The 227,639-nt window shown below is 56.0% G+C and carries 210 protein-coding genes, 12 tRNA genes, 9 pseudogenes and 1 riboswitch (2 of these 232 cut by a window edge); of the genes and pseudogenes, 109 read left to right on the forward strand and 122 right to left on the reverse strand.

Annotated elements, in window-relative coordinates; genetic code table 11:
- A protein-coding gene (uspG, locus tag ACMGGU_RS04075; RefSeq protein WP_420300268.1) for a universal stress protein UspG crosses the window boundary here: on the reverse strand, positions 1-180 show its 5' portion. 249 nt of this gene lie to the left of the window's left edge; 180 of the gene's 429 nt are visible here — the first part of the coding sequence; the start codon lies at positions 178-180; its stop codon lies off the left edge, out of view.
- A 180-nt stretch (positions 181-360) separates the two neighbouring features.
- On the opposite strand from uspG, the gene ACMGGU_RS04080 reads away from it, so the two are divergent.
- On the forward strand, positions 361-1,599 hold the full coding sequence (locus tag ACMGGU_RS04080; RefSeq protein WP_420300269.1) for a zinc-dependent alcohol dehydrogenase: 1,239 nt from the start codon (positions 361-363) through the stop codon (positions 1,597-1,599).
- Between the two features lie 10 nt (positions 1,600-1,609).
- Here the strand turns inward: ACMGGU_RS04080 and yldA are convergent, their stop codons facing one another.
- Positions 1,610-1,699 carry a small membrane protein YldA gene (yldA, locus tag ACMGGU_RS04085; protein WP_008501020.1) on the reverse strand — a complete coding sequence of 30 codons (90 nt, stop codon included), beginning with the start codon at positions 1,697-1,699 and terminating at the stop codon, positions 1,610-1,612.
- A gap of 139 nt (positions 1,700-1,838) precedes the next feature.
- Positions 1,839-2,249, reverse strand: coding sequence for a nucleoside diphosphate kinase regulator (gene rnk / locus ACMGGU_RS04090; RefSeq protein WP_045261020.1), 411 nt, complete (start codon positions 2,247-2,249; stop codon positions 1,839-1,841).
- 245 nt (positions 2,250-2,494) lie between these two features.
- On the opposite strand from rnk, the gene ACMGGU_RS04095 reads away from it, so the two are divergent.
- Positions 2,495-3,112 carry a flavin reductase family protein gene (locus ACMGGU_RS04095; RefSeq protein ID WP_048226075.1) on the forward strand — a complete coding sequence of 206 codons (618 nt, stop codon included), beginning with the start codon at positions 2,495-2,497 and terminating at the stop codon, positions 3,110-3,112.
- Here the strand turns inward: ACMGGU_RS04095 and rna are convergent.
- A complete protein-coding gene (gene rna, locus ACMGGU_RS04100) occupies positions 3,106-3,915 on the reverse strand; it encodes a ribonuclease I (protein WP_048226076.1) in 810 nt (269 codons plus the stop codon). The two genes, ACMGGU_RS04095 and rna, sit on opposite strands and share 7 nt — an antisense overlap.
- Before the next feature lie 94 nt (positions 3,916-4,009).
- Positions 4,010-5,377, reverse strand: coding sequence for an anaerobic C4-dicarboxylate transporter DcuC (dcuC, locus tag ACMGGU_RS04105; protein WP_048026951.1), 1,368 nt, complete (start codon positions 5,375-5,377; stop codon positions 4,010-4,012).
- A gap of 395 nt (positions 5,378-5,772) precedes the next feature.
- Between dcuC and pagP the strand changes: the two genes are divergently transcribed.
- Entirely contained in the window at positions 5,773-6,390 is a 618-nt protein-coding gene (gene pagP / locus ACMGGU_RS04110) for a lipid IV(A) palmitoyltransferase PagP (protein ID WP_080474221.1), read from the forward strand.
- A gap of 190 nt (positions 6,391-6,580) precedes the next feature.
- The gene (gene cspE / locus ACMGGU_RS04115; protein WP_002439184.1) at positions 6,581-6,790 is read left to right on the forward strand and encodes a transcription antiterminator/RNA stability regulator CspE; all 210 of its coding nucleotides are present in this window, start codon (positions 6,581-6,583) and stop codon (positions 6,788-6,790) included.
- Positions 6,791-7,009: 219 nt separating this feature from the next.
- On the opposite strand, the gene crcB is transcribed toward cspE, so the two are convergent.
- Positions 7,010-7,393: a fluoride efflux transporter CrcB gene (crcB, locus tag ACMGGU_RS04120; protein ID WP_024907010.1), complete on the reverse strand. Its 384-nt coding sequence runs from the start codon at positions 7,391-7,393 to the stop codon at positions 7,010-7,012.
- A gap of 67 nt (positions 7,394-7,460) precedes the next feature.
- On the opposite strand from crcB, the gene ACMGGU_RS04125 reads away from it, so the two are divergent.
- Both ACMGGU_RS04125 and tatE read left to right on the forward strand, forming a co-directional pair.
- A complete protein-coding gene (locus tag ACMGGU_RS04125) occupies positions 7,461-8,249 on the forward strand; it encodes a deaminated glutathione amidase (protein WP_045909594.1) in 789 nt (262 codons plus the stop codon).
- 125 nt (positions 8,250-8,374) lie between these two features.
- Entirely contained in the window at positions 8,375-8,578 is a 204-nt protein-coding gene (gene tatE, locus ACMGGU_RS04130; RefSeq protein WP_023310742.1) for a twin-arginine translocase subunit TatE, read from the forward strand.
- Between the two features lie 81 nt (positions 8,579-8,659).
- Here tatE and lipA read toward each other — a convergent pair whose 3' ends face one another.
- The 14 genes and pseudogenes from lipA to leuS all read right to left on the reverse strand — a co-directional run bounded on the left by lipA (position 8,660) and on the right by leuS (position 23,621).
- Complete coding sequence (gene lipA / locus ACMGGU_RS04135; RefSeq protein ID WP_013097595.1) at positions 8,660-9,625, reverse strand: lipoyl synthase; 966 nt, start codon at positions 9,623-9,625, stop codon at positions 8,660-8,662.
- A gap of 207 nt (positions 9,626-9,832) precedes the next feature.
- Entirely contained in the window at positions 9,833-10,786 is a 954-nt protein-coding gene (locus ACMGGU_RS04140; protein ID WP_395299880.1) for a YbeF family transcriptional regulator, read from the reverse strand.
- A gap of 291 nt (positions 10,787-11,077) precedes the next feature.
- Positions 11,078-11,719: a lipoyl(octanoyl) transferase LipB gene (gene lipB, locus ACMGGU_RS04145; RefSeq protein ID WP_248220961.1), complete on the reverse strand. Its 642-nt coding sequence runs from the start codon at positions 11,717-11,719 to the stop codon at positions 11,078-11,080.
- Positions 11,720-11,813: 94 nt separating this feature from the next.
- A complete protein-coding gene (ybeD, locus tag ACMGGU_RS04150) occupies positions 11,814-12,077 on the reverse strand; it encodes a DUF493 family protein YbeD (RefSeq protein ID WP_003858718.1) in 264 nt (87 codons plus the stop codon).
- A gap of 106 nt (positions 12,078-12,183) precedes the next feature.
- Entirely contained in the window at positions 12,184-13,395 is a 1,212-nt protein-coding gene (dacA, locus tag ACMGGU_RS04155; RefSeq protein WP_008501035.1) for a D-alanyl-D-alanine carboxypeptidase DacA, read from the reverse strand.
- Between the two features lie 139 nt (positions 13,396-13,534).
- Positions 13,535-14,646 (reverse strand): annotated as a pseudogene (gene rlpA / locus ACMGGU_RS04160) (endolytic peptidoglycan transglycosylase RlpA).
- A gap of 16 nt (positions 14,647-14,662) precedes the next feature.
- The gene (gene mrdB, locus ACMGGU_RS04165) at positions 14,663-15,775 is read right to left on the reverse strand and encodes a peptidoglycan glycosyltransferase MrdB (protein ID WP_008501037.1); all 1,113 of its coding nucleotides are present in this window, start codon (positions 15,773-15,775) and stop codon (positions 14,663-14,665) included.
- 2 nt (positions 15,776-15,777) lie between these two features.
- The gene (mrdA, locus tag ACMGGU_RS04170; RefSeq protein ID WP_008501038.1) at positions 15,778-17,679 is read right to left on the reverse strand and encodes a peptidoglycan DD-transpeptidase MrdA; all 1,902 of its coding nucleotides are present in this window, start codon (positions 17,677-17,679) and stop codon (positions 15,778-15,780) included.
- Between the two features lie 28 nt (positions 17,680-17,707).
- Positions 17,708-18,175, reverse strand: coding sequence for a 23S rRNA (pseudouridine(1915)-N(3))-methyltransferase RlmH (rlmH, locus tag ACMGGU_RS04175; RefSeq protein WP_163330467.1), 468 nt, complete (start codon positions 18,173-18,175; stop codon positions 17,708-17,710).
- Positions 18,176-18,178: 3 nt separating this feature from the next.
- Complete coding sequence (rsfS, locus tag ACMGGU_RS04180; RefSeq protein ID WP_023334893.1) at positions 18,179-18,496, reverse strand: ribosome silencing factor; 318 nt, start codon at positions 18,494-18,496, stop codon at positions 18,179-18,181.
- Positions 18,497-18,765: 269 nt separating this feature from the next.
- Positions 18,766-19,431, reverse strand: a complete 666-nt coding sequence (gene nadD, locus ACMGGU_RS04185; RefSeq protein ID WP_420300270.1) for a nicotinate-nucleotide adenylyltransferase — start codon at positions 19,429-19,431, stop codon at positions 18,766-18,768.
- Positions 19,424-20,455, reverse strand: coding sequence for a DNA polymerase III subunit delta (gene holA / locus ACMGGU_RS04190; RefSeq protein WP_048026955.1), 1,032 nt, complete (start codon positions 20,453-20,455; stop codon positions 19,424-19,426). The genes nadD and holA overlap by 8 nt, the downstream gene beginning before the upstream one ends.
- The gene (gene lptE / locus ACMGGU_RS04195; RefSeq protein WP_008501042.1) at positions 20,455-21,024 is read right to left on the reverse strand and encodes an LPS assembly lipoprotein LptE; all 570 of its coding nucleotides are present in this window, start codon (positions 21,022-21,024) and stop codon (positions 20,455-20,457) included. The genes holA and lptE overlap by 1 nt, the downstream gene beginning before the upstream one ends.
- 14 nt (positions 21,025-21,038) lie before the next feature.
- Entirely contained in the window at positions 21,039-23,621 is a 2,583-nt protein-coding gene (gene leuS / locus ACMGGU_RS04200; protein WP_045909589.1) for a leucine--tRNA ligase, read from the reverse strand.
- A gap of 214 nt (positions 23,622-23,835) precedes the next feature.
- Here leuS and ACMGGU_RS04205 point away from each other — a divergent pair, with 214 nt between their 5' ends.
- A complete protein-coding gene (locus tag ACMGGU_RS04205) occupies positions 23,836-24,318 on the forward strand; it encodes a zinc ribbon-containing protein (RefSeq protein WP_023617134.1) in 483 nt (160 codons plus the stop codon).
- 135 nt (positions 24,319-24,453) lie between these two features.
- Here ACMGGU_RS04205 and rihA read toward each other — a convergent pair whose 3' ends face one another.
- The 10 genes from rihA to miaB form a co-directional block, all read right to left on the reverse strand.
- A complete protein-coding gene (gene rihA, locus ACMGGU_RS04210; protein WP_420300271.1) occupies positions 24,454-25,395 on the reverse strand; it encodes a pyrimidine-specific ribonucleoside hydrolase RihA in 942 nt (313 codons plus the stop codon).
- 120 nt (positions 25,396-25,515) lie between these two features.
- Positions 25,516-26,241, reverse strand: a complete 726-nt coding sequence (locus ACMGGU_RS04215) for an amino acid ABC transporter ATP-binding protein (RefSeq protein WP_014883001.1) — start codon at positions 26,239-26,241, stop codon at positions 25,516-25,518.
- A complete protein-coding gene (gltK, locus tag ACMGGU_RS04220) occupies positions 26,238-26,915 on the reverse strand; it encodes a glutamate/aspartate ABC transporter permease GltK (RefSeq protein ID WP_008501047.1) in 678 nt (225 codons plus the stop codon). Before gltK ends, ACMGGU_RS04215 begins: the two co-directional genes overlap by 4 nt.
- Positions 26,915-27,655 (reverse strand): glutamate/aspartate ABC transporter permease GltJ, encoded by a 741-nt coding sequence (gltJ, locus tag ACMGGU_RS04225; RefSeq protein ID WP_008501048.1) that lies wholly within the window; start codon positions 27,653-27,655, stop codon positions 26,915-26,917. The genes gltK and gltJ overlap by 1 nt, the downstream gene beginning before the upstream one ends.
- A 155-nt stretch (positions 27,656-27,810) precedes the next feature.
- A complete protein-coding gene (locus tag ACMGGU_RS04230; RefSeq protein ID WP_008501049.1) occupies positions 27,811-28,716 on the reverse strand; it encodes an amino acid ABC transporter substrate-binding protein in 906 nt (301 codons plus the stop codon).
- 409 nt (positions 28,717-29,125) lie between these two features.
- On the reverse strand, positions 29,126-30,664 hold the full coding sequence (gene lnt, locus ACMGGU_RS04235; RefSeq protein ID WP_420289637.1) for an apolipoprotein N-acyltransferase: 1,539 nt from the start codon (positions 30,662-30,664) through the stop codon (positions 29,126-29,128).
- 5 nt (positions 30,665-30,669) lie between these two features.
- Positions 30,670-31,548: a CNNM family magnesium/cobalt transport protein CorC gene (corC, locus tag ACMGGU_RS04240; RefSeq protein WP_021242574.1), complete on the reverse strand. Its 879-nt coding sequence runs from the start codon at positions 31,546-31,548 to the stop codon at positions 30,670-30,672.
- Positions 31,549-31,637: 89 nt separating this feature from the next.
- Positions 31,638-32,105, reverse strand: a complete 468-nt coding sequence (gene ybeY / locus ACMGGU_RS04245; RefSeq protein ID WP_008501052.1) for an rRNA maturation RNase YbeY — start codon at positions 32,103-32,105, stop codon at positions 31,638-31,640.
- The gene (locus ACMGGU_RS04250) at positions 32,102-33,148 is read right to left on the reverse strand and encodes a PhoH family protein (protein WP_008501053.1); all 1,047 of its coding nucleotides are present in this window, start codon (positions 33,146-33,148) and stop codon (positions 32,102-32,104) included. Before ACMGGU_RS04250 ends, ybeY begins: the two co-directional genes overlap by 4 nt.
- 163 nt (positions 33,149-33,311) lie before the next feature.
- Positions 33,312-34,736 carry a tRNA (N6-isopentenyl adenosine(37)-C2)-methylthiotransferase MiaB gene (miaB, locus tag ACMGGU_RS04255; protein WP_252077423.1) on the reverse strand — a complete coding sequence of 475 codons (1,425 nt, stop codon included), beginning with the start codon at positions 34,734-34,736 and terminating at the stop codon, positions 33,312-33,314.
- 135 nt (positions 34,737-34,871) lie between these two features.
- Between miaB and ubiF the strand changes: the two genes are divergently transcribed.
- Positions 34,872-36,047 (forward strand): 3-demethoxyubiquinol 3-hydroxylase, encoded by a 1,176-nt coding sequence (ubiF, locus tag ACMGGU_RS04260; RefSeq protein WP_420300272.1) that lies wholly within the window; start codon positions 34,872-34,874, stop codon positions 36,045-36,047.
- A gap of 106 nt (positions 36,048-36,153) precedes the next feature.
- Here ubiF and ACMGGU_RS04265 read toward each other — a convergent pair.
- The 12 genes from ACMGGU_RS04265 to nagB all read right to left on the reverse strand — a co-directional run bounded on the left by ACMGGU_RS04265 (position 36,154) and on the right by nagB (position 43,023).
- Positions 36,154-36,228 (reverse strand) — tRNA-Gln (locus tag ACMGGU_RS04265).
- 37 nt (positions 36,229-36,265) lie between these two features.
- Positions 36,266-36,340: transfer RNA gene (locus tag ACMGGU_RS04270), tRNA-Gln, on the reverse strand.
- A 41-nt stretch (positions 36,341-36,381) separates the two neighbouring features.
- Positions 36,382-36,458: transfer RNA gene (locus tag ACMGGU_RS04275), tRNA-Met, on the reverse strand.
- A gap of 17 nt (positions 36,459-36,475) precedes the next feature.
- Positions 36,476-36,550: transfer RNA gene (locus tag ACMGGU_RS04280), tRNA-Gln, on the reverse strand.
- 32 nt (positions 36,551-36,582) lie between these two features.
- A tRNA-Gln gene (locus tag ACMGGU_RS04285) sits at positions 36,583-36,657 on the reverse strand.
- A gap of 23 nt (positions 36,658-36,680) precedes the next feature.
- Positions 36,681-36,765, reverse strand: a tRNA-Leu gene (locus tag ACMGGU_RS04290).
- 8 nt (positions 36,766-36,773) lie between these two features.
- Positions 36,774-36,850: transfer RNA gene (locus ACMGGU_RS04295), tRNA-Met, on the reverse strand.
- Positions 36,851-37,076: 226 nt separating this feature from the next.
- Entirely contained in the window at positions 37,077-38,741 is a 1,665-nt protein-coding gene (asnB, locus tag ACMGGU_RS04300) for an asparagine synthase B (protein WP_021242994.1), read from the reverse strand.
- Between the two features lie 249 nt (positions 38,742-38,990).
- Entirely contained in the window at positions 38,991-39,743 is a 753-nt protein-coding gene (nagD, locus tag ACMGGU_RS04305; RefSeq protein WP_008501057.1) for a ribonucleotide monophosphatase NagD, read from the reverse strand.
- Between the two features lie 46 nt (positions 39,744-39,789).
- On the reverse strand, positions 39,790-41,010 hold the full coding sequence (nagC, locus tag ACMGGU_RS04310; protein ID WP_021242995.1) for a DNA-binding transcriptional regulator NagC: 1,221 nt from the start codon (positions 41,008-41,010) through the stop codon (positions 39,790-39,792).
- An 8-nt stretch (positions 41,011-41,018) separates the two neighbouring features.
- Positions 41,019-42,167 carry an N-acetylglucosamine-6-phosphate deacetylase gene (nagA, locus tag ACMGGU_RS04315; RefSeq protein ID WP_420300273.1) on the reverse strand — a complete coding sequence of 383 codons (1,149 nt, stop codon included), beginning with the start codon at positions 42,165-42,167 and terminating at the stop codon, positions 41,019-41,021.
- 55 nt (positions 42,168-42,222) lie between these two features.
- A complete protein-coding gene (nagB, locus tag ACMGGU_RS04320) occupies positions 42,223-43,023 on the reverse strand; it encodes a glucosamine-6-phosphate deaminase (protein ID WP_008501061.1) in 801 nt (266 codons plus the stop codon).
- A 327-nt stretch (positions 43,024-43,350) separates the two neighbouring features.
- Between nagB and nagE the strand changes: the two genes are divergently transcribed.
- The 4 genes from nagE (at position 43,351) to chiQ (ending at position 49,359) form a co-directional block, all read left to right on the forward strand.
- Positions 43,351-45,303, forward strand: a complete 1,953-nt coding sequence (gene nagE, locus ACMGGU_RS04325; protein WP_126534599.1) for a PTS N-acetyl glucosamine transporter subunit IIABC — start codon at positions 43,351-43,353, stop codon at positions 45,301-45,303.
- 169 nt (positions 45,304-45,472) lie between these two features.
- Positions 45,473-47,140, forward strand: coding sequence for a glutamine--tRNA ligase (gene glnS, locus ACMGGU_RS04330; RefSeq protein ID WP_045909581.1), 1,668 nt, complete (start codon positions 45,473-45,475; stop codon positions 47,138-47,140).
- A gap of 447 nt (positions 47,141-47,587) precedes the next feature.
- A complete protein-coding gene (gene chiP, locus ACMGGU_RS04335) occupies positions 47,588-48,985 on the forward strand; it encodes a chitoporin ChiP (protein WP_252077421.1) in 1,398 nt (465 codons plus the stop codon).
- Positions 48,986-49,032: 47 nt separating this feature from the next.
- Entirely contained in the window at positions 49,033-49,359 is a 327-nt protein-coding gene (gene chiQ / locus ACMGGU_RS04340) for a ChiQ/YbfN family lipoprotein (protein ID WP_045909866.1), read from the forward strand.
- Positions 49,360-49,451: 92 nt separating this feature from the next.
- Here the strand turns inward: chiQ and fur are convergent, their stop codons facing one another.
- The 4 genes from fur to ybfF form a co-directional block, all read right to left on the reverse strand.
- Positions 49,452-49,898 (reverse strand): ferric iron uptake transcriptional regulator, encoded by a 447-nt coding sequence (gene fur / locus ACMGGU_RS04345; RefSeq protein ID WP_014169146.1) that lies wholly within the window; start codon positions 49,896-49,898, stop codon positions 49,452-49,454.
- Positions 49,899-50,188: 290 nt separating this feature from the next.
- Positions 50,189-50,719, reverse strand: a complete 531-nt coding sequence (gene fldA / locus ACMGGU_RS04350; protein WP_008501067.1) for a flavodoxin FldA — start codon at positions 50,717-50,719, stop codon at positions 50,189-50,191.
- A gap of 155 nt (positions 50,720-50,874) precedes the next feature.
- Positions 50,875-51,162 (reverse strand): LexA regulated protein, encoded by a 288-nt coding sequence (gene ybfE, locus ACMGGU_RS04355; protein ID WP_023310772.1) that lies wholly within the window; start codon positions 51,160-51,162, stop codon positions 50,875-50,877.
- Between the two features lie 128 nt (positions 51,163-51,290).
- Positions 51,291-52,064 (reverse strand): esterase, encoded by a 774-nt coding sequence (ybfF, locus tag ACMGGU_RS04360; RefSeq protein ID WP_252077420.1) that lies wholly within the window; start codon positions 52,062-52,064, stop codon positions 51,291-51,293.
- A gap of 183 nt (positions 52,065-52,247) precedes the next feature.
- Here ybfF and seqA point away from each other — a divergent pair, with 183 nt between their 5' ends.
- Both seqA and pgm read left to right on the forward strand, forming a co-directional pair.
- Positions 52,248-52,796 carry a replication initiation negative regulator SeqA gene (gene seqA / locus ACMGGU_RS04365; protein WP_008501070.1) on the forward strand — a complete coding sequence of 183 codons (549 nt, stop codon included), beginning with the start codon at positions 52,248-52,250 and terminating at the stop codon, positions 52,794-52,796.
- A gap of 24 nt (positions 52,797-52,820) precedes the next feature.
- Positions 52,821-54,461, forward strand: a complete 1,641-nt coding sequence (gene pgm, locus ACMGGU_RS04370) for a phosphoglucomutase (alpha-D-glucose-1,6-bisphosphate-dependent) (RefSeq protein ID WP_048026964.1) — start codon at positions 52,821-52,823, stop codon at positions 54,459-54,461.
- Positions 54,462-54,566: 105 nt separating this feature from the next.
- On the opposite strand, the gene potE is transcribed toward pgm, so the two are convergent.
- The 9 genes and pseudogenes from potE to kdpF all read right to left on the reverse strand — a co-directional run bounded on the left by potE (position 54,567) and on the right by kdpF (position 66,488).
- Positions 54,567-55,880: a putrescine-ornithine antiporter gene (potE, locus tag ACMGGU_RS04375; protein WP_008501072.1), complete on the reverse strand. Its 1,314-nt coding sequence runs from the start codon at positions 55,878-55,880 to the stop codon at positions 54,567-54,569.
- Positions 55,877-58,065 (reverse strand): annotated as a pseudogene (speF, locus tag ACMGGU_RS04380) (ornithine decarboxylase SpeF). The gene potE and the pseudogene speF overlap by 4 nt, the downstream one beginning before the upstream one ends.
- A gap of 254 nt (positions 58,066-58,319) precedes the next feature.
- Positions 58,320-58,424 (reverse strand): leader peptide SpeFL, encoded by a 105-nt coding sequence (speFL, locus tag ACMGGU_RS04385; RefSeq protein WP_003858645.1) that lies wholly within the window; start codon positions 58,422-58,424, stop codon positions 58,320-58,322.
- A gap of 278 nt (positions 58,425-58,702) precedes the next feature.
- The gene (gene kdpE, locus ACMGGU_RS04390; RefSeq protein ID WP_008501074.1) at positions 58,703-59,380 is read right to left on the reverse strand and encodes a two-component system response regulator KdpE; all 678 of its coding nucleotides are present in this window, start codon (positions 59,378-59,380) and stop codon (positions 58,703-58,705) included.
- The gene (gene kdpD, locus ACMGGU_RS04395) at positions 59,377-62,064 is read right to left on the reverse strand and encodes a two-component system sensor histidine kinase KdpD (protein ID WP_196364874.1); all 2,688 of its coding nucleotides are present in this window, start codon (positions 62,062-62,064) and stop codon (positions 59,377-59,379) included. The genes kdpE and kdpD overlap by 4 nt, the downstream gene beginning before the upstream one ends.
- A complete protein-coding gene (gene kdpC / locus ACMGGU_RS04400; RefSeq protein ID WP_420300274.1) occupies positions 62,065-62,640 on the reverse strand; it encodes a potassium-transporting ATPase subunit KdpC in 576 nt (191 codons plus the stop codon). It abuts the gene before it with no gap.
- 12 nt (positions 62,641-62,652) lie between these two features.
- Entirely contained in the window at positions 62,653-64,701 is a 2,049-nt protein-coding gene (gene kdpB, locus ACMGGU_RS04405; RefSeq protein WP_008501077.1) for a potassium-transporting ATPase subunit KdpB, read from the reverse strand.
- Positions 64,702-64,719: 18 nt separating this feature from the next.
- Positions 64,720-66,399 (reverse strand): potassium-transporting ATPase subunit KdpA, encoded by a 1,680-nt coding sequence (kdpA, locus tag ACMGGU_RS04410; RefSeq protein ID WP_045909575.1) that lies wholly within the window; start codon positions 66,397-66,399, stop codon positions 64,720-64,722.
- Positions 66,399-66,488 (reverse strand): K(+)-transporting ATPase subunit F, encoded by a 90-nt coding sequence (kdpF, locus tag ACMGGU_RS04415; protein WP_014069365.1) that lies wholly within the window; start codon positions 66,486-66,488, stop codon positions 66,399-66,401. The genes kdpA and kdpF overlap by 1 nt, the downstream gene beginning before the upstream one ends.
- Before the next feature lie 309 nt (positions 66,489-66,797).
- On the opposite strand from kdpF, the gene ACMGGU_RS04420 reads away from it, so the two are divergent.
- The 7 genes from ACMGGU_RS04420 (at position 66,798) to nei (ending at position 72,897) form a co-directional block, all read left to right on the forward strand.
- On the forward strand, positions 66,798-67,004 hold the full coding sequence (locus ACMGGU_RS04420) for a YbfA family protein (RefSeq protein WP_045630853.1): 207 nt from the start codon (positions 66,798-66,800) through the stop codon (positions 67,002-67,004).
- Positions 67,005-67,596: 592 nt separating this feature from the next.
- Complete coding sequence (gene phrB / locus ACMGGU_RS04425; protein WP_248220977.1) at positions 67,597-69,009, forward strand: deoxyribodipyrimidine photo-lyase; 1,413 nt, start codon at positions 67,597-67,599, stop codon at positions 69,007-69,009.
- A 10-nt stretch (positions 69,010-69,019) separates the two neighbouring features.
- Positions 69,020-69,763: a type 2 GTP cyclohydrolase I gene (locus tag ACMGGU_RS04430; RefSeq protein WP_045909572.1), complete on the forward strand. Its 744-nt coding sequence runs from the start codon at positions 69,020-69,022 to the stop codon at positions 69,761-69,763.
- Positions 69,764-69,777: 14 nt separating this feature from the next.
- Positions 69,778-70,434, forward strand: coding sequence for a 5-oxoprolinase subunit PxpB (pxpB, locus tag ACMGGU_RS04435; RefSeq protein WP_048226116.1), 657 nt, complete (start codon positions 69,778-69,780; stop codon positions 70,432-70,434).
- Positions 70,428-71,360 carry a 5-oxoprolinase subunit PxpC gene (pxpC, locus tag ACMGGU_RS04440; RefSeq protein WP_048026969.1) on the forward strand — a complete coding sequence of 311 codons (933 nt, stop codon included), beginning with the start codon at positions 70,428-70,430 and terminating at the stop codon, positions 71,358-71,360. The genes pxpB and pxpC overlap by 7 nt, the downstream gene beginning before the upstream one ends.
- On the forward strand, positions 71,347-72,087 hold the full coding sequence (pxpA, locus tag ACMGGU_RS04445) for a 5-oxoprolinase subunit PxpA (protein ID WP_048226139.1): 741 nt from the start codon (positions 71,347-71,349) through the stop codon (positions 72,085-72,087). Before pxpC ends, pxpA begins: the two co-directional genes overlap by 14 nt.
- Before the next feature lie 18 nt (positions 72,088-72,105).
- Positions 72,106-72,897 (forward strand): endonuclease VIII, encoded by a 792-nt coding sequence (gene nei / locus ACMGGU_RS04450; RefSeq protein ID WP_045909568.1) that lies wholly within the window; start codon positions 72,106-72,108, stop codon positions 72,895-72,897.
- A gap of 89 nt (positions 72,898-72,986) precedes the next feature.
- Here the strand turns inward: nei and ACMGGU_RS04455 are convergent, their stop codons facing one another.
- A complete protein-coding gene (locus ACMGGU_RS04455; protein WP_045909567.1) occupies positions 72,987-74,270 on the reverse strand; it encodes a citrate synthase in 1,284 nt (427 codons plus the stop codon).
- A 639-nt stretch (positions 74,271-74,909) separates the two neighbouring features.
- Here ACMGGU_RS04455 and sdhC point away from each other — a divergent pair.
- The 26 genes from sdhC to pnuC all read left to right on the forward strand — a co-directional run bounded on the left by sdhC (position 74,910) and on the right by pnuC (position 96,913).
- Positions 74,910-75,314, forward strand: a complete 405-nt coding sequence (gene sdhC / locus ACMGGU_RS04460; RefSeq protein ID WP_020684965.1) for a succinate dehydrogenase cytochrome b556 subunit — start codon at positions 74,910-74,912, stop codon at positions 75,312-75,314.
- Positions 75,308-75,655 (forward strand): succinate dehydrogenase membrane anchor subunit, encoded by a 348-nt coding sequence (gene sdhD, locus ACMGGU_RS04465; RefSeq protein WP_008501088.1) that lies wholly within the window; start codon positions 75,308-75,310, stop codon positions 75,653-75,655. Before sdhC ends, sdhD begins: the two co-directional genes overlap by 7 nt.
- The gene (gene sdhA / locus ACMGGU_RS04470) at positions 75,655-77,421 is read left to right on the forward strand and encodes a succinate dehydrogenase flavoprotein subunit (protein ID WP_420300275.1); all 1,767 of its coding nucleotides are present in this window, start codon (positions 75,655-75,657) and stop codon (positions 77,419-77,421) included. The genes sdhD and sdhA overlap by 1 nt, the downstream gene beginning before the upstream one ends.
- Before the next feature lie 15 nt (positions 77,422-77,436).
- Positions 77,437-78,153, forward strand: a complete 717-nt coding sequence (gene sdhB / locus ACMGGU_RS04475; RefSeq protein WP_008501090.1) for a succinate dehydrogenase iron-sulfur subunit SdhB — start codon at positions 77,437-77,439, stop codon at positions 78,151-78,153.
- 234 nt (positions 78,154-78,387) lie between these two features.
- Entirely contained in the window at positions 78,388-81,195 is a 2,808-nt protein-coding gene (gene sucA, locus ACMGGU_RS04480) for a 2-oxoglutarate dehydrogenase E1 component (RefSeq protein ID WP_008501092.1), read from the forward strand.
- Between the two features lie 14 nt (positions 81,196-81,209).
- Positions 81,210-82,430, forward strand: coding sequence for a 2-oxoglutarate dehydrogenase complex dihydrolipoyllysine-residue succinyltransferase (odhB, locus tag ACMGGU_RS04485; RefSeq protein ID WP_008501093.1), 1,221 nt, complete (start codon positions 81,210-81,212; stop codon positions 82,428-82,430).
- A gap of 95 nt (positions 82,431-82,525) precedes the next feature.
- Positions 82,526-83,692, forward strand: coding sequence for an ADP-forming succinate--CoA ligase subunit beta (gene sucC, locus ACMGGU_RS04490; protein WP_420300276.1), 1,167 nt, complete (start codon positions 82,526-82,528; stop codon positions 83,690-83,692).
- A complete protein-coding gene (gene sucD, locus ACMGGU_RS04495) occupies positions 83,692-84,561 on the forward strand; it encodes a succinate--CoA ligase subunit alpha (protein WP_008501094.1) in 870 nt (289 codons plus the stop codon). The genes sucC and sucD overlap by 1 nt, the downstream gene beginning before the upstream one ends.
- A 730-nt stretch (positions 84,562-85,291) precedes the next feature.
- On the forward strand, positions 85,292-86,860 hold the full coding sequence (cydA, locus tag ACMGGU_RS04500) for a cytochrome ubiquinol oxidase subunit I (protein WP_008501098.1): 1,569 nt from the start codon (positions 85,292-85,294) through the stop codon (positions 86,858-86,860).
- A gap of 15 nt (positions 86,861-86,875) precedes the next feature.
- A complete protein-coding gene (gene cydB, locus ACMGGU_RS04505; protein ID WP_048226125.1) occupies positions 86,876-88,015 on the forward strand; it encodes a cytochrome d ubiquinol oxidase subunit II in 1,140 nt (379 codons plus the stop codon).
- Between the two features lie 14 nt (positions 88,016-88,029).
- Positions 88,030-88,143, forward strand: a complete 114-nt coding sequence (gene cydX / locus ACMGGU_RS04510; protein ID WP_003858598.1) for a cytochrome bd-I oxidase subunit CydX — start codon at positions 88,030-88,032, stop codon at positions 88,141-88,143.
- Positions 88,143-88,433: a cyd operon protein YbgE gene (gene ybgE / locus ACMGGU_RS04515; RefSeq protein WP_008501100.1), complete on the forward strand. Its 291-nt coding sequence runs from the start codon at positions 88,143-88,145 to the stop codon at positions 88,431-88,433. The genes cydX and ybgE overlap by 1 nt, the downstream gene beginning before the upstream one ends.
- A 148-nt stretch (positions 88,434-88,581) precedes the next feature.
- Entirely contained in the window at positions 88,582-88,986 is a 405-nt protein-coding gene (gene ybgC / locus ACMGGU_RS04520) for a tol-pal system-associated acyl-CoA thioesterase (RefSeq protein WP_003858593.1), read from the forward strand.
- Complete coding sequence (gene tolQ / locus ACMGGU_RS04525) at positions 88,983-89,675, forward strand: Tol-Pal system protein TolQ (RefSeq protein ID WP_008501101.1); 693 nt, start codon at positions 88,983-88,985, stop codon at positions 89,673-89,675. The genes ybgC and tolQ overlap by 4 nt, the downstream gene beginning before the upstream one ends.
- Before the next feature lie 3 nt (positions 89,676-89,678).
- A complete protein-coding gene (gene tolR, locus ACMGGU_RS04530; RefSeq protein WP_003858589.1) occupies positions 89,679-90,107 on the forward strand; it encodes a colicin uptake protein TolR in 429 nt (142 codons plus the stop codon).
- A 28-nt stretch (positions 90,108-90,135) separates the two neighbouring features.
- Entirely contained in the window at positions 90,136-91,404 is a 1,269-nt protein-coding gene (tolA, locus tag ACMGGU_RS04535) for a cell envelope integrity protein TolA (protein ID WP_008501102.1), read from the forward strand.
- Between the two features lie 134 nt (positions 91,405-91,538).
- On the forward strand, positions 91,539-92,831 hold the full coding sequence (gene tolB / locus ACMGGU_RS04540; RefSeq protein ID WP_008501103.1) for a Tol-Pal system beta propeller repeat protein TolB: 1,293 nt from the start codon (positions 91,539-91,541) through the stop codon (positions 92,829-92,831).
- A 35-nt stretch (positions 92,832-92,866) separates the two neighbouring features.
- Entirely contained in the window at positions 92,867-93,388 is a 522-nt protein-coding gene (pal, locus tag ACMGGU_RS04545) for a peptidoglycan-associated lipoprotein Pal (protein ID WP_003858578.1), read from the forward strand.
- Positions 93,389-93,397: 9 nt separating this feature from the next.
- Positions 93,398-94,195, forward strand: a complete 798-nt coding sequence (gene cpoB / locus ACMGGU_RS04550) for a cell division protein CpoB (protein ID WP_126534613.1) — start codon at positions 93,398-93,400, stop codon at positions 94,193-94,195.
- A gap of 161 nt (positions 94,196-94,356) precedes the next feature.
- Positions 94,357-94,432, forward strand: a tRNA-Lys gene (locus tag ACMGGU_RS04555).
- Positions 94,433-94,559: 127 nt separating this feature from the next.
- A tRNA-Val gene (locus tag ACMGGU_RS04560) sits at positions 94,560-94,635 on the forward strand.
- Positions 94,636-94,638: 3 nt separating this feature from the next.
- Positions 94,639-94,714: transfer RNA gene (locus ACMGGU_RS04565), tRNA-Lys, on the forward strand.
- A gap of 46 nt (positions 94,715-94,760) precedes the next feature.
- Positions 94,761-94,836, forward strand: a tRNA-Lys gene (locus ACMGGU_RS04570).
- 24 nt (positions 94,837-94,860) lie between these two features.
- Positions 94,861-94,936 (forward strand) — tRNA-Lys (locus ACMGGU_RS04575).
- A 191-nt stretch (positions 94,937-95,127) separates the two neighbouring features.
- Positions 95,128-96,171, forward strand: coding sequence for a quinolinate synthase NadA (nadA, locus tag ACMGGU_RS04580; RefSeq protein WP_008501105.1), 1,044 nt, complete (start codon positions 95,128-95,130; stop codon positions 96,169-96,171).
- 22 nt (positions 96,172-96,193) lie between these two features.
- Positions 96,194-96,913, forward strand: a complete 720-nt coding sequence (gene pnuC / locus ACMGGU_RS04585; protein WP_420300277.1) for a nicotinamide riboside transporter PnuC — start codon at positions 96,194-96,196, stop codon at positions 96,911-96,913.
- Here the strand turns inward: pnuC and zitB are convergent.
- Entirely contained in the window at positions 96,910-97,848 is a 939-nt protein-coding gene (gene zitB / locus ACMGGU_RS04590; RefSeq protein WP_420300278.1) for a CDF family zinc transporter ZitB, read from the reverse strand. The two genes, pnuC and zitB, sit on opposite strands and share 4 nt — an antisense overlap.
- Before the next feature lie 105 nt (positions 97,849-97,953).
- Entirely contained in the window at positions 97,954-98,334 is a 381-nt protein-coding gene (locus ACMGGU_RS04595) for a protein YbgS (protein WP_045909461.1), read from the reverse strand.
- A gap of 303 nt (positions 98,335-98,637) precedes the next feature.
- Here ACMGGU_RS04595 and aroG point away from each other — a divergent pair, with 303 nt between their 5' ends.
- Positions 98,638-99,690 carry a 3-deoxy-7-phosphoheptulonate synthase AroG gene (gene aroG / locus ACMGGU_RS04600; protein WP_008501110.1) on the forward strand — a complete coding sequence of 351 codons (1,053 nt, stop codon included), beginning with the start codon at positions 98,638-98,640 and terminating at the stop codon, positions 99,688-99,690.
- Positions 99,691-99,750: 60 nt separating this feature from the next.
- On the opposite strand, the gene gpmA is transcribed toward aroG, so the two are convergent.
- From gpmA to modE, 7 genes are all read right to left on the reverse strand, one after another.
- Positions 99,751-100,503, reverse strand: a complete 753-nt coding sequence (gene gpmA / locus ACMGGU_RS04605; RefSeq protein ID WP_008501111.1) for a 2,3-diphosphoglycerate-dependent phosphoglycerate mutase — start codon at positions 100,501-100,503, stop codon at positions 99,751-99,753.
- A gap of 206 nt (positions 100,504-100,709) precedes the next feature.
- On the reverse strand, positions 100,710-101,750 hold the full coding sequence (gene galM / locus ACMGGU_RS04610) for a galactose-1-epimerase (protein WP_048026977.1): 1,041 nt from the start codon (positions 101,748-101,750) through the stop codon (positions 100,710-100,712).
- Complete coding sequence (galK, locus tag ACMGGU_RS04615) at positions 101,744-102,892, reverse strand: galactokinase (protein WP_063417487.1); 1,149 nt, start codon at positions 102,890-102,892, stop codon at positions 101,744-101,746. Before galK ends, galM begins: the two co-directional genes overlap by 7 nt.
- A gap of 3 nt (positions 102,893-102,895) precedes the next feature.
- On the reverse strand, positions 102,896-103,942 hold the full coding sequence (gene galT / locus ACMGGU_RS04620; RefSeq protein WP_223540159.1) for a galactose-1-phosphate uridylyltransferase: 1,047 nt from the start codon (positions 103,940-103,942) through the stop codon (positions 102,896-102,898).
- Between the two features lie 9 nt (positions 103,943-103,951).
- Positions 103,952-104,968 carry a UDP-glucose 4-epimerase GalE gene (gene galE, locus ACMGGU_RS04625; protein WP_048026980.1) on the reverse strand — a complete coding sequence of 339 codons (1,017 nt, stop codon included), beginning with the start codon at positions 104,966-104,968 and terminating at the stop codon, positions 103,952-103,954.
- 201 nt (positions 104,969-105,169) lie between these two features.
- Complete coding sequence (gene modF, locus ACMGGU_RS04630) at positions 105,170-106,642, reverse strand: molybdate ABC transporter ATP-binding protein ModF (RefSeq protein ID WP_420300279.1); 1,473 nt, start codon at positions 106,640-106,642, stop codon at positions 105,170-105,172.
- Positions 106,643-106,709: 67 nt separating this feature from the next.
- The gene (modE, locus tag ACMGGU_RS04635) at positions 106,710-107,498 is read right to left on the reverse strand and encodes a molybdenum-dependent transcriptional regulator (RefSeq protein WP_420300280.1); all 789 of its coding nucleotides are present in this window, start codon (positions 107,496-107,498) and stop codon (positions 106,710-106,712) included.
- 127 nt (positions 107,499-107,625) lie between these two features.
- On the opposite strand from modE, the gene ACMGGU_RS04640 reads away from it, so the two are divergent.
- From ACMGGU_RS04640 to modC, 4 genes are all read left to right on the forward strand, one after another.
- Entirely contained in the window at positions 107,626-107,775 is a 150-nt protein-coding gene (locus ACMGGU_RS04640) for an AcrZ family multidrug efflux pump-associated protein (RefSeq protein WP_008501118.1), read from the forward strand.
- Between the two features lie 178 nt (positions 107,776-107,953).
- Positions 107,954-108,727 (forward strand): molybdate ABC transporter substrate-binding protein, encoded by a 774-nt coding sequence (gene modA / locus ACMGGU_RS04645; RefSeq protein WP_196364858.1) that lies wholly within the window; start codon positions 107,954-107,956, stop codon positions 108,725-108,727.
- Positions 108,727-109,416, forward strand: coding sequence for a molybdate ABC transporter permease subunit (gene modB, locus ACMGGU_RS04650; protein WP_045909470.1), 690 nt, complete (start codon positions 108,727-108,729; stop codon positions 109,414-109,416). Before modA ends, modB begins: the two co-directional genes overlap by 1 nt.
- A 2-nt stretch (positions 109,417-109,418) precedes the next feature.
- Positions 109,419-110,477 carry a molybdenum ABC transporter ATP-binding protein ModC gene (gene modC / locus ACMGGU_RS04655; RefSeq protein WP_048222105.1) on the forward strand — a complete coding sequence of 353 codons (1,059 nt, stop codon included), beginning with the start codon at positions 109,419-109,421 and terminating at the stop codon, positions 110,475-110,477.
- On the opposite strand, the gene ACMGGU_RS04660 is transcribed toward modC, so the two are convergent.
- Entirely contained in the window at positions 110,478-111,296 is an 819-nt protein-coding gene (locus tag ACMGGU_RS04660; protein ID WP_047073877.1) for a pyridoxal phosphatase, read from the reverse strand.
- A 140-nt stretch (positions 111,297-111,436) separates the two neighbouring features.
- On the opposite strand from ACMGGU_RS04660, the gene pgl reads away from it, so the two are divergent.
- Positions 111,437-112,432, forward strand: a complete 996-nt coding sequence (gene pgl / locus ACMGGU_RS04665) for a 6-phosphogluconolactonase (RefSeq protein WP_045909472.1) — start codon at positions 111,437-111,439, stop codon at positions 112,430-112,432.
- 123 nt (positions 112,433-112,555) lie between these two features.
- On the opposite strand, the gene ACMGGU_RS04670 is transcribed toward pgl, so the two are convergent.
- Positions 112,556-113,839, reverse strand: a complete 1,284-nt coding sequence (locus tag ACMGGU_RS04670; protein WP_353145052.1) for a putative acyl-CoA thioester hydrolase — start codon at positions 113,837-113,839, stop codon at positions 112,556-112,558.
- A 224-nt stretch (positions 113,840-114,063) separates the two neighbouring features.
- Here ACMGGU_RS04670 and hutI point away from each other — a divergent pair, with 224 nt between their 5' ends.
- The 5 genes from hutI to hutH all read left to right on the forward strand — a co-directional run bounded on the left by hutI (position 114,064) and on the right by hutH (position 120,308).
- Complete coding sequence (gene hutI, locus ACMGGU_RS04675) at positions 114,064-115,287, forward strand: imidazolonepropionase (RefSeq protein WP_420300281.1); 1,224 nt, start codon at positions 114,064-114,066, stop codon at positions 115,285-115,287.
- Entirely contained in the window at positions 115,284-116,222 is a 939-nt protein-coding gene (hutG, locus tag ACMGGU_RS04680; protein ID WP_420300282.1) for a formimidoylglutamase, read from the forward strand. The genes hutI and hutG overlap by 4 nt, the downstream gene beginning before the upstream one ends.
- A gap of 19 nt (positions 116,223-116,241) precedes the next feature.
- Positions 116,242-116,976 carry a histidine utilization repressor gene (locus ACMGGU_RS04685; RefSeq protein ID WP_196364852.1) on the forward strand — a complete coding sequence of 245 codons (735 nt, stop codon included), beginning with the start codon at positions 116,242-116,244 and terminating at the stop codon, positions 116,974-116,976.
- A 126-nt stretch (positions 116,977-117,102) separates the two neighbouring features.
- Entirely contained in the window at positions 117,103-118,791 is a 1,689-nt protein-coding gene (gene hutU, locus ACMGGU_RS04690) for a urocanate hydratase (protein ID WP_223540163.1), read from the forward strand.
- Positions 118,788-120,308 (forward strand): histidine ammonia-lyase, encoded by a 1,521-nt coding sequence (gene hutH / locus ACMGGU_RS04695; protein WP_420300283.1) that lies wholly within the window; start codon positions 118,788-118,790, stop codon positions 120,306-120,308. Before hutU ends, hutH begins: the two co-directional genes overlap by 4 nt.
- 86 nt (positions 120,309-120,394) lie before the next feature.
- On the opposite strand, the gene ACMGGU_RS04700 is transcribed toward hutH, so the two are convergent.
- Together ACMGGU_RS04700 and bioA are read right to left on the reverse strand one after the other, a co-directional pair.
- A complete protein-coding gene (locus ACMGGU_RS04700; protein ID WP_008501131.1) occupies positions 120,395-120,871 on the reverse strand; it encodes a kinase inhibitor in 477 nt (158 codons plus the stop codon).
- A 48-nt stretch (positions 120,872-120,919) separates the two neighbouring features.
- Positions 120,920-122,221 (reverse strand): adenosylmethionine--8-amino-7-oxononanoate transaminase, encoded by a 1,302-nt coding sequence (gene bioA / locus ACMGGU_RS04705; protein WP_395299892.1) that lies wholly within the window; start codon positions 122,219-122,221, stop codon positions 120,920-120,922.
- An 86-nt stretch (positions 122,222-122,307) separates the two neighbouring features.
- Here bioA and bioB point away from each other — a divergent pair, with 86 nt between their 5' ends.
- The 4 genes from bioB to bioD are packed head-to-tail and all read left to right on the forward strand — an operon-like array spanning position 122,308 to position 125,935.
- Positions 122,308-123,348, forward strand: a complete 1,041-nt coding sequence (bioB, locus tag ACMGGU_RS04710) for a biotin synthase BioB (RefSeq protein WP_008501133.1) — start codon at positions 122,308-122,310, stop codon at positions 123,346-123,348.
- Positions 123,345-124,502 (forward strand): 8-amino-7-oxononanoate synthase, encoded by a 1,158-nt coding sequence (gene bioF, locus ACMGGU_RS04715; protein WP_395299893.1) that lies wholly within the window; start codon positions 123,345-123,347, stop codon positions 124,500-124,502. The genes bioB and bioF overlap by 4 nt, the downstream gene beginning before the upstream one ends.
- Entirely contained in the window at positions 124,486-125,241 is a 756-nt protein-coding gene (gene bioC, locus ACMGGU_RS04720; protein WP_252077400.1) for a malonyl-ACP O-methyltransferase BioC, read from the forward strand. Before bioF ends, bioC begins: the two co-directional genes overlap by 17 nt.
- On the forward strand, positions 125,234-125,935 hold the full coding sequence (gene bioD, locus ACMGGU_RS04725) for a dethiobiotin synthase (protein WP_074180315.1): 702 nt from the start codon (positions 125,234-125,236) through the stop codon (positions 125,933-125,935). Before bioC ends, bioD begins: the two co-directional genes overlap by 8 nt.
- Here bioD and ACMGGU_RS04730 read toward each other — a convergent pair.
- Positions 125,898-126,620 (reverse strand): ABC transporter ATP-binding protein, encoded by a 723-nt coding sequence (locus ACMGGU_RS04730; RefSeq protein ID WP_252077399.1) that lies wholly within the window; start codon positions 126,618-126,620, stop codon positions 125,898-125,900. The two genes, bioD and ACMGGU_RS04730, sit on opposite strands and share 38 nt — an antisense overlap.
- A 752-nt stretch (positions 126,621-127,372) precedes the next feature.
- On the opposite strand from ACMGGU_RS04730, the gene uvrB reads away from it, so the two are divergent.
- Positions 127,373-129,388 carry an excinuclease ABC subunit UvrB gene (uvrB, locus tag ACMGGU_RS04735; protein WP_045909484.1) on the forward strand — a complete coding sequence of 672 codons (2,016 nt, stop codon included), beginning with the start codon at positions 127,373-127,375 and terminating at the stop codon, positions 129,386-129,388.
- Positions 129,389-129,460: 72 nt separating this feature from the next.
- Here uvrB and yvcK read toward each other — a convergent pair whose 3' ends face one another.
- A complete protein-coding gene (gene yvcK, locus ACMGGU_RS04740) occupies positions 129,461-130,369 on the reverse strand; it encodes a uridine diphosphate-N-acetylglucosamine-binding protein YvcK (RefSeq protein WP_048026997.1) in 909 nt (302 codons plus the stop codon).
- A 225-nt stretch (positions 130,370-130,594) separates the two neighbouring features.
- Positions 130,595-130,729, forward strand: a riboswitch (molybdenum cofactor riboswitch).
- Here yvcK and moaA point away from each other — a divergent pair.
- From moaA to ACMGGU_RS04770, 6 genes are all read left to right on the forward strand, one after another.
- Positions 130,717-131,706, forward strand: coding sequence for a GTP 3',8-cyclase MoaA (gene moaA, locus ACMGGU_RS04745; protein ID WP_053076358.1), 990 nt, complete (start codon positions 130,717-130,719; stop codon positions 131,704-131,706). (Overlaps the previous riboswitch by 13 nt.)
- Positions 131,707-131,730: 24 nt before the next feature.
- Positions 131,731-132,243 (forward strand): molybdenum cofactor biosynthesis protein B, encoded by a 513-nt coding sequence (moaB, locus tag ACMGGU_RS04750; RefSeq protein ID WP_045403780.1) that lies wholly within the window; start codon positions 131,731-131,733, stop codon positions 132,241-132,243.
- A gap of 3 nt (positions 132,244-132,246) precedes the next feature.
- Positions 132,247-132,732 carry a cyclic pyranopterin monophosphate synthase MoaC gene (gene moaC, locus ACMGGU_RS04755; RefSeq protein ID WP_008501142.1) on the forward strand — a complete coding sequence of 162 codons (486 nt, stop codon included), beginning with the start codon at positions 132,247-132,249 and terminating at the stop codon, positions 132,730-132,732.
- A complete protein-coding gene (gene moaD, locus ACMGGU_RS04760) occupies positions 132,725-132,970 on the forward strand; it encodes a molybdopterin synthase sulfur carrier subunit (protein WP_008501143.1) in 246 nt (81 codons plus the stop codon). The genes moaC and moaD overlap by 8 nt, the downstream gene beginning before the upstream one ends.
- Before the next feature lies 1 nt (position 132,971).
- Positions 132,972-133,424 (forward strand): molybdopterin synthase catalytic subunit MoaE, encoded by a 453-nt coding sequence (moaE, locus tag ACMGGU_RS04765; protein WP_167212274.1) that lies wholly within the window; start codon positions 132,972-132,974, stop codon positions 133,422-133,424.
- Positions 133,425-133,488: 64 nt separating this feature from the next.
- Positions 133,489-134,196 (forward strand): Bax inhibitor-1 family protein, encoded by a 708-nt coding sequence (locus ACMGGU_RS04770; RefSeq protein ID WP_069719576.1) that lies wholly within the window; start codon positions 133,489-133,491, stop codon positions 134,194-134,196.
- Between the two features lie 89 nt (positions 134,197-134,285).
- Here the strand turns inward: ACMGGU_RS04770 and ACMGGU_RS04775 are convergent, their stop codons facing one another.
- Genes ACMGGU_RS04775 through ACMGGU_RS04785 form a run of 3 tightly spaced genes read right to left on the reverse strand, consistent with a single transcriptional unit; the run spans position 134,286 to position 137,244 of the window.
- Positions 134,286-135,248 (reverse strand): lysylphosphatidylglycerol synthase domain-containing protein, encoded by a 963-nt coding sequence (locus ACMGGU_RS04775; protein WP_063621219.1) that lies wholly within the window; start codon positions 135,246-135,248, stop codon positions 134,286-134,288.
- Entirely contained in the window at positions 135,248-136,486 is a 1,239-nt protein-coding gene (clsB, locus tag ACMGGU_RS04780; RefSeq protein ID WP_045909491.1) for a cardiolipin synthase ClsB, read from the reverse strand. The genes ACMGGU_RS04775 and clsB overlap by 1 nt, the downstream gene beginning before the upstream one ends.
- Complete coding sequence (locus tag ACMGGU_RS04785) at positions 136,483-137,244, reverse strand: endonuclease/exonuclease/phosphatase family protein (protein WP_045909492.1); 762 nt, start codon at positions 137,242-137,244, stop codon at positions 136,483-136,485. Before ACMGGU_RS04785 ends, clsB begins: the two co-directional genes overlap by 4 nt.
- 133 nt (positions 137,245-137,377) lie before the next feature.
- On the opposite strand from ACMGGU_RS04785, the gene ACMGGU_RS04790 reads away from it, so the two are divergent.
- Positions 137,378-137,788 (forward strand): YbhQ family protein, encoded by a 411-nt coding sequence (locus ACMGGU_RS04790; RefSeq protein ID WP_325841637.1) that lies wholly within the window; start codon positions 137,378-137,380, stop codon positions 137,786-137,788.
- On the opposite strand, the gene ACMGGU_RS04795 is transcribed toward ACMGGU_RS04790, so the two are convergent.
- From ACMGGU_RS04795 to cecR, 5 genes are read right to left on the reverse strand one after another with little or no spacing between them, the layout of a single operon-like run.
- Positions 137,750-138,856, reverse strand: a complete 1,107-nt coding sequence (locus tag ACMGGU_RS04795) for an ABC transporter permease (RefSeq protein ID WP_045909494.1) — start codon at positions 138,854-138,856, stop codon at positions 137,750-137,752. The genes ACMGGU_RS04790 and ACMGGU_RS04795 overlap by 39 nt on opposite strands.
- Before the next feature lie 9 nt (positions 138,857-138,865).
- Positions 138,866-139,999 carry an ABC transporter permease gene (locus ACMGGU_RS04800; protein WP_420300284.1) on the reverse strand — a complete coding sequence of 378 codons (1,134 nt, stop codon included), beginning with the start codon at positions 139,997-139,999 and terminating at the stop codon, positions 138,866-138,868.
- A complete protein-coding gene (locus ACMGGU_RS04805; protein WP_196352142.1) occupies positions 139,989-141,728 on the reverse strand; it encodes an ATP-binding cassette domain-containing protein in 1,740 nt (579 codons plus the stop codon). The genes ACMGGU_RS04800 and ACMGGU_RS04805 overlap by 11 nt, the downstream gene beginning before the upstream one ends.
- Positions 141,721-142,716 (reverse strand): secretion protein HlyD, encoded by a 996-nt coding sequence (gene hlyD / locus ACMGGU_RS04810; RefSeq protein WP_024908726.1) that lies wholly within the window; start codon positions 142,714-142,716, stop codon positions 141,721-141,723. The genes ACMGGU_RS04805 and hlyD overlap by 8 nt, the downstream gene beginning before the upstream one ends.
- Entirely contained in the window at positions 142,713-143,390 is a 678-nt protein-coding gene (gene cecR / locus ACMGGU_RS04815) for a transcriptional regulator CecR (RefSeq protein WP_045909498.1), read from the reverse strand. The genes hlyD and cecR overlap by 4 nt, the downstream gene beginning before the upstream one ends.
- 205 nt (positions 143,391-143,595) lie before the next feature.
- On the opposite strand from cecR, the gene rhlE reads away from it, so the two are divergent.
- A complete protein-coding gene (rhlE, locus tag ACMGGU_RS04820) occupies positions 143,596-144,975 on the forward strand; it encodes an ATP-dependent RNA helicase RhlE (protein WP_045909499.1) in 1,380 nt (459 codons plus the stop codon).
- Between the two features lie 97 nt (positions 144,976-145,072).
- Positions 145,073-147,250: an ATP-dependent DNA helicase DinG gene (gene dinG, locus ACMGGU_RS04825; RefSeq protein WP_420300285.1), complete on the forward strand. Its 2,178-nt coding sequence runs from the start codon at positions 145,073-145,075 to the stop codon at positions 147,248-147,250.
- Here the strand turns inward: dinG and ACMGGU_RS04830 are convergent.
- The 5 genes from ACMGGU_RS04830 to ACMGGU_RS04850 all read right to left on the reverse strand — a co-directional run bounded on the left by ACMGGU_RS04830 (position 147,237) and on the right by ACMGGU_RS04850 (position 152,610).
- Positions 147,237-147,740 (reverse strand): fimbrial protein, encoded by a 504-nt coding sequence (locus ACMGGU_RS04830; protein WP_223540541.1) that lies wholly within the window; start codon positions 147,738-147,740, stop codon positions 147,237-147,239. The two genes, dinG and ACMGGU_RS04830, sit on opposite strands and share 14 nt — an antisense overlap.
- Positions 147,741-147,745: 5 nt before the next feature.
- Complete coding sequence (locus ACMGGU_RS04835; RefSeq protein ID WP_045909501.1) at positions 147,746-148,735, reverse strand: fimbrial protein; 990 nt, start codon at positions 148,733-148,735, stop codon at positions 147,746-147,748.
- Positions 148,736-148,756: 21 nt separating this feature from the next.
- A complete protein-coding gene (locus ACMGGU_RS04840) occupies positions 148,757-151,300 on the reverse strand; it encodes a fimbria/pilus outer membrane usher protein (protein ID WP_420300286.1) in 2,544 nt (847 codons plus the stop codon).
- Between the two features lie 30 nt (positions 151,301-151,330).
- Positions 151,331-152,005 carry a molecular chaperone gene (locus tag ACMGGU_RS04845; protein WP_069719569.1) on the reverse strand — a complete coding sequence of 225 codons (675 nt, stop codon included), beginning with the start codon at positions 152,003-152,005 and terminating at the stop codon, positions 151,331-151,333.
- Positions 152,006-152,073: 68 nt separating this feature from the next.
- Positions 152,074-152,610 carry a fimbrial protein gene (locus ACMGGU_RS04850; protein WP_045909503.1) on the reverse strand — a complete coding sequence of 179 codons (537 nt, stop codon included), beginning with the start codon at positions 152,608-152,610 and terminating at the stop codon, positions 152,074-152,076.
- Positions 152,611-152,865: 255 nt separating this feature from the next.
- Here ACMGGU_RS04850 and ybiB point away from each other — a divergent pair, with 255 nt between their 5' ends.
- Positions 152,866-153,828, forward strand: a complete 963-nt coding sequence (gene ybiB, locus ACMGGU_RS04855) for a DNA-binding protein YbiB (protein WP_420300287.1) — start codon at positions 152,866-152,868, stop codon at positions 153,826-153,828.
- A 118-nt stretch (positions 153,829-153,946) separates the two neighbouring features.
- Here ybiB and ybiJ read toward each other — a convergent pair whose 3' ends face one another.
- From ybiJ to mcbA, 3 genes are all read right to left on the reverse strand, one after another.
- Positions 153,947-154,207: a DUF1471 family protein YbiJ gene (gene ybiJ, locus ACMGGU_RS04860; protein WP_023310874.1), complete on the reverse strand. Its 261-nt coding sequence runs from the start codon at positions 154,205-154,207 to the stop codon at positions 153,947-153,949.
- A gap of 285 nt (positions 154,208-154,492) precedes the next feature.
- Positions 154,493-154,759: a DksA/TraR family C4-type zinc finger protein gene (locus ACMGGU_RS04865; RefSeq protein WP_420300288.1), complete on the reverse strand. Its 267-nt coding sequence runs from the start codon at positions 154,757-154,759 to the stop codon at positions 154,493-154,495.
- Positions 154,760-154,879: 120 nt separating this feature from the next.
- Positions 154,880-155,146, reverse strand: coding sequence for a DUF1471 family periplasmic protein McbA (mcbA, locus tag ACMGGU_RS04870; protein ID WP_045909506.1), 267 nt, complete (start codon positions 155,144-155,146; stop codon positions 154,880-154,882).
- 243 nt (positions 155,147-155,389) lie between these two features.
- On the opposite strand from mcbA, the gene rlmF reads away from it, so the two are divergent.
- Positions 155,390-156,301, forward strand: a complete 912-nt coding sequence (rlmF, locus tag ACMGGU_RS04875) for a 23S rRNA (adenine(1618)-N(6))-methyltransferase RlmF (protein WP_420300289.1) — start codon at positions 155,390-155,392, stop codon at positions 156,299-156,301.
- Between the two features lie 48 nt (positions 156,302-156,349).
- Here rlmF and ybiO read toward each other — a convergent pair whose 3' ends face one another.
- The 6 genes from ybiO to rhtA form a co-directional block, all read right to left on the reverse strand.
- Entirely contained in the window at positions 156,350-158,563 is a 2,214-nt protein-coding gene (gene ybiO, locus ACMGGU_RS04880; protein ID WP_395299897.1) for a mechanosensitive channel protein, read from the reverse strand.
- 125 nt (positions 158,564-158,688) lie between these two features.
- Complete coding sequence (gene glnQ / locus ACMGGU_RS04885) at positions 158,689-159,411, reverse strand: glutamine ABC transporter ATP-binding protein GlnQ (RefSeq protein ID WP_023292945.1); 723 nt, start codon at positions 159,409-159,411, stop codon at positions 158,689-158,691.
- Positions 159,408-160,067 carry a glutamine ABC transporter permease GlnP gene (gene glnP / locus ACMGGU_RS04890; protein WP_003858462.1) on the reverse strand — a complete coding sequence of 220 codons (660 nt, stop codon included), beginning with the start codon at positions 160,065-160,067 and terminating at the stop codon, positions 159,408-159,410. Before glnP ends, glnQ begins: the two co-directional genes overlap by 4 nt.
- Before the next feature lie 93 nt (positions 160,068-160,160).
- Entirely contained in the window at positions 160,161-160,904 is a 744-nt protein-coding gene (gene glnH / locus ACMGGU_RS04895) for a glutamine ABC transporter substrate-binding protein GlnH (RefSeq protein ID WP_420300290.1), read from the reverse strand.
- Positions 160,905-161,266: 362 nt separating this feature from the next.
- Positions 161,267-161,770: a DNA starvation/stationary phase protection protein Dps gene (gene dps / locus ACMGGU_RS04900; RefSeq protein ID WP_008501171.1), complete on the reverse strand. Its 504-nt coding sequence runs from the start codon at positions 161,768-161,770 to the stop codon at positions 161,267-161,269.
- A gap of 299 nt (positions 161,771-162,069) precedes the next feature.
- A complete protein-coding gene (gene rhtA / locus ACMGGU_RS04905) occupies positions 162,070-162,957 on the reverse strand; it encodes a threonine/homoserine exporter RhtA (RefSeq protein ID WP_008501172.1) in 888 nt (295 codons plus the stop codon).
- Between the two features lie 354 nt (positions 162,958-163,311).
- On the opposite strand from rhtA, the gene ompX reads away from it, so the two are divergent.
- Positions 163,312-163,830 (forward strand): outer membrane protein OmpX, encoded by a 519-nt coding sequence (gene ompX, locus ACMGGU_RS04910; RefSeq protein WP_008501173.1) that lies wholly within the window; start codon positions 163,312-163,314, stop codon positions 163,828-163,830.
- 514 nt (positions 163,831-164,344) lie between these two features.
- Here ompX and ACMGGU_RS04915 read toward each other — a convergent pair.
- Together ACMGGU_RS04915 and mntS are read right to left on the reverse strand one after the other, a co-directional pair.
- The gene (locus ACMGGU_RS04915; protein ID WP_063621229.1) at positions 164,345-165,928 is read right to left on the reverse strand and encodes a phosphoethanolamine transferase; all 1,584 of its coding nucleotides are present in this window, start codon (positions 165,926-165,928) and stop codon (positions 164,345-164,347) included.
- 283 nt (positions 165,929-166,211) lie between these two features.
- Positions 166,212-166,340, reverse strand: coding sequence for a manganase accumulation protein MntS (gene mntS / locus ACMGGU_RS04920; protein WP_008501175.1), 129 nt, complete (start codon positions 166,338-166,340; stop codon positions 166,212-166,214).
- A gap of 183 nt (positions 166,341-166,523) precedes the next feature.
- Between mntS and mntR the strand changes: the two genes are divergently transcribed.
- The 6 genes from mntR (at position 166,524) to ACMGGU_RS04950 (ending at position 173,538) form a co-directional block, all read left to right on the forward strand.
- Entirely contained in the window at positions 166,524-166,997 is a 474-nt protein-coding gene (gene mntR, locus ACMGGU_RS04925) for a manganese-binding transcriptional regulator MntR (protein WP_008501176.1), read from the forward strand.
- Positions 166,994-168,103, forward strand: a complete 1,110-nt coding sequence (locus ACMGGU_RS04930) for an anion transporter (RefSeq protein WP_048222158.1) — start codon at positions 166,994-166,996, stop codon at positions 168,101-168,103. The genes mntR and ACMGGU_RS04930 overlap by 4 nt, the downstream gene beginning before the upstream one ends.
- A 101-nt stretch (positions 168,104-168,204) precedes the next feature.
- Positions 168,205-169,299, forward strand: coding sequence for an HlyD family secretion protein (locus ACMGGU_RS04935; RefSeq protein ID WP_048222160.1), 1,095 nt, complete (start codon positions 168,205-168,207; stop codon positions 169,297-169,299).
- Positions 169,296-170,867, forward strand: a complete 1,572-nt coding sequence (locus ACMGGU_RS04940) for a DHA2 family efflux MFS transporter permease subunit (protein ID WP_048027030.1) — start codon at positions 169,296-169,298, stop codon at positions 170,865-170,867. Before ACMGGU_RS04935 ends, ACMGGU_RS04940 begins: the two co-directional genes overlap by 4 nt.
- Positions 170,867-172,390 (forward strand): efflux transporter outer membrane subunit, encoded by a 1,524-nt coding sequence (locus ACMGGU_RS04945; RefSeq protein WP_167212304.1) that lies wholly within the window; start codon positions 170,867-170,869, stop codon positions 172,388-172,390. Before ACMGGU_RS04940 ends, ACMGGU_RS04945 begins: the two co-directional genes overlap by 1 nt.
- A 107-nt stretch (positions 172,391-172,497) precedes the next feature.
- Positions 172,498-173,538 (forward strand): aldo/keto reductase, encoded by a 1,041-nt coding sequence (locus tag ACMGGU_RS04950; protein ID WP_262796009.1) that lies wholly within the window; start codon positions 172,498-172,500, stop codon positions 173,536-173,538.
- Positions 173,539-173,652: 114 nt separating this feature from the next.
- Here ACMGGU_RS04950 and ACMGGU_RS04955 read toward each other — a convergent pair whose 3' ends face one another.
- The gene (locus ACMGGU_RS04955) at positions 173,653-174,756 is read right to left on the reverse strand and encodes a succinylglutamate desuccinylase/aspartoacylase family protein (RefSeq protein WP_420300291.1); all 1,104 of its coding nucleotides are present in this window, start codon (positions 174,754-174,756) and stop codon (positions 173,653-173,655) included.
- Positions 174,757-175,055: 299 nt separating this feature from the next.
- Between ACMGGU_RS04955 and ACMGGU_RS04960 the strand changes: the two genes are divergently transcribed.
- From ACMGGU_RS04960 to ACMGGU_RS04970, 3 genes are read left to right on the forward strand one after another with little or no spacing between them, the layout of a single operon-like run.
- A complete protein-coding gene (locus ACMGGU_RS04960) occupies positions 175,056-176,432 on the forward strand; it encodes a glycoside hydrolase family 1 protein (protein ID WP_420300292.1) in 1,377 nt (458 codons plus the stop codon).
- A gap of 51 nt (positions 176,433-176,483) precedes the next feature.
- Positions 176,484-177,806, forward strand: coding sequence for a PTS sugar transporter subunit IIC (locus ACMGGU_RS04965; protein ID WP_196346025.1), 1,323 nt, complete (start codon positions 176,484-176,486; stop codon positions 177,804-177,806).
- Positions 177,807-177,821: 15 nt separating this feature from the next.
- Positions 177,822-178,538 (forward strand): GntR family transcriptional regulator, encoded by a 717-nt coding sequence (locus ACMGGU_RS04970; RefSeq protein ID WP_262752365.1) that lies wholly within the window; start codon positions 177,822-177,824, stop codon positions 178,536-178,538.
- A 46-nt stretch (positions 178,539-178,584) separates the two neighbouring features.
- Here the strand turns inward: ACMGGU_RS04970 and ldtB are convergent, their stop codons facing one another.
- A complete protein-coding gene (gene ldtB, locus ACMGGU_RS04975; RefSeq protein ID WP_032649383.1) occupies positions 178,585-179,505 on the reverse strand; it encodes a L,D-transpeptidase in 921 nt (306 codons plus the stop codon).
- 222 nt (positions 179,506-179,727) lie between these two features.
- Here ldtB and ACMGGU_RS04980 point away from each other — a divergent pair, with 222 nt between their 5' ends.
- Entirely contained in the window at positions 179,728-181,323 is a 1,596-nt protein-coding gene (locus ACMGGU_RS04980) for an ABC-F family ATPase (protein ID WP_032656351.1), read from the forward strand.
- 83 nt (positions 181,324-181,406) lie between these two features.
- Here the strand turns inward: ACMGGU_RS04980 and ACMGGU_RS04985 are convergent, their stop codons facing one another.
- Positions 181,407-183,770, reverse strand: coding sequence for a TIM-barrel domain-containing protein (locus ACMGGU_RS04985; RefSeq protein ID WP_420300293.1), 2,364 nt, complete (start codon positions 183,768-183,770; stop codon positions 181,407-181,409).
- A gap of 17 nt (positions 183,771-183,787) precedes the next feature.
- Entirely contained in the window at positions 183,788-185,089 is a 1,302-nt protein-coding gene (locus tag ACMGGU_RS04990; RefSeq protein WP_045909413.1) for an MFS transporter, read from the reverse strand.
- A gap of 288 nt (positions 185,090-185,377) precedes the next feature.
- Between ACMGGU_RS04990 and ACMGGU_RS04995 the strand changes: the two genes are divergently transcribed.
- The gene (locus tag ACMGGU_RS04995; protein ID WP_045909412.1) at positions 185,378-186,451 is read left to right on the forward strand and encodes a LacI family DNA-binding transcriptional regulator; all 1,074 of its coding nucleotides are present in this window, start codon (positions 185,378-185,380) and stop codon (positions 186,449-186,451) included.
- Here the strand turns inward: ACMGGU_RS04995 and ACMGGU_RS05000 are convergent.
- The 4 genes and pseudogenes from ACMGGU_RS05000 to ACMGGU_RS05015 form a co-directional block, all read right to left on the reverse strand.
- Complete coding sequence (locus tag ACMGGU_RS05000) at positions 186,448-187,704, reverse strand: DUF1479 domain-containing protein (RefSeq protein WP_420300294.1); 1,257 nt, start codon at positions 187,702-187,704, stop codon at positions 186,448-186,450. The genes ACMGGU_RS04995 and ACMGGU_RS05000 overlap by 4 nt on opposite strands.
- A 149-nt stretch (positions 187,705-187,853) precedes the next feature.
- Positions 187,854-188,669 (reverse strand): Cof-type HAD-IIB family hydrolase, encoded by an 816-nt coding sequence (locus tag ACMGGU_RS05005; RefSeq protein WP_420300295.1) that lies wholly within the window; start codon positions 188,667-188,669, stop codon positions 187,854-187,856.
- A gap of 167 nt (positions 188,670-188,836) precedes the next feature.
- Positions 188,837-191,269, reverse strand: a complete 2,433-nt coding sequence (locus ACMGGU_RS05010; RefSeq protein WP_420300296.1) for a formate C-acetyltransferase/glycerol dehydratase family glycyl radical enzyme — start codon at positions 191,267-191,269, stop codon at positions 188,837-188,839.
- A 4-nt stretch (positions 191,270-191,273) separates the two neighbouring features.
- A pseudogene (locus ACMGGU_RS05015) lies at positions 191,274-192,173 on the reverse strand (glycyl-radical enzyme activating protein).
- A 128-nt stretch (positions 192,174-192,301) separates the two neighbouring features.
- Between ACMGGU_RS05015 and fsa the strand changes: the two are divergent.
- On the forward strand, positions 192,302-192,964 hold the full coding sequence (gene fsa / locus ACMGGU_RS05020; RefSeq protein WP_023326972.1) for a fructose-6-phosphate aldolase: 663 nt from the start codon (positions 192,302-192,304) through the stop codon (positions 192,962-192,964).
- Between the two features lie 98 nt (positions 192,965-193,062).
- On the opposite strand, the gene moeB is transcribed toward fsa, so the two are convergent.
- Entirely contained in the window at positions 193,063-193,815 is a 753-nt protein-coding gene (gene moeB / locus ACMGGU_RS05025) for a molybdopterin-synthase adenylyltransferase MoeB (RefSeq protein WP_420300297.1), read from the reverse strand.
- A gap of 1 nt (position 193,816) precedes the next feature.
- Positions 193,817-195,049: a molybdopterin molybdotransferase MoeA gene (gene moeA / locus ACMGGU_RS05030; protein WP_111967020.1), complete on the reverse strand. Its 1,233-nt coding sequence runs from the start codon at positions 195,047-195,049 to the stop codon at positions 193,817-193,819.
- Positions 195,050-195,236: 187 nt separating this feature from the next.
- Here moeA and iaaA point away from each other — a divergent pair, with 187 nt between their 5' ends.
- The 5 genes from iaaA to gsiD are packed head-to-tail and all read left to right on the forward strand — an operon-like array spanning position 195,237 to position 201,459.
- On the forward strand, positions 195,237-196,175 hold the full coding sequence (gene iaaA / locus ACMGGU_RS05035; RefSeq protein WP_420300298.1) for a beta-aspartyl-peptidase: 939 nt from the start codon (positions 195,237-195,239) through the stop codon (positions 196,173-196,175).
- 11 nt (positions 196,176-196,186) lie between these two features.
- Entirely contained in the window at positions 196,187-198,058 is a 1,872-nt protein-coding gene (gsiA, locus tag ACMGGU_RS05040; RefSeq protein ID WP_420300299.1) for a glutathione ABC transporter ATP-binding protein GsiA, read from the forward strand.
- A 23-nt stretch (positions 198,059-198,081) separates the two neighbouring features.
- Positions 198,082-199,620, forward strand: coding sequence for a glutathione ABC transporter substrate-binding protein GsiB (gene gsiB, locus ACMGGU_RS05045; protein ID WP_023292928.1), 1,539 nt, complete (start codon positions 198,082-198,084; stop codon positions 199,618-199,620).
- 5 nt (positions 199,621-199,625) lie between these two features.
- The gene (gsiC, locus tag ACMGGU_RS05050; protein WP_104949039.1) at positions 199,626-200,546 is read left to right on the forward strand and encodes a glutathione ABC transporter permease GsiC; all 921 of its coding nucleotides are present in this window, start codon (positions 199,626-199,628) and stop codon (positions 200,544-200,546) included.
- Between the two features lies 1 nt (position 200,547).
- Positions 200,548-201,459 (forward strand): glutathione ABC transporter permease GsiD, encoded by a 912-nt coding sequence (gene gsiD, locus ACMGGU_RS05055; protein WP_021240948.1) that lies wholly within the window; start codon positions 200,548-200,550, stop codon positions 201,457-201,459.
- Positions 201,460-201,522: 63 nt separating this feature from the next.
- Here gsiD and rimO read toward each other — a convergent pair whose 3' ends face one another.
- On the reverse strand, positions 201,523-202,848 hold the full coding sequence (rimO, locus tag ACMGGU_RS05060) for a 30S ribosomal protein S12 methylthiotransferase RimO (RefSeq protein ID WP_008501203.1): 1,326 nt from the start codon (positions 202,846-202,848) through the stop codon (positions 201,523-201,525).
- Between the two features lie 216 nt (positions 202,849-203,064).
- On the opposite strand from rimO, the gene bssR reads away from it, so the two are divergent.
- Positions 203,065-203,448: a biofilm formation regulator BssR gene (gene bssR, locus ACMGGU_RS05065; protein ID WP_024908680.1), complete on the forward strand. Its 384-nt coding sequence runs from the start codon at positions 203,065-203,067 to the stop codon at positions 203,446-203,448.
- 106 nt (positions 203,449-203,554) lie between these two features.
- A complete protein-coding gene (locus ACMGGU_RS05070; protein ID WP_420300300.1) occupies positions 203,555-204,673 on the forward strand; it encodes a PQQ-dependent sugar dehydrogenase in 1,119 nt (372 codons plus the stop codon).
- Here ACMGGU_RS05070 and ACMGGU_RS05075 read toward each other — a convergent pair whose 3' ends face one another.
- On the reverse strand, positions 204,674-205,300 hold the full coding sequence (locus ACMGGU_RS05075) for a glutathione S-transferase family protein (protein WP_023326978.1): 627 nt from the start codon (positions 205,298-205,300) through the stop codon (positions 204,674-204,676). It lies immediately after the preceding gene.
- A 241-nt stretch (positions 205,301-205,541) separates the two neighbouring features.
- Between ACMGGU_RS05075 and dacC the strand changes: the two genes are divergently transcribed.
- The gene (gene dacC / locus ACMGGU_RS05080; protein ID WP_008501207.1) at positions 205,542-206,747 is read left to right on the forward strand and encodes a serine-type D-Ala-D-Ala carboxypeptidase; all 1,206 of its coding nucleotides are present in this window, start codon (positions 205,542-205,544) and stop codon (positions 206,745-206,747) included.
- Between the two features lie 87 nt (positions 206,748-206,834).
- Here the strand turns inward: dacC and deoR are convergent, their stop codons facing one another.
- The 3 genes from deoR to ACMGGU_RS05095 all read right to left on the reverse strand — a co-directional run bounded on the left by deoR (position 206,835) and on the right by ACMGGU_RS05095 (position 209,005).
- The gene (deoR, locus tag ACMGGU_RS05085) at positions 206,835-207,593 is read right to left on the reverse strand and encodes a DNA-binding transcriptional repressor DeoR (protein ID WP_008503427.1); all 759 of its coding nucleotides are present in this window, start codon (positions 207,591-207,593) and stop codon (positions 206,835-206,837) included.
- Between the two features lie 67 nt (positions 207,594-207,660).
- A complete protein-coding gene (ybjG, locus tag ACMGGU_RS05090) occupies positions 207,661-208,269 on the reverse strand; it encodes an undecaprenyl-diphosphate phosphatase (RefSeq protein ID WP_420300301.1) in 609 nt (202 codons plus the stop codon).
- 7 nt (positions 208,270-208,276) lie between these two features.
- Positions 208,277-209,005 (reverse strand): phosphatase PAP2 family protein, encoded by a 729-nt coding sequence (locus tag ACMGGU_RS05095; RefSeq protein ID WP_045908450.1) that lies wholly within the window; start codon positions 209,003-209,005, stop codon positions 208,277-208,279.
- Between the two features lie 168 nt (positions 209,006-209,173).
- On the opposite strand from ACMGGU_RS05095, the gene ACMGGU_RS05100 reads away from it, so the two are divergent.
- Complete coding sequence (locus tag ACMGGU_RS05100) at positions 209,174-210,406, forward strand: MFS transporter (RefSeq protein ID WP_021240942.1); 1,233 nt, start codon at positions 209,174-209,176, stop codon at positions 210,404-210,406.
- 58 nt (positions 210,407-210,464) lie between these two features.
- On the opposite strand, the gene ACMGGU_RS05105 is transcribed toward ACMGGU_RS05100, so the two are convergent.
- Entirely contained in the window at positions 210,465-211,277 is an 813-nt protein-coding gene (locus ACMGGU_RS05105; protein WP_420300302.1) for a Cof-type HAD-IIB family hydrolase, read from the reverse strand.
- The gene (locus tag ACMGGU_RS05110) at positions 211,267-212,481 is read right to left on the reverse strand and encodes an MFS transporter (protein ID WP_420300303.1); all 1,215 of its coding nucleotides are present in this window, start codon (positions 212,479-212,481) and stop codon (positions 211,267-211,269) included. Before ACMGGU_RS05110 ends, ACMGGU_RS05105 begins: the two co-directional genes overlap by 11 nt.
- Positions 212,482-212,562: 81 nt before the next feature.
- On the opposite strand from ACMGGU_RS05110, the gene ACMGGU_RS05115 reads away from it, so the two are divergent.
- Complete coding sequence (locus tag ACMGGU_RS05115; RefSeq protein ID WP_229225587.1) at positions 212,563-213,108, forward strand: TetR/AcrR family transcriptional regulator; 546 nt, start codon at positions 212,563-212,565, stop codon at positions 213,106-213,108.
- On the opposite strand, the gene ACMGGU_RS05120 is transcribed toward ACMGGU_RS05115, so the two are convergent.
- The 4 genes from ACMGGU_RS05120 to ACMGGU_RS05135 all read right to left on the reverse strand — a co-directional run bounded on the left by ACMGGU_RS05120 (position 213,105) and on the right by ACMGGU_RS05135 (position 216,087).
- Entirely contained in the window at positions 213,105-213,875 is a 771-nt protein-coding gene (locus ACMGGU_RS05120) for an SDR family NAD(P)-dependent oxidoreductase (RefSeq protein WP_420300304.1), read from the reverse strand. The genes ACMGGU_RS05115 and ACMGGU_RS05120 overlap by 4 nt on opposite strands.
- Before the next feature lie 118 nt (positions 213,876-213,993).
- Positions 213,994-214,425, reverse strand: coding sequence for a glutaredoxin-dependent arsenate reductase (arsC, locus tag ACMGGU_RS05125; protein WP_420300305.1), 432 nt, complete (start codon positions 214,423-214,425; stop codon positions 213,994-213,996).
- A gap of 12 nt (positions 214,426-214,437) precedes the next feature.
- A complete protein-coding gene (locus ACMGGU_RS05130; protein ID WP_420300306.1) occupies positions 214,438-215,727 on the reverse strand; it encodes an arsenic transporter in 1,290 nt (429 codons plus the stop codon).
- 39 nt (positions 215,728-215,766) lie between these two features.
- Complete coding sequence (locus tag ACMGGU_RS05135) at positions 215,767-216,087, reverse strand: metalloregulator ArsR/SmtB family transcription factor (protein WP_111967013.1); 321 nt, start codon at positions 216,085-216,087, stop codon at positions 215,767-215,769.
- A 338-nt stretch (positions 216,088-216,425) separates the two neighbouring features.
- Here ACMGGU_RS05135 and ACMGGU_RS05140 point away from each other — a divergent pair, with 338 nt between their 5' ends.
- Positions 216,426-216,557: a hypothetical protein gene (locus ACMGGU_RS05140; RefSeq protein WP_420300307.1), complete on the forward strand. Its 132-nt coding sequence runs from the start codon at positions 216,426-216,428 to the stop codon at positions 216,555-216,557.
- A gap of 87 nt (positions 216,558-216,644) precedes the next feature.
- The gene (locus ACMGGU_RS05145) at positions 216,645-217,499 is read left to right on the forward strand and encodes an HNH endonuclease (RefSeq protein WP_420300308.1); all 855 of its coding nucleotides are present in this window, start codon (positions 216,645-216,647) and stop codon (positions 217,497-217,499) included.
- A 21-nt stretch (positions 217,500-217,520) separates the two neighbouring features.
- On the opposite strand, the pseudogene ACMGGU_RS05150 reads toward ACMGGU_RS05145, so the two are convergent.
- From ACMGGU_RS05150 to ACMGGU_RS05160, 3 genes and pseudogenes are all read right to left on the reverse strand, one after another.
- Positions 217,521-218,545 (reverse strand): annotated as a pseudogene (locus tag ACMGGU_RS05150) (phage integrase).
- A gap of 79 nt (positions 218,546-218,624) precedes the next feature.
- Entirely contained in the window at positions 218,625-220,076 is a 1,452-nt protein-coding gene (locus tag ACMGGU_RS05155) for a KAP family P-loop NTPase fold protein (protein ID WP_420300309.1), read from the reverse strand.
- The gene (locus ACMGGU_RS05160; RefSeq protein WP_420300310.1) at positions 220,077-220,640 is read right to left on the reverse strand and encodes a phage repressor protein CI; all 564 of its coding nucleotides are present in this window, start codon (positions 220,638-220,640) and stop codon (positions 220,077-220,079) included.
- Between the two features lie 145 nt (positions 220,641-220,785).
- On the opposite strand from ACMGGU_RS05160, the gene ACMGGU_RS05165 reads away from it, so the two are divergent.
- The 8 genes and pseudogenes from ACMGGU_RS05165 (at position 220,786) to ACMGGU_RS05200 (ending at position 224,850) form a co-directional block, all read left to right on the forward strand.
- Positions 220,786-221,037, forward strand: coding sequence for a regulator (locus ACMGGU_RS05165; protein WP_420300957.1), 252 nt, complete (start codon positions 220,786-220,788; stop codon positions 221,035-221,037).
- A gap of 17 nt (positions 221,038-221,054) precedes the next feature.
- Positions 221,055-221,563, forward strand: a pseudogene (locus tag ACMGGU_RS05170) (phage regulatory CII family protein).
- A 7-nt stretch (positions 221,564-221,570) separates the two neighbouring features.
- Positions 221,571-221,771 carry a phage filamentation protein Fil family protein gene (locus ACMGGU_RS05175; protein ID WP_420300958.1) on the forward strand — a complete coding sequence of 67 codons (201 nt, stop codon included), beginning with the start codon at positions 221,571-221,573 and terminating at the stop codon, positions 221,769-221,771.
- Positions 221,735-222,075, forward strand: a pseudogene (locus tag ACMGGU_RS05180) (DUF5347 family protein). Before ACMGGU_RS05175 ends, ACMGGU_RS05180 begins: the two are co-directional and overlap by 37 nt.
- 260 nt (positions 222,076-222,335) lie before the next feature.
- Positions 222,336-223,146: pseudogene (locus ACMGGU_RS05185) on the forward strand (replication endonuclease); the annotation flags it as partial.
- 384 nt (positions 223,147-223,530) lie between these two features.
- Positions 223,531-223,662 (forward strand): hypothetical protein, encoded by a 132-nt coding sequence (locus ACMGGU_RS05190; protein WP_420300311.1) that lies wholly within the window; start codon positions 223,531-223,533, stop codon positions 223,660-223,662.
- Between the two features lie 168 nt (positions 223,663-223,830).
- The gene (locus ACMGGU_RS05195) at positions 223,831-224,247 is read left to right on the forward strand and encodes a hypothetical protein (RefSeq protein WP_420300312.1); all 417 of its coding nucleotides are present in this window, start codon (positions 223,831-223,833) and stop codon (positions 224,245-224,247) included.
- Complete coding sequence (locus ACMGGU_RS05200; RefSeq protein ID WP_420300313.1) at positions 224,248-224,850, forward strand: toll/interleukin-1 receptor domain-containing protein; 603 nt, start codon at positions 224,248-224,250, stop codon at positions 224,848-224,850.
- A 77-nt stretch (positions 224,851-224,927) separates the two neighbouring features.
- On the opposite strand, the pseudogene ACMGGU_RS05205 reads toward ACMGGU_RS05200, so the two are convergent.
- Positions 224,928-225,263 (reverse strand): annotated as a pseudogene (locus tag ACMGGU_RS05205) (capsid portal protein); the annotation flags it as partial.
- On the opposite strand from ACMGGU_RS05205, the pseudogene ACMGGU_RS05210 reads away from it, so the two are divergent.
- Together ACMGGU_RS05210 and ACMGGU_RS05215 are read left to right on the forward strand one after the other, a co-directional pair.
- Positions 225,258-225,809 (forward strand): annotated as a pseudogene (locus tag ACMGGU_RS05210) (phage late control D family protein); the annotation flags it as partial. The pseudogenes ACMGGU_RS05205 and ACMGGU_RS05210 sit on opposite strands and share 6 nt — an antisense overlap.
- A gap of 44 nt (positions 225,810-225,853) precedes the next feature.
- Entirely contained in the window at positions 225,854-226,069 is a 216-nt protein-coding gene (locus tag ACMGGU_RS05215; RefSeq protein ID WP_420300314.1) for an ogr/Delta-like zinc finger family protein, read from the forward strand.
- Positions 226,070-226,090: 21 nt separating this feature from the next.
- On the opposite strand, the gene ACMGGU_RS05220 is transcribed toward ACMGGU_RS05215, so the two are convergent.
- A complete protein-coding gene (locus ACMGGU_RS05220; RefSeq protein WP_420300315.1) occupies positions 226,091-226,573 on the reverse strand; it encodes a GIY-YIG nuclease family protein in 483 nt (160 codons plus the stop codon).
- A 472-nt stretch (positions 226,574-227,045) separates the two neighbouring features.
- A protein-coding gene (locus ACMGGU_RS05225) for an aspartate:alanine antiporter (RefSeq protein WP_014169303.1) crosses the window boundary here: on the reverse strand, positions 227,046-227,639 show its 3' end. Its footprint extends 1,092 nt past the window's final position; only the last 594 of its 1,686 coding nucleotides appear in the window; its start codon lies beyond the right edge, outside the window — the gene reads right to left on this strand; it ends in the stop codon at positions 227,046-227,048.

The raw sequence follows: 227,639 nt of genomic DNA on the forward strand, positions 1-227,639 counted from the left end.
CTCTTCGAAGCGGCGCACATCGGCAGCAAAGCGGTGCAGGCTCAGGCTGGCGGAGCCCGGGAGCACGTGCAACAGATGAATGACCCCGTCGTGCTGCGCCAGGAACTCCGCGTGGCGTACGGCCTTGTCGCTCAACTCCATCTCAAAAACATCAACCGGCATAATGATTCTCTGATACATACCCGTTTCTCCTTGTTTATAAACGCTGTACTCATTCAACCACAAAATAGTCATGGTTTCTGTAAGCGCCCCGTCAGTTTTCTTATCTTGCCAGGATAAATCTCAAAAGAACCGTATTCACGGGCAGACCTTCAGGGGTAGCTACCCTTATACACTTACCTGGAACCTTTCGGAGGTCGCATGAAAGCACTTACGTATCACGGTCCACACCATGTTCGCGTCGAGAATGTCCCCGACCCCATCATCGAACAGCCCGACGATATCATTCTGCGTGTCACGGCCACGGCTATCTGCGGCTCCGATTTGCATCTCTACCGCGGAAAGATCCCGAAGGTGCAGCACGGCGATATTTTTGGCCATGAGTTTATGGGGGAAATCGTCGAGTGCGGTGCAGAGGTCAAGAATTTGCAAAAAGGCGATCGCGTGGTGATCCCTTTTGTCATCGCCTGCGGAGACTGTTTCTTCTGTCGTCTGCAGCAATACGCGGCCTGTGAGAATACCAACGCCGGGCAGGGTGCTGCACTGAATAAAAAGCAAATCCCCGCGCCGGCCGCGCTGTTTGGCTATAGCCACCTCTACGGCGGTGTGCCGGGGGGACAGGCGGAATACGTTCGCGTGCCAAAGGGGAACATCGGGCCGTTTAAAGTCCCGCAGCTTCTTTCTGATGATAAAGCACTGTTCCTGTCCGACATTTTACCCACGGCCTGGCAGGCGGCAAAAAATGCACAGATTGAAAAAGGCTCAAGCGTAGCCGTTTTCGGTGCCGGGCCGGTGGGGCTACTGACCATTGCCTGCGCGCGACTGCTGGGGGCTGAGCAGATCTTTGTCATCGATCACCATCCGTACCGGTTGCGATTTGCCGAGGCACGATACGGTGCAATTCCCATCAACTTTGATGATGATAACGACGCCGCGGAAAAAATCATCGAGCAGACCGCGGGCCAGCGCGGCGTTGACGCTGTGATTGATGCGGTCGGGTTTGAAGCGAAAGGCAGCACCACGGAAACGATCCTCAGCAATCTTAAAATTGAAGGCAGCAGCGGCAAAGCGTTGCGTCAGTGCATGGCTGCCGTGCGGCGCGGCGGGGTGGTCAGCGTACCCGGCGTATACGCAGGGTTTATCCATGGCTTCCTGTTTGGCGATGCCTTTGATAAGGGGCTGACGTTTAAGATGGGCCAGACGCACGTCCATGCCTGGCTGGGGGAACTGCTACCGCTGATCGAAAAAGGGCTGCTTACGCCGGAAGAGATCGTGACCCATTATCTCCCCCTTGCCGATGCGGAGCGTGCCTATAAGATTTTCGAAAAACGGGAGGAGGAGTGCCGGAAGGTGATTCTGGTCCCGGGGGCAGACACGCCCGAAGCCGCAGAGCAGACCGTTAAGGGACTGGTGAATGCCTTCCCGGGTGGGGGGGCCTGAGAATGTTCGCTTACCAGTGACGTTCAAGATAGAGCACAGCCGTGACGATAATCGCCACAAAAATCAGAAAGATAAGTGTGATAACGCCTATCTCACTCATGACCGTCCCCGCGGCACCAAAACAGATTAAGCGTGGATTAAGGCCATTTTGCGCGGTATAGGAAAATCGGGTGAATTTGCGGAAAGAGGATGCGGCTGCATCCTCTGTGCAAAGCGGGTAGGCGCTTATTCAGAAGAGATTAACGCAGGTAATCGCCCGCGGCTTCTGGCTGGTAGAGCAGCTCCAGCACTTCCAGATGGGTCGAGGCACCGCCCGGCAATTCCCAGTGGATCGTATCCCCCGTACGCAGCCCCAGCAGTGCGGCACCCACAGGGGCCAGAACAGAAAGCTGTGCGCTGCTGTCGGTCATCTGAGCGGGGTAAACCAGCGTACGGGTCAACTCTTCACCGGTGGTCAGGTTGCGGAATTTCACCTGGCTGTTCATGGTGACCACGTTATGCGGCATCGTCTCAGGCGTGCACATCTGTGCCCGGTCGAGCTCCTCATTCAGGGCGTCGGCCACGGGGAGCGAGGCGAACTCCGCTTTTTCCAGCAGCCTGTCGATACGTTCTGCGTCGAGCTCATTGATGATAATGGTAGGTCTGGACATTTTTTACTCCATGTCGTTAATGCTGCGTCTTACGCAGAAACTGATCCAAAAGAAAACCCTCGCCGTCTGGCAGCGAGGGTTTAACTCTCCCGATGATACTGGCTGAGCGCGCAAGTTTGAAGTGATGAAAGTCACATTCATGGGCCATATGAATTTTGCTGAAATTTATTCAGTCTTCATTCCTGGCGGAATACGTTACGCTGAGTGTCCTGAATCCGGGCGTTGCCCGCCAACGAGAGAGAATTATGTACTTCTATCAACCGTCTCAGGGACACGGCCTCCCGCATGACCCGCTGAACGCCATTATTGGTCCGCGTCCGATAGGCTGGATCTCCTCATGCGATAAGGCCGGTCAGCTGAATCTCGCACCGTACAGCTTCTTTAACTGCTTTAACTATCGCCCACCGATCATCGGCTTTTCCAGCAACGGCTGGAAGGACAGCGTGCGTAATATTACTGAGACAAAAGAGTTTGTCTGGAATCTGGCAACGCGCGATCTTGCCCAGGCGATGAATCAAACCTCCGCGATGCTTCCCCACGATCGGGATGAATTTAGCTTTGCCGGGCTCACGCCAGCGGCCAGCCAGCTGGTGAACGCCCCTCGCGTTGCAGAAAGCCCGGTGAATTTTGAGTGTCGCCTGTCGCAGTGCATTCAGCTGACGGGGGCTGACGGTACGCCGGTGGACACGTGGCTGGTGCTGGGGGAAGTGGTCGGTATCCATATTGCCGAAACGCTGCTGGAAGAGGGGATATACCAGACGGCGAAAGCGCAGCCCATCCTGCGTGCGGGTGGGCCGACGGCGTACTATGGCATCAGCGATGAAAACCGGTTTGATATGGTGCGCCCAACGGTGGATCAGTAGCCGGCTTTATCAATCACAAATTGTTTACCGCAGTTACCCGGATGTGGCTGCGGGGCAAATGAGGTCGCAGAAAGCGGGTTGTTAATGGTGTCTGCCTTCAGCGAAATCTGCATCTCGGTCAGATAAGCCGGGTTGCCGCTGCAGGTCAGCTTGAACGCTTTGACGTTCTCGTTGCCCCAGCTCCTGGCCACGGCACTGTCAAAATCGCTGCGAGTGACGGTTTTCCCGTAGTGACCGGCAAGGAATTTACCGACCGCACTGTTTTTAATTTCCTGATTCATCCGCACCATCGTGCCGAAATAGGCATCGGGATCGAAACCAAAGCAGACGCCATGTTTAGCGTATTCGTAACGCTCCAGGCAGGAGTTACCGCCCGCGCCCGGCATCACGTCGTTGAGCTTTGCGGCAGCGGAAAGCGACAGCCCGGTTTCGGCAGCTTCGCATTTGCGGCTGGCCTTCACTTCCGGCATGTTCGGAATGGGGCGCGTGGCGCAACCAAAACGCATCCAGCGACGCTCATCTACCCCGCGTGCGGCAATGGATTTCGGCAGGCCGGGCCATAACCCGTGAACGGTCAGAAAATCGGCTTTATTTTCGCGCTCTTTTTGCAGGCGACATTCGTCAGGTTCATTGCGGTTGCGCTCGACCATGCTCTGGCAAAACCCGGTTTGCCAGGACAGAGCCAGCACATAGCGATCGAAATCGCCATACTGGGTTGCCTTGAGCGGTTCTGCCTGTGTGGAGAAGACACAGAGTGCAAGCGCGATTGCGCCGGACGGGATAACAATATCCTTCCTGAACATATGATTTCCTGATCGAATGAGCGTGATTAATTTCTGGGGGTTATTAAAGCACAAAAAGCGCCCGCAGGCGCTTTCTGGATATCCCTAATTTAGGTTAGGCTGCGCCGGGAACCAGCACCTCCGTGGCGATAATTACGATAATTAGCCCAACCAGAACGGGTACGGAGGTGCGTTTTACCACTTCGAATGGGGAGATTTTTGCCATCCCGGCAACGGCAACCACCACGCCTGATACCGGGGAGATGGTACGGCCCAGGTTTGACGCCTGCAGCATGGGAATGGAGAGATAGGCAGGGTTAATACCGGAGGAGTGAGCCAGTTTCGGGATCATCTCAACGAAAGCGTAGAAAGGCGCATTACCGGAACCGGTGGTCATCGCCGCCAGCATGGTGAGTACCACCAGGACCAGCATCAGGATAATACTGGCCGATCCGAACGAGGTGGCGATAGAGATCAGGCTCTGGATAAAGCCGATGGTGCTCAGACCCTGAGCAAAAACGCCCGCTGCCACCAGCAGCATCACCACGCCAGCGAAGGCATCCGCCATGCCGCGATAGGCCACTTCCAGACCCGAGAACACCTTTTGCGTGTTAAAACCACGCACAAATTCCAGCACGGCAGCCAGCAGCATGCAGATCACCAGAATGGTGATAATGTGCAGCTGCGGGCCCCATTTGCCGTCAAAAATCAGCACCCCAATAATCGGCGTGAAGGGCAGAATGGCATAAAACGCGGGAGCGGTGGTGGTGATTTCACTCACGTCCATCATTTCATGGCTGATGTTTTCTTTCTTATCGAGATAGCGCTGCCAGAAGAAATGCGCGATACCCATGCCGACAATGGCAACAATGGAGATCGGCAGCGTGGTTTTAAAGGCGAAGTCGATGAGCGACATCTCCGCAGCCTTTGCCGCCAGCACGACGTCGCCGGAGGTCGGAGAGAGAATAATCGCAGCCGGAGACGCGCAAATGGCTGCTGCCGCGCCGCGGCTGATACCGACGTTCACCATGACCGGGAACAGCGTGGCCATCAGCAGTACGCCAAGTCCGGTAGCCGACGAAACGGCCAGTGACATCAGGCAGGCGAGGAAATAGGCGGCGACCATCAGCAGATACGGCGAGTTGATGTATTGCAGGGGTTTGGAGGCAAGCTTAACGACCATGTCGTTGGCGCCGATATGAGTCATGTAGGCCGCAAAACCGCACAGCATCATGATCATCATGCCCAGGTCACCGCCGCGGCTCATGAGCAATATTTTAATATATTCCACAATATCGGTGGCGGTGTAACCGGTGCTGGTTGCGCTGGCAGGCAACACCTGATGCCCCATCAGTGCGCTGATAATCAGCAGCGTTAAACCGCCAACAAATAATACGCCCGTGGCCGAGTAGCCTTTAATGATGTAGCGTGCGACACCGACAATGACGACGACTCCAATAAGGAGCTCGAATAACGTAAGCATGATTTCCCCTGTATCTCTGCTGCTATGGAGCACAAAAAATCAATAAAAAAAAGAAGGATGAAAATGTGCCGAATAAATGGCCTGTTCTTGCTGATTAAAATCAATAAACAGACGACTAGAGAGCAGAACAACCGTGTTTTTGCCATGGCTCATACATTTATGCCATGCGGGTCTTGACCGTCAGAAATAGCGCAATATGTCCTTACAATGATAACAGATTGTTAATATTTTGTATAATGCGGCATGCTACTGATAAAGAAGGTGAAACAGGCTAAAGGCCCACCCTGTATGTGCTTATTCGACCTTACTGTCCGGTTTTATTAAGAATATTCCCGGAAAAAGGCCGAATAATTAGGAATAACGCTGATGCCGTTAAGCTTTGATTCAACTATTTTATGGTAAACTTTGCCTCGAATACTAAGAATGGTAATTGCATTGTGATCGTACGTAATACATTTTTCTCAATTTTATTGTTTATTTTTGGGCAGTTAACGTTTTCTTCTGTTGCACAGGCAGAGGACAACGCGACGGATAAAGGATGGTTCTCAACCTTTACGGATAATGTCTCCCAGACCTGGACGTCGCCGGAACATTATGATCTCTATGTTCCGGCAATAACGTGGCATGCGCGTTTTGCATATGACAAAGAGAAGACCGATAAATACAACGAGCGTCCGTGGGGCGCGGGTTTTGGTCAGTCGCGCTGGGATGAAAAGGGAAACTGGCATGGCATCTATCTGATGGCCTTTAAAGACTCCTTTAATAAATGGGAGCCGATCGGAGGCTACGGCTGGGAGAAAACCTGGCGCCCGCTAGCCGACGAGAACTTTCATGTTGGGTTAGGCTACACCGCGGGGGTCACCGCGCGTGACAACTGGAATTACATTCCGATCCCGGTGCTGCTGCCTTTGGCTTCTATCGGCTACGGTCCCGCAACGTTCCAGATGACCTACATTCCGGGCACGTATAACAACGGTAACGTTTACTTCGCCTGGATGCGTTTTCAGTTTTAACTGAAAAAACGTCATAGTCTGGTGAAAAAACGTGCAGGCGTTGATTCATAAACGATAAAAATCGGCCAGTGAAAATTAACGCGACTTTAGTCACTTTTTATCAAAGATCCGCTGGACAAAAGGTCTCACAATTGATGTACTGGTAACCGACACAGCATTTGTGTCGTTTTTTAATGTAAAGGTAATTTTGATGTCTAAGATTAAAGGTAACGTTAAGTGGTTTAATGAGTCCAAAGGATTCGGTTTCATTACTCCTGAAGATGGCAGCAAAGACGTGTTCGTACACTTCTCTGCAATCCAGTCTAATGGTTTCAAAACTCTGGCTGAAGGTCAGCGTGTAGAGTTCGAAATCACTAACGGTGCCAAAGGCCCTTCTGCTGCTAACGTAATCGCTCTGTAATTCAGACGCGTCAGCAAGAATTTCAAAACCCGCTCATTGAGCGGGTTTTTTTCGTTTTGAATCAGCCAAGCAGATACATTTTCAGGAAGCTTGCAACGATCAGCATGCTCAACAACACCATGCCTGCGCTCATCAGACTCTGTTTCATTCTGTCACCCTCGTTCAGTACTGCACTCAGAGTGACAGAGAAAAATTAAGCCAACATTAACGGTCCGTCTGTTAATGCGTGCTTGCGGAGGAAAAGAGCCAAAATGCGATCCCCGTCATCGCAAACGAGCCGAGCATGTTAATTGCGATATTTGCCAGCGCCCAGCCGATACGGCCTTCCTGAAAGAGAAACACCACTTCCGCAGAGAACGTCGAAAAGGTGGTTAATCCGCCGCAGAATCCGGTGGTAATCAGGACTTTCCACATTGGGTCAATGTGCGTCATTCGGTTAAACCAGGCCAGCCCCATGCCAATGATAAAGGCACCAATCAGGTTTGCAGCCAGTGTCCCCATGGGAATCGCCTGATGCAGCGGGTTAAACCGCATACTCAGAAACCATCGCGCAACGCTACCCGTTCCCCCACCAATAAAAACGGCTAAAAGTAGTTGTAACACGCTAAATACCTGCTATTTGATGTGTAAGAGAAGCGAGTTTAACGCCGTTTATGATGAGGGGACAAATATGTATGTTGCGGTAGGGCAATTTGCGGTCACGCCAGACTGGCAGGCGAACGCGATAACATGCGTCAACCTGATGATGCAGGCCCGGCAGAAAGGCGCATCGCTGCTGGTGCTCCCCGAGGCGCTGCTGGCCAGGGATGATAATGATCCGGATTTATCGGTGAAGTCCGCGCAACCGCTGGACGGTGAATTTTTACAGCAACTGCTTGCCCAGAGCATGGGCAATACGATGACGACGATCTTAACGATCCATGTTCCCTCCACGCCGGGCCGTGCAGTGAATACGCTGGTGGCGATTCGCGGCGGAGCCATTGTCGCACGTTACGCCAAGCTCCATCTCTATGATGCGTTCAGCATTCAGGAGTCGCGGCGCGTTGACCCCGGAGACAGTATCCCACCGCTTCTGGAGATTGACGGATTCAAGATCGGGCTGATGACGTGCTATGACCTGCGTTTTCCGGAGCTGGCGCTCCATCTGGCGCTGCAAGGGGCGGACGTACTGGTACTCCCTGCCGCGTGGGTCAAAGGACCGTTAAAAGAGCACCACTGGGCAACGCTGCTGGCGGCACGCGCGCTGGATACCACCTGCTATGTTGTTGCTGCAGGAGAGTGCGGCACGAAAAACATCGGGCAAAGCAGGGTGGTCGATCCGCTGGGTGTGACGATTGCCGCCGCTGCGGAAGCGCCGGATTTGCTGGTGGCGGAGATAAACATAGACAGAATTGCGCTTGCACGTCAGCAATTACCTGTTCTTCGCAATCGTCGGTTTGCGCCACCGCAATTATTGTGATGTTTTTTTCAACAATGCTTGATTCACCTTGTTACAGATTGCTATTGTGTGCACGCGCTAAATGACCGTTAATACAATCAGGTTTTGGCGCTGAATGCAGCCTGTTTTAAGTAAAGAAGGTATCTATGGGTGAGATTAGTATTACCAAACTGCTGGTGGTTGCCGCACTGGTCGTCCTGCTGTTTGGTACCAAGAAGTTACGCACGCTGGGTGGTGACCTGGGGGCTGCCATCAAAGGCTTTAAGAAAGCGATGAACGACGATGATGCAGCCGCGAAGAAAAGCGCTGAGGATGACGTCCCGGCAGATAAGCTTTCTCACAAAGAGTGACAGCAACGCCTGAGGGCATGCGAAAAAAAACCGGCTCATGAGGCCGGTTTTTTTGTATTACTGTAAATGAATATTACAGCTTTATTTAACTTCTTCGCCTTTAGCCTGCATATCGGCATGGTATGAGGAGCGAACGAATGGGCCGCAGGCTGCGTGGGTGAAGCCCATCGCCATCGCTTCGGCTTTCATTTCATCAAACTCGTCCGGGCTCACGTAGCGCTGTACAGGCAGGTGGTGACGGCTTGGCTGCAGATACTGGCCCAGGGTCAGCATGGTCACACCGTGGCGGCGAAGATCGCGCATCACCTCGATGATTTCATCGTTAGTTTCACCCAGACCCACCATCAGGCCTGACTTGGTCGGAATATGCGGATGCGCTTCTTTGAAACGCTCCAGCAGTTTCAGAGACCAGTTATAGTCAGCGCCCGGGCGCACCTGACGATAGAGACGCGGCACGTTCTCCAGGTTGTGGTTAAACACATCCGGTGGCGTCGCGGTCAGGATATCCAGCGCACGGTCCATACGGCCGCGGAAGTCAGGCACCAGCGTCTCGATTTTGATGTTTGGGCTTTTCTCGCGAATGGCCGTAATACAGTCAGCGAAGTGCTGCGCTCCGCCGTCGCGCAGATCGTCACGGTCAACGGACGTGATAACCACATAGCGCAGCGCCATGTCGGCGATAGTCTGCGCCAGCTTCTGAGGTTCGTTAGCATCAGGTGCGACCGGACGGCCATGAGCAACATCGCAGAACGGGCAGCGGCGGGTACAGATAGCACCCAGAATCATAAACGTCGCGGTACCGTGATTGAAACATTCAGCAAGGTTCGGACAAGAGGCTTCTTCACAAACGGAGTGAAGGCCATTCTTGCGCATCGCCGCTTTGATCCCCTGGATACGCGAAGAGTCGGCCGGAAGTTTGATTTTCATCCATTCCGGTTTTCTTAACAGCGCCTCGCGCTCTGTAGCCACGTTTTTAACCGGGATAAGGGCCATTTTATCGGCATCGCGGTATTTAACACCGCGTTCCATCACAATGGGTTTACTCATAGCGTGCGTGTTCCAGTTGCGAATATCGAAGGAAAGCGTTTCAATTCAAGGGAATGTTGTATTTATCAACTATTTTTGAACGAACGACAGGCAGTATATCATTGAAACGGTCGTTAAAGCAGCCTGCCAGATCGCCAATTTGTAAAATAGTTGTTGTTTTGTGCCTTTTGCCCTGCCTGTCACAGGGGCTTATGCTGGCTCAACCTGTCAGAAGGCCTGACGGATAATGCGGATGACGTTTTCCAGGACCGGATCGCGCAAACTCAGCTTGTTGTAATGCAGTGAAATCTCAACTGATTCCGCATTAAGCTGACTGAGGGGAATGCTGTCCAGCGGCCAGCACTTCTGGAGCAGGTTATACAGGCGTGATGGCATCACGCACAGCATATCGCTGCTGCCGATCAGAGAGGCGGTGGTGAACATATTGTAACTGCTGAAGCTGATCTGACGTTCCGGGAAAATTTCATCAATACGCTGACGAAGGGCATGGTTAGATTGCCCTTCGGTCATAAAAGACGAGTGGTCGTAGTTGCGCAGGTTTTCGAGGGTCAGCGGTTCGCTGAGAACCGGATGCTGCTGCCGGCAAACCAGTACCAGGTTGTCCGTATAAAGCACATTTTGCCCCAGCGCTCTGGCGCTGAAGCTGCCGCTTTCAATAATCAGGTCCGTCTGGAACTGGGCAAGCTGAACGTCAGGTTCATGGAGAGGCACATTGCGAAGCAGGAGCTGCGGAGCATGCTCTTTCACGGCCTGGAAGATCGCAGGCATGACCAGCACACCCACCGAAGGGGAACAGCCGATGGTGATGGTTCTCTGCTTATCGTAGCTCCCGGTTAAATCCAGTGCGCCCAGAATCGACTCCAACCCCTGGCTGATGTACTCATGGAGATGCGTGGCGTAGGCCGTCGGCGTTACCCCCTGACCCTTACGGATAAATAACGGGTCAGGAAATATAGCGCGTAGCTTTTGGATGGACTGGCTAATTGCTGATGGCGTGAGATTAAGAATTTTCGCAGCGTTAACGATACCCTTATGGACATATACTGCCTCAAAAATAGTCAGTAAATTGAGATCAATATTACGTAAAGTCCGAAAAATTTGCGGCTTGTCTTCGCCACCAGGTTCATTCAGTCGTTTGGCTGGTAAATTATTATACTCCACGCTTTCACTCCGTATACATTCACAATATGAATGATAGTTGAATTTATTTATTATGCTTGTAGAGATTCGTAAAGTGTTGGTTTTGTTTCACTTGTTTATCAAAAGCAAACACTTGTGTGATAATTGCTCACGTTACTTATGCCGTGTTTGCCGTGCTTGCTGGAGGCTAAATAATATGTAGCGGTAATATTCGGGCGCTTCGAAAATATAGAATCTGTGGATTATTGTAAAGTGCAAAAACGGTAAATAAACGGTGGCCCGCCAAATTAGCGAGCCCTGTTGTAGGATATATTAAGCAGGGATATATTCGTGCGGGGGATTGTTAAGTAGTGCTAACACGTTCTTCAAAAGCACGGGACGAATAGTGTCTGGCGTAGCGGTTTCAACCCACTGGCGCACTTGCGTCATTTCCATACCGGCGTAGCCGCAGGGGTTTATGCGCTGGAAAGGGGCAAGATCCATATTAATATTCAATGCCAGGCCGTGGAATGAGCAGCCTTTACGAATACGCAGCCCCAGAGAGCAGATCTTCATTTCCCCAACGTAAACCCCAGGCGCATCGGCACGCGGATGCGCATCAATACCATATTCCGCCAGCGTGTTGACGACGGTTTGTTCCAGTAGGGTAACCAGGTCACGGACGCCCAGCTTTCTGCGCTTCAGATTGAGCAGGACGTACATCACCTGCTGCCCGGGCCCATGGTACGTGACCTGGCCGCCGCGATCGCTCTGGATAACCGGGATATCGCCCGTCATTAATAAATGTTCTGCTTTACCCGCCTGACCCTGCGTAAAGACCGGCAGGTGTTCGACCAGCCAGATCTCATCGGGGGTTGTATCATCGCGTGAATCGGTGAAGTCATGCATAGCCTGGGAGACAGGCTCGTAAGGTTGCAGCCCGAGGTGACGGACCAGAATTTTATCCTGATACAAAACTGCGTCTCCGAAGACGAGGGACAAAAGGTATGCGGGAGTATATCACAGCGGGGAGAGGGGTTACCCGACAAACCGGGTAACCGCAAAGGGACTACAGCACCATACGAACGATTTCGATATTGCCGAGCTCTTCGTACAGCGTCTCAACCTGCTCAATGTGTGTCGCAGTGATGGTAATAGAAACCGAGTGGTAGTTGCCCTTGCTGCTTGGTTTTACTGACGGAGAGTAGTCACCCGGCGCATGGCGCTGTACCACTTCAACCACCTGATCAACCAGCTCAGGTTTCGCCAGACCCATTACTTTGTAGGTAAATGGGGTAGGGAATTCAAGCAGTTCGTTAAGTTTGGTTTTCATGTCAGCTCCGGCGTAACGTCAAAAAATAATAACTCCCACGTCAGGTGGGAGTTATCAGGATACTTAGTATATGGGGATCAAAATCACACTTTCAAGTGTTCGATTTTTAACCAAACCAGTGGTGGAACATCAATTTAATGTAATCAATGATTTTGCCGAAGAAATTGCCTTCAGGAATTTCTTGCAGGACCACCAGCGGACGCTGATCGATCGTTTTACCATCCAGCTGGAAGTTGATGGTACCCACAACCTGGTTTTTCTGCAGCGGGGCGTGCAGCTCGGTACTGTTCAGTACGTAGCTGGCTTTCAGATCCTTCATACGACCGCGCGGAATGGTCAGGTACAGGTCTTTATCAACGCCGAGAGAAGCACGGTCGTTGTCACCGAACCAGACGGGTTCAGACGCAAACTCTTTGCCTGCTTTCAGTGGATTCACGGTTTCGAAGAAACGGAAGCCCCAGGTCAGCAGCTTCTTGCTTTCTGTTTCACGGCCTTTAAAGGTGCGACCCCCCATCACGGCAGAGATCAGACGCATCTGGCCTTCAGTGGCGGAGGCGACCAGGTTGTAGCCCGCTTTGTCGGTGTGACCGGTTTTGATGCCGTCAACGTTCAGGCTGTTATCCCACAGCAGGCCGTTACGGTTGGTCTGACGGATACCGTTGAAGGTGAACTCTTTCTCTTTATAGATAGAGTACTCATTAGGGACATCGCGGATCAGCGCCTGACCAATCAGCGCCATATCACGTGCGGAGCTGTACTGACCGTCTGCGTCCAGGCCGTGTACGGTCTGGAAATGGCTGTTTTTCAGACCCAGTGCGTTCACGTAGCTGTTCATCAGGCCCACGAAAGCATCCTGGCTACCGGCGGCGAAATCGGCCATCGCCACGCAGGCATCGTTACCCGACTGCAGGTTGATACCGCGAATCAGCTGGGAAACAGGAACCTGCATACCCGGTTTCAGGAACATCAGAGAGGAACCTTTAAAGACCGGGTTCCCGGTCGCCCACGCATCGTTACCGATGGTGACCAGATCCGTTTCTTTGAATTTACCTGCCTTCATCGCCTGGCCGATAACGTAGCTGGTCATCATTTTGGTCAGGCTGGCCGGGTCACGGCGGGCATCGGCATTCTGTTCTGCCAGCACTTTGCCAGAGTTGTAATCGATCAGGATGTAGGATTCCGCGTCGATTTGCGGAACGCCAGGGATCATGGTCTTGATATTCAGGTCATCGGCGTGAGCTGCAGAGAGCGCAGCCGCGCAAAGGGCCGTGGTCAGCGCCATGCGCTGCACAAAACGAGCAGAAAAAGTGGTCTTCATGGTCAGAACTACGACATCCGTGATGGAATTAAAAAAAGTGCCTTACTATAGCAAATGCTATTCAGGCAGGCATCCGACTTTAAGCATGAGTTTGTGAATGTGTTTTACACAAACTGACAATTCGGATACCGCCGGTTAATTATTTCGCAACAGCGATAAATGACTGAAGCTGAGCTTCATTCTGCAGACGCTGCTGCAGGGAGGCTGCCTGCGATTTGCTGGCAAACGGCCCCATCTGAATGCGCCAGACCGCACCGTTCTGCTCAACGCGTCCTGGTACGCCAAACTGCTGGCTCAGACGCTGTTGATACTGTTTGGCCCGGGCCTGATCGCTCACTGCGCCGACCTGAACCACATAGCTGCCGCTGGCCGCTGTTGGAGCCGTCACCGCTGCACTTTGCGTGGCCGCGGGCGCCGTTACGGGAGCCGACTGGGTCGCTGGCGTAGCAACGGGAGCGGGGGCTGGGGTAGGCTCACTGCCTTCCAGCACGCCCGAGGCTAAGGTCGTCGGTGCGCCAAGAAAGCCGCTACTCTTTACCGGTGCGCCCGTTGAATCGTCGCTTTGCAGCGTGTCATTGCTGATTGGGCGTATTTCTCCCCCGGCTGAGCAGGCTCGGCCGGAGAAGAGACGCTGCCCATTCCGCCGTCAAGATTTGGGCGGTCGGGCAGGGCATAGGTCTGTTTCGCCACCGTCGTACACGCGGTACCTGGCCCGGACAGCGAACCATCCTGTGCCACGATAATCGGGTCAATACGGACTTTGGTGTTGTTTGAGGTATTCAGACGATCGGCTGACGCGCGAGACAGGGAGATCACCCGGTCATTTCCGTACGGGCCGCGGTCGTTGATACGCACGACAATCATACGGCCGTTTGCCAGGTTGGTGATGCGGGCGTAGCTCGGGATCGGCAGCGTTGGGTGTGCCGCCGTCAGCTGCATCGGGTCGAACGTCTCCCCGGAGGCCGTCAGGTTACTGCCTGGCTCGGCATCGTAAATGGCGGCAAAGCCCGCCTGACTGAAACGGGAAGGATCCTGAACAATTTTATAGCTTTTGCCGTCGCGCTCGTAATCCTGATTGGCACTGGCATTCAGCGGTTCATAAACGGGATCGGCACCGCTGATTTCAACGATTGGGCCATTACACACCGCAGGCTGCGGCGGCGCGACGGTTGCCTGTTGCTGACCATCATCACTTGTGCAGGCCGCAAGTAAACTTGCCGCAATGCAGATCCCCAGCCACTGCTTACGCATTCCGATCCCCTTATTTTTATACGCTTTTTGACAACATTTTTCTGTGGGTATGGATCGACATCACGATACCAAACCCGGCCATCAACACGATCAGTGCCGAGCCCCCGTAACTCACCAGCGGCAGCGGTACGCCTACCACCGGCAGAATACCACTCACCATACCAATATTTACGAAGACATAAACGAATAAAATCAGCATCAACCCGCCAGCCATGACGCGACCAAAGGTCGTTTGCGCGCGTGCTGCAATCCACAATCCCCGCATGATCAGCAGAACGTATAGCGCCAGGAGTATTAAGATACCCACCAGCCCCAGCTCTTCCGCCAGTACGGCAAAGATAAAGTCGGTGTGGCGTTCCGGTAAAAATTCCAGCTGCGACTGCGTACCGTGCAGCCAGCCTTTCCCGCGCAGGCCGCCGGAGCCAATCGCAATCTTGGACTGAATAATATGATAGCCCGCGCCCAGCGGATCGGTTTCCGGATCGAGCAGCATCATGACGCGCTGGCGCTGGTAATCGTGCATCAGGAAGAACCAGAGAATAGGGATGAACGCCGCTATCAGCACCACCGCGATACCAATCAGGCGCCAGCTCAGGCCCGACAGGAAGAGGACAAACAGACCGGAGAGCGCGATAAGGATTGAGGTGCCAAGGTCAGGCTGTGCCGCAACCAGCAGCGTTGGCAGGAAAATCAGCACCAGCGCGATGGCGGTATTCTTCAGAGACGGCGGACAGACGTCGCGGTTGATAAAGCGTGCCACCATCAGTGGCACGGCGATTTTGGCAATCTCCGAGGGCTGGAAGCGGACAATACCCAAATCCAGCCAGCGCTGCGCCCCTTTTGAAATGGCACCAAACGCATCGACCGCAACCAGCAAAATAATACAGAAGATGTAGAGATAGGGCGCCCAGCCTTCGTAAACGCGCGGCGGGATCTGCGCCATCACCACCATAATGATCAGGCCCATGGCGATCTGGCCGATTTTGCGCTCCATCATCCCGATGTCCTGGCCGCTGGCGCTCCAGATAACCAGCGCACTGTAAACCAGCAGAGCCAGCAGGATCAGCAGCATGGCTGGGTCGATGTGGATTTTGTCCCACAGCGATTTTTTATTTGGATTATCCGTCATGATTATTGGTCCTCCGCCGCAGCGGCGGCCGGGTTTTCAGCCGGCAGTTCGGTGTTGTTATCACCCAGCATGATGTGGTCAAGGATCTGGCGCATGATGGTCCCTACTGCAGGCCCGGCACCGCCGTTCTCCAGAATCATTGCCACCGCGACCTGCGGGTTGTCATAAGGGGCAAACGCCGTCATCAGCTTATGGTCACGCAGACGTTCGGCAATGCGGTGCGCGTTATAGGTTTCGTTGGCTTTCAGGCCAAATACCTGCGCAGTACCGGACTTCGCCGCCACTTTGTACGGCGTCCCGGCGAAATACTTGTGTGCGGTACCGTTCGGGCGGTTTGCCACGCCGTACATACCGTCTTTCGCGATTTCCCAGAAGCCGGAATGAATGTCACCCACTGGGGCTTCGTGCGGCTGGTTCCACGGCACTTTTTTGCCGTCTTCAACCGTACTCTGCAGCAGATGCGGCACTTTCACCACGCCGTCATTGATGAGGATCATCATGGCTTTGTTCATCTGAAGCGGCGTTGCCGTCCAGTAGCCCTGACCGATACCCACCGGAATGGTATCGCCCTGATACCACGGCTTTTTAAAGCGCTTCAGCTTCCATTCGCGCGTCGGCATGTTGCCGGAGCGTTCTTCCGCAAGGTCAACGCCGGTGTAGTGTCCGTAGCCGAATTTGCTCATCCACTCTGACAGGCGGTCGATCCCCATGTCATAGGCCACCTGATAGAAGAAGGTATCCGCAGACTCCTCCAGCGATTTGGTGACGTTCAGATGACCGTGGCCCCATTTTTTCCAGTCGCGATAGCGCTTATCCGAACCCGGCAGCTGCCACCAGCCCGGGTCAAACAGGCTGGTATTGCGGTTGATGACGCCAGCACTCAGTGCAGAGACCGCCACGTACGGTTTAACCGTTGATGCCGGTGGGTAAACCCCTTGCGTCGCGCGGTTCACCAGCGGCGTGTTGGGGTCATTCAGCAGACCGGAGTAGTCTTTACTGGAAATGCCGTCAACAAACAGGTTCGGGTCATAGCTTGGCATTGACACCATCGCCAGGATGCCGCCGGTTCGAGGATCTGTGACCACAACGGCTGCACGACTGCCCGCTAGCAGGGTTTCAATATACTGCTGCAGCTTAAGGTCGAGAGTCAGATAGACGTCATGCCCCGCCTGCGGCGGTACCTCTTTAAGCTGGCGAATCACGCGGCCACGGTTATTAACCTCAACCTCTTCATAGCCGGTTTGCCCGTGCAGGACATCTTCGTAGTAGCGTTCAATGCCCAGCTTACCGATATCATGCGTTGCGGCGTAGTTCGCCAGCTTGCCGTCTTTATCGAGGCGGTCGACGTCTTTGTCGTTAATCTTGGAGACGTAGCCAATCACATGCGTCAGCGCGGAGCCGTAGGGGTAGTAGCGACGCTTGTAACCTTTTACTTCCACGCCAGGGAAACGGTACTGGTTCACCGCAAAGCGGGCCACCTGGACTTCCGTCAGGTTGGTTTTAACCGGAATGGAGGTGAATCGGTGTGAGCGGGCGCGTTCTTTTTTAAAGGCGGCGATATCGTCGTCGTTAAGGTCAACAACGCTTTTCAGCGCTTCCAGTGTATCCTGAACATTATCGACTTTTTCCGGCATCATCTCGATTTGATAGATGGTGCGGTTTAACGCCAGCGGGGTGCCGTTACGATCGTAAATAATGCCGCGGCTGGGTGCGATAGGTACCAGCTTGATACGGTTTTCGTTGGAACGCGTCTGGTAATCGGTAAAGCGGACAATTTGCAGATTATAAAGGTTGGCGATCAGCACGCCGGTAAGCAGCAAAATCCCGGTGAAGGCGACCAGCGCCCGGCGCACAAACAGCGCGGACTCAGCCGTATAGTCGCGAAAAGAATTCTGTAGTTTCATCCGCTGCTTAATCTACCCTGGTCAGTCATTACTCGCGGTGATAGGGGTGGTTGGTAGTAATGCTCCACGCGCGATACAGGCTTTCTGCCACCAGTACCCGAACGAGCGGGTGGGGAAGCGTCAGCGCGGAGAGGGACCAACTTTGTTCTGCTGCCGCTTTGCAGGCAGGGGATAACCCTTCAGGCCCGCCAATCAACAGACTGACGTCACGACCATCCTGCTTCCAGCGCTCCAGTTCGTGCGCCAGCTGCGGCGTATCCCAGGGTTTTCCTGGAATATCGAGGGTGACGATGCGGTTCTTGCCTGCGGCAGCCAGCATCAGTTCGCCCTCTTTATCGAGAATACGTTTGATATCGGCGTTCTTGCCGCGCTTACCGGCGGGAATTTCCACCAGTTCGAACGACATGTCTTTTGGAAAACGGCGCAGATATTCAGTAAAACCGGTTTGTACCCAGTCCGGCATTTTGGTGCCGACGGCGACCAGCTGCAACTTCACGCATTAACCCCAGAGTTTTTCCAGTTCATACAGGCGACGGCTCTCGTCCTGCATGACGTGGACAATCACATCGCCGAGATCGACAACCACCCAGTCAGCCGTCGCTTCGCCTTCAACACCCAGCGGTAACAGCCCTGCTGCACGCGATTCCTGAACCACGTGATCGGCAATCGAAACAACATGACGCGTGGACGTACCGGTGCAGATAATCATGCAGTCGGTAATACTGGATTTACCCTTCACGTCAATCGCGATGATGTCCTGACCTTTCAGGTCATCAATTTTGTCAATAACAAAATCCTGGAGTGCTTTACCCTGCAAGTTTTCCCCCTGGGGTGAATGAGATTGTAAAACTTTGAATTCGTAGCCAGGCAGTATACCTGAACTCATGCCTGTGTCGGGACAAATGTCTCCGGCCGGGCTTTTGAAGGCGGGTATCATCCCACCCTCCGCCTGAGATTGCATCGCCATTTTTGTAAAACAATTTCTGTAAAGCAATGACTGGCGGGAAAGTCTGGCAGCGGAGAATAACAGTATGGCTTACCCTGTCAAGGCAGGATAAACAATAAGCCGCTTTTTATGCCTTCCCGCTATTCATCTGCGCTTTTCTGATACAAACCGTGCGTATGGATATAGGCCAGCACCGGTGCGGGGAGCAGATCGTCACATGCTAAACCCTGCTGTAAACGCTCGCGAATGAGGGTCGCAGAGATATCGAACCACGGCGTTTCCGCCAGATAAATCTTCCCGGCAGGCTGATTGTGGAGATCTTCAACATTGGCGGTGAGATGATCTTCCAGCCACTGCTGGTACTGCGCTTCGCGCATGGTCAGCGGATAGCCAGGACGGCGGCAGACGAGCAGATGGCTGTTCTCCAGAATGGTTTCATATTTATGCCATGTGGGGAAGTTCAGCAGGGAATCCTGACCGATGATAAAAGCCAGCGGCTGGTCTGGCCCCTGTTCTGCGCGCCACTCCTGAAGCGTCTGCGAGGTCCAGGAGGGGGTTTCGCGACGCAGCTCACGCTCGTCAAGCCGGAAGAGTGGCTTATCTGCGATGGCCAGGGCAAGCATCTCTTTTCGCTGCTCGCTGGTCGCCTCGGGCTGCGGACGGTGGGGCGGGACATTATTGGGCATGATGGTAACGCGCTGAAGGCCGATCAGATTCGCCAGAATTTCAACCGGCTTCAGATGCCCGTAGTGTACCGGGTCGAAGGTGCCGCCATACAGGGCCTGTAAAGAATGCATACTATCCATCAATAAAAACGTCTGCCAGCGCCTTGTGGCAGAGCAGCAGAGAAAGGCTTTCCAGCTCCGCCCAGACCGACTGGCCGTAATCTTGCTTTAGCGTAAGCTCGGCGCGCATCAGAAGCTGTACCGCCTGGCGAAGCTGTTCATGACTCAGGCGGTTGATGGCCTCGGTGGTCAAAGCCCGGCGATTTTGCCACACCCGGTGTTTATCAAACAGCGAACGCAAAGGCGTATGGGCAGACTGACGCTTGAGCGTAATCAGCAGCAGTAATTCGCGCTGCAGGGTTCGCAGCAGAATAACCGGTTCGCTGCCTTCGAGGCGCAGCTGCTGCAGAATATGCAGGGCGCGTTTACTTTTTGCCGACAGCAGCGCGTCCACCCAGTGGAACGGCGTGAAGTGCGCCGCGTCGTTAACGGCCTGCTCGACGCGCGGCAAGGTCAGCTTGCCGTCCGGCCAGAGCAGGGAGAGTCTGTCAAGCGCCTGCGCCAGGGCCAGCAGGTTACCTTCATAGCAGTAGCAAAGCAGCTGATTTGCCGCGTCATCCAGCTGAAGGTTGTGCTGTTTCGCTCTCGCGGCGACCCATTTAGGCAGATGTGCCTGCTCAGGCGTCTGACAGGTGACCAGCACCGCATGGGTCGCGAGTTGGGTAAACCAGGCCGCGTTTTCCTGCGCTTTGGTCAGCTTGTTGCCACGCACAATAAGGAGCAGATCGCTGTGTAAGAGGCTGACCAGCGTAGCGAGCTGCTCGTTTATCGCCGCGTTAGGGCCGTTCTCCGGCAGCAGGATCTGAATTGTCTGGCGCGATGCGAACAGGCTCATCGCCTGACAGAGCGAGAAGAGGGCGTTCCAGTCGGTGTTGTTATCCAGCTGGACGGTGTGATGTTCATCAAAACCCTGCGCGGCGGCGGCATGCCGCACGGCATCCAGGCTTTCCTGAAGCAATAACGGATCGTTTCCAAGAAGCAGATACGCCGCGCGCAGCCCTTCATTGAGCTGCGCGCGGAGTTGTTCAGGATACAGCCTGATCATCATTTACCCAGAGAGTTAGCAGCAGGAAGCGTGCCATCAACCGGTTTATCAACAATGTCAGATCCTTGTTTGGTTGACGCTGCAATACTAGGCAGTTTACGGATCAGCTGTTCCGCCGCCTTGTCGTACATTTCGTTGATGATAATCTGCTGTTCGGCATCTTTTGCCAGCGCCGTCTGCGGGTTATCGAAGAACGAACGGTACACTTTCGTGCTGATCGGATAGATGTCTTTACCCGGGATCAGAACTGCCGCGTTGACCGTCAACACCATTTGATACTCTGCGGTACGGCCATCCTGGAAGATAGACGCGGTATCTCTCGACAGACCACTTCCTGTCACACGCAGAGACGGTACATCCTGACGCAGCGTCTGTTTCTCAACAAGCTCAACGCCGTTCAGACGCAGCTGATTGCGAATTGCCCGGCTGAGTGGGCCATTCGGATCCCCGGAATCAAAGATCATGGTTTTCATCTGAGCAGGCACCGCCGTGGTATTGCGCAGGTGCCAGCCACAGCCAGCGGTGACAAGCACCGCCAGAGATAAGAGTATTGTTGCCAGTTGTCGCACGTTTCCTCCCGCGCTTAGCCAACGACCAGATTCAGCAGTTTACCCGGTACGTAGATCACTTTACGTACGGTAACGCCCTCAAGATATTTAGCGACCAGTGGTTCCTGGCCCGCGCGTTCGCGAACCTGTTCTTCGGTTGCATCGACCGCCACGGTAATTTTACCGCGGACTTTGCCGTTCACCTGGACTACGACCAGCGTGGTGTTTTCCACCATCGCGGCTTCGTCAGCCTGCGGCCACGGCGCGTTGTCGATATCGCCTTCGCCTTTCAGCTCCTGCCACAGGGTAAAGCTAACGTGCGGCGTGAACGGGTTCAGCATGCGAACGACGGCCAGCAGTGCTTCACGCATTAAGGCACGATCCTGCTCGCCGTCCTGCGGCGCTTTCGCCAGCTTGTTCATCAGTTCCATAATAGCCGCAATTGCGGTATTGAAGGTCTGACGACGACCAATATCATCGGTCACTTTCGCAATCGTTTTATGAACATCACGACGCAGCGCCTGCTGATCTTCAGTCAGTGCGGCGGCGTTCAGCGCCGGGGCATCGCCCAGTGAGGTGTGCTCGTAAACCAGTTTCCAGACGCGTTTCAGGAAGCGGTTTGCGCCTTCTACGCCAGACTCCTGCCACTCCAGCGTCATGTCCGCCGGAGAAGCAAACATCATGAACAGACGCACGGTATCTGCACCGTAACGCTCAACCATCACCTGCGGGTCGATACCGTTGTTTTTCGACTTAGACATCTTGCTCATGCCGGTGTAGACCAGCTCATGACCTTCGGCGTCTTTGGCCTTCACGATACGGCCCTTCTCGTCGCGTTCAACGATCGCGTCAACCGGAGAAACCCAGTTACGCTCGCCGTTTGCACCGACGTAATAGAAGGCATCCGCCAGCACCATGCCCTGGCACAGCAGCTGTTTTGCAGGTTCGTCAGAGTTCACCATGCCCGCATCGCGCATCAGCTTGTGGAAGAAGCGGAAGTAGAGCAGGTGCATGATGGCGTGTTCGATACCACCGATGTAGATATCTACCGGCAGCCAGTAGTTCGCCGCGTTGGAATCCAGCATGCCATCCTGATACTGCGGGCAGGTGTAGCGTGCATAGTACCAGGATGACTCCATAAAGGTGTCAAAGGTGTCGGTTTCGCGCAGCGCAGGCTGGCCGTTGACGGTGGTTTTAGCCCACTCAGGATCGGCTTTGATCGGGCTGGTGATGCCGTCCATGACGACGTCTTCCGGCAGGATCACCGGCAACTGATCTTCTGGCGTTGGCATCACGGTGCCATCTTCCAGCGTCACCATTGGAATTGGCGCACCCCAGTAACGCTGACGGGAAACACCCCAGTCGCGCAGACGGAAGTTAACTTTACGCTCGCCCACGCCAAGGGAGGCCAGCTTGTCGGCGATGGCGTTGAAGCCCTCTTCGAAGCTCAGACCGCTGAACTCGCCGGAGTTGAACAAGGTCCCTTTTTCGGTCAGCGCGTGTTCGGACAGGTCTGGTTCAGAACCGTCAGCCGCCAGGATAACTGGCTTGATGGTCAGGCCATATTTGGTGGCAAATTCGTAGTCGCGCTGGTCGTGACCCGGAACGGCCATCACGGCGCCCGTGCCGTATTCCATCAGTACGAAGTTGGCGGCCCAGACAGGGATCGCTTCGCCCGTCAGCGGGTGAATGGCTTTAAAGCCGGTATCAACGCCTTTTTTCTCCATCGTTGCCATATCGGCTTCGGCCACTTTGGTGTTGCGGCATTCGTCGATGAAGGTAGCCAGTTCCGGATTGTTTTCTGCCGCTTTCTGCGCCAGCGGGTGACCTGCGGCCACGGCCAGGTAGGTCGCGCCCATGAAGGTGTCCGGACGGGTGGTGTAGACGGTCAGGGTCTGGTCGTAGTTCTCAACGTTGAAGGTAATTTCCACGCCTTCGGAACGGCCGATCCAGTTGCGCTGCATGGTCTTAACGGTATCTGGCCAGTGGTCCAGATTATCCAGATCGTTCAGCAGCTCATCAGCATAAGCGGTGATTTTGATAAACCACTGCGGGATCTCTTTACGCTCTACTTTGGTGTCACAGCGCCAGCAGCAGCCATCGATAACCTGTTCGTTCGCGAGAACGGTCTGGTCATTCGGGCACCAGTTAACGGCAGAGGTCTTCTTGTACACCAGGCCTTTTTTGTACAGCTCGGTGAAGAACTTCTGTTCCCAGCGGTAGTATTCCGGGGTACAGGTTGCCAGCTCGCGGCTCCAGTCATAGCCGAAGCCCAGCATTTTGAGCTGGTTTTTCATGTACGCGATGTTGTCATACGTCCACGGTGCCGGCGCCGTATTATTTTTTACCGCCGCGCCTTCCGCAGGCAGACCGAACGCATCCCAACCGATGGGTTGCAGAACGTTTTTACCCAGCATGCGCTGGTAACGCGCAATCACATCACCGATGGTGTAGTTACGCACGTGGCCCATGTGTAGTCGACCAGAAGGATAGGGAAGCATCGACAGGCAGTAATACTTCTCTTTGCTCTCGTCTTCGGTTACTTCAAAGGTGCGCTTCTCGTCCCAGTGTTGCTGGACTTTTGATTCTATCTCTTCCGGGCGGTATTGCTCTTGCATGGCAGCCAGTGGTCCTGTTTTCAATACAGCTACAAATGTAGCCAATGGATGTGGTAATTCAGATCCGCATAGCATAGCCCAAACGCCCGCGTCAAAACAGCCTTTCGCGCAAATGCGCTTTGCAGGAATTTACCGGGTCTGTGCTTCACCTGACAAAGCGGCGATGAAATAAGGTCTATTATTAGAAATAGTTACTTACCCGGGAGGCAAAATGATGAACAAGGTTGCTCAATTTTACCGCGAACTGGTGGCGACACTGACGGAACGGCTGCGTAACGGCGAGCGCGATATCGATGCGCTGGTAGAGCAGGCGCGTGCCCGCGTGTCGCAAACGGGTGAGTTAACGCGAACCGAAGTGGAAGAGGTGACGCGTGCCGTGCGTCGCGATCTGGAAGAGTTCGCGCGCAGCTACCAGGAGAGCCAGGAGGAGGTCACGGACAGCGTTTTCATGCGGGTGATCAAAGAGAGCCTGTGGCAGGAGCTGGCCGATATCACGGATAAAACGCAGCTGGAGTGGCGTGAAGTCTTTCAGGATTTGAACCACCACGGTGTTTACCACAGCGGTGAAGTGGTCGGGCTGGGAAATCTGGTGTGCGAGAATTGCCACCACCATATTGCGGTGTATACGCCGGAGGTTCTGTCGCTGTGTCCGAAATGCGGCCACGATCAGTTCCAGCGTCGTCCGTTTGAGCCCTAGGTAAAAGCGCAGGTTTGCGCCCTCTCCCCGTGGGAGAGGGCATCAGGCCGCACAAGGTAAAAGCAAAACGGCAACCATGTTGCCGTTTTTAGTGTGTGCTCCCTCTCCCCGTGGGAGAGGGCCGGGGTGAGGGCATCAGGCCGCACTATAGTAAGCCAGCCTCTCCGCCAGCAAATCCACAAACGCCTCACGGTCAATATCCACCATCACCGTTGTATTCGGCTTATTTCCCGTCAGCGAGTAGTAGTCCACCACCGTCATCCCCTGGGTGTATTTCCCCTGAGTTTCAACGCCAACCCACCTGTGGACGGTGGTAAACATCTCCGGTTTTAATAGCCAGGCAATGGTGCACGGATCGTGCAGCGGCGCGCCGTGGAATCCCCATTTCTCGGCTTTGTGATACTCCATAAAGAAGTCGAGCAGCTCAGCCACGGTTGTCGCGACCGGATTACCCACGGCACGAAAGCGTTCAATGTCGTCAGCCATAATCTGCGCGCGATGGGTCACGTCCAGCCCCGCCATCACGACGGGCAAACCGGACTGGAAGACGATCTCCGCCGCTTCCGGGTCGACAAAAATGTTGAATTCTGCGGACGGCGTCCAGTTTCCCAGACCCATGGCCCCGCCCATGATGACGATACGGGCGATTTTGCTGTGCAGTTCAGGGTGGCTGTTCAGCAGCAGCGCGACGTTGGTTTGCGGCCCGGTAGCCACCAGCGTCACGGGCTCCGCGCTCTCGCGCAGCACCTTCGCCATCAGCTCCACGGCGGTGCAGTTTTGCGGCGTGAAGCCCGGTTCAGGCAGCGCCGGACCGTCCAGACCGCTTTCACCATGCACGTTATCCGCGATAATTAATCCACGCATCAGGGGCTTGAGGGCGCCACCGGCGACGGGAATATCGGTGCGCCCGAGCAGCGTCAGCATGCGCAAAACGTTACGCAGGGTTTTATCCGGCGTCTGGTTTCCGGCGGAAGAGGTGACGGCTTTGACGTCGAGTTCAGGGGAGGCAAGTGCAAGAACGAGCGCGATCGCGTCATCATGACCCGGATCGCAATCGAAAATGATGGGTTGTGCCATAGCGTTCTCCATTCATAGCGTTATTTTGTGACAAGGTTAACGCTGCAATGTGACGCCGAATAGATAAAGAGAGCTAAAGCGTGAAGCAGTGCGCAATCCGCAGATTGCGCACCGTGAAGATCAGTGCAGGATTTTGGCGAGGAAATCTTTCGCACGTTCGGATTTCGGGTTGGCGAAGAACTCCTCTTTCGGGGAATCTTCGACAATTTTCCCTTCGTCCATAAAGATCACGCGGTTGGCCACCTTACGGGCGAAGCCCATTTCGTGGGTCACCACCATCATGGTCATCCCTTCGTGCGCCAGTTCGACCATCACGTCCAGCACTTCGTTGATCATCTCCGGATCGAGCGCCGACGTTGGCTCATCAAACAGCATGGCAACCGGATCCATGCACAGCGCGCGGGCGATCGCCACACGCTGCTGTTGGCCGCCGGAAAGCTGCGCCGGGAACTTATCGGCATGCGCAGAGAGGCCAACGCGTTCCAGGAGCTTCAGGCCTTTCTCGCGCGACGCTTTTTTATCACGCTTGAGCACTTTCACCTGGGCCAGGGTCAGGTTCTCAATAATGGAGAGGTGAGGGAACAGCTCAAAATGCTGGAACACCATGCCAACGTGAGAGCGAAGCTGGGCAAGATTGGTTTTCTTGTCGTTGACTTTGGTACCGTTGACGACGATCTCGCCCTGCTGGACCGGCTCCAGACCATTGACGGTTTTGATCAGCGTCGATTTACCGGAACCGGACGGTCCGCACACCACTACCACGTCGCCTTTTTTCACTTCGGTGGAGCAGTCGGTCAGCACCTGAAAGTGCCCATACCATTTAGAAACATTTTTCAGGGAAATCATTGTACCGTCCTTTTTTTCAGCCAGCTGACCAACAGCGACGCGCTTAAACTAATCACAAAATAGACCGCACCCGCAAAGAGCACCATCTCAACCTGCGTACCATCACGCTCACCGATGGTTGACGCGGTACGGAAGAAGTCTGCCAGGCTTAGCACGTAGACCAGAGAGGTATCCTGGAACAGCACGATACCCTGGGTCAGCAGGAGCGGAACCATGGCGCGAAACGCCTGCGGCAGAATAATGAGCTGCATGGACTGCCAGTGTGTCATCCCCAGCGCCAGCGCGGCGCTGGATTGCCCGCGGGAGATACTCTGAATGCCCGCACGGATAATCTCCGAGTAGTAAGCGGCCTCAAACATCGAGAACGCCACCATCGCCGAGATCAGACGGATATCGGTTTTCGGCGACAGCCCCAGTACGTTTTGCAGGAAGCCGGGCACGATCAGGTAAAACCACAGCAGCACCATTACCAGCGGGATGGAGCGGAACACATTAACGTAGGCGGTCGCGAACCAGGCGAGCGGCTTAAAGCTCGACAGGCGCATGACGGCCAGCAGGGTGCCCCAGACGATACCGACAATAATGGCAATGACGGTGATTTTTAAGGTAATCATCAGTCCATCAAGCAGATAAGGCATGGATGGAACGATAGAACTCCAGTCAAATTCGTACATTATTTGCCCCCCATGTTGCCCGGCAGGCGAATTTTGCGTTCAACCAGGTTCATCACCAGCATGATGAAAGCGTTAATCAGAACATAGGCGAGCGTGATCGCGGTAAAGGATTCCCACGCGTGAGCGGAGTAATCCAGCAGCTTGCCCGCCTGTGCAGCCATATCGACCAGGCCGATGGTTGAGGCGATGGCCGAGTTTTTCACCAGGTTCATCATCTCGGAGGTCATCGGCGGAACGATGACGCGGTAGGCGTTAGGCAGCAGCACGTAGCGGTAGGTTTGTGGCAGGGTTAATCCCATCGCCAGACCCGCATTTTTTTGTCCACGGGGTAATGACTGAATGGCGGCACGCACCTGCTCGCAAACGCGCGCAGCGGTAAACAGCCCCAGACACATCATGGAGGAGACAAAGAACTGCACATTCGGATCCAGTTCCGACTTGAACCACATGCCAATATTTTCCGGCAGCAGTTCCGGGATAACCAGATACCAGGTAAAGAATTGCACGATCAGCGGAACGTTACGGAACAGTTCCACATAGAGGGTGCCAAGCGTTGAAAGAAAACGGTTAGGGACGGTGCGCAGAATACCGAACAGAGAACCGACAAGAAACGCGATGATCCACGCCGTTATCGATAATGCCACGGTGACCTGAAAGCCGCTCCACAGCCAGCCAAGATAGGTGGTGTTGCCGAACGGGGCTTGTTGCAGAAATATGCCCCAGTTCCAGTCGATTGACATAATAAACTCCAGAAAAAAAAGGGTAGCAGCGCTACCCTCGAAGATTGGTGAGAAGCTCATTTTTCGCGCTGAGTGGGGAACGACCACTCAACGTATAGTCTGTCCATGCTTCCCGACAATCGAGAGGGCAGGAGATCCCGCCCCTGTTGTTCTAATTAGTTAAGAGCCTTGTCATTTGGAGATTTGAACAGCGCTTTCATGTCGTCAGACAGTTCAAAATTCATGTTCAGGTTTTTAGGTGGAATTGGGTTCTTGAACCATTTGTCGAACCATTTTTCCGCTTCGCCGGAGGTCTGCACCTGAGCGATGGTGTCATCGATCAGCTTTTTGAACTGCGGATCGTCTTTACGCAGCATACAGCCGTAGGCTTCTTTCGACTGCGCGGTGCCGACGATATCCCAGTTGTCTGGTTTCTTCGCTTTCGCACGCTCGCCCGCCAGCAGGGCATCATCCATCATAAACGCGACGGCACGACCGCTTTCCAGGGTACGGAAGGAGTCGCCATGGTCTTTCGCGCTGATGATGCGCATATCCATTTTCTTCTCGTCGTTCAGCTTGTGCAGCAGCACTTCAGACGTGGTACCGGAGGTGACAACGACTGCTTTGCCTTTCAGGTCAGCGAAGTCTTTAATCTCACCGCCTTTCTTCGTCAGCAGGCGGGTGCCTACAACAAAGATGGTGTCAGAGAAGGCAGCCTGCTTCTGACGCTCGAGGTTGTTGGTGGTGGAGCCACACTCGAAATCAAAGGTGCCGTTTTGCAGGAGTGGAATACGGTTCTGTGAAGTGATTGGGATCAGCTTCACTTGCAGGTCAGGTTTGTTCAGCTTTTTCTTCACGGCTTCAACGATAGCGTTGGAGTAATCCTGTGAATAGCCCACGACTTTTTGCGTGTTGTCGTAGTAAGAGAACGGGACAGAAGATTCACGGTGGCCGACCACGATGACGCCGTTTTTGGCAATCTTGTCGAGAGTGCTGCCTGCTGCTGGCGCATCTTCAGCGTGAACCACGCCTGCAGACATTCCCATAACCAGCATTGCTGTGGCCAGTTTACGTAATTGCATACCCAACTCCTTTCTTATCAGCGCCAGAGACGCATTGATACCCATTGTGATGTTGTTATATCTCGCGCAATGCGAGTGCAGTGTTATGCAAACTTGTTAACATTTAGTCTGGCTTAATGTAAAGATTTTGCTGCGTTATTGTTTATTTTTGCGAAGCGCGCCGCACCATTCAGAGGCAAATATCTCCCGTTGCACCGTTTCGGTGCTACCGATGATCTACGCTGGTGCGACAAAGTTGCACGTTAAGCCAAACTGCGTTTACCTGAATAAACAAAGCAATAGGCGTGCCAGAATTGGAGTCTGGAAGGAATTGTCAGGTGGCGGCTGCGCCTTACCCGACCTACGGGAACGGAAATGTTGAAGGTAGGCCGGGTAAGGCGTAGCAGCCACCCGGCAACAGAAGGGAAGGTTATTTACGACGCTGGCGCAGGCTCATCAGCACCGCGCCAAAGCCGAACAGCGCGGTCAGGATCCACAGCGGCCAGTTGCCGGTACGGGCGTATGGCGTCAGCCCCGTGGTCGGGGTGACGTGAGTGGTCAGTACCTCACGGGTGAACTGTGGGATCATGGCCTGGATTTCACCCTGCGGACCAATCACGGCGGTGATACCGTTGTTGGTGCTGCGCAATAACGGACGCGCCAGCTCCAGGGAGCGCATGCGTGCCATCTGGAAGTGCTGCCACGGGCCGATTGACTTACCAAACCAGGCATCGTTAGAGATGGTCAGCAGATAGTCCGTATCCGGGCGGAAATTATCGCGCACCTGCTCGCCGAGGATGATTTCGTAGCAGATGGCCGCCGTCAGGGCAACGCCGTGCGCGTGCAGCTGAGGCTGAACGTACGGGCCGCGGCTGAAGGAGGACATCGGCAGATCGAAGAAGGGAGCCAGCGGGCGCAGAATCGACTCCAGCGGCACAAATTCACCAAACGGCACCAGGTGGTTCTTGTTGTACCGGTCAGTGGAGTGGTAGCTGTATTCGCTGTCTTTGCCGAGCGTAATGATGGTGTTGTAAGTGTCGTAGCGGTTCTGCTGATTCAGACGCGCATCGACAATCCCGGTGATCAGCGTGCTGCCACGCGAGAGCAGCAGGTCGTTCATCATGTTGAGGAACGGCTGCTGGTTGATCTCCAGATCGGGAATAGCAGACTCCGGCCAGATAATCAGCTGCGATTTACCCATCACCTCTTCGGTGGCGTTAGCGTAGATCTTCAGCGTATTCAGCAGCTCTTTCTCGTCCCACTTCATGGACTGCGGGATGTTCCCCTGAACCATAGAAACCTGCATAGCGCGCGCGGGCTCAGGCGTGAACCACTGGATATAGCGCAGCGGGAAGGGAAGAGCGAACAGCACCAGCGCCACAACCAGCGGCTTCCAGCCGCGCGTGACCAGCGCCAGGACCAACAGGCCGCTGACCACCATGAGCAGGAAGTTAATGGCCTCAACGCCCATGACCGGCGCCAGGCCTTTGAGCGGGCCGTCAATCTGGCTGTAGCCGAACTGCAGCCACGGGAAGCCGGTCAGCACCCAGCCGCGCAGGAATTCCGTGATTTGCCAGACCACCGGTGCGGCAATCGCGACGCGCAGCCAGCTGGTTTTGGGCCACAGGCGAGAAAGGATGCCGGCGAACAGGCCAGTATAGAGCGAGAGATAGGCGGCGAGCAGTACCACCAGGAAGACGTTTACCGGGCCCGGCATACCGCCAAACTGGGCGATGCTGACGTAGACCCAGTTAATACCTGAGCCAAACAGCCCCAGTCCCCAGAAGTAGCCGATAGCAGCAGCCTGTACCGGACGACGATTCAGGGTCAGACCCTGAAGCCCCATCAGGGAGAGAATGGCCGCAGGCCAGATGTCGTAAGGAGAAAAAGCCAGCGTACCGCTGGCTCCGAGTAACAGCGCCAGCAGCAAACGGACGCGCTGGCGTTCAAGCAATGGGGCAAATGCCATTTACATTAATCTTCCAGTTTTGGCACCGGTGAGTCGTCCGGCGTTCTGACATGAACCTGTATAATACGTCGGCTGTCGGCCATGGCTACTTTGAACTGGTAACCGTCGATGTCAACGGTCTCACCGCGCGCCGGGAGATGGCCAAAGGCCTGCATCACCAGCCCGCCAATGGTATCGACCTCTTCGTCGCTGAAGTGGGTCCCGAAGGCGTCGTTGAAGTCCTCAATGGAGGCCAGCGCGCGCACGGTCCAGGTGTGGCGGCTGAGCTGACGGAAGTCGATATCCTCTTCTTCGTCGTACTCATCTTCGATTTCGCCCACGATCAGCTCAAGGATATCCTCGATCGTGACCAGACCGGAGACGCCACCAAATTCATCAATAACAATCGCCATGTGGTAACGCTGAGAGCGAAACTCTTTCAGCATCCGATCCACACGTTTACTTTCCGGCACAACCACGGCCTGGCGTAACACTTTTTCCATGCTGAAGGCTTCGGCATCGCTGCGCATAAACGGCAGCAGATCTTTCGCCATCAAAATCCCTTCGATGTGATCTTTGTCTTCGCTGATAACCGGGAAACGTGAGTGAGCGGATTCGATGATCACATCGAGGCACTCGTCCAGGGTCTGGTTACGTTTCAGGGTGATCATCTGCGAGCGGGGGATCATGATATCGCGAACGCGCTGGTCGGCGATGTCCATAACCCCTTCGAGCATTTCGCGCGTATCTTCGTCGATAAGGTCGTTCTGCCCGGAATCACGAATCAGCTCCAGCAGTTCATCACGGTTTTTGGGTTCGCCGTGGAAAAGCTGGTTCAGAATGAGGGAGAAGAATCCCTTTTTACTGGTTGTCGTGTCGCTACTGTGTGAATTGTCGTCGCTCATGGCGTTTGTTAAGGGTTCTCTTGTTAGTTCAACGTTTACCGCCACGCGATGTCCTTTCGTGGCGGCAGGTGAGTCAGTCAGGTGACGGACTATTCTTTCTCGGCAATGTACGGATCCTCATAGCCCAGAGCAAGCATTATCTCTGTCTCGAGGGACTCCATCTCTTCCGCTTCGTCGTCTTCGATATGATCGTAGCCGAGCAGATGCAGGCTGCCGTGTACCACCATGTGCGCCCAGTGGGCTTCAAGGGGTTTCTGCTGCTCTTTGGCTTCCTGTTCAACCACCTGACGGCAGATGATCAGATCGCCCAACAGCGGCATCTCGATGCCCGGTGGGGCTTCGAACGGGAAAGAGAGCACGTTGGTCGGCTTATCTTTCCCGCGATAGGTCAGGTTAAGCTCATGGCTTTCTGCTTCATCCACCAGGCGAATCGTGACTTCTGATTCTTCCTGAAACTGCGGGATAACGGCATCCAGCCATTTCTGAAACTGTGCCTCATCTGGCATGCCGGAATTGTCTTCACAGGCCAGCTGTAAATCGAGGATCACCTGACTCATTTCTGTTCTTGCTCCTGCGCTTCGCGCTTACGTTCTGCGGCCAGTTCGGCCTTACGCTTCTGATCCGCCTCTTCCCAGGCTTCATAGGCGTTAACGATACGCGCGACCACCGGGTGGCGTACCACGTCTTCACTGTGGAAGAAGTTAAAGCTGATTTCATCGACCTCGGCCAGCACCTCGATGGCGTGGCGCAGGCCCGATTTGGTGCTGCGCGGCAGGTCAATCTGGGTGACGTCGCCGGTAATCACCGCTTTCGAGTTAAAGCCAATACGCGTCAGGAACATTTTCATCTGTTCGATGGTGGTGTTCTGGCTCTCATCGAGAATGATGAACGCATCGTTCAGCGTGCGGCCGCGCATGTAGGCGAGCGGGGCCACTTCGATCACGTTACGCTCAATGAGCTTCTCGACCTTCTCAAAGCCCAGCATTTCGAACAGCGCATCGTATAAAGGACGCAGATACGGATCGACCTTCTGGCTCAGATCGCCTGGCAGGAAGCCCAGTTTTTCACCGGCCTCAACGGCAGGGCGGGTCAGCAGGATACGTCGGATCTCCTGACGCTCCAGCGCATCGACCGCTGCGGCAACGGCAAGATAGGTTTTACCCGTACCCGCCGGCCCCACGCCGAAGGTGATGTCGTGGTCGAGAATATTGGCGATGTACTGCGCCTGGTTTGGCGTACGCGGCTTGATGACGCCACGCTTGGTCTTAATGTTGATCGCCTTGCCATAGTCCGGCACGCTCTCCGCGCTCTGCTCAAGCACGCGCGCCTCTTTAATGGCGAGGTGAATCTGCTCCGGTTCGATATCCTGAATTTCGCCGCGCATGGGGGAGGTGTCGACATACAGGCTACGCAGAATGTCCGCAGCGGCGTTGACGCAGATAGGGCGTCCGGTGAGTTTGAAATGATTATCGCGACGATTGATTTCGATACCCAGACGTCGCTCCAGTTGTTTGATGTTGTCATCAAACGGCCCGCACAGGCTCAGCAGGCGAGCGTTGTCTGCTGGCTCAAGGCTAATTTCACGCGTATCTATGTTCAAACTGTTCCTCTTTGATTGGTTAACTGATCCGTTGCGACAGGCGTAATAAAACGGTCATTACCGAAATTATTCACGCCACAGAATAAAGGCGCAAGCGTTGCGGAAGATATTGGGGGCGATGAGAGGAAATACAAGGCCTGCCAAAAGAGGCAGGCCTGAAGGATTAGGGCTGGTAAATCCCAACGCCAGAATCGTTTTCTTTGCGGGTACGCGAGATCACGGATTGCGGTGACTCTGCGATACGCAGGCCCATTTCGTCTTCGGTGCGGACGACCTTCGCGCGCAGCGAGTTGGTCAGCACTTCGATAATTTCGACGTCCACAAACTTACCGATCATATCCGGAGTGCCTTCAAAGTTCACCACGCGGTTATTTTCCGTACGACCAGAGAGTTCCATAATGCTCTTGCGGGAAGTGCCTTCCACCAGAATGCGCTGAACGGTGCCGAGCATGCGGCGGCTCCAGGCGTTGGCCTGCTGGTTGATACGCTCCTGCAGAATATACAGACGCTGCTTTTTCTCTTCTTCCGGCACATCGTCAACCATATCGGCCGCCGGTGTTCCAGGACGCGCGGAGAAGATGAAGCTGTAGCTGACGTCAAAGTTCACTTCGCCGATGAGCTTCATGGTGCGCTCGAAGTCATCAGCGGTTTCGCCAGGGAAGCCGACGATAAAGTCAGAGCTAATCTGGATATCCGGACGCGCTTCACGCAGCTTGCGGATGGTGGATTTATACTCCAGCACCGTATGCGGGCGGCCCATCAGGTTCAGCACGCGGTCCGAGCCGCACTGGATCGGCAGGTGCAGGAAGCTCACCAGCTCTGGCGTATCGCGATAGACGTCAATAATGTCGTCGGTAAATTCCATCGGATGGCTGGTGGTAAAGCGAATGCGGTCGATGCCGTCAATCGCGGCCACCAGACGCAGCAGCTCGGCAAAGCTGCCGGTCGTGCCGTCGTAGTTCTCACCGCGCCAGGCGTTAACGTTCTGGCCCAGCAGGTTCACTTCGCGCACACCCTGCGCTGCAAGCTGCGCGATTTCAAACAGAATGTCATCTGCCGGGCGGCTGACCTCTTCACCACGGGTGTACGGCACCACGCAGTACGTGCAGTATTTGTTGCAGCCTTCCATGATGGAGACGAAGGCGGTCGGGCCATCGGCACGTGGCTCAGGCAGACGGTCAAATTTTTCGATTTCCGGGAAGCTGACGTCAACGACCGGGCTACGGTTACCGCGAACCTGATTGATCATCTCAGGCAGACGGTGCAGGGTCTGAGGGCCAAAGACGATGTCCACATACGGGGCTCTCTGGCGGATCAGCTTGCCTTCCTGCGACGCGACGCAGCCGCCCACGCCGATGATCAGGTCCGGATTTTTTCGTTTAAGAAGTTTCCAGCGGCCTAACACGTGAAAGACTTTTTCCTGCGCTTTTTCACGAATTGAACAGGTGTTCAGCAGCAGCACATCGGCTTCTTTCGCATTTTCAGTCAGCTGGTATCCGTGGGTGGTATCCAGCAGATCGGCCATCTTGGATGAATCGTATTCGTTCATCTGACAGCCCCAGGTTTTTATATGGAGTTTTTTAGTCATCGACTTGCTCAGCTCAGGATTGCAAGCCGCGTATTGTAATGCTTTGGTGGGGTTGTGACCAGTATGAAGGTTGTGTGTCTCAGGACCGCAAAAATCCGGTAAACTTAAGGGATTCTCCAATAAGGAAAATTGACCATGACACTCCAACACACCGAAGTTGCCGTTGTCGGCGGCGGTATGGTCGGCGGCGCGCTGGCGCTGGGGCTGGCGCAGCAGGGATTTGAGGTAACGGTAATCGAACAGGCGGCTCCGCCAGCCTACGATCCCGCCAGTAAACCGGATGTGCGCATTTCCGCTATCAGCGCGTCGTCCGTCGATCTGCTGCGCGGGCTGGGCGTCTGGGAGACGGTGCTGGCGATGCGCGCCCATCCTTACAGCCGTCTTGAAACCTGGGAATGGGAAAATGCCCACGTCTCGTTTGATGCCGCGGAGCTGAAGCTGCCGCGCCTGGGCTATATGGTGGAAAACAACGTGCTCCAGCTGGCGCTCTGGCAGGCGCTGGAGGCGCACCCGAAGGTGACGCTGCGCGTTCCTGCGTCGCTTAAGGCGCTGTATCCTCACGAGAGCGGCTATCTACTGACGCTCGACAGCGGCGATGAGCTGTCCGTGAAGCTGGTCATCGGGGCGGATGGCGCTAACTCGCAGGTCAGACAGATGGCGGGGATCGGGGTTCATGCCTGGCAGTATGAACAGTCCTGTATGCTGATTACCGCCAGGTGCGAGAATGCGCCGGGTGAAAGCACCTGGCAGCACTTTACGCCGAACGGCCCGCACGCCTTTTTACCGCTCTTCGATAACTGGGCGTCGCTGGTGTGGTACGACAAACCGGCGCGCATTCGCCAGCTGCAGGGAATGAACATGGAACAGCTGCAGCGCGAAATTCTGCTGCACTTCCCGAGCCGTCTGGGACACGTCACGCCGGTCGCCGCCGGGGCGTTCCCGCTCACGCGCCGTCATGCGTTGCAGTATGCCCGCGAAGGCTTAGCGCTGGTGGGGGATGCGGCACACACCATTCATCCGCTGGCCGGGCAGGGTGTGAACCTGGGGTATCGTGACGTCGATGCCTTACTGGATGTGCTGGGCAGCGCCCGCGGACACGCGGAAAACTGGGCCAGCCATCAGGTGCTGAAGCGTTATCAGACGCGGCGTATGGCGGATAACTTCCTCATGCAGTCGGGAATGGATCTGTTCTATGCCGGGTTTAGCAATGACGTAGCCCCGGTGCGTATTCTGCGTAACATAGGTCTGATGGCAGCGGAACGCGCCGGTGGCCTGAAGCGTCAGGCCCTGAAGTACGCCCTCGGACTCTAAACTTTTTTCCCTCTCCCCGCGGGAGAGGGCCAGAGTGAGGGAATCAGGCCGCACAATTTTGTACAAAAACAAAAAAGCCCGCAGAGCGGGCTTTTTTGTTACTAAGTGGCTGGGGTGCAGGGATTCGAACCCCGGAATGCTGGTATCAGAAACCAGAGCCTTACCGCTTGGCGACACCCCAATTGCGTTAAACAAGCTGCTTAACGACTTTTTTAAATTGGCTGGGGTACGAGGATTCGAACCTCGGAATGCCGGAATCAGAATCCGGTGCCTTACCGCTTGGCGATACCCCAACAATTTTTTTTATTACCGAACAACATCGATAATCTAAATTTGGTGGCTACGACGGGATTCGAACCTGTGACCCCATCATTATGAGTGATGTGCTCTAACCAACTGAGCTACGTAGCCAGTACTGCAATCTTCGATGGCTGGGGTACCTGGATTCGAACCAGGGAATGCCGGTATCAAAAACCGGTGCCTTACCGCTTGGCGATACCCCAATACCGCGGAGAACCGCAAAATCGAAGAAATATGGCTGGGGTACCTGGATTCGAACCAGGGAATGCCGGTATCAAAAACCGGTGCCTTACCGCTTGGCGATACCCCATCCGTGCAACGCTTACCCGGGAATGGTGCGGGAGGCGAGACTTGAACTCGCACACCTTGCGGCGCCAGAACCTAAATCTGGTGCGTCTACCAATTTCGCCACTCCCGCAAAAAAGATGGTGGCTACGACGGGATTCGAACCTGTGACCCCATCATTATGAGTGATGTGCTCTAACCAACTGAGCTACGTAGCCATCTTTTTTCGCGTTACCTTATCGGCGTTGCGGGGCGCATTATGCGTATAGACCCTTGCAGCGTCAACACCTTTTTCAACGAAAATAGCCGGAATGTGACTGTTTGGTTAGGTTGCGAACAGCGTGACCGAATATTCGGCAATTATTGGTTATTAATCGGTTTTAGCTGTGCAAAAGCGGGGCAAAAAAAATCAGGCCCCGCAGGGCCTGATGATGAAATGCACGATTATTTGTAGGCTGACTGGTGAACGCCTACCGCACGTCCTGACGGATCGTTCATGGATTTGAACGATTCATCCCATTCAATCGCTTTGGCAGACGAGCAGGCGACGGACGGGCCACCCGGCACACACTCCGCAGCGCTCGGTACCGGGAACAATTCTTCAAAAATTTCACGGTAGAGATACGCTTCTTTCGAACCCGGCGTGTTGTACGGGAAGCGGAAGCTTGCGGTTTCCAGCTGTTGGTCAGAAACCTGTTTCGCCGCGACCTCTTTCAGGGTGTCGATCCAGCTGTAGCCTACGCCATCGGAGAACTGCTCTTTCTGACGCCATGCCACGCTCGCTGGCAGGTAGGATTCAAAACATTCACGCAGGATATGTTTTTCCATTTTTCCGTTGCCGCACATCTTGTCCTGCGGGTTGATGCGCATCGCCACGTCGAGGAATTTCTTATCCAGGAACGGCACGCGCGCTTCCACGCCCCAGGCGGACATCGCTTTGTTGGCACGCGCGCAGTCGAACATGTGCAGCGCCTGGAGTTTACGCACGGTCTCTTCGTGCAGCTCTTTGGCGTTTGGCGCTTTATGGAAGTACAGGTAGCCACCAAACACTTCGTCAGAACCTTCACCGGAGAGCACCATCTTGATGCCCATCGCCTTGATCTTGCGCGACATCAGGTACATCGGCGTTGAAGCGCGGATGGTCGTTACGTCATAGGTTTCGATGTGATAGATCACATCGCGGATCGCATCCAGTCCTTCCTGCACGGTGAAGTGAATTTCATGGTGCACGGTGCCGAGGTGGTTTGCGACTTCCTGCGCGGCTTTCAGATCCGGCGCGCCTTCCAGGCCCACGGCAAAGGAGTGCAGCTGTGGCCACCAGGCTTCTGAGCGCTCCTGATCTTCCACGCGACGGGCCGCGAATTTCTTGGTGATCGCGGAGATCACGGAGGAGTCCAGACCGCCAGAAAGCAGCACGCCGTAAGGTACGTCTGACATCAGATGGCTTTTCACGGAATCTTCCAGCGCCTGACGCAGCTCGGCTTTGTCCGTGACGTTGTCTTTTACCGCGTCGTAATCGAACCAGTCACGCTGGTAGTATGGACGGATCTCGCCGTCTTTACTCCACAGGTAGCTACCCGCCGGGAACTCTTTGATGGTGCGGCAGACCGGCACCAGGGCTTTCATTTCAGAGGCAACGTAGAAGTTGCCATGTTCATCGTGGCCCATGTACAGCGGGATAATACCGATGTGGTCGCGGCCAATCAGATAGGCGTCTTTTTCGCTGTCGTACAGGGCAAAGGCAAACATACCCTGCAAGTCGTCCAGGAATTCGGGACCTTTCTCCTGATACAGCGCCAGGATCACTTCACAGTCGGACCCGGTCTGGAACGCGTAGCGGTCGCCGTACTCGGCGCGCAGCGCCTGATGGTTGTAGATCTCACCGTTGACAGCCAGCGCGTGCGTTTTTTTCTCGTTATACAGCGGCTGTGCACCGGCGTTGACGTCAACAATAGACAGACGTTCGTGAGCCAGAATCGCTTTGTCACTGGCGTAAACGCCTGACCAGTCCGGTCCGCGATGGCGCATCAGGCGGGACAGTTCGAGTGCCTTTTTACGCAGTTCGCCTGCGTCAGTTTTAATATCCAGTACGCCAAAAATTGAACACATAACCTTCTCCGTTAACCCTGTTGCTTTGTAATGTTGCTTGCTTATGAAAATGCCGCAAAGGGGCAGGGCGCGCAAGCGTTTTACGGGTGAAAACGTAAATAGTGCAATGGTGGTTGCGGATCGGTGAAAAATGCGTATGTCGTGAGCGCTTTTATTGATGATTATGCAATGAAAGTGCTTTTCCGTTAGATGCAGTTGTGTTTTACAGGCGAGAAAATAAAAAACCACGCCCTGAGGCGTGGTTCGGAATCAGATAATGTCGATTTCGTCGACGGAGGGGTAAATCCAGCTTGGCCGGAACGGCATCGAATCAATGTCATCAAGCTGAGAGACGCCTGACAGGACCAGAATCGTCTCCAGGCCTGCCTGGAAACCGGCAAGAATATCGGTGCGCAGGTTGTCGCCGACAATCACGGTCTCTTCTGAGTGGGCCTGCATCTTGTTGAGTGCGGCACGGATGATCCACGGGCTGGGCTTGCCGACGTAGAACGGCTTGCGCCCGGAGATCTTCTCGATACCGGCACACAGCGCACCGCAGGCCGGATAAAAACCACGACCGTGGGTATCCGGGTTGGTCGCAATAAAGCGCGCGCCGTTAGCCACAAAGAAGGATGCCTTATGCATCATCTCCCAGTTGTAGGAGCGCGTTTCACCCACAATCACAAAGTCCGGGTTGACGTCGGTGATGGTAAAGCCCGCTTTGTATAGTTCATGGATCAGCGCACCTTCACCCACCACGTAGGCTTTTTTCCCTTCCTGACGCTTCAGAAAATCCGCCGTGGCCATCGCCGAGGTATAAAACACGCTGTCCGGGACGTCGACCCCTGCCGTGGCAAAGCGGTTTGCCAGATCCTGACCGGTCTGAGAAGGGTAGTTCGTGAGAAGAACCAGAGGCATTCCTTTGTCGATGATGCGGTGAAGAAACTCCGCAGCACCCGGCACGGCAACGTTGTCGTGCATCAGCACGCCGTCGATATCACAAATTACATTCTTAATGGTCATGGACAGTCCGACATTAAAAAAAAGAAGGCGTTACTATAAGGTCCGATCAACTTTCCAGCAAATGCTGGAGCAGAATTCCGTTGAGCATGGCGCGTTTGACCAGCGCGAACGCGCCAATCGCCGAACGATGGTCAAGCTTTGAACGAACCACCGGAAGATTCTGGCGGAATGCTTTCAGCGCCTGGGTGTTAATACAGCCTTCAATCGCGGGGAGCAGCACCTTTTCCGCTTCCACAATTTCACCGGCGATCACCACTTTTTGTGGGTTAAACAGGTTAATGGCGATGGCGATGGTTTTCCCCAGATGGCGCCCCACCTGCTCGATCACTTCACAGGCCAGCGCGTCGCCTTTATTAGCGGCTTTGCAGATGGTGCCTATCTTGCAGTCGTCCAGCGTGACGCGGCTTTGATAACCCTGTTCAAGCAGATGGCGAACGCGCTGCTCGATGGCCGTGTTGGCGGCGATGGTTTCAAGGCAGCCAAAGTTGCCGCAGTGGCAGCGCTCCCCGAGGGGCTCAACCTGAATGTGGCCGATCTCACCGACGTTACCGTTGCGGCCAATAAAGATTCGGCCGTTAGAGATAATGCCTGCGCCCGTTCCGCGGTGGACGCGCACCAGAATAGAGTCTTCACAGTCCTGGCTCGCACCAAAGTAGTGCTCTGCCAGCGCCAGAGAGCGGATGTCATGGCCCACAAAGCAGGTCACCTTGAAGCGCTTTTCCAGCGCGTCGACCAGCCCCCAGTTTTCAACCTGAATGTGCGGCATATAGCGGATCACGCCGCTTTCCGGGTCGACCAGACCGGGCAGTATTACCGAGATGGCGATGAGTTCGCGGATCTTACGCTGACAGCTTTCAATAAACTGCGCAATAGTATTCAGCAGCGCATGCTCCAGCGTCTCCTGGGTGCGCTCCGGAAGGGGATAATGCTCTTCCGCAATGGCTTTGCTGCTCAGATCGTACAGCGTGAGCGTGGTGTCATGACGGCCGAGCCGGACGCCAATCGCCTGGAAATTGCGGGTTTCGGTAATAATGGAGATGGCGCGGCGGCCCCCGGTGGAGGCCTGCTGATCGACTTCTTTGATCAGACCTCGCTCAATGAGCTGGCGGGTAATTTTTGTCACGCTGGCGGGAGCAAGCTGGCTTTGTTCGGCTATCTGAATCCGCGAGATGGGTCCGTGTTGGTCAATCAGGCGATACACCGCCGCACTGTTAAGTTGTTTAACGAGATCGACATTACCGATTTGAGCTTGTCCGCCAGGTGTCATACTTTTACTTACTCAGTGACGACCTCGTTACCATTAACGATGGTCTTAATAATTTTATAATCGTGTGTGAATGCCGTCAGGTTTGCAACCATACCTGGTGCAATTCCGCCGAGCTGTTTATCCACGCCGATTGCGCGGGCCGGATAAAGGGTTGCCATGCGCAGGACTTCCTCAAGCGCAATCCCGCAGTGCTCAACCAGGTTACGTACCCCTTCAATCATGGTCAAAGAGGAACCGCTCAGCGTACCGTTTTCATCCACACACAGTCCATTGCGGTAGTATATTGTTTTACCGGCAAAAATGAACTGCTCAATATTTGCACCTGCCGGCGCGGTAGCGTCCGTCACCAGGCAAAGCTTGTCACCTTTCAGCCGCTTGGCATTGCGAATGTTGGTGTAATCGACGTGTAAGCCGTCAGCAATAATGCCGCAGTAGACGTCTGGCTCATCCAGAATCGCCCCGACCAGACCCGGTTCACGCCCCGTGATATACGGCATCGCGTTATACAGGTGCGTCGCAAAGGTAATACCCGCGCGGAAACCGGCTTTCGCTTCTTTCAGCGTGGCGTTTGAGTGGCCTGCTGAAACCACAATTCCGGCGGCGGACAGCTTGCTGATGACGTCCGTGCCGGTCATTTCCGGTGCCAGCGTCACTTTGGTGATCACATCGGCGTTGGCACACATGTAGTCAACCAGCTCTGCATCGGGCTTACGCACGTAATCCGGGTTATGCGTTCCTTTCTTAACCATGTTCAGCCATGGTCCTTCAAGGTGCAGACCGAGCGCCTGATTTGGGTGTTTGGCCAGATATTCGCGCATCACGCGGATACCCTGCTTCATCAGGTCATCACTGCTGGTGATGAGCGTTGGTAGATAGCTGGTGCAGCCCGATTTCTCGTTGGCTTTCTGCATGATCTCCAGCGTTTCTACCGTTACCGCATCGGCGGTATCATTGAATTGCACACCGCCGCAGCCGTTGAGCTGTACGTCGATGAAACCGGGGGAGATTACTGCTCCATTGAGTGAGCGCTGTTCAATCTCCGGCGGTAGTTCTGCCAGCGGGCAAACACGTTCAATCAGGCCATTCGCGATAACAATCGCGTGGTCATCCAGAATTTCATGGCCGGTATAAATCCGACCGTGGGTTAAAGTGTACATAACGACCCCCGGTTAAAAAAAGCGGCCGCCTCTTGAGAAAGAGGCGGTTATTCAATTACAGACCTTTGATGTTCTCGGCTTCTAACTCGTTGAAGTATTTCAGCGTTTTAACCTTCAGCTCCATCGTGGACGGCTCGTCGCAGACGATGACTGATTTAGGATGCAGCTGCAGACAGCTGATGGTCCACATATGGTTAACGTTGCCTTCAACAGCAGCCTGGAGCGCCTGCGCTTTCACGCCGCCCAGCACCAGAATCATCACTTCTTCGGCATCCAGCAGGGTGCCTACGCCTACGGTCAGGGCGTATTTTGGAACCTGGTTAACGTCACCGTCAAAGAAGCGGGAGTTTGCCACGCGCGTGTCATGGGTCAGCGTTTTAATACGGGTACGAGAAGCCAGAGAGGACGCCGGTTCGTTAAACGCGATATGACCATCATTACCTACGCCACCCATGAACAGGTGGATTTTACCGTAGGAACGGATTTTTTCTTCATACTGACGGCATTCTGCGTCAATATCCGGCGCGTTTCCATTCAGCAGGTTAATATTTTCAGCAGGGATATCAACGTGATCAAAGAAATTGCGGTGCATAAAGCTATGGTAGCTTTCCGGGTGGTCTTTCGGTAAGCCAACGTATTCATCCATATTGAAGGTCACAACATGTTTGAAGCTAACCTGGCCTGCTTTATGCATCTCAACCAGCGCCTTGTAGGCGGTCAGCGGCGTGCCGCCGGTCGGAAGGCCAAGAACGAAAGGACGATCGGCGGTCGGCTTGAACGCGTTAATGCGGTTTACGATATGGCGAGCGGCCCATTTACCGACTTGTTCAGCAGTTGCCAGGGGAATCAGTCTCATTGTTCACCTCAAAGTTTAAGTAGAAGAGTGGGCGGATGGCTTCGGAACCTGATACTAAAGCGTAACCTGGAAACTTTCAGGCCGGATCAATCCGTCTTGATTTTTTGAATGATAAAATAAGTTTTCGCTGTTAGCCAGTGTAAGGGAGGTCTGAATACGATATTTGGTGACAAAAATCACAAAAAATAGGTGTTTAATTTGCGATACGAATTAATTTTTCACACACTCAGACTGCCAGTGAATTATCAACGGTATCTATCGTTCGTGACACAATAAAAACATAGTTTATGCGCGAGCCTGAAAAACGGGTCTCGTAGGGGGAATAGGATGAATATTTTAGGTTTTTTCCAGCGCCTCGGTAGGGCTTTGCAGCTCCCTATCGCCGTGCTACCGGTTGCAGCATTGCTGCTGCGATTCGGGCAACCCGATCTTCTCAACGTACCGTTTATTGCTCAGGCTGGCGGTGCTATTTTTGACAACCTGGCGCTGATTTTCGCCATCGGTGTTGCCTCAAGCTGGTCAAAAGACAGCGCGGGTGCTGCAGCGCTGGCAGGGGCAGTCGGTTATTTCATCCTGACGAAAGCGATGGTAACGATTAACCCGGAAATCAACATGGGCGTGCTGGCAGGTATCATTACCGGTCTGGTCGGTGGTGCTGTGTACAACCGCTGGGCAAACATTAAGCTGCCAGACTTCCTGAGCTTCTTTGGCGGCAAACGTTTCGTGCCGATCGCGACGGGCTTCTTCTGTCTGGTTCTGGCCGCTATCTTTGGCTACGTCTGGCCACCGGTACAGCATGCGATCCATGCGGGCGGTGAGTGGATTGTTTCAGCGGGTGCAGTGGGCTCAGGTATCTTTGGTTTTATCAACCGTCTGCTGATCCCAACCGGTCTGCATCAGGTGCTGAACACTATCGCATGGTTCCAGATTGGTGAGTTCACCAATGCTGCGGGCACCGTATTCCACGGCGACATCAACCGCTTCTACGCGGGTGACGGCACCGCAGGCATGTTCATGTCTGGCTTCTTCCCAATCATGATGTTTGGTCTGCCGGGCGCTGCGCTGGCAATGTACCTGGCTGCGCCAAAAGCGCGTCGCCCAATGGTTGGCGGCATGCTGCTGTCCGTTGCGATTACCGCGTTCCTGACCGGCGTAACCGAGCCGCTGGAATTCCTGTTCATGTTCCTGGCGCCGGTGCTGTACCTCATGCATGCGGTGCTTACCGGTATCAGCCTGTTTGTGGCGACCCTGCTGGGTATCCATGCTGGCTTCTCCTTCTCTGCAGGCGCGATCGACTACGTGTTGATGTACAACCTGCCGGCGGCAAGCAAGAACGTCTGGATGCTGGTGGTAATGGGTCTGGTCTTCTTCGTCATCTACTTCGTGCTGTTCACTGCGGTTATTCGTATGTTTAACCTCAAAACGCCGGGCCGCGAGGACACCAAAGACGAAGTAGTCACCAACGAAGCCAACAGCAATACCGAAGAGGGTCTGACTCAGCTGGCGACCAGCTATATTGCTGCCGTCGGGGGGACTGACAACCTGAAAGCCATTGACGCCTGCATCACCCGTCTGCGTCTGACGGTGGGTGACTCTGCGCGCGTCAGCGACGCAATGTGTAAACGCCTTGGTGCATCGGGCGTGGTTAAACTGAACAAACAAACTATCCAGGTTATCGTGGGCGCCAAAGCGGAATCCATCGGTGACGAAATGAAGAAAGTGGTTGCCCGTGGACCGGTCGCGGCGGCATCAACCGACAGCGCACCTGCGTCGACGGCTGCCCCGGTAGCGAAGCCGCAGGCCGTGCCTAACGCCGTGACGGTGGCCGCGCTGGTCTCTCCGGTAACGGGTGAGGTGGTTGACCTTGAGCAGGTACCTGACGAAGCGTTCGCCAGCAAAGCGGTTGGTGACGGTGTGGCGGTGAAACCAACGGATAAAACCGTGGTGTCTCCTGCTGCCGGTACTATCGTGAAAATCTTCAACACCAACCACGCGTTCTGCCTCGAAACCGACAAGGGCGCGGAGATCGTTGTCCATATGGGTATCGATACTGTTGCGCTGAATGGTCAGGGCTTTACTCGCCTGGTGGAAGAGGGCGCTGAAGTGGTGGCCGGGCAGCCGATTCTGGAAATGGATCTGGACTTCCTGAATGCCAACGCGCGTTCCATGATTAGCCCGGTGGTTTGCAGCAACATCGACGACTTCAGCGGTCTGGTCATCCAGGCGAAAGGTCAGGTTGTTGCGGGTCAAACCCCGCTGTACGAGATTAAAGGCAAGTAATCGCTCCTGAGTAGAGTCATGCCTTAAGCGGCGGGGGATATCCTCCGCCGCTTTTTTTTGCAGCAAATGCCCCCATTATTTTCTTCAGAGACGTTTTAAGGGTTGTCACTACGTCCGGCTTATAAGATCATATGCCGTTATACGTTGTTTACGCTTTGAGGAATCCACGATGAGTGAGGCTGAAGCCCGCCCGAGTAACTTTATTCGTCAGATCATCGATGAAGATCTGGCCAGTGGTAAGCACACCACAATTCATACCCGTTTTCCGCCGGAGCCGAATGGCTACCTGCATATCGGGCATGCGAAGTCCATCTGCCTGAACTTTGGCATTGCGCAAGACTACCAGGGACAGTGCAACCTGCGTTTCGATGACACAAACCCAGTAAAAGAAGACATCGAATACGTTGAGTCCATCAAAAATGACGTGCAATGGCTGGGCTTCAACTGGTCTGGCGATATCTGCTACTCCTCTGACTACTTTGATCAGCTGTATGCCTACGCGGTAGAGCTTATCAACAAAGGTCTGGCGTATGTTGACGAACTGTCTGCAGATGAGATCCGTGAGTACCGCGGTACGCTGACCGCGCCGGGCAAAAACAGCCCGTTCCGCGATCGCAGCGTGGAAGAGAACCTGGCGCTGTTTGAAAAAATGCGCGCCGGTGGTTTCGAAGAAGGCAAAGCCTGCCTGCGTGCCAAAATTGACATGGCATCGCCGTTCATCGTAATGCGCGATCCGGTGCTGTATCGTATTAAGTTCGCTGAACACCACCAGACTGGCAACAAGTGGTGCATCTACCCGATGTACGACTTCACCCACTGCATCAGCGATGCGCTGGAAGGCATCACCCACTCGCTGTGTACGCTGGAGTTCCAGGACAACCGTCGTCTGTACGACTGGGTGCTGGATAACATCACCATTCCGGTGCATCCGCGCCAGTACGAGTTCTCTCGTCTGAATCTGGAATACACCGTGATGTCCAAGCGTAAGCTGAACCTGCTGGTGACCGACAAGCACGTTGAAGGCTGGGATGACCCGCGTATGCCGACCATCTCCGGTCTTCGCCGTCGTGGCTACACCGCGGCGTCAATCCGTGAATTCTGCAAGCGTATCGGCGTGACCAAGCAGGACAACACCATTGAGATGGCCTCTCTGGAATCCTGCATTCGCGAAGATCTCAACGAAAACGCCCCGCGCGCGATGGCCGTTATCGATCCGGTGAAACTGGTCATCGAGAACTATCCGCAGGGCGAGAGCGAGCTGGTCTCCATGCCTAACCATCCGAACAAACCGGAAATGGGAAGCCGTGACGTGCCGTTCAGCGGCGAGATCTGGATTGACCGCGCTGACTTCCGTGAAGAAGCCAACAAGCAGTACAAGCGTCTGGTGCTGGGTAAAGAAGTGCGTCTGCGTAATGCTTACGTCATCAAAGCCGAGCGCGTTGAAAAAGATGCGGAAGGGAATATCACCACCATCTTCTGTTCTTATGACGCTGAAACGCTGAGTAAAGATCCGGCGGATGGCCGCAAGGTGAAAGGCGTTATCCACTGGGTGAGCGCAACCCACGCGCTGCCGGTCGAGATCCGTCTTTACGATCGCCTGTTCAGCGTGCCTAACCCAGGTGCGGCGGAAGACTTCCTGGCGACCATCAACCCGGAATCGCTGGTGATTAAGCAGGGTTATGCGGAGCCGTCCCTGAAAGCGGCTGAAGCGGGCAAAGCGTTCCAGTTCGAACGTGAAGGTTACTTCTGCCTGGACAGCCGTTACAGCACGGCGGAAAAACCGGTATTTAACCGTACCGTAGGCCTGCGTGATACCTGGACGAAGATCGGCGAATAATATTCCTGTTCTGGTCAATGAGAGACAAACGCTGCATTATGCGGCGTTTTTTTTATTTAACGATCAGAGTATTAAGCCAGGGACTAAAGAGGCGTTCTGAAAATAACAGGTCAATGAGGTGCTACTTATTTTTTAAAAAAAAGTTTGTGTCATTGCCAAAATTAAAAAGGTGATAAAAAAGGAACGCAATCTCACGCCTGGCCACTGAAAAACCTGATAATTACCCGTCATTCCTCGCCTTCCTGTAAATGTTACAAAGCACTACCAATTATGTGCACTTCGTCATAATCCTGACTTTTGCCCGCTGAAAAGCATTGATAATTCGCGTCGCGAAAAATAACCTAAAGACGGTAGTTAATTCGAGGGTATTTAAAACTACCCCTGACCATTTGGTCTTTTTTATTTACGCCGTTTCAGGCGTTTTAATTCGTCAAAGAGGAATAATCTATGCGTACGTTCAGTGGCAAACGTAGTGCGCTGGCGCTGGCTATTGCCGGTGTGACAGCAATGTCGGGCCTGGTGATTGCGCCAGAGGCAAAAGCAGCGGGTTTCATCGAAGATTCTACCCTCACGGGCGGTATTTATTACTGGCAGCGTGAGCGTGACCGTAAAGACGTCACTGAAGATAAATACAAAACCAACCTCTCGCACTCCACCTGGAACGCCAATCTGGACTTCCAGTCAGGCTACGCCGCGGATATGTTCGGTCTGGATATTGCCGCGTTCACCGCGATCGAAATGGCGGAAAACGGCGACAGCGGCCACCCGAACGAAATCGCCTTCTCCTCCAGCAACAAAGCCTATGATGAAGACTGGTCCGGGGATAAGAGCGGTATCAGCCTTTACAAAGCCGCAGCGAAATTCAAATACGGCCCGGTCTGGGCGCGTGGGGGGTATATTCAGCCAACTGGCCAGACGCTGTTAGCCCCACACTGGAGCTTTATGCCGGGTACCTATCAGGGGGCGGAAGCAGGGGCTAACTTTGACTACGGCGATACGGGTGCGCTGAGCTTCTCCTATATGTGGACCAACGAGTACAAAGCACCGTGGCACATTGAGATGGACAAGTTCTACCAGAACGATAAGAAAACCAAGGTCGATTACCTCCACTCGCTGGGTGCGAAATACGACTTCAAAAACGATCTGGTTCTCGAAGCGGCATTTGGCCAGGCGCAAGGGTATATCGATCAATACTTTGCCAAGGCCAGCTATAAGTTCGATATCGCGGGTAGCCCATTGAGTACCAGCTACCAGTTCTACGGTACGCGCGACAAAGTCAGTAACGGTGGTGTCAACGACATCTACGACGGCACCGCGTGGCTGCAGGCGCTCACCTTTGGCTACAAGGTCGGTCAGGTTGATTTGCGTCTTGAAGGCACATGGGTGAAAGCAGAAGGGCAGCAGGGCTACTTCCTGCAGCGTATGACCCCGACCTACGCCTCCTCCAACGGTCGTCTTGATATCTGGTGGGATAACCGCTCCGACTTCAACGCCGACGGTGAGAAAGCGGTCTTCTTCGGCGCAATGTACGATCTGAAAAACTGGAACCTGCCTGGCTGGGCGGTGGGCGCGTCTTACGCTTACGCCTGGGATGCAAAACCTGCCGACATGGCAACACCGGATGCTTACTACGATCCAAACTATCGCCTGAAAGAGTCTTCCTACAGCCTGGATGCAATCTATACCCTGCAGGATGGCCGCGCGAAAGGCACGATGTTCAAACTGCACTTCACCCAGTACGACAACCACTCCGATATCCCGAGCTACGCGGGCGGTTACGGCAACATCTTCCAGGATGAACGTGACGTGAAATTCATGGTTATCGCACCGTTCACCATCTTCTGATGAATCGTCCGGCGGGTCAGCTCCCGCCGGACCGGAGACTGCATATGATGAAAAAAATCGTAATCGTCGCGCTGTTGGCATCGGGGCTGGTGGCGTGCGCCCAGACTCAGGCACCGAAAGAGGATTCCCGTCTCAGGGAGGCCTACAGCGCCTGTATTAATACTGCGGAAGGCTCGCCGGAGAAAATTGAAGCCTGCCAGAGCGTGCTGAATGTGCTGAAGAAAGAAAAAGCGCACGAGCAGTTTGCGACGCAGGAAAATGTCCGGGTGATGGATTACCAGGCCTGTATCCAGGCGCGTAAAACCGGTAACGATCAGGAAGTGGCGAAGCGTTGCGATAAGATCTGGAACGAGATACGCAATAACAATAAATAAGTTGCTTTACGCCCGGTAGCGCAGCGCCACCGGGCTTTTTTTCAGGCAAAAAAAAGCCAACCTTGCGGCTGGCTCAGAGTATGAATACTCGCTTATTTTGCGTCGTGCGCGTGGTCATCTTCACGGCAGTCGCCTTCAGCGCAGTGACCGTAAAGGTACAGGCTGTGGTTGGTGAGGCGGATACCGTGACGCGCGGCGATTTCACGCTGACGCGCTTCGATGGAATCATCGCTAAATTCAATGACCTTGCCACAGTCGAGGCAGATCAGGTGATCGTGGTGCTGCTGCTGGGTCAGTTCGAATACAGATTTACCGCCTTCGAAATTATGACGGGTGACAATGCCCGCGTCATCAAACTGGTTCAGCACGCGATAGACGGTAGCCAGCCCAATCTCTTCACCCATGTCGATAAGACGTTTATAAAGGTCTTCCGCACTGACATGGTGATTGTCTGGACCCTGAAGCACTTCGAGGATTTTTAACCGAGGAAGCGTAACTTTCAGGCCAGCCTTCTTTAATGCGGTATTGTTGTCAGTCATGCGGAATCTGTCCTGTTGCTAAACGATTCACTTCTGTAGGAAGTGACAGAAAATGCACCTGGGATAATGCGTCTCATTATAGAACTGCCATGGCTAAATGAAAACTGCAAGTCTCAGGCAAAATATGCTTATAAAAATGGGGTATCACCAACAAACTTGCTCGATGGAAAACCACATTTATCAGGGAGACATTGTACAGGTCTGGGCGAAAAAGTTAAAAGATTGTAGCAATTAATTTAATCGGTTTGACCTGGTGCACGGGCGCAACCGCCGTTGCGCCGCGAGAAAAATCAGGCGTTAAGAATATCGTCCAGGTGCAGTTCTTCACGGATCTGCTTAACCCATTTCTCAACGCGCTCTGCGGTCAGTTCTGGCTGACGGTCTTCGTCGATGGCCAGACCCACGAAGTGATCGTCATCGGCCAGGCCTTTAGATGCTTCGAAGTGATAACCGGCGGTCGGCCAGTGGCCGACGATCACTGCGCCATTCGGCTCAATGATGTCGCGGATGGTACCCAGCGCGTCACAGAAGTACTCGGCGTAGTCTTCCTGATCGCCGCAGCCAAACAGGGCGACCAGCTTACCGTTGAAGTCCACTTCTTCCAGCGTCGGGAAGAAATCATCCCAGTCACACTGGGCTTCACCGTAGTACCAGGTCGGAATACCCAGCAGCAGAATGTCATAGCCTTCGAGATCTTCTTTGCTGCTCTTGGCGATGTCATGCACATCAGCAACGTCTTTACCGAGCTGTTTTTGAATGTTTTTCGCGATATTTTCGGTATTGCCGGTATCACTGCCAAAGAAAATGCCGATGATTGCCATGAGTAAAATAACCTCTTGAAACTTAATAGTATGGTGGCGCAATTCGGCCACGGATAAGGGCAATAATAGCAGAACTGGCAACCCTGCGGAAACAGCTATCGCGCAGGACTGCACTCTGTGCTACATGAAAAGGGTAATTAAGGGAATTTTCAGACTTATGCCTGGCCGCGCAATGTCTCAAGCTGGGCGATCAGCATCTCTTCAATGAGCTCGCTGCGGCTGATATTTCGCGCCTCGGCCAGCTCGTTAAGTGCATCGACCGCGTCAGCGTTGAGCTTCAGTTCGACACGCTTAAGCCCACGATTTTTATCGCGTTTAAGCTGATTGCGTTTATTGATACGCAGCTGTTCATCGCGCGAAAGCGGATTCGTCTTCGGTCGTCCCGGGCGACGCTCATTCGCGAACAGATCTAGTGTCGTACGGTCCGTTTGTTCTTTGGCCATGATTCTGAGACTTCGGGGGAAACACGCCGCCCTGCTAATGCCCGGGCGATAAGCGCGCCATCATACATCACCAAAAACGGCGCGCCAACGACTGGAAGCCCGCAGCCATCCAGTCGCTCTCTTTTTAATCAATTTGCAGTATCAGTAAGATAGCGGCGAATGGCGCGCAGTACGGCGTCAGGTTTTTCCGCATGCACCCAGTGCCCGGCTCCGGCAATGACGTGGGCGCGAGCCTGCGGGAATTGCGCCAGTATGGCGTCGCGGTACGCGTCGGTAACGTAAGGGGAGTTACCGCCGCGAATAAAGAGGGTAGGGTGCGGCCAGGCGGGTACGGTTTGCCAGCCCACAATATTGTTGTACTGGTTCCAGAGCACCGGCACGTTAAAACGCCACTGGCCGTCAACAAACGACTTCAGCAGGAACTGCACGACGCCTTCTTCATCAAGATGCTCACGCATGATGGTAGCTGCCTGCTGGCGAGTCGCGACACCCGCTTCGGTGACCGCATTGATGGCGGCAAAAATCTCGTCGTGACGGCGCACGTCGTAATCCACGGGCGCAACATCAATCACCACCAGGCCGTTAATACGCTCCGGGGCCAGCGCCGTCAGGGCCATCACCGCTTTGCCGCCCATTGAATGCCCGATGAGGGTGACCTTTTGCAGATCGTTGGCATCCAGCGTATCCAGCAGATCCTGCGCCATCGCGGCGTAGGTCATCTCGTCGGAACGGCCGGAAAGACCGTGATTGCGCATATCAACCTGTAAGATATCGTGATCGGTAACCAGATCGCGCGCCAGCACGCCCAGGTTATCCAGGCTGCCAAAAAGCCCGTGAACCAGTACGATGGGAGAATTATTGTTCGGCGATTGTGCAGTTTGCGCTCGGGTATTCAATTTCATGGCAAAGTTCTTTTTTTACGTATGTCAGGTTAGGGTATCATGTTGACCATTCTGCCGCCCGGCTGCAAGGTTCCAGTTTAATCTGACTTTTGCCGCCAACCTGGTTTGACGCTATCCGCTGTTGGGATTTGACCTTATAATCCCAATGACTTGTATTCAGATAAGATATCGCACTGGATTAAGATGAAAACAATCGAAGTTGATGACGAACTCTATCAGTATATTGCCAGCCAGACGCGGCATATCGGGGAGAGCGCGTCCGACATTTTACGGCGCATGCTTAAAATTTCCGCCGCTTCACAGCCTGCTACCCCAGTCACCAAAGATGTCGTGTCTCAGCCAAGCGTTGTTGCACAAGCAAAACCTGCCGTGACGCCGGCAAAAGATAAAGTGCGCGCGATGCGCGAGCTGCTGCTCTCCGATGAATACGCGGAGCAGAAAAAGGCGGTCAACCGCTTTATGCTGGTGCTGTCTACACTTTATTCACTGGATAACAAAGCGTTTGCTGAAGCGACCGAGTCACTGCATGGTCGTACTCGCGTCTACTTCGCGGGCGACGAGCAGACGCTGCTGCAAAATGGCAATCAAACCAAACCCAAACATGTTCCTGGCACCCCGTACTGGGTGATCACCAATACCAACACGGGCCGCAAGTGCAGCATGATTGAACACATCATGCAGTCCATGCAGTTCCCGGCGGAATTGATTGAAAAGGTTTGCGGTACAATTTAACCCTTGCATCAGAAGGACCCGGTAATGGCAAATCACAGCCGTGCAGGCCAACCTGCACAACAAAGCGATTTGATTAACGTCGCTCAGCTGACCGCGCAGTATTACGTGCTGAAGCCGGTCGTGGGCAACGCAGAACACGCAGTGAAGTTTGGTACATCTGGTCACCGCGGCAGCGCGGCGCGCCACAGCTTTAACGAACCGCACATTCTGGCCATTGCTCAGGCCATTGCGGAAGAGCGCGCTAAAAACGGCGTTACCGGTCCGTGCTACGTGGGGAAAGATACCCATGCCCTGTCTGAACCGGCCTTTATTTCCGTGCTGGAAGTTCTGACAGCGAACGGCGTTGATGTGATTGTTCAGGAGAACAACGGCTTCACCCCAACGCCTGCGGTGTCTAACGCCATCCTGGTACACAACAAAAAAGGTGGCGCGCTGGCTGACGGTATCGTTATCACGCCATCCCACAACCCACCGGAAGATGGCGGCATCAAATACAACCCGCCTAACGGTGGCCCGGCAGACACCAACGTCACCAAAGTGGTTGAAGATCGTGCGAACGCCTTGCTGGCCGACGGTCTGAAAGGCGTGAAGCGCATCTCTCTGGATGCGGCCATGGCGTCCGGCCACGTAAAAGAGCAGGATCTGGTTCAGCCGTTCGTGGAAGGTCTGGCGGATATCGTCGATATGGCGGCCATCCAGAAAGCCGGCCTGAAGCTGGGTGTGGATCCGCTGGGCGGCTCCGGTATTGAATACTGGAAACGTATTGCCGAGCACTACAAGCTGGATCTGACCATCGTGAACGATCACGTCGATCAGACCTTCCGTTTTATGCACCTGGACAAAGACGGCGCGATCCGCATGGACTGCTCCTCCGAGTGCGCAATGGCGGGCCTGCTGGCGCTGCGTGATAAATTTGATCTGGCGTTTGCTAACGACCCGGATTACGACCGCCACGGTATCGTCACCCCTGCCGGGCTGATGAACCCGAACCACTATCTGGCAGTCGCGATTAACTACCTGTTCCAGCACCGTCCGCAGTGGGGCAAAGAGGTGGCTGTCGGTAAAACGCTGGTTTCCTCCGCGATGATCGACCGCGTGGTGGACGCGCTGGGCCGCAAGCTGGTGGAAGTGCCGGTGGGCTTCAAATGGTTTGTTGACGGTCTGCACGACGGCAGCTTTGGCTTCGGTGGTGAAGAGAGCGCGGGGGCCTCTTTCCTGCGCTTCGACGGCACGCCATGGTCAACCGATAAAGACGGCATCATCATGTGCCTGCTGGCGGCGGAGATCACCGCGGTCACCGGTAAAAACCCGCAGGAACATTACAACGACCTGGCGGCACGCTTTGGTGCGCCAAGCTATAACCGTATTCAGGCCAGCGCAACGTCAGCCCAGAAAGCAGCCCTGTCCAAACTCTCTCCTGAGATGGTCAGCGCAAGCACCCTGGCCGGCGACCCGATTACTGCGCGTCTGACGGCGGCACCGGGTAACGGCGCCTCCATTGGTGGGCTGAAAGTGATGACCGAAAACGGCTGGTTCGCTGCGCGTCCATCCGGCACGGAAGATGCGTATAAAATCTATTGCGAAAGCTTCCTCGGCGCTGAGCATCGTCAGCAGATTGAGAAAGAAGCGGTAGAGATTGTCAGCGAAGTGCTGAAAAACGCGTAAGTGGTGTTCGGGTGCGGGCTGATGCCCTCACCCCCGGCCCTCTCCCACAGGGAGAGGGAGAAAACACTAAAAACGGCAACCCATGGGTTGCCGTTTTGCTTTTACCTAACTGTGCTTATTCTTCAATTCAAACCGCGGTGACACCAGACCGTACAGCGTCCAGCCCATAAAGGTCACCATCGCGCCATACAGCATCGCTTCCTGGCCGGAGGAATAGAGTGCATAGAAGCTGTAGATTGCCCCAATCAGCGCCACGATATTTGCCGCACGCGCCTTGCGTGGATCAACCTTCGCGACTTTCTGAATAATCACCAGCGCCGCCATCGACAGGATATACGGAATGATATTCGTCACGACCGCCAGGTTGACCAGCACGTTGAACTGGCTGTTCAGCGACGGGCTAATGGTCATCAGCGACAATCCACTCTGGAAGATGACAATCGCCAGCATGCCCTGCACCGGCGCATCGGCTTTGGTGACGCGGGAGAAGATTTTTGGGAAATAACCTTCATCAGCCGAGGATTTAAACACCTGCGCGATGGTGAACTGCCAGCCAAGGAGTGAACCGCAGCACGACATGACCATCAGACCCATAATCACTTTCCCGACTTCCGGCGTGAACATCTGCGCGAAGGCCAGCCCGAACGGCGCCGTGGAGTTGGCCAGATCCATGTTCGGAACGATGCCCGCAATGACGTTCGTCGAGACGATATAGATCACCGCCGCGCCCAGCGTACCGCCGAGGACCGCAATCGGGACGTTCTTTTCGGGATTATCAACGACTTCTGCGTTCGCGCAGGCGGATTCCAGACCGAGGAAGGCCCAGAGCGTCATGGCGATAGAAGAGCCGACTGCGCTGAAGAACGGCACATGGTGCGGGTTCCAGGAGTTGGCGTACAGGGTCGGGCTGAACCAGAACCAGCCGATGATGCACAGGCCGACAACCGGAATAATCACGCCCCAGACGGTGATGCTGCTGAGCTGTCCGGTGATACGCGCGCCGCCAAAGTTAGCCACGGTGCAGATCCACAGCACGCCGATGGTGGCTAAACCAATCTGTACCGGGCTGAGCGTCGCGCCAAACAGCTCCGTACCGTAGCCCACGGCGGAGATGGCAATCGCCACGTTGGCGATCAGCAATGATACCCCGTAGGTATAGTTGGCCATAAAGTTGCCCGACTTGCCAAAGGCATACTCGGCGTAGCCTCCCATGCCGCCTGACTTGCGGCTGAACATCCCGCACTTGGCAAATGCCCACGCCAGCGCCATCGAGCCGACGGCGGTCACCAGCCAGGAGATGATTGAAATGGTTCCTACTTCGGCGAGCTTGGTGGGCAGCATGATGATGCCGGAGCCCATCATGTTCACCATGGTGAGGATGGTCAGCTGCACCACGCCCATCTTATTGGACTTACTCATAATTTCTCTCCTTTCAGCAGCGCGGGCTGAGCGGCGGGTTGTTTGATGACGTTACAGCGAACCTGTTTACGGCCCTCACACTCCTCGACGTACACACCCTGCAGCTCCGGTGCAAAGCCCGGCAGCAGGTTGATGCCTTCTTCCAGCGCGGTGAAGTAGCGCAGCACGGAGCCGCCCCAGACCTCCCCAGGGACAACGCACAGCACCCCCGGCGGATAAGGCAGGGCGCCTTCCGGCCTTCCGCGTCGCGCAGGGAGACCAGTTCCACTTCTCCGCGCAGATAGGCATAGTTCGCGTCCTGCGGATTCATCATCACGCGTGGGAAATGGGACTTGCGGAACATCTCTTTCTGCAGCTGTTTTACGTTGTGACGGGCGTACAGGTCATGCATCTCCTGGCAGATCTGGCGCAGGGTGTAATCCGCGTAACGTTCCGGATGTTGTTTGTAGAGAGAAGGCAGGACGTCTTTCAGCGGAGCATCGCTCTCGAGCAGTTTTTCGAAACGCACCAGCTGCGCCACCAACTGCTGCAGTTTGCCCATATCTTCCGCAGGCGTGAGCAGGAACAGGATCGAGTTGAGATCGCATTTCTCCGGCACGATGCCATTTTCACGCAGGAAGTTGGCGAGGATGGTGGCGGGCACGCCGAAATCGTCATACTCGCCGGTGCGGGCGTTAATGCCCGGCGTGGTTAGCAGCAGCTTGCACGGGTCGATAAAATACTGATGCTCGGCGTAGCCTTCAAAAGCGTGCCAGTTTTCACCCGGCACGAAGTGGAAGAAGCGCAGATCGGTCGCAATCTCCGCCGTGTCCCAGCTTTCCCACGGACGACCCTCCACCGTCTCCGGCACGAAGGGGCGCAGATACCGGCAGTTCTCCAGGATTAGCTTACGCGCTTCAATACCGTTCACCACGCAGTCCATCCACATGTTGCGGCCGCTCTGGCCTTCATGCATACGGGCGTTGATGTCCAGCGCGGCAAACAGCGGATAGAACGGGCTGGTGGAGGCGTGCATCATAAAGGCATTATTCAGCCGCTTATGCGGGACATAGCGCTGCTGGCCTTTGATGTGGCTGTCTTTCTTGTGAATTTGCGAGGTCTGCGAGAAGCCAGCCTGCTGTTTATGCACGGACTGGGTAACCAAAATCCCCGGATCGTTTTCGTTCAGCTCCAGCAGCAGCGGAGAGCAGTCGGCCATCATCGGGATAAACTGCTCGTAACCCACCCAGGCGGAGTCAAACAGGATGTAATCACACAGATGCCCAATCTTATCCACCACCTGACGGGCGTTGTAGATGGTGCCATCGTAGGTGCCCAGTTGGATCACCGCCAGACGGAACGGACGCGCATCGCGCGCACGGCCCGGTGCAACTTCGGCCACCAGCTCGCGCAGGTAATGTTCTTCAAAACAGTGGGCGTCAATGCCGCCGATAAAGCCGTACGGGTTGCGCGCCGTTTCCAGATAGATCGGCGTTGCGCCTGCCTGGAGGAGGGCACCGTGATGGTTGGATTTGTGGTTATTACGGTCGAACAGTACCAGGTCGCCCGGGGTGAGCAGGGCGTTAAGCACCACTTTGTTAGATGACGAGGTGCCGTTCAGCACGAAGTAGGTCTTATCGGCATTAAAGACCTTCGCTGCATGTTGCTGCGCAATGCACGGCGCGCCCTCGTGAATCAGCAGATCGCCCATTGCGACGTCGGCGTTACACAGATCGGCGCGGAAAAGCCTCTCGCCAAAGAAATCAACGAACTGATTACCGGCAGGATGGCGGCGGAAGAACTGGCCGCCCTGATGACCCGGGCAGTCAAACGCGCTGTTGCCCTGCTTCACATAGTCGACCAGGGCGCGGAAAAACGGCGGGCGCAGCTGGGTTTCATACCGCAGGGCAGCCGCTTCCAGTTGGCGTCCATAAAAGTCGTTGCTGGTGTCTGAATACTCAAATACGCCATGAATGCGCGATAAATAGTCTGCCGGAATGATCTCTTCTTTATGCGTCGCAACAAAAACAGGAATGCCAAATCCGGTGGCTTCTATTTCCTCCAGTATGCCGTCGGTAATATCACTGACCGCCAGCACAATAGCGGCAACGTCGATATAATCAGAGGTTCTGACATCCACCAGTTCACGCTGGGTGGTAAAGCAATCCGGGCATGCACGGCTGGCTGCGATTTTTAAACTTTTCATCTTTCTCTCTTTATTTTAGGTAATAAGCGTCCCTCGATTTCTTGCAAGAAAGAAATCGATAATTTTCCGGAAAAAAAGCAAAGGGTGGCCGCTGATTAAAATCAGTACATTGCTTTTTTGATGATTGAAATTCAGTCCGCCCGGTGCGGATGAGTCTGAATCAAAATGAATGAGCGCACGAGTTCACAGGCAAAAGCCTGTAAAATAAGATGTTTCAGGATAACCTGTAAGCGAGTGCGCCAGAAGTCGAAGGACTACCGGGCATTAAAGAGATGAAAGTCAAAGCAGTTTCGGTGGGCAAACATCATGATATGTGTTGTCCGCCTTATATGGGGCATTAAACGATTGTTGTTTTCCATGATTCATTTTCCTTTCAGTAATTGAAAGCACGGTCATTTTATCCAGGAAAAGGCGATTAACTGTGAAGAAGATCACCGTTAACCGATCATTTCAGAAATAAATAGTCGTTTTTGATGAATATCGCAGATCAAAACTCTGATTTGTTACCGATGAGTTAACAGGACGTTTTATCAATGTTTTAAATGGACATAAATAATCCAAAAAACACTGACTGGATTATTTTTGATATATTTTCTGAGAGGTTTTTATTTTAATTAAAAATAAAATGAATAGTTATTCAGAGCATAAACCGATAACCGATACCGGTTTCAGTTAATAAATGGCGAGGGCGAGCGGGGTCGACTTCGAGTTTCTGACGAAGGTGTCCCATATATATGCGTAAATAGTGACTATGTTCCACGGCGTTGGGTCCCCACACCTGACTTAACAGCTGGCGCTGGGTGAGAACCTTACCGTGATTGTTAAGCAGCACGGCGAGCAGGCGAAATTCAATGGGCGTGAGGTGAATTTCCTCTTCGCCGCGCACAATGCGCCGCGCGGCCAGGTCAACCCGGATATCCCCAAACGTGTAGGTTGGATCGGCAGGCGTGGTGGCGCTGTGGCGACGCAGCGCCACGCGAAGGCGAGCCTGTAGCTCGCCGATACCAAATGGTTTAATCAGATAGTCATCCGCCCCGGCATCCAGCGCGGCGATTTTATCCGTCTCTTCCGTACGGGCGGAGAGCACGAGGATCGGCATCTGGCTCCACTGCCGGACTTCACGAATAAAATCGATGCCGTCGCCGTCCGGGAGTCCAAGATCGAGGATCACCAGGTCCGGCTTGCGGGTGGCGGCTTCAATTAAACCCCGCTGAAGCGTACCCGCATCATGGACGCGCAGACCGTCTCCTTCCAGCGCAGCGCGCAGAAAACGGCTAATGGCGATCTCATCTTCAACAATCAGAACGTTGATCACAAATCCTCTGGTAATTCATTAAGTTCTGGCGGGGTTTCCAGAGGAAGTGTAACACAAAAACGTGCGCCGCCTTCGGGACGATTCTCTGCGGAAATGGACCCGCCGTGGACGTCAATGATCGCCTGACATATTGCCAGCCCCAGCCCCACGCCCGGAATGGCCGACTCCTTATTGCCGCGTGCAAATTTCTCGAAAATAGCCAACTCCTGCCCGGCTGGAATGCCGGGGCCGGTATCCCAGACGTTAAGGCGAAGCGTGCCATCTTCCACTGTCGCATCCACCCCAATCTGAGCACTGGCACCCGCATATTTGGCGGCATTTTCCAGCAGGTTGATCAGCACCCGCTCGAATAAGGGCCCATCAACGTGAATTAAGGTCAGGGGCTCGGGCATGTTCAGCGCAATATGTCGCCCGCCCAGGCCCGGCTCGAGCATTTTCAGCGCGCTGCCCACCACCTCTTCCAGCGTTAGCCACTCTTTTTTGAGGTTAAATCCGCCTGACTGGATACGCGCCATGTCGAGCAGGTTATTCACCAGGCGCGTGGTATTCAGCACGTGCTGGCGGATCTCGCTGGCCTGAAGGGCATGTTTAGAGCCTTCCGCCGCCAGGTCCAGCGTCAGAATTTCTGACTGACCAAACAGGACGGTGAGCGGGGTACGCAGATCGTGAGACAGCGCCGCCAGCAGCGAGTTACGAATGCTTTCACGCTCGCTCGCCAGCCGGGCCTGTTCCTCGCTGGCGGTGAGGGCCAGTCGTTCCAGCGCGCTGGCAACCAGCAGCGTAAACGTCTCCAGTAAACGCTGCTGTTCGGGGATCATCAGCTGGCGCAGGTTGGAAGGCTCCACGATGACCAGCCCCTGATTTTTATCGGCACTGCGCAGCGGCAGAATTTGATAGGGCACGCCGGGGAGGGTGTCCGTCCCCGCGCCCGCCGGTAAGCCTTTGTCAAAGCTCCAGCGTGCGATGGCCTCGTCCCAGGGCGTCATGCCGGTGGCCGAGGTCAGCGGGCGCAGCTTACCGTGTTCGTCCGGGAGTAAAATCAGGTTGCTGGCATGAAACGTCGAGCGAATAAACTGCTCGCTGGTCTGCACGATATCCAGCGGCGTACGGCCCACCGCCAGCGATTTCGACATCTCGTAGAGATGACGCGTACGCTGTTCGCGATAGCGGGCGATACGCGCCTGATAGCGCACGCCCGCCGTCAGATTCCCGATCACCAGCCCGACGGTGAGCATCACCGCGAAGGTGAGGATGTACTGTACGTCCGAGACGGCCAGCGTCCCGCGGGGGGCAATAAAGAACAGATCGAAGCTGATGACGTTAACAACCGTCGCCAGGACCGACGGCCAGCGGCCGTAAAAGAGCGCCACCACCACCACGCCCAGAAGGTAGATCATCACCAGGTTAGCGGCATCAAACGCAATCAGCCACTGGCTGGCAATCACGGTAATCAGGGTGCAGAGCACGACGGCGACAAGACAGCCGCGAAGCTGAATGCGCCATTTATCGCTGAAGGTGCGGCTGTCCGGCGCACGATTGGGTAAGGGGGTAGGTTTGTCGTCCAGCGCCACGATCACCAGATCCAGATCCGGCGCACGACGGGCCAGCTTGTCGGCAAAGGATTCGCGGCTAAACCAGCGGCGATGCTGGCGACGGCCGATGACAATTTTCCCCAGGTTATGCTCGCGCGCGTAGCGCAGAATGGCTTTATCTTCCTGCGGATCGGAAAGGGTGGCGGTTTCCGCGCCGAGCTCCTGCGCCAGGCGCAGCGAACTCAGGATCGCGCGACGCTGGTTTTCGGGCAGCGCGTGCAACTGCGGCGTTTCGACATACACCGCATGCCAGACGCTGCCAAATTTGGCCGCCAGGCGCGCGGCGGTGCGGACAAGTTTTTCGTTGCCGCTGCCGTGGCCCACGCACAGCAGGATAGCATCTCGCGTGTGCCAGACGCGTTCCTGGCCCTGCAGGTCCCGCCAGGCGCGCATCTGATCGTCCACCCGGTCGGCGGTTCGGCGCAGGGCCAGCTCGCGCAGGGCAATCAGGTTGCCTTTGCGGAAGAAATGTTCGATGGCGCGCTCGGCCTGGCCGGCGATATACACTTTGCCTTCGTGCAGGCGCTGGCGCAAATCATCGGGCGGCAGGTCAACCAGCACCACCTCGTCCGCGGAATCAAAGAAGGGGTCGGGCACCGTCTCGCGCACCTGAATGCCGGTCACGCCACTGACCACGTCGTTCAGGCTTTCGAGATGCTGAACGTTAACCGTGGTGAACACATCGATACCGGCTTCAAGTAATTCTTCAACATCCTGCCAGCGTTTTGGATGGCGTGAGCCAGGCGCATTGCTGTGCGCCAGCTCGTCCATCAGGATAAGCGCGGGACGGCGGGCGAGGGCGGCATCGAGATCGAATTCAGTGACTAACCGACCGCGATGGCTGATGCGGCGGGGCGGCTGGGTAGCCAGCCCCTTCAGCAGTGATGCTGTCTCTTTACGTCCGTGGGTTTCAACCACGCCGATCAGAATATCGAGCCCCTGCGCCCGAAGCCGCTGGGCTTCCGTCAACATGGCGAAGGTTTTCCCGACGCCCGCGCAGGCGCCGAAGAAAATTTTCAGTTTGCCGCGATGGGCTTCAGCTGTTTGTTCGAGCAGCCTGTCCGGATCCGGGCGCATGGGCTCGTCGGTCATTTAGTTTTTCCTTAGCGCGTCCAGCGCCAGATTCAGCTCAACAATATTTACCACAGGCATGCCGATGAAGCTGACCAGCGGCTTTTGCGTGTGCTCTGCCACAAGCCTGCTCACCTGTTCGACGGTCAGCTGACGGGCAGCGGCAACGCGCGGGATCTGCCATGCCACCGCTGCCGGCGTCAGGCTGTAGTCCAGCCCGCTGGCCGAGGCGGTCACCAGCTCCACGGGGACGTCACGGCTGGCCTGCGGATTCGCGGCGCGCAGGGCTGCTACGCGCTCAGCGACGGCTTTGTCCAGTTCAGGGTTGCTGCCCGCCAGGTTGCTGCCGCCGGATGCCATCGGATTATACGGGCTTTCGGCAGTGGCGGAAGGGCGTCCCTGGAAGTAGCGGGCATCCGTAAAGTTCTGACCAATCAGGCGAGAACCGCGGTTTTCACCGTTTTGCTGTATCTGCGAGCCGTTAGCCTGATCCTTAAACCACCACTGGCCCAGCGCGGTGGTCACCAGCGGGTACAACCCGCCGGTAATGAGAGACAGCAGAATAAACAGAAGTATAGCGGGGCGTAACATGGTCATTTGATTCACCTTTTAAACCAGGCCGAACAGCGTCAACAGCAGGTCGATAACCTTGATACCGACGAAGGGCACCACCAGCCCGCCCAGGCCATAAATCCACAGGTTACGGCGCAGCATGGCGGCCGCCGTGAGCGGCTTGTAGCTCACGCCCTTCAGCGCCAGCGGGATCAGGAAGACAATAATCAGGGCGTTAAAGATGACTGCGCTCAGAATCGCCGAGGCTGGAGAGTGCAGGTGCATCACGTTCAACGCGTTTAATTGCGGATAGGTCGCGGCAAACGCGGCCGGAATGATGGCGAAATACTTCGCCACGTCGTTGGCGATGCTGAACGTGGTCAGCGACCCGCGCGTCATCAGCATCTGCTTGCCGATGTGCACCACCTCAATCAGCTTGGTCGGGTTAGAGTCGAGGTCGACCATGTTGCCCGCCTCTTTTGCTGCCTGGGTTCCGGAGTTCATCGCCACCGCCACGTCGGCTTGTGCGAGGGCAGGGGCATCGTTGGTCCCGTCGCCGGTCATCGCCACCAGACGGCCTTCCGCCTGATACTGACGAATCAGTGCCAGCTTGGCTTCCGGGGTGGCTTCAGAAAGGAAATCATCCACGCCCGCTTCGGCGGCAATCGCCGCGGCGGTAAGACGGTTATCCCCGGTGATCATTACCGTTTTGATCCCCATCTTACGCAACTGGGCAAAGCGCTCCTTGATGCCGCCTTTGACGATATCCTTCAGCGCAATCACCCCGAGCACGCGAGCGCCTTCGGCCACCACCAGCGGCGTCGCCCCCTGACGGGCCACGCTTTCGACCAGACTGTCCACTTCCGGCGGGAAGTGACCATTGTTGGCCTCAATGTGGCGGCGAATCGCGTCAACCGAGCCTTTACGGATCATGCGATCCTGGATGTTGATGCCGCTCATGCGGGTTTGCGCCGTGAAGGGCACGAAGGTGGCGTGCAGGCTCTGAACGTCGCGCTGGCGCAGGTTAAAGCGCTGCTTGGCGAGGATCACAATACTGCGGCCTTCCGGGGTTTCATCGGCAAGAGATGAGAGCTGGGCGGCATCCGCCAGCGTTTTTTCATCCACGCCCGGGGCGGGTAAGAAATCAGACGCCTGGCGGTTACCGAGGGTAATGGTGCCGGTTTTATCCAGCAGCAAGACATCCACGTCACCGGCGGCTTCTACGGCACGCCCGCTGGTGGCGATGACGTTGGCACCGAGCATACGGCTCATGCCAGCCACGCCGATGGCCGACAGCAGGCCGCCGATGGTGGTAGGGATCAGACAAACCAGCAGCGCCACCAGCACCGTGACGGTGACCGCGGTACCACCATAGGCGGAGAACGGCCACAGCGTGGCGGTTGCCAGCAGGAAGACGATGGTCAGGGCCACCAGCAGGATGGTCAGGGCAATCTCGTTTGGCGTTTTCCGGCGCTGTGCGCCTTCCACCATGGCGATCATCCGGTCGAGGAAGGTTTCACCCGGGTTAACGCTGCACTGGATCACCAGCCAGTCGGAGAGAATGCGCGTCCCGCCCGTCACGGAGGCGAAATCGCCGCCGGACTCACGGATCACCGGCGCGGATTCACCGGTGATGGCGCTTTCATCCACCGATGCGCCCCCTTCAATGACTTCGCCGTCGCAAGGGATGATGTCACCGGCTTCCACCAGCACCACATCGCCTTTACGCAGTTCATCCGCCGGAACGTGGTCCATCTGGGCACCGTATTTCGGCTCACGTAACTTGCGCGCGAAGGCGGTTTTTTTCACCCCTTTCAGGCTGTTGGCCTGGGCTTTGCTCCGGCCTTCCGCCAGCGCTTCCGCAAAGTTGGCGAACAGCACGGTAAACCACAGCCACAGGCTGATGGCGCCGGTAAACATCGCATTTCCCGGCATATGGCCCGTTCCCATGGCAATCGCCAGGGCGGTGGTCAGGACGCTTCCCGCCCAGACGATAAACATCACCGGGTTGTGCCACTGCACGCGCGGGCTCAGCTTTTTCACCGCATCCATGAGCGCCTGGCGAACTAATGACGGTTCGAACAGGGCCAGTTGTTTACGACTCATGACAATTTCTCCGCAAAATCAGCGTAAAGAGAGGTATTCCGCGACCGGGCCTAACGCGAGGGCGGGGATAAAGGTCAGGGCGCCGACCAGCAACACGGTGCCCGTTAGCAGGCCGATAAACAGCGCGCCGTGGGTCGGTAATGTCCCGGTGGTGGTCGGTTGGATTTTTTTGTTCACCAGCGATCCGGCTATCGCCATAACCGGCACAATGATCCCGAAGCGGCCCACGAACATGCAGAACGCCAGCAGACAGTTCCAGAACGGAGAGTTGGCGCTTAAGCCTGCAAAGGCGCTGCCGTTGTTGTTGGCGGCAGAGGAGACGGCATACAGCACTTCACTAAAACCGTGAATGCCGGGGTTAAAGATGCCGCTGCGTCCGGCCTCGGTCATCAGCGCCAGCGCGGTGCCGAGCAGCACGAGAGCCGGGGTGACCAGGATTGCCAGCGCGGTTAATTTCATCTCGCGGACGTCGATTTTTTTACCCAGATATTCCGGGGTGCGGCCAATCATCAGACCGGCAATAAACACCGCCAGCAGCACGAACAGCAGCATGCCGTAAAGACCGGAGCCCACGCCGCCAAACACCACCTCGCCAATCTGCATCAGCCACATCGGGATCATGCCACCCAGCGCCGTAAAGGAATCATGCATGGCATTGACGGCCCCGCAGGACGCTGCCGTGGTGACCACCGCATACAGGCTGCTGGCGAGAATGCCAAAGCGGCTCTCTTTACCTTCCATATTGATTGCACTATCGGCCCCGAGTGAGAGGAAGTGCGGATTACCCTGCCATTCGGCCCACATCACCAGCGCAACACAGACCACGAAGATAAGCGACATGGTCCAGAGCAGGGTACGCCCCTGACGGCGATCGTTAACCACGTCGCCAAAGGCAAAGCAGAGCGCGGCGGGGATCAGGAAAATCGCCAGCATCTGCACAAAATTGGTCAGGGCGGTAGGGTTTTCAAACGGGTGCGAGGAGTTGGCGTTGAAGAAGCCGCCACCGTTCGTCCCGAGCATTTTGATGGCTTCCTGCGACGCCACTGGCCCCATAGGCAGGAGCTGTTTTGCGCCTTCCAGCGAGGTATAAGGTGCGTAAGGCAGCAGGTTTTGCAGGCTGCCCTGCTGAATGAAGAACAGCGCGATCAGCAGCGCAATCGGCAGCAGGATCCACAGCGTAATGCGCGTCAGGTCTACCCATGCGTTACCTAACGTACTCACTTTCTGACGTGCAAACGCACGCGTCAGCGCGAAGATCACCGCAATACCGCTGGCGGCAGAGAGGAAGTTCTGCACGGTTAATCCGACCATCTGGCTGAAGTAGCTGAGCGTGGTTTCACCGGAATAGGACTGCCAGTTGGTGTTGGTGACAAAACTGACTGCCGTGTTCAGTGCAAGATGCCAGGACAGGCCCGGTAATTGTTGCGGATTCAGCGGCAGGATGCCTTGCAACATCAGCATGGCAAAAAGCGCAATGAGTCCGACAATGTTCAGCAGCAGAATGGCGATCAGATAGTCACGCCAGTTCATCTCCCGATCGTCTACACCCAGTACGCGCCAGATCCCTTTTTCAACGCTTCCCGTGCCGGGCAGGGGAACGTTATTGATCAGCCGTGCCAGCCCCGAGCCCAGTGGCCTTGCCAGGACGAACAACACCACTAAGAAACTGGCAATAAGCAAAAACGCCTGAGCAGCCATCAGAATGCCTCCGCATTAATCAGGGCATAAACCAGATAACCCAATAACAGGAACACCAGCACGATGCCGGCAATAAGACCTGCACTCACAATCCACCTCCGGGTGACTTTTGTTGTTGTGCTAACGGTAGGATTTATGGCGCAAAGATTTCGCAAAAATGAGAAGGGTGGGTGTAAAAAAAGTATAAAAATGGCAAAGCCCACAATTTAACTATTGATAAGTAAATTGTTAACTTTTTTGTAACTTAATTACGGCGTGAATGTAAATTTTGGCTAAACGGACGAAAATAAGTGGTCGGATGAGTAGTAAAATTACAAACAAAGCGATATTATTTTAGCCAGGTCACAGATTTTGAATTTTCCGGATGACGTTTCCGGCCAACTATAGGGGAGAAAAATATGGATCTTTATAAAGAGTTTCCGGCTCATATCGTGTTCATACGCCGCGCTTTCGCCGTAGTGGCTGGCGTGCTGGCTCTGCCGGTGATGCTGTTCTGGAAAGATCGTGCACGTTTTTATAGCTATCTGCACCGCGTCTGGGCGAAAACCAGCGAGAAGCCGGTATGGATGGATCAGGCCGAGAAAGCGACCTGCGACTTCTACTAAGACGACACACAGCAATAAAAAAACCGCCAACAGCAATGTGGCGGTTTTTTTGTCCCTCGGGATTCGCGGTCCGTTGGGTGGTCTTGCAGCCCCTACCCGGGATTTTTATCATACCCTCCTGTAAGCAGATGGCAATCCCTCCAGGCCTTTATAAAGTCCTAATTTTCTTCGAGTATCTTACCTTTGCAGCGGATGTTCATTATGATGCGGCGTCCCTTTCCGCCATCTCGCAAATGGGCATCGGTCCTGGGAAAGGTATTTTTACAGCCGTAAAGCAGCCCGCCTACCCGGGCTTGTGTCCACCGACTTATCACCGGTGGTGAACGGTGGAGCGGTTAGCAGCAGGGACCGCATAATGAAACGCTATTTTTGCATCGCGTTCATTGTCGCCAGCGTACTCGTTGTCAAAAGTGATGAACCGATCGGGTTTGTTGCATTTACCACGATAGCGCAGGACAAGTAGCGTTAAGGCCGCCTTGGGCGGCCTTTTTTATTTCATCCCGTCTACACTTCATGGCAAAGTAGTTCAATGCATGCTTTTTCCTTTTACGGCATGCCCTTACGGACATAATGGATATTTGCCTGGAGTTTTATGCCCACCCATCTGGTTTGGTTTCGCGCGGACCTGCGCGTACATGACAACATCGCCCTGGCGGCGGCCTGCCGCGCCAAAGACGCTAACGTACTGGCTCTGTTTGTGGCTACGCCCGAGCAGTGGCGGCAGCATGATATGGCGCCACGCCAGGCGGCCTTGCTGCGTGCGTATCTGACCGATCTGCAGCATTCGCTTGCCGGAAAAGGCATACCGCTGATTTATAAAGAGGTAAGTGATTTTGCCGCACAGCTGCAGACGGTGCAGGAGACCTGTAAGCAGCACAACGTCACGCATCTTTTTTACAACTATCAGTACGAATTCAACGAGCAGCAGCGCGACCGTCAGCTGGAGAAGATGCTGGAGGATGTGGTCTGTGAAGGATTTGATGACAGCGTGATGCTGGCGCCGGGCAGCGTGATGACCGGCAACCGTGAGATGTATAAAGTTTTCACTCCGTTTAAAAATGCCTTTATCAAGCGTCTGAAAGAGTCGCTGCCGGAGTGCGTTGCCGCGCCTGCCGCGAGGGGCGAACCCCTGAAGGACCTGTCTGAACTGACGTTTGACTACCCACAGGAGCCGTTTGATAAAACGCTGTTCCCCGCCGATGAAAAAGCGGCTATCGCTCAACTCCGCCAGTTCTGCAAACAGGACGCGGCCAACTACGACGTGCGGCGGGATTTTCCGGCCATCGAGGGCACCAGCCGCCTGTCGGCCTGTCTGGCGCTGGGCGCGATCTCTCCTCGCCAGTGTTTACACCGTCTTCTGGCCGAGCAGCCGCAGGCGCTGGATGGAGGCACCGGTTCTGTCTGGCTGAACGAGCTTATCTGGCGTGAGTTCTACCGCCATCTGATGACGTATCATCCCGATCTCTGTAAGCATCGTCCGTTCATTCCCTGGACCGACAACGTAAAATGGCAGCATGATGAGGCACTTTTACAGGCCTGGAAAAAAGGGGAGACGGGCTATCCGATTGTTGATGCCGCGATGCGTCAGCTCAATGAGACGGGGTGGATGCACAACCGCCTGCGAATGATTACCGCGAGTTTTCTGGTAAAGGATCTGCTTATCGACTGGCGTATCGGAGAGCGCTATTTTATTTCTCAACTGATCGACGGCGATCTCGCCGCGAATAACGGCGGCTGGCAGTGGGCGGCCTCTACGGGCACCGATGCGGCTCCCTATTTCCGGATTTTTAATCCAACCACTCAGGGACAAAAATTTGATGAGAACGGCGAGTTTATCCGCCGCTGGCTCCCTGAACTAAAAGAGATACCGGCTAAAGCGATCCACGAACCGTGGGCATGGGCGGATAAACAGCGTGTAAAACTGAATTATCCCCGTCCGATCGTCGACCATAAACAGGCGCGTGTCGCCACGCTGGCTGCGTACGAAGCGGCCCGCAAAGCATAAGAGAGTGATGATGAAAAACAGCGAACTGGAACGCCTGATTAACGAAAAACTCAATACCGCCTCCTTCAGCGACTACGGTCCAAATGGCCTGCAGGTAGAAGGGCGCGAAACGGTGCAGAAAATTATCACCGGCGTCACGGCAAGCCAGGCACTGCTGGACGAGGCTGTCCGTCAGGAAGCCGATGCGGTGATTGTCCATCACGGTTACTTCTGGAAAAACGAATCACCGATTATTCGCGGCATGAAGCGCAACCGCCTGAAAACGTTGCTGGCAAATGACATCAACCTGTACGGTTACCACCTGCCGCTGGACGCGCACCCGGAGCTTGGCAACAACGTTCAGCTTGCCCGACTGTTGGGGATCACCGTAATGGGCGAAATCGAGCCACTGGTGCCGTGGGGCGAGCTGGCGATGCCGGTTCCCGGACTGGAGCTGGCCTCGTGGATTGAAGCGCGCCTGGGGCGTCGTCCGCTGTGGAGCGGCGATACCGGTCCGGATACGGTGAAGCGTGTTGCCTGGTGCACCGGGGGCGGGCAGGGCTTTATCGACAGCGCCGCGCGCTTCGGTGTCGATGCCTTTATCACCGGCGAGGTTTCCGAGCAGACCATTCATTCGGCACGTGAACAGGGGCTGCATTTCTACGCGGCCGGGCATCATGCCACCGAGCGCGGCGGTATTCGTGCCCTCAGCGAGTGGCTGACGGAAAATACCGATCTGGATGTAACCTTTATTGATATCCCTAATCCGGCCTGATGAGAGGTGCCTGAGTGCAGCGAGCGCGTTGTTATCTTCTGGGAGAAACGGCAGTGGTTCTGGAGCTCGAGCCGCCGGTGACCCTTGCCACGCAAAAGCGTATCTGGCGGCTAACCCAGCGTCTGGTCGATCTGCCGGACGTGGTTGAAGCCATTCCGGGGATGAATAACATCACGGTGGTGCTGCGTAGTCCGCATACGCTGGCGCTGGATGCCATTGAACGTTTACAGCGCTGGTGGGAAGAGAGCGAGGCGCTGGAGCCGGAATCGCGTGCCATTGAGATCCCGGTCGTTTATGGCGGTACGGGGGGACCGGATCTTGGTGTGGTCGCAGACCATTGCGGACTCACCGAAAAGCAGGTTGTTGAGCTGCACAGTTCGGTGGATTACGTCGTCTGGTTCCTGGGGTTCCAGCCCGGATTCCCGTATCTGGGGGGATTATCTCCCCGGCTGCATACGCCGCGCCGCGCTGAACCGCGCCTGAGCGTACCGGCGGGGACGGTCGCGATTGGTGGCGAGCAGACCGGCGTATATCCGCTGACTTCGCCCGGTGGTTGGCAGCTTATTGGGCATACCGCCACCCCGTTATTTGACCCTGGGCTGGCGTCGCCAATACTCCTGCGCCCGGGCGATACCCTTCGCTTTATCCCGCAGAAGGAGGGGGTATGTTAACGCTTATTCGCGCCGGGCTTTATACCTCCGTACAGGATGCCGGCCGCTTTGGCATGCGCCAGTCGGGCGTGAGCTATTGTGGCGCGCTGGACCGTCCTGCGCTGGAAATCGCTAACGTGCTGGTGGGCAACCCCGGCAGCACGGCGGCGCTCGAAATTACGCTCGGCCAGTGTGTGATTGAGTTTGGTCAGGAGACGTGGTTCGCGCTCACCGGCGCAGGCTGTGATGCCACGCTGGACGGCAAAGCGGTGTGGACCGGCTGGCGTCTGCGGGCGAAAGCCGGACAGCGTCTGACCTTAAAGCGTCCTTTGCACGGCGTGCGTAGCTATCTCGCGGTGGCTGGCGGCATTGATGTGCCTGAGGTGCTGGGCTCATCCAGTACCGATCAGAAAGCAGGAATTGGCGGTCACGAAGGACGTTTGTTGCGCGATGGCGATCGCCTGGCGATTAAGCCCTCCTCGCGTCACTTCTCGACGGCGCAGGGGGTGAAACAACTTCTCTGGGGAAACCAGATCCGCGCCTTACCGGGGCCGGAATATCATGAGTTCGACGAGGCATCCAAAGAGTCCTTCTGGCGCTCGCCGTGGAAGCTCAGTCCGCAGAGTAACCGTATGGGCTACCGCCTGCAGGGACAGCCGCTGATCCGGACGACCGACAGGGAACTGCTTTCCCACGGTTTACTGCCTGGGGTTATTCAGGTGCCGGGCAACGGGCAACCGATCGTGTTAATGAACGACGCGCAGACGACGGGCGGTTATCCGCGAATTGCCTGCATCATTGAAGCCGATCGCTACCATCTGGCGCAAATTCCCCTCGGACAGCCGATTCACTTTGTGCAGTGTTCGCTGGAGGAGGCGCTAAAGGCGCGGCAGGATCAGCAGCGCTATCTCGAACAGCTGGCGTGGAGGCTCGATGGTAAAGATTGATTTGAATGCCGATCTGGGCGAGGGCGGCAGCGCCGATGCGGCGCTGATGACGCTGGTCTCCTCGGTCAATATCGCCTGCGGCTTTCACGCGGGCGATGCGCAAACCATGCTAGAGAGCGTGCGTCATGCCATCAAAAATGGCGTGGCGATTGGCGCTCACCCGAGCTTCCCTGACCGGGAAAACTTTGGCCGCACCGCGATGGACCTGCCGCCTGAGACGGTCTACGCTCAGGTGCTCTACCAGATTGGTGCGCTGGAGGCGATGGTTCGCGCCGGGAAGGGCGTGCTGCGCCACGTGAAGCCGCACGGCATGCTCTATAACCAGGCGGCAAAAGATCCGGCGCTGGCGGAGGCGATTGCCCGCGCGGTACGCGATTGCAACCCGCAGCTGATCCTTGTGGGGCTGGCAGGCAGCGAGCTTATTCGCGCCGGCCAGCGTCTGGGGTTAACCACGCGGCAGGAGGTGTTTGCCGACCGGGGTTATCAACCCGATGGCAGTCTTGTACCGCGTACGCAAGCTGGTGCGTTGATAACGGACGAAGGTCAAGCGCTGGCGCAGACGCTGGAGATGGTGCGCGCCGGGCGAGTGACCGCCGTGGATGGCACATCGGCGCACGTTCAGGCTGATACGGTATGTTTACATGGTGATGGCGAGCATGCGCTCCAGTTCGCGCGCCGCTTGCGGGCAGCGTTCTCTGAAGAGGGCATTCTTGTCAGCGCAGACTAATTATGAAAGGACAGAAAAATGCCAGAAGGCCCGGAGATCCGCCGCGCGGCGGATAGCCTCGAGGCGGCGATAAAGGGCAAACCCCTGACGGAGGTCTGGTTTGCTTTTCCTCAACTGAAACCGTTTGAATCACAGCTGGTGGGGCAGTCGGTAACGCATATTGAAACGCGTGGCAAAGCGCTGCTGACGCATTTTTCCCATAACCTGACGTTATATAGCCATAACCAGCTTTACGGCGTCTGGCGAGTGGTGGAGGCGGGTGAACAGCCGCAGACTACCCGCGTGCTGCGCGTCAGGCTGCAAACGGCCGATAAGGCGATCCTGCTCTATAGCGCCTCTGATATTGAAATGTTAACGCCGGAGCAACTCCTCACACACCCGTTCCTGCAGCGAGTGGGGCCGGACGTGCTGGATATGCGTCTGACGGCGAGCGATGTTAAGGCCCGACTGCTATCGCCCACATTCCGCAACCGGCAGTTTTCCGGCCTGTTTCTTGACCAGGCGTTTCTGGCCGGGCTTGGCAACTACCTGCGGGTGGAAATCCTCTGGGAAGTCGGGCTGGCGCCGCAGCATAAAGCCTCTCAGCTGAGCGATGAACAGCTGGAGGCGCTTTCCCACGCGCTGCTGGACATCCCGCGGCTATCGTACAACACGCGCGGCATCGTAGATGAAAACAAGCACCACGGGGCGCTGTTCCGGTTCAAGGTGTTTCATCGGGCGGGGAAAAAGTGCGAGCGGTGCGGCGGCGTGATTGAGAAGGCTACGATCTCTTCCAGACCGTTTTACTGGTGTCCAGGGTGCCAGATGTAAAAAAGCCGGGTGGCGGCTACGCCTTACCCGGCCTACGTTTCGCATTTATTTGTAGGCCCGGTAAGCGGTAGCGCCACCGGGCTTAACTTTTAGCGCTTCAGGTCAGACTTAAAATCACGCTGCTCGTAGCCGGTATACAGCTGACGAGGACGGGCGATCTTCATGCCTTCGCTGTGCATTTCGTTCCAGTGCGCAATCCAGCCTACGGTACGGGCCATCGCGAAGATGACGGTGAACATGGAAGACGGAATGCCCATCGCTTTCAGAATAATGCCAGAGTAGAAATCGACGTTCGGGTAGAGTTTCTTCTCGATGAAGTACGGATCGTTCAGCGCGATGTGTTCCAGCTCCATCGCTACTTCCAGCAGGTCATCTTTGGTACCCAGCTCTTTCAGCACTTCGTGGCAGGTCTCACGCATCACGGTGGCGCGTGGGTCGTAGTTTTTGTAAACACGGTGACCGAAGCCCATCAGGCGGAAGGAGTCATTCTTGTCTTTCGCGCGACGCACGAACTCAGGAATATGCTCAACGGTGCTGATCTCTTCCAGCATCTTCAGTGCCGCTTCGTTCGCGCCGCCGTGCGCCGGTCCCCACAGGGAGGCGATGCCCGCAGCGATACAGGCGAACGGGTTCGCGCCTGAAGAGCCCGCGGTACGGACAGTGGAGGTCGAGGCGTTCTGTTCGTGGTCAGCATGCAGGATCAGAATACGGTCCATCGCGCGTTCCAGAACCGGGTTCACTTCATACTCTTCGCACGGCGTGGAGAACATCATGCGCAGGAAGTTGCCCGCGTAGGAGAGGTCGTTGCGCGGATACACAAACGGCTGACCGATGGAGTATTTGTAACACATCGCCGCCATGGTCGGCATTTTGGACAGCAGACGGTAAGCGGCGATTTCACGGTGACGCGGATTATTTACGTCAAGGGAATCGTGGTAGAACGCTGCCAGCGCACCGGTAATTCCGCACATCACAGCCATTGGGTGAGAGTCACGACGGAACGCATGGAACAGACGGGTAATCTGCTCATGGATCATGGTGTGACGGGTCACGGTGGTTTTAAATTCATCGAACTGGGCCTGCGTCGGTTTTTCGCCGTTCAGCAGGATGTAGCACACTTCCAGGTAGTTGGATTCGGTGGCTAACTGATCGATAGGGAAGCCGCGATGGAGCAGGATACCTTCGTCACCGTCGATAAAGGTGATTTTGGATTCGCAAGATGCGGTAGAGGTAAATCCAGGGTCAAAGGTAAACATCCCTTTGGAACCCAGCGTACGGATATCAATAACATCCTGACCGAGCGTGCCTTTTAGCACATCCAGTTCAATAGCAGTGTCACCATTTAGGGTGAGCGTTGCCTTTGTATCAGCCATTTACGGTCTCCTTAGCGCCTTATGCTTAAGACTGCGCTTTACCGGATTTGCTTTCAGCTGTTAATCACCGTTACCAGATTGTTATTTGGCTTACCGCTCAGCTCACGAGGACAAACCAGGGTACAGAGCTATGGCGCCTTGCAGGTAAACGAATGAAATATCAGTGAAACAACAGCAAATCAGCGTTTTTGCAGTCCGAATTATTCAAACCTGTATATCACTAATAACTGTCCTGATAACTTCGGTCAATACCATCACACTGTTACATAACTATTTGTCAGGTGAAAGAGAGACCTCATAACTTTTGCGCATTATATGCCTTTTCTGATGACGTTTGTAACAATATTGTTTAACATTTGTCAAATCAGATGATTAAAAATTAAAAAGATGTTGTTATCGTGACCCTGATCACTGTTCCAGAGAAAACCCGACAAACTGTATGTAGGTTAATTGTAATGATTTTGTGAACGGCCTATACTGCCGCCAGGTCTCCGGAACACCCTGCAATCCCGAGCCACCCAGCGTTGTAATGTGTCGTTTAAGCATCTGGAAGCACTGTTTTGCATGACGCGCAGTTATAGAAAAGGAACGCTGTCTGACCCGCATCGCAGTCCGGAGGAAGGAAACAATAAGAACAGCATGTGGGCGTTATTCATGATAAGAAATGTGAAAAAACAAAGACCTGTCAATCTGGATCTCAAAACGATCCGGTTCCCCGTAACAGCAATAGCGTCCATTCTGCACCGTGTTTCTGGTGTGATTACGTTTGTGGCGGTCGGTATTCTGCTGTGGTTACTGGGCACCAGCCTCTCTTCCCCTGAAGGATTCCTCCAGGCCTCAGCCATCATGAACAGCTTCTTCGTGAAATTCATCATGTGGGGCATTCTGACCGCACTGGCGTACCACGTTGTGGTGGGTGTTCGCCATATGCTGATGGACTTTGGCTACCTGGAAGAGACCTTCGAAGCCGGGAAACGCTCCGCTAACATTTCATTTGTGATTACAGTCGTGCTTTCACTTCTCGCAGGAGTTCTCGTATGGTAAGCAACGCCTCCGCATTAGGACGCAACGGCGTACATGACTTCATTCTGGTCCGTGCTACCGCCATCGTTCTCACCCTCTACATCATCTATATGATCGGTTTCTTCGCGACCAGCGGCACGCTGACGTGGGAAATCTGGAGTGGGTTCTTCGGATCCGCCTTCACCAAAGTGTTCACCCTGCTGGCCCTGTTCTCCATCCTTATTCATGCCTGGATTGGCATGTGGCAGGTGTTGACCGATTACGTTAAACCGCTGGCGATTCGCCTCCCACTGCAGCTGGCCATTGTCGTTGCACTGGTGGTTTACGTTATTTATGGATTTGTTGTGGTGTGGGGTGTGTAATGAAACTGCCAGTCAGAGAATTTGATGCTGTTGTGATTGGTGCTGGTGGCGCAGGTATGCGTGCCGCACTGCAAATTTCCCAGAGCGGCCAGAGCTGTGCGCTGCTCTCTAAAGTTTTCCCGACCCGTTCCCACACTGTGTCCGCGCAGGGCGGTATCACCGTTGCGCTGGGTAACTCCCATGAAGATAACTGGGAATGGCACATGTATGACACGGTAAAAGGTTCCGATTACATCGGCGACCAGGATGCCATCGAATATATGTGTAAAACCGGCCCGGAAGCGATTCTGGAGCTGGACCATATGGGTCTGCCGTTCTCCCGTCTGGAAAATGGCACCATCTATCAGCGTCCGTTTGGCGGCCAGTCGAAAAACTTCGGCGGCGAGCAGGCGGCACGCACCGCGGCGGCGGCTGACCGTACCGGTCACGCGCTGCTGCACACCCTGTATCAGCAGAACCTGAAAAACCACACCACCATCTTCTCCGAGTGGTATGCGCTGGATCTGGTGAAAAACGCCGATGGCGCCATTGTTGGTTGTACCGCGCTGTGTATCGAATCCGGTGAAGTGGTTTACTTCAAAGCCCGTGCTACCGTGCTGGCGACCGGCGGTGCAGGCCGTATTTACCAGTCCACCACCAACGCCCACATCAACACCGGTGACGGTGTCGGTATGGCTATCCGCGCGGGCGTGCCGGTGCAGGATATGGAGATGTGGCAATTCCACCCAACCGGTATCGCCGGTGCGGGCGTTCTGGTGACGGAAGGCTGCCGTGGTGAAGGTGGCTACCTGCTGAACAAACACGGCGAGCGCTTCATGGAGCGTTATGCTCCGAATGCGAAAGATCTAGCGGGTCGTGACGTGGTGGCGCGTTCCATCATGATCGAAATCCGTGAAGGCCGCGGCTGCGACGGCCCATGGGGGCCACACGCGAAGTTGAAACTCGACCATCTGGGTAAAGAAGTGCTGGAATCCCGTCTGCCGGGCATCCTGGAACTGTCCCGCACCTTCGCGCACGTCGATCCGGTGAAAGAGCCGATTCCGGTTATCCCAACCTGCCACTACATGATGGGCGGTATTCCGACCAAAGTGACCGGTCAGGCGCTGACCGTGAACGAGCAGGGCGAAGACGTGGTCATTCCTGGCCTGTTCGCGGTGGGCGAAATTGCCTGCGTATCCGTACACGGGGCAAACCGTCTGGGCGGCAACTCGCTGCTGGACCTGGTGGTGTTTGGTCGTGCGGTGGGTCTGCATCTGCAGGAATCCATTGCCGAGCAGGGCGCACTGCGTGACGCAACCGACGACGAAATTGATGCCTCTCTTGAGCGCCTCAACCGCTGGAACGGCAACCGTAACGGCGAAGATCCGGTGGAAATCCGCAAAGCGCTGCAGGAATGCATGCAGCACAACTTCTCGGTATTCCGTGAAGGCGACGCGATGGCCAAAGGTCTTGAGCAGCTGAAAGCGATCCGCGAGCGTCTGAAAAATGCCCGTCTGGACGATACCTCCAGCGAGTTCAACACCCAGCGCGTTGAGTGCCTGGAGCTGGATAACCTGATGGAAACCGCGTTCGCGACCGCGATGTCGGCAAACTTCCGTACCGAAAGCCGTGGCGCGCATAGCCGCTTCGACTTCCCGGAGCGTGATGACGAAAACTGGCTGTGCCATTCCCTGTATCTGCCAGAGTCGGAAACCATGACGCGTCGTAGCGTCAACATGGAACCGAAACTGCGTCCGGCGTTCCCGCCGAAGATTCGTACTTACTAATGCGGAGACAGGATAATGAAACTCGAATTCTCAGTTTATCGTTATAACCCGGATGTAGACGACGCTCCGCGCATGCAGGATTACACGCTGGAAGCGGAAGAAGGTCGTGACATGATGCTGCTGGATGCCTTAATCCAGCTGAAAGAAAAAGATCCAACCCTGTCGTTTCGCCGCTCCTGCCGTGAAGGGGTGTGTGGCTCTGACGGTGTGAATATGAACGGCAAAAATGGCCTGGCCTGCATCACGCCAATTTCAGCGTTGCAGCGTCCTGGTCAGAAAATTGTTATCCGTCCTCTGCCAGGCCTGCCGGTCGTGCGTGATTTGGTGGTAGACATGGGGCAATTCTATGCACAATATGAGAAGATTAAGCCTTACTTATTGAATAATGGGCAAAATCCACCTGCTCGTGAGCACTTACAGTCTCCTGAGCAGCGTGAAAAACTCGATGGTCTGTACGAGTGTATTCTCTGCGCATGCTGTTCTACGTCCTGCCCGTCGTTCTGGTGGAACCCGGACAAGTTTATCGGCCCGGCCGGTCTGCTGGCTGCCTATCGCTTCCTGATCGATAGCCGCGACACCGAAACCGACAGCCGTCTGGAAGGACTGAGTGACGCTTTCAGCGTATTCCGCTGCCATAGCATCATGAACTGCGTCAGTGTGTGTCCGAAGGGGCTGAACCCGACGCGCGCCATCGGCCATATTAAGTCGATGCTGCTGCAGCGCAGTGCGTAAGTAAATTTGCCGGATGGCGCTGCGCTTATCCGGCCTACGAAACTGTAGGCCCGGTAAGCGTAGCGCCACCGGGCAAAATGCAGAAACCTTTAAAAACTGCCCTGAAGTCTAGACAGTTTCTAAAGGTTCCTTCGCGGGCCACAAAGAGCTCGCAGGTGAACCCCGGCACGTACACGTGGTGTGCGTGGTAGTTTCTACGGCGAAAGTAAGCATAAAAATGCTTAAGGGATCACGATGCAGAACGGCGCAATGAAAGCCTGGCTGGACTCTTCTTACCTCTCTGGTGCCAACCAGAGCTGGATAGAACAGCTCTATGAAGACTTCTTAACCGATCCTGACTCAGTGGACGCAAACTGGCGTTCCATGTTCCAGCAGTTGCCTGGTACAGGGGTCAAACCGGATCAATTCCATTCCAAAACACGTGATTATTTCCGTCGTCTGGCGAAGGATGCCTCACGTTACTCTTCTGCGATTTCCGACCCTGACACCAATGCGAAGCAGGTTAAAGTCCTGCAGCTTATCAACGCTTATCGCTTCCGTGGTCACCAGCATGCGAATCTCGATCCGCTGGGACTGTGGAAACAAGACCGTGTGGCCGATCTCGATCCGGCGTATCACGATCTGACCGAGGCCGATTTCCAGGAAAGCTTTAACGTAGGTTCCTTTGCCATCGGCAAAGACACGATGAAGCTGGGCGATCTGATTGACGCGCTCAAGCAAACCTACTGCGGCTCCATCGGCGCGGAATACATGCACATTACCTCTACCGAAGAGAAGCGCTGGATCCAGCAGCGCATCGAATCCGTAGCGGGCCACGCGACCTTCTCGGCTGACGAGAAAAAACGCTTCCTCAGCGAACTGACCGCAGCGGAAGGCCTTGAGCGCTATCTGGGCGCGAAGTTCCCGGGCGCAAAACGCTTCTCGCTGGAAGGTGGTGACGCCCTGGTGCCGATGCTGAAAGAGCTGATTCGTCACGCAGGCAAGAGCGGCACCCGTGAAGTGGTGCTGGGCATGGCACACCGTGGTCGTCTGAACGTACTGGTCAACGTGCTGGGTAAAAAACCGCAGGACCTGTTCGACGAATTCGCGGGCAAACATAAAGAACACCTCGGCACCGGCGACGTGAAGTACCACATGGGCTTCTCGTCTGATATCGAAACCGAAGGCGGTCTGGTTCACCTGGCGCTGGCGTTTAACCCGTCACACCTGGAAATCGTCAGCCCGGTGGTTATCGGTTCCGTGCGCGCGCGTCTGGATCGTCTGGACGAGCCGAGCAGTAACAAAGTTCTGCCAATCACCATCCACGGTGATGCGGCGGTGACAGGGCAGGGCGTGGTGCAGGAAACCCTGAACATGTCGAAAGCGCGTGGTTATGAAGTGGGCGGTACCGTTCGCATCGTAATCAACAACCAGGTGGGCTTCACCACCTCTAACCCGCTGGACGCGCGTTCTACCCCGTACTGCACCGACATCGGTAAGATGGTGCAGGCGCCGATCTTCCACGTTAACGCGGATGACCCGGAAGCCGTGGCTTTCGTTACCCGTCTGGCGCTGGACTTCCGTAACACCTTCAAACGCGATGTGTTCATTGACCTCTTCTGCTACCGCCGTCACGGCCACAACGAAGCGGATGAGCCAAGTGCAACCCAGCCGTTGATGTACCAGAAAATCAAAAAACACCCGACCCCGCGCAAAATCTATGCTGACAAGCTGGAGAGCGACAAAGTGGCGACGCTGGAAGATGCGACCGAAATGGTCAACCTCTACCGCGACGCGCTGGATGCGGGTGAGTGCGTAGTGAAAGAGCTGCGCCCGATGAACATGCACTCCTTTACCTGGTCGCCGTACCTCAACCACGAGTGGGATGAGAGCTACCCGAACAAGGTGGAGATGAAGCGCCTGCAGGAGCTGGCTAAACGCATCAGCACCGTGCCGGACGCTATCGAAATGCAATCTCGCGTAGCGAAAATTTATGCTGACCGTCAGGCCATGGCGGCAGGCGAGAAGCTGTTCGACTGGGGCGGCGCGGAAACGCTGGCTTACGCGACGCTGGTTGACGAAGGTATTCCTGTTCGTCTGTCCGGTGAAGATGCGGGCCGTGGCACCTTCTTCCACCGTCACGCGGTCGTTCACAACCAGTCTAACGGTTCAACCTACACCCCGCTGCAGCACGTGCACAACGGTCAGGGCCAGTTCAAGGTCTGGGACTCCGTGCTGTCTGAAGAAGCGGTACTGGCTTTCGAATACGGTTACGCCACGGCAGAACCGCGCACCCTGACCATCTGGGAAGCACAGTTCGGCGACTTCGCCAACGGTGCGCAGGTGGTTATCGACCAGTTCATCTCCTCCGGCGAGCAGAAATGGGGCCGTATGTGTGGTCTGGTGATGCTGCTGCCACACGGCTATGAAGGCCAGGGTCCGGAGCACTCCTCCGCGCGTCTGGAACGTTATCTGCAGCTCTGCGCTGAGCAGAACATGCAGGTTTGCGTGCCGTCCACCCCGGCGCAGGTTTACCACATGCTGCGTCGTCAGGCGCTGCGCGGTATGCGTCGTCCGCTGGTGGTCATGTCACCGAAATCCCTGCTGCGTCACCCGCTGGCGGTGTCCAGCCTGGAAGAGCTGGCTAACGGTACCTTCCTGCCAGCCATCGGTGAAATTGACGAGCTGGATCCACAGGCCGTGAAGCGTGTGGTGATGTGTTCTGGTAAGGTTTATTACGACCTGCTGGAACAGCGCCGTAAGAACGATCAGAAAGATGTCGCCATCGTGCGTATCGAACAGCTTTATCCGTTCCCGCACCAGGCGGTGCAGGAAGCGCTGAAACCGTACGCTCACGTTCATGATTTTGTCTGGTGCCAGGAAGAGCCGCTCAACCAGGGCGCATGGTACTGCAGCCAGCATCATTTCCGTGAAGTGATTCCATTTGGGTCAGCCCTGCGCTATGCAGGTCGCCCGGCCTCCGCCTCTCCGGCGGTAGGGTATATGTCCGTTCACCAGAAGCAGCAACAAGATCTGGTCAATGACGCGCTGAACGTCGATTAATTAAAGGATACATAATGAGTAGCGTAGATATTCTTGTTCCCGACCTGCCTGAATCTGTAGCAGATGCGACCGTCGCTACCTGGCACAAAAAACCAGGCGATGCCGTTAAGCGCGATGAAGTGCTGGTAGAAATCGAAACTGACAAAGTGGTACTGGAAGTACCGGCTTCGGCGGATGGCGTTCTGGACGCGGTGCTGGAAGATGAAGGTACCACCGTCACCTCTCGTCAGATCCTGGGTCGCCTGCGTGAAGGCAACAGCGCGGGCAAAGAGTCCAGCGCGAAGTCTGAAGAGAAAGCCTCTACGCCGGCTCAGCGCCAGCAGGCGTCTCTGGAAGAGCAGTCTAACGACGCCCTCAGCCCGGCGATCCGTCGCCTGCTGGCGGAACACAGCCTTGACCCGGCAGCCATTAAAGGCACCGGTGTGGGCGGTCGTCTGACCCGCGAAGACATCGATAAGCATCTGGCGAAAGCGCCAGCTCAGGCAGAAGCGAAAGCCCCTGCGGCAGCACCGGCTGCACAGCCTGCGCTGGGCGCACGCAGCGAAAAACGCGTGCCAATGACCCGCCTGCGTAAGCGCGTGGCCGAGCGTCTGCTGGAAGCGAAAAACTCTACCGCGATGCTGACCACCTTCAACGAAGTAAACATGAAGCCAATCATGGACCTGCGTAAGCAGTACGGTGATGCGTTTGAAAAACGTCACGGTATCCGTCTGGGCTTTATGTCCTTCTACGTGAAGGCGGTGGTTGAAGCGCTGAAACGCTACCCGGAAGTGAACGCGTCCATCGATGGCGATGACGTGGTTTACCACAACTACTTCGACGTCAGCATGGCGGTTTCGACCCCACGTGGCCTGGTAACGCCGGTTCTGCGTGATGTGGATACCCTGGGTATGGCTGACATTGAGAAAAACATTAAAGAGCTGGCTGTGAAAGGCCGCGACGGCAAGCTGACCGTAGACGATCTGACCGGCGGTAACTTCACCATTACCAACGGCGGCGTATTCGGCTCGCTGATGTCTACCCCGATCATTAACCCGCCGCAGAGCGCGATCCTGGGTATGCATGCCATTAAAGATCGCCCGATGGCGGTAGACGGTAAAGTTGAGATCCTGCCGATGATGTACCTGGCGCTCTCTTACGACCACCGCCTGATCGACGGCCGCGAGTCCGTGGGCTTCCTGGTTGCCATTAAAGAGCTGCTGGAAGATCCAACGCGTCTGCTGCTGGACGTCTAGTCACGATTTAGCATCACCTGCCCCGTGGACCGGCACACGCTGCGCCGGTCTACAGGTTTGAAGATAACGATTACCCTGAAGGATGGATAGAACACATGAACTTACATGAATATCAGGCCAAACAGCTGTTTGCCCGGTATGGCTTACCGGCTCCGGTGGGTTATGCCTGTACTACCCCGCGTGAAGCAGAAGAAGCCGCATCTAAAATCGGTTCCGGCCCGTGGGTAGTTAAGTGTCAGGTTCACGCTGGTGGCCGTGGTAAAGCGGGCGGTGTGAAGGTTGTTAAGAGCAAAGAAGAGATTCGTGCGTTTGCTGAACATTGGCTCGGCAAGCGTCTGGTAACGTACCAGACAGATGCGAACGGCCAGCCGGTTAACCAGATCCTGGTTGAAGCGGCGACCGATATCGCGAAAGAACTTTATCTGGGCGCGGTGGTTGACCGTAGCTCCCGTCGCGTGGTGTTCATGGCGTCTACCGAAGGCGGCGTGGAAATCGAAAAAGTGGCGGAAGAAACCCCACACCTGATCCACAAAGTGGCTATCGATCCGCTGGCAGGCCCAATGCCTTACCAGGGTCGCGAGCTGGCGTTCAAGCTGGGTCTGGAAGGTAAACTGGTTCAGCAGTTCACCAAGATCTTCATGGGTCTGGCGACCATCTTCCTGGAGCGCGATCTGGCGCTGATCGAGATCAACCCGCTGGTGATCACGGCCCAGGGCGATCTGATCTGCCTCGACGGCAAGCTGGGCGCTGACGGCAACGCGCTGTTCCGCCAGCCGGATCTGCGCGAAATGCGCGACCAGTCTCAGGAAGACCCGCGTGAAGCGCAGGCGGCACAGTGGGAACTGAACTATGTGGCGCTGGACGGTAACATCGGTTGCATGGTTAACGGTGCGGGCCTGGCAATGGGCACCATGGACATCGTTAAGCTGCACGGCGGTGAGCCAGCAAACTTCCTCGACGTGGGCGGTGGCGCTACCAAAGAGCGCGTAACCGAAGCGTTCAAAATCATTCTCTCCGACGACAACGTGAAGGCCGTTCTGGTTAACATCTTCGGCGGTATTGTCCGTTGCGACCTGATCGCCGACGGTATCATCGGCGCGGTAGAAGAAGTAGGTGTTAACGTTCCGGTGGTTGTGCGTCTGGAAGGTAACAACGCTGAACTCGGCGCGAAAAAACTGGCTGACAGCGGCCTGAATATTATTGCAGCGAAAAGTCTGACGGATGCAGCTCAGCAGGTTGTTGCCGCAGTGGAGGGGAAATAATGTCAGTTTTAATTAATAAAGATACCAAGGTTATCTGCCAGGGCTTCACCGGTAGCCAGGGGACTTTCCACTCCGAACAGGCGATTGCCTACGGCACGCAGATGGTTGGCGGCGTAACGCCAGGTAAAGGTGGCACTACCCACCTGGGCCTGCCGGTGTTCAACACCGTGCGTGAAGCCGTAGAAGCGACGGGCGCAACCGCGACCGTGATCTACGTTCCGGCGCCGTTCTGCAAAGATTCTATTCTGGAAGCGATCGACGCAGGCATCAAACTCATCATCACCATCACTGAAGGCATCCCGACGCTGGATATGCTGACCGTGAAGGTGAAGCTGGATGAAGCTGGCGTGCGTATGATCGGCCCGAACTGCCCAGGCGTTATCACCCCGGGCGAATGCAAAATCGGCATCATGCCGGGCCACATTCACAAGCCGGGTAAAGTGGGCATCGTGTCCCGTTCCGGTACCCTGACCTATGAAGCGGTTAAGCAGACCACCGACTACGGCTTCGGCCAGTCCACCTGCGTGGGCATCGGCGGTGACCCAATCCCGGGTTCTAACTTCATCGACATCCTGAAGCTGTTCCAGGAAGATCCACAGACCGAAGCGATCGTGATGATCGGTGAGATCGGTGGTAGCGCGGAAGAAGAAGCGGCTGCTTACATCAAAGAACACGTGACCAAGCCAGTAGTGGGTTACATCGCGGGTGTGACTGCGCCGAAAGGCAAGCGTATGGGTCACGCAGGCGCGATCATCGCCGGTGGTAAAGGTACGGCTGATGAGAAATTCGCAGCGCTGGAAGCCGCAGGCGTGAAAACCGTTCGCAGCCTGGCGGATATCGGCGAAGCACTGAAATCCATCATTAAGTAAGTCCTCTCTGCTCCCCGGAAGGGGGGCGTTGCAGTATAAAAATGTCCGTTTCGACATGGTTGGCCGCTTTAAAGCGGCCTTTTTTATTGCCTGCCGGGTGTCATGCAATAGTCACAAAGTGGTGTTAATTACAGAGGATGCAAAAGTAAAATAATTGTTATTTATTTGCCTTTAAGAGGGCAGATGGAAAAAAATGAAAAACGCACTAAAATTTATGTCCTGAATAAATCAGTCATTAAGCGCTACTGAGTTAATAAAAATCACTTCTGTTTATATTCATCATTCGATTCGATAACCTTAATTGTATTTCATATACATATCTTTAACATGGTTTTTACCATGTTCACCACATCAAAACACAATTAACATAACGGATTGTTTTTGATTTAAATCAATGTTTAATCCTTGGAAAAAGGTGCTGAAAAGCGCTAAATTGTCCCCGATCAAAATAGCCGAGAAGTGGTAATTTTGCTATAAATTGATCACCGTCGAAAAACGTAAATGTGACTCTATAAAAACCTGTTTATTGTAAGGGTTTTGCAGCGTATTATATTTGCGGGATCAATTTGAGTTTTTTATTAACGTATTTGTAACCTCACGTCATCGTTTTTATCCTCCTTCAGGGTAATAACGACGACAAGGATGCGAATAATTTGTATTGGGGCATGCGTGTGGATCGCTTTGACGGGGTTCACTCTCGGAGTCTTCATGCGATGAGCAAGGAGTCATAATGTTAGATATAGTCGAACTGTCGCGCTTACAGTTTGCCTTGACCGCGATGTACCACTTCCTGTTTGTGCCACTGACGCTCGGTATGGCGTTCCTGCTGGCCATCATGGAAACGGTATACGTTCTCTCCGGCAAACAGATTTATAAAGATATGACCAAGTTCTGGGGCAAGTTGTTTGGTATCAACTTCGCACTGGGCGTGGCAACCGGTCTGACCATGGAGTTCCAGTTCGGGACTAACTGGTCTTACTATTCCCACTATGTCGGGGATATCTTCGGTGCGCCGCTGGCCATTGAAGGTCTGATGGCATTCTTCCTCGAATCCACCTTTGTAGGTCTGTTCTTCTTCGGTTGGGACCGTCTGGGTAAAGTCCAGCATATGGCGGTGACCTGGCTGGTGGCATTAGGTTCGAACCTGTCCGCGCTGTGGATCCTGGTCGCGAACGGTTGGATGCAGAACCCTATCGCGTCTGATTTCAACTTCGAAACCATGCGTATGGAGATGGTCAGCTTTGCCGAGCTGGTCCTGAACCCGGTTGCTCAGGTTAAATTCGTTCACACCGTCGCTTCTGGCTATGTGTGCGGCGCGATGTTTGTACTGGGCATCAGTTCTTACTATATGCTGCGCGGTCGTGACTTCGCGTTTGCTAAGCGCTCCTTTGCTATCGCTGCAAGCTTCGGTATGGCTGCTATCCTCTCCGTTATCGTTCTGGGTGATGAATCCGGTTACGAAATGGGTGACGTGCAGAAAACCAAACTGGCCGCCATCGAAGCCGAATGGGAAACCCAGCCGGCGCCTGCTGCCTTTACGCTGTTCGGTATTCCGGATCAGGACGCGCAGGAAAACCGCTTCGCCATTCAAATCCCTTACGCGCTGGGTATCATCGCCACCCGTTCTGTTGATAAGCAGGTGACAGGTCTGAAAGAGCTGATGGTGCAGCACGAAGAGCGTATCCGTAACGGTATGAAAGCCTACTCGCTGCTGGAACAGCTGCGTGCCGGTTCTACCGACCAGGCCGTTCGCGACCAGTTTAACGACGTGAAGAAAGATCTGGGTTACGGTCTGCTGCTGAAGCGTTATACCCCGAACGTGTCTGATGCGACGGAAGCGCAGATCCAGATGGCAACCAAAGACTCGATTCCACGCGTTGCGCCACTGTACTTCGCATTCCGTATCATGGTGGGCTGCGGCATCATCATGCTGCTGATCATTGCGGCGTCCTTCTGGTCCGTGATTCGCAACCGTATCGGCGAGAAAAAATGGCTGCTGCGCACTGCGCTGTACGGTATTCCACTGCCGTGGATCGCAATTGAATCCGGCTGGTTTGTGGCGGAGTATGGCCGTCAGCCATGGGCGATCGGTGAGGTGCTGCCAACGGCGGTAGCGAACTCGTCCCTGACCGCAGGCGACCTGATCTTCTCCATGCTGCTGATTTGTGGTCTGTACACCCTGTTCCTGGTGGCTGAACTGTTCCTGATGTTCAAGTTCGCGCGCCTTGGCCCAAGCAGCCTGAAAACCGGTCGCTATCACTACGAGCAGTCCACTGCGACTACTCAGCCGGCACGCTAAGACAGGAGTCATCAAATGATCGATTATGAAGTATTGCGTTTTATCTGGTGGCTGCTGGTTGGCGTTCTGCTGATCGGTTTCGCCGTCACGGATGGTTTCGACATGGGGGTGGGGATGCTCACCCGTTTCCTCGGTCGTAATGACACCGAGCGTCGAATCATGATCAACTCCATCGCCCCGCACTGGGACGGTAACCAGGTGTGGCTGATCACCGCAGGCGGCGCGCTGTTCGCTGCCTGGCCGATGGTCTACGCGGCTGCGTTCTCCGGTTTCTATGTGGCGATGATTCTGGTGCTGGCCTCTTTATTCTTCCGTCCGGTCGGTTTCGACTACCGTTCCAAGATTGAAGATACCCGCTGGCGCAATATGTGGGACTGGGGCATCTTCATCGGTAGCTTCGTTCCACCGCTGGTGATCGGCGTGGCGTTCGGTAACCTGCTGCAGGGCGTGCCGTTCCACCTGGACGAATACATGCGTCTTTATTACACCGGAAACTTCTTCCAGCTGCTGAATCCGTTTGGTCTGCTGGCCGGTGTCGTGAGCGTGGCGATGATCATCACTCAGGGTGCAACCTATCTGCAGATGCGTACCGTGGGTGAGCTGCATCTGCGTTCCCGCGCGACGGCTCAGGTTGCTGCGCTGGTTACGCTGGTCTGCTTCGCGCTGGCCGGTGTGTGGGTGGTGTACGGCATTGATGGTTACGTGGTGACGTCTGCGATCAACCACACCGCACCGTCTAACCCGCTGACCAAAGAAGTGGCGCGTCAGGCGGGGGCATGGCTGGTGAACTTCAACAATACCCCTGTGCTGTGGGCGATCCCGGCGCTGGGCGTGCTGCTGCCGCTGCTGACCGTGCTGACGTCTCGTCTGGAAAAAGGCGCGCTGGCGTTCGTGTTCTCTTCACTGACCCTGGCATGCATTATCCTGACGGCGGGTATTGCGATGTTCCCATTCGTCATGCCATCCAGCACCATGCTGAATGCTAGCCTGACCATGTGGGATGCAACGTCCAGCCATATGACGCTGAACCTGATGACGTATGTTGCATGCGTGTTCGTTCCGATCGTTCTGGCCTACACCATCTGGTGTTACTGGAAAATGTTCGGTCGTATCACGAAAGAACATATTGAAAGCAATACCCACTCTATGTACTAAGTAAGGAGCTGAATATGTGGTATTTCGCATGGATTTTAGGGACGCTTCTTGCCTGTGCATTTGGTGTCATCACTGCCCTGGCGCTTGAGCATGTAGAAGCGACCAAAGCGGGTGAAGAAAAACACTGATGAATATTATCGCGAAACTTTACGCGGTAATGGACAAGCGCCCGTTACGGGCGCTTTCTTTAGTGATGGCATTACTGCTGGCAGGTTGTATCTTCTGGGACCCTTCGCGCTTTGCAGCGAAAACCAGCGAGCTTGAAATCTGGCACGGCTTCCTCATTATGTGGGCGGTGTGCGCAGGTGTGATCCACGGCGTGGGCTTTCGTCCGAAAGCCGTTCACTGGCAGGGAATTTTCTGCCCGCTGATTGCCGATCTGGTGCTACTCGCCGGTTTGATTTTCTTCTTCTTCTGAATAAGAAATGTCCGTTAACGTTATGGGCTTACCCGAGCCCATAAAAATTTACTCTCCGTTTACTTTCCCCCATTCCAAAGCATCTTTCCCGCGCGTATAGTAGCGAAGTTTAAAAGCTCTAACTTTTGTTGCATTACTGGGATGTAAAGTGAATACAACGCTGTTTCGATGGCCGGTTCGTGTCTATTACGAAGATACCGATGCCGGTGGTGTGGTTTACCACGCCAGCTACGTTGCTTTTTATGAACGGGCACGCACAGAGATGCTGCGCCATCATCACTTTAGTCAACAGGTGCTGTTGGCTGAGCGAGTTGCCTTCGTGGTACGCAAGATGACGCTTGAGTATTTTGCGCCTGCCAGACTCGACGATATGCTCGAAGTCCAAACTGAAATTACATCAATGCGCGGGACCTCACTGGTTTTCACGCAGCGGATAGTCAACGCAGAGAACACCGTACTGAACTCAGCTGAAGTACTGATTGTTTGTGTTGATCCAACCATAATGAAGCCTCGTGCGCTTCCTAAGTCTATTGTCGCGGAGTTTAAGCAGTGACTGACATGAATATCCTTGATTTGTTCCTGAAGGCAAGCCTTCTGGTTAAACTTATCATGTTGATTTTGATTGGTTTTTCAATCGCATCCTGGGCCATCATCATCCAGAGAACGCGTATCCTCAATGCCGCCGGCCGTGAAGCTGAAGCGTTTGAAGATAAGTTCTGGTCGGGCATTGAGCTTTCTCGTCTGTACCAGGAGAGCCAGGGACGCCGTGAAAACCTGACCGGCTCCGAGCAAATTTTCTATAGCGGTTTCAAAGAGTTCGCCCGTCTGCATCGTGCAAACAATCATGCGCCGGAAGCGGTGGTGGAAGGTGCCTCGCGCGCGATGCGCATTTCCATGAACCGTGAGCTGGAAAACCTTGAAACGCATATTCCTTTCCTCGGTACTGTCGGTTCCATCAGCCCGTATATTGGTCTGTTTGGTACCGTGTGGGGGATCATGCACGCCTTTATCGCGCTGGGCGCGGTGAAGCAGGCGACGTTGCAGATGGTTGCACCGGGTATCGCTGAAGCACTGATTGCGACCGCTATCGGTCTGTTTGCGGCAATTCCGGCAGTTATGGCCTATAACCGTCTGAACCAGCGCGTGAACAAACTGGAACTGAACTACGACAACTTTATGGAAGAGTTCACTGCGATTCTGCACCGTCAGGCGTTTACCAGCACCGAGAGCAACAAGGGGTAAACCATGGCCAGATCGCGTGGACGAGGTCGTCGCGAGCTCAAGTCCGAAATCAATATCGTTCCACTGCTGGACGTCCTGCTGGTACTGCTGCTGATCTTCATGGCAACAGCGCCAATCATTACCCAGAGCGTGGAAGTGGATCTGCCGGATGCGACAGAATCACAGGCGGTGAGCACCAATGACGATCCTCCGGTTATCATTGAAGTTTCCGGCGTAGGGCAATACAGCGTCGTGGTAGAGAAGGATCGTATGGATCAGCTGCCACCTGAGCAGGTTATTGCCGAAGCGCAGCGTCGCCTGGAGTCAAATCCGAAAACGGTCTTCTTAATCGGTGGCGCGAAAGACGTACCCTACGATGAAATTATTAAAGCGCTGAACTTGCTACATAGTGCGGGTGTTAAGTCAGTTGGCTTAATGACCCAACCTATTTGATCATCCGCGTAGTTTTTGGGAACCGATAGTGTCAAAGGCAACCGAACAGAACGACAAGCTTAAGCGAGCGATAATCGTCTCCGCAGTGCTGCACGTGATTCTTTTTGCAGCGCTGATCTGGAGTTCGTTCGACGAGCATATTGATGCATCAGCCGGCGGCGGTGGAGGGTCTTCCATTGACGCCGTGATGGTGGATCCCGGTGCGGTAGTACAGAACTATAATCGCCAACAACAGCAGAAGGCGAGTGCAAAACGGGCTGAAGAGCAGCGTGAAAAACAGGCGCAACAGCAAGCGGAAGAACTGCGTGAAAAGCAGGCCGCAGAGCAGGAGCGTCTGAAGCAGCTTGAGAAAGAACGTTTGCAGGCGCAGGAAGCCGCGAAAGCGCAGGCAGAACAGCAGAAACAAGCCGAAGAGGCCGCGAAAAAAGCACAGGAACAGCAAAAGCAGGCGGAAGAGGCGGCAGCAAAAGCCGCAGCGGACGCGAAAGCACAGGCTGATGCCCAGGCGAAATTAGCGGCAGAAGCGGCGAAGAAAGCGGCTGCTGATGCCCAGAAGAAAGCGGAAGCCGAAGCCGCGAAGAAAGCCGCCGCTGATGCTCAGAAGAAAGCGGAAGCCGAAGCCGCGAAGAAAGCCGCAGCTGATGCTCAGAAGAAAGCAGAAGCGGAAGCCGCGAAGAAGGCCGCTCAGGAAGCAGAGAAGAAAGCTGCTGCCGAGGCCGCGAAGAAAGCGGCTGCTGCCGAGAAAGCCGCAGCAGAAAAAGCCGCGGCAGAAAAAGCGGCAGCCGCCGAAAAAGCCGCTGCTGACAAAAAAGCTGCAGCTGAGAAGGCCGCTGCCGATAAGAAAGCAGCTGCTGAAAAAGCGGCTGCTAAAAAGGCTGCCGCCGCTGAAAAAGCCGCTGCTGCCGCAGGGGTTGACGATCTGCTGGGCGATTTAAGCTCCGGTAAGAATGCGCCGAAAACGGGCGGTGGGGCGAAAGGAAACAACGCAGCGCCGACCGGAAGTGGTAACACTAAGAGTAACGGTGCGACAGGGGCTGAAATCAACGGTTATGCCGCGCAGATTAAATCCGCTATTGAAAGCCGATTCTATGATGCGTCTTCCTATACCGGTAAAACGTGTACGTTACGTATAAAACTGGCTCCGGATGGCATGCTGCTGGATATTAAGTCTGAAGGTGGCGACCCGGCTTTATGTACTGCGGCCCTGGCTGCAGCGCGTCAGGCGAAGATGCCTAAACCGCCTTCGCAGGCAGTCTACGAAGTCTTCAAAAATGCGCCGCTGGACTTCAAACCTTAAGTTACATTTTCCCCGTGCAAACGGGGAAAAATAGACCAGGTTTAGTCACAGGGTTCGGGTAGTTTTGTCTATTTGAGTTTGTTAACATTCTGCTAAATTATCGTGGGTAAGGTTACCCGGATAAGGGAGATATGATGAAGCAGGCATTACGTGTAGCATTTAGTTTTTTAATGCTGTGGGCAGCAGTACTGCACGCAGAAGTACGTATCGAGATCACCCAGGGGGTGGACTCGGCACGCCCAATCGGTGTTGTTCCGTTCCAGTGGGCCGGTCCTGGCGCTGCACCTGAAGATGCTGGTGGCATCGTGGCGGCTGACCTGCGTAACAGCGGTAAATTCAACCCGTTAGATCGTTCTCGTCTGCCTCAGCAGCCGGGTAGCGCGCAGGAAGTACAGCCTGCAGCATGGTCTGCACTGGGTATTGATGCCGTGGTTGTGGGTCAGGTTACCCCTAATCCAGACGGTTCATACAACGTGGCCTGGCAGCTGGTGGATACCGGTGGTGCACCAGGTACCGTTCTGGCCCAGAACTCTTACAAGGTCACCAAGCAGTACCTGCGCTACGCGGCACACGCTGCCAGCGATGCGGTATTTGAAAAACTGACCGGCATTAAAGGTGCGTTCCGTACCCGTATCGCGTACGTGGTGCAGACCAACGGTGGTCAATTCCCGTATGAGCTGCGCGTATCTGATTACGATGGCTACAACCAGTTCCTGGTGAAACGCTCTTCGCAGCCACTGATGTCTCCAGCCTGGTCTCCGGACGGTTCTAAGCTGGCGTATGTCACCTTCGAAAGCGGCCGTTCTGCGCTGGTTATCCAGACGCTGGCAAACGGTGCGGTTCGTCAGGTGGCGTCTTTCCCACGTCACAACGGTGCGCCTTCGTTCTCTCCAGATGGCTCTAAACTGGCGTTTGCGTTGTCTAAAACCGGTAGCCTGAACCTGTACGTGATGGACATTGGCTCTGGCCAGATCCGTCAGGTGACCGACGGTCGCAGCAACAACACCGAACCTTCATGGTTCCCGGACAGTCAAAACCTGGCGTTTACCTCTGACCAGGCCGGCCGTCCACAAATCTATAAAGTCAACATCAACGGCGGTGCTCCGCAGCGTATTACCTGGGAAGGTTCACAGAACCAGAACTCAGACGTGAGCAGCGACGGTAAATTTATGGTAATGGTCAGCTCTAACGGTGGGCAGCAGCACATTGCCAAACAAGATCTGGTAGCGGGTGGCGTTCAAGTTCTGTCGTCAACGTTCCTGGATGAAACGCCAAGTCTGGCACCTAACGGCACGATGGTAATCTACAGCTCTTCTCAGGGGATGGGATCTGTGCTGAATCTGGTTTCTACAGATGGGCGTTTCAAAGCGCGTATTCCGGCTACTGATGGACAGGTAAAATCACCTGCCTGGTCGCCGTATCTGTAAATAATAATTAATTGATTACTAAAGGAATCATAGAAATGCAACTGAACAAAGTGCTGAAGGGGCTGATGATCGCTCTGCCTGTAATGGCAATCGCAGCGTGTTCTTCTAACAAGAACGCCAGCAATGACCAGAGCGGCGAAGGCATGATGGGTGCCGGCACCGGTATGGACGCGAACGGCAATGGCAACATGTCTTCTGAAGAGCAGGCGCGTCTTCAGATGCAGCAGCTGCAGCAGAACAACATCGTTTACTTCGATCTGGATAAATACGACATCCGTTCTGACTTCGCTGCGATGCTGGATGCGCACGCTAACTTCCTGCGTAGCAACCCATCTTACAAAGTCACCGTAGAAGGTCACGCGGACGAACGTGGTACTCCAGAGTACAACATCTCCCTGGGTGAACGTCGTGCTAACGCTGTTAAAATGTACCTGCAGGGTAAAGGCGTTTCTGCTGACCAGATCTCCATCGTTTCTTACGGTAAAGAAAAACCTGCAGTACTGGGTCACGACGAAGCGGCTTACTCCAAAAACCGTCGTGCCGTACTGGTTTACTAAGAGAATTGCATGAGCAGTAACTTCAGACATCATCTGTTGAGTCTGTCGTTACTGGTTGGAATAGCGGCCCCCTGGGCCGCTTTTGCTCAGGCACCAATCAGTAGTGTCGGCTCAGGCTCGGTAGAAGACCGGGTCACTCAACTCGAGCGTATTTCTAACGCTCACAGCCAGCTTTTAACCCAACTCCAGCAACAACTTTCCGATAACCAGAATGATATTGACTCTCTCCGCGGTCAGATTCAGGAAAGCCAGTATCAGCTTAACCAGGTTGTGGAACGTCAGAAGCAAATCTTGTTGCAGATCGATAGCCTGAGCAGTGGTGGTAGTGCAGCAGCACAGCCAGCCGCAGGCGATCAGAGTGGTGCGGCGACGTCTACGCCAGCGCCATCTGCTGATACGTCAGCCTCAACAGGCGCGCCTGTACAGAGCGGTGACGCGAATACGGACTACAATGCGGCCATTGCCCTGGTACAGGATCAATCTCGTCAGGATGACGCGATTGCTGCGTTTCAGAGCTTTGTTAAGAAATACCCTGATTCCACTTATCAGCCAAATGCCAATTACTGGCTCGGTCAGTTGAATTACAACAAGGGTAAAAAGGACGATGCGGCGTTTTATTTTGCCTCAGTGGTGAAAAATTACCCAAAATCGCCGAAGGCGCCCGATGCGATGTATAAGGTTGGCGTGATCATGCAGGACAAAGGCGACACCGCGAAAGCCAAAGCGGTTTATCAGCAGGTGGTCGCAAAATTCCCGGGTACCGAAGGTGCTAAGCAGGCGCAAAAACGTCTGAATTCGATGGGATGATTATCGCATGACCAGAAATCGCGTTATTTCTGGTCGTGCAGCATGATTACTAAGCAGTTAAGTGATCTTCATCGAAATTTTTGTTGCGCAGAATTCTTAAATCAGTAATATATGCCGCCGTTGCCACGGGATATCAAACAACGTGAAAGCAGCATAAAAGTGGGTCGTTAGCTCAGTTGGTAGAGCAGTTGACTTTTAATCAATTGGTCGCAGGTTCGAATCCTGCACGACCCACCACTAAGTCAGGTGGAAGTAGTAGTAAAACGTGAAGGATAACGTTGCGTCAGCAACGGCCCGTAGGGCGAGGCGAAGCCGAGTCATCCTGCACGACCCACCACTTAACGCAGTTCCGGCAGTACAGAGTGGGTGATTAGCTCAGTTGGTAGAGCATCTCCTTTACACGGAGGGGGTCGGCGGTTCGAGCCCGTCATCACCCACCACTCGGGTCGTTAGCTCAGTTGGTAGAGCAGTTGACTTTTAATCAATTGGTCGCAGGTTCGAATCCTGCACGACCCACCACTTTAAAGTGGTACCGAGTAAAAATCTTCGAAGTCAGCACCCGAATGGGTCGTTAGCTCAGTTGGTAGAGCAGTTGACTTTTAATCAATTGGTCGCAGGTTCGAATCCTGCACGACCCACCACTTCGAAGAAAAAAATCCCGCAAGGGGTCGTTAGCTCAGTTGGTAGAGCAGTTGACTTTTAATCAATTGGTCGCAGGTTCGAATCCTGCACGACCCACCAGTGTAGAAAGGCGCCCTAAAGGCGCCTTTTTGCTATCTGCGGTACAACAAATGCTCCGCCCATCTATTCCCGGTGACTTTTCACGCCAGATTCGCTATCTTGTTTAGTATACAAAACACAATTGCCACGCGTTTTGCTATGTCAGGCAAATGAACGGCAATATTGTTAAGCCCGTAAAACGAGAAGCCATAATGAGTGTGATGTTTGATCCTGAAGCCGCAATCTATCCGTTTCCGCCAAAGCCTGTCCCGCTGAGCCAGGACGAAAAGCAATTCTACCGCGAGAAGATCAAACGTCTTCTTAAAGAGCGCGATGCGGTAATGGTGGCCCATTACTACACCGACCCGGAAATTCAGCAGCTGGCGGAAGAGACCGGCGGCTGCATTTCTGACTCACTGGAGATGGCGCGCTTCGGTGCACGACATCCCGCTTCCACGCTGCTGGTTGCCGGCGTGCGTTTTATGGGCGAGACGGCAAAGATTCTGAGCCCGGAAAAAACCATTCTGATGCCCACGCTTAACGCGGAGTGTTCCCTGGATCTCGGCTGTCCGATTGACGAATTCACGGCCTTCTGTGACGCTCACCCTGACCGGACCGTGGTGGTCTACGCTAACACCTCAGCGGCGGTAAAAGCGCGGGCTGACTGGGTGGTCACGTCGAGCATCGCCGTCGAGCTGATTGAACATCTGGACAGCCTGGGGGAAAAAATTATCTGGGCGCCTGACCGTCATCTCGGCAATTATGTTCAGAAGCAGACGGGGGCTGACGTTCTTTGCTGGCAGGGTGCCTGCATTGTGCATGATGAATTTAAAACTCAGGCGCTGGCGCGCATGAAGGCGCTTTATCCTGACGCCGCCATTCTTGTTCACCCCGAGTCACCGCAGTCAATTGTCGACATGGCGGATGCCGTAGGCTCAACCAGCCAGCTTATTAACGCGGCCAGAACGTTGCCTCACAAGCAGCTTATCGTGGCGACCGATCGCGGTATCTTCTATAAGATGCAGCAGGCCGTGCCGGAGAAAGAGCTTCTTGAAGCGCCAACGGCGGGCGAGGGCGCAACGTGCCGCAGCTGCGCGCATTGTCCCTGGATGGCGATGAACGGCTTGAAAGCAATTGCCGAAGGGTTAGAAACCGGTGGTGCGGCGCATGAAATCCATGTGGATGCCGCCCTGCGTGAAGGCGCGTTAATTCCGCTTAACCGCATGCTGGATTTTGCGGCTACACTACGTACTTAATTCAACTCGCCCCGGGGAAAAGATGGATTTTTTTAGCACACATAACATTCTGGTTCATATACCGATTGGTGCAGGTGGCTATGACCTGTCATGGATTGAGGCCGTAGGTACGCTGGCGGGCTTATTGTGTATCTGGCTGGCAAGCCTGGAGAAGATCAGCAACTACGCGTTCGGGCTGATTAACGTCACGCTGTTTGCGATTATCTTCTTCCAGATCCAGCTGTACGCCAGCCTGCTTTTGCAGCTGTTCTTCTTTGCCGCCAATATTTACGGCTGGTATGCCTGGTCGCGTCAGAACAGCCAGCAGGAGGCCGAGTTGCAGATCCGCTGGCTGCCCCTGCCGAAAGCCATCGCCTGGTTCGTCGTCTGCGTGGTGGCCATTGGCTTAATGACCGTTTACATCAACCCGGTGTTTGCCTTCCTGACCCGCGTTGCCGTTTCAGTCATGTCCGGCATCGGCCTGAACGTGACGATGCCAGAACTCCAGCCGGATGCTTTCCCGTTCTGGGATTCCTGCATGATGGTGCTGTCGATTGCGGCAATGATTCTGATGACCCGTAAATACGTTGAGAACTGGCTGCTGTGGGTCATCATCAACGTGATCAGCGTGGCGATCTTCGCCCTGCAGGGCGTCTATGCCATGTCGCTGGAATATCTGCTGCTGACCTTCATCGCACTGAACGGCAGCCGAATGTGGATTAACAGCGCGCGTGAGCGAGGCTCTCGCGCGCTTTCCAGCTAGTGGTCATGATGATGTGAATGACCGGACTGCGCCTCGTTAAGATGGCAGTCCGGTCCGCTACAGGGCTGATACTCCATCTGAACGGTAGCGTGGCTAATGTCGTAGTGGTGCTCCAGGAAGTGCTGAATGCGATCGAGCAGCGCATCGTGGTCGTGAGGTGGGATCACCTGGACGTGCAGCGTCATGACCGGTTTCTCTCCCACCAGCCAGACGTGCACGTGATGGACATTACGGACTTCCGGGACAGTACGGCGCAGGTTACGCTTCAGCTCGTCGATGTCCATGGATGCTGGCGCCCCTTCAAGCAGTTCGTTCACGCTCTCCTTCAGCAGCCGCCAGGCGCTGCGCAAGACCAGACACGACACCAGCACGGACAGAATCGGATCGACAGGCGTCCAGCCGGTATAGAGGATCACCAGCGCGGCGACAATCGCCCCGACTGAACCGAGCAAATCCCCCAGCACATGCAGTGCCGCCGCGCGCACGTTGAGGTTCTTTTCCCCGCTCCCGCGGTGCAGGATCCAGAAGGCCAGAATATTCGCCAGCAACCCTGCCACGGCAATGACCATCATTGTCGCCCCGGCGATCGGCTGTGGATGCCGAAAGCGCTGTATGGCTTCCCAGACGATAAGCACAGTAATGACCACCAGCGCAATGGCGTTAACAAACGCGGCCAGGGTGGTCAGCCTCAGCCAGCCGAAGGTGTGGCGCGCATTCGGTGGGCGGCGCGCAAACTGCACGGCCAGCAGGGCGAAGAGCAGGGCGGCGGCATCGGTCAGCATATGTCCGGCATCGGCCAAAAGCGCCAGAGAGCCGGAAACCAGGCCGCCAATGACCTCGATAATCATAAACGTTGCCGTGACGCCAAAGGCCAGCATCAGTCGTTTAGCGTTGTCGTTGCCGGAGGCATGCGAGTGGGAATGGGAGTGCGCCATGTCTGCTTTCCTGAAGTGTTATTGTTTTTAGTGTAGCGTTTTTAATAGGTTACTCCAAAAAGAAAGGAGAGCCTGGGCTCTCCTTTTTCTGACGGTGCATACAAATTACTGGGTGGTACCATCCGTTTTGGTATTGGCGTCGTCACCCACTTTGTCGTTAGGGTCCGGGCATTTTCCGTCCTTACACATGGAGTTCTTGTGGACCTCGTCTGAACTCATATTGTCATGGTTCATGGTGCCGGAACCGCTACCGTCTGGATGCAGCATGGTGCCGCCCGTGTTGGTATTGCCGGTATTGATCTGGCCGTTGTCGACGTTATTCGGGGCAATATTCTGTTTTGCATCAGGCGCAGGCTGACCTGCTGCCGCAGCCGCATTCGCGTCACCGTTGCTCTCTGAGGTGCCCGTTTCGGCGGCCAGGACGCTGCCGCTGGCAAGGGTAAGGGTGGCGGTCAGGAAGAGGGTTGCCAGTTTTGTCATTTTCATCATGGTGCTCCTGTTCTTGTCGTTACGCTGGATAACATTCTCCAACAGTGCATCTTTTTTGAGGCGAAAGATTCCGCCTTACGGACTTACGTCAGTAGGGAATCGCGTTTAAGCGTTTAAAATTGGTTGTTACAGTTAAAAAGCTTAGGTTAGATCTCATTTTTCGCTATTTTGTGGCGATTTTTAGGCGAATTCCAGGAATTATCTGCGTGAAGTGTAAAACCGTGTTTACACTTCCTAGTCGACAAGATAGATTGAAAGGATTGCTTTCATTACTAAAGATATGGCAGAGCTGGAACGAAAATGAATTATCAGAACGACGATTTACGCATTAAAGAGATCAATGAGTTATTACCTCCTGTAGCACTCCTTGAGAAATTCCCCGCCACTGAAAATGCCGCAAACACGGTTTCTCATGCTCGTAAAGCGATCCATAAGATCCTGAAAGGTAATGACGATCGTCTTCTGGTGGTGATTGGCCCGTGCTCGATTCACGATCCTGCTGCCGCGAAAGAATACGCAGCCCGTCTGCTCACCCTGCGTGAAGAGCTGAAGGACGAGCTGGAAATCGTCATGCGTGTCTACTTTGAAAAACCGCGCACCACCGTGGGCTGGAAAGGACTGATTAACGATCCGCACATGGATAACAGCTTCCAGATCAACGACGGTCTGCGCATTGCGCGCAAGCTGCTGCTGGAGATTAACGACAGCGGGCTGCCTGCGGCCGGTGAATTCCTGGACATGATTACGCCCCAGTATCTGGCAGACCTGATGAGCTGGGGGGCAATTGGTGCCCGCACTACTGAATCTCAGGTTCACCGCGAGCTGGCGTCCGGTCTCTCTTGTCCGGTGGGCTTCAAAAACGGCACTGACGGCACCATTAAGGTGGCTATCGACGCCATCAACGCAGCGGGCGCACCGCACTGCTTCCTGTCCGTGACCAAGTGGGGTCACTCTGCCATCGTTAACACCAGCGGTAACGGTGACTGCCATATCATTCTGCGCGGCGGCAAAGAGCCGAACTACAGCGCAAAACATGTGGCCGAAGTCAAAGTCGGGCTGGAAAAAGCCGGGCTGCCACCGCAGGTGATGATCGATTTCAGCCACGCCAACTCCAGCAAGCAGTTTAAAAAGCAGATGGAAGTGGGCGCAGACGTCTGTCAGCAGATTGCCGGCGGTGAGAAGGCGGTAATTGGGGTGATGATCGAAAGTCATCTGGTTGAAGGTAACCAGAACCTGGAAGGCAGCGAGCCGCTGGTATATGGCAAGAGCGTGACCGATGCCTGCATCGGCTGGGACGATACCGACGCCATCCTGCGCCAGCTGGCTAACGCAGTGAAAGCGCGTCGCGGTTAATTCTGACGGCTCAAATAAAAAAGCGCGGACGGTTCCGCGCTTTTTTTATGGTCAACGAAATTACTTCGCTTTACCCTGGTTCGCAACGGCCGCCGCTTTCGCTGCGATTTCGTCCGCGTTACCCAGGTAGTAGTGTTTGATTGGCTTGAAGTTTTCGTCGAACTCATACACCAGCGGTACGCCAGTTGGGATGTTCAGTTCGAGAATTTCGTCTTCACCCATGTTGTCCAGGTATTTCACCAGCGCACGCAGGGAGTTACCGTGAGCCGCGATAATCACGCGCTCGCCGCTTTTCAGACGTGGCAGAATGGTTTCGTTCCAGTAAGGCACAACGCGGTCGATGGTCAGCGCCAGGCTCTCGGTGGTTGGCAGCTCAGCGTCGGTCAGTTTCGCGTAACGCGGGTCGTGGCCCGGGTAGCGCTCGTCATCTTTGGTCAGCTCTGGTGGGGTGACCGCGAAGCCGCGACGCCACTGTTTAACCTGCTCGTCACCGTATTTCTCAGCGGTTTCCGCTTTGTTCAGGCCCTGCAGTGCACCGTAGTGACGCTCGTTCAGTTTCCAGGATTTCTCAACCGGCAGCCAGGCCTGGTCCAGTTCGTCCAGCACGTTCCACAGGGTGTGGATGGCACGTTTCAGCACAGAGGTGTAAGCAAAATCAAAGCTGAAGCCTTCTTCCTTCAGCAGTTTACCTGCTGCTTTTGCTTCGCTTACGCCTTTCTCGGACAGATCAACGTCGTACCAACCGGTAAAGCGGTTTTCGTTGTTCCACTGGCTTTCGCCGTGACGCACCAGAACCAGCTTAGTAATAGCCATCTCTTACTCCTCAAGCATTTTTAGAATGATAACAATTCTCATTATATTGCCGTGGCCGTGCCAGCAGCAACGCTTAACCCTAACCATAGCGAAAATAGTCTCTGAGTGTAAGATGCTTGTGAATCCAGGGTTATGATTTTGTCTGCGATCGGCGCTATTTTCAGCAAGGCGCACAGAAAAAAGCCCTCCAGAGGGAGGGCTGAAGATTAATGTGGAATAAAATGATATTCCGTCACGCTAACGTACTCTTCACCCGGGCGCAGCACGCAGTCTGGCTGCGGCCATTCCGGATGATTCGGGCTGTCCGGCAGGAACTCGCTCTCCAGCGCCAGGCCTTGCCAGTCGCTGTACTCTTCGTGTTCGCGCGCCGTTGTGCCGCCGAGATAGTTACCTGAGTAAAACTGCAGGGCAGGGGCGGTGGTATAAACCGTCATCTGCAGCTTCTCATCCGCAGACCAGACCTGTGCGGCAGGTTGTTTCACATCACCTTTGGCCTGCAGCAGGAACGCGTGGTCGTAGCCTTTCACCTTGCGCTGATCGTCATCGCTCAGGAAATCCTGGGCGATCGTTTTCGCGCGGCGGAAATCAAAGCTGGTCCCGCTCACGTCCTTGAGCCCCTGATACGGAATGCCCATTTCGTCAACCGGCAGATACGCATCCGCCAGGATCTGCAGCTTGTGCTCACGCACGTCGCACTGGTTGCCGTCCAGATTAAAGTACGCGTGATTGGTCAGGTTGACCGGACACGGCTTGTCGACCGTCGCACGGTATTCGATGGCGATACGGTTGTCGTCGGTCAGCGTAAAGCGCGCGGAGGCAATAAGGTTACCCGGGAAGCCCTGATCGCCATCCTGCGAATCCAGCGAGAACAGCACTTCGCCGTCGTTTTGCCGAACAATTTTCCAGCGGCGTTTATCAAAGCCTTCCGGGCCGCCGTGCAGCTGGTTTTCACCCTGGCTTGGAAGCAGGGTGTACTGTACGCCGTCGAGCTCAAAGCGGCTCTTCGCGATGCGGTTAGCATAGCGTCCTACGGATGCGCCCAGATAGGCGGACTGATTAACATACTGCTCGGGCGATGCGCAGCCGAGCAGGGTTTCGCGCACGCTGCCGTCCGGCATCGGTACGCGGGCTGAAAGCAGGGTTGCACCCCAGTCCATAAGCGTAACCACCATCCCCGCGCGGTTGCGCAGGGTTAACAGGCGATACGGCAGACCATCCGGTGCGAGGGTAGGTGTTTCGTTTAGCACTGTCCGGCTCCTTGTGATGCTTTGCAAACATAGAAGGTTTCTTTGATACCTGTTTTCGCTTCGTACTGCTTCGCCACGGCGTCCTGTACGGCAGGGACCAGCTCTTCCGGGACCAGCGCAACGATGCAGCCGCCAAAACCGCCGCCCGTCATGCGTACGCCGCCTTTGTCGCCAATGACCGCTTTGACGATCTCCACCAGGGTGTCGATTTGCGGAACGGTAATCTCGAAATCATCGCGCATGGAGGCGTGAGATTCTGCCATCAGCTCACCCATGCGTTTCAGGTCACCTTTCGCCAGCGCGGAGGCGGCTTCAACGGTACGGGCATTTTCCGTCAGCACGTGACGAACGCGTTTGGCGACAATCGGATCCAGCTCGTGCGCCACTTTGTTAAATTCATTGAGCGTCACGTCGCGCAGGGCGGGCTGCTGGAAGAAGCGGGCGCCGGTTTCGCACTGCTCGCGGCGGGTGTTGTACTCGCTGCCCACCAGCGTGCGCTTAAAGTTGCTGTTGATGATCACGACAGCCGCGCCTTTTGGCAGGGGAACGGCTTTGGTGCCAAGCGAGCGGCAGTCGATCAGCAGCGCGTGTTCTTTTTTGCCCAGCGCGGAGATTAGCTGGTCCATGATGCCGCAGTTGCAACCCACGAACTGGTTTTCCGCTTCCTGACCGTTCAGGGCGATTTGTGCGCCATCCAGCGGTAAATGATAGAGCTGCTGGAACACGGTGCCGACGGCGACCTCCAGAGACGCAGAGGAGCTTAAGCCCGCCCCCTGCGGCACGTTGCCGCTGATGACCAAATCGGCGCCGCCGAAGTTTTTATTACGCTTCTGCAGATGCTTCACCACGCCGCGCACGTAGTTAGACCACTGCTGGCTGTCGTGCGTCACAATCGGGGCATCGAGGGAAAACGCGTCCGTCTCATTCCCGTAATCCGCCGCAATCACGCGAACCTGGCGGTCGTCGCGCTTCGCGCAGCTGATGACCGTCTGGTAATCGATGGCACACGGCAGCACAAAACCGTCGTTATAGTCAGTGTGTTCACCGATCAGGTTAACGCGACCAGGCGCCTGAATTACGTGGGTGGCAGGGTAGCCAAATTTCTCAGCAAACAGGGATTGTGTTTTATCTTTCAGACTCATTTTTTAAACTCCTGATTCGCGATAGTGGACGTCGCTAACGGCACGCAGACGTTCTGCCGCCTGTTCCGCCGTCAGATCACGCTGGGTTTCCGCCAGCATTTCGTAGCCCACCATAAATTTACGTACCGTCGCAGAGCGCAGCAGCGGCGGATAGAAATGGGCATGCAGCTGCCAGTGCGGATTCTCTTCCCCGTTAAACGGTGCGCCGTGCCAGCCCATGGAGTATGGGAAGGAGCACTGGAACAGGTTGTCATAACGGCTGGTCAGTTTTTTCAGCGCCAGGGCAAGGTCGTCGCGCTGCGCGTCGCTGAGTTCGGTGATGCGCTGCACGTGTGCTTTCGGCAGCAGCAGCGTCTCAAACGGCCAGGCGGCCCAGTAAGGGACGACGGCCAGCCAGTGTTCGGTTTCCACCACGGTACGGCTGCCGTCTGCCTGCTCACGCTGCGCGTAATCCACCAGCATCGGCGAGCCGTTTTCCGCGTAATACGCTTTTTGCAGACGGTCTTCACGCTCGGCTTCGTTAGGCAGGAAGCTGTTCGCCCAGACCTGGCCATGCGGATGCGGGTTGGAGCAGCCCATTGCCGCACCTTTATTTTCAAACACCTGCACCCATGGGTAAGTTTGACCCAGCTCGGCAGTTTGCGCCTGCCAGGTGCTGACCACCTCTTTCAGTGCCTCAACGCTCAGCTCCGGCAGCGTTTTGCTGTGATCGGGAGAGAAGCAGATCACGCGGCTGGTACCGCGCGCGCTTTCACAGCGCATCAGCGGATCGTGGCTTTCCGGCGCGTCCGGCGTGTCGGTCATCAGGGCGGCAAAATCGTTGGTAAACACGAAGGTGCCTTTGTAGTCCGGGTTTTTATCCCCGGTCACGCGCGTGTTGCCCGGACAGAGGAAGCAGTCCGGGTCGTGCTGCGGCAAGGTCAGTTTTGCAGGCGTCTCCTGCGCCCCCTGCCAGGGGCGCTTGGCGCGATGCGGAGAAACTAAAATCCATTGCCCGCTTAACGGGTTAAAGCGACGATGCGGATGATCGACGGGATTAAATTGCGTCATGACGGATCCTTAGTCCGGATAGCCTTGCGGGTGGCGTGACTGCCAGTGCCAGGTATCCTGTGCCATTTCATCAAGCGTGCGCGTAACACGCCAGTTAAGCTCTTTGTCGGCTTTGGTGGCGTCGGCCCAGTAAGCAGGCAGATCGCCCTCACGACGCGGTGCGAAGTGGTAGTTCACCGGCTTGCCGCAGGCTTTGCTGAAGGCATTGACCACGTCCAACACGCTGCTGCCGACCCCGGCGCCGAGGTTGTAAATATGCACGCCAGGTTTATCCGCCAGCTGCTGCATGGCGGCAACGTGGCCATCTGCCAGATCCATCACGTGGATATAGTCGCGCACGCCAGTGCCATCTTCGGTGGGGTAGTCATTGCCAAAAATCGCCAGCGAATCGCGACGACCGACGGCAACCTGCGCGATATACGGCATCAGGTTGTTCGGAATGCCCTGCGGATCTTCACCCATATCGCCAGACGGATGGGCACCGACCGGATTGAAGTAGCGCAGCAGCGCGATGCTCCATTCCGGCTGGGCTTTTTGCAGGTCGGTCAGGATCTGCTCCACCATCAGCTTGCTTTTGCCGTACGGGCTCTGCGGCGTCCCGGTCGGGAAGCTTTCAACGTAAGGAATTTTGGGCTGATCGCCATAGACGGTGGCGGAAGAGCTAAAGATGAAGTTTTTGACGTTAGCCGCACGCATGGCGGAGATGAGACGCAGGGTACCGTTGACGTTGTTGTCGTAATACTCGAGCGGTTTTGCAACGGACTCCCCGACGGCTTTCAGACCCGCGAAGTGGATCACCGCTTCAATGGCGTGGTCGTGAAGGATCTCGGTCATCAACGCTTCGTTGCGGATGTCGCCTTCCACGAAAGTCGGTTGTTTACCGCCAAGACGTTCAATCACAGGCAGCACGCTGCGCTTACTGTTGCACAGGTTGTCGAGAATGATGACGTCATGGCCGTTTTGCAGCAGCTGCACGCAGGTATGACTACCGATGTAACCGCTACCACCTGTTACCAGAACTCGCATATTTCGCTCCATTGGGCTTATGGTATGTAATAACCATAGCATAACAGAGACGCAAAAAGTGTGACATGGGATAAAATAGTGGAATCGTTTACACTGTTTTTAAAATCCGATTTTCAGCTGCCATGAGGCATTGTAGATCAACGGGATAGCAATGTATTAGTGCAGGTTATCTGAAAAACGGAGGGCGGTGCCCTCCGGGGGTCAATCGATTTTGCTTTGCAGATAACGATAGTGCTCGCCATCCGGAACAAACTCCAGGCGATGCGTGATGCAGGAGGGGGCATCTTCGGCATGATGTGAAACAAACAGCAGCTGCGTTTCACCTTCGCTAATCAGCACGTCCACAAAGCGGCGGATAAGCTGCCGGTTCAACGGGTCGAGTCCCTGCAGCGGTTCGTCGAGGATCAGCAGCGTAGGGTGTTTCACCAGCGCGCGAACGATCAGTGCCAGACGCTGTTGCCCCCACGACAGGCTATGAAACGGCGCGTCAGCGACCCGGTTGTCCATGCCCAGGATATCCAGCCACTGCTGGGCCAGCTTGTGCTGTTTGTCCGACACCGCCTGATAAATGCCGATCGAGTCAAAATACCCGGAGAGGATCACGTTGCGTACCGTGGTACTGACCCGATAATCCAGATGCAGGCTGCTGCTGACATAGCCGATATGTTTTTTAATATCCCAGATGGTTTCGCCGCTGCCGCGACGCCGACCGAACAGCGTCAGATCGTTGCTATAGCCCTGCGGGTGATCGCCGGTGATCAGGCTCAGCAGCGTGGATTTCCCCGCGCCGTTGGGGCCGACAATCTGCCAGTGCTCGCCCGGATTGACCGTCCAGCTGAGGCGGTTAAGAATCGGGCGATCGTCATAAGCAACCATCCCGTCACGCAGCACGATGCGCGGCTGGTGGGGATCAAGCGCGTGGCGCGCCGACGGGGCGTCAGGTTCCGGAAGGGTAATACCGTCGAGCTGTTCGCTGTGGGCGAGCTGGGCAATCAGCGCCTGCTTAAGCAGCGCGGTTTTTTCGCCGGTCTCGGTCAGGTTACAGTCGGCCAGGACGCCCGCGTGCTGGATAAAGTCCGGAATTTCATCGAAGCGGTTAAGCACCAGCACGAGGGTATATCCCTGCTGATTAAGCGATGCCAGCAGGGACGCCAGCTGCGCCCGGGACTGCACGTCAAGACCGTCGAACGGTTCGTCCAGAATAAGCAGTTCAGGTTCGCTCATCAGCGCCTGACAAAGCAGCGTTTTTCGCGTCTCGCCGGTAGAAAGGTATTTAAAGCGCCGGTCCAGCAGAGGGGTGATACCGAACTGTTCTGCCAGGTGCTCACAGCGGGCGGGGTCTTTCACCTCATCCTGTATAATTTCTGCGGTCGTACGGCCAGTATCGTCTTCGCCAGGGCTGAGCAAATCGGTGTTGTTGCGCTGCCACTCGTCGCTGACCAGCTTTTGCAGTTGTTCAAACGACAGGCGCGTCAGGCGCGTAAAGTCGCTCTGGTATTCGCCCTTGAGGAGGTTGAGCTCTCCCGCCAGCGCACGGGCCAGCGCAGATTTACCGCTGCCGTTGGTGCCGACAAACGCCCAGCTTTCACCCGCGCGTAGTGTCAAATCAGCAATCGTCAGCGTTCGGGTATCGCTAAGACGAAACGTGCCTTGCGAAATATGCAATGATGACATGATTTATCCCTGTTTTTGCAGCAATAGATATCAGGGATACGCACTGTCGGTACGATTGTCAATGCGCTCAGCACAAAGTGGCGATAATCACCCGGTCCGCGTTGAAATACGCGGTGACGACAGCACCTTCTTCTAAGTCGACCGACTCGCTGAGCGGTATGGTCGCGCAAAGCGGCTGCCCATCTGCCAGGGTCATGAGCACTTCGCACTGCGCCTGGCCGCGTTCGATGTGGCTGATTGTGCCCTGCAGCTGGTTATCTGCTGCCTTTGCCGCATCGGGATCGCGCGTGATAGTGACCCACGGCGCTTTCAGGAGCACCAGCACCTCTTTACCTTCATCCAGTTCAAGACGTTCCGCGCTTTGCGCCGTTATGGCGGCTTTCAGGCGGGTGGTGCCATCGGCAAGCAGGATCTCAATATGCTGCTGTATCTGCAGATTATCGCGCGCCGTCACCGTTCCAAACCACTGGTTGCGGGCGCTGGTTTGTAGCGAGAAGCGGGAAATGGCGGCCAGCAGAATGTCCAGTGGCACGTTATCGTCATCGCTTAACACATCGAACGCTTTTTGCTGAATCTGGGCCAGCAGATCGTAAAGCTGAATAAGGCGCTGTCCATAACGCGTCACGATCGCACCGCCGCCACCTTTGCCGCCCGTGGCTCTGTCCACCAGCGGCTGTTCGCTCAGGGTGTTCATTTCGTTGATGGCGTCCCAGGCGCTTTTATAGCTGATGCCCGCGTTTTTCGCCCCCTGGCTAATCGAGCCCGTTTGTTCTATTTGTTTAAGCAGGGCGATACGTCGCGGATCGGCGAAAAGCTTTTGCTGAAGTCGGAGTGTAAGGAGAATTTCGGCCTGCATAACAGTGTCCTGGCAAAAAGGGTATTGTGACCCAAATGGTGCAGGGCGCAAAGGGTACCGCACAAAAGGGGATGTTTTTCTCAGTTGAAAGGGTAGAATACGCTATTCACAATATCTGGAGAAAACCATGTTAGAGTTGTTGAAAAGTCTGGTATTCGCCGTGATCATGGTACCAGTAGTGATGGCCATCATCCTCGGTGCCATCTACGGCCTGGGTGAAGTGTTCAACGTCTTTTCGAACATTGGTCACAGAGACCAGGCTAAAAAGCAGCATTGATTCCCCCCAAAACGCCCGGCTTGCCCGGGCGTTTTGCTCTCAAGATTTTCCCGTTTTCGCCGATAATATTTAACGTATCACGCCGGTTTACCTCTTCAGCGGTACGATTTAACGCTGGGATCTCCCTGACGTTACCGTTATATTGATGTGTATATAACGCTACTCACAGGAGTTAAAAATGGCACGTACCTGGGTACGCCTTTTCGCAGGGGCAACGCTGACGCTTTCACTTACCGGCCACGCGCTGGCGGACGAGGGTAAAATCACGGTCTTTGCGGCGGCGTCGCTGACCAACGCGCTGCAGGATATCGCGGCGGCGTATAAAAAAGAGAAAAACGTCGAGGTTGTCTCCTCGTTTGCCTCTTCCTCGACGCTGGCGCGCCAGATAGAAGCGGGCGCACCGGCGGATCTGTTCATCTCGGCTGACCAGAAGTGGATGGATTACGCGGTGGAGAAGAAAGCGATTGATGCGGCAACCCGCGAAACGCTGCTGGGGAATAGCCTGGTTGTCGTGGCACCAAAAGCCAGCGCTCAGGCTGACTTCACTATCAACAAAGAGACCAACTGGATAAGTCTGCTGAACGGCGGGCGTCTGGCGGTGGGCGATCCGGAGCACGTTCCGGCCGGGATCTACGCCAAAGAAGCGCTGCAAAAGCTGGGCGCGTGGGAAACATTGTCACCGAAGCTGGCTCCGGCGGAAGATGTCCGCGGCGCGCTGGCGCTGGTGGAACGCAACGAAGCCCCGCTGGGCATTGTGTATGGCTCTGATGCCGTCGCCAGTAAGGGTGTGAAAGTGGTGGCAACGTTCCCGGAAGACTCCCACAAGAAAGTGGAATATCCTGTTGCGATTGTTGATGGACATAAAAATGCGACCGTGACGGCTTTCCGCGATTATCTGAAGGGGCCTGAAGCGTCCGCAATCTTTAAACGTTACGGATTTACGACTCACTGATGATATTGACCGATCCTGAATGGCAGGCTGTTCTGCTGAGCCTTAAAGTCTCTTCCCTGGCGGTTGCGCTGAGTTTGCCCTTTGGGATCTTCTTTGCCTGGTTACTGGTTCGCTGTCAGTTTCCCGGCAAAGCGCTGCTCGACAGCGTGCTTCATCTTCCGCTCGTGTTGCCGCCCGTGGTGGTCGGTTATCTGCTGCTGGTTTCGATGGGGCGGCGCGGTTTTATCGGCGAGAAGCTCTACGACTGGTTTGGGCTGACGTTCGCTTTTAGCTGGCGCGGTGCGGTACTGGCGGCAGCGGTAATGTCATTCCCGCTGATGGTGAGGGCGATCCGCCTCGCGCTGGAAGGCGTGGACATGAAGCTCGAACAGGCGGCGCGTACGCTGGGTGCCGGGCGCTGGCGCGTCTTTTTCACCATCACGCTTCCCCTGACGTTACCCGGCATTATTGTCGGGACGGTACTGGCCTTCGCCCGCTCGCTGGGCGAGTTTGGCGCGACAATCACCTTTGTCTCGAACATTCCCGGCGAGACGCGAACCATTCCATCGGCCATGTATACCCTGATTCAAACGCCGGGCGGAGAGGGCGCGGCGGCGCGGCTGTGTATCATCTCAATCGTATTAGCCCTGGTATCGCTGCTGGTGTCGGAATGGCTGGCGCGGCTCAGCCGTGAGCGGATGGGGAAATAAGCATGCTGGAACTAAATTTCTCCCAGACGCTGGGAAACCATACCCTGACGCTTAACGAGACGCTGCCTGCAAGCGGTATCACCGCCATCTTCGGCGTGTCGGGGGCGGGAAAAACGTCGCTGATAAATGCCATCAGCGGCCTGACGCGCCCGCAGTCAGGACGGATTGTATTGAATAACCGCGTTCTGAATGACGTGGAAAACAAGGTGTATCTGTCGCCGGATAAACGCCGCATTGGCTATGTTTTCCAGGACGCGCGCTTATTCCCGCATTACAGCGTGCGCGGCAACCTGCGTTACGGCATGGCGAAAAGCATGACCGGACAGTTTGATAAACTGGTGACGCTTTTAGGCATTGAGCCACTGCTCGACAGGCTGCCATCCTCGCTTTCCGGCGGAGAAAAACAGCGCGTGGCCATTGGCCGCGCGTTGCTGACCGCGCCCGAACTGCTGCTGCTCGACGAACCGCTGGCCTCGCTGGATATTCCGCGCAAACGTGAGCTCCTGCCCTACCTGCAGCGCCTGACGCGGGAAATTAATATTCCAATGCTCTACGTCAGCCATTCGCTGGATGAGATCCTGCATCTGGCCGACAAAGTGCTGGTGCTGGAAGAGGGCAGCGTCAAGGCCTTCGGCAACCTGGAAGAGGTGTGGGGCAGCAGCGTAATGCACCCGTGGTTACCCCGGGAACAGCAGAGCAGCATCCTGAAAGTGAGCGTGCTGGAACACCACCCGCACTACGCGATGACGGCGCTGGCGCTGGGCGATCAGCACCTGTGGGTCAATAAGATCGACAAGCCATTACAGTCCGCGCTGCGTATTCGTATTCAGGCATCTGACGTTTCGCTGGTGCTGCAGCCGCCGCTGCAAACCAGTATTCGAAATATCCTGCGCGCCAAAGTGGCGGAGTGTTTTGATGATAACGGCCAGGTGGAAGTGAAGCTCGAGGTGGGAAGCAGAACGCTCTGGGCGCGCATCAGCCCGTGGGCCAGGGATGAGTTAGGGATCAAACCTGGCCTGTGGCTCTACGCGCAAATCAAGAGCGTCTCGATCACCGCCTGATTACAGCAGGTGGGTATAAATGTACTGCGCGATGCTGTCGGTGGTGTTGTCGCCAATCACCACGTTAGCGCGCGCTTTTACCGCGTCATCGGCATTGCCCATCGCCACGCCCGTACCGACGGCTTCCAGCATGCTGATGTCGTTGTAGTTGTCGCCGAAGGCGATCGCGTCCTGCATTGACCAGCCCTGCGATTCCACATACTGCGTCAGACGCTTGCCTTTGCTGTTGCCTTTGCGGGCAATATCCACCTGATCGTGCCAGGACCATTCGCACTCCAGACCCAGCGTCTGTTCCACGTGTTTCGCGAAGGCATTCAGTTTGGTGGTGTCTTCATCCGTCAGGGCGAATTTCCAGATAGCCTCAACGTCCTGGGCTGCCTGACGCAGCGAGGATACCTGGGTAAAGACCGGACGCTGCGCTTCAGGCAGGGACAACGCCCAGTTGCTGGTGCGCACCACGTGGCCGGTTGGGCGCTCGTACACCATCGCGTTATCCACGTACATCAGGCCGTGAATGGCATGCTCATCCAGCAGATCAATCAGTTGCAGCGCCTGGGGAACCGGCAGCGGGTCGGAGGCTAAAACCTTTTTTGCCTGATAATCATACAAATAAGTGCCATTACAACAAATTGCAGGTGTATCTAACGCCAGTGCCTGATAAAAAGGGTGAATGGCAACGTGATGTCGACCCGTTACGATAAGGAGTTGATATCCCGCTTCCTGTGCGCGTTTAAGCGCTTCCAGAGAAGAGGGGAGAAGGGTTTTTTGCGGCGTCAGTAAGGTACCGTCTAAATCCAGAGCAATCACACGCGAGGTCATTTGTTTTTCCGGGTTAATATTGAATTTACGTTTTGATGGGATGGTACACCGAGAGGCGAACGCTTCAAAACTCCTGTCGACAATTCAGCATTCACCGTCAAAAGTTAACTACTTTCATGCGCAGTGAGGAGTGAATATTCATGAAACAAACCGTTTATACCGCCAGTCCTGAAAGCCAGCAGATCCACGTCTGGCGTTTAAATACCGAGGGGACACTCACGCTGGTTCAGGTTGTTGATGTACCAGGTCAGGTGCAACCGATGGTTATCAGCCCGGATAAACGTTTCTTGTACGTGGGTGTGCGCCCGGAGTTTCGCGTGCTGGCCTATCGCATCTCTCCGGACGACGGCGCGCTGACTTACACTGCCGAAGCCCCGTTGCCGGGCAGCCCAACCCATATCTCAACCGATCGTAAAGGCAACTTTGTCTTCAGCGGCTCTTATAACGCGGGTTGCGTCAGCGTAACCCGTCTTGAAGATGGCATTCCGGTCGAAACCGTGGATGTGGTGGAAGGGCTTGAAGGCTGCCACTCGGCGAATATCTCTCCGGATAACCGCACGCTGTGGGTGCCTGCGCTGAAGCAGGATCGTATCTGCCTGTTCACCCTGAGCGACGATGGTCACCTGGTGGCGCAGAATCCAGCTGAAGTCACGACGGTAGAAGGCGCAGGTCCGCGTCATATGGTCTTCCATCCGAACCAGCAGTACGCCTACGTGGTCAACGAACTGAACAGTTCTGTGGACGTATGGGAACTGAAAGATCCAAACGGTCAGATTGAGTGCGTGCAGACGCTGGACATGATGCCGTCTGATTTCTCCGACACCCGCTGGGCGGCAGATATCCACATTACGCCAGATGGCCGTCATCTGTACGCCTGTGACCGTACCTCCAGCCTGATTACCGTGTTTAGCGTTTCCGAAGACGGCAGCGTGCTGGCGGTTGAAGGCTTCCAGCCGACGGAAACTCAGCCGCGCGGCTTTAATATCGATCACAGCGGCAAATACCTGATTGCAGCGGGGCAGAAATCCCACCATATCGCGCTGTATGAAATTAAAGGCGAGCAGGGTCTGCTGGAAGAGAAAGGGCGCTACGCCGTAGGCCAGGGGCCGATGTGGGTGGTGGTTAACGCTCACTAAGCGGCTTAAAACAAAAAACCTCGCGAATGCGAGGTTTTTTTATGCCCGGTGGCACCGCGTTTACCGGGCCTACATAACCTGTAGGCCGGGTAAGGCGAAGCCGCCACCCGGCAAAAGGACTGCTTACTGCTTCGGCTCAGCAACCACTTTGCTACCCAGACCGCGGTTGTTGTACTCCCACATGCGGTTGAAGTTAGCGTCGTTAAGGTTACGCTGCACGTTCCCTTTATCGTCCACCGCACCGGTATTGCCGGAGAACGGACGTTTGGAGATCGCCGCATCCGCCCACGGCTTCGCCATGTTGAAGCCTTCGTTGATCACGCTGTCGCGGATTACAACCTGACCGTTGGTCGCAGCGTCCACGTCCAGGGAGCGTCCCAGCTGCGCCACGCCGTCACCGGCAGCGTTAAAGCGGCTGTTCACGGCCAGGAAGCCGAAGAAGAGGTTCGACGGGGTTGCCGGAGCAAACACGTAACCTTCCTGCTGAGTGCGTGAGTTCACCACGCGGAAATCGGTGTTATCAAATACCACCGCTCCGCGGCCGGACACCAGATCCACATCACCTTCAACGTAGCTGTTGGTTACCAGCGTACGGGTCAGACGATTATTCTGCAGCGTGTTCTGTACACCGCTGTTGGTCACGAAGAAGGTGTTCTGACGACCCAGGATGTTGACGTTGTTAATCTGCACTTTATCGCCATCGCTGCGCAGCGCGACGGCCTGGTGGTTACCGGCGTCAACGCTGTCACCCAGGGTATTCTGGATGGTCAGGTTCTGCAGCTGCAGACCGTTATTCTGGGACCAGAACACCGCAGAGCACATCACGCCAATGGTGGCGGCACGCTTGCTCTGGCAGTTATCAAACATGTACCACGCCGGTTTACCCGGCATATATTTACCGGCCGGGTTCACCAGGTGACGCCAGGTGTTGCTGTCGATTTCGGAATCAATCGCCAGGCCAATTTTTACGTCGATCGCTTTTTCGCCCAGACCGTAAAGCGTAATGCTGCCCGGTGCCGCCGGAACATACACGGTGCCTTCATATTCACCTGGCAGGATCGCGATGTACTGGCGAGACGCGCTGTGTTTCGTGATGGCAGCATCTACCGCAGCCTGAATCGAGGTATGCGTTACGCCCTGCGCTCCCGCCGGGCCAACCACGAAGTCAGGCTGTTTCGGCAGGTTAATCGAGGACGGGGTCCACGGCGCAGCGTTAGGATCCATCGACGAGAAGTAGTGCGCACGGTCGAAGTTCTTCGCTTCATCAGCAGACAAAATCGGGCGGGAGGCCGTACCGGGCGCGACCTGCTCAGAAGGCCGCTGATCCGGTGGGGTTGAACTGCATGCGGATAATGTCACGCCAAAGGCGAGTGCTAACGCCAGACGGGAAATCCTGGAAATGTTCAAGGTGAAGCTCCTGGGTATGCAAGTCTTTACGGGATAGACGAAATAGCCTGCTTTTTTATACTAAGTTGAGCGAAACGGGAAGATAAAAAGGGTAAAAGTTGCATTTTTAGCCCAGGGGCGGCGGGTAAGTGATCACAAATAAATAACATTTTCCGCAAAGTCGGTTGACAGCAGACAACAGATGAAAATAAATGTCTATACAACCTATGACAAGTGGAATGCCCATGCAGCAGATTCATCCCGACGATGTGATATGGCGAAATGCGCGACTGGCTACGATGGCGCCGGACGTCTGTGCGCCCTATGGACTGAAAGAGCAACACGCCCTGGTCGTACGCGGCCACACCCTTCTGGCCGTGATCCCTGAATCTGACATTCCGGCCGGACACCGTCACTGTGTCGATCTTCAGGGACGTCTGGTCACGCCGGGCCTGATTGACTGCCATACCCACCTGGTGTTTGGCGGCGATCGCGCGGCGGAGTGGGAGCAGCGTCTTAACGGTGTCTCTTATCAAACCATCAGCGCCCAGGGGGGCGGGATTAACGCTACCGTGACGGCGACGCGCAGCAGCTCGCCCGAAACCCTGCTTAAGCTGGCGCAGCAGCGGCTTCAGCGTCTGATGAATGAAGGTGTCACCACGGTTGAAATCAAATCCGGATACGGTCTCAACGCCGAGGCCGAAGAGAAGATGCTGCAGGTCACACGCCAGCTGAGCCTCAATAATCCGGTTGATATCAGCCCAACGCTGCTGGCGGCTCATGCGGTTCCGCCGGAATACCGACAGGATCCGGATGCGTACCTCACGCTGGTCTGTGATCAGATATTGCCCACGCTGTGGCAAAAAGAGTTATACGAATCAGTAGACGTGTTCTGCGAAAACGTCGGCTTTACGCCGTCGCAAACCGAGCGCCTCTTTAAGGCGGCGACCGCGCTCGGTATTCCGGTGAAAGGGCACGTCGAGCAGCTGTCGAATCAGGGCGGTGCGGCGCTGGTCAGCCGGTATAAAGGACTCTCCGCCGATCATATCGAATATCTTGACGACGCAGGCGTTCAGGCGATGGCGCAAAGCGGCACGGTTGCGGTCCTGTTGCCGGGCGCGTTCTATTTTCTGCAGGAGCGCCAGCGTCCGCCGGTGGAACAGCTCAGAAAACAGGGCGTGCCGATGGCGGTCGCGACCGACTATAACCCCGGTACCAGCCCGTTTGCCAGCCTGCATCTGGCGATGAACATGGCCTGCGTCCAGTTTGGCCTGACGCCTGAAGAGGCCTGGGCTGGCGTCACGCGGCATGCCGCGCAGGCGCTGGGCCGCGGGGAAACCCACGGACAGCTGCGGGCCGGGTTTGTCGCTGATTTCATCGTCTGGGATGCACACCATCCGGTAGAGATGGTCTACGAGCCGGGACGCAATCCGCTGTATCAACGTATTTTCCGTGGGGAGGCAGTATGAGGTTATGGCGGCCCGTAGCCGAAACGGTCTGGCAGGGGCGCGACGACAGCGCCGAGGCCAGCAACGCAACGCGCATTTTCCAGACGATACGGCAGCAGGGAGCGTTCACGCCGCTATCATCCGGCATTGCGCTGATAGGCTTTGAATGTGATGCAGGGGTAAAACGCAATCAGGGCAGACCCGGTGCTGTGCAGGCGCCTGATATGCTGCGAAAGGCGCTGGCGAATATGGCAAGCCATCAGGGACACGATCGGCTGGCGGATATGGGATCGGTCTACGTTGAAGGTGACGAGCTTGAGGCGGCACAGCAGACGTTAAGCGATGCCGTGACAGCCTGCCAGCGCTCCGGGATGCGCACGCTGGTCTTTGGCGGCGGACACGAAACCGCGTGGGCGCACGGTCGCGGCGTGCTGGACGCCTTCCCGAACGAGCGGGTTGTCATCATCAACCTTGATGCCCATCTCGATCTGCGCAAGGCCGACCGGGCGACGTCCGGCACGCCGTTTCGCCAGCTGGCGCACTACTGCGATGAGCGCGGGCGGGCATTTCAGTACGCCTGCTTTGGCGTGAGCCGGGCGGCAAACACGCAGGCGCTGTGGGATGAGGCCGAACGCCTGAACGTCACGCTGGTGGAGGATCTCCATTTCAGGCGCGATGCACTGTCCGCGCTGGAAAGTGTGCTGGCGCAGGCCGATCGCGTTTACCTGACGATCGATCTGGACGTCCTGCCCGCCAGCGAGATGCCTGCTGTTTCCGCTCCGGCTGCGTTAGGCATTCCGGCACTGGATCTCCTCCCCGTCATCGAACATATCTGCCGTAGCGGTAAGCTCCAGGCCGCCGATCTGGTAGAGTTTAACCCGCAGTACGATCGGGACGGGCAGGGCGCTAAGCTCGCCGCCCGCCTGGCCTGGCAAATTGCTCACTGGTGGGCATAACACTATTCAAGGAGTCACGATGTTTTCACGCTCACCCCTGCCGCAGTCGAGCTCTCCCGCACCTTTCTACGAAAAGGTGAAGCAGGCGATCAGCGAAAAAATCGCCACCGGCGTCTGGCGGCCGCACGACCGCATTCCCTCGGAGGCCGATCTGGTGGCGCAGTTTGGCTTTAGCCGGATGACCGTCAACCGCGCGCTGCGCGAGCTGACCGACGAAGGGCTTCTGGTGCGTCTGCAGGGCGTCGGGACGTTTGTGGCGGAACCGAAAGGGCAATCCGCCCTGTTTGAAATCCGCAGTATTGCGGACGAAATTGCCGCGCGTAATCATCAGCACCGCTGTGAGGTGCTGGTGCTCGAAGAGACCCAGGCCAGCCCCGAGCAGGCGGTAGAGCTGAACGTCAAAGAAGGCAGCCGCATCTTCCACTCCGTGATGGTGCATTTCGAAAACGACATTCCGGTGCAGATTGAAGATCGCTGCGTTAACGCCGAACGGATACCGGACTATCTGAACCAGGATTACACCCACACCACGCCGCATGCCTATCTTTCGCTTGTCGCACCGCTGACGGAAGGGGAGCACATTGTGGAAGCCGTGCGCGCCACGCCGCAGGAGTGCGAGCGGCTGCGCATTAAAGAGCACGACCCGTGCCTGCTGATCCGCCGTCGAACCTGGTCCTCGTCGCACATTGTGTCGCATGCCCGGCTGCTTTTCCCGGGTAACCGTTACCGGCTGCAGGGCCACTTTATGTCATAAGTTTTATAAGCGTGATCGCTAACGCAATATAACAAAATTGTATCTTTTTTGTTAAATTCGACCTTGTGTGTGCTTGTCTATACAAGTATATCTAAATGCATCATCTGTCCCGTATAGGAGCACACAATGTCGTCAGGTAAATACCGCCAGCAGGACGTCCGCGCCGCGCGCGGCACCACCCTTACCGCCAAAAGCTGGCTCACCGAAGCCCCGCTGCGCATGTTGATGAACAACCTCGATCCTGAGGTGGCGGAAAACCCCCACGAGCTGGTGGTTTATGGCGGCATTGGCCGCGCCGCGCGCAACTGGGAATGCTATGACGCAATTGTAAAATCCCTGACCGAACTCGAACACGACGAAACCCTGCTGGTGCAGTCCGGCAAGCCGGTGGGCGTGTTTAAAACGCACAAAAACGCCCCGCGCGTGCTGATCGCCAACTCAAACCTCGTGCCGCACTGGGCAACGTGGGAACACTTCAACGAACTGGACGCGAAAGGGCTGGCGATGTATGGCCAGATGACCGCCGGGAGCTGGATCTACATCGGCAGCCAGGGGATCGTGCAGGGCACCTACGAAACCTTCGTGGAAGCCGGTCGCCAGCACTACAACGGCTCGCTGAAAGGCCGCTGGGTATTGACCGCCGGTCTGGGCGGCATGGGCGGCGCGCAACCGCTGGCCGCCACGCTGGCCGGCGCGTGTTCCCTGAACATTGAGTGCCAGCAGAGCCGCATTGATTTCCGTCTGCGTACCCGCTACGTCGATGAACAGGCGACCAGCCTGGACGATGCGCTGGCGCGCATCAAAAAATACACGTCCGAAGGCAAAGCGGTGTCGATTGCCCTGTGCGCAAATGCGGCGGACATTCTTCCAGAACTCGTCGCCCGCGGCGTGCGTCCGGATCTGGTCACCGACCAGACCAGCGCCCATGACCCGTTGCACGGTTACCTGCCAAAAGGCTGGACGTGGGAAGCCTACCAGCAAAAAGCGGAGACCGATCCGGAAGGCACGGTGCTTGCCGCGAAACGCTCCATGGCGGAACACGTATCCGCCATGCTGGCCTTCAGCCAGATGGGTATTCCGACCTTTGATTACGGCAACAACATTCGCCAGATGGCGAAAGAGATGGGCGTGAATAACGCCTTCGACTTCCCCGGCTTCGTCCCGGCCTATATCCGCCCGCTGTTCTGCCGCGGCATCGGGCCGTTCCGCTGGGTTGCCCTGTCCGGTGACCCAGAGGACATCTACAAAACCGACGCCAAAGTGAAGGAGATCGTCGCCGATGACGAACACCTTCACCACTGGCTGGACATGGCCCGCGAGCGCATTAACTTCCAGGGGCTGCCAGCGCGTATCTGCTGGGTAGGGCTGGAGTGGCGTCAAAAACTCGGCCTCGCCTTTAACGAAATGGTGCGCAGCGGTGAAGTCTCCGCGCCGATTGTGATTGGCCGCGACCACCTGGACTCCGGCTCCGTCGCCAGCCCGAACCGTGAAACGGAAGCCATGCGCGACGGCTCGGATGCGGTGTCCGACTGGCCATTGCTGAACGCCCTGCTGAATACCGCCAGCGGCGCGACCTGGGTGTCGCTGCACCACGGCGGCGGCGTGGGGATGGGCTTCTCCCAGCATTCCGGGATGGTTATTGTCTGTGACGGAACGGATGAAGCCGCCGCGCGTATCGCTCGCGTGCTCCACAACGACCCGGCAACCGGCGTGATGCGTCACGCGGATGCGGGTTACGAGATTGCCATTGACTGTGCCAAAGAGCAGGGCCTTAACCTGCCGATGATCCCTGCCACACAAGGAAAGCATGAATGAACGCATTAACCCTCACTCCCGGCTCACTGACGCTCAAACAGCTGCGTAACGTCTGGCGTCAGCCGGTCACCCTTTCGCTGGATGAAAGTGCTCACGCCGCCATTAACGACAGCGTGGCCTGCGTTGAAGCCATCGTTGCCGAAGGGCGCACGGCTTACGGGATTAATACCGGCTTTGGGCTGCTGGCGCAGACCCGCATCGCGACGCACGATCTGGAAAACCTGCAGCGTTCTCTGGTGCTGTCGCACGCGGCGGGCGTCGGCCAGCCGCTTGACGATGAGATTGTCCGTCTGATGATGGTGCTCAAAATCAACAGCCTGGCGCGCGGTTTCTCCGGCATTCGCCTGAGTGTGATCCAGGCGCTGATGGCGCTGGTTAATGCGGAGGTCTATCCGTGGATCCCGGCGAAGGGCTCCGTCGGGGCCTCCGGCGATCTCGCACCGCTGGCGCACATGTCGCTGCTGCTGCTGGGTGAAGGCAAAGCGCGCTGGCAGGGCGAGTGGCTTCCGGCGAAAGAGGCGCTGAAAAAAGCCGGCTTAACGCCGATCACGCTGGCGGCGAAAGAGGGGCTGGCGCTGCTGAACGGCACCCAGGCGTCGACCGCCTTCGCGCTGCGCGGCCTGTTTGAAGCGGAAGATCTGTTTGCCTCGGCGGTGGTGTGCGGTGCGCTGGCTACCGAAGCGGTGCTGGGCTCGCGTCGCCCGTTCGATGCCCGCATCCACGAGGTGCGCGGTCAGCGCGGGCAGATCGATGCTGCCGCGATGTACCGTCACGTGCTTACCGACACCAGCGAGATCGCGGAGTCACACCACAACTGTGAAAAGGTGCAGGATCCGTATTCCCTGCGCTGCCAGCCGCAGGTGATGGGCGCGTGCCTGACGCAGCTGCGCCAGGCGGCGGAGGTGCTGCTGGTGGAGGCCAACGCGGTGTCCGATAACCCGCTGGTGTTCGCCCAGGAAAACGAGGTGGTCTCCGGCGGTAACTTCCACGCCGAGCCTGTGGCAATGGCGGCGGATAATATCGCGCTGGCGATTGCCGAAGTCGGCGCGTTGTCCGAGCGCCGCATCGCGCTGATGATGGATAAACACATGTCCCAGTTGCCACCGTTCCTGGTGCGTAACGGCGGGGTCAACTCGGGCTTTATGATTGCTCAGGTGACGGCCGCAGCGCTGGCAAGCGAGAACAAGGCGCTGTCGCATCCGCACAGCGTGGACAGCCTGCCAACCTCGGCGAATCAGGAAGATCACGTTTCGATGGCACCGGCTGCCGGGCGTCGTCTCTGGGAAATGGCCTCCAACACCCGCGGTGTGCTGGCGGTGGAATGGCTGGCGGCAAGTCAGGGTATCGATCTGCGTGAGGGGCTCAAATCCAGCCCGCTGCTGGAGCAGGCGCGTCAGGTGCTGCGCGAGCACGTCACCCATTACGACGACGACCGCTTCTTTGCCCCGGATATTGATAAGGCGATGCAGCTTCTGGAAGAAGGGCGGCTGGTGGGGCTGTTACCTTCGGTGCTGTGATTTTTTTTGCCCGGTGGCGCTGCGCTTACCGGGCCTACGCGTGCGAAATCCAGGCCGGGTAAGGCGTAGCCGCCACCCGGCTTTTTTCAGGAATACATCGCTGTAATCGATGCGCTCCCCAGGGAATGGAAATGCACGTTAAACCCGACCATTGCGCCGCTCGCGCCTTCATCGACCTCAATCTTCTCCACATCCAGCGCGTGCACCGTGAAGATATAGCGGTGGGTTTCCCCTTTTGGCGGCGCCGCGCCGCCGTAGCCCGCTTTACCAAAGTCAGTGCGCGTCTGAATGGCACCTTCAGGCAGGGCAACCAGGTCTGAACCGGAACCCTGCGGTAGTACGCGCGTGTCGGCAGGCAGGTTCGCCACAATCCAGTGCCACCAGCCGGAGCCAGTAGGCGCATCTGGGTCGTAGCAGGTCACGACAAAGCTTTTGGTGCCTGCCGGAACCTCGTCCCACGCCAGGTGCGGGGAGATATTGTCTCCCTGATACCCCATGCCGTTAAAAACGTGACGTTCCGGCAGTTTTTCACCGTCGCGCAGATCTTTACTGATGATTTTCATACGGTTTACCCTCGTTGATCGCTCGTTCAGCAAGTGTAATGCATAGGGTTAAATCGTGAAATGCGCGGGAATGTTAACGGCTGTTACGACCGCGTCGGTTAATTTACGCAGCTGCTCCGGCGTAATGCTGTACGGCGGCATCAGGTAGATAAGCTTGCCGAAAGGCCGTACCCACACGCCTTGATCCACGAAGAAACGCTGCAACGCCGCCATATTCACCGGATGGGTGGTTTCAATCACCCCGATGGCGCCCAGCACGCGCACATCCGCCACGAAATTCGCCCCCGAGGCGGCGCTCAGCTCCGCTTTCAGCTCCGCTTTCAGCTGCGCTTCAATCGCCGCAACCTGCGTCTGCCACTCGCCGCTCGCCAGAATCGCCAGGCTTTCACTCGCCACGGCGCAGGCCAGGGGGTTGCCCATAAACGTCGGACCGTGCATAAAGCAGCCTGCTTCGCCGTCGCTGATGGTGTCGGCCACCTGGCGGGTCGTGAGCGTGGCGGAGAGCGTCATGGTGCCGCCCGTCAGCGCTTTGCCGAGGCACAGAATATCCGGGGCGATACCCGCATGCTCGCAGGCAAATAGCTTGCCAGTACGGCCAAAGCCGGTGGCGATCTCATCGGCAATCAGCAGAATGCCCTCGCGGTCGCACATCCTGCGAATACGCCTCAGCCATTCCGGATGGTACATCCGCATTCCGCCCGCGCCCTGCACGATCGGTTCAAGAATGACGGCAGCAATCTCGTGACGATGTGCTGCCATCAGCCGCGCGAAGCCGACCATGTCCATCTCGTTCCACTCGCCGTCGAAGCGGCTCTGCGGCGCAGGGGCGAACAGGTTTTCCGGCAGATACCCCTTCCACAGGCTGTGCATGGAGTTATCCGGATCGCACACCGACATCGCCCCGAAGGTATCCCCGTGATAGCCGTTGCGGAAGGTGAGGAAACGCTGGCGCGCTTCGCCCTTCGCGTGCCAGTACTGCAGCGCCATTTTCATCGCCACTTCCACCGCCACGGAGCCGGAATCCGCCAGGAATACGCACTCCAGCGAGTCAGGCGTCATCGCTACCAGACGTCGGCATAAATCCACCGCGGGCTGATGGGTGATCCCGCCAAACATCACGTGCGACATCTGGTCAATCTGGGCCTTCATCGCCGCATTCAGGCGCGGGTGGTTGTACCCGTGAATCGCCGCCCACCAGGAGGACATCCCGTCAACGAGCCGCTCGCCGCTGGCGAGGTGCAGCTCGCAGCCGTGGGCGGAGGCCACCGGATAGACGGGAAGGGGGCGGGTCGTGGAGGTGTAAGGGTGCCAGATATGCTGCTTGTCGAAGGCGAGATCGTCCTGGGTCATAATCGACTTGTAAACCATTTTGAAAAGTTTTAGGTTTACGAGTATAAACCGAACCGAAAATTAACAAAACCCTTTGGAGAAGCCCGATGGCTCACCACGCACGCTGGACGATGTCGCAAGTTACTGAATTATTCAACAAACCTTTCCTTGAGCTGATGTTCGAAGCCCAACAGGTGCATCGTCAGCATTTCGATCCTCGCCATGTTCAGGTCAGCACGCTGCTGTCGATCAAGACCGGCGCCTGCCCCGAAGACTGCAAATATTGCCCGCAGAGTGCGCGCTACAAAACCGGTCTGGAGTCAGAGCGCCTGATGGAAGTGGAGCAGGTCCTTGACTCCGCGCGCAAGGCGAAAAACGCTGGATCAACCCGCTTCTGCATGGGCGCGGCGTGGAAGAACCCGCACGATCGCGACATGCCGTATCTGGAGCAGATGGTGAAGGGCGTGAAGGAGATGGGCCTCGAAGCCTGCATGACCCTCGGTACGCTCAACGAAGAGCAGGCGCAGCGCCTCTCGGCCGCGGGGCTGGATTACTACAACCACAACCTCGACACCTCGCCGGAATTTTACGGCAATATCATCACCACGCGTACCTACCAGGAGCGTCTGGATACGCTGGATAAAGTGCGTGACGCGGGGATCAAGGTCTGTTCCGGCGGCATCGTGGGCTTAGGCGAGACGGTGAAAGACCGCGCGGGCCTGCTGCTGCAGCTGGCGAACCTGCCGACTCCGCCGGAAAGCGTGCCGATCAACATGCTGGTGAAGGTCAAGGGCACGCCGCTGGCGGATAACGAGGACGTGGATGCGTTTGATTTTATCCGCACCATCGCGGTGGCGCGTATCATGATGCCAACGTCTTACGTTCGCCTCTCGGCGGGCCGCGAGCAGATGAACGAGCAGACCCAGGCGATGTGCTTTATGGCCGGCGCCAACTCCATCTTCTACGGCTGCAAGCTGCTGACCACGCCTAACCCGGAAGAGGACAAAGACGTTCAGCTGTTCCGTAAGCTGGGGCTGAACCCGCATCAAACCGAAGTGCTGACGGGCGATAACGAGCAACAGCAGCAGCTGGAGCAGCAGATTTTCAATGCCGACACCGACCAGTTCTACAACGCGGCAGCCGTATGACCTGGCAGGCACGTATCAACTCTGCGCTCGACGACCGTCGGGCGGCAGAGGCATTTCGCGTTCGCAGGGTGGTGGAAAACGGCGCGGGTCGTTTTCTTACCCGTGAAGACCAGCGGTTCTGCAATTTCTCCAGCAACGACTATCTCGGGCTGAGCCAGCATCCGGCCATTATCCGCGCCTGGCAGCAGGGCGCGGAGCGGTTTGGCGTGGGCAGCGGCGGATCGGGACACGTCAGCGGATACACCACGGCGCATCAGGCGCTGGAAGAGGAACTGGCTGACTGGCTCGGCTACCCGCGCGCGCTACTGTTTATCTCCGGCTTTGCCGCCAACCAGGCGGTCATCACGGCCCTGATGGGGAAGGCGGACCGCATTGTCGCCGACCGCCTGAGCCACGCCTCCCTGCTGGAGGCGGCAAATTTAAGCCCGGCGCAGCTGCGGCGTTTTGCCCATAACGATGCGGGACAGCTCGCTGCGCTGCTGGATAAACCCTGCGAAGGACAACAGCTGGCGGTCACGGAAGGGGTGTTCAGCATGGACGGCGACAGCGCGCCGCTTGCCGCGCTGCACGAGGCCGCAAAGCGGCAGCATGCCTGGCTGCTGGTCGATGATGCGCACGGCATTGGCGTGATGGGCGACGAAGGGCGCGGGAGCGCGTATCAGCAAAACGTGAAGCCGGAACTGCTGATTGTCACCTTCGGCAAAGGTTTTGGCGTTAGCGGTGCCGCCGTGCTGTGCAGCGAATCCGTCGCCGACTATCTGCTGCAGTTTGCCCGACACCTGATTTACAGCACCAGCATGCCTCCGGCGCAGGCCGTGGCGCTGTCAGCGTCGCTGGCGGTGATACGCAGCGCGGAAGGGGATGAGCGTCGCCAGCGGCTGGCAGAGCATATCGCCCGCTTCCGTCAGGGACTCGCGGCGCTGCCCTTCCGCAGCACCGATTCGCAGAGCGCTATCCAGCCGGTGATTGTCGGTGAAAATGCCCGCGCGCTGGCCCTGGCACAGGCGCTGCGCCAGCGCGGCATGTGGGTCACGGCCATCCGCCCGCCCACCGTCCCACCGGGCACGGCGCGGCTGCGCTTAACCCTGACGGCGGCGCATGAACGACAGGATATTGAGACGTTGCTGGAGGCGCTCCATGATGCCGGTGAATAAGCAGGCCATCGCGGCCGCATTTGGCCGCGCCGCGCAGAGCTATTCGCAGCATGATGAGCTGCAGCGTCTGAGCGCGCAGGGGCTTCTGGCCGCCCTTGGCGAGAACGGTTTTCCACAGGTGCTGGACGCCGGGTGTGGTCCCGGCAGCAACAGCCGCTACTGGCGCGGGGCAGGAAGCCAGGTGACGGCTATCGATCTCTCAGCCCAGATGCTGGAAGAGGCGCGCCAGCGGCAGGCGGCAGATCGTTATCTGCTGGCCGATATCGAGGCGATCCCGCTGGCAGATGCGCAGTATGATCTGGTCTGGAGCCATCTGGCGGTTCAGTGGTGCAGCAGCCTGCCGCAGGCCTTGCGTGAGCTTTATCGCGTGGCGCGACCGGGCGGGAAGGTGGCGTTTACCACCCTGCTGGAAAGTTCGCTGCCGGAGCTGAATCAGGCCTGGCAGGCAGTCGATGAACAGCCGCACGCTAACCGGTTTTTATCGCATGATCAGGTGACGCAGGCGCTGGCAGGCTGGCGCGCTCGCAGCGTGGTGCAGACCATCACACTCAATTTTAGCGATGCGTTCAGCGCCATGCGTTCGCTGAAGGGCATAGGCGCCACGCACCTGCATACCGGACGCGAGAAAAAACCGCTCACCCGCGGTCAGCTGCAGCGCCTTGAGCTGGCCTGGCCGCAGCAGCGGGGTCAATTCCCGCTCTCCTATCAACTTTTTCATGGGATTATCGAACGTGACTGAACGTTATTTTGTCACCGGCACGGACACAGAAGTGGGCAAAACGGTGGCCAGCTCGGCGCTGCTGCAGGCGGCACGGCTGCTCGGGAAAAACACTGCCGGGTATAAGCCCGTGGCGTCCGGCAGCGAGATGACGGCGGAAGGGTTACGCAACACCGACGCGCTGGCGCTCCAGCGTAACAGCACGCGTGAACTCGCCTATTCCGCGGTGAATCCGTACACCTTTGCCGAGCCGACCTCACCGCACATTATCAGCGCCGATGAAGGTCGTCCGATTGATTTCGCTGTGTTGTCTGCCGGACTGCGGACGCTGGAAAATCAGGCCGACTGGGTGCTGGTGGAAGGGGCTGGCGGCTGGTTTACGCCGCTTTCGGACACGCAGACGTTTGCTGACTGGGTGCAGGCCGAGCAGCTTCCGGTCATTCTTGTCGTCGGCGTCAAGCTGGGCTGCATCAATCACGCCATGTTGACGGCGCAGGCCATACAGCAGGCCGGGCTGCGTCTGGCGGGCTGGATAGCCAACGACGTGGTTGCGCCGGGTAAACGACACCTGGAGTATCTGGCGACGCTCAGGCGCGTCCTGCCCGCGCCGTGCCTCGGGGAGATCCCATGGCTTGCTGACGGCGCGGAAAATGCCGAAACAGGACGTTATCTCGATCTCAGCGTTTTGCTTCCCGCGACATCCAGTGAGCGATAAGCTCATCATCCAGTTCGGTAACGTGGCCCTGCGCCACGTTACGCCCGCGATAGAGCATACAGAAACGGTCCGCCACCCGACGGATAAACGACAGCTGCTGCTCCGCTAATAGCACCGTCATCCCTAACTCCCGGTTTAATCGCCCCAGCAGCTGCACCAGCTTCTGGGCAACGCTGTGCCCCGCGCCTTGCAGGGGTTCATCCAGGATCAGCAGGTGAGGGCGGTTTACCAGCGCATTAGCCAGCGCCAGCTGATACTGGTCGTCCGGAGAGAGCGTGTTCGCGCGGGTTTGCCGCACCCCATAGAGCGCCGGAAACAGGTCGTAAACGTCATTTTTCGCCTCCGGGTTAGGTTTCCCCGTCGCCCGCATGGCGATATGCAGGTTCTCCTCAATCGTTAGCTGAGAGAAGATCCGCCTGTCCTGCGAGACATAGCCAATCCCCGGCCCGGAGCGCTGTTCTGACGGCGGGTGGAGCAAATCACGCGGCGGTGCGCCCGCCTCATACCAGATGATGCTGCCGCTTTCGACAGGCACTTTCCCGGCGATGCAATTCATGAGGGTGGTTTTCCCCATGCCCGGCAGACCAACGACGCCTGTACACATCCCTTGCGGAAAATCTAAATCCACATTCCATAGCGTATGTTGACTTCCGTAAAACTGATTCACTGCACGCAGACTCAACATCTTTCTCTCCTTAAAAATGTGTGTAGGTGTGGCTCGTGGATGAATCTGCAAAACCCCTGCCATAAAGCGGAAAGTGGTTAAAAAAGCGACTTTTTTAGGAATAAGTCACAGAAGCGCGGCGGATAAAAACCGGGCTTGCACATCGACGGTGCTGGTGGTGGTGAGTTGTGGTGCAGAGCCCGAAAGGGTGAAAATGTGAGCAAGATCGCATCGGTTGGTTATGAATGACGCAACTGTTAATCAGCAAAAAATAGCTATAAAAATTTTTTGCCGCCGTCTCGTGGGAAAATCCGGGAATTTGCGGAGCGCCAGTCTGTATGGGCTGGAAGCAGTTATCCACTATTCCTGTGGATAACCATGTGCATTAGAGTTAGAAAACACGCGATAAGCGAGAGAAGACGCGGCTTACGCCCAAATTGACGCGAAACGCGGCTTTAGAAAATATCGTTTAGTTTTTAATTGCTTAGATAAAAGCAATTCCCGTCATGAAAGTGTCACCGGTTGCCACAAAACTATCATTACCTGGCTTGACAAATGTTAAAAAAGAAAAAGTTCTGGGGATAACCTGACCTGACTGGTGTTTTATGTTGTCACAGTCCAAATTTTGGTCGCTATCGCGCTAATCATTCAGGCGCTACTCTAAATATCCTGACATGCTACTGGTTTTTCATCCAGTGTTTTTTACTGGCATTCCTGGCAACAAGGAGTAAAATTACTCACCTGCCGCTTATAACGTCATCAGGTTGTCGCCCATGAGTAAACCGTTCAAATTGAATTCTGCTTTCCGTCCATCTGGCGATCAGCCTGAGGCGATCCGTCGTCTGGAAGAAGGACTGGAGGATGGGCTGGCGCACCAGACGCTGCTGGGGGTCACCGGCTCGGGTAAAACATTTACCATTGCCAACGTGATTGCGGATCTCCAGCGCCCAACGATGGTGCTGGCACCCAATAAAACCCTGGCGGCGCAGCTATACGGCGAGATGAAAGAGTTCTTCCCGGAAAACGCGGTAGAGTATTTCGTCTCCTACTACGATTACTACCAGCCTGAAGCCTATGTGCCGAGTTCTGACACCTTCATTGAGAAAGATGCCTCGGTGAACGAACACATCGAGCAGATGCGACTGTCGGCCACGAAGGCGCTTCTGGAGCGTCGCGATGTGATCGTCGTTGCCTCGGTTTCCGCGATATACGGTCTGGGCGATCCGGATCTCTATCTCAAGATGATGTTGCACCTGACGCAGGGGATGATCATTGACCAGCGCGCGATTTTGCGTCGCCTGGCGGAGCTGCAGTACACCCGCAACGACCAGGCCTTCCAGCGCGGCACCTTCCGCGTGCGCGGTGAAGTGATCGACATCTTCCCGGCAGAATCGGACGATATGGCGCTGCGCGTCGAGCTGTTTGACGAGGAGGTCGAACGCCTGTCGCTCTTCGACCCGCTGACTGGACACGTTGAGTCGGTGATCCAGCGCTTCACCATCTACCCGAAAACGCACTACGTGACGCCGCGCGAGCGTATCGTGCAGGCGATGGAAGAGATCAAAGTGGAGCTGGCCGAGCGCCGTAAGGTGCTGCTGGCGAACAATAAGCTGCTGGAAGAGCAGCGCCTGAGCCAGCGTACCCAGTTCGACCTGGAGATGATGAACGAGCTGGGCTACTGCTCCGGCATTGAAAACTACTCCCGCTTCCTCTCCGGGCGCGGGCCGGGCGAGCCGCCGCCGACGCTGTTTGATTACCTTCCGGCCGACGGTTTGCTGGTGATCGACGAATCCCACGTCACGATCCCGCAGATCGGCGGGATGTACCGTGGCGACCGGGCGCGTAAGGAGACGCTGGTGGAATACGGCTTCCGCCTGCCGTCAGCGCTGGATAACCGTCCGATGAAGTTTGAAGAGTTTGAGGCGCTGGCGCCGCAAACCATCTACGTCTCGGCCACGCCGGGCAACTATGAGCTGGAAAAATCGGGCGATGAGGTGGTTGACCAGGTGGTACGTCCGACCGGGCTGCTGGATCCGGTTATCGAGGTGCGTCCGGTGGCCACGCAGGTGGACGACCTGCTCTCTGAGATCCGCGCCCGTTCCGCCATCAACGAGCGCGTGCTGGTGACCACGCTCACCAAGCGTATGGCGGAAGACCTGACCGAGTATCTTGAAGAGCACGGCGAGAAGGTGCGTTATCTGCACTCGGATATCGATACCGTGGAGCGCATGGAGATTATCCGCGACCTGCGTCTGGGTGAGTTTGATGTGCTGGTAGGGATTAACCTGCTGCGAGAAGGTCTCGATATGCCGGAGGTCTCGCTGGTGGCGATTCTGGATGCGGACAAAGAGGGCTTCCTGCGTTCCGAGCGTTCGCTGATTCAGACCATTGGCCGCGCCGCGCGTAACGTCAACGGTAAAGCGATTCTGTACGGCGACAAAATTACCCCGTCGATGGCGAAAGCGATTGGTGAGACGGAGCGCCGCCGTGAGAAACAGCAGCGCTACAACGAAGAACACGGCATTACCCCGCAGGGGCTGAACAAGAAGGTGGTGGATATTCTGGCGCTGGGTCAGAACATCGCCAAAACCAAAGCGAAAGGCCGCGGCAAGGCGCGTTCAGTGGTGGAAGAAGATACCGTCGTGCTGACGCCAAAAGCGCTGCAGCAGAAAATCCACGAGCTGGAAGGACAGATGATGCAGCACGCGCAGAACCTGGAGTTCGAAGAGGCGGCGCAGATCCGCGACCAGCTTCATCAGCTGCGGGATCTGTTTATCGCGGCATCGTGAGTAAAGCGTTGTTTTCTCCCTCTCCCCTTGGGAGAGGGCCGGGGTGAGGGCATCAGGCCTCACAAAACGAATCTAACCCAGCGCCTGAATCGCCTTCTCCAGCGCCTCGCGCAGCAGATGGCGGTCGTGGCGATACTTGATGTCTGAGGCCTCCAGCGGCTCCTGCACCACCAGACGATCGCCGATACCGGATACATCCACCTTCGGCCCCACCACCACGCCGTCAATGATCTTCTTACCGACGTAATGCTCCATCAAATTGAGTTTATCCGCCAGCGACAGGCTTGCGGCTGCCGGGCTCAGTTCACGCCCGAGGTTACCAATGTAAACCATTGGCGCCGGGGTGCGGCGCAGCGCCTGCGCCAGCTCTTTCACCAGCAGGATCGGCATCAGGCTGGTGTAAAAGCTGCCCGGGCCGATCAGAATTAAATCCGCGTCGCCAATTGCTTCTACGGCTTCACGCGTCGCCGGCACGCTCGGGTAAGTCATCAGCTCTTTGGGCGGCAGCAGAAGCTGGTCAATATTCACCTCGCCGTAAACTTCATGCCCTTCGGCGTCGATGGCCATCAAGTCAACCGGTTGTTCAGACATGGGGATCAGAAATGCGTCCACTTTGAGCAGATTACGGATCAGATTGATGGCTTCGAGAGGCCTTACGCTCAGGTGATCCAGCGCCTTTAACATCAGATTTCCGAGGTTATGTCCGGAAAGTTCGCCATTGCCGCCAAAACGGTACTCAAACATCGCCGACGCGACGCTCGGCTCGGTAATTAACTGGTTCAGGCAGTTGCGCATATCGCCCCAGGCAATACCGCCTTCGGCACGTCTGATCCGCCCGGTTGAGCCGCCGTTGTCGGTGGTGGTCACTATCCCTGTCAGCCTTGAGCCGAGTGACGACAATGAGGACATGACGCGGCCCAGGCCGTGGCCTCCGCCAAGAGCGACCACTCGGTCAAGATCCGCAAAAGTGCGATTGCGCATACGTATTCCTTATCACGTTCGATCGCGTAACAGTAACCTAACTACCCCTAAAAGACGATGCCTCACCCGATGCAAAATGACGTATATCAATGTGAAAGTGCGGTTTTTAGGTATTCTGTAGCGAAAATGGGCGAATGATTCGCTATATACATAGTTATATAGCGAAAAGCGACAATGGCGCTGTCCGAATTTCCGCGCTACTATCGCCCTAACCACGTTTTCAACATTGAAAACATACACTCTAGCCCTTGTGCCTGTGTCGAAAGATATGGCGCTCTGGCCGTGGCGAATTTGCCACCAGGGTACAGAAAGAAATGACTGTGCCTCCCGTATCTGGAAAGGTGTACATGGCTTCACAACTTACTGATGCTTTCGCGCGTAAGTTTTATTACTTACGTCTGTCGATTACCGATGTGTGCAATTTCCGTTGCACCTACTGCCTGCCCGACGGCTACAAACCGGGCAGCGTCACCAATAACGGCTTTCTCTCCGTGGATGAAGTGCGCCGCGTCACGCGCGCCTTCTCTGAACTCGGCACCGAAAAAGTGCGCCTTACCGGCGGTGAACCCTCGCTGCGACGCGATTTCCCCGACATCATTGCCGCCGTGCGTGAAAATGAACGTATCCGCCAGATTGCGGTGACCACCAACGGTTACCGTATGGCGCGCGACGTGGCCACCTGGCGCGATGCGGGCTTAACCGCCATTAACGTCAGCGTGGACAGTCTGGACGCCCGCCAGTTTCACGCCATTACCGGCCAGGATAAATTCCAGCAGGTCATGGACGGTATCGATGCGGCATTTGCGGCCGGCTTCGAAAAAGTCAAAGTCAACACGGTGCTGATGCGTGATGTAAACCATCACCAGCTCGATACTTTCCTGGCGTGGATCAAAACTCGCCCCATTCAGCTGCGTTTTATTGAGCTGATGGAAACCGGCGAGGGCAGCGAGCTGTTTCGCCGCCATCACATCTCCGGCATGGTGCTGCGCGACGAACTGCTCAGGCGCGGCTGGATCCACCAGATCCGCCAGCGCAGCGACGGTCCGGCACAGGTCTTCTGCCATCCTGATTATGAAGGCGAGATCGGGCTTATCATGCCTTACGAGAAAGACTTCTGTGCCAGCTGCAACCGCCTGCGCGTCTCTTCCGTGGGCAAACTCCATCTCTGCCTGTTCGGCGACGGCGGCGTGGACCTTCGCGATCTGCTGGAAGACGATGCGCAGCAGGACGCGCTTGAAGCGCGCATTTCTGAAGCACTGACGCATAAAAAACAGACCCACTTCCTGCATCAGGGCAATACCGGCATTACTCAGAACCTGTCTTACATCGGCGGGTAACCAGTCTTAAGAAGGAATCAGAAGATGAGTCAGGTCAGCGCAGAATTTATCCCGACACGCATTGCGATCCTTACCGTTTCCGACCGCCGTGGCGAAGAGGATGATACCTCCGGCCACTGGCTGCGCGAGGCGGCCCATGACGCGGGGCATAACATTGTTGATAAAGCGATCGTGAAGGAGAACCGCTACGCCATTCGCGCGCAGGTCTCGCAGTGGATCGCCAGTGATGAGGTGCAGGTGGTGCTGATCACCGGCGGCACCGGCTTTACCGCAGGCGATCAGGCGCCTGAAGCGCTGCTCCCGCTGTTCGACCGCGAGGTGGAAGGCTTCGGCGAGGTGTTCCGCATGCTCTCCTTTGAAGAGATTGGCACTTCCACGCTGCAGTCGCGCGCCGTTGCCGGGGTGGCGAACAAAACCCTGATTTTCGCCATGCCGGGCTCGACGAAAGCCTGCCGCACCGCGTGGGAAAACATCATCGCCCCGCAGCTGGATGCCCGTACCCGTCCGTGTAATTTCCATCCCCATTTAAAGAAATAAGCTATGTCACAACTGACCCACATTAACGCCGCTGGCGAAGCGCATATGGTTGACGTCTCCGCCAAAGCGGAAACGGTGCGCGAGGCGCGCGCGGAAGCGTTCGTCACCATGCTGCCGGAAACGCTGGCAATGATTATCGACGGCAGCCATCACAAGGGTGATGTCTTTGCGACCGCGCGCATCGCGGGTATTCAGGCCGCCAAGCGCACCTGGGATCTCATTCCGCTGTGCCATCCGCTGATGCTGAGCAAGGTGGAGGTAAACCTGCAGGCCCAGCCGGAGCACAATCGCGTGCGGATTGAATCGCTGTGCCGCTTAACCGGTAAAACCGGCGTGGAGATGGAGGCGCTGACGGCGGCTTCCGTTGCCGCGCTGACCATCTACGACATGTGCAAAGCGGTGCAGAAAGACATGGTGATTGGCCCGGTTCGCCTGCTGGCAAAAAGCGGCGGCAAATCCGGTGATTTTAAGGTGGACAGCCATGATTAAGGTGCTCTTTTTTGCGCAGGTGCGCGAGCTGGTCAATACCGACAGCCTGACGCTGGATGCCTCTTTTGAAAACGTTGCGGCTCTGCGCGCGCATCTGGCGGCACAGAGCGACCGCTGGGCGCTGGCGCTGGACGAAGGCAAGCTGCTGGCCGCCGTTAACCAGACGCTGGTGGAGCTTACCCATCCGCTGAAGGCCGGGGATGAAGTGGCCTTCTTCCCGCCGGTGACAGGGGGTTAAGATGGCTGAAACCCGAATTCTGGTAAGTCCCGAGCGTTTTAACGTGGGGACCGAATACAGCTGGCTGGCGGAACGCGATGAAGACGGCGCGGTCGTGACCTTTACCGGCAAGGTGCGTAACCATAACCTCGGTGACAGCGTGAAGGCGCTGACGCTGGAGCATTATCCCGGCATGACGGAAAAATCGCTGGCGGAGATTGTGGACGAGGCGCGAGGCCGCTGGCCGCTCGGGCGCGTCACGGTGATTCACCGCATCGGCGAGATGTGGCCTGGCGAGGAGATTGTCTTTGTCGGGGTGACCAGCGCCCACCGCGGCAGCGCGTTTGCCGCAGGGGAGTTCATTATGGATTTCCTCAAAACCAAAGCCCCGTTCTGGAAGCGCGAAGCCACGCCGGAAGGCGACCGCTGGGTAGAATCTCGCGACAGCGATAAGCAGGCCGCCAGTCGTTGGTAGTCGGTTTACGTGGATGTGTTACTCTTAACGAGTGTGTCTACTTAATCTTAATCAGGAGTGAATCATGGACCGATTTCCGCGTTCCGATTCAATAGTACAGCAGACCCGTAGCGGCCTGCAGACGTATATGGCTCAGGTGTACGGCTGGATGACGGTTGGCCTGCTACTTACCGCGTTTATCGCGTGGTATGCGGCGAACACGCCGGAGCTGATGATGTTTATCTTCTCCAGCAAAATCACCTTCTTTGGGCTGATTATCGCGCAGCTGGCGCTGGTGTTTGTGCTTTCGGGTCTGGTGCACAAGCTGAGTGCCGGCATGGCAACGACCCTGTTTATGCTCTATTCGGCGCTAACGGGGCTGACGCTTTCCAGCATCTTTATCGTTTACACCTACTCATCCATTGCCAGCACCTTCGTGGTCACCGGCGGGATGTTCGGTGCGATGAGCCTGTACGGTTACACCACGAAGCGCGATCTGAGCGGTTTCGGCAGCATGCTGTTTATGGGGCTGATTGGGATTGTGCTGGCGTCACTGGTGAACCTGTGGCTGAAGAGCGAAGCGCTGATGTGGGCCGTGACCTATATCGGGGTGGTGCTCTTCGTCGGGTTGACGGCTTATGACACGCAGAAACTGAAAAACATCGGCGAGCAGATCGACGTGCGCGACAGTTCAAACCTGCGCAAATACTCGATTCTGGGCGCGCTGACGCTCTATCTGGACTTCATCAACCTGTTCCTGATGCTGCTGCGAATTCTTGGCAACCGTCGTTAAGATTGCTTTGCCGGGTGGCGGTTTCGCCTTACCCGGCCTACGAAGCGCGAACCGTAGGTCGGGTAAGGCGAAGCCGCCACCCGACTTATTCACTTCGCTAGCATCCTCTCATTCTTCGCCCGCAGCTTTTTCGCCCGACTTTCCAGCACCAGATAGCAGATCGTGGCCAGCGCCAGCGGCAGGAAGTAATACAGCATGCGGTACGCCAGCAGGGCGGCGATAATCGTTCCCTGAGAAACATGCTCCCCGGCCAGCAGGGCAATAAACACCGCCTCCAGCACGCCGATCCCCGCCGGAATATGCACAATCACCCCGGCAATACTGCTCACCAGCAGCACGCCCAGCACGAAGAAGTAGTTTACGTCCTCGCCGATCAGCAGCCAGATGATGGCTCCCATCGCCATCCAGTTGGCGCTGGAAACCGCCATCTGCAGCACCGCAAACTTCCACGAGGGCAGGACCAGCTTTTGCCCTTTAATGGTCATATGACGGCGTCTGGCAAAGGCGCAGGCCCACAGATAAACGGCGATAATCAGCAGCAGTACGATGCCCAGAATCCGCAGCGTGGCCTCATCGATATACCAGTGCGCGGGCAGTTGCACCACGCCGATGGTGAAGATCACCCCGCCGAGCAGAATATAGCCCAGCCAGTTGGTGGTAATGCTCAGGGAAAAAATGCGCGTGATGGTCCCGCCCGGCAGCCCGAGCCGCGAGTAGAGGCGATAGCGCATGCCAATCCCCCCGACCCAGGTGCTCAGCGTCAGGTTAAAGGCGTAGCAGATAAACGACACCAGCATTACCTGACGTTTGGCCAGCTTGTGGCCGCAGTAGGCCCGACCCAGCAGGTCATAGCAGCCGTACATCAGGTAGCTTACGATAACCAGCCCCGTCGCGCCCAGCAGCACCATCCGGTTATAGTTGCGGATAACCTTCCACACCTCTTCCCAGTCCACTTTCTGCGCGTAGACCACCAGCAGCACCGCGACGGCAATAAAGAATACCCAGGTGAGGATCTTTTTTGCCAGACGCCAGCGTGGATGCGATTTTGACATCAGGGTTTGCCTCCATCTTCCGCTTCTATGCGGTCCTGGGTTTCCATTTCGGGTTGTACCGGCGGGTCCACCTGCGCCAGCTTCGGCGTATGCGCCGGCAGCCAGCCGACCATCGCCGGGAAATGCCGCAGGAAGTGGAACACCACCACGCTGATGCCCAGGTTCCACCAGGTGCGTTTGGGAACCATAGACTCATCCACGCGCACGCAGTCGTTAACGATCAACGCCTGCAGGTTATCCCGCAGGGTCTGGTTAAACTGGCGGTCGTGAATGATCAGGTTGGCTTCAAGGTTAAGCGACAGGCTCAGCGGATCGAGGTTGCTGGAGCCCACGGTGGCCCAGTGATCGTCCATCAGCGCGACTTTGCCGTGCAGCGGCCGACGGCGGTATTCGTAGATCTGGACGCCGCCCTTCACCAGGTAGTTGTACAGCAGCCGCGCCCCGACTTTGACGATCGGCATATCCGGCTCGCCCTGCACGATCAGCTTCACGCGCACGCCGCGACGGGCAGCATTGCGCATGGCATGCAGCAGGCGATAGCCCGGGAAGAAGTAGGCGTTAGCGATAATCACTTCGCGCTTGGCGTTGGCGAGCATCTTAAGGTAGTGACGTTCAATATCGTCCCGGTGCTCGCCGTTGTCGCGCCAGACGAAAAGCGCCTGTGCTTCACCGGGCTTCCGGTTCTCCTCCGGGCGATGGCGGCGTCGCCACCAGCGGCGAACGGCCTCTTTCCCCGGCAGGTTCTCCAGCTCAAACAGCAAAATGTCCTGCACCACCGGGCCTTCAATGCGAATGGCGTAATCCTGCTTCGCTTCCGGGCCGTAGTCGGACATATGCTCAGCGGAGTAGTTAATGCCGCCGACAAACGCCACCGTCTCATCCACCACCACAATTTTGCGGTGCATCCGGCGGAAAAGGTTGGTACGCATGCCGAACAGGCGAGGGCCGGGATCGTAGTAGCGGAACACCACCCCCGCGGCGGTCAGTTCATTGACGAACGCATCGCTAAGGTCCGGCGAGCCGTAGCCATCCAGCAGCACTTCAATTTTGACGCCGCGCTGGGCGGCGCGCAGCAACACGCTGTGCAGCTGCTTGCCGACGTTGTCTTCGAACCAGATAAAGGTTTCGAGGATCACCTTCTGCTGGGCGTGATCAATCGCCTTAAACACGGCCGGGTAATACTCGTCCCCGTTGACCAGCAACGTGATCCGGTTGCCTTCCTGCCAGGAACATTTCATAGGTGGATCTCCGCGCTGAGCGGGGCATGGTCGGAAAGATGCCGCCAGTTGAGGAGCGCCAGGGCGGTCGGGCTGCTGGCATGGGCATTTTTTACGTAGATGCGGTCAAGCCGCAGCAGCGGGAAACGGACTGGAAACGTGCGCGCAGGCCTGCCGTTCGCCCGGGTGAAAATTTCCTCCAGTCCGGCCTCCACCTTCAGGGGGTGGTTTGCCCGCTGGCGCCAGTCGTTGAAATCGCCTGCCACGACAACAGGTTCACCGTCAGGCAGCGCGTTGGCCCATCCGGCCAACATTTTCAGCTGTGCCTGACGATGGGCTTCGCGCAGGCCCAGGTGAACGCAGCCGACGTGGATGGGCAGCTCAAGGTCGGGCGGGGTAATGCGGCAGTAAAGCAGGCCGCGTTTTTCGCTCTCCCCGACGGAAACGTCGCGGTTCTCGTAATGTTCAATGGGGTAGCGGGACAGCACCGCGTTGCCGTGATGCCCTTCCGGATAGACCGCGTTGCGGCCGTAGGCATAATCACTCCACATGGTGTCGGCCAGAAATTCATAGTGCGGCGTGTCGGGCCAGTTCTCAAAGTGAAGCGGATGCACTTCGTGTGCACCCATCACCTCCTGCAGGCAGACAATATCCGCGCTGACGGTGCGCACCGCGTCGCGCAGCTCCGGTAAAATGAAGCGGCGGTTAAATGCTGTGAAGCCTTTATGAATGTTTATCGTCAGCACTTTAAGCGAGAAATGCTGCATTTTTTTCGTCATAAGCTCCTTCCTGAGTGACTATCCCAATGAAAATAAAGTGTAGTCGGCGTCACAAAAAGATGCGGCGTTACGGAATTTTCCGTAAAGTGCGGTAGTCTGATTAAGCAGAGAAAAATCCTTCAGGAGAGAAGCCATGAAGTGGCAACAACGTGTTCGTGTCGCAACTGGCCTGAGTTGCTGGCAGATAATGTTGCATTTACTGGTCGTGGCCGTACTGGTGATGGGCTGGATGAGCGGCACGCTGGTGCGTGTTGGCCTGGGGCTATGCGTCCTTTACGGCGTCACCGTGCTGTCGATGCTGTTCTTACAGCGCCACCATGAAGCGCGCTGGCGTGAGGTGGGTGATCTGCTCGAAGAGCTCACCACCACCTGGTACTTTGGTGCAGCGATGATTGTCCTGTGGCTGCTGTCACGCGTCCTGCAGAACAACCTGCTGCTGGCCCTGGCGGGTCTGGCTATCCTCGCAGGGCCTGCGGTGGTCTCGTTGCTGACCAAAGAGAAAAAGCTACGCGATGTTGCGTCTAAACATCGCGTACGCCACTGAGCCCGTCGTGGCCGCGATGACCAGTAGCGGCCACAAACTTCCCCAGACAATATCCAGACTCGCATCCTTCAGATAGATCTGCTTGGTGATATCCGTAAAGTGTCGTATCGGGTTTATCCACGTTAGATCCTGGAGCCACACCGGCATATTCTCGACGGGTGAGACGTACCCCGAGAGCAGGATCGCGGGCATCATAAAGACGAATACCCCGATAAACGCCTGCTGCTGCGTCGAGCAGAGTGCGGAAATCAGCAGCCCAAACCCCACCAGCGACAACCCGTAAATCACCATCGTGAAGTAAAACAGCGCCAGCGATCCGGCGAACGGGATCTGGTAGGCCCAAATTCCCACCCCCAGCACGATGGTGGCCTGGAAGGTCGCGACAATCAGTGCCGGCACCGCTTTGCCGACGAAAATTTGCCAGGTGGCGAGCGGGGAGACCAGCAGCTGATCCAGCGTGCCCTGTTCGCGCTCGCGGGCGACGGAGAGGGAGGTGACGATCATCACCCCGATGGTGGTGATCATGGCGATCAGCGACGGCACCACAAACCACTTGTAGTCCAGATTCGGGTTATACCAGTTGCGCACCACCAGTTCGCTGTTGTTGGGCTTCGGTTTGCCGTCCATCAGCTCCTGCTGGTAATCCTTCACGACCTGCTGCAGATAGTTGGCCGCGATCTGGGCGCTGTTGGAGTTGCGTCCGTCGAGGATCAACTGCAGCGGCGCGGTCTGGAAGGTATCCAGATTGCGGGAGAAATCCGCCGGGAACCGCACCAGCAGCAGCGCTTTTTGCGTGTCGATGGTAGGCTGGATCTCCTGCGGGCTTTTCAGCAGCAGAATGTGGGTAAAGGCTTTCGCGCGGGCAAAACGCTGCGTCAGTTCAACAGCGTGTTTGCCGTTGTCTTCGTTGTAAATGGCGATGGTGGCGTTGGTCACCTCCAGCGTGGCGGCAAACGGGAACAGTAAAACCTGGATCAGCACCGGCAACACCAGAATGGCGCGGGTTTGCGGCTCGCGCAGCAGGGATTGCAGCTCTTTGCGTATTAATGTCCATAAACGGTGAAACATGGGCGCTCCTTAATCTAACCGCCGTTTGGTTTTCATCCACGTTAACCCGATAAACATCGCCGCAGACGCCAGTAAAAACAGCGTGTTGACGATCAGCACCACCGGAATATTCCCTGCCAGGAACAGGCTCTGCAGCGTGCTCACAAAGTAGCGCGCCGGAATCACGTAAGTCACGGCGCGGATCACGGCAGGCATGCTGTCTATCTGGAAGATAAAGCCGGACAGCATAATCGACGGCAAAAAGGCGGCGTTGAGGGCCACCTGGGCCGCGTTAAACTGGTTGCGGGTGATGGTGGAGATGAGCAGCCCCATCCCCAGCGTGCTGAGTAAAAACAGGCTGGTGATAAAGAACAGCACCACCAGCGAGCCGCGATACGGCACGCCGAGGATAAAGACGGACACCAGCATGCAGAGCAGCATCGCCAGCATGCCGAGGAAGTAGTAGGGAATAAGCTTGCACAGCAGCAGCTCGACGCGCGTCACTTCGGTTGAAAGCAGCGCCTCCATAGTGCCGCGCTCCCACTCGCGGGCGATCACCAGCGAGGTCAGAATCGCGCCAATGACCGTCATGATAATCGTCACCGCGCCCGGAATAATAAAGTGCTGGCTGATGGCGGCGGGGTTAAACCAGTAGCGCGTCTGCACGTCGATCAGCGGTTTAAATTCTTCACCCCGATCTTCCGCCCGCTGCATCTGCCAGAGCTGCCAGATCCCCTCCGCGTAGCCCTGCACGAAGTTCGCGGTGTTCGGCTCGCTGCCGTCGGTGATCACCTGGATCGGCGCATCGGTATTCACCCGCGCCATATTGGCGGCAAAATCCACCGGAATGACGATCAGACCGCGAATTTTCCCGGCCTGCATCTTCTGGATCAGCTCCTGACGATTGTCGCTGATGGTGGCGTCAATGTAGGGCGAGCCGGTCATGGCGTGGGTGAAGTCCAGCGCCTCCTCGCTCTGCTGCTCCAGCAAAATCCCGACCCGCAGCTTGCTGGAGTCCAGGTTAATGCCGTAGCCAAAGATAAACAGCAGCAGCAGGGGGATCACCACCGCAATCAGCCAGCTGCTGGGGTCACGCACGATCTGCCGCGTCTCTTTTATGCACAACGCGCGCACCCGGCGCCAGGAAATGGCGTTACTGCGCATGGGCATTCTCCTTATCCCAGTCGTGGATGAGGGTGATAAACGCCTGCTCCATGGTCGGGTCCGGGACCTCATCGTCGGCGGCCTGGTTTTTCAGGTCGTCCGGGGTACCGTGAGCAATCAGCTTGCCGCGATACACCAGCCCGATGCGGTCGCAGTACTCCGCCTCGTCCATGAAGTGGGTGGTCACCATCACGGTCACCCCTTTTTCCACCATGCTGTTGATATGCAGCCAGAACTCGCGGCGGGTGAGGGGATCAACGCCGGAGGTCGGCTCATCCAGAAACAGAATATCCGGCTCGTGCATCAGCGAGCAGGCCAGCGCCAGCCGCTGCTTAAAGCCGAGCGGCAGTTCGTCGGTGGCGTGAGAAGCAATCGTCGTTAACCCGAAGGCGTCGCTCATGCGGCGGATCTTCTCGTTCTGCGCCCGTCCGCGCAGGCCATACACGCCAGAGAAAAAGCGCAGATTCTGCTCGACCGTCAGGTTGCCATACAGCGAGAACTTCTGCGCCATATAACCCAGATGCTGGCGCGCCTTGCCGGAGCTGACCTTCAGATCCATATCCAGCACCAGCGCTTTGCCGGACGTCGGCACCAGCAGGCCACACATCATCTTAAAGGTGGTCGATTTTCCCGCGCCGTTCGGTCCAAGCAGGCCAAAAATCTCGCCGCGTTTTACCGCGAAATTGACGTTATCGGTGGCGGCGAAATCCCCGAACTTTTTGGTGAGGGATTTGGCTTCGATCACCGTTTCGCCCGGCGTGCCGTCCACCGTGTGCAGGATTGCGCCAAGCGGCGACTCGGACGTCCCCGCGCCACCCAGCAGGTCAATAAACGCATCTTCGAAACGCGGCGCCGTCTCTTCCATGTCGATCTCAGGCATGCCGGGGGCCTGGCGAATATCGTCGACGGTGGCCTCTTTTTTGAGGATCACCCGCACCGAGCGGCCCTGAATCATCCCGTCGCTGACCTGCGGCAGCCTGAGCACCCGCTGCAGCAGCGAGCGGTTGGACGCCTGCGAGCTGTGCAGCAGGAAGCTGCGCCCGGCCATGCTCTGCGTCAGCGTCGTCGGCTCGCCCTGATAAAGCAGTTCGCCTTCGTTCATCAGCAGCACGTCCCGGCACTGTTCCGCTTCGTCGAGGTAGGAAGTGCTCCAGAGGATCAGCATCCCGTCGCCCGCCAGCTCGTGTACCATCTGCCACAGCTCGCGGCGCGATATCGGGTCGACGCCCACGCCGGGCTCGTCCAGCAGCAGCACTTTTGGCTCGCCCACCAGCGTGCAGGCCAGCCCCAGCTTCTGCTTCATCCCACCGGAAAGCTTGCCCGCCAGCCGGTCAGTGAACGGGCCGAGGGAGGTAAATTCCAGCAGGCGGGCGAAGGTCTTCTGTCGGGCTTCGCCGGTGACGCTGCGCAGGTCGGCGTACAGGTTCAGGTTTTCCATCACCGTCAGATCTTCATACAGGCCAAACTTCTGCGGCATATAGCCGAGCATGGCGTGGAGCGCGCCGTCATCTTTTATCGGGTCAAGGCCCAGCACGCTGGCCGAGCCTTCATCCGGCTTCAGCAGCCCCGCCAGCATGCGCATCAGCGTGGTCTTTCCCGCACCGTCCGGGCCGACCAGGCCGGTGACATAGCCTTTCTGGATGGTGCAGTTCAGCGGCGCGACTGCCGGTTTGTCCATCCCTGCGAAGCGTTTGACCAGATTGTTGAGCTGAATAACCGCATCATTCATGTCGTTCCCCGCTGTTCACTTTTACGGTGACGGGCATGCCCTGGCGCAGGGCGTCATCCGCATCAGTCACGATGATGCGCAGGCGATACACCAGGTCGGTACGCAGGTCCGGCGTTTCTACTGTTTTCGGCGTGAATTCGGCGGTAGGGGAGACAAAGCCCACCTTGCCGTGATACGGCTTGTCCGGGCGACCGTCGGTATAGAGCAGCAGCTCGCGGCCCGGCTGCATCTGGCCGAGATTAGGCTCATCAATGTAGGCACGTACCCAGACCGGGCGGGTCAGGGAGAGGGTTAACACGGTGCTGCCCGCGCTGAGCATGCTGCCCGGCTCCACGGCGCGGGTCATCAGCGTGCCGTCAGACGGCGCGATGAGCGTGGTGTCGTGCAGATCCAGCTCCGCCTGGGCCAGTTGCGCCTGCGCCTGTTCAAGGCTGGCTTTCGCCTGAGCGATATCCTGCGGGCGGTTACCGGTGTGGTACTGGCTTAATTTATCCTGCGCGGATTTCAGCGTTGCCTGCGCCTGGTCGCGGGAGGAGCGCGCATTTTCCAGGTCATTCGCGGAAATGGTTCGGCTTTTCCACAGCCCCTGCTGGCGAGCGTAGAAGTTCTGCGCGTAGTCATAGGCCGCCTGCGCCTGTTTGACGGCCGCAGCGGCCTGAGCGATCTCTTCGTCGCGATAGCCGGCCAGCATCAGGTCATACTGTGCCTGCGCAACGGAGACGCCCGCTTTGGCCTGCAGCAGCGCATTTTCATAGGGCGCTTTGTCCAGCATCCCCAGCGTCTGCCCGGTTTTAATGGCATCGCCTTCGTCAACGCTCAGCGCGGCGAGACGGCCGCCGACGCGGAAGCTCATGTTCACCGTGCGAATATCCACGTTACCGTACAGCGTCAGGCCTTTATCCTGATGGCTCTGGTACCACAGCCATCCACCGACGCCCGCGGCAAGCAAAACAACAACCACCAGAATGATGGCGACAGGTTTTTTCATGACTTCAGGCTCCTTTGCGTTAAGCCTTGCAGGATCAGATCGAGATGACAGGCGATCACCTCACCGATCTGCGCGGCTTTATCCTCATCAAATTGTGTCCAGCCGGTGCGTAACAGGATGGTTTCCCGGCCCAGACGGAAGGCAAGGATTTCACCCAGCAGGGCGTGGGTATGCAAAATTGTCGCGGTATCGTTGGCATCCCGCCCGGTATAGGCGGCGATCAGCCGGGTCAGGTGGGTATGCATCGGGGCAATGACCCGATCGTGTACCCGCTGATAGGCGGCAGTGGGGGAGAGCTGCTCGCGGGAGATAAACTTGCTCAGGTTGAGCGTATCGTCGTGGGTCAGCACGCGGATCATGTTGTGGCAGGCATTGAGGATCAGCTGGCGGATGGCCTCGCGATCGGGTGACGGCTGGCTAAGCAGCGCGGTGGCCTCCTCGACGTGAGGGTGAAACTGCGTGCCGATAAAATCGGCAATCCACTCGGCGCAGGCGAGATATAAATCCTCTTTTGAGCCAAAATAGTAGGTAATCGCCGCAATGTTTTGCCCGGCCAGCGCGGCGATATCGCGCGTGGTCGCATGCAGCCCGTACTCACCAAACTGCGCCAGCGCGGCGGCAATAAGCTGGTTTTTGGCCTGTTCACCTTTGGTTGTTGTGGGTGTTGTATTCATGGCGGCATTAAAAATTAATCAATCGATTGATTAAGATTATGCCTGATTCACGCTTACGTCGAGGGAACGCAGAGGGATATTTTATGCGCCACGTCACAAAAGCTGCTACACTCCGCCCCTTCGCGACATTGTGGTTTTTGTCCTCCTAATTGTTATATCTCCCTGAAAACTACACCTGTGATGGTCGGGGCGGTTCGGAGTTTTTATGTCTTTTGATTCCCTTGGCCTGAACCCGGAAATTCTGCGCGCGATCGCAGAGCAGGGCTACGTTGAGCCAACCCCAATCCAGCAGCAGGCAATTCCTGCCGTTCTTCAGGGCCGTGACCTGATGGCCAGCGCCCAGACCGGCACCGGTAAAACCGCGGGCTTTACGCTGCCGCTGTTAGAGCTGCTGGTAAAAAACCAGCCGCACGCCAAAGGCCGTCGTCCGGTTCGTGCGCTGATCCTCACCCCAACCCGCGAACTGGCCGCGCAGATTGGCGAGAACGTGCGTGACTATAGCCGCTATCTCAACATTCGCTCGCTGGTGGTGTTCGGCGGTGTCAGCATCAACCCGCAGATGATGAAGCTGCGCGGCGGCGTGGACGTGCTGGTGGCAACGCCGGGCCGTCTGCTGGATCTGGAACACCAGAACGCGGTGAAGCTGGATAACATCGAAATTCTGGTGCTGGACGAAGCCGACCGCATGCTCGACATGGGCTTTATTCACGATATTCGCCGCGTGCTGGCCAAGCTGCCGCCGCGTCGTCAGAACCTGCTCTTCTCCGCGACCTTCTCCGACGAGATCAAGGCGCTGGCGGAAAAGCTGCTGCATAACCCGCTGGAAGTGGAAGTGGCGCGCCGCAACACCGCCTCTGAGCAGGTGACGCAGCATGTTCACTTTGTTGATAAAAAGCGCAAGCGCGAACTGCTCTCCCAGATGATCGGCCAGGGTAACTGGCAACAGGTGCTGGTCTTTACCCGCACCAAGCACGGCGCGAACCACCTGGCGGAACAGCTGAATAAAGACGGCATCCGCAGCGCGGCGATCCACGGCAACAAGAGCCAGGGCGCGCGTACCCGTGCGCTGGCGGACTTCAAGTCTGGCGACATCCGCGTGCTGGTGGCAACCGACATTGCTGCCCGTGGCCTCGATATTGAAGAGCTGCCGCACGTGGTGAACTACGAGCTGCCAAACGTGCCGGAAGACTACGTGCACCGTATTGGCCGTACCGGTCGTGCGGCGGCAACCGGTGAAGCGCTCTCTCTGGTTTGCGTGGACGAGCACAAGCTGCTGCGCGATATCGAACGTCTGCTGAAGAAAGAAATCCCGCGTATCGAAACCCCGGGGTATGAAGTGGATCCGTCGATCAAAGCCGAGCCGATTCAGAACGGTCGCCAGGGCGGTCGCGGTCAGGGCGGCGGTGGTCGCGGTCAGCAGCCGCGTCGTGCCGAAGGCGGCGCGCCGAAGTCAGCGGGCAAACCGCCGCGTCGTAGCAACGACAGCAAACCGGCCGGTGACAATCCGTGGCGCAGCGGCGAAGGCAAGCCGGCAGGAGAAGGGCAGCGCCGACGCCGCCCGCGCAAGCCTGCTAACCCGCAGTAATCTGGAAGCCCGGTCGTAAAGCCGGGCTTTTCTTTTTGCGGCTGCGAAGAGAAAGTGCCACAATAGTGGCTGTTTATACAGTATTTCAGGTTTTCCGATGGCTTTAACCGCTGCGCTCAAGGCGCAAATTGGCGCATGGTATAAGGCGCTACAACAGCAGATCCCCGATTTTATCCCCCGAGCGCCGCAGCGGCAGATGATTGCTGACGTGGCAAAAACGCTCGCCGGGGACGACGGGCGACATCTGGCGATTGAAGCCCCGACCGGCGTCGGGAAAACCTTGTCGTATCTCATTCCCGGCATTGCCATCGCGCGGGAAGAGGACAAAACGCTGGTGGTCAGCACCGCCAACGTGGCGCTGCAGGATCAGATCTTCAGCAAAGATTTACCGCTGCTGCGCAAAATCATCCCCGACCTGCGGTTTACGGCCGCCTTTGGTCGCGGTCGCTACGTCTGTCCGCGTAACCTGGCAGGGCTTGCCAGCAGCGAGGCGTCGCAGCAGGATCTGCTGGCGTTCCTCGACGACGATCTCACGCCAAACAACAAAGCCGAGCAGGAGCTCTGCGCAACGCTGAAAGGCGATCTCGATGGCTATAAATGGGACGGCCTGCGCGATCACACTGATAAAGCCATCAGCGATGATTTGTGGCGCAGGCTCAGCACGGACAAAGCCAGCTGTCTGAACCGCAACTGTCACTACTATCGCGAATGCCCGTTTTTTGTCGCCCGGCGTGAAATTCAGGAGGCGGAAGTGGTGGTGGCTAACCACGCCCTGGTGATGGCGGCGCTGGAGAGCGAAGCGGTGCTGCCGGAGCCGAAAAACCTGCTGCTGGTGCTCGACGAAGGCCACCATTTGCCCGACGTGGCGCGCGACGCGCTGGAGATGAGCGCAGAAATTACCGCCCCCTGGTTCCGCCTGCAGCTGGATCTCTTCTGCAAGCTTGTCGCCACCTGCATGGAGCAGTTCCGGCCGAAAACCACGCCGCCGCTGGCGGTGCCGGAGCGTCTGAGCGACCACTGCGAAGAGGTTTACAGCCTTATCTCGTCGCTGAACAACATCCTGAATCTTTATCTTCCCGCAACCCAGGAAGCGGAACACCGCTTTGCGATGGGCGAACTGCCGGACGAGGTGATGGAGATTTGCCAGCAGCTGGCGAAGCATCTCGAAAAGCTGCGCGGGCTGGCGGAGATGTTCTTAAACGATCTCAGCGAGAAAACCGGCTCGCACGACGTGGTTCGCTTGCACCGTATTCTTTTGCAAATGAACCGTGCGCTCGGCATGTTTGAAGCGCAGAGCAAGCTCTGGCGGCTGGCCTCGATGGCGCAGGCGTCGGGCGCGCCGGTCACCAAATGGGCCACCCGGGAGGTGCGCGACGGGCAGGTCCATCTGTTTTTCCACTGCGTGGGCATCCGCGTGGCCGATCAGCTGGAAAAGCTCATCTGGCGCAGCGTGCCGCACGTGGTGATCACCTCTGCCACGTTGCGCTCCCTGAACAGTTTTTCGCGTTTGCAGGAAATGAGCGGCCTGAAAGAGAAAGCGGGCGATCGTTTTGTCGCGCTGGACTCGCCGTTTAACCACTGCGAGCAGGGGACGCTGGTGATCCCGCGCATGAAATTCGAGCCGCTGATCGACAACGAAGAGCAGCACATTGCGGAAATGGCGGCCTACTTCCGCGAACAGGTTGAGAGCAGAAAATACCCCGGCATGCTGGTGCTGTTTGCCAGCGGGCGCGCGATGCAGCGCTTCCTGGAGCACGTCACCGATCTGCGTTTATTGCTGCTGGTGCAGGGCGATCAGCCGCGCTACCGGCTGGTGGAAACGCACCGCAAACGTATCGATAACGGCGAGCGCAGCGTGCTGGTGGGATTACAGTCCTTCGCGGAAGGTCTGGATTTGAAGGGCGATTACCTGACGCAGGTGCATATTCATAAAATTGCCTTCCCGCCCATCGACAGCCCGGTCGTCATCACCGAAGGCGAGTGGTTGAAAAGCCTCAATCGCTATCCCTTTGAGGTACAAAGTTTACCTGCGGCGTCGTTTAATCTCATTCAGCAGGTCGGGCGTCTGATCCGTAGCCACGGCTGCTGGGGGGAGGTGGTGATTTATGACAAACGTCTGCTCACCAAAAATTACGGCCAACGTTTGTTAAACGCGCTGCCGATCTTTCCGATTGAACAGCCAGAGGTGCCCGAGGTAAAAAAACGCCCGGCAACACTGACCGCCGGGCGCAGGAAAAGCATCCGTGCTAAGGGGCGCGGTCCTACTGGTAAGTGAAGGTCACCTGCACCACGCTGCTGAACGTCCCCGCGCTCACCGGCATGGAGGTGGCGTAGTAGCGTGCGGCGAGAGGGAAGGTGGCCGTGTGATCGTTTTGATTAATCAGCGCGTTAAAGCTCGCCTGCGGGGCAATGAGGATATTGTCCTGCCGGTCCGCCAGCTCAAGCGCCAGCCCTTTTGCGCTGCCGATGTTGGCAAATTTTGTCGGGTGCAGGCTGTCTGCCTGGCCATAGAAAAAGGCCGTTGCCAGCGTCAGCGTTTTGGGACAATGCGAGACGTTCAGCGAAAATTCTTTCCATTCGCCCGTGTCCCCCACGTCTTTAAAGTTGCCGGACGCTGTCTGGCCGAGGTCGACGGTTAAGTTTTTGCTGGCGCTGTCGATCACGCAGGTATTGGCATAGATATTCCCGACCATCTGAACCTGGATATCATCCGCCCAGGCCTGCGTCATCAGGCTCATCCCAATGAAAAGCACTATTTTTTTCATCATCGTCACTTATAGGCCAGAGTTATGGTGGCTACGGTGTTGGCCGGGCCGGGCGTGACCTCGTCGCTGATTTGCTGGTAGCGCACCTGGAAAGGAATATCCAGCGTCTGGTTGGCAACGGCCTCGCTGGAGGTCGTGACGTATTGATCGAAGGTGGCGATATCGTTGTCGAACAACATTCGCACCCCTACCCCGGTGGCCATTCCGGGCTGCTGAGTGAGTTTGATCACCCCAGCGTAGCCGGTCTCATAGCCGTTAGCGCTGGTGATTTTCACTTCAGGCTGTACCGTGGCGTTACAGTTGACCGTTACGTTAAACTCCTGCGCCGGCATGGAGAGCGTGCCGATGCCGATAAAATCGCTGACCGGAAAATCGCCTAGTACAACGGTGAGGTTTTTAGGGGAAACCGAACAGGTCACCTCCTGAATATTGACGTCGCCAGCGTAAGATACGGTGTTCGGAGAACCAATCCCGTCCATGCCATAAACGCCAATCCCAAACTTTGTCTGGTCAATTGAAAGCGTACCCGAGCTTACCGCATTGCTGGTTTTTATCAGTTCAAGGGTGACATCGAAGCTGAAGTTTCGCGCATCATCATTTGAGATGTAGCCAATGGGTGTACTGCGCGAATCGCAATAGACCCCACCCGCGCCCGTTATCCGCTGGCCTTTGTCGTTGACCAGCGCAATGCCAATCCCCTCCACGCCGGTACCGTACACGCCGGCGAGGCCCGGAATTTCGGTGCCGGTGCCGTAGTAGCAGGAGACAATTTCCTGACCGGCTTCATAGGCGTGGTCGCAGCTTCCCGCAACGTGAACGGTTTGTTCCGTTCCGGGAATACTTTCGCCCACGGGCAACGTGCTGGGTACCGATATGGTTGCCACGTTTAGCAACTTTGGCATATCGGGCGTCGTACATTCGGCCTTTGCATGGGGCATGAATAGCGCCGACAGGCCGAGCACGAATAAGAACACCAGTTGTTTTACAATCTGCATAAGGTCAACCTTTACGGTGAATCAATGACACTGCGCGGCAGCGTTAATGATGCTGTTTTTGTCTTTCTCATCCGTGAGGGCGTATTCAGCGACGCAATGTTCGCCGGCACCTTCACCCCATGAAACCGAGAGCGTGCCGCGCAGTGGCATGCCGGAAAGGTAGGTCTGGCCGCCGCTGCCCACGATAAATTCGCTGTCCTTATCGTCGGTGGTCACCGTTGCGCCAAAGGGCAGCGGTTTCCCGTTTTGCGTGAGCACCATCAATACCCGGTTCCCCACGCGGGTGTTAAAGCTGGCGCGCACCACCGCGCCGCGGGTCGGGGTAACAACCTGGGCGGCGTGGGTAACGTCGGCGTCGTCCGGCAGCGTTTCGGTGTCCAGGGCAATCGTGTTATGGCGGTAGGCCGTGACGAACGGCACCACGGTATAGCCGCGGAAGTCGGTTTCAACGCCGGTCTGGTTGGCAATGTGCGTACCGTGGGTGCCCGGCGCTTTGACCAGTGCAATTGTTTCGCCGAGCGGCTGGCTCAGCGTTATGCCGTTGGCGTGGGCGATAACGCCGCCCTGCACGCCGACGTTTACGCTCTGCTGATAGTTGTCCTGACTCACGCCGCCGCTGAGCTCGCCGTAGGTGCCTTTGTAGTCAGCGTTCATGCTGGTCGAGTTTCCGCTACCGGTGCGGCTAAGCCCCTCCTGGATGTTCCAGTTCAGGTTATCTTCGGCCAGCGCCGTGCCGTTAAGGCCAATGTTCTGCGTCGTGCCGTCTTTGGTATTGTTCAGGTTGTAGGTTGCCCAGGTGTTATGCATCCAGCGATCGAGCGGCACGGAGACGCTCAGTGAAAACTGGTTATCGTTGGAGACGGAATTCCCGTTTTCATCGCTGGCGTCGGTATTCTTGTTCATGCTGTAGCTCAGGCTGTAGCTCACGCCGTGCCAGCTGTTGTTGTAGCTGACGCTCATTGAGGTCATGTCCTGGCTCTGGCTCCAGTAGGTCTCTTTGACCAGGCTCAGCGTCATTGAGCCCCAGCCTTCGGGCAGGGTTTGGTCGATGGTGGCTTCTTCACGCTCGCGGCGCTGCTGCGGTGCCGACCAGTCATCCGAGCGGGTATAGGATTCCATGGTGTCTTCCAGCGTGTAAAACCCTTTGCTGTTGTAGCGATAGCCCGCCACGGAAAAATTCGTCCCCGATCCCGCAAAATCTTTGCTGTAGCGGAGGCGCGCAGACTGCCCTTTGCTGGACTGCTGTTTTTTCAGCAGCGCTTTTGCGCGGGTGACGTCGAGCGAGAAGGCGCCTAAATCTCCCATGTTTTTACCGACACCCACCGCCTGAGACTGATAATGGCTGCTCTGCTGCACGCCGCCGTAGGCGGTGAATCCGTAAGGTAAGCCGTAAATTACGCTCCCCTGGGCAAACGGCGTTTTCTCGACGTCGCTGTCATACGAGCGGTAGCGGCCTGCGGTTACGCTGTAGCGCAGGTTTTTTTCACGCTGCAATACCGGCACCGACGCGTAGGGCACCACAAAGTGGCTTTCGCTTCCGTCGGTCTCTTTTACGGTCACCTGCAGATCGCCGCTGCTGCCGGTAGGGTAGAGATCGTTAATTTCAAACGCGCCGGGGGCGACGGTGTTCTGGTAAATGACATAGCCGTTCTGGCGAACCATCACCAGCGCGTTACTGTGCGCCGTTCCGCGAATAATCGGCGCATAGCCTTTTTCGCTGTCCGGCAGCATGTCGCTGTCGGAGTTAATCTGCACCCCGGTATAGGGCACGCTGTCGAACACATCGGCAGGCGAAGAGCTCTGCCCGACGGTGAGATCGCTTTTCATCGACACGATATCGCGCTGGGCATAGGTATAGACGGAGGAGAACTTCTGCTGTTCTTCCTTGCCCGTCGTGCTGCGATTCCAGGTGGAATAGTTGCGTACGCGCCAGGCCCCGACATTAAAGCCCGGGCGCAAATTGACGTACTGGCTGCTGTTATCCTCTTCGCCCTGCTGGCGAGCGTGGCTCTGGCTGGCGTTGGCGCTGTAGTTTAATAAGCCTGCGGTGATCCCTTCATCAAACTCTTTGGGATCGATATAGCCGCGTGGCACCTGGCCCAGTGCCGTTTGCGGTATGCTCAGGAGCAGCTGTTGATTCCGAACGTGGAACGAGGCCGATGCCGAAGGGATGGCGCTTATGTCGGCACACGAACCCTTTGCCATTAACTGCGGGTATTTTTGGGTTTTGATGCCCAGACTTTTTAACTCTTCGAGGCTAAAACAAGGCTGAAGCGAACTGTTGCCCCGGCTATCCTGCTGCAATGTAAACGTCACGTCACGGGTGTCGATTTTATTATTATCAATATAGATCGCGACCTGGTATTTCCCCGGCGCCTGTCCAGGCCCTTTTTCATATACGGAGAGATCCGTTTTGGTCTGCTGAGGGTTGTCAATATCCAGCAGTGCCGGGTTAAAATAATCATCAGCCCACGCGAACTGCGCAAAACACACGGCTGCCAGACCACATAGCAGGGTCAGCAGCGTGAATAATTGGCAGGTGAACGGCTTTTTATGGCTGTACATGATTATTTTAATGCGTTATCAGACATGAAATTAATGAACGGATTTTGTCCAGGTTTTGCTGATGCTGCCGTAATCCGTAATAATGGAATACGTCACAGTATCGCCACCCGTATTGGCTGGCAGGGTAATGTGCGTTCCGGTTTCAGGCACGGCCCAGGTGGCTTTCGTGATTTTATGACCATTCAACGTCACGCTCTGGAAATTCATATAGAAGGGGGTCGGATTATTAACGACCAGATCGTTACCTTCACGATGCCATTCCAGCTTATCCGCCATCTCTTCCGGCTTGCCCTTAACGGACGATGGACGGTAAAGCAATTTGATGCGCGTATTAATCGCAATTTGCAGCGTATTCACCCCCTCAACGTGCTTCGATGAGGGAATCGCTTTAATATTTAACCAATACAGCGATTCGCGATCTTCCGGTAAATTCCCACCGGTGCGAACGACGCGCAGTACGTTATCCTCTTTCGCATCAAGACGAAACAGGGGCGGTGTAATCAGGAATGGCGCAGCGGCATGATTTTTACTGTCGGCATCAACCCAGGACTGCACCAGATAATCCGTTGTATCTGGATTTGAAATACCAAGAGATGACTCCTTTTTATCTCCCCGGTAGACCAGACGGGTGCCATTAATAATGACCCCCGCATGAGCGGTCGCGGCTACCAGTAACAGAGTGCTCAGTAAATAACCATGGCGCATAAATATTTCTCAACATAAAGAAAAGATATTAGCTTTGACACAAAGCTAATATCTTCAGATTGAAAATATCAGTTATAAATAACGGTGAAGGTCGATACGGAGTTAGCAGGGCCAGCCGTAACGGCAGCCTGCGTCTGAATATATCGCGCTGCAAATTCCAGATCGTTAACCGTACTTCCTGCGTTGAGTGGATACGCGCGGGAAGGCGTATATAAGCTGACGGGTTGTTCAGATGAGTCAAGCAATTGAATGGCGACGCCGGTTGCGGCATTCGCATCTGCCGTTAACGCCAGCGTGGTGCTGTTATTCGCATCTGGCGTACCGCCAAAATTAATTGCTGCAGAGGTGACCGTCTCCGGACAATCTTTTAACTGAATATCAAATTTTGTTGGTGTGCTGGTGGAGCCTGCACCGGTGAATACCGTTTTAGAAACTTTGCCTAACTGGACGTTGAGTGGATCGCTTAATCCATTTACTACCTGACAGGCAGAATCAATAATTTCGCCGGTAAAGTTAATCTGCCCTTCACCGTTTGTTGCCGCAAAGGCGGATGCAGAACACCCTATCGTTGCAGCGATAAATAAACCTAAAGCAACCTTGTTCATAGTCAATCCTGGTGTGTTTCGGGTAAAAACGTTGCCTGGACGTTTTCACCGTGACCCTCAATAGTGTTCGGCGACTATTTAATCAAAAAAGATATGCTTTAGAATCTTCTATAGAAATCACAAATAATTGAAATAAAGCTTGTCTTTCGTTAACTGCTAAAAAATCAGCGGGTTGATTGTCTTCATAAAAAACTATCAGCCAGCGCTTCTTCAGGACTATAGTGTTCACAAGATGACGTAGTCAGGAGAAAAGACGTGGATTATCGCAAAATTATCAAAGAGGTAGGGCGGGGCAAAAATCATGCGCGCGACCTGGATTACGAAACGGCTAAGGCACTGTATACGCACATGCTGAATGGCGATGTGCCAGATCTGGAGATGGGCGGCATCCTGATCGCGCTGCGTATTAAAGGGGAAGGTGAAGCGGAGATGCGCGGTTTTTACGAGGCGATGCAGGCGCAAACGATGCGCTTAACGCCGCCAGTCGCAAAGCCGATGCCGATTGTCATCCCCAGCTATAACGGGGCGCGTAAACAGGCAAACCTGACGCCGCTGCTGGCGATTTTACTGCACAAGCTTGGATTCCCGGTTGTCGTACACGGCGTAAGTGAAGATCCCACGCGCGTATTGACGCAAACCATCTTTGAGCTGCTGGACATCAAGCCGACCCTTCATGCGGGTCAGGCGCAGGCGAAGCTTGACGGGCATCAGCCGGTCTATATTCCGGTTGGTGCGTTCTGCCCGCCGCTGGAAAAGCAGCTGGATATGCGCTGGCGTATGGGGGTGCGTAACAGCGCCCACACGCTGGCAAAACTGGCAACGCCGTTTGGCGAAGATGCCGCGCTGCGGCTTTCCAGCGTCTCTCATCCGGAGTACGTGACGCGAGTCGGCAAGTTCTTTGAAGAGGTTGGCGGGCGCGCTTTACTGATGCACGGCACCGAAGGGGAGGTGTATGCCAACCCGCAGCGCTGCCCGCAGATTGTGCACATTGATTCTGCCGGCGCGCGCGTCATTCTGGAGCGCGGGACGGATAATCGTGATGTGGCGTTGCCCGAAGCCAAAGAGCCGCACACCACCGCCCACTGGATCACCCAGTGTCTGGCGGGCCAGGTCCCTGTTCCGCACGCCATTACGCAGCAGATGGCCTGCTGTCTGCTGGCGACGGGCGAGGTGGACTCGATAGAGGATGGTCTGGCGCGCGTGGCGCAGTCTTTTTAACTAAAAAAAAGCCCGTCCAGTGGCGGACGGGCAAGCAAGGGTAACAAACAACAGGGTCAATGAGGGTTGGAGCAGCTCACCAGAGGGTTTGGCGAGGGGACAGCATTCGTTCAGGCGATTATTTGTAGATAACCGCGGTACCGCTCAGCTTGTTATTGCCGTTAGCGGAGGTAATGGTATATCCGCTTGCACCGGCAGCAGCCGCTTTCTCAGCCAGTTTGGCTTCCAGACCGTCCAGCGTGGTCGCGCCATCAGCACTTACCACACCGACTTTATTCATGTTCTGTGCCTGAGTTGAAGAGACTGGCTCTACGGCGAAAGCACCGAAGGACAGAGCGGACAGGGCAACAGCAGCTACAGCATATTTGATGGTTTTCATAATTAATCTCTCGCAGGTGTTTCTGTTAAGGGGACGATGTTCCGTCGATGTGATAAGTATCACGGTTTTTTGCGAGGGATAAAATCGAAGAGAATTGACGTGGTTGCTCAAAAAAATTGAATGACAAATAACTTATTGAATATTAATAAATTCAAACTGGCGATTTACACTTCTTGTTGATGCGCTTTACAGAAGAAAGATGAAGGGCACATTTTGCTACGCGGTTCGCTAAAAATCGTGAGCGTAAAGGTAAGGGCCTGTGCGGTTAACTTAGGTAAAGGAAAGTCAACGTAACTGGCTGTATTTCGAACCCCTGCGATTATATCCCGAATGCGATGAATTTTTCGAATCTTTATGCTGCTGGCAGGTGATGCAAAGCCTTACACCGGGGATGGCTTTTCGGCGCGCCTCGGGAATAGGGTCTCCACACTCTTCGCATTCAGTTAAGCTTTCGCCGCGCGGAATTTCACCGCGGGCACGCGCTACCGCATCTTCAATTGTACTGTTGATCTGGTCGTTAACGGCATCATCATTTGCCCAGCCGGAAGCCATTATGTCCTCCTAAGATTGGTTCAGCCCTGCTTTTAATATGGGGTTAAAAAACGAACAGTCAAGGCGAGGGGGAAGAGAACTGCATCCGGTGGACAGATGCAGTCTGGGGAAAAAAGCTGATTATTTATAAATGGTCGCTGTGCCGTACATATGGTTATCGCCGCCAGCGGAATTCACCACGAAGCCTTTTGCACCTTCCTGACGGGCTTTTTCGGCAAGTTTAGACTGGAGATCGTCAAGGTTGCTGGCACGGCTTACCGAGACGGTGCCCGCAGGCCGAAGCTGGCTGGTGTCGGTACTCGGGGTCAGCGACTGAACGGCCATCGCAGAGAATGACGCAGTCGCCAGGGCGGCAGCGATAACAGCAAGGGTCAGATACTTTTTCATAATCACATCCTCATGAGGAAACAACAGGTGATTCCCCTTAAGTTTAGAAGCCGGAGGAGTGTGACTTAGCGCAAATATTTGATGATGATCTGCTTATTTTTTGAACAACATCATTTGACATTTCGCTGACAGATCATAGACATAAAGGTGTTTGATTTATGTCGAATTTTTAATCGATGCAGAGAAAGATTTACCGTTGGACCAGCAAAGGGTATCTTACGCCGCTGTTTAAAGGAGAACGCCATGACTTCCCAAAAGCCGGGATTGCACCCACGAAATCGCCACCGCAGCCGCTACGACATGAATGCGTTATGCCTGAGCTGCCCGCCGCTGCAGGACTACATTGTCCAGACCCCCGCGGGTGAACCTTCGGTCAACTTTGCTGACCCCCAGGCGGTTAAAATGTTGAACAAAGCGCTGCTTGCACACTATTACGGTGTGGCGAACTGGGATATTCCCGAAGGCTTTCTCTGTCCACCTGTGCCGGGCCGCGCGGATTACGTGCATCACCTTGCCGACCTTCTTGCCGAAGGTAATGAGGGCGTTGTTCCAGAGCAGGCCACCATTCTGGATATTGGCACCGGGGCGAATCTGATTTACCCGCTGATCGGCGCGCATGAATACCACTGGCGCTTTACCGGAAGCGAAATCGGTGCCGAGGCCTTTGCCAGCGCCCAGGCGATTATCAGCGCGAACCCTGGGTTAAGCCGCGCCATTCGTCTGCGTCGTCAGAAAGAGGCGGCGTCGATCTTCAACGGTATCATTCACAAAAATGAAAGCTATGACGCCACGATGTGCAACCCGCCGTTCCATGATTCGGCGGCCGCGGCGCGTGCGGGCAGCGAGCTCAAGCGCCGCAACCTGGGTCAGGCGGAAGATGCCGCGCTGAACTTCGGCGGTCAGCACCAGGAATTATGGTGTGAAGGCGGCGAAGTGGCGTTTATCCTGCGCATGATTGCGGAAAGCAAACAGTTTGGTCGTCAGGTGAAGTGGTTCACGACGCTGGTTTCCCGCGGAGATAACCTGCCGCCACTCTACCGCGCGCTCACCGAAGCGGGTGCCGTAAAAGTGGTGAAAAAAGAGATGGCGCAGGGCCAGAAGCAAAGCCGCTTTATCGCCTGGACGTTTATGGACAATAACAAACGTCGCAAATAGCACGCCGTCGTAGGCCGGGTAAGGCGAAGCCGCCACCCGGCCACGAGGCTACAGCGTCGGCTCCTGCGGTGGGAGCGGCGCTGCGGGCGGCGGCAGTACCTGATAGGTCTGGACCGGCATCCGCACGTTCGCCAGATCGAAGTGTTTTTTCACCATGCTGTCGAGCGCAAAGCGCACCGTCCACTGCTTCAGCGGCTGGGTGGTGAACGACACGCGCAGGGTAAAGGCCGTGTTCGTCAGCCCGACAATGCCGGCAAATGACGGCTCGCCAATCACCAGTCCGCGAATATCCTCCGTCTGCATCAGCTCTTCTACCGCATCGCGCAGCGCCTGCTTCGCTTTATCGGCATCTTCATGACGATCCACATCGTAGTTCGCTACCACGGAGCCAATGCCGCGTACAAAGTTGGCGAAGGTGGTTATCGAGGACCAGGGAATGATGTGGTACGCCCCGGTGTCCTGGCGCACGCCCACCGAGCGAATCGACATCCTCTCAACGGTGCCGGTTAACGGCCCGATGGTCACCAGATCGCCCGTGTTCATCCCGTTCTCAAACTGGATAAAGATGCCGGTAATAATATCCTTCACCAGCGTTTGCGACCCGAAGGAGATCGCCAGCCCCAGAGCACCGGCACCGGCCAGCAGCGGGGCGATATTCACCCCGATTTCCGACAGCACAATCATAATGGTGATGGTACTGATAATGACTGCCAGCGCATTGCGGAACAGGGTTAACAGCGTTCTTGCCCGCGCGCTGGGCAGGGGACGGCCATGAATATCCGATACCAGACGGTTCTCGATAAGGCTCGCCAGCAGCGTCCAGCCGACGGCAGAGAAGAACAAAATCAACGCGATGCGAATCAGGATGTCGACCGTTTTTTCACCCGCACCGTTGTGCAGCCAGTTCCAGAAATCAAACAGGCTCCACGCATTCAGGAGCAGCATAATCGCCACGCAGACGGTGAGGATGCGCGCCACCTTCAGCGATACCGACATCCAGCCGTTTACCCGTTTTTGCAGTTCCGGGTAATTACGCTGTACCTGCGGCGACAGGGTGATGGTTTTCGAAATCCAGCGCGACAGCAGCCCCGACACAAACGCCGCGATGCCGATAATGGCCAGGCTTTTGAACGTTGCCCCCATCATGAATTTCAGGCTATTGCCCGGGTCGAACAGCGAGAAGAAGCACAATACGATGAAGTAGGCGCTTGCCAGCCAGTGCCACACCAGGGCGAAAGCGCGGATAAACAGGCTGAAGAACGAGAGGGAGCGATCGGCCAGATTCAGCAGGCTTTGGGTAATGGTTTTTTTATTGTGGAAGATCAGATACAGCGACCAGACGGTAATGCAGATCATGATAATGACGTTTGCCAGCGCGCCAAACTGGACGTTCACCTGGTTGGAGATGATCGGCACGGCCACCAGCAGGCCGTAGCCAATCAGCCCGCTGAGCACGCTCAGGCGCAGCGCCCAGTACTTCGCCGTTTCATCCCGGATGGCGAAAGGACGCAGCGCCGGCACGTGGGGACAAAAGAGTAGCCGCAGCAGCGCCTTGAAGAACTCAATCAGGGCAAAGGCATTCAGGAAAAGCGACTGCTGGAAGGCGATGGTTTTGTTGCCCGCGTTCAGCCTGTCGGCCAGCATCTGGCCTAAGAACAGCGTCAGGGCCAGCAGCAGTAAATCAATGATAAACGCAGAGGCTATCATCAACGGCAGGTGCAGCCAGCTGCTTTTCTGCTGATTCTTTCTGCGTCCCCATTGCCCCATTTTGCGGTACAGCGGCCACGCGCACAGGCGCACCAGCCAGTAAAAAAGGAAGACTGCACCAGCCAGCATCAGGAACTGCGTGGCGGCGGCGGTAAACGTTTGTGGGTTAAACGGCTTATGCGGTGAGCCAATCAGGTTGCGGTAGAGCTGAGCAAAGCGCGAGGAGAGCGCTTCTCCATAGTGTCGGCTCACGTCGGTGACATTTTCCAACACCGTTTTTTGTTCCTCCACCTGGGGAGGGGTGATGACAGGCACCGGCTCCTGCGGCGGCGTGGCGGCCACTTTCCGCAGCTGGCTGATGAGTTCCTGCCGGGAGGTGTCGTTCTCAAGGACGTCGGCGAGGGCGCTGTAGGCGGCTTTTTTCTGTTCGACATCGGGTTCAGGAGGGGGCGTACTTTGCTGACTGGCGGTTGTTCCGGTGGTCACGCCGGGGATCGCGACGGCGAACGATGGCGCACTAAACAGGCTAATCAACAGCAACAGGATCCACGGCACGGCGTCCTCCGGTGAAAATGTCGAACAAGATGATAAGTATAGAAGTCGGGACGCGGAGGGGGATTTTTGGGAACAATCTGGCGTAAAAAAGCCGGGCAAGCCCGGCTTTAGCGTCAAGCGAGGGATCAGGAGACGTGCTGCAGGAACTCCTGCAGACGCGGGCTCGGCGGGTTCGCAATCAATTCCTGCGGGTTACCGTCTTCCGCGATACGGCCTTTATCAATAAAGATCAGGCGGGACGCCACTTTCTCAGCGAAGCCGATTTCGTGGGTCACGATAACCATCGTCATCCCTTCTTCCGCCAGATCCTGCATGACCTTCAGCACCTCGTGGCGCAGCTCCGGGTCGAGTGCGGACGTAGGCTCATCAAACAGCATCAGTTTCGGTTTGACCGCCAGCGCACGGGCAATTGCCACGCGCTGCTGTTGACCACCGGACAGCTCAGAAGGGTAGTGGTGCGCGCGTTCAGCCAGGCCGACTTTCGCCAGCAGATCTTTGGCCAGCGCTTCTGCCGCCGCTTTGTTGGCGCCGCGCACGCGCAGGGGGCCAAACATCACGTTCTCCAGCGCCGTCAGGTGCGGGAACAGGTAGAACTGCTGGAACACCATGCCCGCTTCCTGACGAATCAGACGGTCATCCACTTTCGGGTCATTCACCTTCAAACCGTCGACGATCAGATCGCCGCTGGTGATCTCTTCCAGCTTATTGATGCAGCGCAGCAGGGTCGACTTACCGGAGCCGGATGGCCCGATAATGACCACCACTTCACCCTGCTGGATGTTCAGATCGATATTGTGCAGCACCTGGGTTGGACCAAAGTGCTTGGAAACGTTTTTAAATTCAATCACAGGATTTTCATCCTTCTTTCAAGACGACGCAGAACGAAGCTCAGAACCAGAGTAATGATCAGGTAGACCACGGCCACCGCACTCCAGATTTCCAGCGCGCGGAAGTTGCCAGCAATGATCTCCTGTCCCTGACGGGTCAGTTCGGCCACGCCGATAACAATGAACAGCGACGTATCTTTAATGCTGATGATCCACTGGTTACCCAGCGGTGGCAGCATGCGACGCAGCGCCAGCGGCAGAATAACGTGGCGGATCGTTTCGCGACGCGAAAGGCCTAATGCAAGACCGGCTTCACTGAAACCTTTATGAATCGACAGCACCGCACCGCGGGTGATTTCCGCAATGTAGGCGCCTGAGTTGATCATAATGGTGACGACGGCTGCGCTGAACGGGTCGATGCGCAGGTCAGTGAACGCCATAGGCAGGGCGAAGTAAATGAACATGACCTGCACGACAATGGGGGTGCCGCGGATCACTTCGATGAAAACCAGTGCGATGTGGTTTGCAATCCAGCCACCGTAGGTACGGGCGAAACCGGCGACAAGACCGATAATCAACCCGCCAACCAGACCCAGGACCGAAATCCACAGAGTCATTTTAGCGCCTTCAAGCAAGAGTGGAATGGCAGGCCAGATGGCGCTCCAGTCAAACTGCATGATGTATTCCTGTATACCGTGGTGAAAAACGAAAAACGTAGGCCCGGTAAGCGGCAGCGCCACCGGGCGTTACAAACCTGAATTCAGGTGAAATTATTTAGGCTCGGTACCGAACCATTTTTTGTAGATTTCGTTATAGGTGCCGTTCTCTTTCAGCGTTTTCAGCGCACCGTTAACTTTCGTGCGCAGGTCGTCGCTGCCTTTCGGGAACGCGATACCGTACTGCTGGGCTTCCAGAGACTCGCCAACGGCTTTGAACTTGCCGTTACCGGCTGTTTTGATGAAGTACAGGATGTTCGGCGTGTCGTGCAGAACAGCGTCAGCACGGTTGGTGCCGAGTTCCATGTACGCGTTGTCGATGTTCGGGAACTGACGCAGGTCTTTGGTTTTGATATTGGCTTTCGCGTAATCAACCGAACCGGTGCCGCTCTTCACTGCCACCACTTTGCCGTCGAGATCTTTCACGCTTTTTACGTCGTTATTATCGGCTTTGACCATCACCAGCAGGCCGCTTTTGTAGTAGCCATCAGAGAAGTCGATCGCTTTTTTACGCTCGTCGGTAATGGTGATACCCGCCAGCGCCAGATCAACGTTCTTGGTTTGCAGTGCAGGGATGATGCCGCTGAAGTCCATCGGCTTCAGGGTGTAATCCAGTTTGAGTTCTTTTGCGACGGCGGCCCACAGATCCACATCGAAACCAACGTATTTATCACCCTGTTTGAATTCAAACGGAACGAACGCCGTGTCGGTCGCCACAACCAGTTTGTCGGCAGCCTGAGAGGACACCGCAAAAGCCAGGGTAAGTACAGCCAGTGAAACTTTTAATACAGACTTCATAGCATTTCCTTTTATATCCACGGGGCGATCCCCTGCGAGAACAGGTGGCACAATGAAAAAATCGTGCCAACTTTACAAGCTATTGTTTTGCAAAGGGGATGATGTCATGCATTGCACAATAAATGGGGCAATGAGGTCTTATTGCACCAAAGTGGAGCACTGTTTTGGTGCGCTTCGTTTGGCTCAACTGACGGGGAGATATTTAGCGTAAATTCTGACGAAAAAACAATCTTCCGTTAACGGTTGTGTGAGGTGATTATTACAATTTCTTCACTTTTGCACGTTCTCAGGCAAAAAACGTGCACCATAGATGTGCAAAACCCTCACCGAAGGGCGAGGGTTTGATAGAAAATTCGTATGAATTATTCGATGTTAGATTCGATGAACCACAGGAACTGATCCAGATCGCGGGACGCGGCGGTGAAGATGTCTGCGGTATCTTCGTCTTTCGCTTCGCTAATCGCTTTGCGCACATCGTTCGCCACAATCGCATAGCGGTCCGCCAGCTCTTTCAGGTGATCCTGAACGGTATGGATATCCAGCGGATAGCTTTTCAGCGGGGTTTTGCTGTTGATCACCTGCGTGGTGCCCAGCGCCACGCCGCCTAACTGAACGGCACGTTCAGCCATCGTATCGAGGTGGGTAACCAGTGCTGTGCGGAAGCCATCCAGCATTTCATGAACGGCAATAAAGTTTGCACCGCGCATATTCCAGTGGGCCTGTTTGGTGATCAGCGAAAGATCGATGAACTGGATCACCTGGCGATTCAGCAACTCAATGGTCGCTTTTTTGTCGCTGTCCGATACATCGTTACGGGTATAAAGCAGATTAGACGCTTTCGTTTTCACCAGTTTAGCGGTACTCATAATCTCATATCCTCTTGATGTTTATGTCCCAGGTAATTACGGAACTAAGTATAGCACCGGATTTTTTCTCTGCGGTTTGGCTGTGCCTATCGGTTTAATAGCGAGAAGGAGGTTGAGAATTTAATTTATTGAAAGTATTAGATAATTTATAAATTGATACAGATCAATCTTAATTGCTGAATGGGGAAGTTAACGCAGAAGAATATTTTGCTGGCAGGCGTGAGTGTGTAAGAAATTATAACGCCTGTGTTTCTGGCCTTTATTCTGCATGGCGTGGAAGCCATGCAGAATATATGGCCTTAGTTGATATCCACTTTCTCAACTTTTGGCTCCGGGCGCATGGTAAGCGTCGAGCCCATTGATGCCGCGATAATCGAGCAGAGCGCCAGCGTTTGGGTCAATGTCAGGGTTTCGCCGAGAAACACCATCCCGGAAATCGCGGCAAGCGCAGGCTCCATACTCATCAGGGTGCCAAATATGCGTGTCGGCAGACGCGTCAGCGCAATCATCTCCAGAGAATAGGGGAGTGCGGTAGAGAGAATCGCGACCGCCAGACCGATGGGCATGACGGACCATTGCCAGATAGACTCTGTCGCCTGCGCCATACCGATGGGCACAAACACGATGGCCGCAATCAGGGAACCCAACGCGACGGTCGCCGGACCGTGCTCTTCCCCAGCGCGCTGACCGGTGAGGATATAGACAGCCCAGCAGGCACCTGCGCCCAGCGCCAGCGCTGCGCCCGTCAGGTCAATCTCAGAAACGCTCTGGCCCAGCGGCAGCAGGAACCATAAGCCCAGTACGGCTAACACGACCCAGATAAAATCGACCGGACGTCGGGAGGAGAACAGCGCCACCGCCAGCGGGCCGGTAAACTCCAGCGCGACGGCAATACCCAGCGGTATCGTCTGGATGGAGAGGTAGAACAGGTAGTTCATTGCCCCCAGGGAGAGTCCATAAAACAGCAGCGGTAAACGCTGCTCCTTTTTGAAGCGCAGACGCCACGGTTTAAAAATGACCACCAGTATTGCCGTGCCCAGCACAATACGCAGGGCGGTCACCCCGGGCGCGCCAACCAGCGGAAAAAGCGATTTTGCCAGCGAGGCGCCGCTTTGAATGGACAACATGGCAATGAGTATGACGGCTACCGGCAACCAGACCGACGACGTGCGGGATAACCCAGGCATCCTTTCTCCTGTCAGCTTATGTCAAATGAGGTAAAGGTTGCAGTGTAAAGGAAATATGCGGCTACGGTTGAGGTACTGTTGAAAAAAAAGCAGGTGAAATCCGTAAAATGGTTAAGCGCTGGTGGATTTATCGCCTGTCAGATTAGGAATAATCTGGATGAATGTAACTGCGCAGACGCGCACTATGCGCATTTAGTAGTGAAAATTGCATGTGATTTGAAAGAGATAGCTGATGCTGGAAACGTTCTGTTACAGGAAAGGTTTTATTAGACATCACGAATCACAAAGAGTTTCGCAAATTTTTTTGATATATTTAAAACTTACGGACTTACTTGGATCACATTTGAGGTGGTTATGAAAAAAATTGCATGTCTTTCAGCACTGGCCGCTGTACTGGCTGTTTCCGCAGGTACCGCTGTAGCTGCTACTTCTACTGTTACTGGTGGTTACGCTCAGAGCGACTATCAGGGCGTGATGAACAAAGCTAACGGTTTCAACCTGAAGTATCGTTACGAGCAGGATAACAACCCACTGGGCGTGATCGGTTCTTTCACCTACACCGAGAAAGATCGTTCTGAAAACGGCGCATACAATAAAGGCCAGTACTACGGTATCACCGCGGGCCCAGCTTACCGTCTGAACGACTGGGCAAGCATCTACGGTGTTGTAGGTGTTGGCTACGGTAAATTCCAGCAGACCGAAAACGAAGGTCTGAACCGCACTGCAAGCAACAGCGACTACGGCTTCTCCTATGGCGCAGGCCTGCAGTTCAACCCAATCCAGGACGTTGCTCTGGACTTCTCCTATGAGCAGAGCCGTATCCGCAACGTTGACGTTGGCACCTGGATCGCGGGCGTAGGTTACCGCTTCTAATCACTTCGGTGATTAAATAAAAAATCCGCCCACTGTGGCGGATTTTTTTTATTTTGATCCCTCCCGCTGTGGGGAAAGATCCCAGGTAACTTTAAACCAGAAGCGATTCAGGTTTTGAAGTGAAATGATTAACCTTCAGCGATGCTATGGTCCGGCTGTAAATCGCCGAAGCGTTTCCGTAAGGCCGGGGCGAGGCGCAGGGATGCGCCGAGAGGGCGTGGCCTGCAGGGATGCAGGCTCATGCCCGACCCGATAGCCTGAAGGAATAAGCTGAGGGTACCGCGAAGCGGCGATTTACCGCCGGGAGCCCGGGTCGCCAGGGTGGTGGCGACTGAGCCACCCTGGCACGTTCACCGGTGATGTCGTTACAGAGTAGCAAGGAACATAAAGTGAACGGAATTACCACCAGAGCCGTATGTTCCCCCTCATCCCATCCCTCTCCCTCAAGTGAGAGGGAGTCGTCCGTGCAGGCCTCAGCCCTGTAGGAGAGGGCCCGGGTGAGGGCATCAGACCGCTACTTACTCTTAATATCAAAAATATCCGTACCCAGATGGTTGTAGTCAACTTTCTGTAACTTGAAGTTGGTAACGTACACTTGGGGAGCTTTCTTGTTAGAGACAAACGGGTAAGCGTTTTTTATCTGCCCGGCGGTAATCCCCGTCCACTGCGAGAAAAACTGCAGGAAATCATTCGCTGAACGACGCGCTTTAATAACGCGATGCGTTTTATCGTCACTCGACAGCACCATAAACGGCACCTGGAAGTTCTGCTGGAACTTGTCATCGTGCGCCAGGTACTGCACCTCTTTCCCGCGCTCCTTAAACGCCAGTCCGTGATCCGAGAAATAGACCAGGGAGAAGCTGTCGCCCGTATTGCGCAGCTGATCGTACAGCTTGCTCAGCAGGTCGTCGGTTTGCGTCATGGTGTAGAGATAGCAGGAGGTCTCTTTGGACTGCACGAACTCCGCGTACTTCCCGCCGGTCCGATCGCAGGCCTGCGGGTGCGACCCCATCAGGTGCAGGACGATCAGCTGAGGCTGGGTGCGCGGGGTCGCGAAGACCTGCGCCGTCATTTTCAGCAGCGCTTCGTCTTTGGTATTTTTGTCGGCTTCAAAGTCGCCATTTTTCAGGAACTGCACTTCGTCAGCCCGTTTGGCGATGCTGGCGATGGCCGTATCGTATTCGCCAATTTGCCCCTGATTCGAGAACCACCACGTCTGAAAACCTGCGCGGTTTGCCAGGGTGACGAAATTATCCTGATACTGCGGTTTGCCATCCACCACCCGGTTAAGGGTCAGGCCGAGCGATTTCTGCGTTGAGCCGCTGGCCGCGACATAATCGGTAAACAGGGTGCCTTTGACCGAACTCGCGAACGGGGTGTTGTCCCAGTGGCCGCCAAACGCCCCCATTGCATCGCGACGTGCGCTTTCGCCAATCACCACCACATAGGTGTGATATTTCGGCTTAACGGCCAGCACGTTCCAGGTGTCTTTCATATTGGAAAGCTCTGCCATGCGGGCCTGTTCGTCGAGAACCTCTTTATTATTTACCACGACGTCTTTCACGAAGCGGAAAACCGGATAGCCGATGTTAATAAGTCTTAGCTTACCGTCCCAGGGAATATTCTGGATGGGGGCGACAAACGCCACGGCAACGCTGAATACCAGACAGAGTATGTCGATCTTACCCCAGGATTTTTTCTCGCCCGGCTGACGGCGAATGGCGATAACGCCCAGCGCGAAGATAAAGAGCCCGACCACGTAGCTGTACCACGGGAAGATCGTCAGGATCTCCGTCGACTCTTCCATATTGGTCGAGTGCAGCGCCAGCAGGGTATTAAAGTTTGGCGAGCCGTAGGCCTGACCAAACGGAAAATAGAGTGCCGCAACCAGCGAACAGATGCCGATTAATGCTTTTTGCGCGCGCGGCGCGGCTCGCCACAGCACATGCAGAATGCAGGTGAAGGCCACCGCGTAGAGCAGACTAAAGGGATAACCGAGCGCAAAGTTAATCAGTAATGACTGCAAAAAGTAAAACCCCGTCCACGGGCTTAAGGCCCGGCTGCGGGTCACAACGGTATCTATCAGGGTTAAATTCATAGGTCACTATCATGGATGAAAACGCCATGTGCTCACCCTGGCGTCAAGGGTCATAACCTGCCTGACAGTGCGTGGAGAGGGAATGAGGGTCCGCTTCAGCGAGCCGCAAATTGTGCAGGGCTGCAAGAAGATAGTGCGAGCGCTAAATAATATCAACAGTTGCTAAGCAGATGTTTTGCGAAGGGGATTGCAAATCCGTAAAAAAGATCGGGAATAGGGCGGCTGGAAGCCAGTTTACAGCGAAAATGTGACGGGAAAATGAAGCGGCGTACCGCGACGCCGCTTAGTGGGAAGGTTTGTCATCCTGATGCGGTTTGCCGTTAAACATATCGCACAGCATGTTCAGCAGCATTAAGCGCACTTTAAAGGGTGAGTGGGTAAACACGGTCATGCACCTCTTGAATTCGTTCATAAGACCTCCTGATTTTTGATCCCTTCGATCCGTGAAGGGTGACTGCATTACATACAGATATAGCACAGGCTATATTGTATAGCTATGGCTATTTCGTTAATTTTTTGTGCTTGTGGAGGGATGGTTTACAATGTGCGCTCTCGATACCGGGCGCTGGAAGCGTCACCCCACTGAGGAAGTACAATGAACCGTCGCGCAGGTAAGCCAACCATTAAAAAAACGACGCAACTGGTGAATGTTGAAGAGCATGTCGAAGGTTTTCGCCAGGTCCGTGAAGCGCACCGGCGTGAACTGATTGATGATTATGTTGAACTCATTTCCGATCTGATTCGTGAGGTCGGGGAAGCGCGTCAGGTCGATATGGCCGCCAGGCTGGGGGTATCGCAGCCAACTGTCGCAAAAATGTTAAAACGTCTCGCCTCCGTGGGCCTAATCGAAATGATCCCCTGGCGCGGGGTCTTTCTGACGCCAGAAGGGGAGAAACTCGCGCAGGAGAGCCGCGAGCGCCACCAGCTTGTCGAGAATTTTTTACTGGTGCTGGGCGTCAGCCCGGAGATTGCCCGCCGGGATGCGGAAGGAATGGAACACCACGTCAGCGAAGAGACGCTGGTGAAGTTTCGTGAGTTTACGCTTAAATATGGTCCCTCCGCTGAATGAAAATCCCTGGACTGCAGGCCCTGGCACGCGATCGTTTCTTCCATCTCTTATTACTCATTGGCGCAGGATTAAGCCTCTTTGTGCCGTTTGCGCCGCAGGCCTGGCCCGCCGCTATTGACTGGCGCACCATCATTACCCTGAGCGGCCTGATGATGCTCACCAAAGGGGTCGAGCTGAGCGGCTATTTTGACGTGCTGGGCCGTAAAATGGTGCGCCGTTTTGCCACCGAGCGCAGGTTGTCCCTGTTTATGGTGTTTTCCGCCGCGGTGCTGTCGACGTTTCTGACCAACGACGTGGCGCTGTTTATCATCGTGCCCCTCACGCTCACGCTGCGTAAGCTTTGCGAGATCCCGGTCAGCCGGCTGATCATCTTTGAAGCGCTCGCCGTTAACGCCGGTTCTCTGTTAACGCCTATCGGCAACCCGCAAAATATCCTCCTCTGGGGACGTTCCGGGCTGTCGTTCGCCGCCTTTACCTGGCAGATGGCGCCGCTGGCGCTGGTGATGATGCTGTCGCTGCTGGTGGTGTGCTGGTTTGCGTTTCCGGATAAAAAACTGCAATACCACAGCGGCACCACGGGCCCGCAGTGGCAGCCGCGTCTGGTCTGGAGCTGTCTCGGGTTATACATCGTCTTTCTGTTCGCGCTCGAGCTGAAGTATGAGCTGGCGGGTGTCCTGCTGGTCGCCGCAGGCTTTGTCGTCCTCGCGCGGCGCGTGCTGGTCAGCGTGGACTGGACGCTGCTGCTGGTCTTTATGGTGATGTTTATTGATGTGCATCTGCTTATCCAGCTTCCGGTGCTGCAAAACGTGCTCCACAGCGTCAGTACGCTGTCTCAGCCGGGACTGTGGCTGACGGCGATTGGCCTGTCGCAGTTTATCAGCAACGTGCCGTCCACCATTCTGCTACTCAACTATGTTCCGCCGGACACGCTGCTGGCCTGGGCGGTGAATATCGGCGGGTTTGGGCTGTTGCCCGGCTCGCTGGCCAACCTGATTGCTCTGCGCATGGCCAACGACCGTCGTATCTGGTGGCGCTTCCATCTCTGGTCGATACCGATGCTGGTTTGGGCCGCGGCGATCGGTTTCGGAATATTCCTTCTCATATAGTGCGCAATTTGTCAGTTTTTCCTGGCAAACGTATAGCAACGTCCTAGCTTTAGTGAACGGCATAGTGTGATGCCGCTCACTGACAGGACCGTTGCTGAACTATGGCTGAAGATCAAAATAAGCCTGCTGACGAGCAGGACAAAAATAATAATGAGCGTAAGCGCCCGGGCAAAAAACCGTTAATTATCCTCGGCATTGTCGTGGTGGTGATGGTTGTCGTGGCGCTGGTCTGGTGGTTTTTAACCCGTAACGAAGAGACGACTGACGACGCCTTTACCGACGGCGACGTGGTGACGATTGCCCCGAAAACGGCAGGCTACGTCACCGAGCTGCGGGTGCGCGATAACCAGCGCGTGAAAAAGGGCGATCTGCTGGTGGTTATCGATCCGCGGGATACCACCGCGCAGCGCGATCAGGCTCAGGCCCAGCTTGGGCTGGCTATCGCGCAGCTGCATCAGGCCCAGGCGCAGCTCGCGCTCTCCAAAGTGCAGTATCCCGCCCAGCGTGACGAAGCCAAAGCGCAGGTGCTGAAAGCGCAGGCCGATCTGGCGAACGCGCAGGCGGAGTACCGTCGCCAGCGCGGTGTCGACCCGCGGGCAACCACCCAGCAAAGCATTGATTCCGCGAACGCTCAGCTGCGCAGCGCGCAGGCGGGGCTGGCCAGCGCCCAGGCGCAGCTGGAGGTGGCAGAGCAGGTCCAGTTGCAAATCCGCCAGCAGGAAACCAACGTTGAAGCGCGCGAGCGTCAGGTCGATCAGGCGAAAGCGCAGCTGGAAACGGCCAATCTGAACCTCTCTTACACCGAAGTCCGCGCCCCGTTCGACGGGTTTGTCACCAAACGCAACGTGCAGCCCGGCACGCTGGTGCAGGCGGGAACGGCGTTGTTCTCCCTGGTTTCGCCGAACGTGTGGGTGGTGGCGAACTTCAAAGAGTCCCAGCTTGAGCGCATGAAGCCCGGCGATAAGGTCACCGTGTCGGTCGACGCGTGGCCGGATATGGCGCTTGAGGGCCATGTTGATAGTATCCAGCAGGGCAGCGGCTCGCGCTTCTCCGCCTTCCCGGCAGAAAATGCCACCGGTAACTTTGTCAAAATTGTGCAGCGCGTGCCGGTCAAAATCGTGATTGATAAGGGGCTCGATCCGAACAAACCGCTGCCGCTGGGGCTGTCGGTTGCGCCGAAGGTGACGGTGGAATGACGGATCACAGCCACGACAGCTGGAAGCCCGCCAGCAATCCGTGGGCGGTGGCGATTGTCGTCACCCTGGCGGTGTTTATGGAGATCCTCGACACCACCATCGTCAACGTGGCGCTGCCGCACGTTGCAGGCTCACTCTCGTCCAGCTATGACGAATCCACCTGGGTGTTAACCAGCTACCTGGTCGCGAACGGCATCGTGCTGCCCATCTCGGCGTTTCTGAGCCGCGTCTTCGGCCGCAAGCAGTTCTTCCTGATCTGCATCGTCATGTTCACCGTCTGCTCGTTCCTCTGCGGCATCGCCACCGAGCTGTGGCAGATCATCCTGTTCCGCGTGATGCAGGGCTTTTTTGGCGGCGGGCTACAGCCCACGCAGCAGTCGGTACTGCTCGACTACTTCAAGCCGGAGGACAGGGGCAAAGCCTTTGGGCTCTCGTCCATCGCGATTATTGTTGCACCGGTCCTCGGCCCGACGCTGGGGGGCTGGATCACCGACAATTACTCCTGGCGCTGGGTGTTCTTTATCAACATCCCGGTGGGGATTGTCACGGTGCTGGCGATCTACCAGCTGCTGGAAGATCCGCCGTGGGAGAGCAAGTCAAAAGAGAAGCTGACTATCGACTGGACGGGGATCGGCCTGATTGCCCTGGGGCTGGGCTGCCTGCAGGTGATGCTTGACCGGGGGGAAGATGAGGACTGGTTCTACTCGAACTTTATTCGTACCTTCGCGGTGTTAACGCTTATCGGCATTATCGGTGCCATTTACTGGCTGGTGTATGCCAGAAAACCGGTGGTGGATCTGCACTGCATGAAGGACCGCAACTTTGCCATCTCCAGCCTGCTGATGGCGGGGATGGCGATGATTTTGTACGGCAGTTCCGTGGTGATCCCGCAGCTGGCGCAGCAGGACCTGGGCTATACCGCTACCTGGTCCGGGCTGGTGCTGTCGCCCGGGGCGGTGCTGATTGTGCTGACCATTCCGCTGGTGCTGAAGCTGATGCCGGTGGTGCAAACGCGCTGGATTATCGCCTTTGGCTTTACCTGTCTGGCGGTGTCGTTCTTCTGGTCGCGCACGCTGACCCCGGATATCGACTTCGAGACGCTGGTGCTGTTCCGCAGCGCCCAGTCACTGGGGCTGGGGTTCCTGTTTGTACCCCTGACCACCATTGCCTTTATTTCGATTCCAAGACGGCTGAATGCCGATGCGGCAGCGTTGTTCACCATGTTCCGTAACGTCGCGGGCTCGGTCGGGATCTCGCTGTCGACGGCGGCCATCACTGAACGGTCCCAGGCGCACAGTGCGCATCTGGCGTACCACGCCTCGCCATTTAACGAGCAGTTCCAGCAGGCGATACGCGAAAGCGCCCAGGCGATCCAGAACTTCACGACCCAGGTGGGAGACCCCACCGGCATCGCCACCGGACGCCTGTACCAGACCATGATCGAGCAGTCGCGCTTTTTGGCCTACATCGACGTCTTCACCATCCTGAGCGCCGTGGCCTTGTTACTGATTCCGTTTTGTTTGTTGCTCTCGCCGGTTAAGAGCGAGGGGAGTGCAGGAGCACATTGATGATACACAGACGTTTACACCCCCTGATGATAATGATGCTGCTGGCAGGCTGCGCCGTCGGACCGGACTATCAACCGCCCGCGCCGCCTGCTGTCACGCACTGGAACGATAAGGGCGACAGCGCGGTAAAATCGCAGACGACCTCCGCGGCGACCAACCCGCGCTGGTGGAAGACCTTCGGCTCGCCACAGCTCGACAGCCTGGTGGAACGCGCCATTGCCGGGAACCTGACGCTGCAGCAGACGGTGCTGCGCATCGCCGGCGCGCGCGAGCAGATTAACCAGGCGGGCGGTGCGTTTTACCCGTCGGTGAACGGCAATCTGCAGGCGACGCGCCAGCAGCTCGGGCTGGAAGGGGAGCTGAAATCCCACGGCGTGTATGACCAGGTGGATAGCATCGATCCCGCTCTCAAGGGCGCGCTGGGACCGCTGACGCAGCCGATCAACCTCTACCAGGGCAGCTTCGACGCCCAGTGGGAAATTGACCTGTGGGGTAAGGTGCGTCGTCAGGTGGAAGCCGCCGAAGCGCAGCAGAAAGCGGCTATCGAGCAGCGTAACGACGCGCTGGTGTCGCTGGAGGCGGAAGTGGCGCGCGCGTGGCTCCAGCTGCGCGGGGCGCAAAGCGTTATCGACACGCTGAACACCCAGATTAAAAGCGCGCAGCAGACGCTGGATCTGACCGAGAGCCGCCAGCGCGGCGGGCTGTCGCCGCAGATGGACGTGGAGAATGCGCGTGCACAGCTGGGTAACCTGGAGGCGCAGCTGCCGCAGTACCAGGCGCAGGCGCGTCAGGCGATGAATGGCCTGGCAATCCTCCTGGGCAAGCCGCCGGGGGCGCTGGATGCGGAATTACAAAGCGTGCAGCCGATGCCCGCGCTGCCGGATATCGTGCAGACCGGCATTCCGTCGACGCTGGCACGCCGCCGTCCGGACGTGCGTGAAGCGGAGGCGAACCTTCATGCCGCCACGGCGCAAATCGGCGTCTCGGTGGCGGAGCTGTTCCCGAGCTTTACCCTCTCCGGGCAGTTTGGCCTGCGCAACAGCGAAACCAACTGGCTGACCGACTGGAGCAGCCACTTCTACAGCTTTGGCCCGCAGGTCTCCATTCCCATCTTCCAGGGCGGTCGGCTGGTCTCCAGCGTGAAGGTGGCGCGCGCGCAGCAGGGGGCGGCGGTGCTGGACTATCGTCAGACGGTACTCACCGCGCTTGGCGATGTCGAAAACGCCCTGGTGAGCTATCGCACCGACCAGCAGCGTGAAGCGGGTCTCGCAAAAACGATCGACGCCCTGCAAAACGCCTTTGATTTAGCCAGCGACAGCTATCGCCAGGGGATCGCCAGCTTCATTGACGTGCTGGATGCCCAGCGACAGCTGGCGCAGGCCGAGCAGCAGCGCGCGCAGGCGCAGGTGCAAAGCGCGCTCGATCTGGTGGCGCTCTACAAGGCGCTCGGTGGCGGCTGGGAGCCGTATCAGCAAGTGCAATTACCGGACTACAGCGTCTTTGGCGACGCCCCGCGCGGATAAATTTTCAGAGGATTGGGCAAGAAACGGACAGGAACGCCACATTCGCGATGGCTGAGGGGCGGGTATAACTATCGGGTACCCCTTAAACGACATGCGAGGATTATCTTATGCGTTATCAAAAACTGGGCAACACCGGTCTGTTCGTTTCTGAACTGTGCCTCGGCACCATGACCTTCGGCGGTGAAGGCGGCATGTGGGGCAAGATTGGTCAGCTCCAGCAAAGCGAAGCAGAACAGCTGGTGGGCCGCGCGCTGGATGCCGGGATCAACTTTATCGATACCGCGGACGTTTACTCGGAAGGGCGTTCGGAGGAGATCACCGGCCAGGCGCTGAAAAACCTGAAAATCCCCCGCGAGAACGTGGTCGTCGCGACCAAAGTGTTCGGCGAAACCGGAACGGCAGGGGTGAACTCGCGCGGCAGCTCGCGCTATCACATCATCAGCAGCGTGAAGGAGAGCCTGCGCCGCCTGCAGCTCGATCATATCGATCTTTATCAGCTGCACGGCTTCGACCCGGCCACGCCGATTGAAGAGACGCTCTATGCGCTGGATAACCTGGTGCAGCACGGCCACGTGCGCTATATCGGCGTCTCGAACTGGGCGGCGTGGCAGATTGCCAAAGCGCTGGGCATTTCCGAGCGTCTCGGGCTGGCGCGTTTCGCATCCCTCCAGGCGTATTACACCATCGCCGGACGCGATCTTGAGCGCGAGCTGGTGCCGATGATGCAGAGCGAAGGCGTCGGGCTGATGGTCTGGAGCCCGCTGGCAGGCGGCCTGCTGAGCGGAAAATATGGCCGCGACGGGCAGAGCGAAGCCGGTGGTCGTCGTCTGGAGTTTGACTTCCCGCCCGTGAACAAAGATCGCGCCTTCGACTGCGTGGACGTGATGCGCACGATCGCCGAAAGCAAGGGCGTCTCCGTCGCGCAAATCGCGCTGGCGTGGCTGCTGCATCAGAAAGCGGTGACCAGCGTCATCATTGGCGCGAAACGCGTTGAACAGCTGGACGACAACATTGCCGCCACCGGGATCCGTCTCAGCGAAGACGAGCTTCAGCAGCTTGATGCGGTGAGCGCGCTGCCGCGGGAATATCCTGGCTGGATGCTGGAGCGGCAGGGTGAATATCGCCGCAACCAGCTCGCGCAGCAGTAACACTCCGCATCAGGTAATTTTTTAATTTGTTTGCCCCTCGTTGCAGCAGTCGGCAAAAGCTGTTTATTTCATTAAGCATGCTTTTGCCGATTTAACGATGGGCTGTGGCGGCAATCAGCAACCGTCTTTGCAGGTTGCCGCTGGATTTTGCTCAAGGATTCTTACCAGCAGGGCTCGGGGTTCTCTGACCACATCTGTTCCAATTGACAGTACTTTGCCGTCCCGCTCTGCTGAATACTTCGCGACAACATCACCGAACGCATTTCGCTGCAGGGCGACCTCTTGTCCTGCTTTTACCGTGTCGCCGGGTTTAACGAAAACTTCCGCAAACCCACCTGTGGTTGCACGTATTGAACTGATAGCATTACCAATATACGTTTTATTACTGCTGGCGGTTGCGCCGATTTTGCCTTCAATAACCTTGTAGTGGATCAGTACATTGAGGGCCCCCTCTAAGCCCCGGGCAATCATATCCTGCTGGTAAATCCTCGGTTCTCCCGTCTCGGCCGTTATCGCCGGGATACCATTTTGAATAAAGGTTGTCTCCATTGAGCCGGCTTCGCCGGGATCTTTCTTAATTTGATCGGCCGGAAAAAGTTCTGCAATCGTCCGGGCATCCGCATTGCGGTAGTCGGCATAAATGAACAGCGGATAAGCCGTTCCGGTAGACTGGGTGTGATAGTCAATCGCCAGGTCTACATTTCCCTTGTAAACCTTATTCCACATCATCCATGCCTGACGCTCAGCAGAGTTACCCGTTTCTTTTCCTGGATGTACGCGGTTGTAGTCGATCGTCTCACCACCATCGGTTGAAACAGACCATGTCCGGGAAACCCTTTCAAGACCAGAACGGTTTGGGCCAATAATACCAATAACGCTTCCTTTCATTTTGGCGGGGTCCAGTTGTTCCATCACTTTTTGTACGATACGAACCCCATTTAGCTCATCCCCGTGGACGCCAGCCTGAAGCAGAACTTTCTTCCCGTCCGTTTTCCCTTTTGCCACCATTATGGGGACATACCATCGCTGTCCCGTTCCTGTCTCAACCCCCTCGAACATGAAGCGATGTTGTCCTGCTGTCAGGTCAGCTACATCCAGAGTCGAGATAACAGGTACTCCCTGCACCTTATCACCCGTATACACCGTTGCCGCGTGAGTCATTGAGCATGACAACGCTAAGCTAAGAGCGAATGCGATACGGCTAGTAGATATCTTCATGTGCGTCATTTTCCATTTGATAGGGTTGAGATTTTTATTTTCCGGCCAGGGCCTGGGTTCATGCTCATTAAGTTAATAATGATTTTATGAGGCCAGCCAGTGGCACGATCGGGAAATGTGATTTTGCATAGGCTAACGCTCCGACCTCAGGAAAAGGATTTGCGCGATCCATTTTCATGCCCGGCTTCTTCTTTCCAACATACCTCACAAAAAACGATCCTCCTCTTTGATCGTTTTTACATCTTCGCATATATGACTAGTCATGAATTTTTAAATGACTAGTCATATAGGGAGAGAACATGAAGAATCAGCTGCCAGCCAACTTTTTATGGGGCAACTCGGTCTCCAGCATGCAGACGGAAGGGGCCTGGAACGAGGGCGGGAAGGGGATGTCGGTGTATGACATTCGTGAAGCCGGGGAGAACGTCTCCGACTGGAAAGTCGCGACCGACTCCTACCACCGCTACCGGGAAGATTTCGACCTGATGCAGGATCTGGGCATGAACTGCTACCGCTTCCAGATCTCCTGGAGCCGCGTCTGCCCGCAGGGCGACGGCCCGTTCAACGACGAAGGCATCGCATTTTACGACCGCTTTATTGACGATCTGATCGCCCGCGGCATCGAGCCGATGATCTGCCTGTACCATTTCGACATGCCGCTCGCGCTGGCGCAGGAGTACAACGGCTTTATCGATCGCCGCGTGATGGACGCTTTTATCCGCTACGGCAAAAAGATGATCGACTGCTTTGGCGACCGCGTGAAGTACTGGCTGACCTTCAATGAGCAGAATATTTTCCATATGCCGGAAGCTTTCCGCATTTCCGGCTATATGAAAGGCGAGAAAACCCTGCGCGAGCTGTACCTGCTCCAGCACCATACGATGGTGGCGCACATGGCGCTGACCGAATACCTGCACCAGACGAAACCGGGCCAGCTGATGGGCGGCATGCTGGCGCACCAGCTGATCTACCCGGCCACCTGCAAACCGCGCGATATCTTCTGCGCCCAGCAGTATGACGAATTCCTCAACCAGAATTTGCTGCGCGTCTTTGCCGGGCAGGGCTACAGCCCGGCGGTGATGGCGGTTGTGGAGCAGGAGGGCTTTGGCGATATCTTCCGCGCAGACGATCTCGCGCTGCTGGCGCGCACCCAAAACGACTATATGGCCTTCAGCTACTACGCCAGCAAAACACTGGACAGCGATGCGATCCCGGAAGGCACGCCGGTGAACTATTACCTGCTGCACGGCGAGAAAAATAACCCCTACCTGAAAGCCACCGAGTGGAACTGGCAGATCGACCCGCTCGGTTTTCGCACCATCATTACCCGCTATTACAACGACTGGCGCCTTCCGGTGTTCCCGATTGAAAACGGCATTGGGGTGATTGAGTCCTGGGACGGGGTGAACCCGATTGAGGACACCTACCGCATCGACTATCACCGGGCGCACATCGAGGCGATGAAAGCGGCGATGTTCGAAGACGGGGCAGAGGTCATTGGCTACCTCGGCTGGGGGTTAATCGACATTCTTAGCTCCCAGGGCGACATGCGTAAGCGCTACGGCGTGGTGTACGTCAACCGGGAAAACCACGACCTGAAAGACCTGAAGCGCGTGCCGAAGAAGAGCTACGCGTGGTTAAAACAGGTTATCCATACCAACGGACGCGAGATGTAAGCCGTACGCTGCCGGGCCGTTTTTGTGACTGATTGATGGGAACACGCCGCTATGTCTGAAACAAAAATCACACCGCACATGCAGTCCTTTGTCGATAAGTTTGTCGAGTTCTCGGCGCGCCTGGCAAACCAGGTGCACCTGCGCTCCCTGCGCGACGCCTTCGCTACGGTAATGCCCATTTTCATCCTCGCCGGTCTGGCGGTGCTGGTGAACAACGTGGTGTTTCCGTGGATGTTTAAGGGCGATACGCTGGCGCATTTTCAGGTGTGGGGCGAGGCGATTATCAACGGCACGCTGAACATCGCCGCGCTGCTGCTGGCCCCGATGATTGCCTGGTCGCTGGCGCGCAACAAAGATTTCGACAACCCGGTCTCGGCAGTGGTTATCGCCGTCAGCAGTTTTATCATTATGATGCCGATGCGCTTACAGATTACGCCCGTCGGCAGCGACGCTGCGGTCAGCGTGACGCAGGTGCTGACCTTCGCCAATATCGGCTCCACCGGGATTTTCGCCGGGGTGCTGATTGGGCTGCTCTCAACGGAAGTGTTTATCGCCATCTCGCGGTTGAAGGCGCTGCACATTTCGCTCGGGGAAAACGTCCCCCCGGCGGTGAGCAAATCCTTTACCGCGCTGATCCCAACCATTCTCACGCTTTCCCTGTTCGCAGTGCTCGCGGCGATACTGGCAAACGTGCTGCATACGGACCTGATCCATCTCATTACGACCTTCATCCAGCAGCCGCTGCGGCTGATCAACACCAGCCTGCCGGGGACGATTTTCATCTATAGCTTCGGCAACTTCCTGTTCACGCTCGGCATTCATCAGTCAGTGGTCAACAGCGTGGTACTGGAGCCGTTCCTCCTGATCAATACCAACGAGAACATGCTGGCCTTCGCAAACGGCCAGCCCATTCCGCACATCATCAATAACATCTTCGTGCCGACGTTCGGCATGGTGGGCGGCACGGGCAGCACGATCTCGCTGCTGATCGCCATCTTTATCTTCTCCCGACAACAGTCGGCGAAGCAGGTGGCGCGCCTGTCGCTGGCGCCGGGGTTGTTTAACATCAACGAGCCGGTGATCTTTGGCCTGCCGATCGTGTTTAACCTGCCGCTGATGATCCCGTTTGTGCTGCTGCCCGCGATAGGCATTTACTTCGCCTGGCTCTGTACTACGCTGGGGTTCATGTCGCGCTGCGTGGTGATGATCCCGTGGACCACGCCGCCGATTCTCAGCGCCTGGCTGGCCACGGCGGGGGACTGGCGGGCGGTGGTGGTGCAGTTGGCAATCATCGTATTTGGTGTATTCTTCTACCTGCCTTTCCTCAAAATTGCCGAGCGAGTGGCCTTGAAAAACAGCGGGATAGAAAACTAACAGAAAGGAAGGACGATGGCGGCGAAGTACATCACCATAGCGCGGGAAATCAAGAAACGCATTATCAGCCAGCAGTACGCCGCCCATGAACCGCTGCCGGACCAGTTTGCGCTGGCGGCGGAGTTCAGTACCAGCCGGATGACCATCCAGCAGGCGATGCGCCAGCTGATCGTCGAAGGGCTGGTCTATACCCGCCAGGGGCAGGGGACGTTCATCCGCAAAAATTTCCTCCAGCTTTCGCAGTGGGATCTCTCCGGCAGCGACTACTTTGGCGCGACCAAAACCTGGGCGCATCTGGGTACGGTTACGAGCCAGGTGGTGCATTTCGAACTGCGCTTCCCGAACGAAAAAGAGCAGGCGTCGCTGATGATTAACGCCGATGCGCCGATCTACGACTTCATTCGCCTGCGTTTGCTGAACGGCGAACCGATGTCGCTGGATTCCACGGTGATGCCGATGAATCTGGTGCCGGGCCTGACGAAAAACCATCTTGAAGGTTCAGTGTTTCAGTACGTTCAGGAGACCCTGGGGCTGAAAATTATGGGCTCGTATCGGGTGGTGCGGGCGCTTAAGCCCAGCGTGCTGGACAGAGAGCATCTGGTCTGCGAGGAAACCGATCCGGTGCTGGAGGTGGAACAGGTCATTTATCTGGAAGATGGCACGCCGCTGGAGTATGCCCACTGTCACTATCGGTACGACCACGGCGGGATTGTGATCGTGAATAACGGGTAAAAAAAAGCGGGCCTCGAAGCCCGCTTTTTTAATGCGCGTGACGTGATTAGTTCAGACGTACCGGCATACCGGAACGGTTCTGCACGGCCTGGTCAACAATCGCCGTTTCAACGTCTGGCTGAGACGTTACCGCCTGTACCGCGCTGTTCAGCGTAACAGGAACGACTTCGTTGTTGTTGATCTGGTCTTCGCTGGTGGACAGCGGGTTGTGCACTTCGATGTAGCGGCTGCCGTCTGGCTCAGACGTTGCTTTCACCGGTTCGTTGATGAACTGCACACGCGTACCGACCGGCACGTTTTCGAACAGGAACTTGATGTCGTCGTTACGCAGACGCACGCAGCCGTGGCTCACGCGCAGGCCTATACCGAAGTTGGCGTTGGTCCCGTGAATCGCATACAGACGGCCAATGTACAGGGCATACAGACCCATCGGGTTATCCGGGCCTGCTGGCACAACGGCTGGCAGCGGTTCGCCCGCAGCGATGTATTCCGCGTGCATTTTAGCCGTTGGCGTCCAGGTTGGGCCCGCTTTCTTACGTTCAACTTTGGTGGTCCAGTTCAGCGGGGTGTCTTTACCCAGCTGGCCGATACCGATTGGCAGCACGATGACGGTATTGGTGCCTTTCGGGTAGTAATACAGACGCATTTCGGCGCTGTTAATTACGATACCTTCATGAACGGTATCCGGCAGGATCAGCTGCTGAGGGATATTCAGCACGGTACCTGCTTTCGGCAGGTACGGGTCAACGCCCGGGTTCGCTTCCAGCATGTTAGACAGACCCAGCTGGTACTGCGCCGCGAAATACTCCAGCGGCTGAGAGTTACCTTCAGGAACCGTCACCACCTGGTTTTGACCCACCAGACGGCTTCCGTCGGTCGGCAGGGGATACGTCACCGCAGACGCGGTCTTACAAAAACCTACTACGGCTAACGCCGCCGCAAAAAGCGCTGTTAATTTCATGTTCATGTTGTGCGAGGTATCTAAGCCATTCTGGCGATGAGTTGATAAGTCTGAATCTGTGATGGGAGCGCATTATATGTGCATTCCCGCTCACTGGGAATTCAGATGTGTACGAAATCACATTTTTTTCGATTTTGTTAAAGTTTAGTGGATGGCCGCAACGCGGGATCTCAATTCGGAATTGTGGCATAATGCCGTGTTTATCACACTTTTCGCAGGAATCTCCCCGTGTTAGTTACCAGCAACGTCACTATGCAGTTTGGCAGTAAGCCGCTGTTCGAAAACATTTCCGTCAAATTTGGCGGCGGCAACCGTTACGGCCTGATTGGTGCCAACGGTAGCGGTAAATCCACCTTTATGAAGATCCTCGGCGGCGATCTGGAGCCGACCCTCGGCAACGTGTCGCTCGATCCGAACGAGCGCATCGGTAAGCTGCGTCAGGATCAGTTCGCCTTCGAAGAGTTCACCGTGCTAGACACCGTGATCATGGGGCACGCGGAGCTGTGGGAAGTGAAGCAGGAGCGCGATCGCATCTATGCGCTGGCCGAGATGAGCGAAGAAGACGGCTATAAAGTGGCCGAGCTGGAAACGCAGTACGGCGAGATGGACGGTTACTCTGCGGAAGCGCGCGCGGGCGAGCTGCTGTTGGGCGTCGGCATTCCGGTTGAACAGCATTACGGCCCGATGAGCGAAGTCGCGCCAGGCTGGAAGCTGCGTGTGCTGCTGGCTCAGGCGCTGTTCTCTAACCCGGACATCCTGCTGCTCGACGAACCGACGAACAACCTGGACATCGACACCATCCGCTGGCTGGAGCAGACGCTTAACGATCGCGACAGCACCATGATCATCATTTCGCACGACCGTCACTTCCTGAACATGGTCTGTACGCACATGGCGGATCTGGACTACGGCGAGCTGCGCGTCTATCCGGGCAACTATGACGAGTACATGACGGCGGCCACTCAGGCGCGCGAGCGTCTGCTGGCGGACAACGCCAAGAAAAAAGCGCAGATTGCCGACCTGCAGTCCTTCGTCAGCCGCTTCAGCGCTAACGCCTCTAAATCGCGTCAGGCAACCTCGCGTGCGCGTCAGATTGATAAAATTAAGCTGGAAGAGGTTAAAGCCTCCAGCCGTCAGAACCCGTTCATCCGCTTCGAGCAGGACAAGAAGCTGTTCCGTAACGCGCTGGAAGTGGAAGCCCTTACCAAAGGCTTCGATGAAGGCCCGCTGTTTAAAAACTTCAACCTGCTGCTGGAAGTGGGCGAGAAGATTGCCATTCTGGGCGCCAACGGCGTGGGTAAATCTACCATGCTGAAAACCCTGGTCGGCGAACTGCAGCCGGACAACGGCACCGTGAAATGGTCCGAAAACGCGCAAATTGGTTACTACGCGCAGGACCATGAGTACGAGTTCGAAAATGACCTGACCGTCTTTGACTGGATGAGCCAGTGGAAGCAGGAAGGCGACGACGAGCAGGCGGTGCGCAGTATTCTGGGTCGTCTGCTGTTCAGCCAGGACGACATCAAAAAGCCTGCTAAAGTGCTCTCCGGTGGCGAGAAGGGCCGCATGCTGTTCGGCAAGCTGATGATGGAAAAACCAAATATCCTGGTGATGGACGAACCGACTAACCACCTGGACATGGAATCGATCGAATCCCTGAACATGGCGCTGGAGATGTATCAGGGCACCCTGATCTTCGTCTCTCATGACCGTGAGTTCGTCAGCTCGCTGGCGACCCGCGTGATCGAAATTACGCCAGAGCGCGTGGTGGACTTCACCGGTAACTACGAAGATTACCTGCGCAGCAAAGGTATCGACGGCTAAAAAAAAGCCCGGTGGCGCTTCGCTTACCGGGCCTACGGGTGACTTTGTAGGCCGGGTAAGGCGAAGCCGCCACCCGGCAATGTTCAGAGCACCCACTCACTCCTTTCAACCCCGTTCACCCGCAGCGTACGTTTTTCCCCCGCCGGTAATGACACCTTCAGCGCCTTCCACGCCGGACGATAATCCCCGCGCGCGTTCACTCTCAGGTTGATGGTTGCGCCGTCGCACACCATTTCCCATTCCACCCACAGCGCATTGCCGTTCTGATAACCCCAGCTTTCACCGTCGTCTTCAAACAGCAGCCCCGAGGTTGTGCCGACGCCTTTCACCGGGAACAGCTTCAGCTCGCGGGTCGTATCTTTTTCGGCACTGACATGCGTGATGCGCTCGCTCAGCGGCAGACCGGCTCCGGCGCGCACCAGCAGCGGCAGTTTTTCCAGCGGCGCATCGAGGACGATGGATTGCCCGCCTGCATACCACGCGTGGGTGTAAAAATCATACCAGCCCGTTTCGTTATCCGGCAGCCAGACCCGGCGCTCGCGCTGCCCGGCTTCGACGACGCTGGCGACCAGCAGGTCGCGGCCCAGCAGGAAGTCGTCGCACTCTTCGAAGGTCTGCGCATCGTGCTCGTGGTCGAGGAAGGTCGGGCGCAGCATCGGCTCGTCGTCGGCGTGCGCCTGCCAGAGCAGGGTATAGAGATACGGCAGCAGGCGGTAGCGCAGCTCAATCGCGCCGCGAATGGCAGGCGTGACGCCCGGATACATCCACGGCTCGTTTACCGTGTGGTCATCGTTCCACGAGTGAATGGTAAAGCGCGGGTGCATCACGCCGTTCTGCACCCAGCGCACGAACAGCTCGGCATCCGGCTTGTCGCCGGAGAAACCGCCCACGTCATGGCCGACGTTGAACAGCCCGGACAGGCTCATGCCCAGCCCCATGCGGATGTTATAGCGCAGCGTGTCCCAGTTGGTGCGGTTGTCACCGCTCCAGGTCTGAACGTAGCGCTGCATCCCGGCGCAGCCGGAGCGGGAGATGAGATACGGGCGTTTTTCCGGCGCAAAGCGCTGCTGCGCTTCCAGCGAGGCGCGCATCATCAGCAGCGGCATGACCGGGCGAATATGCTTGATGGCGATCTCCTTGCCGAAGCCAAAGCAGCGGGCTTCCCCGTCCCACACTTCGTACTCGTTGTTGTCGTTCCAGGTGGAGTCGATGCCCATCTCCAGCAGCTGCGTGGTGACGCCGTTCTGCCACCACTGCACCGTCTGCGGGTTGGTAAAGTCGAGGTGCGAGCCTTCGTCATCCCAGAAGCTGGAGCGTTCGGGTGCATCGGTTTCTGAATCGCGAATGAACAGGCCGCTCTCCGCCACTTCGCTGTAGCGCGGATGATCCTGCAGCAGGCACGGCTTGATGTTTGCGGCCAACTTCAATCCCGCGTCGTGGAATGCCTGGCTCATCACCTTCGGCTGCGGCACCTTGTCATAGTTCCAGTTGAAGACGTAGCGCTTGCCGTTGATGGAGGTATAGCCAGACGAAAGCTGGAACGAGTCGCACGGAATGGCGTGCTCTTCGCACAGGCGGATGAAGTTCATCAGCTGATTCTGCGCGTCCGGCGCGTCGGTGTAGTGCATGGTCGAGCCGCTGTAGCCCAGGCTCCATTTCGGTCCGAACAGCGTTTTCCCGGTCAGGCGCACAAAGGCTTTGGTGACGTCCAGCACTCGCCTGCCGGTAAAGATGTAGTAGTCGATATCGCCCGCTTCCGCCTGCCAGCGGCGATAGGCGGTGTGGTAGTTGTCGATTTCGTTACCCAGATCCAGCCAGCAGCTGCTCAGGTTGTCGTAGAACAGGCCGTAGCTCACGTCGTCGCGGCGGGTAAGGGTGAACGGAATGTGCTTGTACAGCGGGTCGGTGCTGGCGGCGTTGTAGCCCATGGCGTCGAGGTTGCGCATCTCGTAGCGTTTACCGTTGCGCTGCAGATCGCCCGCTTTCTCACCCAGGCCGTAGAAACGCTCGTCTTTACGACGGCTGAGGTAGTGCGCCACGCCGTCGCCGTGGGCGTTCAGCAGGTAGGCGCTGGTGGGGCGGTCGTTGACCAGCGGCTGCCACTCGCCCGCCTCATTGCGGTAGTGCCACTCCAGCCACAGCGGCTGGTGCACGGTGACGCGCAGCTGTTCGGTTGCCACGGTTAACGTGTCGTCCTGCTGCGTCAGGATCCAGGCCGGGCAGGTGAAGCCGCTGACATCGTCACGACGGCGACCTTCCCACGGCACGTCTTGTTCCGGGGCGATGCTCCAGGTGCGGTCCAGCGCCAGCTCGCCTTTGCGTTTGATCAGCACGCGGAACAGGTTCTCTTCCAGTACATACAGGCACAGGCGGTGCTGGTTATCGACCAGCAGTTCAAGATGGTTTGCCGACTGCGTATCAACGGTCCAGTTTTTCAGGGTTTTCATATGCAATACATCCACTATCAGGCGCGCTTGGCGCGACGTTCAGCAATAAATGCTACCAGGAAGAGAGCGCCAATCAGGTCAAAGAAGCCCATGGCGATAAAGAGCGGGTTAAAGCCGATTTTGTCGGCGGTCACACCGATTAACAGCGAGAACAGGAAGCTGGCGATCCACGCCGCCGAGCCGCGCATGCCGTTGACTGTCGCCATCTGGCCTTTGTCGAACGACTCAACGACCAGGGCGCTCAGCATGCAGGAGATGATCTGGTGCCCGAAGCCGCCGATGGAGATCAGCACGATGGTGATATACGGGTCGCGGGTAATGGCCACGATGGCCAGCGAGATCATCAGGAACGCGCCCGTCACGGAGCTGGCGACGACAGAGTTCACGCGGGAGCAGCCGAACAGGCGGGTGTACAGACGCGTCAGGTAACCGCTCGCCACGCTGCCGAGGTCAGCGGCGAGGAACGGCAGCCAGGCAAACATCGCAATCTGCTTCAGATCCATGCCGTGCTCTTTGGCAAGGTACAGCGGCACCCAGAAGCTCAGCACCGCCCAGGCCGGTTCCGCCATAAAGGCCGGGATGGCGATACCGTAGAAGCGTTTGTTCTTCGAGACGGTTTTCAGCGCGGTCAGGAAGGGCAGTTTGACGGCAGGCGGTTCGTTATCCTGCTTGATAAACGCCAGCTCGTCCTTGCTCAGGTTCGGGTGCTGCTCCGGGTTATGGTAGAACGCCCACCACAGGATCACCCACAGCAGCGCCAGCACGCCGGTAAACATGAACGCCCCCTGCCAGCCGAACGACGCGTGAGCAAAGTAAATGATAGGCGGAGCCAGCATCGCGCCGATAGAAAAGCCCACGCCCGCCCAGCCGGCAGCAACGGGACGCTCTGATTTCGGGAACCATTCACCGATGGTTTTGGCGTTCGCCGGGGTAGCGGCGGCTTCGGAAGCTCCCATAAAGAAGCGCAGAATCGCCAGGTGCAGCCAGCTTCCGGCGCCCGCATGGAAAATACACATCAGCGCCCAGATCCCGGCGCAGACCATAAAACCAATCTTCAGGCCGATCACGTCAATCAGCCAGCCGCACAGGGGCTGGAAAATGGTGTAGGCAATCTGGAACGCACCGACGATCCAGGAGTATTGCTCGGTGGTGATCCCAAGGCTCTCTTTCAGTTCCGGGGCGAGGATCCCGAGCGAGTTTCGGGTGATGTAGTTAACGGTGACGCCAAGTAAGAACAGCACCAGCACGTACCAGCGCAGGTTCTTGATGACGCGACGGGTTTTGCTTGTCGCAACGGTGTTATTGATGTCCTGACTCATTTTACTCTCCACAAGACGGACGGTAAGGGGACGGAGGTTCAGGTGTCACACAGATTTTTATGCCTTTGATTTCTATCCGTTTAAACTGCTTAAGTTGGTATACAACTAGTATGGAAGTTGTGTGACAGGTTCACCTTAAGGGAGAAAATGAGCGGGCAATAGTCTATTTTGTGCAAAATTTCTCATAACTGACGTAAACACTATGGCAGGATGGTATTGATGTCAGTTATTGCCTGACAAACACGCTATGAAAATTTTTTCATTTCGCAAATGGAGCCAGATCACAAAATGGACAAAAGGCTAAAAATCACCGAAATCGCTGCCCGCACGCAGCTCTCGATCAGCACCGTGTCACGCGTGCTGGCGGGGAAAGCGAATACCAGTGAAAAAGCGCGCGCAAAGGTGCTGGCGTGCGCGCGGGAGCTGGGCGTGATGGAGGGCATGGCGGCGGGACGGCTGCTGCTCAATAGCCTGGTGGTTTTTGCTCCTCAGCGCGCCTTCGACGAGCGGTCCGACATCTTTTACTACCGCGTGATCCAGAGCGTGAGTAAAGGCCTGGCATCCCACGATGTGCGCCTGCGCTACTGCGCGCTGGAAGAGAACGACAGCGACGCCCAGCTGTTTCTGGCGCGGATGAACGAGTCGGACACGCAGGCCGCCATTCTTCTCGGTATCGACGACCCGCATATCCACGATCTGGCGGTGGACGTGGGTAAGCCCTGCATGTTGATTAACTGCCGCGACCGGCACATGCGTCTGCCTGCCGTTGCGCCGGATCACCGCGCCATTGGCGAGCGGGCGGCGGAATACCTGTTCGAGATGGGGCACCGTGAGGTGATGAACGTGCTGTGCCTGCGTCGCTACACCATGGAGCTGCGTCTGTCAGGGATCCGTGACGCGTGGCAGTCTCACAACCTGGCGTTCAACGACAGGCGCGATCTGCTGGTGGTGCCCAGCTTCAGCGCGCGCGAAACGGAACAGGTGGTCAGCGCCTGGCTCAGCGAAATGCAGGGCAAGGATTTGCCAACCGCGTTCCTGGTCGGTGGCGATTTTATGGCGGCGGGGACCATCAGCGCATTACAAAACCACGGCCTGCGCGTGCCGCAGGACGTCTCGGTGATGAGTATTGACGGGTTTAACCTGGCGGCGATCCAGGATGTGCCGCTCACTGCCGTGCATGTTCCCCGCGACGAGCTGGGAACGGAAGCGGTACACATGCTCCAGCAGCGGCTCATGCGCCCGGACGCGCCGGTGGGGACGTTACTGCTTAACGGCACGCTGACCGTGCGGGAATCGGTACGGCGGATACGTCAGGGAAAACGACGCACCGCCGTTGAGCGGGAAGGGCTGTATGACAGTTAGACCATGCCCAGCGCGCGCTTGCCGTGGATGTTGAGATCGTTCACGGTAAAGCGGTCCTGCCAGCTCTTTTCATAATCTTCGCGTGGGAAATCCCCCGGCGATGCGCCGGTCTCCAGCGCTTCCTTGACCTTCTTCGCGTAGGCGAGGTTTTTCTCGCACATCGGTGCGGCGGGGATATACATCACGTTGCCCCAGCCCTGCTGATTGTCCACCGGCGCGACGGAGTGGATCACATCGCAGTGCCACCACACCGAATCGCCCGCGTCCAGCGCCGGAATGCTGGTCAGCGCCTCGATGAGCAGCGGGTGCCACTTCTCGGAAATCGGCAGCACGCGCCCCGGCGCCACGCCGCACAGCTCGTCTTCCGGCACGTCGTCCAGCAACGGACGCAGCAGAATGTACGCCATCGCTTCCGGGATCGTCACCACGTGCAGCAGCCCCTGGCCAGGGATCATGTCCGACAGCGCGGTCCAGCCCTGGAAGGTGCGGAACACCGAGCATTTGGTGGTGTTATCGACGGTATACTCTTCCACTTCGGTACGGTGCGCGGCGTTCCACGGATCGTATTTCTCGACGTTGCCGTCAAACACGCGGGCAAAGACCTGCTGATAGGCCGGCAGCAGCCAGCGCTCCAGCGCACCGGAGTCGGTATGCGCGCCCAGCCCTTTCGAGGTGGTTCCCGGCGGACGGCGGCGAATACGATCCGGGTAAATCACGCTCACGTCCGGGTCAAACCACTGCTTGCCGTTGCTCTCGAACGTCCATAAACGGTTCAGGAACGACTGCACCTGCGCCATCTCTTCGCTCTGACGCGCCTGCATCTGCGCCTGCGACCAGTAGATCGGGTAAATCTCCGGACGGGAAGCGGTCAGGGTGCCAAAGAAGTTATCGCCTGGCCCTTTGTACACCTCGTCAAACTTGTTCAGATCGAGGTAGTCGAGCATCGACTGATCCCACGCCAGCGCCTGCTCGCGCGGGAAGTGACCTTTAATCACCGCGCAGCCGCGGCGTTTAACGGCGTCGCGCTGCGTGTCGGTAATCGTGCCGTTTTTTACATCGGCAAACGGGATCACCGGCCAGACGGATTCACCTTTATTTTTAAGCGCGTTAATTTCCGCCACGCGGGTGGCAATGCTATCGCTGAGCTTGTTGAACACCGCCTGCACGTCGCCGATCTGCGCGCGTAACTCACGTTTCAACTGACGGATTGCCGCTTTGTGATCCGCCGGCAAGGTTTCACTGGTAAAGGTCATAACTGCCTCGCATCTTTCATTCGAAAGTAAAAGTGTCTACAAGTGATACTTTAAGTTAAAAATAAGTTAATGCAAGTTTAAAAACTTGACGTGCGCCACAGGACGGAAAAAGAGTGAGAGGCCGGAGCCAGGCTCCGGCGAAGAAAGGATCAGGCGTCGAACGGGGAATGGTTGTCGAGCACGGCCTGAATGACGTTCAGCGCGCCCTGATGGTTGTTGTCATCGGTGCTGTAGCGGCTGATTTCTTTGATGCTCTCTGCCGCGTTACCCATCGCAAAGGAATATTTCACCAGCTTCAGCATCTCGGCATCGTTGCCGCTGTCGCCAATCGCCACGCACTCTTGCGGGGAGATTTTCCAGCGCTTCAGCAGACGGCTGATGCCGTTAGCTTTGTGCAGGCCGGGGATAATCAAATCGACAAAGCCAAAGCCGCTGGTGACCGGCTTCATGATGCCGTCCAGCGAGACGTGCAGCTTATCCACCAGATTGGGGATATCGCTGTCCGGCAGGTTCAGGGAGAACTTAAACAGCACGTCGTCAATGTCGCGGTAATCGCTAATGCGCTTTAAGCGGTGGTAGTGCTTTGACATCAGCGCCACGAACGCGTCCGGGGCTTTATCGCTGACGTACGCGCTCTTCAGCCCGCAGGCCACGAAGTTCAGCCCTTTATCTTTCAGCAGTTCGCCAATCACGATCTGCGATTCATGGCGGGTCAGCTCACCGTGAAAAATCTGCTCCCCGCGATCGAACACCAGCGCGCCGTTTTCCGCCACGAAGGAGATCCGATCTTTGAGCTCCGGAAAAAAGGAGATGAGCTGGTAATACTGGTTGCCGCTGGCGACAACGAATTCAATGTCGCGGGCTTTAAGCTGTTCAAACTGTGCCTGGAAGCGGTCACGATCGTACTGCTTGGCATCATCAAGAAAAGTTCCGTCCATATCGGTGACGATAACTTTAACGGTCATACTGTGCTCCTGGGTCACTGCGTTTTGAAACATTCTAATAACAAGGTGACGGGGAGCACAAATTTAATTTCGAATGAAAGTCAGAAAGCCGGGTGGCGGCTTCGCCTTACCCGGCCTACGGGGAGACTCTGTAGGCCCGGTAAGCGCAGCGCCACCGGGCGTTTTTCTTACAGCGTATGTTCAGTACGGGCGATAATATCGTCCTGCGCATCCGGCGACAGGGCGGTGAAGAACGCCGAGTAACCTGCGACGCGCACCACGAGGTCACGATACTGGTCAGGGTGTTTCTTCGCCTCCAGCAGCGTGTCGCGGGAGACAATGTTGTACTGAATATGCCAGCCCTTATGTACCTCGAAGAAGGTGCGCAGCAGCACCATCAGCTTCTGGCGATCGCTGTCGTTTTCCAGCGTTGACGGGTTCAGCTTCTGGTTCAGCAGCACACCGCCGAGAATCGCCTCGGTAGGCAGTTTACCCACGGAACCGATGACCGCCGTTGGACCCAGGTGGTCGGTACCGGAAGCCGGGCTTGCCCCTTCCGCCAGCGGCGTGTGCGCCTTACGTCCGTCCGGGGTGGCCATCGTCGCCGCGCCAAACGGCACGTTCGCGGAAATCGAGGAGGTGCCTGCGTAGTAGTTACCGCCAATCGGGCCGCGGCCGTAGCGCGGGTTATGGTATTGCTTCAGCTCTTCAATGTAGGTCTGATAGGCGCGGGTCAGCAGCATATCCACGCTGTCGTCATCGTTACCGTACTTCGGTGCGCCATTGATCAGACGTTGACGCAGCTGCTCGTGGGTCAGCCCGTCGAAGTCATCCGCCAGCGCCGCCGCCAGCTGCTGCTGGCCAATGACGCCCTGTTCGAACACCAGCTTCTTCACCGCTGCCAGGCTGTTGCCGAGGTTGGCGATCCCCACCTGCAGGCCGGACACCCAGTCATACTTCGCGCCGCCCTGCTTGATGCTTTTCGCGCGCTCGATGCAGTCGTCCACCAGCGCCGAGCAGAGAATATCGTGGACGTTCTCTTCCAGCATGGTGTCCACCACGTACTCAATTTCGATGGATTTGCGGGTGTAGTAGCGGATCTGGCTATCCCAGGCCGCCATCACCTCGTCGAAATTGTCGAAGTTACCGGCAGAGAGCGCTTTCTCCTGTGGCAGGAATACCTTGCCGCTGGTGGCATCGCGGCCGCCTTCCAGCGCGGCCAGCATCACGCGGGCGAAGTTGATAAAGCTCATGCCGGTGCAGCGATAGCCCCACTTGCCGCCCACCGCGGTTTCGATACAGCCGATGGCCGCGTAGTCGTAGGCGTCGTCTCGTTCAACGCCGAGCTTGATGAATTCCGGGATCACGATTTCGTCGTTGTTGAACGCGGGCATCCCGAAGCCGCAGCGGATCACCTGCACGCAGGCGTCGAGGAAGTCGTTGCTCATGCCCGCGTGGTAACGCACGCTCAGGTTCGGCTGGGTGGAGCGCAGACGGCCGCAGGATTCCAGAATCGCGTAGGAGAGCGGGTTCACCGCGTCCATCGGCTCGCCGTTGACCAGCTTCTGGCCGCCGATGGTGACGTTCTGGTACAGCGGGCTGCCGGCGGAGGCTTTGGAGTGCGAGCCGGAGCGGATCTTATTCACTTCAAGCAATTTCAGCCAGCAGCTGTGCAGCAGCTCAATGGCGTGTTCGCGATCCAGGCTCTGGTTCAGCTCCACGTCCCGGCGGTAGTACGGATAGAGATACTGGTCCATACGCGCGAAGGAGACGGAGTGGCCGTTGGACTCAATCTGCAGGATCAGCTGAATGAAGTAGCACAGCTGCAGCGCCTGCCAGAAGGTTTTTGGCGGCTCGTGAGCAATCACGTCGCAGTTTTCTGCCATCGCCAGCAGCTCATCGCGGCGGCTTTCGCGGGTTTCGGTGGAGGCCATCTCGCGCGCCAGATCGGCGAAGCGTTTGATGTGCAGGCTCACCGCTTCCAGCACGATATCAATTGCCTTCAGGAACTGATCGCCGTGCAGGTCTTCCAGCACCGTCAGGTTGATGCGCGAGCGGCGCTCGGCCACTTTGGCGCGCAGGCCGCCGAGACCTTTCTCCAGCACCAGCGGGAAGTTCACCGCCAGGTGCGCGTCGCCGGAGGTCATGTTGCCTTCGGCTTTGATGATGCCGGTTTCCAGCAGGCCTTTCTGCTCGTCGGTGAACATGCCATAGCAGCGGTCCTGCACCGTCTGGCCGCGCCACCACGGGCAGATCTCATGCAGCACACGCTTGTTCTCTTCACTCACCGCAAAGCCCGCGCCCGGACGGTCCGCCAGGTCGTCAATCTCTTTCTCAATCCAGGAGACGGTGTATTCCGGGAAGATCGGTGCGGCGCGCACTTCGCTGGCCTGGTTACCGATAATCAGCTCGTCGTGTTTGATCCAGATGGTACGCTCGGCCAGGTGATGGGCCAGCGCCAGGGCGCGACGGACCGGGATCGGCTTGTCCATGTGCTGCTGGTACATTTCGGTGTAATGCTGCGCGCGCTCGGTGCAGACCGGCGGCTTAACGATATGCACCAGCGCCGTTTTGTGCGTCTTAATGCGCTCGCTGAGGGTGTTGAGATTCAGGGTTGTCATAAGTTTATCCTCGTAAGGTCGCGGTTAACCCTTTCTGGCAGGCGTACTGCTGCGCGAAGTCCAGCAAGGCAGGGTTATCCAGCGGTTTGTCAGGGGCAGAGTAGGGTTGGCCGAGCAGGGTGTATTTGTTCATGCCCAGCGTGTGATACGGCAGAAAATGAATATCGTCGACGCCGAGCTCATCGGCAGCGAAGTTGGTGATGGCGGTGATGGAGGCTTCATCCGCGTTGAAGCCCTGGATCAGCGGCACGCGGATGGTGATCTTTTTCCCGGCGGCGGCCAGGCGTTTCAGGTTGTCCAGGATGCGCTTAGCCGAACCGTCCGTCCACTGCTTGAACACGTCACCGTCGACGTGCTTCAGGTCGGCGAGGAACAGATCGACATACGGTAATGACGGCTCAATATAGTGCCACGGCACGTGAAGGCAGGTTTCGACGGCGGTGTGGATCCCCTGGTCATGGCTGGCTTGAAACAGGGCCTGCGCCAGCTCCGGGTTCATAAACGGTTCGCCGCCGGAGAGGGTGATCCCGCCGCCGCTGCGGTCGTAGAAGGGTTTGTCGCGCAGTACGGTCGCCATGATCTCCTCGACCTGCCGTTCTTCACCGCAGACGGTCAGCGCCTGCGTCGGGCAGCAGTCGGTGAGGGCATTAAGCGTCTCTTGACTTAATTTCTCACGATGAATGACCATCCCGTTCAGCGCACGTTCGATACAGCCCGGTGCCGCCTGCTGACACAGGTCGCAGCCGTCCAGGCACAGACGCGCATCAAACAGCACGTCCCGCGTGCGGGAGCGGCTTTCCGGGTTCTGGCATCAGCGACAGCCCAGCGAGCAGCCTTTCAGGAACACCACGGTACGGATACCGGGGCCATCGTGGGTAGAGTAACGCTGAATATTGAAGATCATGTTTTTGCCTCTCATCTTGCATACGAAGATTAAATGACTTTCGAATGAAAGTTATCTTGATGCAGGTCAACTCTTGAGCAGGTTTTGTCGTGATAGGGTAAGTGCAGGCTAATTTTGAGGGTGACATCATGGAACTTTATCTCGACACATCTGACGTTGCGGCAGTCAAAAAGCTGGCGCGTATCTTCCCGCTGGCGGGGGTGACCACCAACCCAAGCATCGTTGCGGCCGGTAAAACGCCGCTCGACGAACTGCTGCCCGCGCTGCACGACGCGCTGGGCGGTAAAGGCCGTCTGTTCGCGCAGGTGATGGCGACCACCGCCGAAGGGATGGTGGAAGACGCGCGTAAGCTGCGCGCCATCATTAACGATCTGGTGGTGAAAGTGCCGGTGACCGCAGAAGGGCTGGCGGCGATCAAGATGCTGAAAGCGGAAGGGATCCCGACGCTGGGTACGGCGGTATACGGTGCCGCGCAGGGGATGCTGTCCGCGCTGGCGGGGGCGGAGTATGTGGCGCCTTACGTTAACCGCGTGGACGCGCAGGGCGGGGACGGGATCCAGACCGTGGTGGAATTACAGCAGCTGCTGACGCTGCATGCCCCGCAGTCAAAAGTGCTGGCCGCGAGCTTTAAAACCCCGCGTCAGGCGCTGGACTGCCTGCTGGCAGGGTGCGAGTCCATCACGCTCCCGCTGGACGTGGCGCAGCAGTTTATTACCTCTCCGGCTGTGGATGCGGCGATTGTGAAGTTTGAGCAGGACTGGCAGGGGGCGTTTGGACGGACGTCTATCTGACGCGGTTGCCAGGTGGCGCTGGCGCTTACCCGGCCTACGATTTTCTCCCTCTCCCTGTGGGAGAGGGTCGGGGTGAGGGCATCAGGCCGCAGCAGGGTTTACCCTCCGCAAACCTCACACCCCGGGTTACGCATCAGCTTCATCTCGCGGAACTGGCAGGTCATCGCGTCATACATCACGATTTTCCCCGCGGCGGGCGTGCCGTAATGCGCCAGCACCTTGATCGCTTCCATTGCCTGCAATGAACCAATCACGCCGACGAGTGGCGCCATCACGCCCGCCTCAACGCAGGTCAGCGCATTCTCGCCAAACAGACGGCTCAGGCAGCGGTAGCAGGGTTCACCCTCGGCGTACGTGAAGACGCTGATTTGCCCCTCCATGCGGATCGCCGCGCCGGAGACCAGCGGGGTTTTGTGAGCAAAACAGCCCGCATTGAGCTGATTACGGACGGTGACGTTATCAGTGCAGTCCAGGACCAGGTCGTGCCGGGCAATCTGCGCGGAGAGCGCGTCGTCATCCAGCATTGCGTCAATCAGCGTGAACTGAACGTGGGGGTTGATGCGCGCCAGCGCAGCCCTGGCGGATTCCACTTTCGGCTGGCCCACCGTCGCGTCGCTGTGCAGCGTCTGGCGCTGCAGGTTGGAGACCGACACGGTATCGAAATCCAGCAGCGTCATGCTTCCCACGCCCGCCGCGGCAAGGTACTGCGCGGCGGCGCAGCCCAGCCCGCCCAGCCCGACGACCAGCACGCTGGCCGCCTTGAGCGCTTCCTGACCCTCGAAGTCAAACCCGCGCAGCACAATCTGGCGATTGTAGCGCATCATCTCCTGGTCGCTCAGCTCCACCGTCATGTCAGCCTCCGAACAGGTGGTTAAAGCGCTCGACCTCAACCCATTCTCCGGCTTCCACGTTGCCGCGCTCGCGCTCCAGCACGATGAAGCAGTTGCCCAGACTGAAGGAGCTGAAAATGTGCGAGCCCTGATGTCCGGTAGTGCGTACTTCAAGCTCGCCGTCCGCACCGCGGGTCAGAATGCCGCGCTGGAAATCGAGACGGCCCGGTGATTTTTTCAACCGCGTGGCGGCACGCACGCGCACGCGTTCCGGCAGCGGGCTGGCCTTGTTGCCGGAAAGCTTCGCCAGCAGCGGGATCGCCAGCTGGTAGAAGGTGAGTGCCGCCGAGACCGGGTTGCCCGGCAGGCCGCAGAACCAGCTGTGTGAAAGCTTGCCAAACGCGAACGGCTTGCCCGGCTTGATCGCCAGCTTCCAGAAGGCGATTTCACCCAACTCTTCAAGAAGGGTTTTGGTGTAATCCGCTTCGCCCACGGAGACGCCGCCGGAGCTGATGACCACGTCGGCGGATTTATCCGCCTCGATAAACGCCGCGCGCAGTTTTTCCGGATCGTCTGGAATGATGCCGAGGTTAATCACCTCGCAGCCCAGCTGCTCCAGCATCAGGTGTACCGCCAGGCGGTTGGTGTCGTAAATCTGGCCGTCCTGCAGCGGCTGGCCCGGAAGCTGCAGCTCGTCGCCGGTGGAGAAAACGGCGACGCGCACTTTACGGATTACATCGATGTCCGCGATGCCGAGCGACGCCAGCACCGGCAGCTCCGCCACCGTCAGCTTTTGCCCGGCGGCAAAGACCGTCGCGCCGAGGGTAATGTCTTCGCCCGTGCGACGGATGTTCTGGCCCGCTTTGACGCTCGCGGTAAAACGCACGCCGTCATCGGTCTGTTCGGTCTCTTCCTGCATCACCACGGCGTCGCAGCCTGGCGGTACCGGTGCGCCGGTCATGATGCGCACGCAGGTGCCTGCAGGCCATTCGCCGCTAAACGGCTGACCCGCAAAGGCTTTACCCGCCACCGGCAGGGCGTTACCCGTCTGGAGATCCGCCTGGCGTACCGCGTAACCGTCCATCGCGGAGTTATCAAACCCCGGCACGTTAAGCGGAGAGACGATATCGCGCGCGGCAATACGGCCAAAACAGCGCACGAGGGGAAGCGTCTCAACGTCATGCAGCGGGGAAACTCGGTCAAGCATCTGCGTGAGTGCCGTCTCAAGCGGCATCAGTCCGGCGGTAAAATCCATGGTGGGCTCCTGCGGAGTAACAACGAAAGCGTCCATTATGGCAGAAAAGTGCGGCTAACTGTATGACCGAAGGGTGCACGCTTTACATCACTGTTACGTCTTTCTATATTCAAAAATCATCTGAAGTTTCGTCGACGATAATGATATTTATAGAAAAAGCCGCAAAACAGGCTAACGGGTAATGCGAATGGTTAAGGCGGTAATCGCAATTCATGGCGGGGCCGGGGCAATCACCCGTGCACAGCTCACTTCTGAGCAGGAAAAACGCTACATCGACGCGCTGTACGCCATTGTCGAAACGGGCCAGAAAATGCTGGAAGCGGGCGAGAGCGCGCTGGATGTGGTCACCGAGGCGGTGCGTCTGCTGGAAGAGTGCCCGTTATTTAATGCGGGGATCGGTTCGGTCTTTACCCGGGATGAAACGCACGAGCTGGATGCCTGCGTTATGGACGGTATCACCCTGAAAGCGGGGGCCGTGGCAGGCGTCAGCCACCTGCGTAACCCGGTGCTGGCCGCGCGTCTGGTGATTGAAGAGAGCCCGCACGTGCTGCTGACGGGCGCGGGGGCGGAGAGGTTTGCCTTCGAACACGGAATGGAGCCGGTCTCGCCTGACCTGTTTTCCACGGAAGCCCGCTATCAGCAACTGCTGGACGCCCGTTCGGCGGGCATGACGCAGCTTGACCATACTGCGCCGCTGGATGAGCGCAGCAAAATGGGCACGGTGGGCGCGGTGGCGCTGGATAAAGCCGGCAACCTCGCGGCGGCAACTTCCACGGGCGGGATGACCAACAAGCTGCCCGGACGCGTGGGTGATAGCCCGCTGCCTGGCGCGGGTTGCTATGCCAATAACGCGACGGCGGCGGTGTCGTGTACCGGCACCGGAGAAGTGTTTATCCGCGCTCTCGCGGCCTATGACATTACCGCGCTGATGGATTACGGCGGCTTAAGCCTGAGCGAGGCCTGCGAGCGCGTGGTGATGGAAAAATTACCTGCCCTGGGCGGCATCGGCGGACTCATTGCGGTGGATCGTGAGGGCAACGTGGCCCTGCCGTTCAACAGCGAAGGCATGTACCGTGCCTGGGGCTATGCCGGCGATGAGCCGAGCACGGGGATTTATCGTGAATAAGGGGGCAGCGCGTGCCGCACAGTGAAGAGCTGGACAACCGTGAAGTGCTGGCTGTCCATCAGCTGAATATTGCGTTTCAGGAAGAGCGGCAGTTCATCCCCGCAGTACAGAATTTATCGTTCACGCTCAGGCGCGGCGAGACGCTGGCGATTGTTGGCGAGTCCGGTTCCGGGAAATCGGTCACCGCGCTGGCGCTGATGCGCCTGCTGGAACAGATGGGCGGTCAAATCAGCAGCGAGAAAATGCTGCTGCGCCGCCGTAACCGCCAGGTCATTGATTTAAATGAGCTGAGCGGCGCGCAGATGCAGGGCGTGCGTGGGGCGGATATTGCGATGATCTTCCAGGAGCCGATGACCTCCCTGAACCCGGTGTTCCCGGTCGGGGAACAAATTGCCGAGTCCATTCGCCTGCATCAGGGGCTGAGCGGCGATGAGGCGCTCAGGGAAGCCAGACGCATGCTGGAGCTGGTACGCATTCCGGAGGCGCAGGCCATTCTGGGCCGCTATCCGCATCAGCTTTCCGGCGGCATGCGCCAGCGGGTGATGATCGCCATGGCGCTCTCGTGCCGTCCCGCGGTGCTGATTGCCGATGAACCGACGACGGCGCTGGACGTGACGATTCAGGCGCAGATCCTGCAGCTCATCAACGTGCTGCAGCAGGAGATGGAGATGGGGGTGATCTTTATCACCCACGATATGGGCGTGGTCGCCGATATCGCCGATCGGGTACTGGTGATGCACAAGGGCAGCGCGGTCGAAACCGGCACGGTTGAGCAGATTTTTCACGCGCCCGCGCATCCCTACACCAAAGCGCTGCTGGCGGCGGTCCCGCGTCTTGGGGCGATGAACGGCAGCGATCTGCCGCGTCGTTTTCCGCTGATTTCCCTGGCGGCGTCTGAGCCGCAGGAGGAGGAACGCGAGCAGGACACCGTGGTGCCGGGCAAGCCCATTCTGGAAGTGCGCAATCTGGTCACGCGTTTTCCGCTGCGCAGCGGTGTACTGAACCGCGTAAAGCGCGAAGTGCACGCGGTGGAAAACGTCAGCTTCGATCTGTGGCCGGGCGAAACGCTGGCGCTGGTGGGGGAGTCCGGCTGCGGTAAATCCACGACCGGGCGCGCGTTGCTCCGTCTGGTGGCCTCTCAGGAGGGCAGCATTACCTTTAACGGCGAGCGCATTGATACTCTTCCGGACAGCAGGCTGCAGGCGGTGCGGCGGGATATTCAGTTTATTTTCCAGGATCCGTATGCCTCCCTCGATCCGCGCCATACGGTGGGGTATTCGATCATGGAGCCGCTGCGGGTGCATAACCTGCTCGACGGCGAGGCGGCGCAGCGTCGCGTGGCCTGGCTGCTGGAGCGCGTTGGCCTGAAGCCGGAACATGCCTGGCGTTATCCGCACGAGTTTTCCGGCGGGCAGCGGCAGCGTATCTGCATCGCCCGCGCGCTGGCGCTGAACCCGAAAGTGGTGATTGCGGATGAGTCCGTCTCGGCGCTGGATGTCTCTATCCGGGCGCAAATCATCAATCTGCTGCTGGATTTACAGCGGGATATGGGGATCGCCTTCCTGTTTATCTCGCACGACATGGCGGTGGTTGAGCGCATCAGCCATCGCGTGGCGGTGATGTTTATGGGGCAAATTGTGGAAATCGGTCCGCGAAGAGCGGTGTTCGAGAACCCACAGCACCCGTATACCCGCAAGCTCATCGCGGCGGTCCCGGTCGCCGATCCGGCGCATCGTCACGGCCAGCGCGTGCTGCTGCAGGATGAAATGCCGAGCAATATTCGTAAACGCGGCGAGGCCGTGGAGCGCGTGGCGTTGCGTGAGGTCGGGCCGGGTCATTTCGTGGCTCCCCCGCGTCAGGACAATGCTTTTTCGCGGTTATAACTTTCAACAGGCAGGAGAACACAATGGTTACATTTGTAGCGCGTAGATGGTTGTTAGCCGCGAGCGTGACGGCAGCCCTGGCCGCTGCCCCCGCGTTCGCTGCCAAAGATGTGGTGGTCGCCGTCGGCTCTAACTTCACCACGCTGGATCCGTATGATGCTAACGACACGCTCTCACAGGCGGTGGCGAAATCGTTCTACCAGGGCCTGTTTGGCCTGGATAAAGAGATGAAGCTTAAAAACGTGCTGGCGGAGGGGTACACCGTTTCGGATGACGGGCTGGTGTACACCATTAAGCTCAAAACCGGGGTGAAGTTCCAGGACGGCACCGACTTTAATGCAGACGCGGTGAAGGTTAACCTCGATCGCGCCAGCAATCCTGAAAACAGCCTCAAGCGTTATAACCTCTATAAAAACATCGCCAAAACTGAGGTGGTCGACCCGGCGACGGTAAAAATTACCCTGAAAGAGCCGTTCTCCGCGTTTATCAATATTCTGGCGCATCCGGCGACGGCGATGATATCCCCTGCCGCGCTGAAGAAATACGGCAAGGAGATCGGCTTCCACCCGGTCGGTACCGGCCCGTATGAGCTGGTCACCTGGAATCAGACCGATTTTGTGAAGGTGAAAAAATACGCGGGATACTGGCAAAAAGGGCTGCCGAAGCTGGACACCATCACCTGGCGCCCAGTGGTGGACAACAACACCCGTGCGGCGATGCTGCAAACCGGCGAGGCGCAGTTTGCCTTCCCTGTTCCGTATGAGCAGGCCGCCATTCTGGAGAAAAACAGCAAGCTGGAGCTGGTCGCCAGCCCGTCGATCATGCAGCGCTACATCAGCATGAACGTCACGCAAAAGCCGTTCGATAACCCGAAGGTGCGCGAAGCCATTAACTACGCCATTAACCGTCAGGCGCTGGTGAAGGTCGCTTTTGCGGGCTATGCCACCCCGGCCACCGGCGTGCTGCCGCCGGCTATCGCGTATGCGCAAAGCTATCAGCCGTGGCCGTACGATCCGGCCAAAGCGCGCGAGCTGCTGAAAGAGGCGGGCTATCCGAACGGCTTTAGCACCACGCTGTGGTCGTCGCATAACCACAGTACCGCGCAGAAGGTGCTGCAGTTCACCCAGCAGCAGCTGGCGCAGGTGGGTATCAAGGCGCAGGTTACCGCCATGGATGCCGGACAGCGTGCGGCAGAGGTCGAGGGGAAAGGGCAGAAAGAGAGCGGCGTGCGGATGTTCTACACCGGCTGGTCGGCCTCGACCGGTGAAGCCGACTGGGCGCTGTCGCCGCTGTTTGCCTCGCAGAACTGGCCGCCAACCCTGTTCAATACCGCGTTCTACAGCAACCCGCAGGTGGACAAAGACCTTGCTGACGCGCTGAAAACCACCAAACCGGAGGAGAAAGCTCGCCTCTACAAGGACGCGCAGGACATCATCTGGAAAGAGTCGCCGTGGGTGCCGCTGGTGGTGGAGAAACTGGTGTCAGCCCATAACAAAGCGTTGACCGGGTTCTACATCATGCCGGATACGGGCTTTAGCTTTGACGATGCGGATTTAAAATAACGCCCATGCTGAATTATGTTTGTAAACGCCTGCTGGGGCTTATCCCGACGCTGCTGATTGTGGCAGTGCTGGTGTTTTTGTTTGTCCATATGCTGCCGGGGGATCCGGCGCGTCTGGTTGCCGGGCCCGAAGCGGATGCCACGGTCATTGAGCTGGTGCGTAAACAGCTGGGTCTTGACCAGCCTCTGTATATGCAGTTTCTGCACTATATTGGCAACGTTCTGCAGGGTGACTTTGGTATCTCGATGGTGTCGCGTCGTCCGGTGTCGGAGGAGATCGCCAGCCGCTTTATGCCCACGTTCTGGTTAACGATAGCCAGCATGAGCTGGGCCGTGGTGTTCGGACTTGGCGCCGGGATTGTGGCGTCCGTCTGGCGTAACCGCTGGCCGGATAAGCTCGGCATGGCGCTGGCGGTGACCGGCATCTCCTTCCCGGCGTTCGCGCTGGGAATGCTGCTGATGCAGATCTTCTCCGTTGAGCTGGGCTGGCTGCCCACCGTCGGGGCCGATACCTGGAAGCATTACATTCTGCCCTCGATGACGCTGGGGGCTGCCGTGTCGGCGGTGATGGCCCGCTTTACCCGCGCCTCGTTCGTTGACGTGCTGAGCGAAGATTATATTCGCACCGCGCGGGCGAAAGGGGTCAGCGAGAAGTGGGTCATTCTCAAGCACGGGTTCCGCAATGCGATGATCCCGGTGGTGACGATGATGGGGCTTCAGTTTGGCTTCCTGCTGGGCGGCTCTATCGTGGTGGAAAAGGTCTTCAACTGGCCGGGGCTGGGACGTCTGCTGGTCGATTCCGTCGAGATGCGCGACTACCCGGTGATCCAGGCGGAAGTGCTGCTTTTCTCGCTGGAGTTTATTCTTATCAACTTAGTGGTGGACGTGCTCTACGCCGCCATTAACCCGGCCATCAGGTATAAGTAAGATGCGATTGTTGAACTGGCGACGTCAGGCCGTTTTAAACGCCATGCCGGGGCTAAAACCGGACCACATCCGCACCCCGTGGTCTGAATTCTGGCGGCGTTTCCGCCGTCAGCCGGTCGCGATGACGGCGGGGCTGTTCGTGCTGCTGCTGATTGTGGTGGCGATCGTGGCGCCGTGGGTGGCGCCGTTTGATGCGGAAAATTATTTTGACTACGACCGCCTGAACGACGGGCCCTCGATGCTCCACTGGTTCGGCGTGGATTCCCTCGGGCGGGATATCTTTAGCAGGGTACTGGTAGGGGCGCAGATCTCGCTCGCCGCCGGGGTGTTCGCGGTGCTGATCGGCGCGGCCATCGGGATCGTGCTGGGGCTGGTTGCCGGGTATTACGAAGGCTGGTGGGACCGCATCATCATGCGCATCTGCGACGTGCTGTTTGCCTTCCCCGGCATTCTACTGGCGATTGCCGTGGTGGCGATCATGGGCAGCGGCATGGCCAACGTCATCATCGCGGTCGCGGTGTTTTCGATTCCGGCCTTTGCCCGCCTGGTGCGCGGCAACACGCTGGTGTTAAAACAGCAGACCTTTATCGAGTCGGCCCGCAGTATGGGGGCCAGCGATGCGACCATCCTCTTCAGCCATATTCTGCCGGGGACGGTGTCGTCCATCGTGGTCTATTTCACCATGCGTATCGGCGTGTCGATTATCTCGGCGGCCAGCCTGTCGTTTCTGGGGTTAGGGGCACAGCCTCCGACGCCGGAGTGGGGCGCGATGCTGAACGAGGCGAGGGCCGATATGGTGATTGCGCCGCACGTGGCGATTTTCCCGAGCCTGGCGATTTTCCTGACCGTGCTGGCGTTTAACCTGTTAGGTGACGGGCTGCGCGACGCGCTGGATCCGAGGATAAAGGGGTAGTGCAGTGAAATGTGCCGGGTGGCGGCTACGCCTTACCCGGCCTACAAAAGCGGAGTGGGGTGATTAAACCCGGCTACCCCACAGGTCATATTCGTCGGCGTTTTCAACCTTCACGCGAATAATATCACCCGGCTTAACGTTGGTTTCGCCATTCAGGTACACCGCACCGTCGATTTCAGGGGCGTCCGCCATGCTGCGGCCAATCGCGCCTTCTTCGTCCACTTCGTCGATGATAACCATGATTTCGCGGCCCACTTTCTCCTGCAGACGCTCGGCAGAGATCTGCTGCTGCAGCTGCATGAAGCGGTTCCAGCGCTCCTCTTTCACCTCTTCCGGCACCTGGTCCGCCAGCTCGTTGGCGGTTGCGCCTTCCACCGGGCTGTATTTGAAGCAGCCGACACGGTCCAGACGCGCTTCTTTCAGGAAGTCGAGCAGCATCTGGAAGTCTTCTTCGGTTTCACCCGGGAAGCCGACGATAAAGGTGGAGCGCAGGGTCAGATCCGGGCAGATTTCACGCCACTGCTTGATGCGCGCCAGCTGGCGATCAACGGAGCCAGGACGCTTCATCAGCTTCAGAATGCGCGGGCTGGCGTGCTGCAGCGGGATGTCCAGGTAAGGCAGAATTTTGCCTTCCGCCATCAGTGGGATGACGTCGTCAACGTGCGGGTATGGGTAGACGTAGTGCAGACGCGTCCAGATACCGAGTTTGGACAGCTGCTCGCACAGGCCCACCATGCTGGTTTTCACCGGCTCGCCGTTGTGGAAACCGGAGCGGTGCTTCACGTCCACACCATAGGCAGAGGTATCCTGGGAGATGACCAGCAGCTCCTTCACGCCCGCATCGGCCAGACGTTTGGCTTCAGCCAGCACTTCGCCAATGGGACGGCTCACCAGATCGCCACGCATGGACGGGATGATGCAGAAGGTGCAGCGATGGTTACAGCCTTCGGAAATCTTCAGGTACGCGTAGTGGCGCGGCGTCAGCTTCACGCCCTGTTCCGGCACCAGGCTCAGGAACGGGTTGTGTTTTGGTTTTGGCACGTAGTGATGAACATGTTGCAGCACCTGCTCGTAGCTGTGCGGGCCAGTGATCTCCAGCACCTTCGGGTGCACTTCGCGGATCTGGTCTTCTTTCGCGCCCAGACAGCCGGTCACGATCACTTTGCCGTTTTCGGTCAGCGCTTCACCGATGGCTTCCAGTGACTCCTGGACCGCGCTGTCGATAAACCCGCAGGTGTTAACGATCACCATATCGGCGTTGTCGTAGCTTGGCACCACGTCATAGCCCTCGGTGCGCAGTTCGGTCAGGATGCGTTCTGAATCCACCAGGTTTTTCGGGCAGCCCAGGGAGACGAAGCCGATTTTCGGCTGGTGCGTAACATTGCTCATAGGTTAAAAATTCATCAATTATGGAGTTATCAGGGCGGGATTTTACAGCGTATCGCGGGGGATTTATACACTCTTTGCAAGGCGGATGCGTCGGGCCGAGGTTGTAACATTGTAAATAATGTTAATCAGTTAATAAAAATTGATCCCAGGCATTAAACTGTACAAAAAATGTACTTATCCTGACTATGCACCATGGCTGACAGAGGAGGAAAGAGCATGACCGTTGACAGACTAAAACGCGATCTGCTGAACAAGCTGATCAACGCCCGAATCGACCTGGCCGCGTACCTGCAGTTGAGGAAGGCAAAAGGGTATATGTCAGTCAGCGAAAGCGAACATCTGCGTGATAACCTGTTTGAACTGTGTAATTTCATGCGTGAAAAAGCACCGACCCTGAAGGCGAACGGCGGCGAAAGTGAAGAGATCGCGCTGCGCCGTGCCGCCGAGGTGCTCTCCATTGCAGGGGTGTGTCTGATGAACGGACGCCACGACTGCCCGAACTTTATCGCCGTAAACGCGGAGAAGCTTGAAAACTGCCTGACAACGCTCTCTCTATGCATCATGTGTCTGAACGAGCACAAACAGCTCGAACAGCACTGATCCCGGGGGAGGCAACTCCCCCTTCAGCTTAAGCTTTTGTAAAAGTGATAACGCGCCCGGACGCAGTGGCTAATCTTTATGCCATATGCCGATAAAGGAGCGCGTTATGCCTCGATCCTCGCTGATTTCCCTGCCTGCGTTGTTTATTTCGTTTTCACTTCTTGCTGCGCCAGAGGCGGTGAAGGTCGAGGTGCTGCAAAACAGACTCGATCACCCCTGGTCCCTGGCGTTCCTGCCGGATAATGACGGGCTGCTGGTGACCCTGAAGGGGGGGCAGCTCAAACGCTGGCAGGCCGGAAAAGGGCTCTCCGATCCGATTGTCGGCGTACCGAAGGTCTGGGCAAACGGTCAGGGAGGATTGCTGGATGTGGTATTGGCGCCAGATTTTGAGAAGTCGCGCCGCGTCTGGCTGAGCTACGCCGAGGCCGGGCATGACGGCAAAGCCGGAACGGCGGTAGGCTATGGCCGCCTGAGCGACGACTATTCCCGCATCGAGGGATTCCAGGTGGCGTTCCGCCAGATGCCAAAACTCTCAACCGGCAACCATTTTGGCGGGCGGATGGTGTTCGACGGCAAAGGCTCTCTCTTTATTGGACTCGGCGAGAACAATCAGCGTCCGACGGCGCAGGATCTGGATAAATTGCAGGGCAAAGTGGTGCGCCTCACCGAAGACGGGAAAGTCCCGTCGGATAACCCCTTTGTGAACACCCCCGGTGCGCGACCCGAAATCTGGTCTTACGGCATTCGCAACCCGCAGGGGATGGCGATGAACCCCTGGAGCGACACGCTGTGGCTGAACGAGCATGGCCCGCACGGCGGGGATGAGATCAACATTCCGGAGAAAGGTAAGAATTACGGCTGGCCGCTGGCGACGCACGGCATTAACTACAGCGGCCTGAAAATCCCGGAAGCCAAAGGCGAGCACGTTGAGGGCACCGAGAAGCCGCTGTTCGTCTGGAAAGTCTCACCCGCGGTGAGCGGCATGGCGTTCTACAACAGCGACGTTTTCCCGCAGTGGAAAAACAAGCTGTTTATCGGCGCGCTGAAGGAGAAGGACGTTATCGTGCTGAGCGTGGAGGGAAACAAGGTGACGGAGGACGGGCGCATTCTGGGCGACCGGGATCAGCGTATTCGCGACGTGCGGGTGGGGCCGGATGGGTATCTGTATGTCCTGACCGACGAGACGGACGGGCAACTGTTGAAAGTCAGCCCGTCCGGCACGTAATCAGGTGACCGGGATCATCACGACGTTACGGTAAGCCGGGCGATCGCTCAGCTGTTTAAGCCAGCGCTCAAGGTGAGGGCGTGGCGTCCACTTCAGACCCATATTGGTCAGGTTCCAGACGAACGGCGCCACGGCGATATCGCCTGTGCCGAACGCCTCGCCGGAGAACCAGGCGTGCTTCGCCAGCTCGTCATCCATCATCGCAAACAGATTTTCGCAGGCATCCTGCGCGGCGTGAATCGCAGGATAATCGCGTTCAGCTTCCGGCGTGCGGATAAGCCCCATCAGGATCACGCGGTGGGTTGGGGACAGCGTCTGGTTTGCCCAGTCCATCCACTTTTCGCCTTGGGCGCGGCGGGCCGGGTTTTCTACCCACAGGCGGCCCTGACCGTACTGGGCGGCGAGGTAACGCACAATCGTGTTGGACTCCCAAAGCGTCGCGTCTGTTTCATCATCGCGCAGCAGCGGCACCAGGCCGTTCGGGTTCATGGCCAGATAGTCGGCCTCTTTGTTCACGCCGAACGCCATGCCAGCCATGATTTGATTGAACGGTAAATCCAGCTCTTCCAGCGTCCAGAGCACTTTCTTAACGTTGGTCGAATTATTCCTGCCCCACAGCGTAATCATATTTACTCCCGATGAGATGTGAATCCGAGTCAGCCTTTCGCCATGGTGAGATAAACCTAACAATTACGCAACAGAAGACAAAAAAATCGTCTTAATCAAAGCGTATCTGAATGTTATTGCATAAACTTTAATAACTTTACCCTCGTTGGGTTTCTTTAATGGTTTTAGTGCGCTATTACTCATCGCTTCTTGCGACACGGTGATGTGACGTAATTTTTGAATGGACACTCGGGTGGCATTTATGACGCGTAAAATGACTTCTCTGCGCAGCCTGGCGGCAGGCTCTGCGCTTCTTTTCCTGTTTGCACCAACGCTCTACGCAGCTGAACAGGCTGCGCCCGAAGCGCCGCCAGTGGATGCGCGCGCCTGGATCCTGATGGATTACGCCAGCGGTAAAGTGCTGGCGGAAGGGAATGCGGATGAGAAACTCGATCCGGCAAGCCTGACCAAAATCATGACCAGCTATGTGGTGGGCCAGGCGCTGAAAGCGGGCAAGATCAAGCTGGACGATATGGTGACCATCGGGAAGGACGCGTGGGCGACCGGCAACCCGGCGCTGCGGGGTTCTTCCGTGATGTTCCTGAAGCCTGGCGATCAGGTTTCCGTTTCCGATCTGAATAAAGGGGTGATTATTCAGTCGGGAAATGATGCGTGTATCGCGCTGGCCGATTACGTTGCCGGCAGCCAGGATTCTTTCATTGGTTTGATGAATGGCTACGCGCAAAAGCTGGGCCTGACCAATACAACCTTTAAAACCGTTCACGGTCTGGATGCGCCGGGCCAGTTCAGCACCGCACGCGACATGGCGCTGCTGGGGAAAGCGCTGATCCACGACGTGCCGGATGAATACGCCATCCACAAAGAGAAAGAGTTTACCTTCAACAAAATTCGCCAGCCGAACCGCAACCGCCTGCTGTGGAGCAGCAACGTCAATGTGGACGGGATGAAAACCGGCACCACGGCGGGGGCAGGCTACAATCTGGTGGCCTCCGCGACGCAGGGCGACATGCGCCTGATTTCGGTGGTGCTGGGCACCAAAACCGACCGCATTCGCTTTAACGAATCCGAAAAACTGCTGACCTGGGGCTTCCGCTTCTATGAAACCGTGACGCCGATTAAACCGGATGCCACGTTCGTCAGCCAGCGCGTCTGGTTTGGTGACAAGAGCGAAGTGAACCTGGGCGCAGGTGAGGCGGGCTCGGTGACCATTCCGCGCGGCCAGCTGAAAAACCTGAAGGCTAGCTACACCCTGACTGACCCGCAGCTTACGGCTCCGCTGAAAAAGGGCCAGGTGGTCGGGACGATTGATTTCCAGCTTAACGGTAAATCGATTGAACAGCGTCCGCTGATTGTGATGGAAGCGGTGGAAGAGGGCGGCTTCTTCAGCCGGATGTGGGATTTCGTGATGATGAAATTCCACGGGTGGTTTGGCAGCTGGTTTAGCTAAGTTTTTTGCCGGGTGGCGCTGCGCTTACCCGGCCTACGTTCGAGCCGTTGTAGGCCGGGTAAGGCGAAGCCGCCACCCGGCATAACCTCAATACATTAACTTCACCTGCTGCGCCTTCGCGTGGGCCACAATCTCGTCGTCCGGGCGGCAATCGCTGACAATGGCATCGAACTGCGCCAGCTCGCCCATTCTTGCCGAACGTACCTTACCAAACTTGCTGTGATCGACCACCAGCACATGATACTGCGCGGCGCTTAACGCCCAGTGCTTTACCGGCAGCTCTTCCAGATTAAAGCAGGTTGCGCCCTGGCGCACATTAACGCCGGCGGCGGAATAAAACGCGATATCCGGGCAGAGATTACTGAGCGTGTCCTGCAGGTTGAGCGGCTTAAAGATCGCGTTGCTGGCGTGAAACTCACCGCCGCAGAGGATCACCCGGCACTCGGGTTTCTCCTGAAGCGCCAGAAAGGTGTTCAGGGAGTAGCACACGGCAGTGAAAGGGATGCTGCTGTCGATGGCTTCGATAATCCACGGCGTGGTGGTACCGCAGTCAAAAAACAGCGTCTGGTGCGGCTGTACCAGTGAGGCCGCAAGCCGCGCGGCTTTGCGTTTCTCTTCCACCAGGCGCGTCTTCTGGTCGCTGATCAGATAATGGCTGGCGCTGCGTGGCTCAAGCACAATGTATCCGCCCAGCAGCACGACGGGCGCGCTCTCGCTGTTCAGATCCCGACGAATGGTCATCTCAGAGACGCCGAGGAGGTTGGCGGCTTCCTTAAGATGCAGCTTATCGCTGCGCTTCAGCGCCTGAAGCAGCTGAGCAATGCGGTCATCGCGACGTGTTTCCATAGTTCCTCGGGATAAAAAAGTGAACCCCCGCAGGGCGGGGGTTCAAGTGTAACCTGTCAGGTCGGGGTTAGTCACGTATCCAGCCTTTGCGGATCGGGATAGCGAAAATGGCGCGATAGAGGGTAGAGAGCCCGCTATAGAGCGCCTCACCGATAAGGCTCCACAGGATAGCCGCGCTCACGCAGCCAATCAGCCCCACCAGGAAGCCACCCACCATATCCAGCGGCCAGTGGACGCCCAGATAAACGCGAGACCAGGCGATGGCCACCGCGACCACCATCAACACCGCACCTGACCACAGGCGATGCCAGAACAGGAAGGCCAGCGCAAAGGTGAAGATCACCGTCCCGTGATCGCTCGGGAAAGAGTCATCTGGCGCATGGTGCAGGAAGGTATAGCCCACGTGGGCAACAAAAGGGCGGGCGTGCGGAAACACATGACCCAGTACGAAGCTCACCAGAACGCTCACGCCCAGCGCCATCGCCACTTTGATCACCAGCTGGCGCTGCGCTTTCACCTGGCTACGAGGTCCCCACAGCCAGAGGATGGCGGCCAGCGCGGGTACGATGCTGATCAGATCTTTTGCCAGAAAGGTGGCAAAGTCGATCATCCACTCGGGCGAGGCCGGGGAGGCATTGATCAGATAGAACAGCTGATAATTCAGATTCTCTAGCATAGCGTTATCACTCTTTAGCAAACCGGGTGGAAACAAGGCCGTAGACCACCACCTGAGAAAACCAGACCCACCACCCAGCCCACAGGTTGTGAGAGAAAAAATGTGCCCCGCGCATGATCTGGCCATAACCCATCACCAGACCTAACACCACGCCCAGCGCAACGAAGCTCCAGGCGAGACGCGGACGCTCGCGCCAGAAGGCAAAAAACAGCCCCATCACCATAAAGCCGCTGGAGGCATGACCGCCGGGGAAACAGCGCCCCGGACCGCTGTCAGCAGGAACGGCGCTGAACAGGGGATAAGAGACAGCCTTACCGCCATATTCCACCAGGTCCCACGGGCAGCTGTGATGGCTCATGCTTTTCAGCAGGCCCACCACCAGCGCGCCAACGCCCATCAGCAGCGCCGCCGTCACCAGCCTTGCGTTACGCTTGTAAGCGCCGTAAAACAGCGCCACGGCGCCTAGGGCGATGGCGATGTACTTCGCCAGACGATGGTTGAGCAGATCCAGCAGGTGGTCTTTCTGCAGCGGGAAGCTCTGCGTCGCCGCGTCATACCAGAAGCCGGTTACCCATCTGTCGAGCGCTTCATTGCGCGATAGCCACGTAAACACCACGGCAAGGGCTATCAGTATGAAAAGCTGATAACCATAAAAGCGGGCCGGTAAGCGGTAAAGGCGTTTTGTCTTATTTGTCTGTAACTTAGACAATTCTGAACGGCTGGAGGTGAGTGCCATAATTTGGGGTCGTTGACGAGTAATGGGGCTATCATAAATCTGTCAAATTAAGGAAACCTTAAACGAAGACGATATGTGCTTTATTTCTGTTTATCCTCGATAAATCACTATCTCGGGCTGCGGCATTTCATTACACTCGTCGCGATTTTGTCATTATAAAGAGATTGCATGTTAAACCGTTCTTCTTCAGGTTCACGTCTGGGTCGTCAGGCGTTGCTTTTCCCTCTGTGTCTGGTGCTCTACGAATTTTCTACCTATATCGGTAACGATATGATCCAGCCCGGAATGCTGGCCGTGGTGGCGCAGTACAACGCCGGAATCGAGTGGGTACCGACCTCCATGACCGCCTATCTGGCCGGCGGCATGTTTTTGCAGTGGCTGTTAGGCCCGCTGTCGGATCGTATTGGCCGTCGTCCGGTGATGCTGACGGGTGTGGTGTGGTTTATCGTCACCTGTCTTGCCACGCTGCTGGCGCAAAACATTGAACAATTTACCCTGCTGCGTTTCCTGCAGGGGGTGAGCCTGTGCTTTATCGGCGCTGTGGGGTATGCCGCCATTCAGGAGTCGTTTGAAGAGGCGGTGTGTATCAAAATTACCGCGCTGATGGCGAACGTGGCGCTGATCGCTCCCTTGCTCGGGCCGCTGGTAGGCGCCGCATGGGTGCATATGGCCCCCTGGGAAGGGATGTTTGTGCTCTTTGCGGTTCTCGCCGCCATCGCGTTCTTTGGTCTGCACCGGGCAATGCCGGAAACCGCCACCCGCATCGGCGAGAAACTCTCGCTGAAAGAGCTGGGGCGGGATTACAAAGAAGTGCTGAAGAATGGCCGCTTTGTGGCGGGCGCGCTGGCGACCGGGTTCGTTAGCCTGCCGCTGCTGGCGTGGATTGCCCAGTCACCGGTCATTATCATCAGCGGTGAAAAGCTGAGCAGCTACGAGTATGGCCTGTTGCAGGTACCAATCTTTGGCGCGCTGATTATCGGTAACCTGGTGCTGGCGCGTCTGACGTCACGCCGCACCGTGCGTTCACTGATTATCATGGGCGGTTGGCCGATTGCAGCCGGGCTGATTTTGGCGGCGGTGGCGACCGTTGCGTCATCACACGCTTATCTGTGGATGACGGCAGGACTCAGCATTTACGCCTTCGGGATTGGCGTGGCGAACGCCGGGCTGGTGCGCCTGACGCTGTTTGCCAGCGAGATGAGTAAAGGCACGGTCTCCGCGGCGATGGGGATGCTGCAGATGCTGATTTTTACCGTCGGTATCGAGGTGAGCAAGCATGCCTACGCGATGGGCGGTAACGGGCTGTTCAGCCTGTTTAACCTCGCCAACGGCGTGCTGTGGGTTGGCCTGATGGTGGTGTTCCTGAAAGACAAGCGCGTCGGAAACGCCCTGCAACCTTAATCTTTATTCCCTCTCCCTGTGGGAGAGGGTCAGGGTGAGGGCACCAGACCGCACAGTGTTAATTAAACGGTGCCTCCCCATTCAACACCTTCTCAATCACATCCAGCACGCCTTCCTCGTTATTATGCGGCGCTTCAAAACGCGCCGCCGCTTTGATATGCGGTCTGGCATTCGCCATCGCAAAGCTGAACCCGGACTGGCGCAGCATCTCCACGTCGTTGCCGCTGTCGCCGAAGGCCACCACGTCGCTGTTCTCTATCCCCCAGCACTGCTGCAGGATCCGCAGGCCGTTGGCCTTATGCACGCCGGGGATAATCAGGTCGATACTGCCGTGACCGGTGGTGACGGGCACCATGATGTCGCTGAGTTTTTCATGCAGCAGCGCCTGAATACGCGGAATTTCATCATCAGACACGTTAAGCCCAAACTTGAAGAAAATATCGTTCAGGTTGTCGAAATCGCTGACCATTTCCAGACGGTGATAGTACTTTGCCGCGATGGCCTTAAAGCCCTCGTCATAGCACTTGAGCGTGTAGGCGCTGCTCTTCCCGCAGGCGATGATCTCGATGCCCGGCACGTCGTTTAACACGTTGGCGACGGTCTCGAAATGGGCTTTCGACAGTTCACCGTTGAAGACGTCTTCACCCTCACTCACGACCCAGCCGCCGTTTTCGGCGACGAATGAAATTTCATGCGCAATCTCCGGGAAAAAGGAGATCAGCTGGTAGTACTGGTTGCCGCTGGCGACCACGAAGCGAATGCCTTGCGCCTTCATGCGCGCGTACTGCGCCAGAAAGCGCGGGCGATTGTAGGTCTTGGCATCATTCAGGAATGTGCCATCCATGTCGACGGCGATCAGTTTAACGCTCATATCCCTTCTCCAGTGTCGTGTGTTTCGTTTCCGGCTTTGCCACCGCGCGCGCCACCAGCGCCGCGATGATCACCAACCCTAATACCACCAGCATGGCGCTGCGCAGCCCGTAGTGCTCCCCGAGGAAGCCGAGCAGCGGCGGCCCGACCAGGAAGGCGAGATAGCCGGTAGTCGCTACCACGCTGACGCGCGTCGGGGCATCCGGGCCGGTGTCGCTGGCGGCGGAGATGGTCAGCGGGAAGCCGAGGGACGCGCCCAGCCCCCAGAGGATCACCGAGACGCCGGCAATCCAGTCCACATCCACAAAGATGATCATCGCGATACCCAGCCCGCCGAGCAGGGCGCTGGCGCGCACCACCGCCACGCGGCTGTAGCGGTCGATAAACCAGCCGCCGGTGAAGCGCCCGACGGTCATCCCCAGCGTAAACCCGGCGTAGATCAGCGAGCCGGAGGTCGGGCTAAAGCCGTGACCGTCCACCATCAGCAGCGGCAGCCAGTCGTTGGCGGACCCTTCCGCGAACGCCATCGCCAGCACCACCACGCCAATCAGCATCAGCTGATAATCACGGTAGAAGGGCAGTCCTTTTTCAGCCGAATGTTGTTCATCTGAGGCGTTCTTGCCGGTGCCGTCCGGGATCGCCCGGATGCCGGTCAGAATCGGAATAATGCACACCAGCGCCGCCAGCAGGATATGCAGATTCGCGGTCATGCCGAAGGCCGTCAGCGCCATCCCCACGCCCGCACCGGCCAGCGTGCCGAGGCTGTAAAAGCCGTGCATCATCGGCAGCACGGTTTTGTTCATCTCGCGCTCGACCGCCGCCCCTTCAACGTTTATCGCCACTTCCGCCGAGCCGAAGCTGCCGCCAAACACCGTCAACCCCAGCGCAAACAGCACCGGTGAGGCAAACCACAGCGCCACGCTCAGCACCATCATCCCGAACACCGCGAAGCACATGGTGGTGCGGATCACCGCCCGCGTACCGAAGCGCTTCACCAGCCATGCGGAGCAGAGGATGCCGCTCATGGAGCCTATCGACAGGCCGAACAGCACGATGCCCATTTCCGCGGTAGAAACGGACAAAATGTCGCGAATGGCGGGGGTGCGCGTGGCCCAGGAGGCCATCAGCAGACCGGGAATAAAGAAGAACATAAACAGCGCCCACATGCGGAGCTGCAGGGCTTTGCGGGGAGAGGTCAGCGTCATTGGGGTAGCACCAGAAGTACAACAATAGCGACAACACTAGCAAGTTTGTGTACATTTGTACACAAACCATGTGAGGAATTGATGAGCAGACCACCCAACGATCCGCATCGCCGGGAGAAAATCCTGCAGGCGACGCTCGACACCATTGCTGAACACGGTATTCACGCCGTCACACACCGTAAAATCGCCACTTGCGCGGGCGTGCCGCTGGGGTCGATGACCTACTATTTCGACGGTATGGAGCCGCTGCTGGAGGAGGCCTTCACGTGGTTTACCCGCCAGATGTCGCAGCAGTACCGGGATTTCTTTGCGGGCGTCACCGGGCCGGAAATGGCGTGCGAATCCATCACTACCCTGATCCACAGCTCGCAGGTGACCACGCCGCACAACATGGCGCTGATGTATCAGCTTTACGCTTTTATGCACCGCAGCGCGGCGCTCAAAACGGTGATGCAGGACTGGATGAAAATGAGCCAGACCACGCTGGAGCAGTGGTTCGACCCGGTTACCACCCGCGCGCTGGATGCCTTTATCGAAGGGATGACGCTGCACTACGTCACTGACCGGACGCCCTTAACCCGCCAAGAGATCCGGGCCATGGTGGGCAGGATTGCGGGCGAGAGCTAGGTTGCACCGGCGGTCATATTGACTGTGGTTCCCGTGATGGCGCTGGCCGCATCTGAAGCCAGAAACGCAATCGTGTCTGCTACCTGCGCTAGCGTCGGCAGGCGATGCGTCAGGGTGCTTTGCGCGGCGCCGCCGAGAAACTGCTCAACCGTTATCCCCATCGCCTGCGCCTTGGCGGCGAAAATGGCGCCCACATACGAACCCGCCTGCACCGCGTCGGCTATTGCGTGCGAGCGCAGACACAGCACACGAATATTTTGAGTCCCCAGCTCAGCCGCAAGCGCCCGGGTAAAGGCTTCCGTTCCCGCGCAGCCGACGATATGTCCGAGGTGGCCCGCCATCGTCATGTTTGCGGCGGGGGCGACGACGGTAATTATGGTCCCGCCATGCTCGCCGCCCATGCGGGATGACACGGCTTTCGCAATGTTAAAGTACGCGGCCAGGAAAGGGTCGAAGCCCTGACGGAATTCGCCGAGCGTTAATGCCTCAAGACGTTTGCCCTGATCGTGCATAAAGCCCGTGGCGTTGACGACGATATCAATGCGGGCAAGGTCGGGGAGCAGCGAGGACTCCTCGAGCGCATCGAAAATAAACGTGCTTGCAGAACCGCCCGCGGCGCGAATGCTGCTGGCGGCCTGCTCCAGCCTGGCGTGGGTGCGTGCGGCGAGATACACCTCCGCGCCTTCACGTGCCAGAGCGTGTGCGGCAGCGCTGCCGATGGTGCCGCTGCCGCCGAAGATGACGGCGGTTTTGTTTTTAAGACCCATGCCTGCATACCCTCACCAGAGTTAACCCTCAACAGTATGTGCCGGGTTTCGGCTGATGCAACTCAGCCGTTGGGCGGGGTATGCGGTTGGCAGATCTTACCGTGCCATTATCAATGGGTTACTTTGGCGAGATTTTTTTCCCGCTGGCGTCCACCACCGCTTCGCCATCTTCTTTCGTAAATGCCCCTTTCTGCGCATCCGGCAGGATGTCGAGGACGACTTCTGACGGGCGGCACAGGCGGGTGCCCAGCGGTGTGACCACGATCGGACGGTTAATCAGAATCGGGTATTGCAGCATAAACTCGATTAGCTGGTCGTCGGTGAAGCTATCGTCGGCAAGGCCGAGCTGCTCATAGGGCTCCACGTTTTTACGCAGCAGGTCCCGCACTGAAATGCCCATATCGGCAATCAGGGCGGTCAGCGTATCGCGCGACGGCGGGGTTTCCAGATAGAGGATAATCTCTGGCTCCGTGCCGCTGTTGCGGATCATCTCCAGCGTGTTGCGCGAGGTGCCGCAGGCGGGGTTATGGTAAATGGTGATGTGGCTCATATCAGTGGCTCATTACAGTGTGAAGGAGAGACGTAGCGCCAGCGCGGCGAGCGTCACAAACAGGACCGGCAGCGTCATGATGATGCCCGTTCTGAAATAGTAACCCCAGGTGATCGTCATGTTTTTCTGCGCCAGCACGTGGAGCCAGAGCAGGGTGGCGAGGCTGCCGATAGGCGTGATTTTCGGGCCCAGATCGCAGCCAATCACGTTGGCGTAAATCATTGCCTCCTTAATCAATCCCGTTGCCGTGCTGCCCTCAATGGAGAGTGCGCCAATCAGCACCGTGGGCATATTGTTCATTATGGATGACAGGAACGCGGTGATGAACCCGGTACCCAGCGTGGTGGCCCACAATCCGTTCCCGGCCAGGCTATTTAACACGCCTGAGAGATACTCAGTCAGCCCGGCATTGCGCAGGCCATACACCACCAGATACATCCCCAACGAGAAGATGACGATCTGCCACGGTGCGCCGCGCAGCACTTTTCCGGTATTTATCGCATGTCCGCGTTTTGCAACGGCAAACAAAACCAGCGCGCCCGCAGTCGCAATGGCGCTGACCGGAATACCCAGCGGCTCCAGCACAAAGAAACCGACGAGAAGAAGGAGCAGCACGATCCAGCCGGTTCTGAACGTCGGAAGATCGTTTATCGCGCGTGCAGGCTCACGCAGTTTCGCCAGGTCATATTCCGGCGGAATTTCCTTGCGGAAGAACAGATGAAGCATGACCAGCGTTGCGGCAATCGCAGCGATATCAACGGGAATCATCACCGAAGCGTATTCGCTGAACCCCAGCGTGAAGAAGTCTGCCGAGACGATGTTGACCAGGTTCGACACAATCAGCGGCAGGCTGGCGGTATCGGCGATAAAACCTGCCGCCATCACAAACGCCAGCGTAGCCTGCTTGCTGAACCCCAGTGCCAGCAGCATGGCGATAACGATAGGCGTCAGGATCAGCGCTGCGCCGTCATTGGCAAACAGCGCCGCGACGGCTGCGCCCAGAAGGATAATCCAGGTAAACAGCAATCGCCCGCGACCGTTCCCCCAGCGGGCGACGTGCAGCGCCGCCCACTCGAAAAAGCCGGACTCATCCAGCAGCAGGCTGATGATGATGACGGCGATGAACGTTGCCGTAGCGTTCCAGACGATATTCCAGACTACCGGTATATCGTTAATGTGAATCACGCCGCTGGCCAGCGCCAGCACGGCGCCGATGGTCGCGCTCCAGCCAATACTCAATCCTTTGGGCTGCCAGATGACCAATACCAGCGTAAACAGAAAAATAGCCCCAGCCAGAAACATTGTTTACTCCGTTATATCTGTTTTTGTGAATGTGTTTGATTAGCACGAACCCGGTAGCCGGTTTTTCAGCTTCATGCGCGTCTCTTCCCGCAGGCAGTTCCAGCTGGTGTCGATAACGGCTGCCGCCCATGCAGGCATGTTGGGAGAGAGACGGTAATGGACCCACTTACCCTCGCGACGGTCGATCACCAGCCCGGACTCGCGGAGCAGGGCCATGTGGCGTGAGACCTTAGGCTGAGATTCGGCGGTCGCGGAGCAGAGATCGCAGACGCACAGCTCGCCCGCTTCGCGGAGCAGCATGACGATGGCGAGCCGCGTTTCGTCGGAGAGGGTTTTGAAGAGGTGGAGTGGGTGGAGCATGGGCGATCCTGCAGGTGCGATTTTTATATGTGTTTAAGCATATATGTTTTAATGGCAGGAGAGAAGGTGAGATTTGAGCAAAGGGAATTTCAGGCAACAAAAACCCATTTATGTAAACGGGTTAGTGAAAACAATGATTCGCAATATAATCAATAAGTTAGTTTGGAGGTAAGGAGTGGCGATTACGGGACATTGCCAATCGCGGCCGCCACTTTGTCGCCAAGTTATTGTGAGAAATTTTGTTACTATCGTGATTGCAAGCGTATGCAGCAATGAACAACTGTATAGATAGCGCTTAAAACAAATCAAGCTGGCCAATAGTACTTCAGGAAAAAAGAATGAATCATCACGATTTGTTAACAACAAAAAAGGAAGATACAATTATATCAGATAAAAAAGAAGGTTTCACTAAGGTTGAATGTTTGCTGGTTTTATATTGTGATGATGTTATCAGGCTTGCGGATTTTTAACTTTATAAGTTTAAAACCCTGTCGTTTGGGGTGAAGCCAGTGAATAAATAAACTTGTTAAATGCTATTATTCAAAGGTTGTGGAAACATGAGAGATAAAAAACAATCTATTGTTTGTTGTATGAAATGCAGAAAGGAATGCATAGATATAAAATCATTCCAAAAACATTATAAAAAAAGGCATGTTAAAATTGTTAAGACAGATCTTTCTTCCGAGTATAGAGCCGAAAAATTCGCAGAGATCAATGCAGATTTGAAAAACAGAAGAAGCCTTAATGAATTAAAGGCAGCGTTGCGTGAGCAATTGGCTGATTCACCTTTAGACCAGGTTCCAGTTTATAATGTTGATGTTTATCGCTTGGCTATTAGGACCCTGCCTCAGGGCGAGGCATATAAAATAGCTAAAGATGCATCTAAAAGTGCTATTTTTTTGGCTGAGTATAATAATATCAACTCAATACATAATTCTACTTATCTTGATAGTAATGTTGAAGATGTATATATAAAAGAAATAAGCAGTCAATCACAGTCTCATGAAGTCGATTATCCAACGGATGATGTTGTTAGTGAGGCTATATTTAAAAATAGAGTAGTCAAAACTAGAGTAAATCAATCTGATTTTTCTAATAGGGTTGCTGCTAATTTTTATAATAAATGCGCAGTGACTGGAAGTGGTGGGCTTACCTGCCATGCAGCGCATATTGATCCAGTCAGTTCAGGAAACAACAACACAAGCAATGGGTTATATATTATTTCATGTCTTCATATTTTGTTTGATCAGGGTTTTATGGCCATTAATCCTACCGATATGACGGTGCATTTTAAAAATAAGACCGATTGGTTTGCAAGCTCGTTGTTTGAAGGAAAAACTATATCCGTGCCAAAAATAGCAATAAATATTAGGGGGCTTGAAAAAAGATGGGCTGAGTTTAATTCAAATTAACAATACCAACCCAGTTATCTATTATGCTTGAATCTTAGGCATCGTTGCTATAGGATTGAAGAGTAATGCTGTTTCAAGGTGATCAGGCGCTAGGTGGGCATAGCGCATGGTCATTTTTATGTCGTGATGGCCTAGGATTTTCTGAAGCGCAAGGATGTTGCCGCCAGACATCATGAAGGGTGCTGCGAACGTATGGCGCAGAACGTGTGTAAGCTGTCCGCGAGGAAGCACAATGGAGGTTCTATCCATCACCGATAAAAACTGAAAGTAGCAGTCAGTAAAGAACTTGAAACCGTCCAGAGAAATGATTTCTTCATAAAGCACTTTGCTAACGGAATGCTGCGGTTCTTTTTGCCCTTGGTCCTAACGAAGGTAATTCGGTACTTAGTGACCTAGGAACGAGTGAGATTCACAGCTTCGCGCCAGCGTGTTCCGGTACTCAGGCATATTTTAACGACCAAAGCGAGTAGAGCGCTTTGGCGCAGGCAGTCGTACAGAAGTTCTGTGATCTATTCATGCGTTAGCCAGGCCATTTCTTTTTCGGCAATAGTGAACTTGCGCATGCTTTCCAGTGGATTTGGTGCAGCCCCTTCTCCGAGCCGGGCCAGCTCGCTAAACACACTGCTCAGATAGCTTTGCTCCAGATTGATAGTTATCGGGCTGGCACCTTTCTTCCACTTCTCGCTAAAGTAGATTTCACCTGTCAGGCGCTTGTCACGGTAATGCGCGAACAATTACAAGCTGAGATCAGTAGCGAGAGGGTTTCCGAGTGCATCGACCATTAGGACCAACTTGTCGTAAACATGCTCGCCAGCAGTCAGGAATTTTCAGTGTAGTTTGAATCAGAGTTCAACGACGTCTTTTAGAGTTCGGCGGTCTACTGATTCACCCAGCCAGGGCTTAGCCTCCGTTTCTTCCAAAGTGTCGCGTTCAAAAGCCAGTGCTTCGCCTTTAGTGGCAAACTGCTTACGCACGCGACGCCCACTACGTCCGGCGGGGTAGCATTCACAAATCCATTTTCCTGGGTTGAGTTTTCGTATTGCCATAAAAAAGCCCTCATCTCTTAGGGTAAATTTAACTGTGTGTTTGAACAGTGGTCAATGTATGGTTTGATTTTTTCATACATCAATCAAATATTGTGCTCAGTTCAATTAGATCGAAATAATGATGAATTTTTAATTCATTTTCATAATGTTTACTTCGGGCATATCCCATTTTTAGAAAGTTGGTTAGTGACTCGTCACTAGATAATTCGCCCTCCATCCAAAGCTCAGGTGTATTGCTTGGTCGTGTACCATGAGGTATGGATCTCGGTAGAGTTAAAATATTCCAAGCAGTTTCGATGTAGTATAGGACCCCGGTTGATATTTCTTTGTTTGAATAGTTATTACTATATACACCACCATTGTTTCGGAAGTATCTTACAGATGTCCTTGCGTATGACAGATCGAATGATAAGTCAATGTTTGTGTTGAGAGGGCTTGGGATTAATTTTTCTTTAGATTTTATTTTTGCGTATAAATCATGATCTTTGAAATTAAATGCAGCTAATATCAGCATCAGATTAGGATCAAATGCCTTATTTGACGTAATAAGGATATCTATCAATCTCTCATATATCTTTACAGCGTCTCTAATGTTAATTTTTATCGATAGTAAAATTGATGAGCAATTGCTGGCAAACGATGCCAGATCTGGTGGGCATGGGGTGAGTTTTTCCCGTAAAGTATCAAATTCTGAAACAATATTTTCACCTGTTTTTGTTAATAATAGATCTTTGTATTCTGGTGTTGGAAGAAGAAAACGACGGTCAAAAAATCTGCTTAAATAATGGCTTGCAGAAAAATCCGTACCATAAATGACTTTTATTGAGTGTTGCAATTGTTGGGTGTCAGTGGCCACAATAAAAACAACGCCTGGGATATTGAAAATATGTTTTGAGATTTCTAAAAGGCTAATAGAGAAATCAGGTCGGCATCTATCAAGTTCGTCAATTATTATAAATAATGGGAGTTCTTTATCTATACCATCCTTTCGGCCAACGTATTCAACCCAGCGACTGATTCCTGTTCTTACAGTTTCTATTTTAGTTGATTTTTCTGTGTGTATTTCTATTAATTTTGATGATAAATCTTTGGTCAAATCTGAAAAGGATTCGACACCAGTAAATTTTTGTATTAGTCCATCAATAATCACAGGTGCAGCTGTTTTTAATAATGGGCCAACATTCTCAATGGTCGAGTTTATTAATTTGGTAAAAGCATCAGATTGGTCAGATAATTGATCTTTGATACCACAAAATACTGTCAGTAATGGGTCGTCTGAAAAGTCCTCTTTCCAAGCATCAATGTATATTGTGGGATGGTTATTTGAAATTGTTTTGGCTAAACGTTTCGTGAAATAGGTTTTACCTGCGCCCCACTCAGCATTAATGTTAATTACTAAATTAGATTTTTCACCTCGAGCAGCGCATATTTCATAAAGATATTTGGCGTACTTTTTTCTATCTAATGTATCTGCAGGTAATTTTTCACCAAGAAATTCGTCATCCAACTCCCAATTCCACTTAATATCCATTTAAGCCTCGCTGATCACACTGTAAACTTTAGCAATCGGTTTAATAGCGTTAATGTCGCACTCAAAAGTAAATCCATCTCCTGAAATCATTGCTTTACGAACAGGGATTAAGTTTATTTTTTTTATGCTTAATTTCCCTTCAATCTGAACTAACCACTGACCATCAGAAAGAATTGCATCATCGCGGTCACAAACATAAATCTGTCGGTCAGTTTTAATAGCTAATGGTGATCTAACCTCTCGAAGTAGGAGCGATGGATCAATTTTGTACGAGCCAAGTGCAACAGCTTCACCATTTTTCAGTTCTTGAGTGTTTATATCCGTTAACTTTACAGCTGTGTTTGCTTTTAAATCACCCTTACCGTAGACAAGCCAATCAATTGAAACACCGGTTTCCATAAAGCACTGCAATACCCAATCAGCAGGAAAGATGTCCCGCATGTAGCGCGTAACCATAGTGCTCTTGGACACACCCAAATGATCACAAAGCGCTTGTCGAGTATTGAACCCATACGCCTCTACCAACCGTTCAATGATTTTCTTACCGCCGCTGCTGAAATCCACAAGACCTCAAAAGAAATCAAAATGTGTTGATGGATTCCAAAAGCAACCTTAAAATTGAACTCAAAGTGTTCTTTTGGAGCCTTAACTACTAATCACGTTAAACAACGACTCGCCACAAGCCGGACTAAAAGAGGAATGTTGCACCATAACCCCAAACATTTCAATTACTCTGAATACACCGCATGTCACAATTGAACGTTATAACGAACTCACAGGCCTTCCTGTTGATACGATCAATGACATGTTGGCTGGTGGCCGCCTTCCGCGGCATCGTCTCCGCAAAGACAAAAAGCTCGAAAGAGTCATGATTAACATGGCCGCTTTGACAGTAAATGCACTTTCGGCGTGTAAAACCTTTACTTGTTGCTTTCACTTTTATGGTTCGATTTTGCGATAAGTTCGGAGATGAAAACCATGTTTGCTTACAGAGTTTCCAACAAGACTATTTTGATGAAGCTTGCCGCACTTGCGCATTGCATCACAACTTGGCGAAATAGGCAGAACGCGCTGGCATGAATGTTCAAACCCTGCGTAACAAGCTGAACCCGGAACAGCCTCATCAGCTCACTGCTCCCGATATATGGTTGCTGACCGACCTTACGGAAGATTCAACATTGGTTGATGGGTTTCTGGCGCAGATCCATTGCCTGCCATGTGTACCAATCAATGAAGTCGCGCGGGAGAATATGCCGCAGTATGTCCTGAAAGCTACCGCCGAGATCGAGCGTGTGGCTGCAAATGACGTGTCTGGTGTGCATTTGAACGAGACGACTCGTCGGCAGGTCATCGAAAGTGTCAATTCAGTGACTCGTCTGATGGCGCTTACAGCCATTTCACTGCAGGCGCGATTGCAAGCCAACCCCGCAATGGCAAGCGTTGTCGATACCGTTACGGGTCTTGGCTCATCGTTCGGCCTGAGTTGAGGTGGCTATACTGACAAATGAACCGTCATTTGCATCATTGCTCGTTAAGAAAAGTCCAGGAATGCACTTCGGTCATGACTGGATTGCAGGCAAAGACAGCAAGCGCTGGCACCCGTGCCACTCGCAGGCTGAATTGCTGGCTGACCTGTCAACGATCAAGCAGGGGAAACTATGGCTATTGAAGGTGCTGCAACGACTCGCACGATAAGCCCAGGTAAACGCTATGAGGGGTTGAATCACATAGCGGAATTAAGGGCAAAGGTATTTGGAATTAATATTGAGTCAGAGCTTGAGCGGTTTATTAATGAAATGAGAGACCCTCGGGACGCAAATAATATACAAAACAAGCGAGCATTAGCCGCCATTTTTTTATGGCTAACATTCCGGCAGAGCGTCACGGCGTCAAAATTAGTGAGCTGACGACTGGCGTAAAGCGGGAGCTGATAAAAGCAATGAACCATTTTCGTGCAGTGGTGAGCTTATTTCCAAAACGGCTAACCATGCCGAATTAACTCAGACCAGAAATTAATGGCGTAAACCCGCCGGGCTTCTTTTTGCCCAAATTCAGGAGGAACACAATGCGAAATATTAAAACCCGAATCACCAAAACCGGGCCAGATGATGCTGGGCTTAACCTGATGTTTACCTAGGCGGGCATGGAAGAACGACATGCAAGAGCATCTATAATGGCTAGCCGCATGGCTAATCTGGCGAACCACATAAAACCAATCAGCTCAATGTTAACGAGGTGCTGGAACTGCTTTTTCAGGAAAAAGAAACCTATCGCCATCAGGCAATGGAGAACGTCAGCGCCTGGGCGTCACTGCAGAGTGTTCGGCAGTTCCGTTTCTGGGCCGTCAGGCTTATCGAGAGCTGCGCCTATTGGCAGGTCAGGCTGGTAGAGCGCAGGGAGATAAAAAAGCAGGTGCGCCGGTTTTGGAAAATGCCCGTCTGGACGCTGTGCTGGCGGCTGCGGGATGCTTTGCTACCTACATCATGAAGCAGGGCGGCGTGCTGGTTCCCCGTAAACATCATCTTGTCAGAACGGAATACGAGTTTAACTACGAGCCGAGCGCCTATGGTGATCACGGCATTCGCATTTATAGCATCTGGTCCTCAATTGTTGAGGGCCGGATCTGCACGCACGCCATCAAGTGGAATATGGTTCGTAAGATCGTTGACGTTCAGGAGGCTACAGCCGACCAGGGCGGTTGCGGCCCTTGGACTCGTGGCAATAACTGTCCCCCCTGTTGAAAAAACGTACCAGACAGGGGGCCAACTACCGGGCAGCGAAGAACCGGCAGTGCTGCCGGACGTCGAAAACATGAGCAAAAAGGAACTGCTCGAGCTGACGGCAAGGCTGCGGCTGGTTAAACCGAAGCGCCGAAAAGGCTACAAACAAGAAATTACTGAACACCAACGGCTACAACTCGATGCGGAGTTGCTGTCCAGAGGCTTTGACGCCAGTGAAAAGGAAGTGGATTTGCTTGCGTGGCGGCAGCCTGCCATCTGGAGCCATGCTGCGCCTGTTCTACCGGAACCAGCGCCTACAGGAGGATGACAAATGGCGTCAGTGGTACTGACAGCTCAGAGAAATGGCATATCAATTAATTAAAGAGTTAGCTGAGTAAAAAACTATTCCAGCTTTAAAATCATATGATGAACTGTGTATATAAACAGTAATATTGGGCGGGAGTTGTGAACGATTTGTTCATGGAGTCACTTGCACTGCAGCGGATAGAACTTATGGCCCGACTGGTGGCGAGCTCAGATTGTAGCGATGACGACAAGGAGGTTGCGATTTTGTGGCTGTCGGAGCTGACAAGCGATCTGGTTACCAAGCTGAATGAATATGGAGTAGGGCAGGATGAGAGTACGCATAGTGATTCCGCACCATGGGAAACTCCCTCCCGTTTGGCATCCTGCGGTTTAAGAACGCAGTGCATGTCTATGGTGCATGGATTCGCATGATCCAAAAAGGATCGCTACGGGTCGGGGCCGCCAGAACTGGCGCGCTTTCCGGCCTGTCATGCGTCTGCATGAAAACCACTACACAAAGCGGGCAGGCGTGGCGGGGATACGAGCGCGCGCTGGGATGATAATGTTGTTTCGAATGTTGAGCATAGTATGATATGTTTCGTTGCGTTGTATAAACCGATAAAATTATTATGTATTTTGGGTATAGCTTATTGATGTCTATGGTGGCTAGTAATGTAGGAACTAAAAACAAAAAGGCGTGATGCGATTTATTTAAGGAATGATGATTAATGATTGATGTCATTGGTAATAAATACGTTGTTGCTTTGGTGTTCCCATTGTTGATGATTCTATGTGGGGCTTTTGTGAAAAAAATAGCCAGAACCTCTGGCTGGCAAAAAAGTGATTTTTACTTCGGGAATGAGTTGATATTATCAACAATTGGTGCGTCGTTGTTGAATTTATATGATTTGACTAAAACTGTTCAAACAGCAACTACAGCTAGCCAGGCAGTTAATCAATACTTGGGAACTACTAGCTTTCTTGTTTTCTCGTTTTTTACTTTGCTCGGATTCATGTCTTTTCATCAAGATTGGGAAGGGCGAACAGGAAATCCAAGAGGTCAGGTTTGGGTTTTATGTATTGGGTGTAACTTAGTCGGTGTTTTGTTTTTTGCTTCCTTTGTTCTGTGGATTAAGGGTGTGTAAATGGAAAAAAATATTCGTTATATTATTTCAGTTGCATTGATCATTGCTGGACTTGTTGTAACTCTTATCCCACGAATTCCGTATTTCTTTCGAGGGGTTAATGATGAGGTCGTTATCTCCATCATTGGGTTATCTGTTGCTTACTCCGGTCTATGCCTGATTCTACTAATGAAATTGAAGGAAAGAAGATTAAAGGCAGTTAAAAAAGGAAAGCAAATATTCTTAATTTATCCTGCGCAAGAAAAAAGTAAGGCCCGGCAGATTACTCATAAACTTCATGAGTTGGGCTTTGAAATATGGTTCGATGAAAATAGCATATTGCCGGGGCAGATTGTTGAGAAGCAAGTCAATGAGGCTATAGATAATAGTGCTGTGGCTATATTGCTTCTGTCTAATGAGGATATGGGATTATATATGAAAAAAGAGGTGGATGGTTTTCTTCGTAAAGCTTCGGTAAAAGATGAAAGCTATGTTCCTATAATTCCTGTTGTAATCGGTGATGCTGAATTGCCCGCAGCACTTAAAAACATCAAATCTGTAAATTATGATGATGAAAAATTAATTGATAAACTCAATTTGTCATTGAAATCCATTCTTGGCTGAAATTAGGAGTCAGAATTTCTGACTCCGTTTTTTCAAGTAAGTTGATAGTTATCGAATGATATTATTTCCTTATCAAATCAAGTGTTTATTTCCAGCATTCTTTTTTGCAATGGTAGTTACTCATTACGAACAAAAAACTTGCTCGCCTTCTCCACATCCCCAACCCCCCAACATTACTCGGCATAATACCCATCATCTGCGGTGGTACGCGGTGTGCCGCCATCATGTCATCCCGGCTCACGTTTTAACTCATCCTTCGCCGCCACCTCTGACAGCGGGATGATTTGAATCCCGTCCTTTTTGCCGTTGGGCGAGTACATAAACATGTTGCGGAAGTTGCCCGGCCCTTTTGCGCTTTTCATGGCCTGGCGGATGTTGTTCACGTCCTCCTGGTTCTGAGCGGCGTCGGTCATCTGCTGTTTATCCGGCAGGGGCAGGGCAAAATTGTCAGCGGAAAGCCACTGCCGGTAATCACCCTCACCCGCAACGCCGGAGACAGTCACCGTTTCAGTTTGGCAGATCGTGAAGCCTGTACGGGCGTGATTGCCAACTGGCTGCATACGCGGGAGCCTGCAAAGAAGGAAACCACAAGCGTTAAGCGGCGGAAGAAAACAACGACAGCAAAGGAGCCGGAGGCAAAGCAGGGGGATTATCTAGTCGGCACGGATGAAAACGTACTGGTATTCAACCGGACCTATGCCAACCGAACCAACGCTGAATGGGCCGCAAAAATGCAGTGGGAGCGCTTGCAGCGTGGTGTGGCGTCCTTCTCTCTGCAACTGACGGAAGGCCGGGCCGATCTCTACACGTAAATGCCCGTGAAGGTGAGCGCCTTTAAGCAGCCCTTAGATGAAGCGGAAAGGACGATCACCACGCTCACGCATACGGTCAGCGCTGACAGTGTTTTCACAACCAGTATTGATTTTGAGGTGAAAATAGATGAGTTCGCAATAGAATGATTGGTTCCAAATTGCGAACTGGTTAATAATAAGGGCTGATTATTATGGTGAATTGTCCTATGTGCGGACAGGCGGCACATACCCGAAGCAGCTTCCAGGTTTCCAACGAAACTAAAGAAAGCTACAACCAGTGCACTAACATCGAGTGCGGGTATACCTTCGTGACGCATGAAACTTTTGTGCGGTCAGTATGCCGTACGCAAAAAATCAGCGCCGCACCACCTCATCCAAAAGGTATGCAGGAACAATTTGCTTACTGACTCTGAACGGGCGGCGCGGTTTTACTGCACCGCTAATCGTCTTTTTAAACCCCGCTCATCTGCAATATCCATCAATCGTGCCTCTGCTGACGCCTGTGTGCGCATCCCAGAAAGCGTCGGCTTAAAGCTGTGAGCATTTCCCTGAATATTTAAAGGCAGGGGAATGGATGCGATCAATTTGTCTTCAACCTCCCCCGGCGCTTCAACAGGTATCCAGTGAACCTTGGCATTTTGCTCCATCCAAAGGTCAAGCCACTGCTCGCCTGGGTGAGTGAATGTCATTCTGGAGCCGGAACCAACCCGGCGAAGGGGGAAGCAACTTACTCCACTCAGCAGTACGCCGAGTGTGCGTCGAAGCGTTGAGTCTGAGGCATTGCCGCTGTAATGCGTTTTGAAGCGCTTTCGTAAATTCGATCGACTGTTGGGTTTCCCGCGCTTGTCTGGGGAAATGCCGACATAGAGAAGCGTGTAACCTTCTGCTGTGATGCACCCTTTTGTTGGCACCCCTGGCGGAATTTATTTGAACCACCAAAAATAAACCCCGTTAACTGCAGGAACAGGAGTTGGCCTGCTCATGACTTCTGTTCTGCTGTAGGTCTTCTTTGGGTAAAAGTCGAACATGCGCTTTCCTTGCCGTTTTTTTCGATTGTATTCATTTGTCGTCTAGAGGCGATGACTTTGAAAGGGAGGGCAGGTGGAAAATCAGAGGGAAGTTTGTTGGCCTGCGGCTACAAGTTTTTACGCTGCCGCCATTTTGTCGCCATCAGGCTCAAAGATGGGGCGTAATTTACTGATTAGAAAGGCCATGAAATTCAGACAACAAAAAACCCATCAACCTTGAACCAAAACGGCGGGGTTGATGGGCTCCACAAATTGGGGACATCAAAGAAAAGCAGTGGCACTAGTTATGACTGCCCCCTGATAAAAAAGTTCTGCGCGTAACAAAAATATTTTCCGCTACGCGCATTCTTAGGAGTTATCCGAGTCCGGGCCAGATGATGATAATCAGCGTACCCGCCAGCGTCAGCAGCACGTTAGCGATAGCGTACGTGCCCGCATAGCCCAGCGCCGGGATGTTGCTACGCGCGGTGTCGCTGATGATTTCCATGGCCGGCGCACAGGTACGCGCCCCCATCATTGCCCCGAAGAGCAGGGCGCGGTTCATGCGCAGCACGTAGGCACCGAACAGGAAGCAGATCACCACCGGTACCAGGCTGACGATAAGTCCGGAAACCAACATCTGCCAGCCGACGGCGCCGAGGCTGTGACCAATCCCGCTGCCCGCGCTTAAGCCCACGCCCGCCATAAAGACCATTAGGCCGAACTCTTTCACCATGTTCAGCGCACCCTGCGGAATGTAGCCGAAGGTCGGGTGGTTCGCTCGCAGGAAGCCCAGCATGATCCCGGCGAACAGCAGCCCGGCGGCGTTACCGATGCCGAAACTGAAGTTGCTGAACTGGAAGGTGATCATCCCGATCATCAGGCCAACGATAAAGAAGGCGCAGAAGGCCAGCAGGTCGGTGACCTGGCTGTGAATGGAGATAAAGCCGATGCGGTCGGCCACGGTTTT

It is taken from the genome of Enterobacter sp. BNK-8, from assembly GCF_048685095.1.
Taxonomy (GTDB): Bacteria; Pseudomonadota; Gammaproteobacteria; order Enterobacterales; family Enterobacteriaceae; genus Enterobacter; species Enterobacter quasiroggenkampii.

What these genes read in the sequence shown, in the direction of transcription:
- gltJ (WP_008501048.1), bottom strand. Translation starts at nt 27,655, where the DNA reads ATGTCAATCGACTGGAACTGGGGCATATTTCTGCAACAAGCCCCGTTC.
- chiQ (WP_045909866.1), top strand. Translation starts at nt 49,033, where the DNA reads ATGAAAAAAATCGTAATCGTCGCGCTGTTGGCATCGGGGCTGGTGGCG.
- cydX (WP_003858598.1), top strand. Translation starts at nt 88,030, where the DNA reads ATGTGGTATTTCGCATGGATTTTAGGGACGCTTCTTGCCTGTGCATTT.
- yldA (WP_008501020.1), bottom strand. Translation starts at nt 1,699, where the DNA reads ATGAGTGAGATAGGCGTTATCACACTTATCTTTCTGATTTTTGTGGCG.
- hutH (WP_420300283.1), top strand. Translation starts at nt 118,788, where the DNA reads ATGAACGCATTAACCCTCACTCCCGGCTCACTGACGCTCAAACAGCTG.
- ACMGGU_RS05000 (WP_420300294.1), bottom strand. Translation starts at nt 187,704, where the DNA reads ATGACCTTTACCAGTGAAACCTTGCCGGCGGATCACAAAGCGGCAATC.
- ACMGGU_RS05005 (WP_420300295.1), bottom strand. Translation starts at nt 188,669, where the DNA reads ATGACCGTTAAAGTTATCGTCACCGATATGGACGGAACTTTTCTTGAT.
- mntS (WP_008501175.1), bottom strand. Translation starts at nt 166,340, where the DNA reads ATGAACGAATTCAAGAGGTGCATGACCGTGTTTACCCACTCACCCTTT.
- ACMGGU_RS04940 (WP_048027030.1), top strand. Translation starts at nt 169,296, where the DNA reads ATGACGGATCACAGCCACGACAGCTGGAAGCCCGCCAGCAATCCGTGG.
- modF (WP_420300279.1), bottom strand. Translation starts at nt 106,642, where the DNA reads ATGTCATCATTGCATATTTCGCAAGGCACGTTTCGTCTTAGCGATACC.
- cpoB (WP_126534613.1), top strand. Translation starts at nt 93,398, where the DNA reads ATGAGCAGTAACTTCAGACATCATCTGTTGAGTCTGTCGTTACTGGTT.
- ACMGGU_RS04775 (WP_063621219.1), bottom strand. Translation starts at nt 135,248, where the DNA reads ATGTCAAAATCGCATCCACGCTGGCGTCTGGCAAAAAAGATCCTCACC.
- bioF (WP_395299893.1), top strand. Translation starts at nt 123,345, where the DNA reads ATGACCTGGCAGGCACGTATCAACTCTGCGCTCGACGACCGTCGGGCG.
- ACMGGU_RS04930 (WP_048222158.1), top strand. Translation starts at nt 166,994, where the DNA reads ATGAAAATCCCTGGACTGCAGGCCCTGGCACGCGATCGTTTCTTCCAT.
- pgl (WP_045909472.1), top strand. Translation starts at nt 111,437, where the DNA reads ATGAAACAAACCGTTTATACCGCCAGTCCTGAAAGCCAGCAGATCCAC.
- hutU (WP_223540163.1), top strand. Translation starts at nt 117,103, where the DNA reads ATGTCGTCAGGTAAATACCGCCAGCAGGACGTCCGCGCCGCGCGCGGC.
- moaD (WP_008501143.1), top strand. Translation starts at nt 132,725, where the DNA reads ATGATTAAGGTGCTCTTTTTTGCGCAGGTGCGCGAGCTGGTCAATACC.
- ACMGGU_RS04965 (WP_196346025.1), top strand. Translation starts at nt 176,484, where the DNA reads ATGTCTGAAACAAAAATCACACCGCACATGCAGTCCTTTGTCGATAAG.
- yvcK (WP_048026997.1), bottom strand. Translation starts at nt 130,369, where the DNA reads ATGCGCAATCGCACTTTTGCGGATCTTGACCGAGTGGTCGCTCTTGGC.
- ybfF (WP_252077420.1), bottom strand. Translation starts at nt 52,064, where the DNA reads ATGAAATTGAATACCCGAGCGCAAACTGCACAATCGCCGAACAATAAT.
- rihA (WP_420300271.1), bottom strand. Translation starts at nt 25,395, where the DNA reads ATGGCACAACCCATCATTTTCGATTGCGATCCGGGTCATGATGACGCG.
- modC (WP_048222105.1), top strand. Translation starts at nt 109,419, where the DNA reads ATGCTGGAACTAAATTTCTCCCAGACGCTGGGAAACCATACCCTGACG.
- pal (WP_003858578.1), top strand. Translation starts at nt 92,867, where the DNA reads ATGCAACTGAACAAAGTGCTGAAGGGGCTGATGATCGCTCTGCCTGTA.
- sucA (WP_008501092.1), top strand. Translation starts at nt 78,388, where the DNA reads ATGCAGAACGGCGCAATGAAAGCCTGGCTGGACTCTTCTTACCTCTCT.
- ACMGGU_RS05010 (WP_420300296.1), bottom strand. Translation starts at nt 191,269, where the DNA reads ATGACAACCCTGAATCTCAACACCCTCAGCGAGCGCATTAAGACGCAC.
- ACMGGU_RS05140 (WP_420300307.1), top strand. Translation starts at nt 216,426, where the DNA reads ATGAATCATCACGATTTGTTAACAACAAAAAAGGAAGATACAATTATA.
- ACMGGU_RS04840 (WP_420300286.1), bottom strand. Translation starts at nt 151,300, where the DNA reads ATGTACAGCCATAAAAAGCCGTTCACCTGCCAATTATTCACGCTGCTG.
- ACMGGU_RS05190 (WP_420300311.1), top strand. Translation starts at nt 223,531, where the DNA reads ATGATCCAAAAAGGATCGCTACGGGTCGGGGCCGCCAGAACTGGCGCG.
- tolB (WP_008501103.1), top strand. Translation starts at nt 91,539, where the DNA reads ATGAAGCAGGCATTACGTGTAGCATTTAGTTTTTTAATGCTGTGGGCA.
- ACMGGU_RS04430 (WP_045909572.1), top strand. Translation starts at nt 69,020, where the DNA reads ATGAAAAACAGCGAACTGGAACGCCTGATTAACGAAAAACTCAATACC.
- ACMGGU_RS04125 (WP_045909594.1), top strand. Translation starts at nt 7,461, where the DNA reads ATGTATGTTGCGGTAGGGCAATTTGCGGTCACGCCAGACTGGCAGGCG.
- ACMGGU_RS04640 (WP_008501118.1), top strand. Translation starts at nt 107,626, where the DNA reads ATGTTAGAGTTGTTGAAAAGTCTGGTATTCGCCGTGATCATGGTACCA.
- moeA (WP_111967020.1), bottom strand. Translation starts at nt 195,049, where the DNA reads ATGGATTTTACCGCCGGACTGATGCCGCTTGAGACGGCACTCACGCAG.
- deoR (WP_008503427.1), bottom strand. Translation starts at nt 207,593, where the DNA reads ATGGAAACACGTCGCGATGACCGCATTGCTCAGCTGCTTCAGGCGCTG.
- odhB (WP_008501093.1), top strand. Translation starts at nt 81,210, where the DNA reads ATGAGTAGCGTAGATATTCTTGTTCCCGACCTGCCTGAATCTGTAGCA.
- sucD (WP_008501094.1), top strand. Translation starts at nt 83,692, where the DNA reads ATGTCAGTTTTAATTAATAAAGATACCAAGGTTATCTGCCAGGGCTTC.
- ompX (WP_008501173.1), top strand. Translation starts at nt 163,312, where the DNA reads ATGAAAAAAATTGCATGTCTTTCAGCACTGGCCGCTGTACTGGCTGTT.
- moaE (WP_167212274.1), top strand. Translation starts at nt 132,972, where the DNA reads ATGGCTGAAACCCGAATTCTGGTAAGTCCCGAGCGTTTTAACGTGGGG.
- ACMGGU_RS04420 (WP_045630853.1), top strand. Translation starts at nt 66,798, where the DNA reads ATGGATCTTTATAAAGAGTTTCCGGCTCATATCGTGTTCATACGCCGC.
- sdhD (WP_008501088.1), top strand. Translation starts at nt 75,308, where the DNA reads ATGGTAAGCAACGCCTCCGCATTAGGACGCAACGGCGTACATGACTTC.
- gsiD (WP_021240948.1), top strand. Translation starts at nt 200,548, where the DNA reads ATGCGATTGTTGAACTGGCGACGTCAGGCCGTTTTAAACGCCATGCCG.
- moaB (WP_045403780.1), top strand. Translation starts at nt 131,731, where the DNA reads ATGAGTCAGGTCAGCGCAGAATTTATCCCGACACGCATTGCGATCCTT.
- rhtA (WP_008501172.1), bottom strand. Translation starts at nt 162,957, where the DNA reads ATGCCTGGGTTATCCCGCACGTCGTCGGTCTGGTTGCCGGTAGCCGTC.
- ACMGGU_RS05155 (WP_420300309.1), bottom strand. Translation starts at nt 220,076, where the DNA reads ATGGATATTAAGTGGAATTGGGAGTTGGATGACGAATTTCTTGGTGAA.
- gsiC (WP_104949039.1), top strand. Translation starts at nt 199,626, where the DNA reads ATGCTGAATTATGTTTGTAAACGCCTGCTGGGGCTTATCCCGACGCTG.
- ACMGGU_RS05100 (WP_021240942.1), top strand. Translation starts at nt 209,174, where the DNA reads ATGTTAAACCGTTCTTCTTCAGGTTCACGTCTGGGTCGTCAGGCGTTG.
- ybjG (WP_420300301.1), bottom strand. Translation starts at nt 208,269, where the DNA reads ATGCTAGAGAATCTGAATTATCAGCTGTTCTATCTGATCAATGCCTCC.
- gltK (WP_008501047.1), bottom strand. Translation starts at nt 26,915, where the DNA reads ATGTACGAATTTGACTGGAGTTCTATCGTTCCATCCATGCCTTATCTG.
- ACMGGU_RS05105 (WP_420300302.1), bottom strand. Translation starts at nt 211,277, where the DNA reads ATGAGCGTTAAACTGATCGCCGTCGACATGGATGGCACATTCCTGAAT.
- iaaA (WP_420300298.1), top strand. Translation starts at nt 195,237, where the DNA reads ATGGTTAAGGCGGTAATCGCAATTCATGGCGGGGCCGGGGCAATCACC.
- ACMGGU_RS04850 (WP_045909503.1), bottom strand. Translation starts at nt 152,610, where the DNA reads ATGAACAAGGTTGCTTTAGGTTTATTTATCGCTGCAACGATAGGGTGT.
- ACMGGU_RS04845 (WP_069719569.1), bottom strand. Translation starts at nt 152,005, where the DNA reads ATGCGCCATGGTTATTTACTGAGCACTCTGTTACTGGTAGCCGCGACC.
- ACMGGU_RS04835 (WP_045909501.1), bottom strand. Translation starts at nt 148,735, where the DNA reads ATGCAGATTGTAAAACAACTGGTGTTCTTATTCGTGCTCGGCCTGTCG.
- hutG (WP_420300282.1), top strand. Translation starts at nt 115,284, where the DNA reads ATGAGGTTATGGCGGCCCGTAGCCGAAACGGTCTGGCAGGGGCGCGAC.
- ACMGGU_RS05195 (WP_420300312.1), top strand. Translation starts at nt 223,831, where the DNA reads ATGATTGATGTCATTGGTAATAAATACGTTGTTGCTTTGGTGTTCCCA.
- fsa (WP_023326972.1), top strand. Translation starts at nt 192,302, where the DNA reads ATGGAACTTTATCTCGACACATCTGACGTTGCGGCAGTCAAAAAGCTG.
- ACMGGU_RS04955 (WP_420300291.1), bottom strand. Translation starts at nt 174,756, where the DNA reads ATGAAGATATCTACTAGCCGTATCGCATTCGCTCTTAGCTTAGCGTTG.
- tatE (WP_023310742.1), top strand. Translation starts at nt 8,375, where the DNA reads ATGGGTGAGATTAGTATTACCAAACTGCTGGTGGTTGCCGCACTGGTC.
- mntR (WP_008501176.1), top strand. Translation starts at nt 166,524, where the DNA reads ATGAACCGTCGCGCAGGTAAGCCAACCATTAAAAAAACGACGCAACTG.
- ACMGGU_RS04095 (WP_048226075.1), top strand. Translation starts at nt 2,495, where the DNA reads ATGTACTTCTATCAACCGTCTCAGGGACACGGCCTCCCGCATGACCCG.
- pnuC (WP_420300277.1), top strand. Translation starts at nt 96,194, where the DNA reads ATGGATTTTTTTAGCACACATAACATTCTGGTTCATATACCGATTGGT.
- pgm (WP_048026964.1), top strand. Translation starts at nt 52,821, where the DNA reads ATGGCAAATCACAGCCGTGCAGGCCAACCTGCACAACAAAGCGATTTG.
- nadA (WP_008501105.1), top strand. Translation starts at nt 95,128, where the DNA reads ATGAGTGTGATGTTTGATCCTGAAGCCGCAATCTATCCGTTTCCGCCA.
- gpmA (WP_008501111.1), bottom strand. Translation starts at nt 100,503, where the DNA reads ATGGCTATTACTAAGCTGGTTCTGGTGCGTCACGGCGAAAGCCAGTGG.
- modB (WP_045909470.1), top strand. Translation starts at nt 108,727, where the DNA reads ATGATATTGACCGATCCTGAATGGCAGGCTGTTCTGCTGAGCCTTAAA.
- ACMGGU_RS05110 (WP_420300303.1), bottom strand. Translation starts at nt 212,481, where the DNA reads ATGACGCTGACCTCTCCCCGCAAAGCCCTGCAGCTCCGCATGTGGGCG.
- ubiF (WP_420300272.1), top strand. Translation starts at nt 34,872, where the DNA reads ATGACACTCCAACACACCGAAGTTGCCGTTGTCGGCGGCGGTATGGTC.
- moaC (WP_008501142.1), top strand. Translation starts at nt 132,247, where the DNA reads ATGTCACAACTGACCCACATTAACGCCGCTGGCGAAGCGCATATGGTT.
- bssR (WP_024908680.1), top strand. Translation starts at nt 203,065, where the DNA reads ATGACCGTTGACAGACTAAAACGCGATCTGCTGAACAAGCTGATCAAC.
- bioB (WP_008501133.1), top strand. Translation starts at nt 122,308, where the DNA reads ATGGCTCACCACGCACGCTGGACGATGTCGCAAGTTACTGAATTATTC.
- ACMGGU_RS05115 (WP_229225587.1), top strand. Translation starts at nt 212,563, where the DNA reads ATGAGCAGACCACCCAACGATCCGCATCGCCGGGAGAAAATCCTGCAG.
- ACMGGU_RS04685 (WP_196364852.1), top strand. Translation starts at nt 116,242, where the DNA reads ATGTTTTCACGCTCACCCCTGCCGCAGTCGAGCTCTCCCGCACCTTTC.
- gsiB (WP_023292928.1), top strand. Translation starts at nt 198,082, where the DNA reads ATGGTTACATTTGTAGCGCGTAGATGGTTGTTAGCCGCGAGCGTGACG.
- asnB (WP_021242994.1), bottom strand. Translation starts at nt 38,741, where the DNA reads ATGTGTTCAATTTTTGGCGTACTGGATATTAAAACTGACGCAGGCGAA.
- pxpC (WP_048026969.1), top strand. Translation starts at nt 70,428, where the DNA reads ATGTTAACGCTTATTCGCGCCGGGCTTTATACCTCCGTACAGGATGCC.
- seqA (WP_008501070.1), top strand. Translation starts at nt 52,248, where the DNA reads ATGAAAACAATCGAAGTTGATGACGAACTCTATCAGTATATTGCCAGC.
- ACMGGU_RS04990 (WP_045909413.1), bottom strand. Translation starts at nt 185,089, where the DNA reads ATGAGTCAGGACATCAATAACACCGTTGCGACAAGCAAAACCCGTCGC.
- fur (WP_014169146.1), bottom strand. Translation starts at nt 49,898, where the DNA reads ATGACTGACAACAATACCGCATTAAAGAAGGCTGGCCTGAAAGTTACG.
- dacA (WP_008501035.1), bottom strand. Translation starts at nt 13,395, where the DNA reads ATGAAGACCACTTTTTCTGCTCGTTTTGTGCAGCGCATGGCGCTGACC.
- ACMGGU_RS04915 (WP_063621229.1), bottom strand. Translation starts at nt 165,928, where the DNA reads ATGAATTTAACCCTGATAGATACCGTTGTGACCCGCAGCCGGGCCTTA.
- ACMGGU_RS04230 (WP_008501049.1), bottom strand. Translation starts at nt 28,716, where the DNA reads ATGCAATTACGTAAACTGGCCACAGCAATGCTGGTTATGGGAATGTCT.
- potE (WP_008501072.1), bottom strand. Translation starts at nt 55,880, where the DNA reads ATGAGTAAGTCCAATAAGATGGGCGTGGTGCAGCTGACCATCCTCACC.
- ACMGGU_RS04080 (WP_420300269.1), top strand. Translation starts at nt 361, where the DNA reads ATGAAAGCACTTACGTATCACGGTCCACACCATGTTCGCGTCGAGAAT.
- rimO (WP_008501203.1), bottom strand. Translation starts at nt 202,848, where the DNA reads ATGAGCAATGTTACGCACCAGCCGAAAATCGGCTTCGTCTCCCTGGGC.
- ACMGGU_RS05070 (WP_420300300.1), top strand. Translation starts at nt 203,555, where the DNA reads ATGCCTCGATCCTCGCTGATTTCCCTGCCTGCGTTGTTTATTTCGTTT.
- dcuC (WP_048026951.1), bottom strand. Translation starts at nt 5,377, where the DNA reads ATGCTTACGTTATTCGAGCTCCTTATTGGAGTCGTCGTCATTGTCGGT.
- modE (WP_420300280.1), bottom strand. Translation starts at nt 107,498, where the DNA reads ATGCAGGCCGAAATTCTCCTTACACTCCGACTTCAGCAAAAGCTTTTC.
- nagA (WP_420300273.1), bottom strand. Translation starts at nt 42,167, where the DNA reads ATGTACACTTTAACCCACGGTCGGATTTATACCGGCCATGAAATTCTG.
- ACMGGU_RS05135 (WP_111967013.1), bottom strand. Translation starts at nt 216,087, where the DNA reads ATGCTCCACCCACTCCACCTCTTCAAAACCCTCTCCGACGAAACGCGG.
- ACMGGU_RS04785 (WP_045909492.1), bottom strand. Translation starts at nt 137,244, where the DNA reads ATGACGAAAAAAATGCAGCATTTCTCGCTTAAAGTGCTGACGATAAAC.
- leuS (WP_045909589.1), bottom strand. Translation starts at nt 23,621, where the DNA reads ATGCAAGAGCAATACCGCCCGGAAGAGATAGAATCAAAAGTCCAGCAA.
- zitB (WP_420300278.1), bottom strand. Translation starts at nt 97,848, where the DNA reads ATGGCGCACTCCCATTCCCACTCGCATGCCTCCGGCAACGACAACGCT.
- dps (WP_008501171.1), bottom strand. Translation starts at nt 161,770, where the DNA reads ATGAGTACCGCTAAACTGGTGAAAACGAAAGCGTCTAATCTGCTTTAT.
- ACMGGU_RS05145 (WP_420300308.1), top strand. Translation starts at nt 216,645, where the DNA reads ATGAGAGATAAAAAACAATCTATTGTTTGTTGTATGAAATGCAGAAAG.
- phrB (WP_248220977.1), top strand. Translation starts at nt 67,597, where the DNA reads ATGCCCACCCATCTGGTTTGGTTTCGCGCGGACCTGCGCGTACATGAC.
- ACMGGU_RS04770 (WP_069719576.1), top strand. Translation starts at nt 133,489, where the DNA reads ATGGACCGATTTCCGCGTTCCGATTCAATAGTACAGCAGACCCGTAGC.
- miaB (WP_252077423.1), bottom strand. Translation starts at nt 34,736, where the DNA reads ATGACTAAAAAACTCCATATAAAAACCTGGGGCTGTCAGATGAACGAA.
- ACMGGU_RS04455 (WP_045909567.1), bottom strand. Translation starts at nt 74,270, where the DNA reads ATGGCTGATACAAAGGCAACGCTCACCCTAAATGGTGACACTGCTATT.
- ybfE (WP_023310772.1), bottom strand. Translation starts at nt 51,162, where the DNA reads ATGGCCAAAGAACAAACGGACCGTACGACACTAGATCTGTTCGCGAAT.
- nadD (WP_420300270.1), bottom strand. Translation starts at nt 19,431, where the DNA reads ATGGATAGTATGCATTCTTTACAGGCCCTGTATGGCGGCACCTTCGAC.
- speFL (WP_003858645.1), bottom strand. Translation starts at nt 58,424, where the DNA reads ATGGAAAACAACAATCGTTTAATGCCCCATATAAGGCGGACAACACAT.
- glnP (WP_003858462.1), bottom strand. Translation starts at nt 160,067, where the DNA reads ATGCAGTTTGACTGGAGCGCCATCTGGCCTGCCATTCCACTCTTGCTT.
- glnS (WP_045909581.1), top strand. Translation starts at nt 45,473, where the DNA reads ATGAGTGAGGCTGAAGCCCGCCCGAGTAACTTTATTCGTCAGATCATC.
- ACMGGU_RS04960 (WP_420300292.1), top strand. Translation starts at nt 175,056, where the DNA reads ATGAAGAATCAGCTGCCAGCCAACTTTTTATGGGGCAACTCGGTCTCC.
- ACMGGU_RS04830 (WP_223540541.1), bottom strand. Translation starts at nt 147,740, where the DNA reads ATGAAAAAAATAGTGCTTTTCATTGGGATGAGCCTGATGACGCAGGCC.
- sdhC (WP_020684965.1), top strand. Translation starts at nt 74,910, where the DNA reads ATGTGGGCGTTATTCATGATAAGAAATGTGAAAAAACAAAGACCTGTC.
- bioA (WP_395299892.1), bottom strand. Translation starts at nt 122,221, where the DNA reads ATGACCCAGGACGATCTCGCCTTCGACAAGCAGCATATCTGGCACCCT.
- pxpA (WP_048226139.1), top strand. Translation starts at nt 71,347, where the DNA reads ATGGTAAAGATTGATTTGAATGCCGATCTGGGCGAGGGCGGCAGCGCC.
- uvrB (WP_045909484.1), top strand. Translation starts at nt 127,373, where the DNA reads ATGAGTAAACCGTTCAAATTGAATTCTGCTTTCCGTCCATCTGGCGAT.
- corC (WP_021242574.1), bottom strand. Translation starts at nt 31,548, where the DNA reads ATGAGCGACGACAATTCACACAGTAGCGACACGACAACCAGTAAAAAG.
- galT (WP_223540159.1), bottom strand. Translation starts at nt 103,942, where the DNA reads ATGACGCAATTTAATCCCGTCGATCATCCGCATCGTCGCTTTAACCCG.
- sdhB (WP_008501090.1), top strand. Translation starts at nt 77,437, where the DNA reads ATGAAACTCGAATTCTCAGTTTATCGTTATAACCCGGATGTAGACGAC.
- holA (WP_048026955.1), bottom strand. Translation starts at nt 20,455, where the DNA reads ATGATCAGGCTGTATCCTGAACAACTCCGCGCGCAGCTCAATGAAGGG.
- bioC (WP_252077400.1), top strand. Translation starts at nt 124,486, where the DNA reads ATGATGCCGGTGAATAAGCAGGCCATCGCGGCCGCATTTGGCCGCGCC.
- ACMGGU_RS04800 (WP_420300284.1), bottom strand. Translation starts at nt 139,999, where the DNA reads ATGCGCAGTAACGCCATTTCCTGGCGCCGGGTGCGCGCGTTGTGCATA.
- ACMGGU_RS04660 (WP_047073877.1), bottom strand. Translation starts at nt 111,296, where the DNA reads ATGACCTCGCGTGTGATTGCTCTGGATTTAGACGGTACCTTACTGACG.
- rna (WP_048226076.1), bottom strand. Translation starts at nt 3,915, where the DNA reads ATGTTCAGGAAGGATATTGTTATCCCGTCCGGCGCAATCGCGCTTGCA.
- aroG (WP_008501110.1), top strand. Translation starts at nt 98,638, where the DNA reads ATGAATTATCAGAACGACGATTTACGCATTAAAGAGATCAATGAGTTA.
- galK (WP_063417487.1), bottom strand. Translation starts at nt 102,892, where the DNA reads ATGAGTCTGAAAGATAAAACACAATCCCTGTTTGCTGAGAAATTTGGC.
- fldA (WP_008501067.1), bottom strand. Translation starts at nt 50,719, where the DNA reads ATGGCAATCATCGGCATTTTCTTTGGCAGTGATACCGGCAATACCGAA.
- kdpA (WP_045909575.1), bottom strand. Translation starts at nt 66,399, where the DNA reads ATGGCTGCTCAGGCGTTTTTGCTTATTGCCAGTTTCTTAGTGGTGTTG.
- ACMGGU_RS04790 (WP_325841637.1), top strand. Translation starts at nt 137,378, where the DNA reads ATGAAGTGGCAACAACGTGTTCGTGTCGCAACTGGCCTGAGTTGCTGG.
- nagB (WP_008501061.1), bottom strand. Translation starts at nt 43,023, where the DNA reads ATGAGACTGATTCCCCTGGCAACTGCTGAACAAGTCGGTAAATGGGCC.
- ACMGGU_RS05200 (WP_420300313.1), top strand. Translation starts at nt 224,248, where the DNA reads ATGGAAAAAAATATTCGTTATATTATTTCAGTTGCATTGATCATTGCT.
- lipA (WP_013097595.1), bottom strand. Translation starts at nt 9,625, where the DNA reads ATGAGTAAACCCATTGTGATGGAACGCGGTGTTAAATACCGCGATGCC.
- nagE (WP_126534599.1), top strand. Translation starts at nt 43,351, where the DNA reads ATGAATATTTTAGGTTTTTTCCAGCGCCTCGGTAGGGCTTTGCAGCTC.
- cecR (WP_045909498.1), bottom strand. Translation starts at nt 143,390, where the DNA reads ATGAATACAACACCCACAACAACCAAAGGTGAACAGGCCAAAAACCAG.
- galE (WP_048026980.1), bottom strand. Translation starts at nt 104,968, where the DNA reads ATGCGAGTTCTGGTAACAGGTGGTAGCGGTTACATCGGTAGTCATACC.
- sdhA (WP_420300275.1), top strand. Translation starts at nt 75,655, where the DNA reads ATGAAACTGCCAGTCAGAGAATTTGATGCTGTTGTGATTGGTGCTGGT.
- ybgE (WP_008501100.1), top strand. Translation starts at nt 88,143, where the DNA reads ATGAATATTATCGCGAAACTTTACGCGGTAATGGACAAGCGCCCGTTA.
- ACMGGU_RS04700 (WP_008501131.1), bottom strand. Translation starts at nt 120,871, where the DNA reads ATGAAAATCATCAGTAAAGATCTGCGCGACGGTGAAAAACTGCCGGAA.
- ACMGGU_RS04595 (WP_045909461.1), bottom strand. Translation starts at nt 98,334, where the DNA reads ATGAAAATGACAAAACTGGCAACCCTCTTCCTGACCGCCACCCTTACC.
- ybeD (WP_003858718.1), bottom strand. Translation starts at nt 12,077, where the DNA reads ATGAAAACCAAACTTAACGAACTGCTTGAATTCCCTACCCCATTTACC.
- ACMGGU_RS05095 (WP_045908450.1), bottom strand. Translation starts at nt 209,005, where the DNA reads ATGGCACTCACCTCCAGCCGTTCAGAATTGTCTAAGTTACAGACAAAT.
- lnt (WP_420289637.1), bottom strand. Translation starts at nt 30,664, where the DNA reads ATGGCATTTGCCCCATTGCTTGAACGCCAGCGCGTCCGTTTGCTGCTG.
- ACMGGU_RS04945 (WP_167212304.1), top strand. Translation starts at nt 170,867, where the DNA reads ATGATACACAGACGTTTACACCCCCTGATGATAATGATGCTGCTGGCA.
- mrdB (WP_008501037.1), bottom strand. Translation starts at nt 15,775, where the DNA reads ATGACGGATAATCCAAATAAAAAATCGCTGTGGGACAAAATCCACATC.
- cydA (WP_008501098.1), top strand. Translation starts at nt 85,292, where the DNA reads ATGTTAGATATAGTCGAACTGTCGCGCTTACAGTTTGCCTTGACCGCG.
- ACMGGU_RS05130 (WP_420300306.1), bottom strand. Translation starts at nt 215,727, where the DNA reads ATGTTTCTGGCTGGGGCTATTTTTCTGTTTACGCTGGTATTGGTCATC.
- ACMGGU_RS04865 (WP_420300288.1), bottom strand. Translation starts at nt 154,759, where the DNA reads ATGGCTTCCGGCTGGGCAAATGATGATGCCGTTAACGACCAGATCAAC.
- nei (WP_045909568.1), top strand. Translation starts at nt 72,106, where the DNA reads ATGCCAGAAGGCCCGGAGATCCGCCGCGCGGCGGATAGCCTCGAGGCG.
- ybiJ (WP_023310874.1), bottom strand. Translation starts at nt 154,207, where the DNA reads ATGAAAACCATCAAATATGCTGTAGCTGCTGTTGCCCTGTCCGCTCTG.
- moaA (WP_053076358.1), top strand. Translation starts at nt 130,717, where the DNA reads ATGGCTTCACAACTTACTGATGCTTTCGCGCGTAAGTTTTATTACTTA.
- kdpB (WP_008501077.1), bottom strand. Translation starts at nt 64,701, where the DNA reads ATGAGTCGTAAACAACTGGCCCTGTTCGAACCGTCATTAGTTCGCCAG.
- chiP (WP_252077421.1), top strand. Translation starts at nt 47,588, where the DNA reads ATGCGTACGTTCAGTGGCAAACGTAGTGCGCTGGCGCTGGCTATTGCC.
- nagC (WP_021242995.1), bottom strand. Translation starts at nt 41,010, where the DNA reads ATGACACCTGGCGGACAAGCTCAAATCGGTAATGTCGATCTCGTTAAA.
- ACMGGU_RS04985 (WP_420300293.1), bottom strand. Translation starts at nt 183,770, where the DNA reads ATGAAAACCCTGAAAAACTGGACCGTTGATACGCAGTCGGCAAACCAT.
- kdpD (WP_196364874.1), bottom strand. Translation starts at nt 62,064, where the DNA reads ATGACCGACGAGCCCATGCGCCCGGATCCGGACAGGCTGCTCGAACAA.
- glnH (WP_420300290.1), bottom strand. Translation starts at nt 160,904, where the DNA reads ATGAAGTCTGTATTAAAAGTTTCACTGGCTGTACTTACCCTGGCTTTT.
- cspE (WP_002439184.1), top strand. Translation starts at nt 6,581, where the DNA reads ATGTCTAAGATTAAAGGTAACGTTAAGTGGTTTAATGAGTCCAAAGGA.
- sucC (WP_420300276.1), top strand. Translation starts at nt 82,526, where the DNA reads ATGAACTTACATGAATATCAGGCCAAACAGCTGTTTGCCCGGTATGGC.
- cydB (WP_048226125.1), top strand. Translation starts at nt 86,876, where the DNA reads ATGATCGATTATGAAGTATTGCGTTTTATCTGGTGGCTGCTGGTTGGC.
- ACMGGU_RS04205 (WP_023617134.1), top strand. Translation starts at nt 23,836, where the DNA reads ATGAACAAGGTTGCTCAATTTTACCGCGAACTGGTGGCGACACTGACG.
- ACMGGU_RS04935 (WP_048222160.1), top strand. Translation starts at nt 168,205, where the DNA reads ATGGCTGAAGATCAAAATAAGCCTGCTGACGAGCAGGACAAAAATAAT.
- rhlE (WP_045909499.1), top strand. Translation starts at nt 143,596, where the DNA reads ATGTCTTTTGATTCCCTTGGCCTGAACCCGGAAATTCTGCGCGCGATC.
- clsB (WP_045909491.1), bottom strand. Translation starts at nt 136,486, where the DNA reads ATGAAATGTTCCTGGCAGGAAGGCAACCGGATCACGTTGCTGGTCAAC.
- rnk (WP_045261020.1), bottom strand. Translation starts at nt 2,249, where the DNA reads ATGTCCAGACCTACCATTATCATCAATGAGCTCGACGCAGAACGTATC.
- ACMGGU_RS04805 (WP_196352142.1), bottom strand. Translation starts at nt 141,728, where the DNA reads ATGAATGATGCGGTTATTCAGCTCAACAATCTGGTCAAACGCTTCGCA.
- mcbA (WP_045909506.1), bottom strand. Translation starts at nt 155,146, where the DNA reads ATGAAAAAGTATCTGACCCTTGCTGTTATCGCTGCCGCCCTGGCGACT.
- hlyD (WP_024908726.1), bottom strand. Translation starts at nt 142,716, where the DNA reads ATGAAAAAACCTGTCGCCATCATTCTGGTGGTTGTTGTTTTGCTTGCC.
- modA (WP_196364858.1), top strand. Translation starts at nt 107,954, where the DNA reads ATGGCACGTACCTGGGTACGCCTTTTCGCAGGGGCAACGCTGACGCTT.
- dacC (WP_008501207.1), top strand. Translation starts at nt 205,542, where the DNA reads ATGACGCGTAAAATGACTTCTCTGCGCAGCCTGGCGGCAGGCTCTGCG.
- ACMGGU_RS04730 (WP_252077399.1), bottom strand. Translation starts at nt 126,620, where the DNA reads ATGTTGAGTCTGCGTGCAGTGAATCAGTTTTACGGAAGTCAACATACG.
- ACMGGU_RS04970 (WP_262752365.1), top strand. Translation starts at nt 177,822, where the DNA reads ATGGCGGCGAAGTACATCACCATAGCGCGGGAAATCAAGAAACGCATT.
- tolR (WP_003858589.1), top strand. Translation starts at nt 89,679, where the DNA reads ATGGCCAGATCGCGTGGACGAGGTCGTCGCGAGCTCAAGTCCGAAATC.
- rlmF (WP_420300289.1), top strand. Translation starts at nt 155,390, where the DNA reads ATGACTTCCCAAAAGCCGGGATTGCACCCACGAAATCGCCACCGCAGC.
- ldtB (WP_032649383.1), bottom strand. Translation starts at nt 179,505, where the DNA reads ATGAACATGAAATTAACAGCGCTTTTTGCGGCGGCGTTAGCCGTAGTA.
- moeB (WP_420300297.1), bottom strand. Translation starts at nt 193,815, where the DNA reads ATGACGGTGGAGCTGAGCGACCAGGAGATGATGCGCTACAATCGCCAG.
- ACMGGU_RS04995 (WP_045909412.1), top strand. Translation starts at nt 185,378, where the DNA reads ATGGACAAAAGGCTAAAAATCACCGAAATCGCTGCCCGCACGCAGCTC.
- ACMGGU_RS05120 (WP_420300304.1), bottom strand. Translation starts at nt 213,875, where the DNA reads ATGGGTCTTAAAAACAAAACCGCCGTCATCTTCGGCGGCAGCGGCACC.
- ybeY (WP_008501052.1), bottom strand. Translation starts at nt 32,105, where the DNA reads ATGAGTCAGGTGATCCTCGATTTACAGCTGGCCTGTGAAGACAATTCC.
- ACMGGU_RS05215 (WP_420300314.1), top strand. Translation starts at nt 225,854, where the DNA reads ATGGTGAATTGTCCTATGTGCGGACAGGCGGCACATACCCGAAGCAGC.
- nagD (WP_008501057.1), bottom strand. Translation starts at nt 39,743, where the DNA reads ATGACCATTAAGAATGTAATTTGTGATATCGACGGCGTGCTGATGCAC.
- ACMGGU_RS05075 (WP_023326978.1), bottom strand. Translation starts at nt 205,300, where the DNA reads ATGATTACGCTGTGGGGCAGGAATAATTCGACCAACGTTAAGAAAGTG.
- ACMGGU_RS04795 (WP_045909494.1), bottom strand. Translation starts at nt 138,856, where the DNA reads ATGTTTCACCGTTTATGGACATTAATACGCAAAGAGCTGCAATCCCTG.
- arsC (WP_420300305.1), bottom strand. Translation starts at nt 214,425, where the DNA reads ATGAGCCACATCACCATTTACCATAACCCCGCCTGCGGCACCTCGCGC.
- pagP (WP_080474221.1), top strand. Translation starts at nt 5,773, where the DNA reads ATGGTAAACTTTGCCTCGAATACTAAGAATGGTAATTGCATTGTGATC.
- ACMGGU_RS04215 (WP_014883001.1), bottom strand. Translation starts at nt 26,241, where the DNA reads ATGATTTCCCTGAAAAATGTTTCTAAATGGTATGGGCACTTTCAGGTG.
- ACMGGU_RS04950 (WP_262796009.1), top strand. Translation starts at nt 172,498, where the DNA reads ATGCGTTATCAAAAACTGGGCAACACCGGTCTGTTCGTTTCTGAACTG.
- dinG (WP_420300285.1), top strand. Translation starts at nt 145,073, where the DNA reads ATGGCTTTAACCGCTGCGCTCAAGGCGCAAATTGGCGCATGGTATAAG.
- kdpC (WP_420300274.1), bottom strand. Translation starts at nt 62,640, where the DNA reads ATGACCATGTTACGCCCCGCTATACTTCTGTTTATTCTGCTGTCTCTC.
- mrdA (WP_008501038.1), bottom strand. Translation starts at nt 17,679, where the DNA reads ATGAAACTACAGAATTCTTTTCGCGACTATACGGCTGAGTCCGCGCTG.
- hutI (WP_420300281.1), top strand. Translation starts at nt 114,064, where the DNA reads ATGCAGCAGATTCATCCCGACGATGTGATATGGCGAAATGCGCGACTG.